At 47.4% G+C, this 230686-nt stretch carries 173 protein-coding genes and 9 tRNA genes (2 of these 182 only partly in view); 106 read left to right on the top strand and 76 right to left on the bottom strand.

Going from position 1 to position 230686, the window contains the following annotated elements:
- A protein-coding gene (locus BMZ54_RS03845; RefSeq protein WP_089906805.1) for a S9 family peptidase crosses the window boundary here: on the bottom strand, positions 1–84 show its start. The gene continues 1944 nt to the left of window position 1, outside the view; only the first 84 of its 2028 coding nucleotides appear in the window; the start codon lies at positions 82–84; the stop codon falls past the left edge of the window.
- 213 nt (positions 85–297) lie between these two features.
- Here BMZ54_RS03845 and hflX point away from each other — a divergent pair, with 213 nt between their 5' ends.
- The 3 genes from hflX (at position 298) to BMZ54_RS03830 (ending at position 3725) form a co-directional block, all read left to right on the top strand.
- Positions 298–1488, top strand: a complete 1191-nt coding sequence (gene hflX / locus BMZ54_RS03840; protein ID WP_089906804.1) for a GTPase HflX — start codon at positions 298–300, stop codon at positions 1486–1488.
- Between the two features lie 69 nt (positions 1489–1557).
- Positions 1558–1905, top strand: coding sequence for a Rieske (2Fe-2S) protein (locus BMZ54_RS03835; protein ID WP_089906803.1), 348 nt, complete (start codon positions 1558–1560; stop codon positions 1903–1905).
- 101 nt (positions 1906–2006) lie between these two features.
- Entirely contained in the window at positions 2007–3725 is a 1719-nt protein-coding gene (locus tag BMZ54_RS03830; protein WP_238386486.1) for an ArnT family glycosyltransferase, read from the top strand.
- A 143-nt stretch (positions 3726–3868) separates the two neighbouring features.
- Here the strand turns inward: BMZ54_RS03830 and BMZ54_RS03825 are convergent.
- Positions 3869–3942 (bottom strand) — tRNA-Asn (locus BMZ54_RS03825).
- Between the two features lie 487 nt (positions 3943–4429).
- Between BMZ54_RS03825 and BMZ54_RS03820 the strand changes: the two genes are divergently transcribed.
- From BMZ54_RS03820 to BMZ54_RS03810, 3 genes are read left to right on the top strand one after another with little or no spacing between them, the layout of a single operon-like run.
- Positions 4430–4759 carry a nucleotide pyrophosphohydrolase gene (locus tag BMZ54_RS03820; protein WP_089906802.1) on the top strand — a complete coding sequence of 110 codons (330 nt, stop codon included), beginning with the start codon at positions 4430–4432 and terminating at the stop codon, positions 4757–4759.
- The gene (locus BMZ54_RS03815) at positions 4756–6447 is read left to right on the top strand and encodes an McrB family protein (protein ID WP_089906801.1); all 1692 of its coding nucleotides are present in this window, start codon (positions 4756–4758) and stop codon (positions 6445–6447) included. The genes BMZ54_RS03820 and BMZ54_RS03815 overlap by 4 nt, the downstream gene beginning before the upstream one ends.
- Positions 6444–8870 carry a DUF2357 domain-containing protein gene (locus BMZ54_RS03810; RefSeq protein WP_089906800.1) on the top strand — a complete coding sequence of 809 codons (2427 nt, stop codon included), beginning with the start codon at positions 6444–6446 and terminating at the stop codon, positions 8868–8870. Before BMZ54_RS03815 ends, BMZ54_RS03810 begins: the two co-directional genes overlap by 4 nt.
- 504 nt (positions 8871–9374) lie before the next feature.
- Here the strand turns inward: BMZ54_RS03810 and BMZ54_RS03805 are convergent.
- The 5 genes from BMZ54_RS03805 to BMZ54_RS03785 form a co-directional block, all read right to left on the bottom strand.
- On the bottom strand, positions 9375–10241 hold the full coding sequence (locus BMZ54_RS03805) for an alpha/beta fold hydrolase (RefSeq protein ID WP_089906799.1): 867 nt from the start codon (positions 10239–10241) through the stop codon (positions 9375–9377).
- Positions 10242–10304: 63 nt separating this feature from the next.
- Positions 10305–10517 (bottom strand): suppressor of fused domain protein, encoded by a 213-nt coding sequence (locus BMZ54_RS33530; protein ID WP_089908311.1) that lies wholly within the window; start codon positions 10515–10517, stop codon positions 10305–10307.
- A gap of 58 nt (positions 10518–10575) precedes the next feature.
- Entirely contained in the window at positions 10576–11259 is a 684-nt protein-coding gene (locus BMZ54_RS03795) for an SMI1/KNR4 family protein (protein WP_089906798.1), read from the bottom strand.
- 131 nt (positions 11260–11390) lie between these two features.
- On the bottom strand, positions 11391–12056 hold the full coding sequence (locus BMZ54_RS03790; RefSeq protein WP_089906797.1) for a Type 1 glutamine amidotransferase-like domain-containing protein: 666 nt from the start codon (positions 12054–12056) through the stop codon (positions 11391–11393).
- Positions 12057–12474: 418 nt separating this feature from the next.
- Positions 12475–13506 (bottom strand): zinc-dependent alcohol dehydrogenase family protein, encoded by a 1032-nt coding sequence (locus BMZ54_RS03785; protein WP_202909128.1) that lies wholly within the window; start codon positions 13504–13506, stop codon positions 12475–12477.
- Positions 13507–13611: 105 nt separating this feature from the next.
- On the opposite strand from BMZ54_RS03785, the gene BMZ54_RS03780 reads away from it, so the two are divergent.
- The gene (locus tag BMZ54_RS03780) at positions 13612–13962 is read left to right on the top strand and encodes a winged helix-turn-helix transcriptional regulator (protein ID WP_089906796.1); all 351 of its coding nucleotides are present in this window, start codon (positions 13612–13614) and stop codon (positions 13960–13962) included.
- Positions 13963–14204: 242 nt separating this feature from the next.
- Here the strand turns inward: BMZ54_RS03780 and BMZ54_RS03775 are convergent, their stop codons facing one another.
- The 5 genes from BMZ54_RS03775 to BMZ54_RS03755 all read right to left on the bottom strand — a co-directional run bounded on the left by BMZ54_RS03775 (position 14205) and on the right by BMZ54_RS03755 (position 19381).
- Positions 14205–15158: a hypothetical protein gene (locus tag BMZ54_RS03775; RefSeq protein WP_089906795.1), complete on the bottom strand. Its 954-nt coding sequence runs from the start codon at positions 15156–15158 to the stop codon at positions 14205–14207.
- A 57-nt stretch (positions 15159–15215) separates the two neighbouring features.
- Complete coding sequence (locus BMZ54_RS03770; RefSeq protein ID WP_143080896.1) at positions 15216–15713, bottom strand: hypothetical protein; 498 nt, start codon at positions 15711–15713, stop codon at positions 15216–15218.
- A gap of 437 nt (positions 15714–16150) precedes the next feature.
- Positions 16151–17281, bottom strand: a complete 1131-nt coding sequence (locus tag BMZ54_RS03765; RefSeq protein WP_089906793.1) for an RtcB family protein — start codon at positions 17279–17281, stop codon at positions 16151–16153.
- Between the two features lie 359 nt (positions 17282–17640).
- Positions 17641–18231, bottom strand: coding sequence for a hypothetical protein (locus tag BMZ54_RS03760; RefSeq protein ID WP_089906792.1), 591 nt, complete (start codon positions 18229–18231; stop codon positions 17641–17643).
- Between the two features lie 97 nt (positions 18232–18328).
- On the bottom strand, positions 18329–19381 hold the full coding sequence (locus tag BMZ54_RS03755; protein WP_089906791.1) for a helix-turn-helix transcriptional regulator: 1053 nt from the start codon (positions 19379–19381) through the stop codon (positions 18329–18331).
- Between the two features lie 312 nt (positions 19382–19693).
- Here BMZ54_RS03755 and BMZ54_RS32885 point away from each other — a divergent pair.
- The 3 genes from BMZ54_RS32885 to BMZ54_RS03745 all read left to right on the top strand — a co-directional run bounded on the left by BMZ54_RS32885 (position 19694) and on the right by BMZ54_RS03745 (position 23596).
- Positions 19694–19811, top strand: a tRNA-OTHER gene (locus BMZ54_RS32885).
- A gap of 82 nt (positions 19812–19893) precedes the next feature.
- Positions 19894–22128 carry a hypothetical protein gene (locus BMZ54_RS03750; protein ID WP_089906790.1) on the top strand — a complete coding sequence of 745 codons (2235 nt, stop codon included), beginning with the start codon at positions 19894–19896 and terminating at the stop codon, positions 22126–22128.
- Positions 22129–22168: 40 nt separating this feature from the next.
- Positions 22169–23596 carry an RtcB family protein gene (locus BMZ54_RS03745; RefSeq protein WP_089906789.1) on the top strand — a complete coding sequence of 476 codons (1428 nt, stop codon included), beginning with the start codon at positions 22169–22171 and terminating at the stop codon, positions 23594–23596.
- Positions 23597–23670: 74 nt separating this feature from the next.
- On the opposite strand, the gene BMZ54_RS03740 is transcribed toward BMZ54_RS03745, so the two are convergent.
- Together BMZ54_RS03740 and yiaK are read right to left on the bottom strand one after the other, a co-directional pair.
- Positions 23671–24354, bottom strand: a complete 684-nt coding sequence (locus BMZ54_RS03740; protein ID WP_089906788.1) for a dihydrofolate reductase family protein — start codon at positions 24352–24354, stop codon at positions 23671–23673.
- A gap of 161 nt (positions 24355–24515) precedes the next feature.
- Positions 24516–25502 carry a 3-dehydro-L-gulonate 2-dehydrogenase gene (yiaK, locus tag BMZ54_RS03735; RefSeq protein ID WP_202909127.1) on the bottom strand — a complete coding sequence of 329 codons (987 nt, stop codon included), beginning with the start codon at positions 25500–25502 and terminating at the stop codon, positions 24516–24518.
- Between the two features lie 67 nt (positions 25503–25569).
- On the opposite strand from yiaK, the gene BMZ54_RS03730 reads away from it, so the two are divergent.
- Positions 25570–26763 carry an MFS transporter gene (locus BMZ54_RS03730; RefSeq protein ID WP_202909126.1) on the top strand — a complete coding sequence of 398 codons (1194 nt, stop codon included), beginning with the start codon at positions 25570–25572 and terminating at the stop codon, positions 26761–26763.
- Here BMZ54_RS03730 and BMZ54_RS03725 read toward each other — a convergent pair.
- Genes BMZ54_RS03725 through BMZ54_RS03690 form a run of 8 tightly spaced genes read right to left on the bottom strand, consistent with a single transcriptional unit; the run spans position 26708 to position 40500 of the window.
- Positions 26708–28309 (bottom strand): IPT/TIG domain-containing protein, encoded by a 1602-nt coding sequence (locus BMZ54_RS03725; RefSeq protein ID WP_089906786.1) that lies wholly within the window; start codon positions 28307–28309, stop codon positions 26708–26710. The genes BMZ54_RS03730 and BMZ54_RS03725 overlap by 56 nt on opposite strands.
- Before the next feature lie 12 nt (positions 28310–28321).
- Positions 28322–29017 (bottom strand): fasciclin domain-containing protein, encoded by a 696-nt coding sequence (locus tag BMZ54_RS03720; protein ID WP_162277464.1) that lies wholly within the window; start codon positions 29015–29017, stop codon positions 28322–28324.
- A 10-nt stretch (positions 29018–29027) separates the two neighbouring features.
- The gene (locus BMZ54_RS03715) at positions 29028–30518 is read right to left on the bottom strand and encodes a RagB/SusD family nutrient uptake outer membrane protein (RefSeq protein WP_162277463.1); all 1491 of its coding nucleotides are present in this window, start codon (positions 30516–30518) and stop codon (positions 29028–29030) included.
- Between the two features lie 20 nt (positions 30519–30538).
- Positions 30539–33772, bottom strand: coding sequence for a SusC/RagA family TonB-linked outer membrane protein (locus BMZ54_RS03710; protein ID WP_089906783.1), 3234 nt, complete (start codon positions 33770–33772; stop codon positions 30539–30541).
- Between the two features lie 11 nt (positions 33773–33783).
- Positions 33784–34821, bottom strand: coding sequence for a DUF5007 domain-containing protein (locus tag BMZ54_RS03705; protein WP_089906782.1), 1038 nt, complete (start codon positions 34819–34821; stop codon positions 33784–33786).
- A gap of 11 nt (positions 34822–34832) precedes the next feature.
- A complete protein-coding gene (locus tag BMZ54_RS03700; protein WP_162277462.1) occupies positions 34833–35996 on the bottom strand; it encodes a carbohydrate-binding protein in 1164 nt (387 codons plus the stop codon).
- An 11-nt stretch (positions 35997–36007) separates the two neighbouring features.
- Entirely contained in the window at positions 36008–37483 is a 1476-nt protein-coding gene (locus BMZ54_RS03695; protein ID WP_089906780.1) for a RagB/SusD family nutrient uptake outer membrane protein, read from the bottom strand.
- A gap of 11 nt (positions 37484–37494) precedes the next feature.
- Positions 37495–40500 carry a SusC/RagA family TonB-linked outer membrane protein gene (locus BMZ54_RS03690; RefSeq protein WP_089906779.1) on the bottom strand — a complete coding sequence of 1002 codons (3006 nt, stop codon included), beginning with the start codon at positions 40498–40500 and terminating at the stop codon, positions 37495–37497.
- A gap of 567 nt (positions 40501–41067) precedes the next feature.
- Between BMZ54_RS03690 and BMZ54_RS03685 the strand changes: the two genes are divergently transcribed.
- Positions 41068–42096, top strand: coding sequence for an endo alpha-1,4 polygalactosaminidase (locus BMZ54_RS03685; RefSeq protein ID WP_089906778.1), 1029 nt, complete (start codon positions 41068–41070; stop codon positions 42094–42096).
- A gap of 77 nt (positions 42097–42173) precedes the next feature.
- Positions 42174–44024, top strand: a complete 1851-nt coding sequence (locus tag BMZ54_RS03680) for a gamma-glutamyltransferase family protein (RefSeq protein ID WP_089906777.1) — start codon at positions 42174–42176, stop codon at positions 44022–44024.
- 358 nt (positions 44025–44382) lie between these two features.
- Here the strand turns inward: BMZ54_RS03680 and BMZ54_RS03675 are convergent, their stop codons facing one another.
- The gene (locus BMZ54_RS03675) at positions 44383–44739 is read right to left on the bottom strand and encodes a winged helix-turn-helix transcriptional regulator (protein WP_089906776.1); all 357 of its coding nucleotides are present in this window, start codon (positions 44737–44739) and stop codon (positions 44383–44385) included.
- 748 nt (positions 44740–45487) lie between these two features.
- Between BMZ54_RS03675 and BMZ54_RS03665 the strand changes: the two genes are divergently transcribed.
- Positions 45488–46324 (top strand): carbohydrate-binding family 9-like protein, encoded by an 837-nt coding sequence (locus BMZ54_RS03665; RefSeq protein ID WP_089906774.1) that lies wholly within the window; start codon positions 45488–45490, stop codon positions 46322–46324.
- 9 nt (positions 46325–46333) lie between these two features.
- Positions 46334–47413: a family 10 glycosylhydrolase gene (locus BMZ54_RS03660; RefSeq protein ID WP_089906773.1), complete on the top strand. Its 1080-nt coding sequence runs from the start codon at positions 46334–46336 to the stop codon at positions 47411–47413.
- A 301-nt stretch (positions 47414–47714) separates the two neighbouring features.
- On the opposite strand, the gene BMZ54_RS03655 is transcribed toward BMZ54_RS03660, so the two are convergent.
- Positions 47715–50012, bottom strand: a complete 2298-nt coding sequence (locus tag BMZ54_RS03655) for a GH92 family glycosyl hydrolase (protein ID WP_089908300.1) — start codon at positions 50010–50012, stop codon at positions 47715–47717.
- A 127-nt stretch (positions 50013–50139) separates the two neighbouring features.
- Between BMZ54_RS03655 and BMZ54_RS03650 the strand changes: the two genes are divergently transcribed.
- From BMZ54_RS03650 to BMZ54_RS03640, 3 genes are all read left to right on the top strand, one after another.
- On the top strand, positions 50140–51330 hold the full coding sequence (locus tag BMZ54_RS03650; RefSeq protein WP_162277461.1) for a DUF5009 domain-containing protein: 1191 nt from the start codon (positions 50140–50142) through the stop codon (positions 51328–51330).
- Between the two features lie 217 nt (positions 51331–51547).
- Positions 51548–52012: a BP74-related protein gene (locus tag BMZ54_RS03645; protein ID WP_089906771.1), complete on the top strand. Its 465-nt coding sequence runs from the start codon at positions 51548–51550 to the stop codon at positions 52010–52012.
- Positions 52009–53637, top strand: coding sequence for a L,D-transpeptidase family protein (locus BMZ54_RS03640; RefSeq protein ID WP_238386485.1), 1629 nt, complete (start codon positions 52009–52011; stop codon positions 53635–53637). Before BMZ54_RS03645 ends, BMZ54_RS03640 begins: the two co-directional genes overlap by 4 nt.
- Before the next feature lie 78 nt (positions 53638–53715).
- Here BMZ54_RS03640 and BMZ54_RS03635 read toward each other — a convergent pair whose 3' ends face one another.
- Complete coding sequence (locus tag BMZ54_RS03635) at positions 53716–54369, bottom strand: murein L,D-transpeptidase catalytic domain family protein (RefSeq protein WP_238386484.1); 654 nt, start codon at positions 54367–54369, stop codon at positions 53716–53718.
- A 353-nt stretch (positions 54370–54722) separates the two neighbouring features.
- On the opposite strand from BMZ54_RS03635, the gene BMZ54_RS03630 reads away from it, so the two are divergent.
- The 10 genes from BMZ54_RS03630 to BMZ54_RS03580 all read left to right on the top strand — a co-directional run bounded on the left by BMZ54_RS03630 (position 54723) and on the right by BMZ54_RS03580 (position 58925).
- Positions 54723–55451 (top strand): phytanoyl-CoA dioxygenase family protein, encoded by a 729-nt coding sequence (locus BMZ54_RS03630; protein WP_089906769.1) that lies wholly within the window; start codon positions 54723–54725, stop codon positions 55449–55451.
- A 489-nt stretch (positions 55452–55940) separates the two neighbouring features.
- A tRNA-Asp gene (locus BMZ54_RS03625) sits at positions 55941–56012 on the top strand.
- 24 nt (positions 56013–56036) lie between these two features.
- Positions 56037–56110, top strand: a tRNA-Ile gene (locus BMZ54_RS03620).
- An 8-nt stretch (positions 56111–56118) separates the two neighbouring features.
- Positions 56119–56190, top strand: a tRNA-Ile gene (locus tag BMZ54_RS03615).
- 5 nt (positions 56191–56195) lie between these two features.
- Positions 56196–56267: transfer RNA gene (locus BMZ54_RS03610), tRNA-Gln, on the top strand.
- Between the two features lie 92 nt (positions 56268–56359).
- Positions 56360–56434, top strand: a tRNA-Lys gene (locus tag BMZ54_RS03600).
- A gap of 65 nt (positions 56435–56499) precedes the next feature.
- A tRNA-Asn gene (locus BMZ54_RS03595) sits at positions 56500–56571 on the top strand.
- Positions 56572–56586: 15 nt separating this feature from the next.
- Positions 56587–56658, top strand: a tRNA-Phe gene (locus BMZ54_RS03590).
- Between the two features lie 23 nt (positions 56659–56681).
- Positions 56682–57167 (top strand): ribonuclease H-like YkuK family protein, encoded by a 486-nt coding sequence (locus BMZ54_RS03585; RefSeq protein ID WP_089906768.1) that lies wholly within the window; start codon positions 56682–56684, stop codon positions 57165–57167.
- A gap of 657 nt (positions 57168–57824) precedes the next feature.
- Positions 57825–58925, top strand: coding sequence for a slipin family protein (locus tag BMZ54_RS03580; protein ID WP_089906767.1), 1101 nt, complete (start codon positions 57825–57827; stop codon positions 58923–58925).
- A 74-nt stretch (positions 58926–58999) separates the two neighbouring features.
- On the opposite strand, the gene BMZ54_RS03575 is transcribed toward BMZ54_RS03580, so the two are convergent.
- The 3 genes from BMZ54_RS03575 to BMZ54_RS03565 form a co-directional block, all read right to left on the bottom strand.
- The gene (locus tag BMZ54_RS03575; RefSeq protein ID WP_089906766.1) at positions 59000–59482 is read right to left on the bottom strand and encodes a hypothetical protein; all 483 of its coding nucleotides are present in this window, start codon (positions 59480–59482) and stop codon (positions 59000–59002) included.
- A 163-nt stretch (positions 59483–59645) separates the two neighbouring features.
- A complete protein-coding gene (locus tag BMZ54_RS03570) occupies positions 59646–61274 on the bottom strand; it encodes a RagB/SusD family nutrient uptake outer membrane protein (protein WP_089906765.1) in 1629 nt (542 codons plus the stop codon).
- 68 nt (positions 61275–61342) lie between these two features.
- On the bottom strand, positions 61343–62602 hold the full coding sequence (locus BMZ54_RS03565) for an alkaline phosphatase family protein (RefSeq protein WP_089906764.1): 1260 nt from the start codon (positions 62600–62602) through the stop codon (positions 61343–61345).
- 83 nt (positions 62603–62685) lie between these two features.
- Between BMZ54_RS03565 and uxuA the strand changes: the two genes are divergently transcribed.
- Entirely contained in the window at positions 62686–63849 is a 1164-nt protein-coding gene (gene uxuA / locus BMZ54_RS03560) for a mannonate dehydratase (protein WP_089908291.1), read from the top strand.
- A gap of 4 nt (positions 63850–63853) precedes the next feature.
- On the opposite strand, the gene BMZ54_RS03555 is transcribed toward uxuA, so the two are convergent.
- Positions 63854–64402 carry a cupin domain-containing protein gene (locus tag BMZ54_RS03555; protein WP_089906763.1) on the bottom strand — a complete coding sequence of 183 codons (549 nt, stop codon included), beginning with the start codon at positions 64400–64402 and terminating at the stop codon, positions 63854–63856.
- Positions 64403–64486: 84 nt separating this feature from the next.
- On the opposite strand from BMZ54_RS03555, the gene BMZ54_RS03550 reads away from it, so the two are divergent.
- On the top strand, positions 64487–64750 hold the full coding sequence (locus BMZ54_RS03550; protein ID WP_089906762.1) for a hypothetical protein: 264 nt from the start codon (positions 64487–64489) through the stop codon (positions 64748–64750).
- 20 nt (positions 64751–64770) lie between these two features.
- Here the strand turns inward: BMZ54_RS03550 and BMZ54_RS03545 are convergent, their stop codons facing one another.
- From BMZ54_RS03545 to BMZ54_RS03525, 5 genes are all read right to left on the bottom strand, one after another.
- Complete coding sequence (locus BMZ54_RS03545) at positions 64771–66708, bottom strand: monovalent cation:proton antiporter-2 (CPA2) family protein (protein ID WP_089906761.1); 1938 nt, start codon at positions 66706–66708, stop codon at positions 64771–64773.
- 84 nt (positions 66709–66792) lie between these two features.
- A complete protein-coding gene (locus tag BMZ54_RS03540) occupies positions 66793–67398 on the bottom strand; it encodes an NAD(P)H-dependent oxidoreductase (protein ID WP_089906760.1) in 606 nt (201 codons plus the stop codon).
- Between the two features lie 89 nt (positions 67399–67487).
- The gene (locus BMZ54_RS03535; RefSeq protein WP_089906759.1) at positions 67488–69335 is read right to left on the bottom strand and encodes a chloride channel protein; all 1848 of its coding nucleotides are present in this window, start codon (positions 69333–69335) and stop codon (positions 67488–67490) included.
- A 290-nt stretch (positions 69336–69625) separates the two neighbouring features.
- On the bottom strand, positions 69626–70534 hold the full coding sequence (locus BMZ54_RS03530) for a transglutaminase domain-containing protein (RefSeq protein WP_089906758.1): 909 nt from the start codon (positions 70532–70534) through the stop codon (positions 69626–69628).
- Between the two features lie 47 nt (positions 70535–70581).
- Positions 70582–73146, bottom strand: coding sequence for an NACHT domain-containing protein (locus BMZ54_RS03525; protein ID WP_089906757.1), 2565 nt, complete (start codon positions 73144–73146; stop codon positions 70582–70584).
- 801 nt (positions 73147–73947) lie between these two features.
- Here BMZ54_RS03525 and BMZ54_RS03520 point away from each other — a divergent pair.
- The 4 genes from BMZ54_RS03520 (at position 73948) to BMZ54_RS03505 (ending at position 88899) form a co-directional block, all read left to right on the top strand.
- The gene (locus BMZ54_RS03520; RefSeq protein ID WP_143080894.1) at positions 73948–84219 is read left to right on the top strand and encodes an Ig-like domain-containing protein; all 10272 of its coding nucleotides are present in this window, start codon (positions 73948–73950) and stop codon (positions 84217–84219) included.
- Between the two features lie 70 nt (positions 84220–84289).
- Positions 84290–85297 (top strand): PorP/SprF family type IX secretion system membrane protein, encoded by a 1008-nt coding sequence (locus BMZ54_RS03515; RefSeq protein ID WP_089906755.1) that lies wholly within the window; start codon positions 84290–84292, stop codon positions 85295–85297.
- 18 nt (positions 85298–85315) lie between these two features.
- Positions 85316–87340, top strand: a complete 2025-nt coding sequence (locus BMZ54_RS03510; RefSeq protein WP_089906754.1) for an OmpA family protein — start codon at positions 85316–85318, stop codon at positions 87338–87340.
- A 635-nt stretch (positions 87341–87975) separates the two neighbouring features.
- Positions 87976–88899, top strand: a complete 924-nt coding sequence (locus tag BMZ54_RS03505; RefSeq protein ID WP_089906753.1) for a PfkB family carbohydrate kinase — start codon at positions 87976–87978, stop codon at positions 88897–88899.
- A gap of 231 nt (positions 88900–89130) precedes the next feature.
- Here BMZ54_RS03505 and BMZ54_RS03500 read toward each other — a convergent pair whose 3' ends face one another.
- On the bottom strand, positions 89131–89934 hold the full coding sequence (locus BMZ54_RS03500) for a S1/P1 nuclease (RefSeq protein ID WP_089906752.1): 804 nt from the start codon (positions 89932–89934) through the stop codon (positions 89131–89133).
- Between the two features lie 309 nt (positions 89935–90243).
- On the opposite strand from BMZ54_RS03500, the gene uvrB reads away from it, so the two are divergent.
- The 4 genes from uvrB to BMZ54_RS03475 all read left to right on the top strand — a co-directional run bounded on the left by uvrB (position 90244) and on the right by BMZ54_RS03475 (position 96539).
- Complete coding sequence (gene uvrB / locus BMZ54_RS03495; protein ID WP_089906751.1) at positions 90244–92295, top strand: excinuclease ABC subunit UvrB; 2052 nt, start codon at positions 90244–90246, stop codon at positions 92293–92295.
- Between the two features lie 431 nt (positions 92296–92726).
- Positions 92727–94112, top strand: a complete 1386-nt coding sequence (locus BMZ54_RS03490; protein ID WP_089906750.1) for an ammonium transporter — start codon at positions 92727–92729, stop codon at positions 94110–94112.
- A gap of 351 nt (positions 94113–94463) precedes the next feature.
- Positions 94464–95555: a porin gene (locus tag BMZ54_RS03485; RefSeq protein WP_089906749.1), complete on the top strand. Its 1092-nt coding sequence runs from the start codon at positions 94464–94466 to the stop codon at positions 95553–95555.
- A 321-nt stretch (positions 95556–95876) separates the two neighbouring features.
- Positions 95877–96539 (top strand): DUF2461 domain-containing protein, encoded by a 663-nt coding sequence (locus BMZ54_RS03475; RefSeq protein WP_089906747.1) that lies wholly within the window; start codon positions 95877–95879, stop codon positions 96537–96539.
- 109 nt (positions 96540–96648) lie between these two features.
- Here BMZ54_RS03475 and BMZ54_RS03470 read toward each other — a convergent pair whose 3' ends face one another.
- Both BMZ54_RS03470 and BMZ54_RS03465 read right to left on the bottom strand, forming a co-directional pair.
- The gene (locus BMZ54_RS03470) at positions 96649–96900 is read right to left on the bottom strand and encodes a hypothetical protein (RefSeq protein WP_089906746.1); all 252 of its coding nucleotides are present in this window, start codon (positions 96898–96900) and stop codon (positions 96649–96651) included.
- A gap of 312 nt (positions 96901–97212) precedes the next feature.
- Positions 97213–98202, bottom strand: coding sequence for an aspartate-semialdehyde dehydrogenase (locus BMZ54_RS03465; RefSeq protein WP_089906745.1), 990 nt, complete (start codon positions 98200–98202; stop codon positions 97213–97215).
- Between the two features lie 153 nt (positions 98203–98355).
- Between BMZ54_RS03465 and BMZ54_RS03460 the strand changes: the two genes are divergently transcribed.
- The 3 genes from BMZ54_RS03460 (at position 98356) to BMZ54_RS03450 (ending at position 103909) form a co-directional block, all read left to right on the top strand.
- Entirely contained in the window at positions 98356–100914 is a 2559-nt protein-coding gene (locus BMZ54_RS03460; RefSeq protein ID WP_089906744.1) for a lamin tail domain-containing protein, read from the top strand.
- 68 nt (positions 100915–100982) lie between these two features.
- A complete protein-coding gene (locus BMZ54_RS03455) occupies positions 100983–101636 on the top strand; it encodes a DUF5606 family protein (protein ID WP_089906743.1) in 654 nt (217 codons plus the stop codon).
- 545 nt (positions 101637–102181) lie between these two features.
- Positions 102182–103909 (top strand): M3 family oligoendopeptidase, encoded by a 1728-nt coding sequence (locus BMZ54_RS03450; RefSeq protein WP_089906742.1) that lies wholly within the window; start codon positions 102182–102184, stop codon positions 103907–103909.
- 48 nt (positions 103910–103957) lie between these two features.
- Here BMZ54_RS03450 and BMZ54_RS03445 read toward each other — a convergent pair whose 3' ends face one another.
- Together BMZ54_RS03445 and BMZ54_RS03440 are read right to left on the bottom strand one after the other, a co-directional pair.
- On the bottom strand, positions 103958–104386 hold the full coding sequence (locus BMZ54_RS03445; protein ID WP_089906741.1) for a Fur family transcriptional regulator: 429 nt from the start codon (positions 104384–104386) through the stop codon (positions 103958–103960).
- A 26-nt stretch (positions 104387–104412) separates the two neighbouring features.
- On the bottom strand, positions 104413–105039 hold the full coding sequence (locus BMZ54_RS03440; RefSeq protein ID WP_089906740.1) for an SCO family protein: 627 nt from the start codon (positions 105037–105039) through the stop codon (positions 104413–104415).
- Between the two features lie 237 nt (positions 105040–105276).
- Between BMZ54_RS03440 and BMZ54_RS03435 the strand changes: the two genes are divergently transcribed.
- The 4 genes from BMZ54_RS03435 (at position 105277) to BMZ54_RS03420 (ending at position 109899) form a co-directional block, all read left to right on the top strand.
- On the top strand, positions 105277–105654 hold the full coding sequence (locus tag BMZ54_RS03435; RefSeq protein ID WP_089906739.1) for a MerC domain-containing protein: 378 nt from the start codon (positions 105277–105279) through the stop codon (positions 105652–105654).
- Between the two features lie 21 nt (positions 105655–105675).
- Positions 105676–106860 carry a GTP-binding protein gene (locus BMZ54_RS03430; RefSeq protein ID WP_089906738.1) on the top strand — a complete coding sequence of 395 codons (1185 nt, stop codon included), beginning with the start codon at positions 105676–105678 and terminating at the stop codon, positions 106858–106860.
- Between the two features lie 207 nt (positions 106861–107067).
- Positions 107068–109371 carry a TonB-dependent receptor gene (locus BMZ54_RS03425; protein WP_089906737.1) on the top strand — a complete coding sequence of 768 codons (2304 nt, stop codon included), beginning with the start codon at positions 107068–107070 and terminating at the stop codon, positions 109369–109371.
- Positions 109372–109389: 18 nt separating this feature from the next.
- Positions 109390–109899, top strand: a complete 510-nt coding sequence (locus BMZ54_RS03420) for a thioredoxin family protein (protein ID WP_089906736.1) — start codon at positions 109390–109392, stop codon at positions 109897–109899.
- 50 nt (positions 109900–109949) lie between these two features.
- Here the strand turns inward: BMZ54_RS03420 and BMZ54_RS03415 are convergent, their stop codons facing one another.
- From BMZ54_RS03415 to BMZ54_RS03405, 3 genes are all read right to left on the bottom strand, one after another.
- Positions 109950–110621 carry a hypothetical protein gene (locus tag BMZ54_RS03415; protein WP_143080893.1) on the bottom strand — a complete coding sequence of 224 codons (672 nt, stop codon included), beginning with the start codon at positions 110619–110621 and terminating at the stop codon, positions 109950–109952.
- Positions 110622–110666: 45 nt separating this feature from the next.
- A complete protein-coding gene (purN, locus tag BMZ54_RS03410; protein ID WP_089906734.1) occupies positions 110667–111248 on the bottom strand; it encodes a phosphoribosylglycinamide formyltransferase in 582 nt (193 codons plus the stop codon).
- 281 nt (positions 111249–111529) lie between these two features.
- Positions 111530–112306, bottom strand: a complete 777-nt coding sequence (locus BMZ54_RS03405) for a copper resistance protein NlpE N-terminal domain-containing protein (RefSeq protein WP_089906733.1) — start codon at positions 112304–112306, stop codon at positions 111530–111532.
- A gap of 305 nt (positions 112307–112611) precedes the next feature.
- On the opposite strand from BMZ54_RS03405, the gene BMZ54_RS03400 reads away from it, so the two are divergent.
- The 15 genes from BMZ54_RS03400 to BMZ54_RS03330 all read left to right on the top strand — a co-directional run bounded on the left by BMZ54_RS03400 (position 112612) and on the right by BMZ54_RS03330 (position 128680).
- Entirely contained in the window at positions 112612–113862 is a 1251-nt protein-coding gene (locus tag BMZ54_RS03400; protein WP_089906732.1) for a c-type cytochrome, read from the top strand.
- Positions 113863–113962: 100 nt separating this feature from the next.
- Positions 113963–117025, top strand: coding sequence for a TAT-variant-translocated molybdopterin oxidoreductase (locus BMZ54_RS03395; RefSeq protein WP_089906731.1), 3063 nt, complete (start codon positions 113963–113965; stop codon positions 117023–117025).
- A gap of 166 nt (positions 117026–117191) precedes the next feature.
- Positions 117192–118628 (top strand): NrfD/PsrC family molybdoenzyme membrane anchor subunit, encoded by a 1437-nt coding sequence (nrfD, locus tag BMZ54_RS03390; RefSeq protein ID WP_089906730.1) that lies wholly within the window; start codon positions 117192–117194, stop codon positions 118626–118628.
- A gap of 105 nt (positions 118629–118733) precedes the next feature.
- Positions 118734–119327, top strand: coding sequence for a DUF3341 domain-containing protein (locus tag BMZ54_RS03385; RefSeq protein WP_089906729.1), 594 nt, complete (start codon positions 118734–118736; stop codon positions 119325–119327).
- Between the two features lie 38 nt (positions 119328–119365).
- Positions 119366–120004 (top strand): c-type cytochrome, encoded by a 639-nt coding sequence (locus tag BMZ54_RS03380; protein ID WP_089906728.1) that lies wholly within the window; start codon positions 119366–119368, stop codon positions 120002–120004.
- Positions 120005–120060: 56 nt separating this feature from the next.
- Positions 120061–121269: a quinol:cytochrome C oxidoreductase gene (locus BMZ54_RS03375; protein ID WP_089906727.1), complete on the top strand. Its 1209-nt coding sequence runs from the start codon at positions 120061–120063 to the stop codon at positions 121267–121269.
- A gap of 141 nt (positions 121270–121410) precedes the next feature.
- Positions 121411–122385: a cytochrome c oxidase subunit II gene (locus BMZ54_RS03370; protein ID WP_238386519.1), complete on the top strand. Its 975-nt coding sequence runs from the start codon at positions 121411–121413 to the stop codon at positions 122383–122385.
- A 66-nt stretch (positions 122386–122451) separates the two neighbouring features.
- Positions 122452–124275, top strand: coding sequence for a cytochrome c oxidase subunit I (locus BMZ54_RS03365; RefSeq protein ID WP_089906725.1), 1824 nt, complete (start codon positions 122452–122454; stop codon positions 124273–124275).
- A gap of 85 nt (positions 124276–124360) precedes the next feature.
- Entirely contained in the window at positions 124361–125236 is an 876-nt protein-coding gene (gene cyoE, locus BMZ54_RS03360) for a heme o synthase (protein WP_238386483.1), read from the top strand.
- Positions 125237–125259: 23 nt separating this feature from the next.
- Positions 125260–125814, top strand: coding sequence for a cytochrome c oxidase subunit 3 (locus BMZ54_RS03355; RefSeq protein WP_238386482.1), 555 nt, complete (start codon positions 125260–125262; stop codon positions 125812–125814).
- Between the two features lie 71 nt (positions 125815–125885).
- Positions 125886–126560, top strand: coding sequence for a cytochrome c oxidase subunit 3 (locus BMZ54_RS03350; protein WP_089906722.1), 675 nt, complete (start codon positions 125886–125888; stop codon positions 126558–126560).
- A 61-nt stretch (positions 126561–126621) separates the two neighbouring features.
- Complete coding sequence (locus BMZ54_RS03345) at positions 126622–127026, top strand: cytochrome C oxidase subunit IV family protein (RefSeq protein ID WP_089906721.1); 405 nt, start codon at positions 126622–126624, stop codon at positions 127024–127026.
- Between the two features lie 89 nt (positions 127027–127115).
- Positions 127116–127787 carry an SCO family protein gene (locus BMZ54_RS03340; protein WP_162277460.1) on the top strand — a complete coding sequence of 224 codons (672 nt, stop codon included), beginning with the start codon at positions 127116–127118 and terminating at the stop codon, positions 127785–127787.
- Between the two features lie 73 nt (positions 127788–127860).
- Entirely contained in the window at positions 127861–128433 is a 573-nt protein-coding gene (locus BMZ54_RS03335) for a DUF420 domain-containing protein (RefSeq protein WP_089906719.1), read from the top strand.
- Between the two features lie 37 nt (positions 128434–128470).
- On the top strand, positions 128471–128680 hold the full coding sequence (locus BMZ54_RS03330; protein ID WP_089906718.1) for a hypothetical protein: 210 nt from the start codon (positions 128471–128473) through the stop codon (positions 128678–128680).
- Positions 128681–129052: 372 nt separating this feature from the next.
- Here BMZ54_RS03330 and BMZ54_RS03325 read toward each other — a convergent pair whose 3' ends face one another.
- The 3 genes from BMZ54_RS03325 to BMZ54_RS03315 form a co-directional block, all read right to left on the bottom strand.
- On the bottom strand, positions 129053–129676 hold the full coding sequence (locus tag BMZ54_RS03325) for a MarR family winged helix-turn-helix transcriptional regulator (RefSeq protein ID WP_089906717.1): 624 nt from the start codon (positions 129674–129676) through the stop codon (positions 129053–129055).
- A gap of 73 nt (positions 129677–129749) precedes the next feature.
- Positions 129750–130010, bottom strand: a complete 261-nt coding sequence (locus BMZ54_RS03320) for a DUF2024 family protein (RefSeq protein WP_089906716.1) — start codon at positions 130008–130010, stop codon at positions 129750–129752.
- 73 nt (positions 130011–130083) lie between these two features.
- On the bottom strand, positions 130084–130665 hold the full coding sequence (locus BMZ54_RS03315; RefSeq protein ID WP_262487570.1) for a protoglobin domain-containing protein: 582 nt from the start codon (positions 130663–130665) through the stop codon (positions 130084–130086).
- Between the two features lie 405 nt (positions 130666–131070).
- On the opposite strand from BMZ54_RS03315, the gene BMZ54_RS03310 reads away from it, so the two are divergent.
- The gene (locus BMZ54_RS03310; protein WP_089906714.1) at positions 131071–132948 is read left to right on the top strand and encodes a chloride channel protein; all 1878 of its coding nucleotides are present in this window, start codon (positions 131071–131073) and stop codon (positions 132946–132948) included.
- 108 nt (positions 132949–133056) lie between these two features.
- Here the strand turns inward: BMZ54_RS03310 and meaB are convergent, their stop codons facing one another.
- Complete coding sequence (meaB, locus tag BMZ54_RS03305) at positions 133057–133956, bottom strand: methylmalonyl Co-A mutase-associated GTPase MeaB (RefSeq protein ID WP_089908289.1); 900 nt, start codon at positions 133954–133956, stop codon at positions 133057–133059.
- Between the two features lie 57 nt (positions 133957–134013).
- On the opposite strand from meaB, the gene BMZ54_RS03300 reads away from it, so the two are divergent.
- Complete coding sequence (locus BMZ54_RS03300; RefSeq protein ID WP_089906713.1) at positions 134014–134889, top strand: glycosyltransferase family protein; 876 nt, start codon at positions 134014–134016, stop codon at positions 134887–134889.
- A 1-nt stretch (position 134890) separates the two neighbouring features.
- Here the strand turns inward: BMZ54_RS03300 and BMZ54_RS03295 are convergent, their stop codons facing one another.
- Both BMZ54_RS03295 and BMZ54_RS03290 read right to left on the bottom strand, forming a co-directional pair.
- Complete coding sequence (locus BMZ54_RS03295) at positions 134891–135940, bottom strand: glycosyltransferase family 4 protein (protein WP_089906712.1); 1050 nt, start codon at positions 135938–135940, stop codon at positions 134891–134893.
- A gap of 44 nt (positions 135941–135984) precedes the next feature.
- Positions 135985–136941: a glycosyltransferase family 2 protein gene (locus BMZ54_RS03290; RefSeq protein ID WP_089906711.1), complete on the bottom strand. Its 957-nt coding sequence runs from the start codon at positions 136939–136941 to the stop codon at positions 135985–135987.
- A gap of 125 nt (positions 136942–137066) precedes the next feature.
- On the opposite strand from BMZ54_RS03290, the gene BMZ54_RS03285 reads away from it, so the two are divergent.
- From BMZ54_RS03285 to lptC, 3 genes are all read left to right on the top strand, one after another.
- Positions 137067–137702, top strand: a complete 636-nt coding sequence (locus BMZ54_RS03285) for an LON peptidase substrate-binding domain-containing protein (RefSeq protein ID WP_089906710.1) — start codon at positions 137067–137069, stop codon at positions 137700–137702.
- Positions 137703–137869: 167 nt separating this feature from the next.
- Positions 137870–139165, top strand: a complete 1296-nt coding sequence (locus BMZ54_RS03280; RefSeq protein ID WP_089906709.1) for a BamG family beta-barrel-assembly machinery protein — start codon at positions 137870–137872, stop codon at positions 139163–139165.
- 54 nt (positions 139166–139219) lie between these two features.
- Positions 139220–139744 carry an LPS export ABC transporter periplasmic protein LptC gene (gene lptC, locus BMZ54_RS03275; protein WP_162277458.1) on the top strand — a complete coding sequence of 175 codons (525 nt, stop codon included), beginning with the start codon at positions 139220–139222 and terminating at the stop codon, positions 139742–139744.
- A 1681-nt stretch (positions 139745–141425) separates the two neighbouring features.
- Here the strand turns inward: lptC and lysS are convergent.
- The gene (gene lysS, locus BMZ54_RS03270; RefSeq protein ID WP_089906707.1) at positions 141426–142934 is read right to left on the bottom strand and encodes a lysine--tRNA ligase; all 1509 of its coding nucleotides are present in this window, start codon (positions 142932–142934) and stop codon (positions 141426–141428) included.
- A gap of 196 nt (positions 142935–143130) precedes the next feature.
- Between lysS and BMZ54_RS03265 the strand changes: the two genes are divergently transcribed.
- Entirely contained in the window at positions 143131–143964 is an 834-nt protein-coding gene (locus tag BMZ54_RS03265) for a universal stress protein (protein WP_089906706.1), read from the top strand.
- A gap of 67 nt (positions 143965–144031) precedes the next feature.
- Positions 144032–144796, top strand: a complete 765-nt coding sequence (locus BMZ54_RS03260) for a DUF4197 domain-containing protein (RefSeq protein WP_238386481.1) — start codon at positions 144032–144034, stop codon at positions 144794–144796.
- 72 nt (positions 144797–144868) lie between these two features.
- On the opposite strand, the gene BMZ54_RS03255 is transcribed toward BMZ54_RS03260, so the two are convergent.
- Together BMZ54_RS03255 and BMZ54_RS03250 are read right to left on the bottom strand one after the other, a co-directional pair.
- Entirely contained in the window at positions 144869–145750 is an 882-nt protein-coding gene (locus BMZ54_RS03255) for a flavin reductase family protein (RefSeq protein WP_089906705.1), read from the bottom strand.
- Between the two features lie 187 nt (positions 145751–145937).
- Complete coding sequence (locus BMZ54_RS03250) at positions 145938–146954, bottom strand: fumarylacetoacetate hydrolase family protein (protein ID WP_089906704.1); 1017 nt, start codon at positions 146952–146954, stop codon at positions 145938–145940.
- Between the two features lie 138 nt (positions 146955–147092).
- Between BMZ54_RS03250 and BMZ54_RS03245 the strand changes: the two genes are divergently transcribed.
- From BMZ54_RS03245 to BMZ54_RS03235, 3 genes are all read left to right on the top strand, one after another.
- A complete protein-coding gene (locus BMZ54_RS03245) occupies positions 147093–148259 on the top strand; it encodes a serine hydrolase (protein ID WP_238386480.1) in 1167 nt (388 codons plus the stop codon).
- An 87-nt stretch (positions 148260–148346) separates the two neighbouring features.
- Positions 148347–150833 (top strand): bifunctional glycoside hydrolase family 9 protein/polysaccharide deacetylase, encoded by a 2487-nt coding sequence (locus BMZ54_RS03240; protein ID WP_089906702.1) that lies wholly within the window; start codon positions 148347–148349, stop codon positions 150831–150833.
- Positions 150834–150931: 98 nt separating this feature from the next.
- Entirely contained in the window at positions 150932–151594 is a 663-nt protein-coding gene (locus BMZ54_RS03235; protein WP_089906701.1) for a sterol desaturase family protein, read from the top strand.
- 103 nt (positions 151595–151697) lie between these two features.
- Here the strand turns inward: BMZ54_RS03235 and BMZ54_RS03230 are convergent, their stop codons facing one another.
- From BMZ54_RS03230 to BMZ54_RS03205, 6 genes are all read right to left on the bottom strand, one after another.
- The gene (locus tag BMZ54_RS03230) at positions 151698–152036 is read right to left on the bottom strand and encodes a hypothetical protein (protein WP_089906700.1); all 339 of its coding nucleotides are present in this window, start codon (positions 152034–152036) and stop codon (positions 151698–151700) included.
- A gap of 32 nt (positions 152037–152068) precedes the next feature.
- Positions 152069–153013, bottom strand: coding sequence for a DUF6263 family protein (locus tag BMZ54_RS03225; protein ID WP_143080891.1), 945 nt, complete (start codon positions 153011–153013; stop codon positions 152069–152071).
- 63 nt (positions 153014–153076) lie between these two features.
- Complete coding sequence (locus tag BMZ54_RS03220; RefSeq protein WP_089906698.1) at positions 153077–153850, bottom strand: TIGR02757 family protein; 774 nt, start codon at positions 153848–153850, stop codon at positions 153077–153079.
- Positions 153851–153875: 25 nt separating this feature from the next.
- The gene (locus tag BMZ54_RS03215; RefSeq protein ID WP_089906697.1) at positions 153876–155015 is read right to left on the bottom strand and encodes a cystathionine gamma-synthase; all 1140 of its coding nucleotides are present in this window, start codon (positions 155013–155015) and stop codon (positions 153876–153878) included.
- Between the two features lie 327 nt (positions 155016–155342).
- A complete protein-coding gene (locus tag BMZ54_RS03210) occupies positions 155343–155945 on the bottom strand; it encodes a DUF2911 domain-containing protein (RefSeq protein WP_238386479.1) in 603 nt (200 codons plus the stop codon).
- Between the two features lie 137 nt (positions 155946–156082).
- Positions 156083–156673, bottom strand: coding sequence for an acyl carrier protein phosphodiesterase (locus BMZ54_RS03205; protein WP_089906696.1), 591 nt, complete (start codon positions 156671–156673; stop codon positions 156083–156085).
- Positions 156674–157114: 441 nt separating this feature from the next.
- Between BMZ54_RS03205 and BMZ54_RS03200 the strand changes: the two genes are divergently transcribed.
- Entirely contained in the window at positions 157115–157573 is a 459-nt protein-coding gene (locus BMZ54_RS03200) for a hypothetical protein (protein ID WP_143080890.1), read from the top strand.
- 129 nt (positions 157574–157702) lie between these two features.
- Positions 157703–158677, top strand: a complete 975-nt coding sequence (locus BMZ54_RS03195; RefSeq protein WP_089906694.1) for a deoxyhypusine synthase family protein — start codon at positions 157703–157705, stop codon at positions 158675–158677.
- 123 nt (positions 158678–158800) lie between these two features.
- Here BMZ54_RS03195 and BMZ54_RS03190 read toward each other — a convergent pair whose 3' ends face one another.
- Positions 158801–159814, bottom strand: a complete 1014-nt coding sequence (locus BMZ54_RS03190) for a LacI family DNA-binding transcriptional regulator (protein WP_089906693.1) — start codon at positions 159812–159814, stop codon at positions 158801–158803.
- A 483-nt stretch (positions 159815–160297) separates the two neighbouring features.
- Here BMZ54_RS03190 and BMZ54_RS03185 point away from each other — a divergent pair, with 483 nt between their 5' ends.
- Complete coding sequence (locus tag BMZ54_RS03185; protein ID WP_089906692.1) at positions 160298–161482, top strand: aldose epimerase family protein; 1185 nt, start codon at positions 160298–160300, stop codon at positions 161480–161482.
- Between the two features lie 115 nt (positions 161483–161597).
- On the top strand, positions 161598–162746 hold the full coding sequence (locus BMZ54_RS03180; RefSeq protein ID WP_089906691.1) for a glycoside hydrolase family 172 protein: 1149 nt from the start codon (positions 161598–161600) through the stop codon (positions 162744–162746).
- A gap of 34 nt (positions 162747–162780) precedes the next feature.
- Here the strand turns inward: BMZ54_RS03180 and BMZ54_RS03175 are convergent, their stop codons facing one another.
- A complete protein-coding gene (locus tag BMZ54_RS03175) occupies positions 162781–163317 on the bottom strand; it encodes a DUF4136 domain-containing protein (RefSeq protein WP_089906690.1) in 537 nt (178 codons plus the stop codon).
- 13 nt (positions 163318–163330) lie between these two features.
- The gene (locus BMZ54_RS03170) at positions 163331–163570 is read right to left on the bottom strand and encodes a helix-turn-helix domain-containing protein (protein WP_202909125.1); all 240 of its coding nucleotides are present in this window, start codon (positions 163568–163570) and stop codon (positions 163331–163333) included.
- 125 nt (positions 163571–163695) lie between these two features.
- On the opposite strand from BMZ54_RS03170, the gene BMZ54_RS03165 reads away from it, so the two are divergent.
- Positions 163696–164577 (top strand): SDR family oxidoreductase, encoded by an 882-nt coding sequence (locus tag BMZ54_RS03165; protein ID WP_089906688.1) that lies wholly within the window; start codon positions 163696–163698, stop codon positions 164575–164577.
- Between the two features lie 38 nt (positions 164578–164615).
- Here the strand turns inward: BMZ54_RS03165 and BMZ54_RS32685 are convergent, their stop codons facing one another.
- Complete coding sequence (locus BMZ54_RS32685; protein ID WP_143080889.1) at positions 164616–164798, bottom strand: MerR family transcriptional regulator; 183 nt, start codon at positions 164796–164798, stop codon at positions 164616–164618.
- Between the two features lie 271 nt (positions 164799–165069).
- Entirely contained in the window at positions 165070–166194 is a 1125-nt protein-coding gene (gene hemW / locus BMZ54_RS03155; RefSeq protein WP_089906686.1) for a radical SAM family heme chaperone HemW, read from the bottom strand.
- Positions 166195–166313: 119 nt separating this feature from the next.
- On the opposite strand from hemW, the gene BMZ54_RS03150 reads away from it, so the two are divergent.
- The 8 genes from BMZ54_RS03150 (at position 166314) to BMZ54_RS03115 (ending at position 176490) form a co-directional block, all read left to right on the top strand.
- On the top strand, positions 166314–167372 hold the full coding sequence (locus tag BMZ54_RS03150) for a DUF4271 domain-containing protein (RefSeq protein ID WP_089906685.1): 1059 nt from the start codon (positions 166314–166316) through the stop codon (positions 167370–167372).
- 73 nt (positions 167373–167445) lie between these two features.
- Positions 167446–168213, top strand: coding sequence for a uroporphyrinogen-III synthase (locus BMZ54_RS03145; RefSeq protein WP_238386477.1), 768 nt, complete (start codon positions 167446–167448; stop codon positions 168211–168213).
- Between the two features lie 207 nt (positions 168214–168420).
- Entirely contained in the window at positions 168421–170469 is a 2049-nt protein-coding gene (locus tag BMZ54_RS03140) for a thioredoxin domain-containing protein (protein WP_089906683.1), read from the top strand.
- A 361-nt stretch (positions 170470–170830) separates the two neighbouring features.
- Entirely contained in the window at positions 170831–172132 is a 1302-nt protein-coding gene (porK, locus tag BMZ54_RS03135; RefSeq protein WP_238386476.1) for a T9SS ring complex lipoprotein PorK/GldK, read from the top strand.
- Positions 172133–172257: 125 nt separating this feature from the next.
- Positions 172258–172995, top strand: coding sequence for a type IX secretion system motor protein PorL/GldL (gene porL / locus BMZ54_RS03130; protein ID WP_238386475.1), 738 nt, complete (start codon positions 172258–172260; stop codon positions 172993–172995).
- Between the two features lie 60 nt (positions 172996–173055).
- On the top strand, positions 173056–174591 hold the full coding sequence (gene porM, locus BMZ54_RS03125) for a type IX secretion system motor protein PorM/GldM (RefSeq protein WP_089906681.1): 1536 nt from the start codon (positions 173056–173058) through the stop codon (positions 174589–174591).
- Positions 174592–174744: 153 nt separating this feature from the next.
- On the top strand, positions 174745–175794 hold the full coding sequence (gene porN / locus BMZ54_RS03120; RefSeq protein ID WP_089906680.1) for a type IX secretion system ring subunit PorN/GldN: 1050 nt from the start codon (positions 174745–174747) through the stop codon (positions 175792–175794).
- Between the two features lie 120 nt (positions 175795–175914).
- The gene (locus tag BMZ54_RS03115) at positions 175915–176490 is read left to right on the top strand and encodes a DinB family protein (RefSeq protein ID WP_089906679.1); all 576 of its coding nucleotides are present in this window, start codon (positions 175915–175917) and stop codon (positions 176488–176490) included.
- 155 nt (positions 176491–176645) lie between these two features.
- Here BMZ54_RS03115 and uvrC read toward each other — a convergent pair whose 3' ends face one another.
- From uvrC to gpmI, 4 genes are all read right to left on the bottom strand, one after another.
- Positions 176646–178457 (bottom strand): excinuclease ABC subunit UvrC, encoded by a 1812-nt coding sequence (uvrC, locus tag BMZ54_RS03110; RefSeq protein ID WP_089906678.1) that lies wholly within the window; start codon positions 178455–178457, stop codon positions 176646–176648.
- A gap of 8 nt (positions 178458–178465) precedes the next feature.
- Positions 178466–179044, bottom strand: a complete 579-nt coding sequence (locus BMZ54_RS03105) for a hypothetical protein (RefSeq protein WP_089906677.1) — start codon at positions 179042–179044, stop codon at positions 178466–178468.
- A 273-nt stretch (positions 179045–179317) separates the two neighbouring features.
- The gene (locus BMZ54_RS03100; protein WP_089906676.1) at positions 179318–180604 is read right to left on the bottom strand and encodes an LVIVD repeat-containing protein; all 1287 of its coding nucleotides are present in this window, start codon (positions 180602–180604) and stop codon (positions 179318–179320) included.
- A gap of 166 nt (positions 180605–180770) precedes the next feature.
- A complete protein-coding gene (gpmI, locus tag BMZ54_RS03095) occupies positions 180771–182294 on the bottom strand; it encodes a 2,3-bisphosphoglycerate-independent phosphoglycerate mutase (RefSeq protein WP_089906675.1) in 1524 nt (507 codons plus the stop codon).
- Between the two features lie 325 nt (positions 182295–182619).
- Here gpmI and BMZ54_RS03090 point away from each other — a divergent pair, with 325 nt between their 5' ends.
- The 4 genes from BMZ54_RS03090 to BMZ54_RS03075 all read left to right on the top strand — a co-directional run bounded on the left by BMZ54_RS03090 (position 182620) and on the right by BMZ54_RS03075 (position 185368).
- On the top strand, positions 182620–183150 hold the full coding sequence (locus tag BMZ54_RS03090) for a DUF4783 domain-containing protein (RefSeq protein WP_162277457.1): 531 nt from the start codon (positions 182620–182622) through the stop codon (positions 183148–183150).
- Positions 183151–183253: 103 nt separating this feature from the next.
- Positions 183254–184102 (top strand): carboxylating nicotinate-nucleotide diphosphorylase, encoded by an 849-nt coding sequence (gene nadC, locus BMZ54_RS03085; RefSeq protein ID WP_089906673.1) that lies wholly within the window; start codon positions 183254–183256, stop codon positions 184100–184102.
- A gap of 41 nt (positions 184103–184143) precedes the next feature.
- Complete coding sequence (locus BMZ54_RS03080; RefSeq protein WP_089906672.1) at positions 184144–185025, top strand: diacylglycerol/lipid kinase family protein; 882 nt, start codon at positions 184144–184146, stop codon at positions 185023–185025.
- Between the two features lie 10 nt (positions 185026–185035).
- Complete coding sequence (locus BMZ54_RS03075; protein WP_089906671.1) at positions 185036–185368, top strand: translation initiation factor; 333 nt, start codon at positions 185036–185038, stop codon at positions 185366–185368.
- A 93-nt stretch (positions 185369–185461) separates the two neighbouring features.
- Here BMZ54_RS03075 and BMZ54_RS03070 read toward each other — a convergent pair whose 3' ends face one another.
- The gene (locus BMZ54_RS03070) at positions 185462–186451 is read right to left on the bottom strand and encodes an aldo/keto reductase (protein ID WP_089906670.1); all 990 of its coding nucleotides are present in this window, start codon (positions 186449–186451) and stop codon (positions 185462–185464) included.
- Between the two features lie 99 nt (positions 186452–186550).
- On the bottom strand, positions 186551–187483 hold the full coding sequence (locus tag BMZ54_RS03065; protein ID WP_089906669.1) for a helix-turn-helix domain-containing protein: 933 nt from the start codon (positions 187481–187483) through the stop codon (positions 186551–186553).
- 382 nt (positions 187484–187865) lie between these two features.
- On the opposite strand from BMZ54_RS03065, the gene BMZ54_RS03060 reads away from it, so the two are divergent.
- Positions 187866–189413, top strand: coding sequence for a glycosyltransferase family 39 protein (locus tag BMZ54_RS03060; RefSeq protein WP_143080888.1), 1548 nt, complete (start codon positions 187866–187868; stop codon positions 189411–189413).
- A gap of 480 nt (positions 189414–189893) precedes the next feature.
- On the opposite strand, the gene BMZ54_RS03055 is transcribed toward BMZ54_RS03060, so the two are convergent.
- Entirely contained in the window at positions 189894–190697 is an 804-nt protein-coding gene (locus BMZ54_RS03055; protein ID WP_089906667.1) for a biotin--[acetyl-CoA-carboxylase] ligase, read from the bottom strand.
- A gap of 262 nt (positions 190698–190959) precedes the next feature.
- Between BMZ54_RS03055 and rsfS the strand changes: the two genes are divergently transcribed.
- The 5 genes from rsfS (at position 190960) to BMZ54_RS03030 (ending at position 195561) form a co-directional block, all read left to right on the top strand.
- Complete coding sequence (gene rsfS, locus BMZ54_RS03050) at positions 190960–191313, top strand: ribosome silencing factor (protein ID WP_238386474.1); 354 nt, start codon at positions 190960–190962, stop codon at positions 191311–191313.
- 141 nt (positions 191314–191454) lie between these two features.
- Positions 191455–193458 carry an ATP-dependent zinc metalloprotease FtsH gene (ftsH, locus tag BMZ54_RS03045; protein WP_238386473.1) on the top strand — a complete coding sequence of 668 codons (2004 nt, stop codon included), beginning with the start codon at positions 191455–191457 and terminating at the stop codon, positions 193456–193458.
- A gap of 6 nt (positions 193459–193464) precedes the next feature.
- Positions 193465–194100 (top strand): LutC/YkgG family protein, encoded by a 636-nt coding sequence (locus tag BMZ54_RS03040; protein ID WP_089906664.1) that lies wholly within the window; start codon positions 193465–193467, stop codon positions 194098–194100.
- 81 nt (positions 194101–194181) lie between these two features.
- Complete coding sequence (locus BMZ54_RS03035; RefSeq protein ID WP_089906663.1) at positions 194182–194622, top strand: hypothetical protein; 441 nt, start codon at positions 194182–194184, stop codon at positions 194620–194622.
- Between the two features lie 171 nt (positions 194623–194793).
- A complete protein-coding gene (locus BMZ54_RS03030) occupies positions 194794–195561 on the top strand; it encodes a UDP-2,3-diacylglucosamine diphosphatase (RefSeq protein WP_238386472.1) in 768 nt (255 codons plus the stop codon).
- A gap of 100 nt (positions 195562–195661) precedes the next feature.
- Here BMZ54_RS03030 and recO read toward each other — a convergent pair whose 3' ends face one another.
- Positions 195662–196399 carry a DNA repair protein RecO gene (gene recO, locus BMZ54_RS03025; RefSeq protein WP_089906662.1) on the bottom strand — a complete coding sequence of 246 codons (738 nt, stop codon included), beginning with the start codon at positions 196397–196399 and terminating at the stop codon, positions 195662–195664.
- Positions 196400–196497: 98 nt separating this feature from the next.
- Positions 196498–198777, bottom strand: a complete 2280-nt coding sequence (gene porZ / locus BMZ54_RS03020; RefSeq protein WP_162277456.1) for a type IX secretion system anionic LPS delivery protein PorZ — start codon at positions 198775–198777, stop codon at positions 196498–196500.
- Positions 198778–198922: 145 nt separating this feature from the next.
- On the opposite strand from porZ, the gene BMZ54_RS03015 reads away from it, so the two are divergent.
- The 9 genes from BMZ54_RS03015 (at position 198923) to BMZ54_RS02975 (ending at position 219073) form a co-directional block, all read left to right on the top strand.
- A complete protein-coding gene (locus tag BMZ54_RS03015) occupies positions 198923–201325 on the top strand; it encodes an efflux RND transporter permease subunit (protein WP_089906660.1) in 2403 nt (800 codons plus the stop codon).
- Between the two features lie 270 nt (positions 201326–201595).
- Positions 201596–202279, top strand: a complete 684-nt coding sequence (locus BMZ54_RS03010) for a hypothetical protein (RefSeq protein WP_089906659.1) — start codon at positions 201596–201598, stop codon at positions 202277–202279.
- A gap of 605 nt (positions 202280–202884) precedes the next feature.
- On the top strand, positions 202885–206115 hold the full coding sequence (locus BMZ54_RS03005; RefSeq protein WP_089906658.1) for a SusC/RagA family TonB-linked outer membrane protein: 3231 nt from the start codon (positions 202885–202887) through the stop codon (positions 206113–206115).
- Positions 206116–206141: 26 nt separating this feature from the next.
- Positions 206142–207593, top strand: coding sequence for a SusD/RagB family nutrient-binding outer membrane lipoprotein (locus BMZ54_RS03000; RefSeq protein WP_089906657.1), 1452 nt, complete (start codon positions 206142–206144; stop codon positions 207591–207593).
- A 347-nt stretch (positions 207594–207940) separates the two neighbouring features.
- The gene (locus tag BMZ54_RS02995; RefSeq protein WP_089906656.1) at positions 207941–211090 is read left to right on the top strand and encodes a SusC/RagA family TonB-linked outer membrane protein; all 3150 of its coding nucleotides are present in this window, start codon (positions 207941–207943) and stop codon (positions 211088–211090) included.
- 29 nt (positions 211091–211119) lie between these two features.
- A complete protein-coding gene (locus tag BMZ54_RS02990; RefSeq protein ID WP_162277455.1) occupies positions 211120–212844 on the top strand; it encodes a SusD/RagB family nutrient-binding outer membrane lipoprotein in 1725 nt (574 codons plus the stop codon).
- Positions 212845–212868: 24 nt separating this feature from the next.
- A complete protein-coding gene (locus BMZ54_RS02985) occupies positions 212869–213723 on the top strand; it encodes a hypothetical protein (RefSeq protein ID WP_089906654.1) in 855 nt (284 codons plus the stop codon).
- A 765-nt stretch (positions 213724–214488) separates the two neighbouring features.
- Positions 214489–217641 carry a SusC/RagA family TonB-linked outer membrane protein gene (locus BMZ54_RS02980; protein ID WP_089906653.1) on the top strand — a complete coding sequence of 1051 codons (3153 nt, stop codon included), beginning with the start codon at positions 214489–214491 and terminating at the stop codon, positions 217639–217641.
- 19 nt (positions 217642–217660) lie between these two features.
- Positions 217661–219073: a RagB/SusD family nutrient uptake outer membrane protein gene (locus BMZ54_RS02975; RefSeq protein ID WP_089906652.1), complete on the top strand. Its 1413-nt coding sequence runs from the start codon at positions 217661–217663 to the stop codon at positions 219071–219073.
- 88 nt (positions 219074–219161) lie between these two features.
- On the opposite strand, the gene BMZ54_RS02970 is transcribed toward BMZ54_RS02975, so the two are convergent.
- Both BMZ54_RS02970 and gatB read right to left on the bottom strand, forming a co-directional pair.
- Positions 219162–220319, bottom strand: coding sequence for a TlpA disulfide reductase family protein (locus BMZ54_RS02970; protein WP_202909124.1), 1158 nt, complete (start codon positions 220317–220319; stop codon positions 219162–219164).
- A gap of 247 nt (positions 220320–220566) precedes the next feature.
- Complete coding sequence (gatB, locus tag BMZ54_RS02965) at positions 220567–222021, bottom strand: Asp-tRNA(Asn)/Glu-tRNA(Gln) amidotransferase subunit GatB (protein WP_202909123.1); 1455 nt, start codon at positions 222019–222021, stop codon at positions 220567–220569.
- A 107-nt stretch (positions 222022–222128) separates the two neighbouring features.
- Between gatB and BMZ54_RS02960 the strand changes: the two genes are divergently transcribed.
- Positions 222129–223499: an aldehyde dehydrogenase gene (locus BMZ54_RS02960; protein WP_089906650.1), complete on the top strand. Its 1371-nt coding sequence runs from the start codon at positions 222129–222131 to the stop codon at positions 223497–223499.
- Between the two features lie 126 nt (positions 223500–223625).
- Here BMZ54_RS02960 and BMZ54_RS02955 read toward each other — a convergent pair whose 3' ends face one another.
- Both BMZ54_RS02955 and alaS read right to left on the bottom strand, forming a co-directional pair.
- The gene (locus tag BMZ54_RS02955) at positions 223626–224660 is read right to left on the bottom strand and encodes a PDZ domain-containing protein (protein ID WP_089906649.1); all 1035 of its coding nucleotides are present in this window, start codon (positions 224658–224660) and stop codon (positions 223626–223628) included.
- A 162-nt stretch (positions 224661–224822) separates the two neighbouring features.
- A complete protein-coding gene (alaS, locus tag BMZ54_RS02950) occupies positions 224823–227438 on the bottom strand; it encodes an alanine--tRNA ligase (RefSeq protein WP_089906648.1) in 2616 nt (871 codons plus the stop codon).
- Between the two features lie 392 nt (positions 227439–227830).
- Here alaS and BMZ54_RS02945 point away from each other — a divergent pair, with 392 nt between their 5' ends.
- The 3 genes from BMZ54_RS02945 to BMZ54_RS02935 all read left to right on the top strand — a co-directional run bounded on the left by BMZ54_RS02945 (position 227831) and on the right by BMZ54_RS02935 (position 229976).
- Complete coding sequence (locus BMZ54_RS02945; protein WP_089906647.1) at positions 227831–228802, top strand: M23 family metallopeptidase; 972 nt, start codon at positions 227831–227833, stop codon at positions 228800–228802.
- A 109-nt stretch (positions 228803–228911) separates the two neighbouring features.
- Positions 228912–229454 (top strand): MerR family transcriptional regulator, encoded by a 543-nt coding sequence (locus BMZ54_RS02940; protein WP_238386471.1) that lies wholly within the window; start codon positions 228912–228914, stop codon positions 229452–229454.
- A gap of 9 nt (positions 229455–229463) precedes the next feature.
- Positions 229464–229976, top strand: coding sequence for a thioredoxin domain-containing protein (locus BMZ54_RS02935; RefSeq protein WP_089906646.1), 513 nt, complete (start codon positions 229464–229466; stop codon positions 229974–229976).
- A 163-nt stretch (positions 229977–230139) separates the two neighbouring features.
- Here the strand turns inward: BMZ54_RS02935 and BMZ54_RS02930 are convergent, their stop codons facing one another.
- On the bottom strand, positions 230140–230686 hold the end of the coding sequence (locus BMZ54_RS02930) for a mechanosensitive ion channel family protein (protein WP_089906645.1). 548 nt of this gene lie beyond the right edge of the window; only the last 547 of its 1095 coding nucleotides appear in the window; its start codon lies beyond the right edge, outside the window; its stop codon occupies positions 230140–230142.

Here is a 230686-nt window from a genome sequence, read left to right as displayed (position 1 = left end):
CCAGAGCAGTTCGGGCGTCATTTTATCCTGCGCCATGGTCATAGTAGAGATCAATAATCCTGTCAGTAAAAAAGGTTTATACATGGTTGTAACCGGTTTTTTGGATGGCTAAATGTAGGAAAAATAGTCCATGGACGATGGGCCGTGGTCCATAGCCTGCTGCGTTTGCCGGATTTACGGGGAATAAAACCGTTACCCTTTTTTGTGGGCCACCGGAGGCGCCGGAACAGGCCGTGGACTATTGACTATGGACCATGGACCAAATATTCCCTAATTTTGCCTAAATTTTTATAAGCATTGTTAGATAAGCAGAAAGTAGTTCAACAAGAGGAAAAGGCAGTTATTGTGGGATTGATCCACCAGGAACAAACGGAACGCCAGGTGCAGGAGTACCTGGACGAGCTGGCCTTCCTGGCAGAAACCGCCGGCGCAATTACCGTTAAACGGTACACGCAAAAGCTGGCGCACCCCGACCGGGCTACCTTTATAGGTAAGGGTAAGCTGGAAGAGATCAGGCAGTTCATCTTCGGGAAAGATATTTCATTAGTAATATTTGATGATGAGCTAACCGGCTCGCAGATCTCCAATATTGAAAAGGTGCTGAAAGCGAAGGTAATAGACCGCAGTGACCTGATACTGGACATCTTTGCCCGCCGCGCCCGTACAGCACAGGCCAAAGTGCAGGTTGAGCTGGCGCAGTACCAGTACATACTGCCGCGCCTGCGTGGTATGTGGACGCACCTTGAACGTTTGGGCGGCGGTATTGGTACCAGGGGCCCTGGTGAAACGGAAATTGAAACGGACCGCCGTATTGTAAAGGATAAAATATCCCTGCTGCGTAAACGCCTGGGCGAAATAGACAAACAGGCCCTCACCCAGCGCAAGGAGCGGGGAGAATATATTCGTGTAGCCCTGGTAGGTTATACCAACGTAGGCAAAAGCACCATTATGAACCTCATCAGCAAAAGCGAGGTGTTTGCAGAGAACAAGCTATTTGCCACGCTGGACACTACTACCCGTAAGGTGGTGTTTGAGCAAACGCCTTTTTTGCTCAGTGATACGGTAGGGTTTATCCGCAAGCTGCCCCACCATTTAGTGGAAAGCTTTAAATCCACGCTGGATGAGGTGCGCGAAAGTGATATCCTGCTGCATGTAGTGGATATTTCACATCCGCAGTACGAAGACCAGGTGGAAGTAGTGAACCGTACTTTGCATGAGCTGAAGGCTATTGACAAGCCCACCATCATGATCTTTAACAAGATGGACCTGTACGAGGAGCAAACCTTTGACAAATGGCTGGCCCCTGAAGTAAAACAGGATATTTTACGGCAGCTGAAGGAAACCTGGGAACAGAAAACCAATGGTAACTGCGTGTTCATATCTGCCCTGGAACGCCGCAACATTGAGGAGCTGCGTAAAACCATTATGGATAAAGTGATGACCCTGTACCGGGAGCGCTATCCTTACAAATCGGAATATTTTTATTAGAATAGCTGAATGTTTACAGGATGATGGTGAACCCGCCACGCATTCTGTAAACATTTAACAATAAGACCCATGGCCAAGCAATACACCTGGTATAAGATAGATGCAGAAAATTTGATAGTAGCTGAACAGGAGATCATAACTGTGGACGTAAACGGGAAAACGATCTGTTGCACCCAGTATCAGTCACAGCTATACGCTTTTGCATATAAATGTCCGCATGCCAGTGGTATTATGGCCGATGGTTTTATTGATAATGATGGTAACGCGGTGTGCCCCATACACCGTTACCGGTTTAGCGTGAAAAACGGGTATAACAGCAGCGGGGAGGGATATTACCTGAAAACCTACCCTATTGAAAAGCGGGAGGACGGGGTATATATAGGTATGGAGAAGAGCGGCCTGTTTGGGTGGCTGTAATATCAGCAATTAGCTATTAGCAGTTAGCTATTGGCTATTAATTTTCTGTTAATAGTACCTTACATGGTGCTATCAATATTCCATAGCTGTATTTTTTCCGCATGATCTCCGATACAAACGAAACTGCCTATGGGCAGTTCCATGAGACCGCTAATAATAAATTATCAGCGAATGAAAGGCAGGTCAGCCTGCTTATAATAGGCTTACTTATTTTCATGAATTTCACCGGCCTCAATATCACCATTATGGAGCCGGATGGTGCGCTGTATGCTGGTATTGCGAAGTATATGGTGCAGCATCATGATTACTGGAATCTGTTTGCCGACGGGCACGACTGGCTGGATAAACCCCATTTTCCTTTCTGGATGATGTGCCTCAGCTACCAGGTATTTGGTTTTACCACCGCAGCTTATAAGCTCCCTGCCATCTTATTTTTATTGGCAGGAGCTGCTTATACCTACCTCTTTGCCAGGCGCTTGTATGATGAGCAGGTAGCCCGCTGGGCAGTGTGCATTTTGCTAACTGCAGAGCATATCGTGATCTCCAATAACGATGTACGGGCGGAGCCTTACCTAACAGGACTGATCATCGGAGGCGTGTATCATTTATACCGCAGCCAGCGCTCCATATTCAATTACGATGTATTACTGGGCGCGCTGCTCACCGCCTTCGCCATTATGACCAAAGGCATTTTTGCGCTGGTACCTATTGGCGGCGCTATTGCCGGGCATTTGGTGTTTACGAAGCAGTGGAAACAGCTGCTCCATTTCCGCTGGCTGATTGCCGCTATATTGATCGCAGTATTCATTACACCGGAGCTATATGCCCTTTACCAGCAATTTGACCTGCATCCGGAAAAAGTGGTGTTTGGCAAAACAGGGGTTTCCGGGATCCGTTTCTTTTTCTGGGACAGCCAGTTCGGGCGATTTGCTAATACGGGACCTATCAAGGGCTCCGGCGACCCTACTTTTTTCTTTCATACGGCGTTATGGGCCTTTTTACCCTGGTCTGTGATGTTATATGCCGCCGTGGTGGTGTTCTTCAAAAATCGCTGGCAGGCAGTGGAGTATTACTGCATTAGCGGGGCGCTGCTCACATTTGCACTGTTTTCTTTGTCGCGGTTCCAGTTGCCGCATTATCTGAATATCGTTTTCCCGTTCTTCGCCATTTTGACCGCGCAGTATGTGCTGGGGATGAAGGCGGTTAAATTCTTCCGCATTACGCAGTATACCATTATGATCATTATTGCAGTGGCTATATTGGGTTTAGGTGTGCTTTACCAGCCCATACTGAATTATTATGCCCTGTTTTGCATGCTGCTGGGGCTTTTGCTCTTTTTGCTACTGCCCCGCTGGCTGGGAAATGGCACGCTGGTGCTGGTATTTTTCCGTACCTGTGCAGCCAGCCTGGTGCTGAATATTTTCCTGAACCTGGTGCTGTACCCGGATATGATCCGCTACCAGAGCGGAAGTACCATCGCCCGGCATGTGAACCGGTATTTCCCCGGTGTGCCGGTAGATTTCTGGAAGGGACAGTCGTATTCCCTGGAATTTTACCTGCATACACCGTTGCAGCGGTACGATAGCGCCGGTTTGCGCCAGGCAGTAGCGGGCGGGCCGGTATTGCTGGTGATGAACCCTCCTGAAGCGGATACGCTTCAGCGGCAGGGGTATAATTGCCAGCTGGTAAGGGAGTTTGTACAGTTTTATGTGACTAAGCTGGATCTGGAGTTTGTGAATAATAAGACGCGGGGAAGAGCGGTGGGGAGGAGATGGTTGGTGCTGGTGATGGCGGGAGGCCAAAACGGCGGCTTACCATAATAACGTGGCCAAAATGACCTGCATACCTTCAAAAGCTCGTTATTGATCTTCCTATTAGGAATTTGACCGGATCAATACACTAAACGTTTGGTGGTGCAGAGTTCAAAATATAAAAAAAGGGCAACCTAAGTCACCCTTTTCTGCTCCCCCTGCTGGACTTGAACCAGCGACCCTCTGATTAACAGTCAGATGCTCTAACCAACTGAGCTAAGGAGGAGTATTTCCCTTTTCACTAATTGAACTTCAATCGCAAATTGGGATTGCAAAAATAGGTAATTTTTGAATTTCGCAAAATCTATTTGCATTTTTTTTCTGAAAACCTGCTTAATGCACCACCAAGGCTGATCTGTGCGCGTTGTAATACCACCAGCGGCGCTAAATAGCAGTTGTGCTGCTCAAAAAAGTAAATGGACTGCATAGAATATGCGGCCGGCCATTAATGACAGTAAATTAAACATCAACCATATTATTCGTTAGGTACCCTGTTCTCCTATAAGACTAAAACTTATACATGTCATTGCAAAAATGGCGGAAATCAATTGTCCTTGAATAAAATTGAAAATGATATCTCCGGTTATCGGGAATTCTAGTCTTATTATATAACGACTTTTAATTTGCGATTCTGTTCATTTCGTGTTGTTAATAGTTGTTTCATAAATCGTTATCTTTAGTTATAACCCAAAATCATATATAAAGTTTAACAGATGAACGATCTCCAGGAACTAATAACAGTACTGAAAAAGTTTAGAGATGAAAGAGATTGGGAACAATTTCATAATGCAAAGGATCTGGCACTGGCCATTAATATTGAAGCGGGAGAGCTATTGGAATTGTTCCTTTGGAAAAGTGCAGATGAAGCAGACAATAGCAAAGTAAAACAGGAGCTGGCAGATGTATTCATATTTGCCCTGCTGCTTGCCGATAAATATCATTTTGATGTGAGGCAAATTATTTTGGAGAAAATTAAAATGAACGAAAGTAATTATCCAGTTAACAAGGCAAAGGGCACATCAAGAAAACATACTGATCTATGAACTTTTTTGTTTTTACCGCGGCTAATGCTGAAGCTCAAAAACATTTTAAAGACACTGTAGAGAAAAGCGTTGATATCCAGGTCTTAAAAAAGCATTTAACCTCTGATCAATTTGATCAATTGCTTAAGCGGTCGACCATTGAAGGATTTTATTGTTGGGGATCTCGCCCAGGGCCTGACAATGAAAGCAATTGGAAGGAAATGAAAGAAGGAGATCCTATTATGTCATATTGGGCTTTTAAATATCATCATATCGCTCAAATAATATACAAAATACGGAATAAAGATTTGGCAAAGGAATTATGGGGAGAAGATGATGAGGGAAAAACCTGGGAGTATATATATTTCTTCTCAAAGCCAGAAAGTATTGATCCTCCATTATCTTCAGTAGAAACCAAAGAATATCTGCGAGGTAGTTATCGTGGGTTTACAAGAATTGCAAAAAATAAAACAGAACGGGTCCTTCAGGAATTTGGCTCACTTGAAAATTTCATTGCCAATTATACCGGAACTAAAAAAGCAATAACCATTCCTTCAAAAATAAATATGTTAAGCGAGGAAACCATAGAACACGTTTATAAATATATTAAAGGTGTAGGGCTTCAATACCAACGTGAAGACATAGTCAACTTTTACCTTTCCTTACGAACAAAGCCTTTTGTAATATTAGCAGGAGTTTCTGGAACCGGTAAAACGCAGTTGCCCAGAAAGTTTGCTGCTGCGCTGGGATTACAGGCGAATGTGATACAAATACCAGTTAGGCCAGACTGGACAGATGGAAGTGAATTATTAGGGTACACTTCATTAGACGGAAATTTTATAGCTAAAGAATTAGTGCTAACAATTAAGGAGGCAACAAAAGGGGATAACATAAAAAAACCATACTTTTTCATACTGGACGAGATGAACCTGGCGAGGGTAGAACATTATTTCAGCGACTTTTTAAGTATAATCGAAACAAGGGAATGGGCAGACGAACAAAAAAATAGTATAGTAACTGATCCTCTCATAAGAAAGGAAGTGTTAGTAAATGCAAAGAATAAGAATGAATTTGAATCACTGTTATGGCCTGATAATCTATACCTGATAGGTACGGTTAATATGGATGAAACAACCCATACTTTTTCCAGGAAAGTATTGGACAGGGCAAATACCATTGAAATGAACAGCATTGATCTAGACTGGAGTAAGCTTTCCGATGATGATGGACCTGAAGAGGTATCTGATATACAAAATGATGTTTTCAGGGCTCCCTACCTGCGTGCCATTGATCTGGCGAAGGATGACAGGGATAGTATTAATGATAAAATAAAATTGTTGATTGAAATAAATGAAAAACTTCAGCATGTAGGCTTGCATTTTGCCTATAGAGTGAGAGACGAAATTGCCTTTTACCTTATAAATAACAAAAAAAATAAACTGATTGAGGATAATGTTGCTTTTGACTTTCAAATAATGCAAAAAATACTACCACGTATACATGGCAGTTCTGAAGGGATCCAGACCTTATTAATTGAGCTGCTTAATATACTGGAAGGGCAAAAAATAAAAACAGAAAATTTTGAATTTACATTATTCCTGAAAGAATTTAATAAAAGAGAAAAACTGAACTATCCCAGATCATCAAAGAAAATTGTTTTTATGCTTAAACGATATGATGAGGACCGCTTTACATCGTTCTGGATATGAATAATGCAGGAGTATATAAATTAGATGCCGATTGGGGATCTCTTGAAATAGAGGTGTTTGAACCCAAATTCGACTTCTATAAGCCTGCCCGTGATCTTAAGATCCACTTTAGTGCAAAGGCTTTAGGGAAAACGGAAGTTGAATTTGAACCCTTTTACCTTTTTGAGTGGCAAAAAGTCCAATATTCTTATGTTATTGAAGAGGATAGCTCTTTTATGGCTCCCTTTGAATTAAGAATAAACAACAGGAGCATTAACAGGTCTAAAAAAAGGGGGGCTCAGCACTTACTCGCAGGGCAATTTTATTTTGAGAATGAAGTTGGTGAAACAAAAATTGAATTGGCAGATGCTGGTAATAATTTAATTTTTGAGTTAGAAACCGAAGTGTTCCCTCAAAAAATGGATTATAGGTCCGATTATAAGGCTATAATGACTGATATTTCAGACATTGTACACAATCTGGCATATGATTATTTGAAGGATACATTTAGAAAGAGCAGGGCCAGGGTAAAAGGACAGGCAACTGAGAATGAATGGTGGAATATCTTAGATGAATTATTTGAACAGCTGGTTATTAGTCTGGAAGTAATAAGGCGGCATCCAAAACATGGAATAGAAAAAAATGAAAGGATCCTTCCCGTGGAGAAAACAAGGATCGCATCTAAGAAAAATGTAGACTGGCTTATAAAAAACGGTAAGTATGCCAATGAAAGTAAACAGGGGATTAACATATTCCCTGATAGAAGTTACACCCATGTGCTGTCATCTACTAAGCATATCACTTACAATACATATGAAAACCGCTTTGTAGTTTGGGCCATTAGAGGCATCATTGAAAGATTAAGAAAACACATAAGATATACTGAAACGGTTCCGGCTTCCAGGAAATATAGCACCCTAATTAATAAAATGAAGAAAAACCTGGGACGCCTCCAGGGAATATTGCACATGTCACCTTTTAATGAGGTGGGAAAATTTGAGGAAAGGACTCATTTTTCAACGTTGCTTACAAGAGGAATTGGGTATAGGGATTTCATGCACATTTATCTTTTGTTAGCCAGAGGGCTAGATCTGGACGATAGTGATATCTTTAAAATTGAACCTAAAAATATTAATGTCTTATATGAATATTGGTGTTTTTTAAAGCTGGTACAGATCTTAAAAGAACAAACCGACACCGAAATAGATTACCAGGATTTAATAAGAATTAGGGCAAATAAATATAGTGTTAGCCTGGAAAAGGGATCTGAGTCCCGGGTTATTTTTAAGAAGAAAGATACCGGTGAAACAACATCCGTATACTTCAATAAGTACTTCACGGCTGATCAAAAAAGAATTTTTACTTTCGACCAGAATCCGGACTATTCTATAGAATTTACAAAAAGAAACTACGAGAAATCCTTTTGGTATTTGTTTGATGCAAAGTACCGGATTGAAAAACGCACAGATAAAGGAAAAGTTTCCTTTAATGCGCCGCAAGACTCCATAGGGCAATTGCACCGTTACCGCGATGCAATTTTGCATACAGAACCCAATAGTAATACCCCCTATAGAAACGCCATAAAGAACCTTGGTGGTATTATCCTATATCCTTTTCCGTTGGCAGAAAAGGAATTTGAGAGTAATGATTATTATAAAAGCATTGATACAGTTAACATCGGAGCCTTACCATTTTTACCTGGTAAGGCTACTTTGGTAAGCGATTTTTTGAATAGATTAATAAATAAGCGTTCTCCTGAAGATCATTTTGAACAGTTTATCGGAATGGACGATGCTGAATATGTTCATAGTAAGAGCATCTGGAAAGAATGGATAACCATAGGGGTTATTCAAAAAACAAACCAGCGGGAAAGGCTCCGGTTTTTGAAAGAGAAACTCATTTATCACATTCCTTTTAAATCAGGTTCAAATATTAAGCTGCTGTCATCTAAACAGATCCTTGTTTGCAAAGCAGGTACAAAAGAAGCATTTCTTTATAAGATTGAGAAGTGGAATGTACTGACAGAAAAAGAGCTTAAAAAATTAGGAACAACCTGGGATCATAGGGCCGGGAAATATTTTGTATTTTATCTCAATTGCGGGGAACAGCTGGAAATACATAATAAAATATCACCCATAAATTTCAGGTATACAACATCTGAGGGATTAAAACGGTATTTAAAAGATCCGGGATCGGATAGTGGTTGTTTTTACCTTACCAATGCTGATAGCGCAAGGCTTTATGAAGAGCTTAAAAAGCAGGAGATTAAGTTTAAGCTTAAATGGGTTCGTAATGAAAATGACCCTTCATTAGTTGAGTTCGGGGTGCGGAATTTAAAAATCCTTTCATCGGATACATTTCCTGACCTGCATTTTAAACTGGGTGACTCAATGCAATCATTAAATAATCTCCTTTTAATCCTTAATAAAGAAAATATTAATTAAGCTTCTGTTTAAAGAAATAGTACAACTGTCTTTATTGCTTATATAACAGGCGCGCTGCAGATAATGCTTTTGATGAGTTATGGAAAGCTAACCCAGATGTCAGCGGGTAGCAGGAAATAAATATAACGTTGCCAGCTGGTCTGGTGTTAAATATTTGATGATGGAGCAATGAAGATCACTCCGGACAATCAGCGGATAGTAGTTTTTGGAAGAAACAGTAGCACATCGCAGGATATATTTATTCCTGCAAGGTTGATGACACAGATGTGGAAAAATAATAGTTGGCTCTGTGAATGGCGGGCTTGAGCGGGATGCTCTTAATTAAGATATAGAAAACAAAGTATTGATCCTGGCAAGGTTGCTTAGTTGCATCTTGCCCGGATTTTACGTTGAAACACTTTTGAGTGATTGCATAAGAATCCGTCTGCCGCGTCTCCGCATCTTTGTTAATCGTTATCAGATGCCACCTGAGCTACTCATCCATGCTTCTTAATGAGCTACTCATCAACGCTCCTTAAAAAAATCACTAATAAGCTTCAACACCTCATCAAAATTCGTTTCAAGTACCCAGTGACTGCCATCTATAATATGAATCTGAGCATCCGGTAAGTCCCGCTTGTAACAGAAGGCCTCTTCCACATTAAAAAACGGATCGTATTTCCCCCATATGACGAGAGCACGGGGTTGATGAACACGGAAATACTCCTGGAAGGCCGGGTACATTTTCATATGATTCTTATAGTCACAATTCAGTTCATATTGCATATCGATATTACCAGGCCTTTTCATAGAATCCCAATCATGTACCCATAATTCAGGACTTATTGTTGACAGCAATTCATCCGGTACTCCTGCAGTATATTGCCACTTCACGCCTTCCTCGCTAAGGAATGCGTAAAGTTTTTTCTTTTTTTCAGGAGTAGGATTTTCCCAATATTCTCTCGTTTCATCCCATATCCGATAAACACCCTCTTCGTATGCATTACCGCTTTGGACGATTATCCCCTCGATCTTTTCAGGATGGTTTACGCATAACCGAAGACCGACAGGAGCTCCATAGTCGTGAAGATAGATGGTGAATGACCTTAGGTTTATCTCATCCGTAAATTTGTTTATATAAGCCGATATATTCCGGAATGAATATTCAAATTGATCTTTAGATGGAAAAGCGCTGAATCCAAATCCGGGGAAATCCGGAGCAACCAGATGAAGCCTGTCTGATAAAGCTGTCATCAGATTTTTGAACATTACGGACGAGGTTGGGAAACCAGGCAAGAGTAATATGGATGGATTTTTCCTATCTCCGGCCTCACGGTAGAAAATATCAATACCGTCAACTTTAATGGATCGGTTATAAATCTGCCTACTCATGCTTGTGTACCGATCAAAGATTGTGCCTTGGGACTATCAATATTGTCACCACGGGGCTGTGAATCATCTCCCCGTTACCAGGCACTTCCGGTTGGGATTAATATAATCAAGGCTTTTCTCTTCAAATAGTTGTTCCAGCGCCTCACAACCATTCTCAACCTTATAATCTCTTTCCTCTTTAGTTATCGGAATAAGCCAGTAACAATGAATTTCATTGCCTTCAAAATTAAACAGCTCCAGATCCTGTCCATCCAGATAAGGTATACACCGGGCTATTTTGTTAAACCCTTGAGCGGGCTTGCAATTTGATCTTGCATTTTAACAGGTAGATAATTTATTTTTTATTAAATATTCTTTCCCACCAGGGTTTAGGAGTTTTAACCGGTGTATTATAGGTATTTCCATATAAGGACAGCAATTGAGAAAGCGATTTGTCCAGCCATAATTCATACCAGGCCAAAAATGAGATCCTGCCTTCATTGCCGAAATATGGCTCGGGAAATATTCCTCCGTCGTTGCATCGATCATCTACCCAGATGTTTCCATACTCTTTTCCGTTTACAACAAGATTCAAAGATACTCCACAGCCAAAGTTGGAGATCCGCAATAGTCCATTCGTCCATTTGTTATCGAAATATTCAATTTCCTTTGCTTCAACGTAAGATCCTTCTTCTAAATCCATAAACTCCAAATTCCAGGCTTCAGTCAGTGGAAATTCCAGGGCAGGATTAGTAAGATTGTCGCTTTCCTTATGGTCAAGATCCTGATACAAACCATTCTCCAACGGTTCTAACCCATAGTAAGGGCCAGCCCCTCCATTTGAAATTTGTAATATAAACTCCCTGTAATCCGGAGGTAATTGAATACTATACCTCTTCTCAAATGACTTTACTTCATGCTCAGAAAGCCTGCTCCCTTTTCTATAACGATGAACAGGTGCTCCAAATATCTGGAATTTGGTGTCTCTCAGTGTCAATTCATCCAGTTTCTGCTTGATGATTTTAATTTGCTGATCCATATTTGAATGGCTAAATATTTTCTAATCTGCCTTTTTTATTGTTATATGATCTTATTTCTACCTGGAGGAAGCGTGGGTTTTCAAGAACCGATTAAAGAGTAAAACAGAAACTGAAGCAATTTTCCTATAGCCTACGGCCTTAACAACTTCCAATGTCCTTCAGAGACCACCTCAATAGAACCATCAATAACCTTAATAGCTGTTTGATCATCAATCGCATATGACTGCATAGGTAACGTTGCGGCCAGCTTTTCAATGTTGTCCAGTGAATTTTTCGGAAACCACTCATGATCCAGGTGTGGATGTAGTGCAAAATCAACCAACCCCAGTGATTTATCGCTTTCCGCTGGCAGCGTATGGTTATTATATGTTGTTCCAAAGCGGGTCATCACCATACTCCCGGCGCTCAAACCCACATAGACTGTCCTGCGCAGGAGCGACGGCAATAGGTCTGCCAGTCCTGACTGCTGCATCCAGTAGCACAAATACTGGCAGTCACCACCTCCAACCAGCAAGGCGTCAGTCTGCCGCAGCATGGGAACCCAAAGCTCTTGTTTGATACTGGGCAGCGCGGTGAGTTCAAGCAGTCCCAACGACTTCCAGCCTAATTCGCAGAAAGGGTCCCCTAGTGATCCCCGGATCACCCTTCGTACTATGTCACCACCATTGGGTATGGCGTATATAGCAGTAGGTACGAAAAGGGCGCTTGCCTCTGCAACAGGCTTGCCCAGGAGATCAACCAGCGCGTTGTGAATGCTTGTGTTGCTGATGCCGGCCGAAGTGAGAAGAAGCTTCATGATTTCTTTTTTTGATTATATCAATACCCTGCTTCATAAACATCTTGTAGTTGTCAACAGCTAAAGTTAATTCAAAGCTTGAAACAAAGCATAGATCTCAACATTTAAAACAATACTCAACACAAAGCACGGCAAAGAATAAAATATTGCCGCAAGCGAGCATCGGGCACTATAAATGTAATAATGATAGGTGATTCAGCAGGTTCAAGTCAGCCCTACACGCTGGGAAATGTTTTCAAAAGCTATCAAATCTGCAGGGGTTTGGTTAGATAATTGTCCTATTAGAGAGCGAAAAGAAAAGGCTTGCAAAGTGCAGGTCTTTTCTTGTTTTTAACAATTTGCTGTGTGTAAGGTTTGAGCGTTAAACTGGTCCTTATAATCACTTTTCAACCAGGAGGTTTTTTAAAAATAATCATCTTTACACCATTTCAATCACGATCTTGCCAAATGCACCGCGATCGAGATGGTCGAGCGCCACAGGTAGATTGGCAAGCGGATAACACGTGTCGATCACAGGCTTCAGACCTGTTTGGTCAACGGCGCGTACGAGATTTTCTAAAGCACGGCGATGGCCGGTGGCAATGCCTTGAATATTCACGTCCTTGAGCATTAGTGGCATGACTGGAGCCGACATTTCGAAACTTTCCAACGCGCCGATCTGGTAGATGTGTCCACCAATAGCTGCCGTCTGTACGGCCTTGCCGAGATGTGGTCCGCCTACCATTTCGAGAATGTGATCTGCACCATGATCTTCGGTGATCCGGAGCACCGCTTCAACCCAATTTTCTTCTCTACGATCAATGACATGGTCCGCCCCTAGCGCTTTTGCGCGAGCGAGCTTGTTGGCGCTGCCAGATACGATCACCTCTGCATCGTGCATTTTGGCGATTTGTATGCCGAACAATGCGACACCACCGGTACCCTCGACCAGTACAGTTTCACCGGCATGTAATCTACCACGTTCCACAAGTGCAAACCAGGCGGTAAGCCCTGCGCAAGGTAAAGTGCTGGCTTCCGCATAACTCAGGGTTGCCGGTGCCCGGACGAACCAGTCCTCCGGCAAAGCCACATATTCTGCCAGTACACCCGGATAGTATCCACCTAAAGTCCGGTAGTGCGGTGTGCGCGCATTGCCAGGCCGGGTACCATCTATCCAGTCGGGCGTAAATGTTGAAATTACCTTATCACCAATATTGAAGCGGGTAACGCCCTCGCCGAGCGCCACAACTGATCCGGCAAGGTCGGAACCAGGAGTAAAAGGAAAAACGAGCGGCAGGCCCCGGCCGTTCTCAATCACCATTTTGTCGCGATAATTGAGCGCGACCGCTGCTACATTCACCAAAACTTCGCCCTGCCGTGGTTTAGGAATTGGTACCTCCCGCAGCGTTAGCCAGTCCCGTCCAATACCGTCCATCTGCCAACGTCTCATCGTCTCTGCCATGTATTTCATAAGATTTTATTTAACCGCGAATTTCTTTGCCGGCAGTGGATTAAGCAAGTATCGATAAATTTATCTATACCTAGACGGGCATAAAATATTACCTATTTTTGACCAATGGCTAACACTTACGAACGAAAGATCCCACTGCTTGATTGCGGACATGAATATATTCGCAAAGTTCTTTATGGCCGCTGGAAGATCATCCTCCTGATTTACATAGCCGACGGGATCAGCCGGCCAGGTGAACTGGCGCGTAACATTCCCCAGGCCAGCAGAAGGGTACTTGATTCTCAACTGGGGCAACTTTTAAAGCACGAGCTTATAAGCAAAAAAGTATTTGAAGGAGCTGTACAGCATGTGGAATACCAACTTACAGATCTCGGAAGATCGCTAATGCTGGTGATCAGGATCATGGGGAAATGGGGTAACGATCATATTGAACAATTGAGAAAGACAGTCAAATAATAAATGAGGGGTATTTCCCTTCTGTTTGCCGAGCTGTTAACCTGTAACTGCTGGCGTTATACAATGTTTCCCCATCAAACCGATTTGAAAATTGTAAACTACGGAAAGTAAATACACCGTCTGACAATTTTTGTCAGGCTGTTTGTATTCAACTAATCAGATAAGGTAACCCTAAAGTAGCATCAGGCGATTTCTTCTGTGTTTTCGCATGTGCCTTATATGCAGGAACGCCTGATCCGTCATCATTCAAGAATTGCTCTTAGATCCTTATCCTTAATATTATAACTTATAGGCGTATATCTTCTGTACACCATTGTTCCGGAACTAACATCCAGTACACTTACATGCTTATCTGTACCGCTTTGAACATATTCGAAAAGATAAAGTGGATTTGAGTCACCCCTGCTTTTAATAAGGTCTATCAGCTCGTCGGTTGAAACGTATTTATATTTGCCGGGATAACTTTTAAAAAACTCTTCTTCTATCTCGCTTTCCTTGCCGTTAAATTTATTACGGCTGAACAAAGTATTTTTAAGAACGTACAGCGTATCATTCTTTAGCTTTTCCAGCAATATTTTATCTCTATAGAAATCAGTTACAGATACCTTCTTGCCCTGCAGCAGGTTTTGCTGAACAAATTTTACATAGGCCAGCATATATGGTAACTTGAAATTACGGAGGATAGTTCTTGTGTACAGCGCGTGGGTGATATCTTTTGTGGAAGGTCTGAGTACAGCCCTCATTTCCGGGTATAGCTCTATTCTGTATAGCTCATCAGGCTGGGTTTCCAGGCTGCCGGATCTGGCATATGGTACAGATAGCGTAAGGTAATAATGGATACTGGAATATGATCCACCAGCGTCCCTCACGGTCATGAATTTTGAAACACCAATAGTGAAATAACAATACTTGCCGTTCTCCCGGGGATAAGATGATAGATCACTGTATTTAATTACTTTGATAGGGCTAAGTGTCCATGCGTTTGACAGCAGCTGCTGATAGTCATCCACATACTCGTATTCGTCTTCAGGCAAAACAAATATGACGCCCCTTTTTTTTATCTGTTGAATATTTTCAGCAAAATCGTCGTCGGTATGCTGCGCATTCGCCGTACTTTCGAAAACAATAATATTAATTAAAGCCAGCAAAGATAAAAGGATGAAATGGCGGAAATACACTGCGAACCTGGTGTTCATAGGGATACACGTCTAATTGAATATAAAAATATATAATATGTTTATATTATCCAAAATCTACTTCTTCCCCCCGCTCATCAACTCCTTCAACCCCCTCTTCAACATACCATACAAACTTCCCGCACCCAACAGCAACATCGGCACACCCACAAAAGCATACCAGCCTGGATGCTTCTTTCCCTTTGAATACTCATACTGCTTACACGGATCATTGGTCATATAAGAATCGGGATGCGCCGGATCGTACCAAACATCCACCGTCGGGTTCTTAGGCATACCACTGGTAGTATAGCTGCCGGTCTGTGTTTCGCCATCCACCATAAATGTAAAGGTGAACTTGTTCATTTTAGTACCGCTGGAACCCTTAATAACTTTGATCATCGTTTCCGTATAAGTGGAATCTAGGAACCCGATCGTTTTCACGGAATGTTTGCAAAGCTGCTCGTACTTTGCCAGGCTTTCATCAGATGGAGATGAAAGCCCTTTGTCTGTTAATTGCCAGCCGAAATAGGTAAATACAGCAGCAGCTATCAGGGAAAAAATAATTCTTTTCATGAAAATAGGTTGACTAATTAGTGTAAAGGAGGCTATAAACAAATACTACGAAAAATATATTATCCCGGTTTTAACATGACAAATATAACTATAAACATTATAATTAAAATAAATGTTTTGTAGGCTAATAGAAAGGCAAATAGATAGGATTTTCATATTGCATAAGTATGGGAATATTTGTGCGCAGCTGCACGCGTAGGCGTGTTAGCCCATAGGCATCTAAATGAGTGCGTATATAAAAGAATAAACCAGTCACTTAAACGGTTACACGTACGGGGTTAATATCATACTTAATAATATCCTGTGCATAAGGAAGCCGTGGAAGCGCTGCGCGCAGATGTACCATTCTGTAAAACCTTTTAAAAGCACCCCCTAAACAAAAATGCCTTCAAAAGTCAAACACTTTTGAAGGCACTTAAAACATAAAAGCCAACCATTTAAATCTCCGTATACTTCACCGTTACCACCGGTTTCGTTTGCGTTACTTTCCTCAAATGAGGCTGATGCTTAAAAATATCCGCATCATCCTTATACGCAAAATCAAATTCCTGGATATACCCATGCGGAAACTCTCCGCTCCGGTTCAGCAGCTCTGCAAATTGCGCTTTGTAAGCTTTGCGTTCCTTTTCCTTTAATACTGTTTTCCAGTATTTCATGGCGTCAAACCTGGACAATCGCCGGCCGGCGCCATGGGAGCAGGAATAAAGCGCTGCTTCAGCCGCAGGCCGTGAAACGGTTTGCACTAACAGGCTGCCTCTGGACATAGACAATGGTATCACCACTGTTTTACCAGCTTCAAGCTCTGTGCTGCCTTTGCGGTGAAGCACTCCTTTTTCAGTAAACCGCAGGTGGTTATGAATGGAATCCTCCAATACGTAAGGTGTACCATTCAATATCCCCTGGTGCGCGGCATCCTTAAAATTCGCGCGCAGGTAATTTTTATCGATACCGCTTTTCTCACACACCAGGTAATTGGCCTGCTGTAAAAAGATCAGTGTTTTTATGCAGAAGTTCTTGCGCCGTTCATATCCAAACCCTAAGGTTTGATCATAGTAACGCAGGAAATCAGCCTGCAGAAAATCCCGGTGTACATAATCCACCTCCTGCCCGCAGGCGCGGGAATAATCCCGGGTTAGCTGCAGGCACTCCTGGTATAGTGCAATACCCCTGTCGCGGGTGCCGGTATGGCAAATGATGTACACTGCCTCGCTGTCTTCCTCAACAGACAAAAAATGATTACCACCACCCAGGCCATCGTCTGTCATTTGCTGATGCGCAAAATAGAGGGCCTGAAAATGCGCCTTTTTATCAAATGATTTTAACCAGTGCGTTTTGTTGATCTTCAGGTACATTACGCCGCAGCCAATGTCCTTGCCGGTGATCAGCGGGTACACGTGATCCATGGTTTGAAACACCACCCCTACGGGCAGCGCTTTTTCAGCACAGTAATGGATATCTGTAAAAGCGGAAATGGCATTTACAAACGGCCGCTGTGCATACTGCTGTAATTGCGTCATAGCATTTTGCTCAATGCTATTGGCATCGCAATAAAATGCAATAGAAGTCATGTTCTTTAATTTGTATAAAAAAGATTAGATTCTGGGGCTTGGTAGGAACATCTGCCCCTTGTAGAGATGTCAGCAGTCGAAATTTTTCGGAAGTGCGAAAGTAGGAAAAATTATACAAAGGCAAGCGAGTGGTTACAATCTGGTAATAATCAAATTCTAAGAATGGGTTATAGGCATTTAATAGGACTGATATTGCTGCGCAATTCGGGTGCAACCCGTGCGCAACTCGGGTCTGGGGTTTGAATTAGAGCTAATAGGAATAATGTTTGGCGGCCGGATCTCCCTAGCTGGTATTCCCCCAAAAACAAAGGTACGCCTGTCCAGAGGCGTACCCTTATTAATATCAAAACCGGGGTCAGTTATTTCTTCGTCTTCTTCGCTACAAACTTACCCAGCTCTTTTCCTGCTTTTGCATATGCTTCACCAATGCGGGTAGCATTGTCAAACATACCCTTGCCACCTTTTACCTGGTCCATCTTGATCTTACAAAGCGGCTTGTTCATATCAGCAGCATCATAAATAGTTATATCCAGGTCAAGTACAGCTGCACCGGAAGCAACACCTACATAGTAACCAGGCTCCAGGAACTTGGTATCTACCACAATGGTGTATTTTCCTTTCACATCCGGGCCGTTCTTCATATCTGTGTACTTGGAGAACAGCTGAATGAATTTAGGCTCATAATGGCGGGGTCTGTCTTCAATCCAGTTCTTTTCCCACTCGTCGCCTTTACCGGGTTCTTTGGCATCTTTTTCAGCCTTTTTCTTTTTAATGTAATTGGCTTCTTTACCTTCCTTGCCTACGTTCATGTCGTTGTAAAGAAAAGAGAAGTTTACTTCCGTAACGCCTTTCAGGAAATCAAGGTTACCTTTAACAATCTCCTGGGCCTGTAATTGGGTGGCAGCTGTCAGTCCGGCTGACAGTAACAAAAATGCGAATAATTTTTTCATGCTGTAAGGGATAAATTATCCGGCAAATATATATATAATTATAAATATAAATATCTGAAAAGTTCATATTGTTGTACGGCCTGATTCAAGCTGCAGGTTAATTTGTGCCCTCCGGGCCACCCTCATCCTTCCCGCCCGGCCTGTATTTCTCCCTCGCCATATCCAGCCGTTTCCGGATCTTCCCCGCCAGCATCTTCGGCGCCAATACTTTTATATACTCTCCAAACCCTAACAGCTCCCGTTCTAATTCAAAATTCAGCACCACATCGATCTTTATAATAATACTCCCATCCGCATTCTCTTTCAGCACCTCCTGGGAATGATGGATCGGTTTTGTCAGCACATAAGGCGCATGGTACTTATCTATATGCAGGATCACTTTATGAGGACGGTCTTTCTCCGTTTTGGTCACGCCTAACAGGTCGTCAAAATACCGGTCAAAGTCAATGCCGTCATAGGCTATAAACGGCTCTTTAGGCAGCTCCTGGAAGCCCACAATACGGTCCAGCGCCATGGTAAGCAGCAGCTTGCCTTTTTTAGACCGTGCAATCAGGAACCAGCGGTTACGGTATTCCTTCAGTAAATAAGGGAAGTAAATATTTTCCTGCGCAGTAGCTGCCTTAAAAGATTTATAGGTGATCAGCAAGGGCCGTTCATGCAAAATGGCCTGGTACAGCGGGTTAATATGTTCCAGGCCTTTCAGCAGCCGGTTATTCTCAAACTGTATGCAGTTACGTCCTTCATTTGTACGACGGTACAGGTTATTTTCCAGCCGCGTGATCATCTCGCTCATTTCTTCAAAATAGCTGAACCCATTAAACTGCTTCAGGATGCCTACGATCTCTTTCATCTTCTCCACATCCGCATTATTAATAGGCGCGCTGGTAATGCTGTAGGCGGCATCGCTGTAAGTGTAATATTTCTTCTCCTGCACAATAATAGGGGCATTATATCCCAGCTTGTCGCTGCGCATGATCTGGATATCCGCCTGTACGGTGCGCCGGCTTACACCGGAGGTAATGCCTTCCTGCTCATATAAGGTATTTGCTACTTTCTCAATAAGATCCTCCAGCGTCCATTTACGGTAACGGTTACGCAAACATTCATCAATGGTTTTATAGCGCATCAGCGCCAGCTTATTTATGGACATGTGGGTTGGGTTACTATTAACGGTACCTTAAATACCGGTTTATGGGTTCAGATCACCCCGTAAAAGTAATAGAACCCTTTTAATTACGCAATACACCTGCGCAGTTTAGCCGTAATCGTTGTTGCTGAAACCTAATCCAGGACTTAAAGAATTATAAGCCAGCTAAATAAAAAAATCTTTAAAAATATTTTCACCTGCGCAAGTGGACTGCGCACATAGGTGGCCATCTTTGTGTCATCAGGAATGGTCAAGAATGAGTTACTTCAAATTCCTTTAACGAAAAAACTCTTTCAATTATCATCCTGTAAAAAAGAAGCAGTAGCTCAGTTGGTAGAGCAACATCATGAAGTTTTAAAATTATCTTCAGGTCAATTAAAACTTACTCCCACGCTTAATATGTGGGTCGCCGGTTCGAATCCGGCCTGCTTCACGAAACTTAGGTCAATTGTTGCTTACTTCAATTTTTTGGTAAAAGCAGCAGCAAAATTATCTGGTTATAAAAATTAAAAACAATGATGAATCAATTATTAACCGTTAGTACCCGCCAGCAAGCCATCTTTATTCCTGATAACGCCCTGTTACAGGAAGGTAAACGGTTAAGAACAGACACTGGTGTGCTGCTGGCTAACCTTTGTAAACTAGGTTTCGGGGTTTCTGAAGAGCTGTTAAAAGCATTGATCGCAACCGTGCCTGCTTACCAGTCCATCATACTGGAATCCTTAAAAGAAGTGCTGGGTTTACATAAGAACTGGACTCCGCTGGTAAAGAACTGGGATATCCCTACGGGCGAATCTGAAGCAGATCATATCGCTACTTTCTTTGCCAATATGTTGCAGGCAAAAGGTGTGTACTTACCCTGTGAGCATATTATACCGGAAAAGGCGTTCCCCCTGCACCGTTATAACGGCTGTCCTTTCTGTGGTACTCCCTTTGAATTTGGCGCCATTGAAAATTATAAACAGAATCCTGAATTAAAGGTGCTGGAATTGTGGAACCTGCAGGATGCTGCTGCTTATTTGCAGGACCTGTTAACATCCAAGACAGCACTGGATGCCACACAGATGAACAGCCTGCAGCTATTACTGGAAGTACTGCCTTTGCCGCAGGTGAAGATCGGTATGAAGGAAACACTGATGGCCGTGGCAGATATCTTTATAAAACAGGAGCACCCGGAAAAGGCACAGGCACTGTGGACCTCTCCAACAGATATCCTGCGCTACCTGTGGTATAAACATACCGGTTACTTACAGCTGGTAGCACCTAAAACTATCATCAAACGTACCGCGCGCAACAGCCGGCACATTGCATGGCAGCAGGATAACAGTGCGCAGACGCGTATAAAAAGTAAAGAAGACCTGAAGCTGAAATACACCCGTAAAGAGGGTTTGATGGTGGCTAACTGGTTAAACAATATGAACCTGGAACCGGTACAGATGTGTGAAATAATGCACGCCAAACGTGGAATGTGGGTACGTTTTATCCGTGCGCTGCGCCTGGCCGAATATAGCAAACGCGCCTGCTTTGAAAAGCTGCGTATCCTGATGGATAAATTCTATAAACAGGACTACGATGTATGGCAGGCTTACGTGGAACATTACCGCCTGCGTTTTGATGCGGAAAGCACTTTTGAGCTGTTGAAGGAACGCCCGGGTTTGTTTGCACGCTCCCTGTTTGCCAACATGCTGTGGTTTGGAAGTGAGGTAACCGTTGCCGCTTTTGCAGATATTGTTGATAAAGTACCGGCCCGCCTGGTATTTACGCTGAGCATGTATGCAGAGATCTATTTTGATGCAGCTAATGAGCGTACCGTAAAACCGCTGGGAGGCGTAAGCAAAAGAGTGCCGGCCAACAAGCTGTTGCAGCTGTATACACCGGAGGAGCTGAATGCTATGAAAGAAGCGGTGGTGGACCTGTGTGTGCTGGCTGTGAAAAAACGTTTCGCCGCTATTGAAACAGCTGCTAAAACCATCTACATAGATGAAAAGCTGTTTAACATACCGTTGCCGATCGGTGACCGCGGCGCTACTGTGCAGGACTTACCCTCTGCTTTAATGGGAACCCGTTTTAATGTAGAAGGTAACACCGTACGCCTGTTCATGCAATGGGGTACCGGCCTGCCGGCGCAGCATATGGATATGGACCTAAGCTGTATAGTGGCTTATGCCGATAAAGCAGAACGCTGCTCCTATAGCTCACTGGTAGTAACCGGTTGTAAACATAGCGGTGATATCCGTAGCATACCGAATAAAATAGGAACAGCAGAGTATATAGAAATTGACCTGGATGCACTGCAAAAGGCAGGTGCGCAGTATGTTACTTTTACCTGCAATGCCTATAGCAACGGTAGCCTTACGCCCAACCTGGTAGTAGGCTGGATGAACAGCCGCCACCCGATGAAGATCTCCGAAAAAACAGGCGTGGCTTATGATCCGTCATGTGTGCAGCACCAGGTGCGTGTTACCGGCGGACTGGATAAAGGCCTGGTATTTGGAGTGCTGATAGTAGCTGCCAAAGAAATAGTGTGGATGGAATTACCGTTCGATGGCCAGGTGGTACAAAACCTGGATACTAAGAACGTAACCAATATGTTAAAACGCCTGAACAGCAAATTAACCATAGGCCAGCTGCTGCGTATAAAAGCCGAAGCACAACATTTGCAGGAGCTGGAAACAGCGGATGCCGATGAAAGCTATACCCTGGAATGGGCGCGTAACACCGCCGCAGTTACCAAGCTGCTGGTGGATTAGTAAGCCTCATCTTCATCAACAACTTTAAACACTAATAATCATGAAAACAACTATAAACGGTAAAGATCTTTTAGCCATTGGTTACCCGCAGGGCCGTGCGTTAGGCGCTGCACTGGAATTGCTGCAGCAGCCTGCCTTGGCCGCTATGGAAACTGCCGCTGCGCTGGAGCTGTTAAAATCAGTGAAAGAGCAGCCGGAAAACTACCTGGACCATGAAACGCTGGAAGCATTGGCCACTATTATTATTGAAGATGCCAATGCCGCTGCAGATGGTACCATAGCGCTGAATACCGATGCTAAGGAATATGCCATATACGGTGCTGCACATATAGAAGAAGGCGCCCGTAAGCAAATGGCTACTGCCATGAAGCTGCCGGTAACGGTTGCCGGTGCTTTAATGCCGGATGCGCACCAGGGTTACGGCCTGCCAATAGGCGGTGTGCTGGCTACCAAAAATGCCATCATCCCCTACGGCGTGGGTGTGGATATTGGCTGCCGTATGGCCTTAACCATTTTTGATATACCGGAAACGCATTTCCTGGAAAATACGGCTAAGTATAAACGTGAATTGATCGCCCATACCAAATTCGGTGCAGGCGCGGGTTTCCATGGCCAGCATAAGGCAGATCATGCGGTGCTGGAACGGGATGAGTTTAACTTAACGCCTTTCATTAAACAGCTGCATGATAAAGCGTGGACCCAGCTGGGAAGCTCCGGCGGCGGTAACCACTTTGTAGAATTTGGTAAAATTGAATTTGCAGAGCGGGATGAAGCCCTGAACATTGATAAAGGCACTTACCTGGCGTTGTTAACGCACTCCGGTTCCCGTGGCCTGGGTGCTACCATTGCGGGTTATTATACCCGGCTGGCAAAACAGCTGTGTAAGCTGCCGCAGGAAGCCGCTAACCTGGCCTACCTGGATATGGATACGGAAGCGGGCCAGGAATATTGGCTGGCTATGAACCTGGCCGGTGATTATGCTGCTGCCTGCCATGCGGTGATACACCAAAAATTAACGCAGGCCATTGGCGGACAGGTATTAGCTAAAATAGAGAACCACCACAACTTTGCCTGGAAAGAGATCTGGAATGGTGAAGAAGTGATCGTGCACCGGAAAGGCGCTACACCGGCAGGTAAAGGCGTAATGGGTATTATACCGGGCAGCATGACGGCACCTGGTTTCCTGGTACGTGGTAAGGGCGAGGAGCTGTCTGTAAACTCCGCCTCCCATGGCGCAGGCCGGCAAATGAGCCGTACCAAGGCAGTGCAGAACATTTCAAAAGATGACTTTAAAGCAGTATTAAAGGCAAATGAGGTAACGCTGATAGGCGCCGGCTTAGATGAAGCGCCCATGGCTTATAAAGATATCAATGTAGTAATGGCTGCGCAGCAAGAGCTGGTGGATGTAGTGGCAAAGTTCACACCTAAAATGGTGCGGATGGCCGATGATGGAAGCCGGGAAGATTAGCTCATCTTTAGCTGTTACCCAAAATACAAAGGCCTGGTAGGATCACTTACCAGGCCTTTTATTTGTGGCACACTTTATTTTACTACATCATACTTTGCCCAGACAATACCATCCTCCAATTGCTCCAGGTGCGTTAGTTTCAAAGCTACCGCCGGTAACCGGGCTGCATTCAGATCCGTATCCAGCAGCGTAGGGCTGTCTGTTCCATCCGCTATGGGGTAGTAAAGCACACTGTATGCATCAATCAACCCTTCAGCATGCAAGGCCCCGTTTATTTTTCCGCCACCTACCAGCTTTATTTTCTGAATATTAAACAGCTTGTTCAGCTTTTCTAATACGGTGCTGAAATTAATGTCCTGCTTACCGCCAAAAATGTAAGACACGCCTTGCTCCTGCAAATAAGCCAGGTAAGCATCCGGCACCTGTTCGGTAAGTACTGTAATTACATGGTCGCCATCAATTTCAGGGCTGTCCCATCCCAGCTTGCCATGCGCATCCACAGCCACGGCAAAGGAATCCGCAGCTGTAGTGGCTACATAATCTATTCTTTGTACTGTTTTGCCACCCGGTGCAAGAACAGGCGCAGCTACGGTAAAATGCTGCTGCATGGTAATGCGCCCGCAAAACCAGGCATCTGCTTTTTCTACCTCGCCGGTCCTTTCGTATTGTGGAAAGCCCTTTGCAGCCTGGGGCCAGTGTTCCGCTTGTATCCTGCCATCAATGGAGCAAAGCATGTGGCAAACGATGTATGGTTTCATCCGTTAATATTTTATTTTTTACGGGTCGGATAGCCTGACCGCTAAAGCGGGGGAACCTCGCATTAACATGTCCTTGTGTGAGAAAATGTATCATGCCCGGTTTCATGATAAAATTATTTTGTGTTGCGAGAACAGACCTTTAACGATCAAACATTATGCCCTTACATGGCCTGTACCTGCGCCCAGATCTCCTCATTCACCAGCACGCCTTCTTTTTCACTTTGCAGGCGTTTGCGCAAAGTATTTTCACCGGGATAGGCTATACGCCCGCCCCGTGTAGCCGGTGTACTGCCTTTTGTGTATCGTAAAATTTCTTCTATTAAAGCAGCATGCAGGTCGGGTTTATGCAGGGCAATAAAACACTGGGATACGCCAAACTCTTTTTTATCTGCCGTGATCTGACCGGTAGAGCGGCCGCCGCTAAGAGCCACCAGCAGCACATCCAGCACCATAGCCAGGCCTGAGCCTTTCCAGAAACCAATGGGCAAGGCGCGTTTGTTATTGCGGATCACTACCGGGTCGGTGGTTAGCTCCCCGTTATCATCATAACCGCCTACTACCGGCAGCTGCTCCTGTTTTAATTCATGCTCCTGCATTTTGCCGTATGAGAATTGCGACATAGCCATGTCCAGCACAATATGCCCTTCTGCCCGCGGTACCGCTATCACTAAAGGATTATTGCCCAGCACCGGGTCCACTCCGCCCCAGGCAGGCATACCGGCAATAGCATTGGTAAAGCAAATGCCTATACAACCTGCATTGGCTGCCTGCCAGCCATAGGTACCCCCCCGCATCCAGTGGTTGGTGTTTTGAATGGCTACGCAGCCAATACCATTGGCCTGCGCCAGCTCAATAGCGCGTTGCATACAGACCGTGGCGTTATACATACCCGCGCCCAGGCTGCCCGTCCAGGTTTCAAGAAGACCGTTCTTTTCCAGCAGCGCAGGTTCTGCATCCGGGTGTACCAGTCCTTCTTTCACATATTGTACAAATACGGGAAAACGGTTTAGTCCGTGGGAGTGTACGCCGTCGCGGCTGTTGCTGGCAAAGATGTGAGCGCATAAGGCTGCCCTTTTTTCAGGGAAATTAAGCTGCAGCAATACTTTTCTGAACGCCTGTTCCAGCTGTGCAAATGGTATCCGTATCATAGCTTTAAATTACAAAATTAGCTACTACTTTTTTCTAGCTTTGCAGGGTCAGAAAATCAGGGAGCCCATGCACAGCCAACCGTTACGGAGATCAGATACGTTATTTATGTCAGCCTGCTGCGGGCTGGTGGTAGCTAACATTTATTATTGCCAGCCGCTGATACCGTTGATCGCCAAAGACTTTCATATTCCGGAAAGCCGCGCCGGCCGCATTGCCTGGCTTACGCAAATAGGTTATGCCTGCGGCCTGTTGCTGCTGGTGCCTTTGGGCGATATTATGGAACGACGCAAGCAGATCCTCATTTGCATGGTGGCTGCCATGCTATCCTTGTCCCTGGCTGCTATGTCGCCTACTTTTTTTGTGTTGCAGATAGCCAGCTTCCTGGTGGGGCTAAGCTCTATTGCTGTACAGCTGATAATACCGCTGGGTGCACATCTTGCCTCAGATGAAAAGCGGGGCAGCGTTATAGGCGCTATTATGGGTGGGGTAATTGTGGGTATACTGGCATCCCGTTCTGTGAGCGGTAGTTTGGGCGCTATTTTCGGATGGCAGGAAATTTATTTTATGGCAGCCGGCATTTGCGCGGTGCTGTTTATATTAATGCGCCTGCGTTTTCCGCAAAGCCACCCTACTTTTAATGGCACTTACCGCCAGCTAATGGCATCGCTGGTATATTATATCCGTACACAGCCGGCATTACGCCTGGCGGCTTTCCGCAACTTTATGAGCTTTGCAGCGCTCAGCGGCTTTTGGGTAACCATGGTGCTGTTCCTGTCAGCACCGCCGTTTAATTATAAAAGCTCCGTCATTGGCCTGTTCGGGCTGGCCGGAGCTGCAAGTGCCCTTGCATCGCCACTGGTGGGTAAACGCAGTGATGGCAAGGGCACGCAGCTGAATATATGGATAGGACTGCTCATGGAGCTGCTTAGCTTCGTAGCATTCTATTTTACAGGCGGCAGCCTGTACCTGCTTATACTGGGCATTATACTGGTAGATGTGGGACACCAGACCATTCAGATCTCTAATCAAACCATCATCTACTCCATAATGCCGGAAGCGCGCAACCGTTTTAACACGGTATTTATGACCAGCACTTTCATTGGCGGCGCCTGCGGGTCGGCCATTGGTATTGGCCTCTGGAACATTGGCCACTGGCCGTTGTTCTGCATTGGCGGCGGATTAATGGTGCTGATAAATATTATTGTTACTGGTACGTTATCCGCACGATCCGGTTACATGGCCGGAAGTCAAACCTTGTAAAGCCGCCTACTGCCAGCATGGAATGGTCATTGGGTAGCTGCAGCACTTTAGTAAAAGCCGCGTTCACATCATTGGTGCCCATGTTAATACCGCCATTGGTATTATAGGCAGTATGCACGCTGCCGTCTGGGTTTAATACCACAAAATTATTCCGCACTACCTTATTAAATTCGGTGAAGGCGCCTGTTAAAATGATCTGCCCCTGTGGCATGATATTAATGTTATAAACCGTACCCTCTGCGCCTGTACCTACCTGTAATGACGGATCCAGGCTGCCATCCGGCATTAGGCGCACTATATACGGTACGGCCAGGCCGGCATAGGTATTGAATAAACCGGTTAGAATAAACTTACCATCCGGCTGCTGCGCTACGTCATATATCGGGAAGTTGGCGCCTTCAGCGCTTTTGAACGTGGGGTCCAGACTGCCGTCTGTATTAATGCGCGCAATGCGTTGTGCGGGCTGCCCGTTATACTTGGTAAACCCGCCTACGATCAGCACTTTGCCATCCGGTAAGAAAAGAGACTTATTAATGGCACCGTTCACACCTTCTTTACCACGATGGTTCACCAGGTCGTAGTTGTAAGATGTGTCCAGCGTACCATCCGGATGCAGGCGGGCCATAAAGTTCACCATGGTAGAATCCAGGTGCAGGGAGTCGGCCCCGGTTACAGATACCAGGTTGTAATTTGGCTTTACATAATAACGGAAGTAACCCACTACTATCATCTTCCCATCCTGCTGTAAATGCAAACCGGTTACCACGCCGGATACGCCGCCTTTCAGCGCAGATACCGGCTGTACTTTGCCGGAGGGCCGCGTTATATTTTCCGTTTCCAGACCGCCGTTATTATACAGGCGTGCAATGCTGCTTACATAGGGCAGCCCTTCATAGCTGGCAAAGCTGCCGGCTACCAGGTACCTGCCATCCGGCATGGCAGCGGCTCTAACCACTGTTGCCGGTGCGCCGGTATTTTTACCGTAACGGAAAGAGCGGTCAATGGTACCATCTCCGTTTATGCGTGCTACGCGGTTCACGCCACCGTCAATGTTGGCATTGTCAAAGTTGGTGAAATCGCCCACTATCAGGAATTTGCCGCCTTCAACGGGTATAATGTCCTGTATAAAATTATCTGCGCCACGGGAGCTGGGGTACACGGTATCTGTTTCCATGGCTCCCAGTACGCGGAAAAAGGGTCCAAAGAAATACTGTTGCCCTACCTGCGCAGTAATGTTGCCGGTACTGGCAAAAACAGGCACTTTTACTTTTACGCTGGAATCGGTTACATCTACCAGCGTGCCTGGTTGCCCGTTAAACAGGATGGAGAGCTCCTGCTGGTGCGCCTTAAACCCTTTGCCACGTATAATGATCTCGTCATTGATATGTCCCCTGTCCGGCAATACGCCGCCCTTGCTGATGAGGATTGCAGGCGATACCGTATCCTTATAAGGGTCTTTGCCGCTGCTGGCCACATCATCCTTACTGCAGGCCTGCAGGCAAATACCGGCTATTATGATCCCTGTAAAAAATCGAAGTATTTTCATCTGGTAATGTTTTTATCTCAACAGGTATTGTTCTGCCATCCGTACAAAAGTGCCGCCCCGGAAACCAAATACATGGTTATTGTTCAGCACATGCAGCACGCCGTTCCGGGGCTGTATGTCTGAGGTGGCGATCAGTATGGATGGATTGTTCTGGAAATTCTGCGGGTCGTAGGTGATGTCTGTTAGCCGTATAATGCGGGCCCCCACTGCTTCCACATTATTGTAGTTCTGGTAAATGAGGCCAATGTTCAGCACGTAGCCCCCATCCATTACATAGTTAATGCCGGGATAGGCGTACACGTTAACAGGGTCTACCCGTGCAAACTGCTTGGCCAGGTATTTCCCTTTCAGCACGTACATGGAAAGAAAGTGCCGCCATACTTCCGGGTCTATATCCTGCAGGTGCACGGAATCTTCCACGTTGAAGTAACGGTAATCGTTCAGGGCGTTCATTACTACCTTCACTGCATCGTCCGTGGGTGCAAAAAAAGTAACGGAATCGTTGTTCAGCATGTCTTTCATACCGGCACGGTCAATGATATACGTAATGGTATCAAACCAGTAAGGCGTATTTTTCAGGTAATCATAAATGCTGCCATCGTACTTGGGATTGGCTAAACCGCCATCCACGTAATAATCTTTTTTACAGGCATTGAACAACAGCACGGTAAGCAGCAGCAAGCCTGCAATGGACCATAATTTTTTCATAACACAGGTTTTATCTGGACCAAAATTCATTTTGTATGATCAGGGGATTATTCTTTACCGCACCCAGGTCTATAGGCCAGGTCCATGCGCGGCGCTGGAACTGCTCCGGTGTAAGGTAGTTCTCACACTGGTTGCGGTCCATTACGCGGCCGGTACGTACCAGGTCATAATAAAAATGCCCCTCACCCCACAGCTCTTTAGCGCGTTCCAGGAAAATGGCATCCTGCAGGGCAGTGCCGCCACCGCCGCTGTAATTGCGGGCGCCGGCGCGGGTACGTACCATGTTCAGCAGCGTAATAGCTTCCGCATCCTGGTTTCCCAGGTTGGCCAGCGCTTCTGCACGCAGCAGCAGCAGGTCCGCATAACGGAATATCAGGAAGTTCGCATCATAGTCGCGCGTGGAAGGATTGGATACGGAGGAGAACTTCAGGTACATGGCCGACTGTGGATTGGCATTACTGTACGGATCATCAAACCACAGGTCAAAACGTTTGTCCGGCTCACCGGCTGGATAGATCTTATCCAGGAATGCACGTTTAGGTGTGATCTCAGAACCAAAACCGCCATACAGGTCGCCGCTGCTGTGAATAATAGGCTCATGCAATACCCACTGCGCTATAAGGGAGTGGAACTGTACGCCATAATTTATATCGAGCGACAGCTCAAAAATACCTTCCAGGGAACGGCCTTTGAAAATAGTTTGAAAGGTTTCCTTGGTGTAAGGCAACAGCTCGTACACGCCCAGGTCCATTACCCGCTTGCCCAATGCGGCAGTTTGCTGCCAGCACTCCTGTTTGTGCGCTGCATCAAAACCGGCTTTCCACATATACATGTGCGCCATTAAAGTAAGCGCTCCGCCACGGGTGGCGCGTACCGCGCGGTTAGTAGGATCTTCGTAGGTGATGGGCAGGTCCTGCTCGCAGCTGCGCAGGTCTGCTATGCAGGTATCCAGCACGCTGATCATATCTGCACGGGGCTTAATGGCGGTTTCATATGGGTCCAGCTGCAGCGGCACATCTCCGTATAGCCGTACCATATAGAAGTAAGTAAAGGCACGTATAAAGCGGGCTTCAGCCACCAGCGCCTTGCGGTTCTGCGCGCTAAAGGCGGGATCTTTTATGCCGGGAATACGGTCTATACATAAATTGGCGGCAGCAATGGCCTTATAAAACTGTGTCCAGTTCTTAGGACCGGCGGAGTTATCGGAGCTGTTAAGGTCACCGCCCAGCATATCATTACGGCCCAAGGCGGCCAGGTTGCGCTTGTTAAACCAATTCCACCATCCGGCGCGGAAATCACCTGTATTGTACAGGGTAGATTCCAGGAATTTATCCAGCAGCAGGCGGTACGCGCCGTTAATACCTTTCACCGCATCATCCTCATTCTTCCAGAACTCACTGCCGGAGAGAGTATCCACCGGCTTTACCTCCAGGAATTTTTTGCAGGAAACAGTAAATGCCAACAAGCCAACGAGCAATCCTATTTTAAAGCGTGTTTGCATGATCTTCATCTTTTACATTGTTAGAATTGTACCGCAAAGCCCAGCGCAAAGCTGGTAGCAGAGGGGTACCCGTTAATATCATCACGGCCCAGGGAGGTCACCGTTTCCGGGTTAGGACCGGAGTAAGGTGAAAAGATGGCTACATTATAAGCCGTGAAATAGGTTCTGAGCATCCGTATTTTCAGCCGCCGCATAAAATCCTGGTTGCGGAAAGTATAGCTCAGTGTTACCTGGTTCAGCTTAAAGTAAGAACCATCTTCCTGGAACAGCGTTTGGTCCAGGCGGTTGGGTATTACGTCCTGTCCGTGGAAAATGTCGCCTACCGCGGGGTATTGCGCATTATCACCGGGGTTCTTCCAGTAATTGATTTTGCTAAGGTCATAGTAGTTCACCGGCCCTTCCGCCGTACCGGTAATGTAGGTGGCATCCGGGTACTGCGCACGGTATAAACGCGCTGCCATGGCATTATTCATAATGCTGCGCTTAATAAGGTAAGAGCAGAAAATGTTCAGCGCAAAGTTGCGGTAGCTGAAGGTGTTGGTGACACCGCCTGTTATCAGCGGGTCGGGGTTACCGGTGATCACGTTGTCATCGGCATCATCCAGCGCATAATCGCCGTTTACATCTCGCCAGCGCGGATCACCGCCCTGGAAATACTGTGTGCCATTACCGCGGAATGATTTGTAGCGTACGCCCCGCACAGGGTCAACCGGTACATCGCCGGTCTGGGAGTAAATGCCCTGCGTTTCGTACAGGTAATTGCTGATAGGGTTACGGCCTACTTTCAGCGCCAGCTCCTCATAATAAGGGGCGCCCTGTGCCTGCCGGTAAAACTGTACGCCGCCGGGCAGCTGTGTCAGCACACCGCGGTTATATGCGCCGTTCACACTTATCATCCATTGAAAATTCTGCTGAATGGGTGAAGAAATGGGTCGCGCAGTGATCGTAAGCTCATGCCCGTAGTTCACCACGCTGGCGCCATTTACCTGTACGCGGTTAAAACCGGTAACATCCGGCAGGTATAGATCACGGATCAGGTTAAACGATTTTTTGAAGTAGGTATCATAAATAAATTCCAGCCGTCCTTTGAACAGGCCCAGGTCTACACCAAAGTTGAACTGGTTCGATTTCTCCGGCTCCAGGGACTGGTTGGCCATTACATCAAAATTGGGCGCAATGGCCGGGCTGTTGTTATAGTTGTTATACACCTGGTAAATGCCCAGGAAGTTGGGCAGCGTGGCAGCTGCACGGCTGTTGGAGCCATAGGTTACACGTACGGAGCCATAGTCCAGCCAGTTAAAGCGCCGCATCAGGTTTTCCTTACCAAAGTTCCAGCGCAAACCAATGGCCGGGTTTTTCGTATAGGGGTTATTGATACCTGCAGAGGAGTTGCCATCCAGGCGGTAAGAAAGGTCTATACTATACTTGGTGCGGAAGTTATAGGAAACAAAACCTGCCCAGGATAAGGCATGGTACAGGTAAGATACGCTGGTACCATTATCGTTGGTATTGCCTCCATCATTCCAGGGGTTGCCGGGATAAAAACGGGGCGAATAGCCACGTGGTCCCCAGAAAAAATCACTGGGGCCGTTGCGTACATCGCGTATGTGCTGGTTATCTGTTTTAATATTCACCTCACTGAACACGCTGGCGTACAGGTTATGCCCTCTTTCCACATTGGCCGGGTCGCTGCTGAAATTGTAGTTAACGCCGTTACGCGTATTCAGCTCATCATGCCGGCCTACAAAGCCATACAACAGGGTTTGGTTGTTGTTGGCAAAGGCCTGGTTAAAACGGTCGCGGGTGTCTGTATAATAATCGTAAGAGGTAATAGAGTTCACGCGTATGTTACGGAAGATCTCATAATCCATATCCACAAACCCGCGCAGGTTAATGGTGTTGTTATCATCCATATTATTCTCATACCCGTCAAACTGGGGGTTGCCTACAAACTGGGAAGGACCGGGCAGCAGGGAAGAGGTGAAGGCATTACCGGCGCCATTACCGGTTAAGCCGCCGCCATTACCACGCTGCTTTTGGCCCAGCGCGCCAAACAGCTGGGTGCTGATGCGCAGCTTTGTGCTGGGCTGTATGTTCAGCTGCATGTTCAGGCTGTACTTGTCAAAACCGGTATTCTTAATTACACCCTCGTTACGCTGGTACGCCATGTTGGCCTTGTAGTTCAGTTTGGAGCTGCCCCCGCTGATCTGCACATTGTTCTGGGTATTGATGGTGGTTTGGTAAAACAGTCCCTGCCAGTTGGTTGAGTTATTGTAAAAGCTGTTCAGGCTATCTGTCAGGAACTGCGCGGCTTCCAGCCGGTCGCGCGCTTCCTGTATATTGCGGCTGTGATATAAAATGGAATTAATGCGGTATTGCCTTTCCAAAGCGCCACCCCAGGTAGGCCGCAGCTGCGGGGCCAGGTTAATGAACACACTGCTGTTCACATCAATCACCGGCGTGGGTGAGTTACCCCGTTTGGTAGTAATTACAATTACACCATTAGCGCCGCGGGAACCGTAGAGAGAGGTGGCCTGCGCATCTTTCATGATCTCAATGGATTGTATATCATCCGGCGGTATCAGCGCCAGTGGCCCGGTAGCAGCACCTGGTTGTAACATGGACTGGGAAAAGCCACCGTCATAATCCACCGGTACGTTATCTATTACCAGCAACGGGTTATTGGTGGCCAGGTAAGTCTGGTCGCCGGTTCCGGTGATATTCAGCTGGGAAATACCGCGTATGGATACCGTGCCCCGGAAACCCAGCGCGCCGGTATTGTTTTGGATATTTAAGCCGGCTACCTTACCCTGTAACAGCTCCTGCACGCTGGATACCGGTACATCCTGCAGGTCCCTGCCGGAGATCACGGCTACTGAGCCGGATACGGTTTCCTTGGTGCGCTTCTGGTAGCCCACTATCACGGCCTCTTTCAGGGAACGGTTCTCCGGTGAAAGGAGAAGGTTCAGCGTTGGTTTATTAATCTTCAACGTTTGGTCCTTATATCCCACAAAACGGAACTGCACCATTCTGCCTTCCTGTATGGTAAAGGAAAAATTACCCTGCACATCTGTTAAGCCCAGGCCTTTTTTGGCCTGCACATCTATGATGGTAACGCCGGGCAGCCCTTCACGGCTAATGGCATCCTGTATTCTGCCTTTTACAGTAATGTTTTGCTGGGCAAAGGCTTTGCTGCTGCAAAGCAGCAGGGGAATAAGCAGTAAGGCCAGCAGGTTGTAATAACATTTATACATACATAGTAATTTTAATCGTCCTGAAATTTTGGATTCACCTTGAACTTGAACACCACTTCCCAGTCGCCGGGTTCATAAATGGCTAAGCTGAGTCCTATGCCTGCATTGTACCGGTGCCCAAAGGATATGCGGTTATACTGGAATGCGATATAGGCTTTGTCTGAGTTGCCGGAAACATCGGCCAGTATGGGAAAGGGGCTGGTAACATCATACGTAAGAATGGTGCTGTCAGCGCTCATACGCCGGTTAAAGCCAAAGGGTACATCCAGGCCTATTGAACCGGTGCGGTACCGCAGGCTGTCCCATTGTGTGAGGTTGAAATTGGAAAAGGGAATAGCTACTGAATCCTTATCAAATATTTTGAACGTAAGCGTATTGCCTTTTATATCTGTTTTGCGGAAGTATACATTCACACTATCCCGGGGCAGGTTCAGGTTAAACTGGTCTACCACGCCGCTAATATCAGGGTGCGTAATGCCGCCCTGGTCCCATGCTTTACGGATACCGGTAATATCATCAAATTCATATGGCTCATAAGGGCGCGGGCGGCGCACATCCAGCACCATGTTCTTGAACACTTTTTCACCGCCATTATTTTTCACGCGCACATCAAAGTAATAGATGCCGGGTTTAATGCGGGCGGAATCCGTATTCCAGAAAAATATTTCACCGGAGTTCGGGCGTATATCCAGTACCGGCGCCTGTACGGTACTGCGTTTGTCTTCAATTTCCGCAATGGTCTTTTCTAAGCCGCTGTAGAAGGTTTTCCATTGCCGGGTGGCTACTTTTTCCAGCAGCTCCGGTGCAGCGCTGCTGTCGGCATGGCGTACATTCTCCAGCGTAAAGGTGAGCGGCTGCGTGGAATAGTCTGCATTAAAAATATAGGAGTACACGTTCGTACGGCCTAAGTTCACCGGGAAGTTGGTCCGGTTATAGTTCATATTGGTGCTGAAAAAATCCTTTTCATCCGGCACCATGTTTTTGTAGCATCCTGCCATGGCTGTGGCCAGCAGCAGAAGCATAATCAGATAAGGTTTATAACGTTGCATAGTGCGGGGAATTAAAGTTTGTAGAAGGTCATTTTGTTGATATTGTAACCGCCGGATTCTTCATAGAACCGCAGGATGTGTTTGCCTGCTGTAAGGTTTACCGTGGTATTTACCGTTACCCAGTTCTGCCAGCCGCCGGTATCGTTGCAATGCACGGTACCGCTGACATTTACGCCATCCATTTCCAGCCGGAAATTGCCGCCGCCACCGCCGGATGCCATGCGCAGAGCCACGGCATAAGCGCCGTCTGAGGCTACTTCTACCGTATATTCCAGCCATTCGGAACCACCCGTCCAGCCCACGTTATAGGTACCTTCACTGCAGTTTTCAATATCCACAGCTTCTGTGCGGTACTGGTTGCCGTTGTTGCCGCCGTCATTATCGTGGTAAGCAAGGCCCTCACCGCCATCATCATAATCTTCAAACTCAATAGTGCCGGGTATGGGGGATGGTAATCCCAGGTAGGGCGATTGTATAGGGTTCAGCGAATACGGGAAAGCCATCGGCACCAAAGACACAAAGCCGAATACATGTTTGCTTTCCAGCACATGCAGCCAGCCATTGGCTGTTTTCAGATCTATGCTCTGGGTAATGGAGGTAGACCAGTCCCTGATAAAACGGGAGCGGTTCATATCGCTATACTGTAATACCAGCGGGCCGCCGTTCTGGATGCCGGAAGCAGCGGTGGGCACCGATTTGCCGTTCATCTGGTAATTGTAGGCCAGTGTGTTCAGCATCACCCCATCTGCATACTGCAGGGAATCAGCGCCTACCTTGCCCCGCATCATGTAGCGGCGCAGCAGGGTATCCCATACGGCTGCGGGCACGCTGTCCAGTGTCCAGTCGCCTTTAAAGCCATATTTACCCCGGCTGAAGTTCAGGTTGTACAGCGCAGTTTTAATGCTGTAATCCTGCGGCGCAAAAAAAGTGATGTTCTCATTTTTCAGCGTATCTGTAAGGCCGGCTTTATCAACCAGGTATAATAAAGTATCATACAAACCCTGCTGACTTTTCAGGAAGTCATAGGTGTTTACCGGCACTTCTGCAGTGGGTTTGGCATTCCGGTAAGTATTATCTTTTTTACAACCTGCTATTACCAGCAGCAACAGCAGGGCGCCGGTGTACCATTGTGGATGGGTACTCCGGGCGGTGAATTGTTGTAAGCTCATTTTCATAACAGCAAACATTATTTCCAGAAATTATTTTGTACCAGCGCGCTGTTGGTGGAAAGTGCCTGTTTAGACACAGGCCAGTAAGCAGCGCCATTATCTACATCTGCCTGGGTGAATTGGGTGTACCGCGATACTTTGTTGAAATGTATCAGGTCAAACCAGTACCAGCCTTCGCCGATCAGCTCACGCCTGCGTTCCAGGAAAATGGCATCCAGCAGGGCTTCCTGCGTGGGGTTGCCCGGCAGGGATTTTAAACCGCGGCGGGTGCGTATGCTGTTGAGATCACCAATTGCATCGGACATGCCTAAACGCGCTTTACATTCTGCCTGCAGCAGGTACAGCTCCTCATACCGGAAAATGATGATGGCGGATGTATAAAAGCGCAATGTTGGATTTTTTACCGCGCTGTTCACCTGCTTCATTTTATAGAATACCGGGTAGGCATCATTCAGCTGGTCAAAGAACAGGGTAGCGCGCTGATCGCCGCTTTCACTGTAAATACTCAGTATGCTGTCTTTGGGTATGTAGATCTCCGATTCGCTTTTGGGAATATCCGGAGAGCGCAGCGTCCAGTCTTCCAGCTGCCCGGTAGTGGAAAATTCTGCGTGGTCAAAGTTGAGATCTACCTGGAAAATATTGCTGAAGCCACGGCCGCGGAAAGAGCCATCCAGGCGGGTAAGATCGGCGGTGCTTACAAAGTTGTAGCCGGTTTGCCCCTGGTTATCTATTACGGCACGCGTGTTTTGCAGGGCGTTGGCATAATCTCCTTTCCAGGCATACAGGTGCGCCAGTAAGGTATAGGCCATACCGCGGGTGGCGGAAATATCTGTATGGTGGCCTTCACCCTGTCCCTGGTAATCGCCCTGCTGCTCCGGCGACTGGCCGTTGTACTTCCATGGCAGGCCGTAAGCAGCGGCCAGCCCGTCCTGTATGGCAAAGTCCAGCACCTGCTGCTGGTTGGTTCTTGGGGTAGGCGTAAACGTGCCGTTGGGTGAGCTGGTAATTAAAGGCACATCGCCCCACACCCTTACAATATAATAGTAGAGGAAGGCGCGGAGGAAACGTACCTGCGAGCGGTCCAGCTCCATATCATTGTTTGAGTAGCGGTAATCACGCTTGGGCACTTCCGGCAATTTTTCAATGGCCAGGTTGCATTGGGCAATAGCGGCGTAAAACCGGCGCCAGTCGCGCCATTGATCGGTAGTGGCATAGCTGGCATTCAGGTTATTATCCACCAGCGCCTGCAGGTCGCCGCGTTTGGTAACGCGGAAGTCGCCGCCCCGCAGATCGCCATATACCCAATGGGCATTTTCATTCATTAACGCAGCGCGTATCAGGGCATAACAGCCATAAACAGCGGCACGGGCATCATTTTTATTCTGCCACATGTTCTCTTCTGTTAGCGCGCGCTTGGAGGGCTGATCCAGCATTTTGCTGCAGGAGCCAGCCAGCAGCAACAAGCCTGATAAGATCACTATTGTATATCGCATGGCAATAGTTTTTAGAATTGAAAGTTGAAACCTAACGTAAAGCTGCGCGGTGCTGCCCAGTTGTAATAGCCCTGGTCATAACCAAAGTAGTCCACCGCTTCCGGGTCGCCACCGGAGTAGCGTGTCCATCTCCATATGTTATTGGCAGTACCATAAATGCGCAGCTGCTCAATACCGGCGCGCTGCATCCAGGGGGCGTTCAGGTTATAGGTGAGCGTAACGGAACGCAGCTTTATGAAAGAACCGTCTTCCAGGAACAGTGTCTGGTCCGGCTGGTAAGCATTTACAGGGCTCCAGGGATTATACAGCGGGTACTTGTTATAATCGCCGTCTATCTTAGACCAGAAGTTCACTTCCTTAATGCCTTTTACATCATCCAGCCCGTCGCGCTGCGCAAAATCAAAATGGTCGGCCATGGCCTGGTTAATGATCTTGCGGCCAAAGGCGTAGTTGCACTGTACCTGCAGCTCCAGCTGTTTGTAACGGAAGGTGTTGCTGAAATAGCCCTGTATTGCCGGTACCTGCCGGCCTTTCATTACCCGGTCTGCATCATTGATCACGTAATCGCCGTTCAGGTCTTTCCATTTGGGATCGCCTGCGTGCAGGGTGGCGCCCTGGTACGTCATTTTATGGCCGTTGGATGGGTTGGTGGGAACTTCTGCATCGCTGTTGTAAATACCATCGTTGATCAGCAGCCAGTAACGGTCTGTTGGTTTGCCTACCAGCAGGCGGTGGTTACCTATCACCATATCTGTTACGCCATCCGGCATAGCCAGCAGCTTATTTTGATTGGTGTAGGCCGAGATGCCGGTGCTCCACTGGAATTTGCTGCCGCGGATCACATCTGCATCAATAGCCACTTCATAACCATAGTTGCGGATGTCCATACCGTTCTTAACAAGGCCGGTATAACCGGTTTCTTCCATCACGGGAATTTTCAGCAGCAGGTCGCGGTCTGTTTTGGAGTACACATCCAGCGTGGCGTGAATGCGGTCGTTCAGCAACCCTACATCCAGTCCTACATTTAGCTGCTCTACATAGGGCCACTTTAAGCTGCTGGTTACATAACCGGTACCAAAGGCCGCGTTAATGGCGGGAAAGGCATTGTAGGTACCTGGGTTGGGGTTGCCATCCCAGCCAATGTCCACATTGTAAATGGGGCCGCCTTTATAATACTCATCCATTAATACACGTCCCACACGGCCGTAGCTGGCTCGCAGGTTCAAAGTGCTTAGCCAGCGTGAGCCGTGCAGAAATTCTTCATTGCTGATCTTCCAGGCTGCGGATAAGGTGGGAGAGAACAGCCAGCGGCTTTCCGCCGGTACGTTGGAGCTGCCATCTTCCCGCAGGTAGAGGTTCACAAAATATTTTTCCAGGTAATTATACCCTACGTTGGTGTAAAAAGAGGCTACGTTACTTTGCGTATAGTCCTTATAGTTAGCCTGCAGCCGCAGGTTGCCGAATACGCCTTCCTTATTGGAGTCGTCGCCCGGTTTGTAGATCTTAATATAATCACTGCGGCCTTTATAGGCTTTGCCGTAATCGTAGCGCCACTTGTCCCACTGTGCGTATTGACCCAGCGTTACATCTATATGGTGTTTACTTACAAAAGTGTGATCGTACCGTATGGAATTATCCAGCACCATACGCCGGCTTAACCCGTCAAAGTTGGATACGAAGTTGTTGCCGTCATTGATGGTGGTGGGAATGAACAGGTCCCGGAAGTTTTGCCCATAGTCAATGCTGAAGCGGGTGTTCAGCGCCCAGTCAGGGCCCAGTGTGTAATGCAGGTTGGCAAGTATGCGCGCATTATTGTTCCGGTTCCGGTTCAGCCCATCTTTCATGTAGGTATAATACTGCTGTAGGTATTGTTTGTTGGGCGATGGCGGGTTTTCAAAATTCACCAGGTAGTCCTCATCACCGGAGCGGTCCCGGATAAATTCATTGCGGGTGCGGGTAAGCGTGGCGCCGTTAATGAAGGTGGTGAGCATCAGGTTCCTTACGGGCATCAGGTTAATGCCGAAATTGATGTCGTACCGGTTCATGCCTGTATGGTCTGCCACGCCCTGTTGTGCGGTGCGGCCCAGGCTAAAGCGGAAGTTGGCCAGGCGGTTGCCGCCGCTTACTGCGGCTTGTATACCATTGCTTAAAGCATTGCGGTAATAAAGGTCGTCCCAGTCTGCTGCCCCAAAGTAGCGTGCCTGTGTGGAATCTGCGAGGTACCGCGGAAAATTGCGCCATTGCGATTCAGTAGCGTATTGCTGGTAAAAAGGCAGGCGGAAGTTGCGCTCATATTCGCCGTTCACCGTGTTTACCGTAGGTTTAATAGAAAGGCCTATCCAGGAATTTACCGATACTTTCATGCGTCCGGAGCGCGGGCCTTTGGTGGTGATGTTGATAATGCCGTTAGCGGCCAGTGGGCCGTATTTGGCGCTGGCTGCAAAATCTTTCAGCACTTCTATGCTGGCAATATCATTTACATCCAGGAAAGAGAGCAGGTTGCTTTCTGTTCCCAGCCGGTTAAAATCAAAACGCTGTATGTCGTACGGGAAGGCGTGTTCCGGCATCAGCGGCACCCCATCTACAATATAGGTAGGCTGTGCATAGAACAGGTCACTGTTCTTGAGCAGTAAGGTAGAGGTACCCCTGATAAATACGCTGGTACGTTTGCCGGGTTCTGCGCTGGGAGTGCGTATATCCACCCCCGTTACCCTGCCGTTCAGCATCTGGTCAATGCTGTTGTAAGGCAGTTTCCTTACCTCATCCATATCCGCTTTAGATATGGCGCCTGCATTGTTGTTATAAAGGAACAGCTCATTATTTGGTAAATGTCCAATAGTGTCCCTGGCCTTCAGCGGTATTTTTTTTAGCCAGCTGATACTGTCTGTGGAAGACGAGATACTGCTGGTGTCTTTGCTCTTGTACACGCTTTGCGCATAACTGCCGGCAGACAGCAGTAAGCAGACAATGGCCCCTGCCACCCGCTTGCACGGGATGGCGTAACATTGTGTTGTCATAAGTGAAGATTTGGCAATACAAACCCTGTGCGTAAGCTTGCGCTTACACCGGGCTTAATAATGTTGCTTTACAGAAACAGATTTAGCTACCGACCTTGTAATAGATCAATAGCGGATGTTGTAAAAGCGCTGGTGGAGACGTGTACCGCTGAGGTACGGGCATACGGATAGCGTGGCCATTTGCTAGTAAAGTTTGAACCTGCATGTGCTAGAATTGTGGAATTTTAAAATGTGCTTTACGGTAATAAACATTCTTATGGAAATAGGCTCTGGACTTGTTTTCAAGGCATTGTTAGTTGGGCTGATAACGCGGAATCGGGATTACACTGCTGACGTGGGCCTTTAAACAAAATCCTACTACATACATTTAGTTCTTCAATCGGTTGTGCTCACAATTTAATTAGCTAAAACGATTTTTCATAATTTTTTTTAACAATTATTTTTCATTTTGGTTTTCGTAGTTGCTGAATAACTATTACTTATAACTCAAGACAGTTTTAATTTATTATGGCTGTATAACATTTTGAGCGATGGTACGTTTTAGGAGGATCATCAAACCCTATCTTTATGAAAACCATTTATCCGCTATCTGTAGCGCTAGTTATCATTTTAGGCTTAACAGCCTGTTCCCATTCCGATGTACCGGAACCCGCATTACCATCCACCCCTTCATCCAAAATAAAAGTTACGCCTGCTGTAATTGATTACCGGGAGGAGATGCGCAACTTTGTGATCGGCATCAGCCAGTATGCAAAAGCGCAAAACCCGCAGTTTGCCATTATTCCGCAAAACGGCATAGAGCTTATTACCACCAATGGTGAAAGTGATGGAACACTGGCCCAGTCTTACATTCAGGCTATTGATGGTGTAGGCCAGGAAGACCTTTTCTATGGTTACACCGATGATAATGTGCCCACCCCTTCTGATGACAACCTGTACCTGCGCGAGTTCCTGAACCGCATTAAGGCAAGCAAGAAGGTGCTGGTGACCGATTATTGCAGCAGCAAGACTAATATGGACAAGTCTTACAGTAACAATAACACTAACGGCTATACTTCTTTTGCTGCCAACCACCGGGAGCTGAATAATATTCCTGCCTACCCCGTACAACCATATGGTGTGAACAGTAATAACATTACCAGCCTGTCGCAGGCAAAAAATTTCCTTTACCTTATTAATCCGGAGAACTATTCCAACAAGACCCAGTTCATTAATGCCGTTGCAGCTACTAATTATGATGTGGTGTTGATGGACCTGTTCATTGCCACCAACAACCCTTTCACTGCTGCAGAAATAGACCGGCTGAAAACCAAGGCCAACGGTGGTAAGCGCCTGGTGATCTGTTACCTGTCTATTGGCGAAGCAGAAGATTACCGTTATTACTGGAAAACAGGCTGGGGCGTGGGTAACCCGCCCTTCATCAGCGCAGAAGATCCCAATTGGGAAGGCAACTACTATGTGGAGTACTGGAATGCTGACTGGAAAAGCGTAATATTCGGTAACGACAGCTCCTACCTGAAAAAGATACTGAACAGCCATTTTGATGGCGCCTACCTGGATATTATTGATGCTTTTGATTATTTCGAGAACCGGTAGGACCGTTCATCTATTTTGCAGGTTTAACAATTAACAAAGCAGTAATTTTATTGGTATTGCAACCAATATCTATTGCTATGAGGAAATATCCACTCACCCTGTTATTGTTATACCTGCCCCTGCTGGTATTTTGCCAGGCCACACAAAAACCTGTTTTACATGGTCAGCACTGGATGGCCATTACCGGCAAGCCGCTGGCAGCAACGGCCGGCTCCATGATATTTCAGCAGGGCGGTAATGCGGTAGATGCTGCCTGCGCCATGATAGCCGCTACCTCTACCATGTGGGATGTATTGAGCTGGGGTGGCGAAACACAGGCCCTCATCTACAACCCGAAAACAAAGAAAGTAATTGGCATTAATGCATTAGGAGTAGCACCCACCGGTGCTACTCCTGCTTTTTATAAGCAAAAGAACATGCAATACCCGCCGGAGTACGGACCGCTATCGGCCGTAACCCCCGGCACCCCTGGCGGCATTATTACCATGCTGGCGGAGTATGGCACCAAAAGTTTGAAAGAAGTGCTGGCCCCTGCCATGGAGCTGGCCAAGGGTTACCCCATAGAAGGCCAAACCGCCAACAGCATCCAGGAATACAAAAAGTGGATCACGCAATGGCCGTATTCCAAACAGGTGTTCTTCACACATCCGGACCGTGCGCGCGTGGCGCCGGATGCCGGTGAAATTTTTCGCCAGCAGGACCTGTTGGCTACCTTACAGAAACTGGTAGATGCAGAACAGGCCGCGCTGAAAAAGGGCAAGTCCCGCAAAGAGGCGCTGTATGCAGCCTACGACCGGTTTTATAAAGGCGATATTGCACAGGAATTTGTACGCGGCTGCCAGGAGCAGGGCGGCCTTATTACCCTGCCTGATCTGGCCAACTGGAAAGTGCATATAGAAGAGCCTATGATGGTCACCTACAAAGGCATTGAGGTGTACAAGCTTTCCCAATGGACACAAGGCCCGGCCTTATTGCAGGCGCTGAACATCCTGGAAAATTTTGACCTGAAAGGCATGGGCTACAACTCCACCCGCTATATACATACCGTGTACCAGGCTATGAGCATGGCCTTTGCCGACCGGGATTTTTATTACGGCGATCCGTACTTCCCGCCGGAAGAGCCTATGAAAGGCCTGCTCTCCAAAGCATATGCAAAGGAGCGTGCCCGCACCATTAACCAGGAGCAGAATGATACCATGATAGGCCCCGGCGATCCTTACCCCTTTGAAGGCGGCGGTAAACAGAACCCTTATTTTAACCTGTTAAAGACCTGGGGCCATACTGCGGTGTATAAACCGGATGAGCCTATTCATGGCCTGGATGATCCTTTCCTGCAAACATTCCTGAGCGGCACTACCTCCGTAGAAGCTGCCGATGCAGAAGGCTGGGTGGTATCCGTAACACCCAGCGGCGGCTGGTTACCGGCCACTATTGCTGGCCACACCGGGGTGGGTATGAGCCAGCGTATGCAAAGTTTTGTGCTGGATGAAAAGGAAAGCCCGTTTAATGTAATGGAGCCCGGTAAACATCCGAAAGTAACGCTTACGCCTACACTGGCATTAAAAGATGGTAAACCGTACCTGTCTTTTGCCGTGCAGGGAGGCGACAGCCAGGATCAGAACCTGCTGCAGTTCTTCCTGAACGTAGTGGAGTTTGGCATGAATGTGCAGGAAGCCGTGGAAGCCGCCAACTTTAACAGCTACCAGATGTACTCCTCTTTTGGCGCGCATGAGCGCAAACCCGGCGGCTTAACCCTGCAGCAGAACACACCCTTCTGGACACGGAAAGAGTTAAAACAATTAGGATACAAGATAGATTACCAGGAACGTACCTCCGGCCCCATTAATGCCATTTATTTTGACTGGCAGCACGGCAGCTTCTGGGGCGGCTCCAGCAACCACGGCGAAGATTATGGGATCGGGTGGTAGGCGCTGCGCTTTGCTTCGCAGTCGATGGTCCATGGTCCATAGTCCATGGCCTGCTTCGTATGGAGGGTGAGCGTGGAAAATGTGTAGCTAGCCACAGTCCGTGGATGATAGGGGCGGTTGTTTGTGAAGAATGATTTATAAGCGATGGGCCACAAGCTATAATCTATAGTTTGTGGCCCGTTATTCATGAGCACATATTTATATAACAATTATTGCAGGTTATCTAAAATCTGCAATATGGAATCTGTAGTGGACTATGGACTATAGTCCATGGATCCAATACATACACGCTAACCCGCTATACGAACTATGCTATGGACTATCGACCATCGACCATGGACTGCGCGCGAAGCGCGCACTAGCAAATATTCGGAATAGTCCCCGAAAAATCACACAGCTTTTCCAGCAATGCGCATAGTTCCTCTCCCTTCTTGGTAAGTGTGTACACCACTTTAGGCGGTACTTCCGGAAAGTGCTGCCGGTTGATGAGCGTGTTTTTTTCCAGCAGCTTTAAACGGTCTGCCAGTATATGATCCGTAATAGGCGACAGCTCTTCCTTAATACCGGAAAAACGGCTGTTGCCTTCCTCTATACAGAAAAGGATCTCTGTAAACCAGCGCCGGCTTAATAATACCAGCAGCTCATTTAACGTGCACTTACTTTCCAGGAAAGCTTGATTCTGGTAGTTAGTTGAATTGACCTTCCTTTCAGCCATAAAAATATTTATTTAAGTAGTTACTATTTAAATAATGAGTTATTGCATAGGTAAGCTGGATATGCTTGCTTTGTAACAGTGAATTGTAGAACGGAAACCCTGCTTTAAACATGCTCTCTCAGATCCGGTTTGCCTTCCGTATGAATGTTGGAGCAATGTAGGAGAATAGATCCAGATATCAAACGGGAATTACATAAACGGACGGCGCCCGGCTGCAGAGCACACTATAAGACATTTTAACTGGCATACGCGTTTTCAATGGTTGCCCGGCAATTATTGCAGCTGCGGTTTCCGCGCAATGTTTTGCAGGGAACCCGCAGCAGGCGCGGGATCAGCAGCACACCAAACAGCCTTAAAAGGGCAGCGACATCAGGACAGGACAGTTTTTAATATTGATTGTTTTAATACCGGAAGCCCGGCGCTGCCTCTGAACAGCGCCGGTTTCCTCCCGGTATCCATACATTATAGGCTGTTACCGGTTGATGGCGCCTGTAACACCTAACCCCCGTTTTATGAATAGATACAGATATGTTTCTTCCGGGGACAAATCGGTTGACTACGACATACTCCAATTCCTTTCACAGGAATTGCAGGAAGCTTAGAAATTGGGGGGGACTTGTTTTTTTATTCCCGCATACGCAGCACAGCTGGCGCAAACCGTGTAACGGCATAGTTGTCAGCCTTTCATCCCTTTCCTTTGCCGAACAAATAATAAAAAAAACTACTGCATATTCCCTATATTTACGACATGCATTATTTTACTTTTTCTCAGCGCAGCATCCGTAATATTTTAGCCGGGGGAATATTACTTTTTTCAGCTGCTTCCGCCCAAGCGCAGAACGTAGAGCCCTTGCATTATACCAGCTTTCATACCAGCGCCAAACCCACTATTGATGGTAAACTGAATGAAGCCGTATGGCAGCAGGCCGCCTGGAGCCAGGATTTTACCGATATTGAAGGCGATAAACGCCCGCAGCCGCCTTTACGCACCCGCCTTAAAATGCTGTGGGATGATCAGTACCTGTATGTAGCCGCCGAACTGGAAGAACCACATATCTGGGGTAAGCTGCTGCTGCATGACACCATCATCTTCCACGACAACGACTTTGAATTATTTATTGATCCGGATGGGGATGGAAAGGAATATTTTGAAATAGAGGTGAATGCCCGTAATACCATTTTTGACCTGTTTATGCCGCGCCCCTACAACGAAGGTGGCCACGCCCTGATTACCTGGGATACGAAAGGCATGAAGACTGCCATCGGCATAAATGGCACCTTAAACAATCCTGCGGATAAAGATAAATCCTGGACCGTGGAAATGGCTATTCCTTTCAAAGCCCTGCGCCTGCTGGGTGTACCGGATGTACCGAAAGACCGTACCGTTTGGCGTATTAACTTTTCCCGCGTGGAATGGGATACGGAAGTTAAAGCCGGACAGTACGTAAAGAAAACCAACCCCGCCACCGGTAAACCCTTACCGGAACATAACTGGGTATGGTCGCCGCAGGGTGTTATCAACATGCATGTACCGCAGAAATGGGGCTACTTACAATTCTCTACCCAAGCCGTTCAAAAGCCTTAAATTACAACAATGGATAAGCGTAATTTTATAAAATCACTGGGCGTAGGAAGCGTAGCATTGCTACCCGGTGTACCTGCCCTGGCTAAAGAGGCCACTGCAGCGGCAAAGGAGGCAGCGGCCCCAAAAATAGCGCACCGCGTATGGATCAACCCTAACAAGGAAGATGCGGAAGCGGACATACAAAAACGTTATGCCGATTATAAAAAAGCAGGCATCAGCGATATTTACTTTGAAGACGATAGCGAAAAACATTTCCGCATCGCTAAAAAGAACGGCATTAAAGCCCACCGCTGGATCTGGACAATGAACCGTGGAGAAAAAGAGCTGCTGGCCGCTCACCCGGAATGGTACTCTCAAAACCGTAAAGGCGAGTCCTGCGCAACTAACCCGCCCTACGTGGGTTACTACCGCTGGTTATGCCCCAGCAAACCCGAAACGCTAACCTACCTGAAACAGCAGGTGGAAAGCGCGCTTTCCAAAGATTATATAGATGGCATTCACCTGGATTATGTACGTTATTGTGATGTGATACTGCCCGTGAACCTGTGGAGCAAATACGGCATTGACCAATCCAAAGAATTACCGGAATACGATTTCTGTTATTGCGAAACCTGCCGTAATGCCTATAAAGCAGAAAAAGGAAAGGACCCGCTGGAAATGGAACACCCGGACCAGAGCCCTTCCTGGCGTAAGTTCCGTTATGACCGTATCACCAACATCGTAAACAACCTGGCCAAAGTAGCGCAGCAGCATAAGAAACCCATTACTGCCGCTGTATTTCCCACGCCGGAAATAGCCAAGCGCATTGTGCGCCAGGACTGGACCAACTGGCACCTGGATGCGGTGAACCCCATGATCTATCATGGCTTTTACCAGGAAGATGTAAGCTGGATCGGTGATGCCGTAGCTGAAGGCGTACGCGCCCTCAATGGCCGCTTCCCTTTATACGCCGGCCTTTTCCTCCCGGATTTTAAGGGCAATATGGACGACCTGAAACGCGGCGTAGCATTGGCCGTGAAGAACGGCGCCGCAGGCGTATCGCTGTTCGGCGAGCTAACACCGGAAGTGCTGGCCGCGATAGCGGTGTAATTACGAATTGTCAATTACGAATTGAGCACTGCGTAATTAAGCATTTCGCTCATTATTTGTGCACAAACCACGCTACATCATATCAACACATAAAAAAAGTCCTGCATCATGTGCAGGACTTTTTAGTTTCTTATATTTTATTCAACATCACGCTATCATTCGCTGCACTCTAATTCATATTGTCAATTCGTATTATCCTCTCCCTTCTCCGCTGCATTCCATTCGTAATTATTCGCATTCATACCTATTTTCAATAGTGCTCATGCACCGCTGGGCGGGGTCTTAATTGACTAATTCGTAATTAAAGCTTCGAGTCTGGCCTGTCAGCCGCTAACTTCCCAAACGCATAGTTAGGCTTATCGCCCATCTTAATTACCAGCGTGCCGCCCTTCACAATATCAGCATGTTTAATATAGCTTTTCGTATAAGGCTTACCGTTCAGGGTAATGCTTTGAATATACTTGTTAGCAGCGCTGTTGTTCAGCGTTTGCACGGTAAAGGTTTTGCCGCCCTGCAGCTGCAGGCTGGCCTTATCAAATACCGGGCTGCCGAAAACATAAATACCCTTGGCAGGGTTTACAGGATAAAACCCAACAGAAGATAATACATACCAGGATGACATAGCGCCTACATCCTCGTTACCAGCCAGGCCATCCGGCTTAGTGGTATAGAACTCCTGCATTACCTGCCGTACTTTTTCTGCCGTTTTCCACTGGTTACCGGCATAAGTGTACATATAGGTAACATGGTGGCTGGGCTCATTACCATGCGCATACATGCCTATGAGGCCGGAGATATCGTTGGAAGCTTCTTTACCCATATCGCCTTTAGCTTCAAACAGGCTGTCCAGCTTTTGGGTAAAAGGCGCATCGCCACCCATTAAGCTGATCAGGCCTTCCACATCCTGCGGCACTAGCCAGGTATACTGCCAGCCGTTACCTTCTGTAAAGTCGCCTTTTTCGTGTTTGGACTGGAAAGGATCGTACGGCGTTTTAAAGCTGCCATCGCTCATACGCGGACGTACAAATTTAATGGTGCTGTCAAAATAATTCTTATAGTAAGCAGCACGTTTGGCGTAGGTATTATAATCATCCGTTTTACCCATTTTCTTAGCCATCGCTGCAATACACCAATCGTCAATGGCATATTCCATGGCTTTGGATACGGATTCATATTCTTTGTCGGAAGGAATGTAACCGCGCTCTTTCACATAGTTTACGCCCAGGTCGTCGCGGGTAGAGGATACTTTCATAGCCGCCAGCGCAGCCTCCGCATCAAAACCTTTAAACCCTTTCAGGTAAGCATCGGCAATCAGGGGCACGGCATGGTAACCCACCATACAGTTGGTTTCACTGCCCATCAGCGGCCATATAGGCAGCTTGCCCTGTTGCTGGTAAATAGCCAGCAGGGAGTTAATAAAGCTGCTCATACGGTCCGGGTGCAGCAGGGTGCTAAGCGGCGCCGCAGAGCGGTAGGTATCCCACAGGGAAAAAGTAGTGTAATTATCAAAGCCAGGTTTGGTGTATACTTTTTTATCCGTACCGCGGTAGCTGCCGTCATGGTCGTTAAACAGGGCCGGGCCTATCATAGTATGGTACATAGCCGTGTAGAATACGCGTTTTTTGGCTTCATCTGCACTTTGTACATTGATCTTGGCCAGCTCCTTGTTCCACTTGTTGTTGGCGCTGTTCACGGCTGCAGCAAAATCCCATCCGGGGATTTCTGCGTTAATGTTAGCCAGCGCATTTTCACTGCTCACGGGTGAGATGCCTACTTTCAGCATTACCTGTGCAGGCGCATTGTCAAAGGATATAACGCCTTTCGTGTATTTGGCTTTCAGCTCCTTACCTTCTTTCTTTTCATCACCATCATATACAGCAAAATTTTTCACCGGTACATTACTCTTAATGGCAAACCACAGGCGCTGATCTTCTGACCAGCCTTTGGAAAAGCGGTAACCTTCCAGGGTGTATTCATCCTTTTGGCGGATGAATGTTTCCACGGGTGCATCCCAGCCAATACCTTCTTTCAGATCCACAATAATGTGAGCCGGTTTGCCTTTAGGAAAAGTGTACCTGTGAAAGCCAACGCGCTCAGATGCGGTCAGCTCTACCTGTATATCATGATCATCCAGGTGCACGGCATAATAGCCCGGCCTTGCCGTTTCACGGCTATGGGAGTAATGGGAGCCGTAACCGGTAGTGGGATTTTCCTGTGAGCCATGATTGGTCTTCACATCGCCGGTGTACGGCATAATCAGCACATCACCCAGGTCGCCAATGCCGGTGCCGCTCAGGTGTGTTTGTGAAAACCCGATCACTACACTGTCGGAATAATGGTAGCCGGAACACCAGTCCCACCCTTTTACAATATTATTCGGTCCTACCTGTACTGCGCCAAAAGGAACGCTGGCGCCTACAAAAACGTGCCCGTGTCCGCCGGAACCAATATAGGGATCTACATAAGAAAGTGGTTTGCTTTCCGGTAATTTTTGTCCCTGTATTTTCCGGGGTTGCTCTACCTGCGCTTTCACCTGCGCGCCTGCCATCACCAGCCCTGAGAAGGCCAGCAGATAAGCATTCTTAAACCTCAAAGTCATATTAGCTGCTTTAAACTGCCAAGATACGCGCTGTAACTTACTTTTCAAGTAGTTTTTATGTGAACGGATCTATAAAATTGCTTTTATCAGCGCTATGTATTACTTTTCAAAACAATCCAATACCTACATGATCAACCAACTATCTACGCAGCGCATTCTTTCTATTGATGCCCTCCGCGGCATTACCATCCTGGTGATGATCTTTGTAAATGAGCTGTCCGGCGTAAGCGGCATCTCCCCCTGGATGAAACATATGCCGGCTGATGCGGATGCAATGACCTTTGTAGATGTGGTGTTCCCGGCATTCCTGTTTATTGTAGGCATGTCTGTTCCCTTCGCCATTAATCGCCGCCTGGCTAAAGGCGATAGCTTTGTACAGCTGCAAAAGCACATTGGCTGGCGCACCCTGGGGCTGCTGGTGTTAGGAGTGTTTATGGTAAATGCGGAAGACGATTATAATGAAGCCGCAATGGGCATGTCTATTCATGTATGGTCATTGCTGTTTTATATCTGCGTGGTATTGGTGTGGAATGTATATAAGCTTTCAAAGCCCACACTTGTATATGTGTTAAAAGGCATTGGCATTGCAGGCTTGCTGGTGCTGGCATTTATTTACCGCGGTGGAAAGGATGGTACGGAATATTTACAGCCACACTGGTGGGGTATACTTGGGCTCATTGGCTGGGCTTATTTATACAGCTGTATTTTTTACCAGCTGTTTAAAGGAAATGTATATGGGCTGCTGGCCATGATGGGTATCTGCACGCTGTTTTATATTATAGGCCACCAACCGGCCATACAGCAATCCGGCTGGCACTGGATCACCTCTCAAAGCGGCAATGCAGCGCATACCTCTATTGTATTATGCGGTATTGTGCTCTCCCTCATTTTCTTTGACCAGGCCAGCAATAAAAGTGTGCAGCAGCGTTTTATACAGGCCGGCGGTTTTGCGTTGATACTATTGGTAACCGGTTATTTCCTGCGCCCGTATTTTAAAATATCCAAGATCTACGCCACTCCTACCTGGTGCTTATACAGCGCAGCTATCTGCTGCATTTTGTTCTCTTTTTTATACTGGCTTATTGACCGCAAGCAGATCAGCGGCTGGACAAATTTTTTCCGCCCTGCCGCTGCCAACCCTTTGCTTACCTACATCATCCCTTTTATAATCTACGCCCTTCTGCACCTGCTGGGCATCCGTTTACCGGACCTGCTGCAGCAGGGTTATCCCGGTATGCTATGGTGTTTCCTGTATGCGGTGATCGTGATGGGCATTGCCAAAGGATTGAATAAAGCGGGGATAAAATTGCAATTGTAATATAAACGTTATAGGCTCGTTCGCATGGCTGCCATAGGCAGCGCTAAAAGACTGTAAGCTGAATGCCTGGCATTCCGTTTACAGTCTTTGCATTTCCCATCCCTGTAACTTAATCTCTTCAACAAACGTTTTTTATAGCATACGAAATATCTGCTGTGCATCCATGCTGCCAGGCGGATATGTATTGTAACATCATATCACATAAAACCATTTAACCATGCTGAAGTCATTCTGCGTAGCATTTTTATTGCTGCTTGCTTTCTCCTGTAAAAAAGACAATGATCCAACACCTGTACATTACCGCTATTATGAAGTAGGGATGCACCGCAACAGCGAGGAACCCGGCTGGAAATGGCAGGATACCACTTTTGTAGTGGCCGTAGCTGATTCCAATACTACCCTCATTGCGGAAATCAATGCCCAACTGCAACTGCCTATAGCCCAAAGGAATAAGTTTGTGACAGGCACGTTAGTTGCAGGAGATGGAGGGTATAACAGGAATGTATCCCATCGTTTTAAATGGCATTTAAAGGAAGACGACTGGAACCTGGTACAGGCTACCATAGAACTATCAGACGGACTGCCATACACTGATGTGGATGTGAACAACAGCTACTGGATGGAGAAAGTGAAACGCTTCTCTCCCTGGTCCTCGTACATAAAGAAAGAAATTACACCATGAAAATGAAATGGCTGATCTTATTCATCCCCGCCGGCTTAATCCTGCTCCTTGCAGGATGCCGGCAGGGAACTAAAAGCAAACCGGAGATCACAGCCCGCAACACCGCGGTGAACAAAAGCAACGCCTACAACGACCTGTTCCTGGACAGTGCAGCCGTTGAGAAATTTATATTGCAGCAAAAAATAGGCGATACCACCGCTAATGCCATGCGCAGCTTTTACAACGTCCGCAATTTTGAATATGCCTGGTTCGACAGCCAGGGGCTAACAGAACAGGCACTGGGCTTCCGCAGCCTGTATCATTACAGCAAAGACACCAGCGGCAGCCGGCAAATGGAGATCCGCCTCGATGAATTAATGAACGACAATGATACCACTATCACAGGCAATGAAGCCGGTATTATAAAAACAGAGCTGCAGCTAACACAACGTTTTATACAGTTTGCGCAGGAAAATTATGCAGATCTGAACACCGCGCAGCTGCAGCAATTTATTCCCATTCAGAAACAACGCCTGCTACAGCTGGCAGATTCTATACTGGCAAACAACAGCCGGGAACATAGGGATTACGAAGCAGCTACCCCCGCATATGCCGCCATGAAAAAACAGCTGGCGCAGTATGTAGACATTGCCAAAAAAGGCGGCTGGCCGGCCATTGCAGCCGATAAGAAAAAGTATACAAAAGGGGATAGCGCAGCAGCTATACAGCTGGTAAAAAAACGGCTGCAGGCTACCGGCGAGCTGTCCGGTGCAGACAGCAGCACCTTATTTGACGATACCCTGGAAGCAGCCATTAAAACATTTCAGCAAACGCATGGTTATACCGCTACCGGTTTACTTACAGATACACTGCTGCACGATATGAACGTACCTGTACTGGTACGCGTGCAACAGCTGGTAATGAACATGGAGCGCATGCGCTGGGCGCCCGCTGCACCGGAAGGCCAGCTTATTATAGTGAACATACCCGAATACGTACTGCATGTATGGGAAGGCAAAAAAAAGGTATTTGATATGGCAGTAGTAGTAGGCAAGGAAGGCAGCAGCACCACTATGTTCTACGGCGATCTGAACCAGATTGTATTTAACCCTTACTGGCATGTGCCACGCAGCATAGTACGCAAGGAAATATTGCCGCACATTGCTAAGAACAAAAATTACCTGGCTGAAAATGAAATGGAGATCACCGGGGAGCGCAACGGCGTGCCCGTAATAAGGCAGCGCCCGGGTAAAAAGAATGCATTGGGGCATGTAAAATTCCTGTTCCCCAACAGCTTTAATATCTACTTTCATGATACGCCGGTAAAAAGCCTGTTTGAAAAAGATAAACGCGCGTACAGCCATGGCTGTATACGTTTAAGCGATCCTATTAAAATGGCTAATTACCTGTTGCAGGATATGCCTAACTGGACACCTGAAAAAGTAGACAGTGCTATTAACAAAGGCGATAAGGAAAAATATGTGAAGCTGAAGCATTCCGTACCCGTACTGGTAACCTATTACACCGCCTGGGTAGATGAGCAGGGCGCTTTACAGTTCCGCGATGATATTTATGGGCACGATGCGCGCCTGGCACAAAAGATGTTTACAGACGGGCAGGGCCAGGTGCTCACCTCCGCCAACTAAAAATAAAAGACCCGGCAGGTTATGCCAGGTCTTCATTAAATTTTTCAATAAATATAGGTAGTATAACAGGTAAACCGCTTACAGCACCGGGGTGCTCATCGCTAAAGTTTTATCCTGTTTCAGCATCTTGGAATGTGCAATATAATTTTTGTTAGCGCTGTAAATAAACAGGCAGGCGCCTCCTTTCAGCGCTTCGATCACTTCACGGTGTATCTCGTCCGGGATAGCCGGGCAGCCCAGGCTGCGGCCAATGTAGCCCTGATTACTAATAAAATCTTCATTCACATAGCTGGCGCCGTGCATCACAATACCCCGGTGCATGGCATTATCATTAATGCCTTTTTCCGTACCCTGCAAACGTAGCGATAAGCCATGTTCGCCCTGGTAGGTATTATCCGTAATATAAAATCCTAAGCTGCTCTTATTACTGTTAGTGGCATTGGAAAAGCTGGTAGCATTCAGCTTACCGGTATTTTTCCCATGGGATACCAGTGTGTTAAACAGCAGGCGGCCGTTCTTTATATCAATAACAAATAAACGTTTCTGGGTGGAGGGAAGGCTAAAGTCCACAATAGCAATTACGCTGTCATTATGCAGCTTGCCATTATTTAACAAGCGGTTAAAACCCATCATGCCATACATAAAAGCATCCTGGGAAAGTCCCATCGTACCCAGCTGTAAGCTGTCATATACCATACTTTTACTGTTGCTTGCGATAGTAGGTACCGGCATAGATTTTGCCCTCTTACGATTGGTAGAGGCATTAGCAGCAAATAAAAACGAAAAAAGTACAATTGGAATAATAAATAGTTTCGCTCTTCGCTGGATAGGTTTTTTCATTTTCACAGTTCTCCTCGTTAACACAGGCCATAAAGTTTTTCCACAGGTATATGGTCCTGTTGTGGTGATTAAAAATAGTTAGGAATAGTTCTAGTGTTTCGTTTTGTATAACAAATATCGGTAAAATTTGACTAAAATGTACGGCTGAAGCCCCTTGTTTGCTGTTTTTTTAACATTTTTCAGACATTTTAAAGAATTTGACGTTGACGGCCCGGGTATTATCTTAGCGGCCTTATCTGTTATTTATGCAGAAGCACATGCCTCTTTACCGGGATCAATTGACCCGGGCCGGGTACACAATTATTCCGGATGTTTTTTCAGCCCATGAAATAAATGCCATCAGTGCCGCGCTCGCCACAGCGGATACCACATCTCCCACCTTCCGTAAAACTGCCGATCTTTTTGCCATCCGCCAATGCTTGAAAGAAATACCTGCGCTGCAATCATTGATCTTCACAAATAACCTTCATGAAATTATTCAGCAGCTTTTGGGCGATGACTATTTTGTAGTGAAGTCTATTTACTTTGATAAACCGCCTCAATCCAACTGGTGGGTAGCATGGCATCAGGATCTTACCATTTCTGTTGATCAGAAAATACCACTACCCGGTTTTACATCGTGGACCATCAAGCAACAACAATTTGCAGTACAGCCGCCACTGGAAATACTGGAATACATTTACACCATCCGCATTCATTTGGATGATACGGATGCTACCAACGGTGCATTAAAAGTAATACCGGGTTCTCATCGCAAAGGCATCTATCGCCCGGAAACAATTGACTGGAAAACTGAAACAGAAGTAATGTGTAATGTACCTAAAGGGGGTGTTATGCTGATGCGCCCTTTATTACTGCATGCCTCTGACAGGGCCACCAGCAATAGTAACAGACGGGTACTGCATATGGAATTTTGCAACCGCACATTACCGGCTGGTTTACAATGGAATGAATACATCAGCCGTACACGTTAGTCGTAATAGGAAAAAATTTTATGCAATTTTTTTATCAAAAGTTGTTTTTATCAAAAAATTAGTTTCATCTTTGCACTGTTAAAGAAAACAAAAAATAAACATGTCACGCATACAGCTACATACAAACGCAAAAAATGGCTTCGGTCCCATGGAGGATTGCAGCATTTGCGGGGCAGGTTATGCTACAGAATAGTTGAAACAACGAATTCGATATAACACAGGCCCCGCAAGAGATTGCGGGGCTTTTTTATTGATTTAAAATATACGTATGCAAATGCATTTACTATACATAACGGATATACGATTTACAGGTATGAATGATCAATGGTTATCACTCATAAGCCCCTGTCATGTGTATAGTGATCAGCAGAAAAATGATAAACATATTGAACGGTACTCGTCATATAAACGACCTTGGTATGCCCGCACATAAGTAACCCTATGTGCAGTAAAAAGCCCGGTCGTACTAAGCGGCCGGGCTTTTTTTATGGTTCGTTGGTGTAATGGTTAACATCTCAGATTGTCGATCTGCAGCTACGGGTTCGATTCCCGTACGAACCGCTGTGCGTCTATACGAAAGTAAACTGGCCTGTAGCTCAGGTGGTAAGAGCAGCTGCCTTATACGCAGAAGGTCACTGGTTCAAACCCGGTCAGGCCAACACAAAAAGGTGACTTGGCGCAATGGTAGCGCACTACGCTGATACCGTAAAGGTTGATAGTTCGAATCTGTCAGTCACCACAAATTGCTGGATAGTGTAATGGTCAACACATCGCATTTTGGCTGCGATAGTTTCAGTTCGATTCTGAATCCGGCAACTGAATAAAATGGCGTCTGTAGTTTAATGGCAAAACATCCGGTTGTGGGCCGGAAGTTAAGGGTTCAAATCCCACTGACGCCCAACAAAAATTGGTTCGTAACTCAATTGGTTTAGAGTACCGGTCTTTTACACCGGGTGTTGTGAGTTTGAGTCTCACCGGGCCAACAATGGTGTGAGTGCTATTTATCCCTTACCACTTTCTGGACAGTGGTACAAGCTCACACCAGTACGGATAGGTAGCTTAATGGTAAAGCAGCGGCCTGTTAAGCCGCAGGATGAAAGTTCGAATCTTTCCCGCTCCGCAAAACATAATTAACGGTTGGGTAGCTCCAATGGTAGAGCAGCGGTTTGAAGCATCGCCTGTGCAGGTTCGAATCCTGCCCCATCCACGGACCAATAAAAACAGAATGTCATGGACCACAAAAGACAATGGAGACGGTTAAACGGCGCCATTGTAAAAACACCGATCGAAGATGAAATAAGGGATGTGCTGGTACAAGCCATCCACAATGGTTACACCATGAAAGTTTGTATAGGTACAGACAGCCAGGTGAAAGGCCGCACCACGGAATTTGCTACCGTGATCGTATTTATCCGCAAAGGAAAAGGCGGTTTCATGTACATACACAATGAAACCACGGTACGCAAAATGTCTGTAAGAGAAAGAATGCTGGCGGAAGTAACCAAAAGTATTGAAGTAGCCTACGAATTATGTGGCCTGTTCACTACTTACAATGTAGATATGGAAGTGCACGCGGATATAAACACGCAGCCCAACTTTAAAAGTAACGATGCTTTAAAGGAAGCAATGGGTTATATCACCGGAATGGGTTTTGCCTTTAAAGCCAAGCCGCATGCCTTTGCCAGCAGCAGCTGCGCAGATAAAGCCGTGCACTGACATAGCAGCAATAATTGCGCTACAACAAGCAGCTCTCCATGTTTAGATGAGCTGTTAAGACCGGAAAAAGTGCAGGTATAAAATATAGCTGCCGGACAGCAGGCATTTCCACCTATGTTGGATGAGCTGTCAAAACAGCATATAAAATATGGCTGATGGAAAGCATCAGTAAAAGATCTTCCCCTGAAAGGGGAAGCGGATATCCCTCTAACCGGCAACCCGGGCGCGGCCTCAAAAGCCCCGCAGTGCAGCGGCCGTAGCTTGCTGTATGCTGTTGTTCGTGTTATGGCAGTGTCCCGACCTGTGGGTCGAAGGTTCGATTCCTTCACGGTTTAAAGCACCGTTAGCTCAATTGGTTAGAGCAACAGTTAGCCGGATAGCCGGAAGGCTACCCGACACTCCGGAAGCGCACTCCTTCCCTAAAAAGTGCACCATTTAAACCAGCGTTACCCGGCCGGCTTATGCAAAAGGTATAGGCGACAGGCGGTTCGGTAAATACCAGCGGGTGAATGCTCCGTTACAGGCAGCCAATGATTTAAACAGGTAATGCATCACCGCACCTGTTCCATCAACGGTCCCCTGTAACGGAAATCCACCTCCGTATGTATTGAATGCAACGTATCGCTGGTCTTTTAAAACCGCTATAAAATTAACAAGATGAAAAGGGTAACAATTAACGCCTACCAGGTTGGATTGGTGTTTAAAAATGGCGTGTACAAACGCATGCTGGCAGAGGGCAGCTACTGGCTGATGCCCACTGACACTGTGCGGGTATACGACACAACTGCGCCGTTTGAAACAGCATTTGAGCTGAACATCCTGCTGCAGGATGAAGCGCTGGCAGCAAGGCTGCACGTAGTAGAAGTAAAGGAAGATGAAATAGTGCTGCAATATGAAAATGGTTTGTTGAAACAGGTGCTTACCACCGGCCGTCACGTTTTCTGGAAAGGCATTGTACAATATAAATTTGTACGCGCCGGTTTGAATAAGGTACAGATAACGGAGAACCTGGACCGTACCACGCTGCAGCACCGGCTGGTGGCACCTTATGTGCGCACCTTCAGTGTTGAAAGTTATGAGCGCGCCGTGTTGTTCATTGATGGTAAGTATGCACAAACACTGGCAGGTGGTGTATACTACTTTTGGAAGAACCACATTCCCATCCTTATAGGTAAGGTAGATACCCGGCAGCTGCAAACGGAGCTGAACGGCCAGGAAATACTAACCAAAGACAAAGCAGCCCTGCGTATTAATGCCTGGGCGCAGTACAAGGTTACTGACATTGAAAAAGCCATTTTGCAGCACAGGGAGTACGATAAGCAATTGTACATCCTGTTCCAGCTGGCGCTGCGTGAATACGTTGCCGGGTTGGGTTTGGATGAGCTGCTGGAAAAGAAAGATACCCTGGCGCCTTTCATTCTGCAAGCGGTAAGCGATAAAGCTGCCGGCCTGGGTGTGCAGGTAACCGGCTTCGGGATCCGCGATATTATACTGCCGGGTGAAATGAAGGACATCATGAACCAGGTGCTGGTAGCGGAAAAGAAAGCGCAGGCAAACACCATTATGCGCCGGGAGGAAACCGCCAGCACGCGCAGTTTGCTGAACACCGCAAAGCTGATGGAAGATAACCCGATGCTGTGGAAGCTGAAGGAAATGGAATACGTGGAAAAGATAGCAGAAAAGATCAGCAGCATTAGTGTAAGTGGTAGCGGGGTGCTCGTTGATCAGCTGCGGCAGATCTTTACACCCCAAAAATAAGCGGGTTGGTTGCAAAAGGCAGCCAACCCGTTTTGTTGTTGTGTGTATAGCAGGTAAAGAATAGTCTCTTTCTCTTATCGTCCATGGCCCCAGCCCCTGTTGTTGATCACCCGGCCTCTTTCCCTTCTGTTATCCCCATGATTGTCGTGCGCATAGTTATGATTATCGTGATGGTTGTCGCGGTTAATTACCTGGTTATAATGACCACGGTAGCCGGCGTAACGGCTTCTGTATACATCATGGTGCAGGTAAGGCCTGGGCTCATTGACCACAACCTTGTAACTGTGGTATAGGTCAAACCCGCGGTAGCGCGCCGGTAAGCTGGTAGCAGTGATCCAGCGCGGACCATCCGCATATATGAACTGCCGTGCAGGCACATTATAATATGCATCTATATCAGGTAAGTAGTAGTACTCCGCATAGTCATACCCCGCAGGGCCCCATTCGGGCTGGCTGCCAATGTTAAAATTTACGTTAACTCTTACCTGTGCGTTGGCGTTTTTGTGAAAGGCGATGCTGCCAGTGAACAGCAGGGCTACAAGTATTAAGCGTTTCATGTTCGCAAATTTTTGATCTGATAGTTAGATGTGCGCAGGTAACAGGAGTTTAAACCGTTAACGTTGTTTAACACTCCGGCTTAAAATAAAAAAGGCCGCCTGGAAAGGCAGCCTGTTGCATGTTTATCTAATTTGTAACCTTTAGCCCTTTTCAGGGAAAAGTTTAATATCCTACGTTTTGATATAAGTTGGGATAAGTCTGCAGTACACTAATGGGAATGGGCAGCAGCTGATTATACTTCTGGTAACCCAACGGCGCTAACACCGTCACATCAGTATCCCAGCGGCGTAAAGAAAGTAAGCGGTTACCTTCTGTACGCATATTACGTTTCCAGGCAGTCATCAGCTCAGCACGGAAATTGTCCGGGCTGATAGTGTTCGACAGGTCTGCTAACTTTTCGCGCTGACGTACTTTATTCAGGCTGGGCACCGCATCATTCATAACGCCTAAACGAAGATTAGCTTCTGCATTGATCAGGTACATTTCTGTTAAGCGCAGCTCCGGTAAAAAAGTGCCTCTCGTAAATACGCTCTTCACCCAGCTGCTTGTCAGGGTGTTGGAAGTATTCCACAACAGCTCTTTATTACCGGTTTGGGTAAATATCAAAGGGGTATCCACCAGCGCATAGGCTGTATTGGCAATCACTGCGCTGCTATAGGTTTTTGCATTCACAAAATCATCTGCATCCAGGGCCAGCTTAGCCTGTATGGCTTTACAGGCCGCAGCAGAAATAATATCCGTATTGCTGCCCAGCTTTGATGCAGCAGCTGTTAACAGCGTATCAATATAGGTGCGGATGTCATCGGTACCGGGCCGGTTTACGTTGGTAGGTAATGCAAGGTCGTTCTGCATAGGTACATTGCCAAAGTAAGATGTCAGCTGAAAATATACATATGCTTTTACACCTTTAGCCTGTGCAATGGCCAGCTCTTTCTCAGCGGCCTGCATATCGCTTACCGCATTGGTATAATTAATTACTTTATTCAGCTGTGATATTATCGAGTAACCTTTTTGCCAGAGCAGGAGCGCCGTACTATTGGCAGCGGTCATACCGGTGTAGGCATCTATGCTGCACCAGTCAGGGCCCATGCTGCCACAGGCCGCATCGTCCGTATACACGGCATCCAGGGTTACCTGCACCTCGTGAAAGCCGTTGAGGCTTGTAATGCTGTTTTGCAGGGCAGTCGCTACTTCTGTCTTACTATTGAAGCCTATGGGCCGGTTATCCAGCTTACCGATCAGGATCCGTTTGCTGTTGCTGCTTTTGGCTGCGATGTGAATGGATTGTGCCGGTAGTTCGGTAACATCGTTATCATTTACAATCCCGTCCATGTTCAGATCTTCTAACCGGAAGTTGCCGGGCGCCGCATATTTGTTAACGGGCGAATTGGCAATTTCTGCGGTGGTCTGGTACAGGGAGTCTGCTACATAACCTACATATACACCATTTACCTGTTTTGCGCCTAAAATATTACTTCCATCGGTGCTGGTAGCTACAATGAAATACTGGCCGGTATCAATGCTGGCAAAGCTGGCTTTACCATTGGCGTCAGTAGTTTGTGTGTAGGCAGCTGTGCTGCTGTTAAATGCTGCCTTTGTTTTAAACAGCTTCACGGTAGCGTTGGTGGCGGGTGCGCCAGCAGGTTTATCTACGCTCCAGGTTAAGGTGTTGTAAACTTGTACTTCCAGTGATTGTTTGTCCTGCTCAGGTGTGGGCTGAGGTTTGTCGTCGTTTTTCGAACAGGCTGAAAGGGCAGCCAGCGAAAACGCATACAGTGCAATTTTCTTCATAGGTAAACAGGGTTATTTTTTAGCCTATAAAGATAATCGCATTAATTGTTTTTTATATGTATTAAGCGTTATTTCTGCAATATATTTTTCAGCACTTCGGCTTTACCATCCACCGGTTCTGTAATCTTTAATCCTAAGATGCTGGTTATTAACGGGTACACATGTACGTTGGCAAAAGCGGGCTGCGTATAATGCTTTTTAAAGGCCGGCCCCCAGGCCATAAAAGTGGCATTCATACGGGTATCATTATTATCATACCCATGATGGCCGGGATAAGTACGCATATTTTTCCTGCCAAAAACATACCCTGCATCTGCAACTAATATGAGGTCGCCAATGCGGTTGTAACGGTCTTCCTGTCCGTAATGCCAGCGGGCAGGCGTTTCTTTTTTCAGGAATACCCGGTAGTGATTGGCTTTTGCCTTTAATGTATCATATAACTGTCGGATGCGTGCAGTATCATTGTTATAGATCATCACCTTTTCATTCCCCAGGGATAACTTGCAATCATCCAGGTTAAGGGTGCTGTCTAAGTAAATGGGATGTTGTATGTCCGCCTGCGCCATACCATGATCCGATACCACAATAAAATTTACAGGCAACTTTAGCCTGCCTACTGCCTGCACCATTTTGCCAATGCTTTCATCTACAAACTGAACGGCTTTGCGGGCGCTGTCTGAATCAGGCCCGGCATAGTGGGCAGCATGGTCCACTTCCGGGAAGTAAAAAGCAACCAGGTGCGGGCGCTTATCTGCCGGCAGGCTTAACCAGTCCACCACCTGTTGTATGCGCTGATCTATACCCTGCTTTTCATTATAGGTGAAGGAATAAGTAGGACGCGTATCCTGTATGGCAGCTTCTGAACCTACCCAGAAATAGCTGGCGCTTACCATTTGCTGTTTTTCCGCCAGCACCCATAAAGGCGTGCCGCCATACCAGCTGCCATCCTCCACCACATCACGGTCATGTACATAGTATCTTTTACGCCGTTGCGGATCATAAAAATCATTGTCAACAAGGCCGTGGTGGGAGGGATATAAACCCGTTACCAGCGTATAATGGTTGGGAAATGTTAAGGTAGGGAAGCTGGGTTGCATGCTCTTTGCACGCACGCCGCCGGCCGACAGGCGCAGTAAATTTTTTGCATGATATTTCTCCGCAAAATCATACCGCATGCCGTCAATGGAAATAAGGATCACATAAGGTTTTTGCTGCTGTACGGCGCTGTTGCTGCGGTTGGGTACTGTATGCAGGGAAGTATCCTGCGCAAAAGATAATAAGGTAAAAAAACAGCTAATGCAGGATAGTAAAAAAGATCGTTGAGCCATACGCCGGTATTAAAGCTATAAATTTAAATATCCTTTGTTACTTTAGAGATTACTTTTTAGTTATGAACATGGTTCCGCATTATATGAAATTATTAAAACCTACCTGGCGCTGGTTTGGCCCCGATGATCCTGTAACCCTGCAGGAAATAAGGCAAACAGATGCTACCGGCATTGTAACGGCCTTACATGATATTCCGCATGGTGAAGTATGGCCCATGGCTGCTATTGCCGCACGCAAACAGCTGATTGAACAGGCAGGCCTTACCTGGGATGTGGTGGAAAGTGTAACCGTGCATGAATCCATTAAAACACAAACCGGCGATTATACCGGCTACATAGAAAAATATAAGCTTACGCTGGAGAACCTGGCGGCCTGCGGCATCCGTATTGTAACGTACAACTTTATGCCGGTGCTGGATTGGGTACGTACCAATAACAGCTACCGCCTGCCCAATGGTGCGGAAGCATTGTATTTTGATAAAGCCGACCTGGCCTTATTTGATATTCATTTGCTGGAAAGAAAAAATGCCGCTAATGATTATGATGCGGCCACTGTAGCTGTGGCTGCCCAACGCTGGCAGCAGTACACAGATGCGCAAAAGCAGGCCATTGCAGATACCATTCTGCTGGGCATTCCCAGTGAAAAAAAGCTGGACATACCCGGTATACGGGAGCGCCTGCAGCACTATAAACATATTACCCGCCAGCAGCTGCGGCAGCACCTGCAATACTTTTTACAGCAGGTAGTGCCGGTAGCCGAAAAGCTGGACATTAAGCTGGCCATTCACCCGGATGATCCCCCGTTTGATGTACTGGGCCTGCCCCGTATTGTAAGCAGCCATGATGATATTGCTTTTATACTGCAGATGGTAGATAGCCCCGCCAACGGCATCTGCTACTGCACCGGCTCCCTGGGCGCCGGCACGCATAACGATCTGCCGGCTATTTTGCGCATGATAGGCAGCCGCGTGAACTTTGTGCATTTACGCAATGTACAGCAGGATACCAGCGGCAATTTTTATGAAGCAGATCATTTGCAGGGAGACGTAGACATGTACACCATTATGAAAACCCTGCTGCAATTGCAGCAACAGCAACCGCTGCCCATTCCATTCCGCCCGGACCACGGGCACCGTATGCTGGATGATCTGCAAAAGCACTGCAACCCCGGCTATACCGCTATTGGCAGAATGAAAGGGCTGGCAGCCCTGCTTGGGTTACAGCGGGGCATTGCAGGCGGCCGCTAAGGAACTAGGCCAGCCGCCACTCTAACCAGTACTGGCGCATCGGCCCATCGGCCCCGTACACCGGGTCTATAGCAGGTAACTGTAAATGCTCAATGCGTTCATCAGCCTCCGGCCTTTCACTGGCATCACCCCGGCAAACATCATATTGCTCCTGCCCCGGAGGGTAAGCGCCAATACAGCTGAAATCGGCGCTGCTATTCAGGCTGCAATGCGCCACACCGGCGGGTATGATCAGTACGTCGCCCATTCTTATTTCCAGGTTAATGCCATGCGGGCCGCCCAGCTGTATAGTGGCTTCCCCGCTGCAAACGCCCAGCACTTCGTGCGAGGTGCTGTGATAGTGATGAAAATTATAGATCCCGCTTTCCCAGATCCCTGTCCATCCATTGCTGGTGAACAGCGCTTCTATAGCAGCTGCTGCAGTAAAGTCATCAGGCACCTGCAAACAATCTTCATAAAACAAAGCTGGTAAGTGGGGGTTATTGGGAAAAATGCCATCGTCCCGGAAGGCATATGGTTGTATTTCGCTGGATAATAAAACAAGCTGGGCCATAAACACTTAGATTTTTCTAAATAGCCTCAACTCTTGTACCATAAAAACGGTTACTTTTGAAACAACAGAAAAAATCTAACGGTCGTGGACAACTTTACACTGAAATTTGAGTACAAAGGTCACCCGCATATCCTGGAGGTTAAGACCTGGGACCAGCAATATAAAACCGTTTATAAGGTGATCATACAGGAGCATGAAATTACCTTTGAACCGGATGAAGAAGGCTACCCGCGCGCCATTGCAGACAATCACGCGCAGGCGGGAAATATAGATGCCGGCTTACTGGAAGATGTAGCGCAGCGTATAGCCGCATACGTAAATGGCGAAGGAACTGCAACCGGTGAGTAACCGGAAGCGGAAAATAAATACTACGTATTTTCTTTTTTCACATTCAATATTTCTGCACTACTATTTGTGTCCGGGATTTCACCTACTTCCGGGTTGCCCTCTTCTTCCATCAGGGAGCGTTCATCCCAGCTCAGTATTTCATCATTCCAGGGTTTAACCTTATCTGTTTGAATGAGCGTGGACATTTCTTCAATACGTTCCTTAAAAGTATTTAGGTAGGTTTTGCGGTCATCGCGCAGGGCCGATAGCTCTTTCAGCGCTTTTTCATCATGCTGCCGGAACGTGCTGGCAGCCCGGCGCGCGTTATAGGCGCGGAAACCCAGCATATGCAGCGCATCGGCTCCCATGCGCAGGGAAGTATCCAGCGATTCCCGGTAAATATGCAGCACACCCAGCTCCATCAGGTCAAAGGTATCCGGTATGGTAGCTGCCTTTACCAGCATTTGCAGGTTAGGGAAATGCTGTCGCACCACTTTCACTATTTCCGTTGTTTGGTCAATAGTGTCCGTAGCAATAATAATTATTTTAGCCTCTGCTGCACCGGCAGCATGCAGCAGGTCCTGGCGGGATGCGTCCCCGTAATAAGCGCGTATACCCAGGTTATGCAGCATATCTATGCGGTCAGAGTCCAGGTCCAGAATAGTAGTGGGCACACCATTGGCCAGCAAAAAGCGGCCGATCACATTCCCTGTTTTTCCAAAGCCCGCCAGTATCACCGGGTTCTTTTCATCAATGGCATCTGCCTCGCGGGTACTGTTTTCCGTAATGGTAAAGCGGGGCTGCAATAACTTTTCATAAAGCAGGATTACCAGCGGCGTAAAGGCCATGCTGAGCGCCACTACAGCCGTCATCATACTGGCAGTGGCATCCGGCAGTATACCGGTTTGGCGGGTAAAGGACAGCAGCACAAAAGCAAATTCACCTACCTGCGATAAGCTATAGCCAAACAGCAGGTTCTGATCCGTGCTTAGCTTAAACACTTTTCCCAGTCCCATTAAGATCAGGCATTTCACCATCATCAGGGCCAGCACTAATCCCAGCATTACCAGGGGTTGGGAAAGTATCAGGTGAAAATCTATAGATGCGCCTACGGCAATAAAGAACAGTCCTAACAGCAAACCTTTGAACGGTTCTATATCACTTTCCAGCTCATGCCGGTATTCGCTGTTGGCTAATACTACCCCGCCTAAGAATGCGCCCAGCGCAGGGCTCAGGCCCACTAAGGTCATGAGTACGGATATGCCTACTACCAGCAGCAGCGCAAAGGTGGTGAACAGCTCCCGTACCCGTACCTGTGCCACCAGCCGCAGTAGCGGCCTTACCAGGTAACGCCCTGCCAGTATAATGGTGATCACTGCGCCAAACACCATCAGCGTTTGCATCCAGCCGGACAGGCCATCCCTGAACGTATGCCCGCCGGTGCTGGTAGCAGCGCCTACCGGCGCCAGTAAGGGAAAAATTGCCAGCATGGGAATTACTGCAATATCCTGGAACAGCAGTACGGAAAAAGCGCTTTGCCCCGCAGCAGAAGGCATCCAGCCTTTTTCTTTCAAGATCTGTAATACAATAGCGGTAGAGGAGAGGGAGAAAGTCATACCCAGCGCCAGCGCTGCATTCCAGGGCTGCCCCATCCACCAGGCAATAACAGAGATCACAGCGGTGCTGATCAGCACCTGCATACCGCCCAAACCAACAATAGGCGCGCGTAGCTTCCAGAGCAGCGAGGGCTCCAGCTCAATACCTATCAGGAACAGCATCATTACCACGCCAAACTCCGCAAAGTGCAGAATGTCCTGCCCTTCAGCTCCAATGAACCCCATTACATTCGGCCCTATGAAAATACCGGCCAGCAGGTAGCCCAGCACAGATCCCAGCCCCAGCTTTTTAGCCACCGGTACACATACTACCGCTGCGGCCAGGTATATCATGGCAGTAAAGAAAAAGGAATGCTCGTTCATCCGTAAAGGTTTAAGAAGGTTGGCAAATGGCTGCTGCCTCTATTATATTAAACATTAATCATCACCGCATAGGTGCATGTGTGATCAGTTACTATCGCTGGTTTGCGCTATCAGGTCATTCAGGTACACGGCTTCCTGCAGCATAGCCGGGGTATACTTATCATCCCGCAGTGCTTCCAGCGTTTCCCGGTACTGCATGCAGCAAAAAGGCAGGTCCTGCCGCTTCAGGCGGTGCGTGCCATGTATTACAAAAGGCGGTAAATACTCCATGTTGCAAAGGCGGGCTGTTTGCCGGAAGGGCAGCAAGAAATCATGAATGGTATAGCCATGATGGCCGCCAACAGTATAGGACTGCTGCGAGCCGCCGGTGCTGATCACATTGCCCATCCGCTTGCCGCTTAAAGCTTTGCCCGTATGCCCGTAGGCCCAGCCGTGTTCCAGCACAAGGTCCTGCCACTGCTTAATAATAGCCGGTGCGCTGTACCAGTAAAACGGGTGTTGGAAAAGAATAATATCGTGCTGCAGCAACAGCGCCTGCTCCCGGTCTGCATCCACATTCAGATCAGGATATACCTCATACAGGTCATGCAGCGTAACGCCCTGCGTACCTTTGATATTCTTTAGCAAGCCTGCATGTATGCGTGATTTCTCCAGCGCAGGATGCGCGAAGAGAATAAGTATTTTGGCCATACAATAAATTAACAATTAATAATGAATAATTAATAATACTGGATGAAACTCTTCGCTTGATTATTAATTCTGTAATTATTCATTATTAATTAATCCGAATATTCTTGTAACAGTTGTCTATAGCGATTCAGAATGCCAGATTTAGAGACGAAGCCCAGCAGTCGATTTTGCTCCACCACCGGCAGGTTCCAGCTATGCGTCTCATCCAGCTTTTGCATTACAAAAGAAGCGCTGTCCTCCGGGTGCACCAGGGCGGGCGGCGCTTTCATCAGCTCTCTTACAGTCATGGTATCGTACAGGGCTGGGTTAAACATAATGGGCCGTATATCTTCCAGTGTAATAATACCTTCCAGGAATTGCTGCTGATTCACCACAGCCACCATATTACGTTTGCCCTGTTTCACCAGCTCCACCAGCTGCCGCAGGGAAGCTTGTATGTCTATCTGCTGCACATCTTTTTCAATCAGCTCCTCAATTTTCAGGATGGATAATATATTGCGGTCATGCTCGCGGGTAAAGATCTTGCCCGCATCTGCCAGCTCTTTCAGGTCCGGTGAAATGGGAGAGAACCATTTGCCTATCAGGAAGGAAATAGTGGATACCAGCATCAGCGGAATAAACAGGTCGTACCCGGAGCTGGATTCTGCGATCAGGAAAATGGCCGTTAGCGGGGCATACAGCACACCGCTCATTACGCCAGCCATACCCACAATTACCAGGTTCACCATCGGCACATCCTTCATGCCTGCCTGCTCGCAAACCATGGCAAAAAAGTAACCCAGGAAACCGCCTGCAAACAAGGATGGTGCAAAGTTACCGCCATTACCCCCGCTATGAATGGTAAAGGAAGTGGCAAACACTTTCAGCAGGCATACGCTGCCTGCAAACAGCAGCACGATCCAGTTTTCCAGGTGTACGTACCGTAAAAAGCTGTGCTCTATAATATTACCGGCATCGCCATTCACCAGCAGCTTTACAGAGGTATAGCCCTCCCCGAACAATGGTGGCATGATCACACACAGCAGCGCTACCACCACGCCGCCCAGCATGGCTTTTTGCAGCTTGCTCCATTGCAGGCGGTGAAAAAAATGCTCCACCCGCTGGGAAAACACTACAAAGTAGCGGGCATACAAGCCGCATAAGATGGAGAGTATAATGTAATAGGGAAGGTTATGATAGTTAAACGGCTCCCGCGATTGAAAATGGAACAATACCTCCTCCTGCAAAATAACTTTGGATAAAAGGCTGCCGCATACGGCCGCCAGTATCAGTGGAATGAAGTCAGAGAACACTACGCCGGTGAGCAAGATCTCAAACGCGAACATCATGCCTGCAATGGGTGCATTAAAGGCAGCAGCAATACCGGCCGTAGCGCCGGCTGCCAGCAGCAGCGTTCTTTCCTTATAGCCTAAATGGTAAATGCGTGCATAGTTGGAGCCGATGGCTGCGCCCGTTACGGCTATCGGGCTTTCCAGTCCTGCGGAGCCGCCCAGGCCCACGGTTACCGCACTTTGTAAGATCTGTGAATACATTTTAACAGCCGGCACCAGGCTGCTGTTCTGCGCTATTTCATACAAGATAGCGGGTATACCTTTACGCGCCTGCCCTTTGAAGAACCAGATCACCATCAGCGTGGTAAGCACAATACCCAGGAAAGGGAACAAAGCATAAAATATGATCTGTGTGCTGAAGTGTACTTTATAGGTAATAACGTAATGGATGTAATGTACCAGCATTTTTAGTGCCACCCCGCCCAGCCCGGCAGCGGTACCCACCAGTATACCGGACAGCATCAGGAACTGGGTGCGGCTCATTTTGCTGTGCAGCCAATGAATAATGATCTCGTAGCTCCGGGCCTTTTTCAGGCTGTACCGTTCAAAATCCTGTTTAAATCTGAAAAAGCTATGGTATTTCCGTATCCGGCTATATTGGCTCATGATGCAAATGTAATAAAGTATGATTAGTGGTGGCCTGCGGACCACCACTAATCATACTTTGTCCACGGTCCACAGTCCATGGTCCACAGCCTGCTTTAATGTTGTAAATAGCACGCTAACAGGCATTAATAGCCGGCTATACGAACCAGGCAGTGGACCGCTTTAATAGAACAGCTGGCTATATGAACCATGCCATTATCCATGCCAGGTACAACGGGCTATACGCACCAGGCAATGGACTATAGACCGTGGACCATGGACCGCGCTGATAGAATTATGAGCCGCCGCGCTCATAATTCTATCAGCGCATACACCTTATCATTCATATATGGCCCACCGGGGTGGCGGGCGGTATAATCCAGGTTTATCCAGTACATGCCTTTCATTTCGTGATAGTAGATTTCCTTTACGGCCGGCCGGGGAAAAAGCGTGATAATAGCCTGCTTCATGGCCTCAAAATCTTCTTTGGTACCGCAATACAATTCCGGGTAGGCATGGCCCTGTATCAGTACAATACGGCATTGGGCGCCAATAGATTGCAGGCAGGCTGTCATGAGAATGGAGTGATCATCACAATCACCGCCCAGCCCGTTTAAGATGGTTTCCCGGGCCGTGGCAAAATATTCATCGCGCCGGGTATCCTGCACATATTTGAAATGGGTGTTAATGTAGCGGAACAGGGAAAGAAAGCGCACCACCCTCCCATACTTTGGAAAATATTCATCAAAATCTTCCAGGGAGTGCCGCACAGAAAAATTGCGAACCACAGAATCCTGGAAATCCACCCGCGACTTTATGCCCCGTACGGTTTTATCCCGGTAGGTTTCCACGCGGCGGGGGTACAGGCTTAAAATGTCCAGCTGTTTGCTGTCCTTAGCGCCCCAGTTGCCCTGTACCACGCCTTTATAATCATTTAAAACATTGACAAAGCTGTAGCTATCAGTGAAGTAGTTGAATACCAGTACGCTGCACACCAGCAAAAACGCCGGTATGATCAGCGGTTTAAAGATCCATAACAGCAGGCGGGTAAATAAAAAGGAAAGGATAATGGCCACCATCATATCCAGGTGCCAGCCACCAGCCACTATTTGTGGCAGGTACCGGTTCAGGTACGGCGCCAGGGGCAGCACGGTTAACAGGCTCAAAAGGTTGAGCAGGAATTGCTGCAGGCCGGAGTATCTGCTTTCATCAATCGCCATTCATATGAAGGTAAAATGTAAATTACAAATGTAATCATTCTACCTCTTTACCATAACCGGGCCGTTTGTTTAAAGGAGGTGCTTTTATGGAAAAGTTCTACCTGTTGCTGCGCCTGATCCAGCTGTTTTTCCAGCTGCAGCTGTTTGTAGATCTTCCGCAGCAGGGAAAAGTTAAGGAGCGCCAGTAGCTTCAGATCCTGCTTCAGCGCAATTTCCATAGCTCCTTCTGCCGCACGCAGGGCCTTGCTATACTCCTGCCGGTTATTATACACCTGCGCCATAATGATCTTTTGCAGCGTTTCCACATGCCGTATACAGTAACGGTCCGTAGCATTTTTGCTCTGTACCGTGTCTAAATGGCGGCATATTCTGGAAGCAGTGTCCGGGTGTCCCAGCTGCAGCTGTGCGTACGCCTGCCAGCAAAGCAGTACCTGGCGTAAGCTGTCGGTAGTGCGGTAGGGCAGGGTAGGGTGATAGGCAAATAGCTGCTTACTGAAGTTAAACAGGTGCTCATAATCTTCCAGCAGCAGGAATATAAATCCCATATTACGGTATACAATTTCCTGCGCCACAGTAATAGACTGCCGGCTGCTGCCATTCCAGTAGCGTGCATAATCGTAGATCTTTTCACGGATGCCTTCATTCACGATCCCGAATTTCAGGTACTCATAAATGAACAGGCATATTTCATAGGGGCTTAGCCACAGCCCTTCATCCTGCGGTTCTTTGCCGCAGATCTTTTTAATGTTGTTCAGCTCCTGCTCGCACTGTTCCGCATCCAGCTGCAGCAGCGCCAGGCGGAACAGGATGCTGCGTATCTTCAGCTTATCTTCCGGCCCCTCTGCCAGTGTAAGCAATGTAGTAAGCACCTTGCGTTTGCCGGGGTGTAAAAAGTCATCGCTGATGAAGCTGTTCAGCGGGTATTTTTTAAAATAACCGGGCGGAAAAACATGCTTCAGGTCCGGTTGCCGGTCGCCCTCCTGCTGGTAATGCAGCACCAGGTATTCCAGCAGCATAGACTTTTCCAGATTGGAAAGCGGCAGGCAAAGTATTTTATGCGTGCTGTCTGTTTGCCGCTGGTTCATAGCATAGCGCAGCAGCCATTTAAACAGGCTGCCCCGGTAAGCGGAAGCCGGGAAATGCGTAAGTATCTGTTGCAGTGTATCGTCCGTAAGCTGCTGCCCGCTTTCCCGCACAAAATGCATAGCAGTAAAATATTCCAGCAGAAAGTTATGCGCAAAGCGCACCTTCACATGGAACATGATCTCCTGGCTCAGGTTTTCCTCCACCAGTATATTATCTGCCAGCAGCTCTTTATACGCTTGTGCAAGGGCCAGGTCCTGCTGGTTAAGCAGCAGCAGCTTATCCGTGTACTGTCCGTTACGCCCATAGTCCAGCAGTGCAAGCAGCTGGTCAAGGATCCTGATCTTAAAGGAATTATTCTGTGAGTTAAACACCCGCTGCTGTACAAACCGCGATACGATCTCAAAAAGGCTCAGGCGTTCATCTACAAACGATTGATCCGGTCCTGCATTCAGCTGGCAAAATAGCTGCAGGTAGTAAGGGTAACGCAGCTTTTGCAGGAACGGCTCGCTGAAAGTGCGTACAGTAGCCGGGTTAAACTGATGACTGTATAAAACGGATTTTACTTCCTGTTCAGTAAGCAAGGGAAGGTTGGTATTGGTTTCTTCATCCATTTCAGCGCCCACGTACCAGTAGCGGCGAAAGGCTGGGTACTGCACAGAGTGCTGGAAGATCTCTGACCAGGTATTGCTACGGATAGAAAGGATCACTTTCACCCAGGGGAACAGGTCGTTGGAATACACAAAATCTTCCAGCTTGGTGTACATAAGGCGCAGCTTATCGCCGGCCACGGCTATTTCATCAAAGCCGTCTATGATCAGCACCAGGCGGCCGCCCTTCTTATCAAAATTACGTGCAAAGTATTCCCGGAAGTTTTCACCGCTGCCAAGATTCAGCTGGTTATCCAGCCAGGAGGAAAGGGAGAATCCTTTTAATAGCAGGCTGCCGGCTGCATGCGCATGTATGAACCAGCAGATATCCTGTTTGTAACGGGCCTCCCGGCCAAACCAGAAATGTTCAGCTAAATGAACCAGCGTGACGGATTTGCCCCAGCCGGAAGGTGCAATAAGCGCAGTAGCTGCATAGTCGCTTTCCAGGAAGCGTTCAATATGCGCCGTACAGTATTGCCGTGGTACCGTGTAGTTAAAAGGAATACCGGAACGGTTCTTTAAGGTTACAATAGTATAATAGGAAACAGCGTCTGCCTTATTCTTAAGATCAGACCATTTATCGTTATCAACAATGATATCTCCGCTTAGCTGTTTGTATTGATGGGTTTGAAAATCTTCCCAATCCTTATACCGGCAGTATTGCGATAAGGTGTTCAGCGTATAACGCGAAAAACTATGCTGGGCAACAGCAAAACCAAATACACGTTTAAGTGTGGTTTCACTTACCAGCTTAGTAGTGGCGTTCAGGATAGATTGGGAGAGGTGCTTACAATCTCCCGGTAACATTACTTCCACGCCAAATCTATACAGCACTTCTTTTTGCAGCGCTACGATAAAATCATAGGATAGATCTATCATAGGGAACAATAATGGATTTTAGGTGATTGACTTTAGATTTCAATGAATAGTTACGTATAGATTACACATTTAGATTTTTATTTAGCAAAATAGATCGGCTGCAGTAGTAGTAATAGCAAATGTTATATATGACCGGCTGCTAAATTGTTGCAAGGCTTTATAGGGAAATATTATATCTAACAGCATGAGCCCAACTACTGCAATCGATACCGGTAATTACATTTACGGATACGGCTATTCTTATTAGCTATAAAAATGAGTAGTGAAACTGCGCTAAGATTGCAGGCGTTTTTTTAGCAGTTTAATGGCAGTCCGATTCGGGTGTTATTGGTATGCTTCCCTCCTAAAAAGGCTCCGTAATTGCTGCGCAACCCTAGTGCAACTCCTCCCCCCTACATAAAACCCTACATCATTTTCCATGTTTACTCCTGTTCTCTTTCTATAAAAGTGAGCTCCCCGATGTATATCCTCTCATAACAATATTGAAATGAACAAAATGAACAAAACGTTAGTAGATGAATAGCTCTGAACGAAAGCGCTTACATGAATGAAATGAATTTTCGTTTCCTCCCTTTTGAGAGTACTTTCGTTTCGCGAATACAATAACACTTCTTTAACAGATTGTGAAAAATGCTATACCGCTAAGTTGTGATTTGTTTTCAATTTAATCTGCTAGTAAGAAACTTAAGATCCGTTTGAAACCTTACTCCCCGTTCATAACCTGGCCAGAGATTTAGATGCATAGTGATCACTATGTAAAACCAGAACGCATTACATCTACCAAACTAATATTTGCTGTCTATGCATTTAAAAGTTACTCCTAAAGGTTCTTTAAGAGCTTTAATTTTTGCTGTTATCACCTGTATCCCGCTGCTCCTGGCTATGGGAGCCTATGCCCGTATTGCTCCTGCAAAGGCTGCATTTTCCCGGCAAACCTATAACAGCTGGCAGCAGGCTTACCTGCAGGATCATCCCTTTGCTCCCTTTGCACTAAAGGAAACGGCTATACGCCTTTTTGGCGGCGCACCCGGCCCCTTATGGAGCTTTGCAGCTACACAAAGCAATTTTGTTACCGGCATATGTCTGGGCTGCGGGGTAACTAACCCTACCCGCGCTGTTGACAGCGATACCACTACCTACTCCGCCCTGGTAACACTGGTGGGTGTAGGCGGTACCGTAACACAACGGCTTACGTTTGCCGGCGATTACCAGGCCGGTGATCGGATAGCGCTCGACCTGGAAGTGCCCGGCCAGCTGCTGGCCGGTGGCTTGTTGTCCGGCATTACCGTACAAACACTCAATAACGGAATACTGAATAATGATGCAACCACTTTAAATGGATCCCTGGTTCAGGTGAATTTGTTAGGCAGCGCAGCTAATAAGTTCCGTGCAATACTACCGGTAACCAAGGCCTTTAATGCCGTGCAGGTAACTACCGGTGCTACGCTGGCAGCATTAGGCTCCTTAAGGATCTATGAGGCTGCCGCTATTGTACCGGTAACCGTGAGCCCCGATAGTACAGTGGTCGTATCCGGGCAAAGCGCTTCTTTCAGCGCGGCATCCCGCTTATCAGGCGCACAGTTCAAATGGTACAGCAGCCCCACCGGCGGCACTGCTTTGCACACCGGCGCTACCTTTAATACCCCCGCTCTTACAGCCGCAACTACCTATTATGTAGAGGCTACTACTCCCGATAATTTAAGCAGCTATATACGTACGCCCGTTGTAGTTAGAGTGTCCGGTGCACCCGGCCCTATCTGGACGTATGGCGATGAACAGGCAGGCCCCTTTGTTGGCGGCGCCGCCTGCGTATTGTGTTCGGTAAGCAATCCCGCACAGGCAGCCGATGGCGATACTACCACCGCATCTGCTTTCTCAATGCCGCTTGGGCTGGCCACCACATTAGGCCAGCGGGTGATATTCCCGGGTGTATACTACCCCGGCGATAGCCTGGTGCTGATCCTGGAAACACCGGAGAGCCTTCTCACCGGGCAGTTATTACCTAACCTCATTGTACAAACCTATCATGATGCCATCCTGGGCACTCCGGTAGCAAATGATGATGCAACGATGCTGGATGCGCAGCTGGCGCGGGTAGACTTGCTGGGACTTTCCGGCGGCAACCGTAAATTCAGGGTTACGCTGCCCATACAGGATACCTGTGATGCAGTGCAGGTAAACCTGAGATCTACCGTATCGCTTTCACTGGCGCAAAACCTGAAATTATATGAGGCCGTGGCTATGGTACCCGTAACGGTTACCCCTTCGCCTGATACAGTGGCTTATCATCAAACCGCTACTTTAACACCTTCATCCCGTATAGCAGGCGCTACCTACAACTGGTACGCATCTCCCACCGGTGGGGCACCTTTGGCCACCGGTACATTCACTACCCCGCCGCTTACGCGCAATGCTACCTATTATGCAGAAGCAGTAGACCCGCTGGGTAAAACCAGCTTTAAACGTACTGCCGTACCCGTAATAGTAGCCGGTGGCGCCGGCCCCTTGTGGACGTATGGTGTGGACCAGCAAAGCCCTATAACAGGCGGTCTTGCCTGTGTGTTGTGCGCGGTTAACAATCCCACCCTGGCTGTGGATGAAGATACCACTACCGCTTCCCGCCTGGTGCTGCCGGTAGGTGTAGCTACCTATGTAGGCCAGCAGATCCGCTTCCCGGCCGAGTATCAGGCCGGCGACAGCGTAGTATTTTTCCTGGGTACCCAGAATAATCCCCTGGCTACCGCCAATTTGCTGAACGGCATCCGGGTGCAAACTTTCAATGGCGCTACTCCCAATGGAGATGCCACCTTCCTGAACAGTAACCTTATTAAGCTGGACCTGTTGGGCATAGACGGCGGTATCCAGAAATTCCGTGTAGCCTTCGCCGCTACACAGCCGTTTGACGGTACCCGTATAGACCTTACATCTACTGTAGGTTTATTAGACGGTTTAAATGTATACGAAGCCGCTGCCATGATGCCGGTACAGGTAACCAGGGTAAACCCTGCATCCGATACTGTAGAAGTGGGCAAAACAGCCAGCTTTACAGCCGGTATTCCGCGTATTCCCAATGCCACCTTCAGCTGGTACGAAACACCTACGGGCGGTACGCCTGTATTTACCGGCGCTAACTTTACCACCCCTGACATACTGGATAACAAGGTGTATTATGTAGAAGCATTTTCACCCACCGATGGCTTACATAGCCTGATACGTACAGCTGTACCCATTTTCGCCAAGGCAGTGAATAACCTCCTGTGCGGGGCTGCCGCCACACAATCTAACGGCACCAGCGGTGTAGCTTGTGTGCTTTGCTCCGTAATAAATCCCTTACTGGCTATTGATGGCGATGTGAATAGCGCATCTGAGCTGCGTGTAAGCATTGGCCTGCTGGGCGGGGTATACCAGGGCTTAGGTTTTAGCGCATTAAGCGGCGCTAAGGATACATTGCGTATAGGTGTTGGCGTTAGCTCCGGCCTGATAGACCTGGGCGCACTTTCCGGTTTGACCTTTACATTGTATAACGGTAACACCCAGGTAGCGCAGGTTAATAATGCAGCCCTGCTGGATCTGCGCCTGCTGGATGATACTACCCGTGCAGAAGTTGTTTTTGCGCCCGGCGTAGCATTCGACAGTGTGAAAGTGGACTTCAACGCATTACTGGCAGCCATCAGCTCCTTCAAGCTCTATTACGCTAAATTTACCCCGCCCAATGCGGTGGTGGCAGATAGTGTGGTAAGAACCTGCCCCGGCAGCGGTGTAACATTAACGGCTACCCAGCCCGCAGGTGGAACATTCCGCTGGTACGATTCGTATTCCGGTGGTAACCTGTTATTCACCGGTGCAACATTCAACGCTGGCAACATTACTTCAGATACTACTTTTTATGTAGAAGCAGTATCCACCGGTGCAGATGCCTGCGGCAGCAATACCCGCACGCCGGTTCAGGTAAAATTGGGCCTGCCTGCTGTTGCAGTTAACCCGTCTACCATTACTATAGACAAGGGGCATACTGCTACCTTTAACGTCGTATCTCCCAATGCAAATTATACTTACCGTTGGTTTAAGGCAAATACCGGCGGCACAGCCATTCACACCGGCGCACAATTCATAACCGCTGCGCTGGATTCCAATGCCGTTTACTATGTGCAGGCAGATTCCAGTAGCTGCAGCAGTAAGCGTACGCCCGTATACGTTATTATCTCCACCTTGCCGCCGGTGCCGGATATTATTCCGGATACAGCCTATGTAAGTACCGGCCAAAAAGCCACCTTCCGCATTGCGAACCCTGATCCGGCGCTTACTTACCGCTGGTATAGCGTGGATAGCGGCGGCGTGGTGCTGGCTACAGATACTATCTATACTACTCCGGCTATATCTGCAAATGGTAAGGTATATGCCGAGGCGGTGAATGCCTCTAACCAGGCCAGCCGCACCCGTGCAGTAGGCGTTATACAGCTGGTAAATGCCCCCGGCGGTTTACCCTGTACCTATAGCAATGCGCAGCAAAGCCCCGTATACACCGCACCGCTCAGCATTTGCCTGTTGTGCAGTGTTACTAACCCGGGTAATGCTATAGATGGGGATACCACTACGGCCTCCCACATCCGCTCTAATGTAGGTATTGGTTATATAGGCCAGCACCTGCAGTTCCAGCATCCTGGCATGGCGGGCGATAGTATTCGCCTGATCCTGGGCCTGCCCACCGGCCTGGCAGATGCACAGCTGCTGGGTGGCGTACAGGTACAAACCTATAATGCCGGCAGCCCGGTAGGTAACCCGGTTTTCCTGAACGATTTCCTGCTGACCCTGAAACTTATAAACGCTAATAAATTTACAGCCACTATACCGGTACAAACTGCCTATGATGCAGTAAGGATTAGCCTGGGCGGTGTATTATCTGCCTTAACTACCCTGGATGTATATAATGCAGAACAGATCATGTTACCGGCCAAACCCAGCCCGGAAAGTGACTCGCTCACAGTATGCCTGGGCAGCCGCGCACGCATTGTGGCAATGGATACCACCGGCATAACAGTAGGCTGGTATGCAGCCCCCATAGGTGGTGCACCCCTGTTCACCGGCGGCATTTTCAATACCCCCGCGCTTAACCAGGCCAGCACTACTTATTACATAGGCAGCAGCCGGAATGGTTGTGCCAATACACAGCGTATACCCGTTACCGTAAAAGCGGTAGCACAGCCTGCAGCACCACAGCTAACAGCAGCAGCCATCAATATTTGTGTAGGTCAGGTAGCCGGCTTGTCTGTGTTAAACCCGCAGGCAGGCATTACCTACACCTGGTACGATGCGCCAACCGGCGGCAACCAGGTAGATACCGGCGCCACCCTGGATGTAGTACCTGCTACAACCGGTGTGGATACCCTGCATTATTATGTACAGGCAGGCAGAGCTACCTGCACCAGCAGCAGCCGCACCGGTGGAGCTGTATATGTATCAACCCGCTGCAATGGCGGTAATACCGGCGATACTGCTACTCTTACCATCTGCAAAGGTGCCAGCATAACGCTCACGGTAGACAGTATAGAAGCAGGCGCCACTTACCAGTGGTACAATGCTGCCAATAATACGCTGGCATTCACCGGCACCAGCTTTGTTACGCCGGCCCTGAATGCAAGTATTATATACCGCCTGGAAGCTGCCTTTGCGGGCGGCATCCGCGACACAGTGCGTGTGTACGATATTACCGTGCAGGACAACCTGGCCACACCAGCTTTGCTGGCAGCAGAAGCCTTTACCACGCCGGGTGGTACAGCCACCTTTACGGTAGCCAACTCCCTGGGTGGTGTAATGTATAAATGGTACAGCACCCCCACCGGCGGTACCCCGCTGGGTACAGGTACCAGCTTTACCACACCGCCATTAACCGGCGATAGCGCTAAATATTATGTAGAAGCCAGTGCAGGCGCCTGCGTAAGCGCAGCCCGTGGTATAGCCACCGTAAGAACCGGCAATGGTACCGGTGTGCCCTGTAGCATTGCCAACAGCACCCAAAGTCCTGTTTACACCGCACCAATCAGCATTTGCCTGCTGTGTGGCGTAACAGATGCTGATATGGCGGTGGATGGTGATTCCACAACAGCCGCACAGGTACGTGCAAATATTGGAATAGGATATATAGGACAGGTATTAAACTTCCAGCAGCCCGGCCTGGCCGGCGACAGCATCCGCCTGATACTGGGCTTGCCCACTGGCCTGGCCGATGCGCAGCTGCTGGGTGGCATAAGGGTGCAGATGTATAATAACGGAAGCGCAGTGGGGAATGCCCTCTTCCTGAATGGTGGCTTAGGTGTGTTGAAGCTGCAGGCTTTAACCGGCAATAAGTTTGCCGCTACCTTTGCCGCACCGGTTAATTACAATGCAGTATATGTAAGCATTGGCGGCGTATTAACCGCTTTAACCACACTGGAAATATATAATGCACAGCAACAGCTGCTGCCTGCCAAACCAACCGTTGCCAGTAGTTCGCTCACGGTATGTTTGGGTAGCAGCGCACGGCTGGAAGCCACGGATACTGCCGGTGTAATTGTGAAATGGTATGCTACGGCTACCGGCGGATCACCGGTGTTCACCGGCGCAGTGTTCAATACCCCGGCGCTTAACCAGCCAAGTACTACTTATTATATTGAAACCAGCCGTAATGGCTGCCCCAATCCAATACGTGTACCCGTTACCGTTAAAGCGGTGCCGCAACCGGCAGCACCGCAGCTGGCAGTTACCGGTGTAAATGTGTGTGTAGGGCAAACCGCTACCTTCTCCGTACTCAATCCGCAGGCAGGCATCGCCTATAAATGGTATGATGCGCCAACGGGCGGTAATCTGGTAGATACCGGCGCCGTGCTGAATGTAGTACCGGCAGCCACTGGTGTAGATACTGCACGTTATTATGTGGAAGCCGGCGCAGGCAGCTGCACCAGCAGCAGCCGTACCGTAGGCACCGCATATATATTCACTAAATGTAATGGTGGTAATACCGGCGACACCGCTACGCTTACTATCTGTGACGGCGGCACGGTAACCCTGCGGGTAGACAGTGTGCAGGCAGGCGCTACTTACCAGTGGTATAACGCGGCCAACAACAACCTGGCCGCAACCGGCACCTCATTTACCACACCGGCCCTGAATGCAGATGCCATGTACCGCCTGGAAGCTACATTCACCGGCGGTGCAAAAGATACCATCCGCATATATGAAATAACAGTGCAGGATAGCCTGGCCACACCGGCCCTGGTAACCAGCAACATCACTACCACGCCAGGTGGTACGGCCACCTTCACAGTAGCCAACTCCCTGGGCGGGGTAACCTATACCTGGTACGCCACAGCATCCGGCGGCACGCCGCTGGCCACCGGCACCAGCTTTACCACGCCGGCCCTTATAGGCGATAGCGCTAAATATTATGTGGCCGCCAGCGCCGGCACCTGCGTAAGCAGCGCACGGGGCGTAGCTACCGTACGCGCCAGCAATGGCGGTAACGGACCTTGCTATGTAGCCAATACAGCACAAAGCCCGGTATATACTGCGCCGGTAAGCATTTGTTTGCTGTGCGGTGTAACAAATCCGGATAACGCAGTAGATGCTGACAGCACTACTTTCGCCAGGGTAACCGCCGGCGTAGGCATTGGTTATGTAGGACAGGTATTACACTTCCGCCAGCCAGGTTTGGCAGGGGATAGCATTCGCTTAACACTGGCGCTACCCGGCGGCCTGGCAGATGTGCAGGTGCTGGGAGGCGTACGCGCACAAATGTATAAGAACGGCAGTCCGGCAGGCAGCCCCATCTTCCTGAACGGAGGTTTGGGCGTGGTGAAGCTGCAGCTGCTGAACAGTACTAAGTTCAACGCCACCTTTGCAGCACCGGTTGATTATGATGCGGTGTACATAAGCATTGGCGGAGTGTTAACTACTATTACCTCCATGGATGTATTTATTGCAGAACAAAGATTAGTGCCGGCCAAACCTTCTGCCGCTTCCTCTTCCCTGCAGGTATGCCGTGGCAGTAGCGCGCAGCTGACAGCAACAGATACAGCCGGTGTAACTATCCGCTGGTTTGCCACTGCCACCGGCGGCACGCCGCTGGCTACCGGCCCTGTGTTTAATACACCCGCATTAAACCAGGCCAGCACTACCTACTATATTGAAACCAGCCGTAACGGTTGTCCCAACCCGGTACGTACATCCGTAACCGTATTGGCCATCAATTGTGGCAACGGTTCAGCAGATACAACGGCCATTACCATTTGCAGGGGCAGCAGTACTACGCTTACAGTAGACAGTGTGCAGGCGGGCGTCACCTACCAGTGGTTTAATGCCGCCACCGGCGCCCAGGTTGGTACCGGCACCAGCTTTACCACACCGGCGCTGAATGCAAATACCACTTACCGCCTGGAAACAGTATTTAGCGGCGGTTTCCGCGATACCACCGGCATCTTCCCCATTACGGTAACAGATCCGCCGGTAGTGCCGGTATTGGTGAACAGCACGGTAGTTACCTGCGGCAGCGGTCCTGTACAATTAGCCATCCTTAATCCGCAACCCGGCGTTACCTACAACTGGTATAATGCACCTACCGGCGGTACGCTGTTAGGCACCGGTACCACCTTCAGCGTAACACCGCCTACCGGTGTGGATAGTGTGAAATATTATGCAGGCGCTGTAATAGGTACCTGCGCCAGCACCAGCCGTGCTACCGTAAGGATTGTGAACAACCTGCAGCCGCCTGTATTAATAACCAGCTCACAAAGCACTAACCTGGGTAGCACTGCTACCTTTACGATAGCCAACCCGCAGGGCGGCGTTACCTATAAATGGTATAGTGTAGCCACCGGCGGTACCCCGCTGGCCATAGGCCCCAGCTTTACTACCCCGCCGTTAACGGCCGACAGTGTGAAGTATTATGTGGAAGCCAGCATAGGCAACTGCGTAAGCAACACCCGCGCTGTAGTAACGGTGAAGAACAGCAATAATGGCGGTGGCAATAACGGTGATACTACCAACATCACCATCTGCGCAGCTACCAGCCTTACACTGAACGCGGTGAACCCGCAGGCGGGGGCTATTTACCGCTGGTATAATACCGCTAACAACAGCCTGGTATTTACTGGTACCAGCTTTACCACACCGGTGCTTAATGCAGCCATCACTTACCTGGTAGAGGCTACCCTGCCTGGCGGTACAAAAGATACCAACCAGGTATACATTATCACGGTGAGCAATAACACCACACCACCGGTAGTAGCCGCAGCAACGGTGAAAATATGTTCCGGGCAGGATGCGGTGCTGGTGGTACAGAACCCGCTCCCCGGCTTCACCTACCAGTGGTTTGATGCACCCACCGGCGGCGCCCAGGTATTTACAGGGGCGGTATTCACCGTAGCAGCTGTAACCGGCAACCGCGATTATTATGTACAATCCGTATTAAACAACAAATGTATAAGCGCCACCCGCACCAAGGTAAGCATACAGGCAGGCAGCGCGCCGGCAGCACCAATGGTGGCCTCCAATAACGTAATTACCTGCATAGGAGGTACTGCTACTTTCAGCATCCTGAACCCGGACCCGGCAATTACCTACCGCTGGTATAACCAACCGGCTAACGGTTCGCTGCTGGCCATAGGCACAGCCTACACCACCGCAGCATTGAACAGCACCACTACCTATTATGTGGAAGCTGCCTATAACGCAGGTTGCGTAAGCACCGCACGTACAGGCGTAACCGCTACCGTGGTAAGCACCATTGATGCTCCGCTGGCAGATGCCGTTACTTCCTGTGCCGGCCAAACTGCGGTGCTCACCGTAAACAACCCACAGGCAGGCATTTTCTACAGGTGGTATAGCACCGCTACCGGTGGCACCGCCCTCTTTACCGGCAGCAGCTTTACCACGCCGGCATTAACCGGCAACACCACCTATTATGTGGAATCAGCCAGTGGCGGCGGTTGTGTAAGCGTAAGCCGCACACCGGTAAGCGTAACGGTAAATAGTGCACCTGCTGAACCAACAGTAGCCAGCGCCGCTATAACAGTATGCCCCGGCCAGACAGCAACCCTGCAGGTACAGAACCCGGTAGCCAATGTTACCTATCGCTGGTACACTACATCCACTGGTGGTACCGCAGTAACTACCGGTCCTAGTTATACTACCGGCCCGCTGAGCGCAAACCAGCAGTATTATGTAGAAGCAGTAAATCCGGGTGGCTGCGCCAGCGCTCAACGTACAGCCGTAAGCGTTACAGTGGGCGCGCCGGATGCAAATGACATCATTGTAAATGCACCGGATCCGCAATGCCCGGGATCAGCGGTAACGCTTACCGCATCAGCAGCCTCCGTACCCGGTGCCGATTTCCGCTGGTACAGCACCGCCACTGGCGGCACCCAGCTGGCCACGGGCGCCACCTTTACCACACCGCCGCTGGATAGCACTACTACTTATTATGTAGAAGTGTTTGCAGGCACCGGTTGTGTAAGCGCCACCCGCAAAGAGGTAACCGTAGCAGTATTACATGAGCTGGCCACACCGGTAGTAACCGTAAGTGATTCCACCGCCACCTCCGTAACCTTTAGCTGGAGCCCTGTTGCAGGCGCTATACGGTATGAGGTAAGCACAGACGGCAGCAGCTTTACTACTCCCAGCTCAGGCGCCAATGGCACCACACATATCATAACAGGCTTAACACCTAACCAGACAGTAATGCTGCAGGTAAGGGCGGTAGCGGAAAACAGCTGCCAAACCAGCATGCTGTCAGCAGCCGTAACCGGCAGGGCATCCAATCCGGCAGGCGACCAGGTATTTGTTCCCAACCTGTTCAGTCCTAACGGGGATGGTGTGAATGATGTGCTGATGGTGTATGGTAATACCATTGCCACCCTGGAGCTGCACATCTTCAACTACTGGGGCCAGGAAGTATTCCAGTCTAAAGACCTGCGTCAGGGATGGGATGGCCGTATGAACGGCAAGCCGCAGCCCTCGGGTGTATATGTGTATACTCTAAGCGCGACGCTACAGAATGGCGCAACGGTGAAAAAGAAAGGAAACATTACGCTGATACGTTAAAACCCATTATTCATGCCCCGTTCCGGGAGTACCGGAACGGGGATTCAATAACATGCTAAAAAGATTTCCAATGAGGAAAAGTATAATTGTTCTGTGGCTTTTAATAAGCGCTGTACTGCCCAGGTCTGCATGGGCGCAGGTAGACCCGCATTTTTCCCAATATTACGCATACCCCTTGTGGTTAAACCCCGCATTAACCGGCGTGCTGGATGGCGATTACCGCGTGAGCGCTAACTACCGCAACCAGTGGACCAACTATGGGAAGGCTTTTGCCACCACCGGCGTTTCAGTAGATGCCGCTACGGATAAGAATATGGGAGTAGGCCTAAATGTGCTGAACATGTCAGCCGGTGATGCAGGTTATAATTACTTCAATGCCATGGCCAGCTTCTCCTATAGCGGTGTAAAGCTGGGCGCCACACAAACTACGCGCATTGTTTTTGGCATCCAGGCAGGTATTATCAGCCGCAAGGTAGACCCCTCCAAGTTCCAGACCGGCAGCCAGTGGAACCCGGTAATGGGCTTTGATCCCAGCATGTATAATGGCGAAAACCTGAATAAAACATCCTCCACCGCCTTTGATGCAGCAGCTGGTGCTTTATTCTTTGATGGTAATCCCAACCATCGCTTTAATCCATTTGCAGGCATCTCTGCCGGCCATTTAACACAGCCGGAAGATCCGTTCGTAGCCAATGATAACCGCAAATACCCGCTGCGCTACCTGGCGCATGGTGGTACCAAAATAAAATTAACGGAAGAGGTAAGCATTACTCCGCATGGTTTGTACATGCGCCAGGGTAATGCAGAAGAAAAAGTATTGGGTGTATATGGCCAGTATACGGTAAACCCGGAGTTTGATCTGCTGGCCGGCGCCACCTACCGCTTTAATGATGCCGTAATACCCTTTACCGGCTTCCATTACAAGAACTTTGTACTGGGCCTGAGCTATGATGCCAATACATCCAGCCTGCACCGGCTGACCACTGGCAGCAACAATAGTTTTGAGCTCTCCCTGTCATTCATAAGCCGTAAGAGAAGAGTGATGACAGAAGAATATTTTATTTGTCCAAGGCTGTAAAAGATAAAAACCCGTCAGATGAAAAAATTTATACGCTGTTGGCTTATCATCCTGTTATGGAGCATCAACGCCGTACATGCACAGCTGGTGTATGATTACCGGCGCACTGCCGATGTGTATTACAATGCAAAGGATTATTACTCTGCAGCGCAATATTATAGCAAGGCATTGGGTACGTATAAAAGTCCTCCCCTGCATGTATTGCCCTATGCAGTGAATGGCGGCGTGAATGCAGCCCCTAAGGAAAGAAGCAATAAGATCAAGGATTATGAAACGGTCGTATACCGGCTGGCGGAATCGTACCGCCAGTACAATGACTTTGGCAATGCAGAAATTTATTATGCACAAACCGTTAGCTATAATAACAACGCAGCATTTCCACTGGCCCGCTTCTGGTATGGCGTGTGCTTGCGCGCCAATGGCAAGTACCAGGAAGCGCTGGACCAGTTCAATCAGTTCAAGCAAAGCTATACCAATGCAGATGCTATCAGCACCCGTTTGGCGCTGGAAATAGAGGTCTGTGAATTTGGGTTGTCAGAAAAAATGAATCCCCGTTACAGCATCAGCAAAGTAGGGGGGAATGTAAATACCGGCGGCGCTAACTATGCACCGGTAGCAGTGGGTAACAACCTGTTGTTGTTCACCTCATCACGCCCTGAAAACCCGGTGAACAATGAGGATGACAAAAAGAAGAAAGATAATCCCTATGTAAATGACCTGTTTACCGCAGCTGGCCGGGGTACTGATTTTGATAGCAGCGTGAAAGTGACCATACCCACCGTTAAAGGAGTAGATCAGGGCGTGGCAGCGCTTACCTCCGATGGGAGTATGCTATTCGTTACCCGATGGACCCGCGTGAACGGGGAAAAGCAGGCATCCATTTACGTAAGTACCCGGCAGGGCGCAGGCTGGTCTGAGCCAAAACCATTAGGGCAGGAAGTGAATGTACCTGGTTTTAGCTCCATGCAGCCATTTGTAACCCCGGATGATAAATACCTGTTCTTTGCCTCTAATCGCCCCGGTGGCATGGGAAAGAATGATATCTGGTACAGCCCCTTGCAAAGCGGCACACCCGGCGCCGCCAAAAACGTGGGTACCGGCATTAACTCCCGCGATGAAGAGCAGGCACCCTATTATGATACCCGGAGCGGTACATTCATTTTCAGCTCAGATGGCCGGGTAGGTTTTGGCGGACTGGATTTCTTCATGAGCCAGGGCGCCATAGGTAACTGGTCGGCCCCTAAGAACATGGGCCTGCCGCTGAACTCATCCAAAGATGATATTTACTATACACCTTTAGATAAGAACCACCCGCTGAACGGCGGTTACATCAGCTCCGACCGGGAATCCGTATGCTGCCTGGAGCTGTTCAGCCTTAAAAGGAAAGCCAAGAGCGCCGGGGGTATGATCCTGGATTGCGATGGGCAGCTGCCGTTGACCGGCGCCACTGTTACCCTTTTAGATACGGTGCAGCAGAAAGTATTGCAGCAGGTAACAGTAGATGAAAGCGGGCATTACAGCTTTGATGTAGATATACAGAAAGATTACAAGGTAATGGCGGAGAAAGAGAACTACTTCTCCAAAGCCATTTATTTCAATACCGATGAGCTGGTGAGTGTGGATTCCCTCATGAATCCCTCCCTGTGTTTAAAACGTTATGAGATAGGCAAGCCCATTATCCTGAAAGATATTTACTATGACTATAACAAGGCCGTGCTGCGGCCGCAGTCGCTGATCGTACTGGATACTGTAGTATCTATTATGCAGGATAATCCGAACATTATTATAGAAATGGGATCGCATACTGATAGTAAAGGCACCGATGTGTATAACATGAAGTTATCACAGGCCAGGGCACAGTCCTGCGTGGATTACCTGGCAGGTAAAGGCATTCCCACCTCCCGGATGGTGGCCAAGGGCTATGGTGAGTCAAGGCCCATTGCCCCCAATACAATGCCTAATGGTAAAGATAACCCCGATGGACGCCAGCTGAACAGGCGTACGGAATTTAAGGTTTTGCGTATCCAGCCCCAGTTACAGTAATGGATAATCCCAAAAGAAGCTGGAACCATATCCTATAACCAGCACACCTACCACGAAAAGGAATAGCCGGCATCATTTGCCGGCTATTCGCTTTTTTCATCACTCCTTAACTACTTACTAATAATGGTTTCCGGTTGTTCAATAAACGAGTACAAAATATAGGTAGAATGGTTACTTACTAAATAAATAGCTGAAACATAAGCACGGTTCCTGTTTATATAAAAGGTCTTTTCTGTATTTTCTGATCAACGGTTTAGCTCAGTTTGCCCTGGCAGAATGTGTATGTTAAACGGGCACTTACGTAAAAGGTTACAAGAGTACATAAAAAAACACAAACATTTTTTTTGAAATATTCCGGATCCGCTTTGCCCGCATAGGCGCTGCTGCAGCGGATTTGTAGTTGCAACAAATGTTGTGGGCTATAGGGGAAAGCACTGATGGTTATAACGCGCATGTATATACGTAAAGAACTACCGGGTATCCGGTGAATGTATGCGATGTTTACGAATGCAAACACTGCGTTTATATGCAGAGGGTATTCTTTTCATGCAGGCATCTGACAGTTGTTATAACAGCATATTATTTTATTACCTTTGCCCCTGTTTTACCTATAAACCAGTAAACTAAAAGCAAATATGTCGCTCATTGTCGTAGGTTCTATGGCGTTTGATGAAATAGAAACGCCCTTCGGAAAATCAGGACGGATCATTGGTGGTTCTGCAACTTTTATTGCGTGGACCGCATCCAATTTCGTACAGCCCATTAACCAGGTGTCTGTTGTCGGTGGCGATTTTCCGCAGGCTGACCTGAATGCCCTGGCTGCCAAAGGCGTGGCGTTGGAAGGGGTACAGATCAAAAAAGACCGCCCTTCCTTTTACTGGTCCGGTAAGTACCATATGGATATGAACACCCGCGATACCTTGGTAACAGAACTGAACGTACTGGGTGATTTTGACCCGGTGATCCCGGAAAGCTACCAGGGCAGTGAGTTCCTGGTGCTGGGTAACCTGTCGCCCCAGGTACAGATAAGCGTTATTAACCAGCTGAGAGAGCGTCCCAAGCTGATTGTGCTGGATACCATGAACTTCTGGATGGAAGTAGCCCTGGACGATCTGAAGAAAGTGCTGACCATGGTAGATGTGCTGATGATCAACGATGGCGAAGCCCGGCAGCTGAGTGGCGAATACTCCCTGGTTAAAGCCGCCAGGAAGATCCTGACCATGGGCCCCCGTTATTTAATTATTAAGAAAGGGGAGCACGGTGCGCTGCTGTTCCATGAGAACCATGTATTTTTTGCACCTGCCCTACCGCTGGAAGATGTATTTGACCCCACCGGTGCAGGCGATACCTTTGCCGGCGGTTTTATAGGCCACCTGGCAAAAACCAAGGATATTTCTTTTGAGAACATGAAAACGGCCATCATTGTAGGTTCCGCAATGGCCTCTTTCTGTGTGGAGAAGTTTGGCACCAGCCGCCTGAAAGAAATTACCCACGAAGATATCAGCGCCCGTTTAGAGCAATTTGTAGAGCTGGTGAATTTTGATATTGATTTAGTTTAGCAGAAAGCATAAAGCCAAAAGCATAAAGGATAAAGCAAAAAGCTGAAAGCATCGGAGAAACCGCTCCGTGCTTTCAGCTTTTGTTTATTTAATAAAGCGGTTCTATACTCTGCCAGCCTTCAGCTTCAAGCTCATTTACCTGGAGTAGTTCTCCGGAGCTTTTAGCTTTATGCTTTCAGCTTAGTGGATAGTTCTCCACCAGCTTTATGCTTTCTGCTTTTTGCTTTCAGCTCACTTAAAAGTTGCATTCAACACTGCTGCCAGCCTTAATCCGCCTTTCAGCAGCTGCTGATTCAGATCGTCCAGAAACCAGTAATTATAGCGGTAGCTCAGCTTATCACCCTCTTTGGTTCTGGCATAGATCTTATCAGACAGTACATGTGATTCATACATCCAGTCGGCAATACTACCTCCCTGCAGCTTCTTTACGGTTGCATCGGGTGCTATGTCCAGGGCTTTGGCGTATTCTGTATAGCTTAGCTGCTGGAACTCTATCAGGTGCTCATCCCATATACGGTGCAGGTTAGTAGGCCGGTCAAACCAGAACACGCTCACTTTATTACCACCCTGGTCTTCATCGCGGCCTACATGCAGGGGTTGGTGCATATCGCCTATCAGGTGCACTAAAAAGCTAAGCGCAAATACTTTCTCCTCTTTGGTAGCGGTGGTGGATTTCAGCTGCTGTACCATGGCATTGGTTTCCACATACAGGTTTTCACCTTTGCCTGCAGGCAGCAGCGCATTAAACCGCTCCCGGGAAATATTTCCCGGAAAATCCATGTAGTGCCAGGGCGAAGTATGATCGTACTTATGCGTAGTATCAGACTTAATAAAGTCCGGCCAGTTGGCAATCATGGCCAAAGGCTGCCGGCCCAGCAGGGCTATAACGGCTTTGCGGGCCTGTGGGGTCAGGTGCTGCCAGGCAATTTCCGCCACCACACGGTGGCCGGTAGGGCCCCAGCCAAAGCTTGCCAGGGGTAACAACGGTAATAATAAACAGCTTAAAAGCAGGCGGTAAAGAATTGTTGAGCGCATAAACAAATTGTAAGCCTCAAATATGTAAAAATAACTCCGGATAACCAGCGCCGTTCATGTAACTGCATGCAGGGCACCGCCCCGGCAGCATCCCGCGCCTCTCCATCTGCACATTACCCTTTCTGCTTTTTATTGGCAAACATTAGCATATCAGCACATCAACATATTGGCTATACCTCTGCACCCTGTCCGGTTTTGTGGTTCACTATCTCCCACGGTCAGATACACCCACCTCCTCCGTAAGGTGGAACGCTACAAGTTTTGTAAATTTGATACATCCAATAACAATAAGCGCCATTACTAGATAACATGCCATTTAAGATACATGCACCATACGAGCCGGCTGGCGATCAGCCCGCCGCTATTAAACAGTTAACAGAAGGAATTAAAGAAGGGGCTCTTTTTCAAACCCTGCTGGGGGTTACCGGCTCCGGTAAAACATTTACCATGGCCAACGTGATCCAGAACGTGCAAAGGCCCACCCTGGTGCTCACCCATAACAAAACATTGGTGGCCCAGCTGTATGGCGAGTTCCGCCAGTTCTTCCCGGAAAATGCCGTAGAGTACTTTGTATCGTACTACGATTATTACCAGCCGGAAGCCTACATGCCTGTAAGCGATACCTATATAGAAAAAGACCTGTCCATTAACGAGGAGCTGGATAAGCTGCGCCTGCGCGCTACCTCCAACCTGCTCTCCGGCCGCCGGGATATAATTGTGGTAGCCAGCGTATCCTGTATATATGGTATGGGTAACCCTACGGAGCTGGAAAACGGTATCCTGCGTATTAACCAGGGCCAGACCATTAGCCGCAACGCCCTGCTGCATAACCTGGTAAACTCCCTGTACACCCGTACCACCGGCGATTTTACCCGGGGCTCCTTCCGGGTGCAGGGCGATACCGTGGATGTGAACCTGCCTTACGTGGATTACGGCTACCGGATCACCTTTTTTGGAGATGAGATTGAGCAGATAGAAAGTATTGATACCGCCAACGGCAAACGCATTATGCTCATGGACAATGCGGCCATTTTCCCGGCCAACCTGTACCTGGCGCCGAAGGATATGATGCAGCAGATCATTTTCGAGATCCAGGACGAGCTGCTGGCACAGGTAGAGTATTTCCGCTCCCAGGGTAAGCACCTGGAGGCGCAGCGCCTTTCCGAACGGGTGAACTACGACCTGGAAATGATCCGGGAGCTGGGTTACTGCAGCGGCATAGAAAACTATTCCCGCTTCCTGGACCGGCGTATGCCGGGTACCCGTCCCTTCTGCCTGCTGGATTACTTCCCGGACGATTTTCTGCTGGTGGTGGATGAGAGCCATCAGACCATTCCCCAGATCAGTGGTATGTATGGTGGCGACCGTTCCCGTAAGCTCACGCTGGTAGACTTTGGTTTCCGCCTGCCCTCGGCCATGGATAACCGCCCGCTGAACTTTTATGAGTTTGAGAGCCTGATACACCAGGTAGTATTTGTAAGCGCTACGCCGGGCGAGTATGAGCTGCAGCAAACAGAAGGTGTAGTGGTAGAGCAGGTAGTGCGCCCCACCGGCCTGCTGGATCCTCCTATAGAAATAAGGCCCAGCGTGAACCAGGTGGATGATCTGCTGGATGAAATAGACCGCCGGGTAACAAAAGGAGATCGTGTGCTGGTGACCACCCTCACCAAACGCATGGCTGAGGAAATGGATAAATACCTGGGACGTATTAATATTAAGTCCCGCTACATACACTCCGAAGTAGATACCCTGGAGCGCGTGGAAATTCTCCGCGACCTGCGCCTGGGTAAAATAGATGTGCTGGTAGGCGTAAACCTGCTGCGTGAGGGCCTGGATCTGCCGGAAGTATCCCTGGTAGCTATCCTGGATGCCGATAAGGAGGGCTTCTTACGTGATGAGCGCTCCCTGACCCAAACTGCCGGCCGTGCTGCCCGTAACGTGGATGGCCTGGTGATCTTTTATGCAGATAAGATCACGGATAGCATGCAGCGCACGATAGATGAAACCAACCGCCGCCGGGAAAAACAGGTGGCCTATAATATAAAACACGGCATTACACCTAAAACGGTACGTAAGTCTATTGAGCAGATCATGGGACAAACCTCTGTGCTGGAGATCAAGAATTATGATGAACACTCGCCTTATGCTGTGCACCAGGAGATGTCATTAGTGGCAGAGGATGCCATTACGTACGCAAAAGGCGAGGCTGCTAATGCTAAAACCATTCCGCAGCTTGAAAAAGCCATTACCCGGGTGAAGAAAGAGATGGAGAAAGCCGCCAAGGACCTGGATTTCATGGAAGCTGCCCGTCTTCGCGACCAGATGTTTGCCTTACAGCGGGAGCTGGAAGAAATGAAATAAAACAACCCTTAAAAGGGCCGGCTACCGGCCCTTTTAATATTACAAATAAGTACATGTGTTTTTCTAATGGCTATTTTGATTAGCATGTAACATATTTTCTATTATGCATACTTGCTTGATATGTATATTGTTATAGCGTTTCCTCTCATTTTACAGTAACAACCTGACTCCCAAGGTTAGAAAATTGTTAAATTCTACACCTGTTATTGCTTAATTAACTGTTTATCAGTGCCTTAACCTATTTTGATTACTTACGTATGCTACGTAAGTAATTGGTAAATCCACTATAATATTATGATAAAATGTAATGTGGTTGATTTCGGATCAATAATGCCGTTTTTTATTCAATCATTTCTATTTTTCTCGCTTTTGTTTGAGCGTTTAGAATAAATAAATACTTTTATTGGAGAAAATACCTAAAAACGAACGCTATGAAGAAAACTGCCTTTCAGGATTACATTCCCTTTATCGTCCTTGCCGCAATAGCAGTAATTGGCATCTTTGTGCCTACAGTGGCCACTTATGCTGATGCCAGCAAGTATAACTTTGGTGATATTGCCTGGATCTTAGTGGCTACCTCATTGGTGTTTTTAATGACACCAGGTTTATCCTTCTTCTACGGAGGCATGGTAAACCGCAAGAATGTGATCAATACCATGATGCAGAGCTTCATAGCCACCGGCTTAATAAGCGTATTATGGGTAGTGGTAGGGTTTAGCCTGTCTTTTGGCAAATCCTGGCACGGTTTGATCGGGGATCCTTCTACCTTCTTCTTCTTTAAAGGGGTAGGCTCCGGGGAGCCCTGGGCTGGTGCACCCACCATTCCGCTGCTGCTGTTTGCGCTGTTCCAGATGAAGTTTGCCATCATCACTCCCGCGCTGGTAGTAGGTGCCACAGCAGAAAGGATCCGTTTTACTTCTTACGTATTATTTATGGTGTTATTCAGCCTGCTGGTATACGCACCTATCGCCCACTGGACCTGGCATCCTGATGGCATCCTGTTTAAGCTGGGTGTACTGGATTTTGCCGGTGGTACCGTGGTACATATTTCTGCCGGTTGTGCGGCCCTTGCAGGCGCCATTGTGCTGAAACGCAGAAAAGATCATATAGAAAAGAAAGAGCTGCAGCCCGCCAATATTCCCTTTGTTTTAATGGGTACCGGTTTACTGTGGTTCGGCTGGTTTGGTTTTAACGCCGGTTCTGCGGTAGCCGCTAACGGCCTGGCAGTATCTGCTTTTGCTTCTACCAACACTGCTGCCGCTGCCGCTGGTTTGTCATGGTTGTTCTTTGATGTGATCCGCGGCCGCAAGCCCTCTGCTTTAGGTTTCTGCATAGGCGCTGTAGTTGGCCTGGTAGCCATTACGCCTGCCGCCGGTTATGTAGCCGTACCGCAAAGCGTGTTCATTGGTTTCATTGCCGCCATCGTTTCTAACCTGATGGTACACTATAAATCCAAAACCAGCATTGACGATACACTGGATGTATTCCCCTGCCACGGTATTGGTGGTATGACGGGTATGCTGCTCACCGGTATCTTTGCTACCAAAGCCATTAACGGCGCCGGTAACGACGGCTGGTTCTATGGTAACTTTGACCTGTTCAAGAACCAGGTATTAGGTTTACTGCTGGTAGTTGCTTACAGCTTCACAGTATCTTATGGCATCTTTAAGCTGATCAACTTCATCCACCCGCTGCGTGTAACTGACGAAGAAGAAACACTGGGCCTGGATGCCTCTCAGCACAACGAGCACTATCACCCTGCGCTGATGAGCGTGAACGGCATAGGCACACTCAAAGAAGAAGATATTTTACACTAATCAGAATATAACACTACTATTGAATTAATAATGAATAATTAATAATTAATCAGTACATCACAGTGAAGTATCCCAGTTAATTATTAATTATTCATTATTAATGATCCCCTCCTACACCCAAAGCAAGCAGCAAGCAAAGCAAGCAACACAATACTAGAAGAAAGGTAGCACGCTAGACGCATTTTCAACATTCATTTATTTAATTCTCTTCCACTAAATTTTTATCAACCAGTTTCATTTGCCATGAAGCCGGTATGATTGAAACAGCTCAGTCATGCCCGTTAAATTCCAATTGCCTGCAAAAAACAGGTACGGGGCTTTGTGTGCCTTTGAAAACGCAAAAACAAAAGGATGAAAAAAACTATCATGACCACCTTTGCTGCCTGCACTTTTTTTGCTGCGTTTGCCCAAACGGCAGATACTACAAAGCCGCAGGAATCCTTTAAGCTCTCCGGCTCTGCAGATGTGTACTACAAGTATAATTTCAACAGGAATGCAACGGATAACAAGACCAGCTTTACCAACTCGCAGAATTCTTTTGAGCTGGGAATGATCTCCCTGAAGGTGGAACATGGGTTTAAGAAAGGCAGCATAGTAGCCGATCTTGGTTTTGGCCGCCGTGCTGCAGAATTTTCCTATAACGATACGCTGAATAGTAAGAATGGAATGGCCATGGCCATTAAGCAATTATACGTGGGCTACCAGGTAACAGATAAAATAAAAGTAAGCCTGGGAAGCTTTGCCACGCATGTAGGTTATGAGCTGGTAGATGCTTACCTGAACCGCAACTACAGCATGAGCTATATGTTCAGTAACGGGCCATTCTTTAACACCGGCGTAAAAGCAGATTTTGCTATTACCCCTTACTTAAGCGCCATGGTTGGGGTGTTTAACCCAACAGATCTGAAGTCAGTAGATTTCAGCGATCATAAATATATAGGCGCACAGGTTGGCTTTACGCCGGTTAATACGCCCGCGAAAGTATACCTGAACTACCTGGAAGGTAAAGACACTGCCGGTGTACAAAACCACCAGCTGGATCTTGTAGCTACCTACCAGGTGAACTCCGTACTGGGCCTGGGTTATAACGGTACCTTCAGCACTTATAAGAATTCCCGGATGAAGAACGGGGAGGAAGGATCTCAAAGCGTGAAATGGTGGGGTTCTGCACTGTACGTAAATCTTGATTTTACCGAAACTTTTGGCTTAACATTACGGGGTGAATATTTTGAAGATAATGATGGCCTGAAAACCTTTGCCAGCGCGCTGAACGGAGGTCATATAATGGCAGGCACGCTTACATTCAACTACAAGGTAGGCAACCTTACCATTATGCCGGAGTTCCGGCTGGATAACGCCTCCGTTGATATTTTCAACAAACATTCCGGCGCCCCTACCGGCAGCACGGCTAATGTACTGGTAGCAGCCGCATACCACTTTTAATTACGAATTATCAATTACGAATTGGGTAGAGCGTTGTGCAACTGCAGCATGAAATATGTAATTTAAATTATTAAATATAATTTCCTGTTTTCCAGAAGCAGGCAATAAACACTTCACATTTCAGAATTGTTAATTCACAATAAATTATATCCGCGGCTCCATCCGCTGCATTCTAATTCGTAATTGATAATTCGTAATTTATATATTATGTCCGCGGCTCCATCCGCACTAATCCATTCGTAATTTGTAATTGAATAATTCGTATATAAAAAAAGGTCCATCGGACCTTTTTTTATATATTGTACGCCAAATTCACCGAGCATGTTGCAAGCCACCACGTTGAAATTTTTAAAGAACCTCGCTAAGAATAATAACAAGGAATGGTTTGATGAGCACAAACCGGAATACCAGGAAGCAAAATCAGATTACGATACCCTGGTACAGCAGCTGATTGACGGCCTTAGCCGCCAGGATGCGGAGGTGAGCGGCCTGCAGGTAAAGGATTGTACTTTTCGTATATACAAAGACGTTAGGTTCTCTAAAGACAAGACACCCTACAAAACAAATATGGGCGCTGCCTTTTCACCAGGTGGCCGCAAATCGCCCCGGCCAGGTTATTATTTTCACCTGGAGCCGGGCGGCAATAGTTTTGCCGGCGGCGGCATTTGGATGCCGGAAGCCCCGGTGCTGAAAAAGGTACGGCAGGAAATAGATTATAACTTCCCTGAATTTCAGCAGATCATCGGCAATAAGGAATTTATTAAGTACTTCGGTAAAATAGACGGAGAGGCCCTTAAAACAGCGCCACAGGGCTACCAGCCGGATAACCCTGCCATTGCCTATCTTAAGCTGAAAAGCTTTACCGTATGGCATAGCATGTCAGATGATGCCTGTACGCAACCAGCCCTGGTGCGTGAAATACTAAAAGTATTTGCAGTGATGCAGCCTTTTGTAAAATTTTTGGACCGGGCCGTGCATGAATAATGCCCGGATCTGTGCGCCATCTTGCAAAACGCGGCGCATCGGGAGGAAAAAGGAGAAAAGGCTCAACAGTCCTTTTCTCCTTATCAATTTCTTCTGTAATTCCCTTAAATTAATTCTTGTGTATCAAAAACTCAAACGGGCGGGCTTTACGGTTCTTTAATAAGTTTTCTTTGTCAGTGCGTGTGTGTGCAAATTTCTGGTTGTACACATTAGCCACTTCAATAATTGGAATGATGCCATCCAGCGTATCCTGCTGATCAACGATGTTCATAATACGGGATACCTGGGAAGAGAAGTTGCTGCTCCACTCTTCTGTGAATTTGTGCATCAATAAAAGCTCGCGATTGGTGTTGGTCTTCATAGGATTAAGGGTGTTTACAGATTAGACAAAATATACGATTGCTGCGTAGCACTCTCTCTTGTATTGGCATAAGTTGATAATTTTTCATAAGAAGCAAGTCGGCATAGGATTATGATACCAAAATCCAATTTTATACAGCAGTAATCAATACTACTTCCGTGTAATTTTTACGCTTGTACCGTTTTACCTTTACTAAAATTTAATCAAAAAGCTTCGTTATAATCCGGCGGCTTTCAATCACTTATACTCAAAAATCGTATATGCATTAGTGAAAGATACATATATGAGCAGTTGAGATGTATAATTGCCAGTTTAAATCATTTTTTGTGCGTGCAGGTATTCTGCGATCTGCACTGCATTTGTTGCAGCGCCTTTTCGCAGGTTATCCGCTACTATCCACATATTCAGCGTATTAGCCTGTGTTTCATCACGGCGTATACGGCCCACAAAAACTTCGTCTTTGTCATGCGCATCTTTAGGCATCGGGTACTGTTGTTTAGATGGCTCATCTACCACAATAACACCCGGTGTTGCTGCTAAAGTTTTACGTACTTCATTGAGTTCGAAGTCTTTCTCAAATTCAATATTCACTGATTCACTGTGTCCACCGATCACGGGTATACGAACCGTAGTAGCGGTAACGCGTATACGATCATCGCCCATGATCTTCTTGGTTTCATTCACCATCTTCATTTCTTCCTTGGTATACCCGTTATCCAGGAATACATCTATCTGCGGAATTACATTCAGATCAATGGGATATGCATAAGCCATTTCACCACTTATTCCTTTTCTTTCATTCATTAACTGGTTCACCGCTTTTACACCGGTACCGGTTACAGATTGATAGGTAGAAACTACTACCCGGTTAATTTTATATAGCTCATGCAAAGGGCTCAGCACCAACACCATTTGTATGGTAGAGCAATTGGGATTTGCGATGATCTTATCTTCAGTTGTTAAGGTTTTACCGTTTATTTCCGGCACTACCAGCTTTTTGCTGGGGTCCATTCTCCAGGCGCTGGAATTGTCGATCACCGTAATACCGGCGGCGGCAAATTTAGGCGCCCACTCCAGGGAGGTGCTGCCTCCGGCAGAGAACAGTGCTACATTGGGTTTCATGGAAATGGCCGTATCGGCAGTTACTACCTTATACTGCTTACCCTTGAATGTTACTTCCTTACCAACAGACTTCTCAGAAGCTACAGGAATGAGCTCTGTAACCGGGAAATTTCTTTCCGCTAACACTTGTAACATTTTAGAGCCTACCAGTCCGGTAGCGCCCACTACGGCAACTTTCATTGTGGGAATAATTTGGTTTTGCGATCATATGGACGAAGCCTGATAATATAACTGTATGGGCCTCAATATGATCAGAAAAAGAACAATTTTTGGAGGTGCAAAAATACTATCTTATTCTCTATATTCGCAGCTTAACCAACCAATTATTTTATTATGCGCACACTCAAATTTTGTGTGGCGCTGCTGTTGCTCTCCTCTCTCTCTCATAGTCAGATCATTGAACATTTTGATGCTTTACCATCTGTTCCCTGGAAGGGAATAGATACTGCCTGGCAGGTAAAAAATAGCCGGCTGCAAAGCAATTATCTGCAACCTAACAGCCGCTTTGGCCTGTGGGCCCCGGCCGGTATCGGGCTGCCCGCCAGCTGGGAATGGTGGATGCAGCTGGATTTCAACACCTCTTCCAATAATTATGTGGAGGTATACCTGCAGGCGGATAGCAGTAACTTACTCAGCACCACTTTAACGGGCTATTTTGTGCGGATAGGCGACAAAGATGACAAAGTATGCCTGTACCGTAAAACTGCCGGAAATGAGCCGGAAATGGTCATAAATGGCCGGAATGGAATTACCAACCATTCCACTACTACCCTGAAGCTAAAAGTGACCTGTGATGACAAGGGCACCTGGCATTTGTGGACAGATACTACGGGCACCGGCCAGTATTATATACTGGAAGGCGCCGCTGCCCCGGCCCCGTTAAATGCCAGCACTTGTTTCGGCATCGTGGTGCGGCAATCCACCTCCAGCTTTTTCCAGAAACATTTCTTTGATGAGGTGCAGGTAATGCGGTTCGTGAAAGATACCCTGCCACCGGTGGTCAGTTCGGTAACTGTGCTCAATGACCGGGAGCTGCTGCTACGGTTCTCAGAACCGGTAGACAGCACCGCAGCCCTGCTGGCCAGCCATTACCAGGCAGGGAGCATGGGTAACCCCACATCTGTACAACAAACACCAGATGGAATGCACTTGTTTTTTAATACGCCATTTCCAAACGGCGATACGGTACTATTACAGGTAACCGGTATTGCCGACCTGGCCGGAAACCTAATGCAGACGGCTTCTATCCCATGTTTGTATTATCAGCCCTCCCGCTATGAGGTAATAATTCATGAAATATTTCCCGATCCGGAGCCTCCAATGGGTTCTGAATTGCCGGAATTCGTAGAGATCCGGAATACAGGGCCCCATCCGGTACAATTAAAGGACTGGCGTTTTGCCTCCAACAGCGGGCAGGTGCTGCTGCCTTTTTATGAGCTGCAGCCGGATAACCTGCTGGTATTATCCAAAAAAGTACTGCCGGGAAGTAATAGTTTAGTGCTAAATGATTTTCCGGCCCTGGGCAATGAGGATGATACGTTGATCCTGTGTAATGCTGCAGGCAGCGTAATGCATGCAGTGGCCTATAACAAAAGCTGGTATGCCGATGCAAAAAAAGAGAACGGCGGCTGGAGCCTGGAAATGATCTCGCCTGCTGCGCCCTGCAATGGCAGCATTAACTGGAAAGCAGCTACTGCTGCTACCGGCAGCACACCGGGGTATCCAAATTCCGTAGCAGCGTCCGTGACTGATACCGCTTTCACGGACCTGTTACGCGCTTACGTAATTGATAGCCTGCACCTGGCGCTGTATTTCAGCAAAACACTGGATAGTATGCTGGCAGCTACCCCGGCCCATTACCAGCTAACGCCAGCAGTAGCAGCAGCTAATGTGTTGGCGCCCTTATTTAATACAGTGCAGCTGCAGCTTTCCGCGCCCCTGCAGCCGGAAGGTATTTATACACTTAGGGTAAAGGATCTTACCGGTTGCACCGGGCAGCCCATGGGCCGTGACAGTGCTATACTGGCCCTGCCCACGGTAGCGGATAGTGGTACCATCGTGATCAATGAGCTGCTCTTTGATCCTAAACCCACCGCCCCGGAGTTTGTGGAGCTCTATAACCGCAGCAGCCGCGCTATTGATGTGCAGCAGCTCTACATTGCCATGATAGACCGGGATGGACAGCCTGGCGCGCCGGTGGCTGTAAGCGCTACATCCCGCCTGCTGTTACCAGGGCAATACCTGGCCCTTACCCGCAATGCCGATGCGCTGTGCCGGAACTATACCTGCAAGGCCTGGGAAAATTTGCTGGAGGTTAATAACCTGCCGGCTTTTCCCAATGAAGGCGGTACTATTGGATTATATAATACAGCCAATGGGTTGGTAGATGTTTTCTCTTACACACCGGATATGCAGCTCTCCCTGGCCACTAATACCAAAGGCGTGTCATTGGAGCGCCTGAGCGCTGCGCAGCCAACCGGCGATATAAGCAACTGGCACCCTGCCGCTACTACGGCCGGCGATGCTACGCCGGGTTACCTGAATTCCCAGCAGCTTAACCTGAAACAGGCAGCAGGGGAGGTAAGCCTGCAGCCACAGGTATTTTCGCCGGATAATGATGGGATGGATGACCTGACAGTGATCACCTGCCAGCTGCCGGAAGTTGGTTATATAGGCAACATCACTATATTTGATGCGCAGGGCCGGCCGGTACGGCAGCTGTTGCAAAACGGGGTGTTGGGTAACCAGAACAATATTATCTGGGACGGGCTGGGAGAGAATAAACAGCAATTACCGGTTGGCATTTATATTGCATTTACTGAGGTTTTTGACCTGCAGGGACGCGTAAAACGCTGGAAACTCCCTGTGGTAGTGGCCCGGCGGTTAAACTAAAAATCTGTAAATCACCGGGTAACCATCTTAAATTAATTATTTATATTTGCGCTCCTAAAAATTTGAACATGCAGTACAGAGAAATTGTTGCAGTAACCGGTCTCGGCGGATTGTTTCAATTATTAGCCAGTAAACAGGACGGCGCGATCGTTCGTTCACTGGAAGACAAAAGCACCCGCTTTGTTTCATCCCGTGTACACAACTTTACCCCGCTGGAAAGTATTGAAGTATTTACCACTGGTGATAATGTAAACCTGGCAGAGGTATTTAAAGCCATGCAGGAGCAGGAAGCGGACCACAAAGTAGTTGCCGCTAATGCCGATAATACTGCGATTAAGACCTATTTCCGGAAAGTATATCCTTCTTTTGATGAAGATAAGGTATATGTAAGCGATATGAAGAAGATGGTAAAATGGTATGCCATCCTGAAGACGAATGACCTCCTGAAATTTGACGAGATCCTGAACCCGGCTGAAGAAGGCGACGAAGATGCCGAAGCATTGGTAGGTGAACCCGCTGCTGCACCGGAAGTGGTAGCAGAGGAAAAACCAGCCAAGAAAGCGAAAGCACCGAAGGCTGCCGCCAAGGAAGATGCCAGCGCCGAAGCGCCTGCTGAAAAGCCGGCTAAAAAAGCTGCTGCCAAACCTAAGAAAGAAGAAGCAGCCGGCGACGAAGAAGCTGCGCCGAAGAAAACTACAAAGAAGAAAAAGACTGAAGAATAGTTGAATTACGGATTATTCAATTACGATTCCGCCGAAGCGGGACACGATGCCGTTGAAAATAAATTATGATATGAGTAATTAAAATGCAACGGTGCTGAAAGGCAGGCTGCATGTAATGAGCATATATTATTCCATTACATGCAGTCATACCTTACCATACAAGGTAACATTGCATATTTCCATTCGTAATTTGTAATTGATAATTCATAATTAATAACGTCTCTCCTAACTTGCTCTTTCAATTAGCCTTTAAGCCTCTCTGCTTTGGCAATGCGGTGTTTCGCTATCTGCAATTAAACGTCTGTAATAGCCCATCCGCCTGTATTTCAGGCTCTCCTTCACAATCTACCCGGTCATAATCATTCATATCATAAATTACTTTCAACAGTATTCCCCATTTTTGCAGGGCAGGCTATGAATGCTTCGCGCTTCATAATTTAACAATTCATATTTACCCGCTCCTGCCTATAATTTTATGCTCGTCGTCCCCCATGATCTCCCCAATTCGTAATCCGTAATTGCCAATTCATAATTATCTTAGTGGGATGGAAACTTTAAATGCAAATATTGAAAAACTGCCCCGCCGGTTTTTACCCGATAACTTTACTGTTACCACCTGGGAGGCGCTGCAGCCTTACTTTGAGGAATTGAAACAACGCCCGCTGAATACCTTGCCGGAACTGGAGCAATGGTTAAAGGATGTGAGCGAGCTGGAAGCCGTGGTGAGTGAAGATGCCTGCTGGCGGCAGATCCGCATGACCTGCGATACAACAGATAAACAGCTGGAAGAAGCGTTTACCTATTTCTGCATGGAAATACAGCCCAAGCTGCAGCCCTATGCAGATGCGCTGAACCGTAAGCTGCTGGATACCGATCTTTCCAAACAGCTGGGCGATAATTATAAAACCTACCTGCGCAGCGTACGTAAGCAGGTAAAGCTGTTCCGCGAACAGAATGTGCCCTTGCTGGCAGAGCTGAGCGTAATGGCCCAGCAATACGGCGTAATATCCGGTAAAATGACCATTGAAGTGAATGGCCAGGAATATACCTTACAGCAGGCAGCCAAATTTTTAGAGAACAGCGACCGCGCCCTGCGGGAAGAGGTGTTCCGTAAAACCAATGAGCGCCGCTTACAGGATAAGGAAACCATGGACAAGCTGTATACCACCCTGGTGGAAAAGCGCGACCAGGTAGCTAAGAATGCCGGTTTTGCCAATTACCGTGATTATAAGTTTGAGGACCTGGGCCGCTTTGACTATACCAAAGAGGATTGCTTCCAGTTTCATACTGCGGTAAAAGAACACATTTTACCCTTAGTAGAAAGCATTCAAAAACGGCAGGCTAAAAAGCTGAACCTGGAGGTTTTAAAACCCTGGGATGCGGATGCAGAAGCGGCCGGTACCAAACCGCTGGAACCTTTCCAAACCGGTACTGAGCTGATTAATAAAGCCATTGCCTGTTTTGATGAGCTGGGACCTTTCTTTGGCAACTGCCTGCGCGTAATGCAGCAAATGGGCCGGCTGGACCTGGAAAGCCGCAAAGGCAAAGCTCCCGGTGGTTATAACTGCCCGCTGGCAGAAACCGGTGTACCTTTTATCTTCATGAATGCTGCCGGGCAAATGAAAGACCTGACCACCATGGTGCACGAAGGCGGCCATGCAGTACATTCTTTCCTGAGCCATCATTTACCGTTAAGCGCGTTTAAGGAATACCCAATGGAAATTGCCGAAGTGGCCAGCATGAGTATGGAGCTGTTCACCATGGATCATTGGGATATTTTCTTTAATGATAAAGAAGAGCTGCGCCGTGCTAAAGTGCAGCAGCTGGAACGCGCCATCATCATTTTCCCATGGATAGCAACCATTGATAAATTCCAGCACTGGGTATATGAACATCCGCAGCATACCGTAGCAGAACGTACGGCAGCCTGGGTAAATATCCTGAATGAGTTTGCCACCAGCATGGTGGATTGGAGCGGTTTGGAAGACTATCGCGCTATTACCTGGCAAAAGCAGCTGCACCTGTTTGAAGTGCCTTTCTATTACATTGAATACGGTATTGCGCAGTTGGGAGCTATTGCTATGTGGAAACAGTATAAGGAAAATAAGCAGCAGGCCCTGGACAATTACGTGAAAGCGTTAAGCCTGGGTGGCACCCGCACCTTACCGGAGCTGTATAAAGCGGCCGGTATCCGTTTTGATTTTTCACCCGCCTATGTGAAAGAGCTGGCGGATTTTGTGCAGAAAGAGCTGGATGCGATTACAATTAGTTAATGTGCAAATATGCTAATGTGCAAATGGATGGTATCATTCATTTGCACATTACTTACAATGCTTACACACCCCGCTTACCACTACTTCTATATTATGCGCTGCATACCCTTTGGGCAATTGAATAGCAGGAATGTCTGTGTCATCCAAGCAAAGCGTATTACCACATTCTTCACATTTGAAATGCACATGATGATCGTGATGGTCCTCTGCGGAACATTCTGATCTGCACAGGGCATACTGCACACTGGTATCCGTAGTAGGGATCTTATGAATAATGCCTTTATCAATAAACGCCTGCAGGGTACGGTAAATAGTAACCCGGTCAAAAGCCTGTCCCGCCAGCTTTTTCTCAAAATCACTGTGTTCCAGCGCACCGCTGCTTTTCATGAACAGCTCCAGTATTTTTACCCGGGTATCTGTTACACTCAAATGGCTGCTCCGTAATATATCGCTGATCTGGTCTTTCGTATTTTTCATGATGATGAAAAATTAAATTACAACAACTACTCTTTCATTAACCGGTCAATGTCATTGATCAGTTTATCCACATCGGTCACTTTTGTTCCCTCATACAAACCCCGTACCCGGCCTTCGCCATCCACCAGGGCAAACCACTGGGTATGCACAAAATCTTCTTCACCGGCATAGGTACCATCATCCAGCATATAACCCTGGCGGGCCAGCTTATACAGCTCTTTTTTGGTGCCGGTCATGAACCACCAATTGCGGGCATCCGCGCCATGTTTGACAGCATAGGCTTTCAGCACAGGCACGCTATCATGCTCCGGATCTACCGTATGGGAAAGAATGAGGAAGTTTGGCTTATCCTTGTATGTGGCATACACCTTTTCCATGTTCTTGTTCATCTTGGGGCAAATGCCGGTACAGGTAGTAAAAAAATACTCTGATACATATATTTTACCCATTACATCTTTACTGGTAATGGTTTTACCCTCCTGGTTGGTAAAAGAAAAACCGCCTACCACATGGCCGGGGCTACCCAGCACCGGTAATTTTTCTTTCCCGAAAAAACTGCCTGTTTCATCCATGATCACATAGCCGGCATAGGTTAGGAAGGCTGCACTAAGCAGCACAAAGAAAGTTATTAAGAATACGGCCTTTTTTGACATAAATATCCCCGCTTTAATGTATGCAAAGGTACAACAAAAACATCCATTCCGGGTGGGTGCAAACCGGCCGTTCAGCCGGTAAAAAATAATACCGGAAAATTTATTTGCAACATTGTTGCAAATAAATATGTAGCTTTGCTGAAGTAGTGAAAGAGAAGTGCGGTTAACTTAAAATTGATTGCGGCCCGCTGTGTGCCGCTGCAGGAAAGCTTTTGCCCGTGGTAAAATTTAAATGATATGCCTGAGAAGTTATTGCGAAAATTGAACCTGGATGTGCTGGGCATTGGCGCCTCTTTGCTTTGCGCCATACACTGTGCGCTGCTGCCGGTGCTGATTACCCTGCTGCCATTGCTGGGTGCTCATTTGCTGGAAAATGAAAAGCTGGAATACGGGTTAATGGCCTGCACGTTTGTGATCGGATGCCTGGCATTGTTCAGGGGATACCGCCACCAGCACCGGCAGCTGTTGCCGCTGTTATTGTTCCTGGCTGGTTTTGCAGGCCTGCTGCTGGGGCACTATGCAATGCCGCCGTTATGGAGGCCCATTGTTATTACAGCGGGCGCATTACTCATCATTATTGCGCATATATGGAACCTGCATAAGTGCAGGCATTAATATACCCACACACATATTGCTATGAAAAAATTACCCGTGACGGTACTGAGCGGCTTTTTAGGCGCCGGTAAAACCACGCTGCTTAACCATGTGCTGCATAACCGAGAAAATTTACGTGTAGCCGTTATAGTGAATGATATGAGCGAAGTGAATATAGACGCGCAGCTGGTAAAAAATGAACAGGTATTGCACCATACGGAGGAGCAGCTGGTGGAAATGAGCAACGGCTGCATTTGCTGCACCCTACGGGAAGACCTGCTGCGCGAAGTAGCTGCCCTGGCGGAACAACAGCGATTTGACTATTTGCTCATAGAATCCAGCGGTATCTCTGAACCGCTGCCGGTAGCGCAAACTTTCTGTTACCAGGATGAGCATAATAACATAGACCTGAGCCGTGTAAGCCGCCTGGATACCCTGGTAACGGTAGTAGATGCCTATAACTTCAGCAAGGATTATGACAGCACAGCTTTGCTGCAGGATCGTGATTTAACAGATGATGCGCAGGACCAGCGCACGATTGTAAACCTGTTAATAGAACAAATAGAATTTGCCAATGTAATAGTGCTGAACAAGTGCGACCTGGTAACCCCGCGGATGCTCAATACCCTGAAAGCCTTGCTGCGCAAGCTGAATGCCGAAGCGCGTATTATAGAAAGCATTAATGGCGCCATACCCCTGCATGAAATACTCAACACCGGTTTATTTGATTTTGAACGTACCTCCCAAAGCGCCGGCTGGATAGCGGAGCTGGAAGCTGCACACACACCGGAAACGGCGGAATATGGTATCAGCTCTTTTGTATACCGCAGCCGGGAGCCTTTTCATCCTGAGCGCTTGTGGCGCTATATCAATGAAGCATGGGAGGGCAATATTTTACGCAGCAAGGGTTTATTATGGCTGGCCTCCCGCCCGGATACAGCGGTGAACTGGAGCCAGGCCGGCGCCTCCCTGCGGGCCGATAAGGCGGGGTTCTGGTGGTGCGCTATTCCCAAAGCGCAGTGGCAAATGGATGCCGCAGCTTACGAATTACTTCGCAGCCGCTGGCATCCGCAATTTGCAGACCGGTATAATGAAATAGTGATCATAGGCCAGGAGCTGGACCCCGCCCGCATTACCCGGGAGCTGGATGCCTGCCGCTGTACGCCTGAAGAGGTAAAGCTGTGGGAGAATGGTTATGTGTTTAAAGACCCTTTCCCGGAATTATAGATCCATCATCCAGCGGCCTGGAAAGCTCAGCGCCGGCCGGGAAGTAGGAGGTAATATGGCAGCCGGCGCCGGCCTTATTGTATGGTAAACTGCACAGCCATAATGAGGCCCTACTTTATAAATGCTCATTTAAATTTAGGTTAATCTAAAAAATAATTTAGAATAGTTGTATTCATAAAACTATTTTTGCTGTATAAAATGTTTCAAATGGTCAAAACTGTACGCTGCATAGTTTGTTTATGCTTATTGGTTGCTGGTATAGCCAGGGCGCAAACAGCACCTCCCGGCCGGCTAAAAGGCGTTGTGCTGGCGGATGGTAAGCCCGTACCCTTTGCCAGTATTGGCTTTGCGGATATTAAAGCTGGTACGGTAACGGACACCGCCGGTGTATATGAACTGGCCAATGTGCCGGCAGGCCGGCACCAGCTACAGGTGAGCGCAGTTGGTTTTGTAAAACATATGCAGGCCGTGCAGGTAAGAACAGGCAACACTACCCGCCTGAATATTCACCTGCAATCCACCGCATCCAGCCTGAATGAGGTGGTGGTAACAGGTACGCTAAAACCGGTATCCAAAGCGGAAAGCCCTGTACCGGTAGATGTATTTACGCCTGCGTTCTTCCGCAAAAATCCCACTCCCAGCTTGTTTGATGCCCTGCAGAATATTAACGGGGTGCGGCCGCAGCTGAACTGTAATGTGTGCAATACCGGCGATATTCATATTAACGGGCTGGAAGGCCCATATACCATGGTAATGATAGACGGGATGCCGATCGTAAGTTCGCTTTCTACAGTGTATGGTTTGTCCGGCATTCCCAATAGCCTGGTGGAAAGAGTAGAGATTGTGAAAGGCCCGGCATCTACCTTATATGGTTCTGAAGCAGTAGCAGGGTTGATCAATATTATTACCAAAGACCCGGCCCATGCGCCTTTGCTTACGGCCGATGTATTCAGCACCAGCTGGCAGGAGCATAATGTGGACCTGGGTTTGCGTATTAACGCCGGCAAAAGTAAATCGCTGCTAGGCATTAATTATTATAACTACCAGCATCCGATTGATAATAACGGGGATGGGTTTACGGATGTAACCCTGCAGCACCGCATTTCTATATTCAACAAATGGACCTTTGCCCGGAAGCAGCAGCGCGTGGCATCCCTGGCAGCCCGGTACTATTATGAAGACCGCTGGGGCGGGCAAATGCAATGGACCCCGCACTGGCGCGGTACCGATAGCGTGTATGGGGAAAGCATCCGCACCAACCGCCTGGAAGTAATAGGCGCTTACCAGCTGCCTGTAAAGGAAAAGATCATGTTACAGTATTCCTTTAATGTGCATGATCAGAACTCCGCTTATGGTAAAACCTGGTTCCTGGCCAATCAGAAAATAGCCTTTGCACAGCTTACCTGGGATAAACAATTAGGCAGGCATAACCTGTTAACGGGTATCCCTTTCCGTTATACCTATTATGATGATAATACCGTGACTACGGAAAAACCAACGGAGCATGGTCCGGCTAATAATCCGAACCATACTTACCTGCCGGGTGTTTTTGTGCAGGATGAAATAAAGCTGCATCCCAAACATACCCTGCTGATGGGTATGCGTTATGATTACAATTCTATTCATGGCAACATCGTCACACCGCGGATGGCTTATAAATGGGCGCCTAATGAGCAGAATGTGCTGCGCTTTAATGTAGGTACAGGTTACCGCGTAGTATCCGTCTTCACAGAAGATCATGCGGCGCTTACAGGTGCGCGGCAGGTAAAGATCACCGAAGACCTGAAACCGGAAAAAAGCTGGAATGTGAACCTGAACTATGTAAAAAAGGTGAACCTGAACAATGTATACCTGGGGCTGGATATGGCGGCTTTTTACACCCGGTTCAGTAATAAGATCATACCGGATTATACCACCAGCCAGGACGCTATTATTTACAGCAACCTGGATGGCTACGCCATATCCCGCGGTTTAAGCCTGAACACAGATATTGCCTTTTCTTTCCCTTTAAAGATACTGGCCGGCGCCACCTTTATGGATGTATATACGGTACAGCAGCAGAACGGGCAAACCGTTAAAGAACGGCCCATGCTTACGGAAAAGCTAACCGGCACCTGGACAGTTTCCTACAGCCTTGCACGTTTGGGTATGAGTATTGATTATACGGGTAACCTGTATGGGCCTATGCACCTGCCTTTGCAGAACAGCCTGGACCCTCGGCCTGCCAACTCACCGGTTTGGAGCCTGCAGAACATTCAATTGACCAAAAAATGTGGTACCGACTGGGAAATATATGGCGGCGTGAAAAACCTGCTGAACTTCAGGCCAGATAAAGATGCCATTGCCCGGCCATTTGACCCTTTTAATAAAAAAGTGGTATATGACCCGCAGGGGAATGTGGTACCTACGGCGGAGAACCCATATGCGCTTACATTTGACACCAGCTATGTGTATGCCTCCAACCAGGGGATCCGGGGATTTTTAGGTGTGCGGTGGACGGTGGGAAAGTGATAATTCGTAATTTTATTCATGCGCTGTTTATTATTATTGGCGTTCTCCCTTTTACTCGCACATGCTGCCCCCGCCCAGGTGCACTATACTACTTTTGAAAAGCTGGATAGTGCTGTGCAGGCAGCCCCGCGTAAAACTTTTGTATTTATTCATACCAGCTGGTGCGCATACTGCAATATGATGGAGCATACTACCCTGCAGGACAAGCCGGTGGTACAGCTGCTCAATAGCTGCTTTTACAGCATATCGCTGGATGCGGAGCAAAAACAATCCATCTTATTTAAAGGAAAAACCTATGCTTTTGAACCGCAGGGTGTAAGCAGCGGGCAACATGAGCTGGCTGCATTGTTAATGAAGGGAGAGAAGGCTGCCTTATACCCTTCTTTTGTACTATTGGATGAGCAGTACCGCATTATTTACCGTTACGGAGGGTATGTGAGCAGTAAGCAATTACTGCGTTTATTGCAAAGAGCCTGTGCAGGACAAAAAGATATTACGGTGCATCCAGGGGCTGATCCGGCAAAATGAGCATCATATGTTACGCCTCCATACTGCCAACTGACCCACATGACGGCCAACTATAACTTCAGCCCCAGCTTAAGTCCCAGCTGTAAGCTGGGCAATACGCTTACCAGCTTATCATCAGAGGCCTGTACAGTGCCGTTATTGTTCTCAAAATTGTGGTAATAATAGATCTTATTACGAACGCCCAGGCCAATGTAGGGGTCAAAGATTATTTTGCCCTTGGTGAACTGGCGCCCAAGCAGGAACTGCAGGCCATATACATCCTTACTGGCGGATTCTTTATACTTGTTGCCCAGGAGCTCTACCTCCTCATTGGGGTAAAACACTTTTTTAACGAACAGCACCGGTTGAAAGTAGGTACCGCCTGCGCGGGAATTTCCTTCATAAATAGAAAATATGTACCAGCGCAGCGCCGCGCGGAAACCCAGCCCCCGGCCTTCCACAAATTGTTCGGTACTGATGTTGGGTTTCTTTTGGCCGAAATCTATCTTCTTGGCCAGGTAATAATCCGGGTAATCTGTATAAATGCCGGTAATACCCAGCTCCAGGCTTAACTTTTCAGTAAGCTCCTGTTCAATATACACATCCAGCTCATTAATGAGGGTAGTAGGGTTTACCTTAATGTAGGTGCCGTTGCGGAAGGTACCGGCCGGCTTGCGATCCTGTGCCCATGCGGTAACTGCATAACAGCAGATGAGCAGTAAAGCAAATAGTGTACGTTTCATAAACAGCAGCTGGGGAAATTTGCGCATAATAGCTATAGCTACAGGCTAATGGCTAACTGCTTCGTTGGTCAATAATCGTTCCACAATAACCGGGTACCAGGTATGTTCCAGCACCTGTACTTTTTTGGCCAGTGTCTCCGGCGTATCGCCCGGTACAATGGTGCAGCGCTCCTGTAAAATGGTGGCGCCGTCATCGTACTTTTCATTTACATAATGAATGGTGATGCCGCTTTCTGCATCGCCGGCGTTGATCACGGCCTCATGCACAAAATGTCCGTACATACCTTTACCGCCATACTTTGGCAGCAGGGCCGGGTGAATATTAATAATACGGTTGGCAAATGCCTGCACCAGGTTGGCGGGTACTTTCCATAAAAAGCCTGCCAGCACCACCAGGTCTATCTGCTCCCGCTGTAACAGTTGTACATAATCATCTCCACGGAAAAAAGGATCTTTTTCAATCAGTATGGCCGGTATGTTCTCCTTCTCTGCTATCCGGAAAATTCCGGCGTCCGGTTTGTTACACAGGATCAGGGTAACCCTGGCAATTGTTGAATCTGAAAAATGGTCTATGATCTTTTGGGCATTGCTGCCGGCACCTGAAGCAAAAATGGCAATATTTTTCAAAACGGTTGTAGTTTTTAACCAGCGCAAAGATAGAATTACGAATTGTCAATTACGAATGCGAAGCAAATGAATGCCATTGAAAACAATTATGGATATGAATAATTACGAATTTGTTGACGCTGCTCAACCTATGTGGTAAAACCGTTATATATGCATGTAGGGTTTTATGTAGGGGGGAGGAGTTGCACTAGGGTTGCGCAGCAATTACGGGGCCTTTTTAGGAGGGAAGCATACCAGTTGCACCCGAATAAAAGGGCCATTAAACAGGGCGGCCTGTTTAATTACCGCAAATACTCCCCGCAACCTTTATAAGTACTATCCTTCAGCTGCACCTCTACGGCATAGGGGCGCATAAAACCATTTACATCATCTATACAGGCGCTGTTGCGGATGGTAAGAATGAACTCCGCCTTTTCCGTTTTGGCGGTATATACCTGCAGGGTATCTGTGTCCGGGTGGGGGCGGGACGTGGGTACGCGTACGGAATCGCCCTGCACCGTCCGGAAGAAAATGGTTTTCTGCCGGTCCATTTCCAGGCTCCAGGCAGGGTGGATCCCTGCGGCCATAAAATCTATGCCTTCGGCAGCTTTCTGCTGCAGGCGGGCGGGATCTCCACCACTTACCGGACGTAATATATAATTATCTGCCAGGGCGCCGGTAATGCGCTGGCCATGTTCATTTAGCTGGTAAAGCCGGCCGTCCTCAAACAGGAAGGTTTGTTTGGATTGTCCGCTAAGGGTAATGCGCACCATGGAATCCTGCTCTATTTTCCAGGTACCGGTATCTACCACCGGGCGGTTCTGGTTGCGGTCCCGGTATACCATCAGGATTTTGTAGCGGTTATTGTCATACAGGCTGATCTGGTAATCAATGCCCGGGCAGTCGGCGCAGGGCAGGGTACCCTGGTAGCTGCCGTTAGGCGTATGGGCGCCGGCGTCCGGTTGGGCAGGTGTTAGCAGGGCGCTGCTATCAGTGGCATCCGGCGCCGGCTTATTGCCCCCGCAGGCGGTTAATATTATTCCCAGTATGGAGGTAAAAATGAAAGTACGGTATAACATGGGGAACTTTTTTAAGCAGGTTGGTTAAAATTACATCAATTAAAAACAAAAACTAACAAGCAAACTATGCCATTATATATAGGGGTGAGACCGCTCTTATAACAAATAAATTCATTACATGATATTTATCATAAAATTTGCCCTATAAAGTGCTTATGTATAGAAAAAACAGTTATAGCTGCAACCAAATAATTTTTTATTTGTTGATAAATTGTCAACATTGTGTCTTATTTTTGCTGGCACTTTTAAGAAACTAAGGTCAAATCTAAACTTAATAGGCTGTGTATCGTCGTGTTTCCATTCGTATGCGTAAGCATTTTGTGAGTGTTCTTATCCTATGCGCGGGTCTTGTACTCTCGGTTTCAACAACAGTTAAAGCGGCAGATCCGGGTAAGGGTAAGGCATTATTTCAGCAGAATTGCGCATCTTGTCATAATGTACATAAGAGGGTAACCGGTCCCGCGTTGAAAGACGTTGAGGGAAGATGGTCTGATAAGAAATTATTGCACCAGTGGATCCACAACTCTGCTTCTGTGTTAGCATCGGGCGACCAGTATGCCAATACGCTGTATAACGAATATAATAAGCAGGCGATGCCCGCTTTTCCTTCGTTTACAGATGAGGATATTGATAACATCCTCGCTTACATTTCACAGGAAGGCGCTAAAGAACCCGGAGGCGGTGCTAAAACAGCGGTAGCTGCAGGCGGCGCAGAGGAATCCGGTGAAGATAACAGCCTGCTGTTTGGTATCATCACCCTGATACTGGCAGTAGTAGCCCTGATCCTGATGCAGATCAACAGCAACCTGAATAAGCTGGCTGCTGATAAAGAAGGCGTGGCTACGCCGGACCCCGTTCCCTTCTATAAGAATAAAGCTTACATCGCACTTGCTATAGTAGTATTGTTCATGGTTGGCGGTTACTTCACCATACAGGGGGCCATTGGCCTGGGCCGCCAGAAAGACTACATGCCTGAACAGCCTATCCACTACTCGCATAAAGTACACGCCGGCATTAACCAGATCAACTGTTTGTATTGCCACGCCGGTGCGGAAAAGAGCAAACACGCTATGATCCCTTCTGAAAATATCTGTATGAACTGTCACAAAGCCATCAACGAATATCATGGCCCCGACCTGTTCACTGCAGAAGGTAAGAAGATCAACGGCAGTGCTGAAATTGCGAAACTATATGATTACGTAGGCTGGGATCCGCAGGCACAGAAATATACCAAACCCGGTAAACCCATCGAATGGACCAAGATCCACAACCTGCCTGATCACGTGTACTTCAATCACTCCCAACACGTAGTAGCCGGTAAACAACAATGTCAAACCTGTCACGGAGCTATCCAGGAAATGGATGAGGTGCACCAGTTTGCTGACCTTTCCATGGGCTGGTGTATTAACTGCCACCGCACCACTAAAGTGCAGTTTGCAGATAATAAATACTACAGCATTTTTGAGAAGTTCCACCAGGATGTGAAAGATGGTAAAATTGACAGCGTAACCGTTGAAATGGTGGGTGGTACTGAATGTCAGAAATGCCACTACTAATATTTTAGATTTCAGATTTCACAAATCATAGATCACATCAAATCTGAAATCGTAAATCTAAAATCAAAAATATACAATCACGTAACTCGTAATAAATAACATGGAGCAGAAAAAGTATTGGAAAGGCCTGGAGGAGTTGCATAATACCAAAGCGCATCAGGAAATAGTGAAGAATGAGTTTGGAGAAGAGCTGCCGTTTGATGAGAGTGATAGCCTGTTAGGCGCAACAACCCCCCGCCGGGACTTCCTGAAGTACCTGGGGTTCACAACTGCTGCCGCTACCATAGCTGCCAGCTGTGAAATTCCGGTGAAGAAAGCCATCCCTTACGTAAATAAGCCGGAAGAAATTACCCCCGGCGTACCTAACTACTACGCATCTACTTATGCTGTAGATGGCGAGTATGTGCCGCTGGTGGTGAAAACCCGTGAAGGCCGTCCGATCAAAATAGATGGTAACACTTTAAGCTCCGTAACCGGTGGCGCTACCACTGCTAAAGTGCAGGGCGCAGTACTGGGCCTTTATGATACCGCCCGCCTGCGTTATCCTACTATCAATGGTACGGAAACCACCTGGGCTGAGCTGGACAAACAAGTAACCGCTGCCTTAGGCGCATTAGGCGGTCAGCCGGTAGTATTACTGAGCTCCACCATTTTAAGTCCCTCTACCAAAAAAGTAATTGGCGAGTTCCTGGCTAAATACCCCGGCTCCCGTCATGTAACATACGATGCAGTATCCTACTCCGGTATGCTGCTGGCTAACGAAGCTGCTTACGGTAAAAAAACACTGCCTTCCTACCATTTTGAAAATGCAAAGGTGATCGTAAGCCTGGGCGCCGACTTTTTAGGCACCTGGTTAAACCCGGCTGAATTCTCCAAAGGTTACGGTGCTACCCGTAAAATAGACCAGGAGAAGCCGGAAATGAGCAAACATTTCCATTTCGAAAGCACCATGAGCCTTACCGGCGCTAATGCTGACGAAAGATATACTCATAAACCTTCTGAAACCGGTGCAATAGCACTGGCCCTGTTTAGCGCATTAGGCGGTTCTGTAACAGCACCTGCCATTGCAGACAAACGTTTGGCAGATGGTATCAAAAAAGCTGCAGCAGCATTACAGGCCAGCCAGGGCAAAGCACTGGTAGTATCCGGCTCTAATGATGTGAATGTGCAGCTGATCGTAAACGCCATCAATAACCAGATAGGCGCTAACGGTACTACCATTGACTGGGCTACCACTTCCAACTACCGCCAGGGTATTGATAGTGACATGGTGCAGCTGGTAACAGACCTGAATGCCGGCAGCGTTGGCGCTTTGCTGGTATTTGGCGTAAACCCTGTGTATGATTATTTCGACGGTAAGAAGTTTGCCGACGGTTTAAAGAAAGCTAAGCTCACCGTTACTTTCAACGACCGTAAGGACGAAACTTCTGAACTGTGCAAATACGCCGCCCCTGATCATCACTTCCTGGAAAGCTGGGGTGATGCAGAAGGTAAAACCGGCTACTTCAGCTTTACACAGCCTACAATAGCTCCCCTGTTCAAAACCCGTGCATTTGAAGATACGCTGCTCTCCTGGAGCGGTAACACTGCTACCAACTGGGTAAGCTACCTGAAAAATGAGTGGATGAGTAAGCTGGGCGGACAGGAAGCCTGGGATAAAACCCTGCAGGATGGTGTAATAGAACCCACTACTGCCCCTGCCTTAGCAGGTGCTAATTTTGCAGGTGATATTGCCTATGCAGCCTCCAAGATCAACAGCGCTAAAAAAGGCGGTGAAGTAGAGCTGGTGCTGTATGAAAAAGTAGCTATCGGTAACGGTAAGCTGGCAAACAACCCCTGGTTACAGGAAATGCCGGATCCTATTACCCGCGCTACCTGGGACAACTACGCCTGTATCTCTAACTCCCGCGCTAAAAAATACAAAGAGGAGCTGGGCGATGATTACGAAATTCATGCCGGTAAACAGGTATTGAAAATAACCGCTAACGGTAAAACTGTTGAGCTGCCCTTGCTGATAGTTCCCGGTATTCACCCTGACGTAATTGCGATTGCCGTAGGTTATGGCCGTAACATGAACGCAGGTAAAGCAGCCGGTGAAGTTGGTAAGAACGCTTATCCGTTTGTAAGCTATAACGGTCAAACCTTTGATTACTTTTCACCTGCCGTTACGATCGAAGACGCCGGCAAAAAGTATGACATTGGCTTAACCCAGACACACAACAGCTACGAAGGCCGTCCTATCATTAAAGAAACCACGCTGCAGGAGTTCATCAAGAACCCGAAAGCGGTGAATGAGGATCGCGAAGAGCTGAACAAATACGGTAAAGATTTCCGCGCAGACGCTACTTTATATCCCAACCACCCTTACCCGGGTATCAAGTGGGGCATGTCTATTGACCTGAACACTTGCTTTGGTTGCGGCGCCTGTACAATAGCCTGTCAGGCAGAGAATAACGTTTCCGTAGTAGGTAAGGAGCAGGTGATCAAGGCGCATGAAATGCACTGGATCCGCATTGACCGTTACTTCAGCGGTGATGAAAATAACCCGGAAGTAGTGTTCCAGCCTATGCTGTGCCAGCACTGCGATAACGCTCCGTGTGAGAACGTTTGCCCGGTAGCTGCTACCAACCACAGTTCCGAAGGTATTAACCAGATGGCGTATAACCGTTGTATCGGTACCCGTTACTGCGCTAACAACTGCCCGTATAAAGTACGCCGCTTTAACTGGAGAGACTGGAATGGTGCAGATAGCTTTGAAAACAACCTGTACGATGTTTCTGATATGAACGATAACCTGACCCGTATGGTGCTGAACCCCGATGTGGTAGTACGCAGCCGCGGTGTGATGGAAAAATGTTCCTTCTGCGTACAACGCCTGCAGGATGCTAAGCTGGCTGCCAAGAAAGCCGGTCGCCCTGTTAAGGATGGTGAGGCTAAAACTGCCTGCCAGCAGGCTTGTGCTGCCGATGCAATTGTTTTCGGTAACGTAAATGATAAAGAAAGCCGCGTATTCAAGATCCGTAACGAAGAGCAAACCGAAAGGCTGTTCTACGTACTGGAAGAAACCCATACGCTGCCTTCCGTTAACTACCTTGCTAAGATCAGGAATAAAGATGCCGCTCCGAAAGCTGAAGGTCAGCACGAAGAGGCCGCGCATCACTAAACCGGGATTATAGCGAAGTCCGGTAAGGAAGTAAGCAGAAATCGATGAAGGAGATTCATCGGGGCCGTTGAAAAAGACGGAAAACTGTGAGATAAAGAGAATCAGAAGATCATAACAAAGACAAGGGCTGCTAGCCAGCAACTAACAGCTAAAAGCTTTACGAACTATGCATTTAAAGTACGAATCCACACTGAGAGAACCTTTAGTTGATGGGGTAAAGGATTATCATAAGGTAACGGAAGATATCATTGGCCCCATTGAAGCCAAGCCTGGTAAGCTGTGGTATGTTGGTTTCTTTATATCGCTCTCATTGTTAGCGTTTGGGGTGTTTTCTGTAACCTGGGAAGTGTACTTCGGTACCGGGGTGTGGAATCTGAACAAAACCGTGGGTTGGGGTTGGGATATTACCAACTTCGTATGGTGGGTAGGTATCGGTCACGCCGGTACGCTGATCTCCGCCATCCTCTTGCTGTTCCGCCAGGGATGGCGTACAGGGGTGAACCGTGCGGCAGAAGCCATGACCATCTTTGCGGTAATGTGCGCCGGCCAGTTCCCGATCTTCCACATGGGCCGTGTTTGGATGGCCTTCTTTGTACTGCCTTATCCTAACACACGCGGTCCGCTGTGGGTGAACTTTAACTCCCCCTTGCTATGGGACGTGTTCGCGATCTCTACGTACTTTACAGTATCCCTGCTGTTCTGGTACTCTGGTCTGCTGCCCGACTTTGCTACAGTACGTGACCGGGCTAAAACCAAGCTGCGTAAGCTGCTGTATGGTGTTGCCTCTTTCGGCTGGACCGGTTCCACCAAACACTGGCAGCGTCATGAATCCTTATCACTGGTGCTGGCCGGTTTATCTACCCCACTGGTACTTTCCGTACACACCATCGTATCTTTTGACTTTGCTACCTCAGTAATACCCGGTTGGCATACCACCATTTTCCCGCCTTACTTTGTGGCAGGTGCTATCTTCTCCGGATTTGCGATGGTAAATACACTGCTGATCATTACCCGTAAAATATTACACCTGGAAGATTACATTACCATCGGGCACCTGGATGCCATGAACAGGGTAATTGTATTAACCGGCTCTATCGTAGGTTGCGCCTACCTGACAGAACTGTTTATGGCATGGTATTCCGGATCTCAGTACGAATTTGCAGAATTCTATAAATACCGCGCTGCAGGTCCGCTGGGCTGGTCATACTGGATCATGATGACCTGTAACGTAATTACACCGCAGGTGTTCTGGTTCCGTAAAATGAGAAGAAATGTAATGGTATCTTTCATTATGTCCATCATTGTGAACATTGGTATGTGGTTCGAACGTTTTGTGATCATCTGTACCTCGCTGTACCGCGACTATCTGCCCTCCAGCTGGACTTACTACCGTCCGGCCTGGCCTGAAGTTGGTTTTTACATGGGTACCTTTGGCCTGTTCTTTACCTGTTACTTCCTGTTCGCCAAATACTTCCCGGTAATTGCTGTTGCGGAGATCAAGCACGTGCTGAAGACATCCGGCGAAAGCTTCAAGAATGATATGACGAAGTATGATCAGGAAAGTGCGGAAAAATTTGCGCACGATCTGGAGCACGCACACTAAAATAGCTGGCAGTTCCCAGCAGGCAGTTTGCAGTAACTGTATGCTAAAGAAGTTGCCGGCAGGTAAGTAAAACGTTAGATATTTAAGACTCTGAATTTTTTAAATATGGCTGCAAAAAAATTTGTTGTAGGTTGTTTTGGAGATGAGGCGGTGTTGTTTCCGGCAGTAAAGAAAGTACGTGCCGCAGGGTACAAGATCCATGATGTTTACACACCGTTCCCGGTGCATGGTCTGGACCATGCCATGGGCCTGCGTGAAACCAGCCTGCACACGGCCGGTTTTGTATACGGTATTACCGGTACCACTACAGCATTATCTTTTATGAGCTGGGTGTTCACCTCCGATTGGCCGTTGAACATAGGCGGTAAGCCGCACTTCCCATTACCGGCTTTTATACCCATTACCTTTGAGTTAACGGTGTTATTCTCTGCGGTAGGTATGGTGATGACTTTTTGCTACCTGTGTCAGCTGATGCCTTTTGTAAAGAAACATATCTTCCATCCAAGACAAACCGATGATAAGTTTGTAATGGTTATTGAAGTAACCAACAAAAGCAATGCAGGAGAAATTAAAGATTTCCTGGCCAGCGTAGGCGCAGCTGAGATCAATGAGCAAATTGCTGAACCAGGCTGGTGGTATGGCCGTTTTGACCGTGAAGACCGTTTGTACGCTGAGCAGCCGGCACCTTTGAATGTATAATTAACGACATAACAGAAAAGACGAAGAATTTTATATAAATGAAAAGGACTTCCAACATATTAGTAGTAGCTGCTTTGGCAGGCGGAGCTTTGCTGGCGGCCTGTAATACAGGAGAACATCACAGAAAGCCCGGCAGGATCTATATGCCAGATATGTATGAATCCCGTGCGTATGAGTTCTATAGCGAGCGTGTAGCCAGCATGAAACCGGTAGATGGTACTGTGAAAAGAGGCGAGCTGCTGCCCTATCACCTGAAAGCAGAAGATACGGCCCAGGCTAACCTGGTAAAGAACCCGCTGGTAATTGGCAAAGCGGATGTGGAGGAAGGAAAACGTTTATTTAATATCTATTGCGGTATTTGCCACGGTACTGCCCTGGATGGCAATGGCCCCCTGTATAAAGGTGGCGATGGTCCTTACCCGGCAGCACCTGCTAACCTGGTAAGCGGTCCTAAAAGCACTTACTCAGAAGGCCGCCTGTTTCACGTAATGACCTATGGTTATAATGCCATGGGTAGCTATGCCAGCCAGCTGGATCGTGAGCAGCGCTGGAAAATAGCCGCATATATTAAGACCATGCAACCCGGTGGTTCCAAACCGGCTGCAGATACTGCTACTGCTGCCCCGGCCGCAGGCGCTGCTGCACCTGCCGCTGATAGTGCTGCTGCAAAAAAATAGGATAAGAACTACCCTAAGGAAGTAAAAGATATAGTGACTCGAATAAAAAATTTCAAATGAAGGACCAATTTGTAGTACCGGCAAAATTAAAAACGACCAGCTTCGTGTTAATGGGCATTGGCGTACTCACTTTATTGATCGGATTAGTGGCCCTTGGAGGCGAGCATGGCGCTACCCGTTTTTGGGCAGGCATTTTACAGAATAGCACCTTCTTTCTGCTGGTGGCACTGGCAAGTGCTTTCTTTATTGGCGCTACTACCCTGGCGCATGGCGGCTGGCAAATAGGTTTTCGCCGTGTACCGGAAGCTATTTCAATGGCAGTGCCGGTACTGGGCGGTATCTTGTTCATTGTATTAATGATATTGGTTTTCGGAGAAAAGGATCATATATATCACTGGGTAAATGCGGAACATGTAAAGCATGACCGTATATTAAGCGGCAAGTCAGCCTTCCTTAGCAAAGGATTTTTTACCACCGCTACTGTTATTACGATCGGCTTGTGGATCTTTTTTACCATGAAGCTGCGTAACATGTCACTGGAAGAAGATACCTGGGATCTGAGCCCTGAAACCGGCCGCCGTATCCTGTGGAGGAATTCCGTTTGGTGTGGTGGTTTTATTGTGGTTTATGCGCTGAGCGTAGGTTCTACTACCCCCTGGCTGTGGTTAATGAGCATTGATGCACACTGGTTCTCTACCATGTATAGCTGGTATACATTTGCCAGCACCTGGGTATCCGGTCTGTCACTGATTGCACTGTTCGTAATATACCTGAAAAGGAATGGTTACCTTTCTTATGTAAATGAAGAGCATCTGCATGACCTGGGTAAATTCATGTTTGCATTCAGCATTTTCTGGACCTACCTGTGGTTCTCACAATATATGCTGATCTGGTATGCCAACATGCCGGAAGAAACCGAATACTTTAAACCGCGTGTTTGGGGTGCATGGCGTCCGGTGTTTTTCCTGAACCTGATCATCAACTTTATTTTACCGCTGCTGCTGTTAATGAAACGCGATACCAAGCGTAACTACACTGCAGTAACTTATATCGCCATCCTGATCATCTTTGGTCACTGGCTGGATTTCTTCCAGATGGTTATGCCGGGTTCTGTTCAGGAGCTTAACTTCCCCTGGTATGAGTTTGGGCTGGGCCTGGGTTTTGTGGGCCTGCTTATATTTATAGTTGCTAACCAGCTGGCAAAAGCCCCGCTGGCGCCCAGGAATCATCCTTATCTGAAGGAAAGTATTGTACACCACACCTGATCAAAGGACGTGAACGATAGTAACAACGAAAAGCATTAGATAACTTAATTATTTCAAATAGCAATGTCAGGTTTTTTAGCAGTCTTAGTTGTTGTGCTCATATTCATAGTCATCTTCCAGATTGCGAAGGCGAGCGAATATGTGTCCATTTTGAAGGGAGAAAAGAAGGCCCGCCAGCAGAATAACCGCATTAACGGCTTTTTGCTGATCGCTTTCCTGGTGCTGGGACTCATTGGCGTATATTACTGCAATGAGCTGTTGAAAGGTAAGATATTGGGCGAAGCGGCATCCGAACAGGGCGATTCCATTGATAACATGATCATGTGGACCCTGGTAATTACCGGGGTGGTATTTGTGATCACGCAGATACTGCTGTTCTGGTTCGCATTCAAATACCAGGAAAAAGAAGGCCAGGCTGCCTTTTATTTCCCGCACAATAACAAGCTGGAAGTGATCTGGACCGTGATCCCTGCCATTGCGCTCACCATTCTGGTGGCCATTGGTTTGCGCCACTGGTTTGCCATTACCTCCGAAGCGCCTAAAGATGCTATGGTGGTAGAAATTACCGGCAAGCAGTTTAACTGGCTGATCCGCTACCCCGGTAAAGACGGGCAGCTGGGCAGCAAATTCTTCAAGAACATTAATGATGCTACCAACCCGGTTGGCCAGGATTGGGATGATAACCTGAATAAAGATGATTTCATGGCCACTGAAATGCACCTGGTAGTAGGTAAACCTGTAAAACTGATCATTGGTTCACGCGATGTGGTGCATGACGTAGGTTTATCTCACTTCCGCCTGAAAATGGATGCGGTGCCCGGTATTCCTACCACCCTGTGGTTTACACCTAAGTTCACTACCACGCAGATGAAAGACAAAACCGGTAACCCGGATTTTGTATACGAAATTTCCTGCGACCAGATGTGCGGCGCAGGCCACTACTCTATGAAAGCCAACATAGTAGTAGAAACACAACAGGAGTTCGATGCCTGGGTAGCTAAACAGAAATCGCAGTATGCGCTGGCACATGAAGCAGAAGGTTCCGGTGCTCCCGCACAGCCTGTTGCTCCTAAAGAGGCTAAAGACAGCACCCAGAAAGCAGTAGCGGCATTATAATTCACTAAATTTGTGAACAGCATTATTTAAGACATAACAGTAAGATACTTCCAAATAGATCCGATTATGAGTAACGAAGCAACCCTGCACAGTCATCATGAGGTAACGCACGGCGCAGCGGCGCATGACCATGGCAACGGGCATGATGAACATCATCATGAAGACAGCTTCATATCGAAGTATGTTTTCAGCATGGATCATAAAATGATTGCCAAGCAATTCCTGATCACCGGTATCATCTGGGCGATCGTAGGCGCTGGTTTTTCAGTATTGTTCCGCTTACAGCTGGCTTTCCCTGACTCCACTTTCCCTTTCCTGGAATCTATCCTGGGCCATTGGGCTAAAGGCGGCCGTATTACACCGGAGGCGTACTACGCCCTGGTAACCATGCACGGTACCATCCTGGTATTCTTTGTATTGACGGCAGGTTTGTCCGGTACTTTCTCCAACCTGCTGATACCCCTGCAGGTAGGTGCGCGCGATATGGCTTCACCCTTCATGAACATGCTGAGCTATTGGTTCTTCTTTATGGCCAGCGTAGTAATGACCTGTTCCCTGTTCGTACAAACAGGACCTGCTTCCGGCGGCTGGACATCTTACCCTCCGCTGAGCGCCCTGGGCGATGCTTCTATCGGTTCTAAAATAGGTATGGATCTTTGGCTAACCAGCATGGCGCTGTTCGTAGTGTCGCAGCTGCTGGGTGGTTTGAACTATATTTCTACTATTCTGAATATGCGTACCAAAGGTATGAGCATGACGAAGCTGCCGCTGACCATCTGGGCATTCTTCTTCACCGCTGTACTGGGTGTATTATCCTTCCCGGTATTACTGTCAGGTTTCATCCTGCTGTTGTTTGACCGTCATGCAGGCACCAGCTTTTACCTGAGCGAGCTGTTTGTAGCCGGTAAAGCACTGTCTAACGAAGGCGGTAGTGCCATCCTGTACCAGCACTTGTTCTGGTTCCTGGGTCACCCGGAAGTGTACATCATCATCCTGCCTGCAATGGGTATGGTGTCTGAAGTACTGGCCATCAATTCCCGTAAACCTATCTTTGGTTACCTGGCAATGATCGGCTCCCTGTTTGCAATTGCGATTCTGGCCTTCCTGGTATGGGCGCACCACATGTTCGTAACAGGTTTGAATCCCTTCCTGGGCGCATTCTTCGTACTCTTAACCTTACTTATCGCGGTACCATCGGCCATCAAGGTATTTAACTGGCTCACCACCATCTGGAAAGGCAGCATACGGTTCACCCCGGGAGCGCTGTTCTCCATCGGTTTTGTAAGCACCTTTATCTCCGGCGGTTTAACCGGTATCTGGCTGGGTAACTCTTCTATTGATATTCACCTGCACGATACTTACTTCGTGATCGCGCACTTCCATATAGTAATGGGTGTATCTGCCTTCTTTGGTATGTTTGCCGGTATTTACCACTGGTTCCCGAAGCTGTATGGCCGCTACCTGAATGGCACGCTGGGTTATATTCACTTCTGGATCACGCTGGTAGGCGCTTACTGCATCTTCTGGCCTATGCACTATGAAGGTATGGCCGGTATGCCCAGAAGGTATTATGATTACTCCAACTGGGAATCTTTCAAACAGTTTGCAGAGCTGAATAAGTTTATCAGTATCGTGGTATTCATTGTATTTGCTACGCAGCTGCTGTTTGTGTTCAACTTCTTCTACAGCATTTTCAAGGGCCGTAAGCTAACCACTACCAACCCCTGGGATGCAACTACACTGGAATGGACCACCCCCATACATCCGGGGCATGGCAACTGGCCTGGTGAAATTCCGGAAGTACACCGTTGGGCGTATGACTACAGCAAGGACGGAAAAGACTTTATTCCGCAAACCGTGCCGTTGGGCCCTGACGAAACAGCGCATTAATAAACAGCTGTTGGCTGTTAGCTGCTAACAGCTAATAGCTAATTGCTAAAAGCCAGAATAAGTGTTGCAAGAAAACTCCATAAAATTGTCGTTATCGTATGCAGTAGCCAGCAAGGCGAAGGATTACTTCCAGCTCATGAAGTTCAACCTCACGTTCATGGTGGTATTTTCCTGTGTGGTAGGTTACCTGCTGGTGCCGGGAGTGGAGTTTAACCTGGTAAAAGTTCTTTTATTATTTGCAGGTGGCCTTTTAGTATCCGGTTCTGCCAACACCATTAACCAGGTGTGGGAAAAGAATACGGATAAGCTGATGGCGCGTACCGCTAACCGCCCTTTACCAGCCGGCCGGCTTTCTGAAACAGAAGCCTCCGTGGTGGCAGTGGTTACAGGTTTGGCGGGCATTGGCATTATGGCCTATAGCTTTAACTGGCTGAGTGCTATACTAAGCTTAATCTCCCTGGTATTATACGGTTTTGTATATACGCCCTGGAAAAAATGGAATTCACTGGCAGTGCTGGTAGGCGCTATTCCCGGTGCTTTGCCCCCGTTGATCGGGTGGGCAGCCGGTGCTAACCAGCTGAGCGAAGGTGGCTGGTCTTTATTCGCCATCCAGTTCCTGTGGCAGTTCCCGCACTTCTGGGCAATTGCCTGGATAGCGCACCAGGACTATACCAAAGCTGGTTTTAAGCTGCTGCCGGCTGCAGGCGGGCCCAATAAAATGACGGCATTGCAATCTGCTACCTATGCGCTGTTACTGATACCGGCCGGCTTAGCGCCTTACCTGTTAAAGATCAGCGGTAGCATATCTGCCATCATTTGCATACTGGCTGGCATTTTTTACCTGTACCGCGCAGTTACGCTGTACCGGAAATGCGATGTGCCTGCTGCCCGTAAGCTGATGTTTGGTTCTTATATTTACCTGGTAATAGTACAGCTGGCATTGCTGGCTGATAAAGTATAAATGAAAAGAGCGTGATGCAGGCAATGAGTGTACAAAGAAAGAAAATACATCCGCATAAATATTCCCTGTGGATTGCTATGGGCAGCATAACTATGATGTTCATAGGTTTTACCAGTGCCTATGTTGTAAAACGGGCACAGGCGAACTGGCAGGTCTTTGATTTACCCCACATCTTCTGGATCTCTACCGCGGTGATACTCATCAGCAGTGGAACCATCCAGCTAGCCGTAAAGCAGTTCAAGCAAAGGAATATGCAGCGCTACAAGCAGCTCATAACCCTTACAGCCGCTTTGGGTGTGGTATTTGCGGCATGTCAGTGCCTGGGTTTTTCCCAGTTAAGCCAGCGCGGCTTACCGCTGAGCGGGCCGGTATCGGCCTCCTTTATTTACGTGATCGTAGGCATGCATATGCTGCACGTACTGGGAGGTGTGGTAGCCCTGCTGATCATGTTTGCCCGGGCTTACAGAACAAGGGTGCGCGTTTACAGCGCCGTACCTATTGAGGTCGCATCGCTCTACTGGCATTTTGTAGATGTGTTGTGGATCTACCTCCTGGTATTTTTAAGCATAGCCAGGTAAACGAGGGTTCATTCAAACAATTGAATAAAGACATAAAACGCCGAAATAAATAACAACGAATTAAATTAAAAATGGATACAGCAGTTACAGCGAAGAAAAAATGGTGGGGCGGAGGATATTCTCCCTTTAATGTGAGCTATGGAAAGTTGATGATGTGGTACTTCCTGATGTCAGATGCTTTTACTTTTGGCGCATTACTGATCTCATACGGTACTATCCGCTTCATGAGCACCTCCTGGCCTGATCCTAACGAGGTTTTCCGCTCATTCCCGCTGATGGGGCATGCGCACATGCCATTGGTATTTGTGAGCTTAATGACCTTTATCCTCATTATGAGTTCTGTGACCATGGTATTAGCTGTACATGCCGGTCACCACAGGAACCAGAAAGATGTGGCCAAATGGCTCATCTGGACCATCATTGGTGGTATTGCCTTCCTGTCTTGCCAGGCCTGGGAATGGACACACCTTTTCCATGAAGGCGCCTGGTGGGGCCGCAATCCTTTCTCTAATGTGAATGGTACGGTAGCTTCTACCAACTTTACTAACTTCTTCTTTACCATTACCGGCTTCCACGGCCTGCACGTAACTTCCGGTGTGGTGCTGAACATTGTGATCCTGGCCAACGTACTGAAAGGTACCTACGAGCAGCGCGGGCACTATGAAATGATTGAAAAAGTAGGTTTGTACTGGCACTTTGTAGACCTGGTTTGGGTATTTGTGTTCACCTGTTTTTACCTGCTGTAATAGCAGCAAAGGGAATTGAAGTCGTTATTTTAAATGTAGAATCTTAAAAAAATTATTGATAATGGAACATACACATACGGTAGAAGGGCATGAACACCAGGAGCATGAAGGCTCCACCAAAACCATCTGGAAAACGTTCTGGATCTTATTGTGTGTGACAGTAGTGGAAGTAGCGCTGGCTTTCTTACACCTGGAAACCGGCTTCCCAAGCCGCCTGGTGCTGAATGCTATCTTTGTGGGCTTGACCATTGTAAAGGCCTTTTTCATTGTAGCTGAATTTATGCACTTGCGTCATGAGATCAAGAACCTGATCCTGACCATCCTGATACCTTTAATGCTGTTCGTATGGTTCATTATTGCCTTCCTGGCAGATGGTGATTCCTGGAAGAACATGCGTAAGGACCTTTCTCCCGGTGCACCTCGTCAGGAATTACCTGCTGTGCATACTGAGGAAGGACATCACTAAAAGACACAACGCGTTTTTAATTTATAAAACGACATGCTATTTCACGCAGGGCAGTTATAGGATTAATGTTGGCGGTTTTATTACCGCTTGTGGGGTACCTGATAGTAGATCATTACGGTAGAAACGTGGTACCTGTACCACGTTTTTACATTCCGGAAAGGGTGGATACCGTAGTGAAGGATGGTAAAACCAGCTACGATACAGTGTTTCATACTATCCGCAATTTTACCCTTACCAATCAGTTAGGGCAGCAGGTAGGCCTGAAGAACCTGCCCGGTAAAGTGGTGCTGGTAGATTTCTTTTTTACTTCCTGTACCAGCATTTGCCCCACCCTTACCAAAAACCTGAAGAAAATACAGGATGCGTATGTGAAGAATGATACGCTGCTGCAGCTCCTCTCTTTTTCTGTAGACCCGGAACGCGATTCATCTGAGCGCCTGCGCTGGTATGCGAATAAGAACGGCATTAACCCGGATAACTGGTGGCTGCTGACAGGGCCCAAAAAAGAGATCTACGACCTGGCCCGCCATGATTTTTTTGTATCGGTAACAGAAGGCAGTGGTGGCCCGGATGATTTTATTCATACGGAAAAGCTGGTGCTGATAGATAAGAACGGCCATATTCGCGGTTATTACAATGGGCTGGATAGTAACGCCATCCGCCAATGCGCCAATGATATTGCCGTACTACATTTAGAGAAAGACCGGAACCGGCCGCCCTTCTGGAAGCGGTTGTTTGCAGGTACTGAATCGGTGAAGTGATATTTCAGGTATACGGGTTACGGTTTTAGGTCTTAAAAGATCTAAGATCGTAAATCTAAAATCGTAAATCGAGATGAGTAGTCTTAAGAACAAGAACCTTAACCTTCCTATAACCATCATATCCATCGTAATACCGGTGTTGGTGGCCATTCTTTTTTATCTGCCTCGCCCGCATATGGAAGCAGGGTTTAATGTGCAGCTGCTGCCCTTATTCCATGCCATTTTAAATTCCATTACTGCGGTGCTGCTGTTAGCCAGCCTGTATTTCATCAAGAATGGGCATATTAAGGCGCATAAAGCCGCTAATTTAACCGCGGTGGTACTCAGCACCATCTTCCTAGTATCATACGTTACATACCACTTTTTTACAGAAAGCACTAAGTTTGGTGATACTGACCATAATGGTGTGGTGGATGCCGTGGAAAAGGCTGCAGTAGGTGGCAGCCGTTATTTTTATTACTTTATTCTGCTTACCCATATTGTGCTGGCGGTGGTAATTGTTCCGCTGGTGCTGTTCACCTTATTGCGGGGCCTGCAATCTGATTTTGTAAAACATAAGAAAATAGCCCGTGTAACCTGGCCTATTTGGTTTTATGTATCCGTAACCGGTGTAGTGGTGTATATAATGATCTCCCCGTATTATTAATGGGTGTAACTTTGTAACCGCACTTTAAAGGACACACATGAAGCAGCTTGGATTATTTTTAATGATATTACTGTGCAGCGTGCAGGCAATGGCGCAGTGTTCCCTTTGTACCAAAACCGCGCAGCAGCTGGGAGAAGGCCCTGCCAAAGGGTTGAACAATGGTATTCTTTACCTGGCCTTAACGCCTTTACTCATTATCGGTATCCTGGGTTACCGCTGGTGGCGCAGCAATCGTACGAATGAATAGTAACCGTTTTAATTAATAATGAATAATTAAGCATTAATAATCGTTATTCAGTACTGCGGGAAATACCGTGCTTTTGTTTAGCTAAAGTGGCATCATATCCTCCCCCGTTTACTAATAGTTGCTCTTGTAGTTCACCTACAGCTAGTTTCCCGCACCCTCATTAATTATTAACTACAGCTGCATATATCCCCCACCGTTACTATTATTAATTAACTATTTACTTGCTTAGCACAGCTTTCACAACATATACCGGTTATATGATTATGGATGAAACAAACAACTTTTTCCGGCAAGGAAAGTAATCAGTGCGCTGCACCTGTTATACTTGCACTCCCTCCACACGATTATTAATTCTTCATTCTTAATTATTAATTATTCCAATTCCTCCGCAGGAGGAAATTGGAATTCGGGACAATCCACCCGCAGATCGCCGGCTTTTAGTGGAGATTTTACCAGGTTGCAATAATGGCCACCGTTCTTTTGGGAATAGAACCGGCAGTTCTGGCACATGGTCTGAGGGGTGATCACGTCAGCCTGGTTCAGCTGGTAAATGAGCTGCAGCAGGTTTTCCAGCAGGGTTGCCTGCTTATCTTCCGGTAACTGGCTTACAACATCCAGCATGGGAATGGCAAACCGCTCCACCTTCCTGGCCATGGCCTTGCCTTCTTTGGTCAGGTGCAGGCTATGGCTGCGGGAGTCGCCTTCCGTAATTTTGCGGGTAAGCAGTTGCTTGCTTTCCAGCGATTTTACAGCATCGCTGATGGTAGCCTTGGTCATGTTGAAATAATGCGCCAGGTGTGTTACCGTCCTTTTTTCTTCAGGATAGTAAAGTAAAAATATGAGGAGCTGTACCTGTATAGGGCTTAGTCCGTGCTGCTTGGCCTCATTCCATAGCAATACACGAAAGGTGGCTGAGAGTCGTTCTAAAGCGGCTACCACCTTACTGGATAAATTTCCGGCTTGTTGTTCGGGGCTGAAAATTGAAGTTTTCCCCATCCTGCTTCCTGCTTACTTTTTGTAACCGGCTAATATACAGAAATTTTGGATCGTGGAAAATACAATCAATATATTACTGGCAGCCTTCAATTTCATGAATGTAATAACCTTGCCGGGCAATTGTTTTTTCCCATACCGGTATTACCTCTTCCAGGTGGCAGAAACGGCAGTCCCGGGTAGAGATGTGTGGCGAGGCGCGTTGTTTGGTTTGCAGGTAAGCTTTGCCAAAAGTAAGCACGTGATCATATTGTGTATTGGCAGCAACAATAATATCAAAGTGCATGTATCCTCCGTTCTTCTTCTTTACGTAGGTGTCAAAAACAGCAACTTCCATAGTGTATGGTTATGGTTCAAATAGTTTTCAGAGGATTCCAATAAGTTGATACGGGTAAATAAGGAGAGCAGTGTTAGCAGGGCTGTTGTGCAACAGGATCAGGATACGTCCACAGGATTACGCTCAGGCTTACAGCTTTAAACCAGGCCTGGTGCATTTTTTCAATTTCCTCGGGCTGGTGGCCGTTTTTACTCAGGAAAGGGCGGATAGCATTGGTTACCGGGTAAATGAAGGTGACCAGGTAGCGCAGGAAAACAGCCGGAAGGTCGGGCATTTGCGGGGTAGGCACCGCCTGATCCTGGTAGCGTTGAGCAATGGCCTGTTCAAGCTGGGACCAGGGATTATCAGCAGGCCGCTGGCATAATTGCCGTATCCAGCTGCCAAAACGGGGACGCAGGGTACGCAGGTATTCGGCATCCGGCTTACCATCCCGGGTAAAATAATGGGCCAGGTAATCGTTGGCAACCATGTGATCGTACCAAATGTCTAATATTGTTTCTGATTGATCGGAAAGTATTTCACCGGCCATTTGTAAATACCGTTCATCTTCACGGGTAAACAGTAACATGCGTTTTATTAAAACTAGCTCCCGTAAACTCAAAGTGGATGAGGTAATACCGGCCGACGTACTTTCATAACGCTTGCCATTTATCATAGATGTATTTTTAGGTGGGGTCGCAACCCATTTTTGTACCTTACAAATATAATAAGGGCTCCTAACTAACAAAATCTTTAACATTTCGTTCACCCGGTTAATTTCATTGTATTTAGCTTTTATTGTATGTAAAATCAATTTATATACAGTTTATAATAATGAATACTGCAGTAGTTGTCCAATTTAGCTAAGCATTTCGCTTAACAATTCATTAACTCATTACGTCGCACATAACACGACAAATGCCGGATGATAATGAGGTCTGTCTGCACTATAATATTATATATAATACTACCGGTGAGCCCATTTTATTTGCGGTTATGGTCATCAGTATATAGTTTTGAGCTCACTTACAGATATACCCGCGCTTTTTCTGATACAAATTATATTACGAGATCATTGACCATGAAGAACATTTTTTTTACCCTTAACCGGAGTGGTATTCCGGTATCTCCTTCTATGGACCCTGCGCTGGCAGATGCCCATGTGGCACAACCTCCTGCGGGGATCAACACTACAAGGGTTTTGTATTTATCTGTCTTAACCGTGCTGAATGCAGCTATTATCAGCTTAATTGCCAAGGTGCTGTTACTGCTCATTAACTTTATCACCAACCTGGCGTTCTATGGCCGCCTTTCTGTAGGGGAAGGCACGCCCCTGCATAACCAGCTGGGCTATTGGGTAATAGCTGTACCGGTGATCGGCTCCGTGATCGTAGGCTTAATGGCGCGTTATGGTTCTGCCGCCATCCGCGGGCATGGCATACCGGAAGCGATGGAGCAGGTGCTGGTGAATAAAAGCCGTATTAAACCCATTATCACTTTCCTGAAACCTCTTTCCGCAGCCATTTCCATTGGTACCGGTGGTCCCTTTGGTTCAGAAGGGCCTATTATTGCTACCGGGGGCGCCTGGGGCTCTTTTATTGGCCAGGTATTAAAGATCACGGCCAACGAGCGCAAAATATTGCTGGCCGCAGGCGCTGCAGCCGGTATGAGCTGTATATTCGGGAGCCCGCTGGCAGCCATGATCCTGGCTATTGAGCTATTGCTGTTCGAATTCTCGCCCCGCAGTATTATCCCGGTTGTATTGGGTTGTATTACCGGTGCAGCCTTTCATCATTTATACTGGGGCGGTGCGCCGGTATTTACCATGCCGGATGTTACAGCACCCACCAATACTGCGCTGCTGGCCTATTCCGCCATTGGAGTGGTTATTGGCTTACTGGCTGCATTGGTTACCAAAGCAGTGTATGCTATAGAAGATGGTTTTGAAAAGCTGCCCATTCACTGGATGTGGTGGCCTACCATTGGCGGCCTGGTGGTAGGGGTAGTAGGTTATTTTGCGCCGGCCACTTTAGGGGTGGGATATGTGAATATTGATAATTTGCTGACTGGCCAGGTAACCCTGCACATGTTGTTTGTGCTGGGCGTGCTGAAGTTTATATCCTGGTCTTTTTCTTTAGGCAGCGGTACCTCCGGCGGTACCCTGGCGCCCTTGCTTACCATTGGCGGCGCCTGCGGCGTATTCATTGCATTGATGCTGCAAATGGTATTTCCCAGCGTAGCTATCAACATATCTGTAGCAGCCTTAATAGGTATGGCGGCTATGTTTGCCGGTTCTACCCGCGCCTTGCTTACCTCTATTATTTTTGCGCTGGAAACTACCCGCGACGGGGATACCCTGCTGCCATTGATCGGCGCCTGCGTAGCTTCTTATTTCGTTTCCTTCTTCCTGATGCGCAATACAATTATGACAGAGAAAATTGCCCGCCGCGGCATTCTGACACCGCATACCTACAAACCGGACCCATTGGAAGGTATTCCCGTAAAAGAAGCCATGGTGAACAAGCTGGTAATGATAAGCCAGGAGAATACCATTGGCGAGCTACGGAACTGGTTATACGAAAATAAGCTGGGTGGTTATGAGCTGGCATACCCTGTGGTAGATGCGCATCAGCAGCTGATAGGGATCATTAAAATGGAAGATGTGCTGCTGCCCGATACGCCGGAAGATGCCTCTGTTACTTATGTTACGCATACCAATATGGTAACGGTGCAGGAAGATAGTTCCCTGCGTTTTGCTGTAGACCTGATGGCCCGCCACCAGCAGGATATTTTACCGGTGGTCAGTGGGCCTGATAAATTACTGACAGGGTTGATCAGCTACCGTACTGTGTTTAATGCTTACCACCTTGCGAAAGATGCCGATGAAACCAGCAGCCGTAATATCTCCATTAAACGGCAGGTAATGAAAGTGCTGATCAAAAATGGCGTGTTAAGATAACAGGAAATGTAAAAGGGAAATGCGGCGACTGATGGGCTGCATTTCCCTTTTACATTTATCTCGTTCATAAAGTCTTTTAAATGGTCTCTATGAACCTCCTTCGCCGGTTTAATATTTTACATTTTTCATCACCAGCTTATACAGGTTAAACGTACCCCCTTCCAGCTCCTGTAATATTTGTTGCTGCAGCGCCTTTTTATTTACATCCTGCATACGCCGGTGTTGTATCAGCTGCCAGGCCTTTTCCGCCAGCAGCAAGGCATGCCGCTCTTTATGATCCATTTGTTGCTGGTGCCGGTCAATGGCTTGTATCAATTCATGAATCCCTTCATCGCGGGTGGCAATGGTTTTAAGCACAGGTATTTGCCAGCCGCTATTATGATGTCTTTCTGCAGATAACAGGCGCAGGTTTTTTACAAACGCATCTGCATTATCACGGTCTGCCTTGTTCACTACAAATATGTCGGCAATTTCCATCAGCCCCGCTTTCATCGTTTGTATCTCATCACCGGCTTCCGGTACTACCACTACTACCGTGGTGGTGGCAATGCCCGCAATATCCACTTCACTCTGGCCTACGCCAACGGTTTCTATAAACAGGTAATCGAATCCTGCGGCTTTTATTACATCACTTACTTCAATGATCTTGGGGCTCAGGCCGCCTAATGCACCCCGGTTGGCCATAGAGCGTATGAACACCTGTTCATTGTTAAAGTGCTGGCTCATACGGATGCGGTCGCCCAGCAGGGCGCCAAAGTTAAAGGGGGAAGATGGGTCCACCGCAATAATAGCCACCCGCTTTTGCTGATCCACCAGCGTTTGGATGAGCGTATTCACCAGCGTGCTTTTGCCGGCGCCGGGCGGGCCGGTAATACCTATTACCCGCGTGGGGCTGTCTGTGGGCAATTGTTCCAGCAGCTGTATATAGCCCGGCGCTTCATTTTCTACCAATGAAATGCGGCGGGCCAGTGTTTTCAGGTCAGGTATCTCTGCTGGATGGTGCAACATAGGTGCAAAATAAAGATTTCCTTTATACCTTCGCTCCGGCACATTAATCATCATTACATGAAAGTAACGGGATTTACCTTTGTACGTAACGCCATAAAATATGATTACCCGGTGGTGGCTTCCATACAGTCTATTTTGCCCTTATGTGATGAGGTAGTGGTAAGTGTAGGTAATTCTGATGATAATACGCTGGAGCTTATTCAATCCATCGGCTCTCCGAAGATCCGCATTATACAAACCATTTGGGACGATTCCCTGAAAGAAGGCGGGCGTGTGCTGGCCGTAGAAACCAACAAAGCTTTTGATGCCGTGGGCGCTGATGCCGACTGGGCCTTTTACATACAGGCTGATGAAGTAGTGCATGAAAAAGGTTATGACAACATACGCGCTGCCATGCAGCAATACCGGGATGATAAACGGGTAGAAGGATTGTTGTTCAACTACGTGCATTTTTATGGCAGCTATGATTATGTAGGCGATTCCCGCACCTGGTACAAAAACGAGATCCGCGTGATCCGTAATAATAAACAGATCCGCTCCTATAATGATGCACAGGGCTTTCGCAGGGAGGGACAGAAGCTGCTGGTAAAACCGGTGCAGGCAGAGATCTATCACTACGGTTGGGTAAAAGACCCCGCATTACAGGCGCAAAAACAAAATAACTCTCACCACTTATATTACGGTAATAATGAGCAGGCCTTGCAGGAACGTTTGTTAACCGGTGAATTTGACTACGGCATGGTGGATTCGCTGGCCCTGTTCAAAGGCGCGCACCCGCAGGTAATGCAAAGCCGTATAGCTGCGCGCAACTGGCAGTTTGAGCGCGACATCAGCCGTAAAAGTTTTTCTTTTAAAGATTCCCTGTTGTATTGGATTGAGCAGAAAACCGGCAAACGCCTGTTTGATTACCGGAACTATAAAATACTGAAATAGCTTAGTACAGGCTGCGGTATACATGCAGGTATTCCCGGGTCATACGGTCCCAGTTAAACTGGTGCGCATGGGCTATGATGGCCTGTTGCGGGTGTTGGGTGGCATATTGGTGCATGCCTTCTTCAAACACCTGCTGCATATGGTGTGGATCAAAATCACGGAAGTAATAAGCATGGTTACCCCCCACTTCCGGCAGGCTGGTTTTGTCTGACAAAAAGACAGGCTTACCAAACTGCATGGCCTCAATAGGCGGTATTCCAAAACCTTCTGTAATGGAAGGGAACACGTATGCATAACAGTTTTTCAGGTACCAGTATTTATCCTGGTTGCTAATGGGGCCTAAGAGCTTTACGCGGTTGCTTACGCCAAATAAAGCGGCTTCTTCCTGTATCTTTTTAATATAATCGCCATGCGGCGCGCCGGCAATCAGCAGCTCGTACTGGTTATGCTGCAGCAGCGCAGGCAGCACATGAAAATTCTTCTTGGGCATCAGCATACCTACCGAGAACAGGAAGGGCGCTGCCGGCCGGTAGCAGGGCTGGTCAAAGGAGGGGTATTCCTTGATATCGGCCCCGTTGTATATAATGCAGCATTTTTCTTTTGCTACGCGTAAATGTTCCTGTACGGTATTAAACGTGAACCGGGAAATAGTAACAATACGGTCCGCCTCATCTACCTGTTCCTGCAAACGGCGCAGCAGCAGGGTTTTAGTGCGGTCGTCTTTTCTTTCGTCCAGTAAAAAATTAAGATCGTGGATCGTGAGCACCAGCTTGCCCGTACGTTTGCGGGGATAAACATTGGTATCCTGGTGCAGCGCATGCCATACGGCGGTTTTGGGCGGGTGAAAAAAATAGCGGTGGTACCACTTGTAGTATAATGCCTTATAGCATGCGTTATTCGTAAACCCTTTAAAGCCGGCCGGCAGATAGTACAATAGCTCTTCATCCTGCTCCAAAAGGGCGGGCAGGCGTTGGCCTAACTGCCAGCAAACTGTAAACAGCCCATTATGCGGATATTTTAATTTTTCCAGGTCCAGCCCTATTAGAGGCATAATTGTATTGTGCTATTGAATAATGAAGATATAATTTTCAACGTTTAAGTTCCACCAAGGCGTATTTTTTGTTTAAATCTTAACGAATAATAAGGGGGCGCATTTAACGCTATCATCCATGCAATACGTGCATAAAAACCGCCTTTGTAGCACTTTCTCAATAGTTTAAAGAAATACCACCACTTCAATACATGATAAGCGGGGGCGGAAAAATGTTTGGAAAAAAAATACATGAGGGAGTAATAATACTCCTGTAAAAACACCGCCTTTACCTGGGTGCTCATACTCACAAAATGCACAAAACGGGCCTCCGGTACCAGGTAGCAGTGCCAGCCCTTTTTCCGGAAAGTGTAAGCCAGGTCTTCTTCTTCACAATAAAAAAAGTAGTTGGTATCCATGCCGCCAATGGCTGCAAACATTTCATAACGGATGAACATAGATGCTCCGCTAACAAATGGCACCTGTAACGGTTGCATATATACGCCGTTGCGCCGCGGAAAGTGCTGAGGCTGTAACAGGCGCAGCAGGCCTGAACCCAGGAGCTTTAATGAAAGCGTGGGAAAATAGCCAAAGGTGCGTATGGGCTGCCGTTCCGCATTCAGCATTTGCCCGCTGCACATGGCGGCATCCGGCTGCGCCTGCATAAAATTATACAGGATGGATAAACAATCATTTTCAAAAACAGTATCATTATTCAGGAAGTACAGGTACCGGGCACGGGCATGCTGAACGCCTAACATATTGCCACCGGAAAAGCCCAGGTTAAGCATACTTTTTACCAGGGTGATATTGGGGATACCGGCTACAAAACCAGCCAGCTGCCGGTACTGCGCCGCTTCAGAATCATTGTCCACAATAACCATTTGCCAGCGTAAACCCGGTGCAGCATGCTGCTGTACAGATTGTATACAGCCAATCGTATAATCCGTAGAATTATAATTAAGTAAAATAATAGCTACCTCAAAAACAGTGTCCTGTTCAGTTGTAGGGTCCTGCGTCATAACGTTTACTTTAAATCCGGATCTTGGTTGAAGTGATCAATATAACTAAAAATCCTTAAAACCAACTATACGCTGCTTACCGTATAGCAAGGGTAGGCTATTATTTTTTAACTTAGCAGTTACTTATGACGAATTTCATTCCCATATTTCCTTTAGGTATAGTGGTTTACCCACAGGAGCAGCTGAACCTGCATGTATTTGAACCGCGGTATAAGCAGCTGGTACAGGAGTGTGTAAAGGATCAAAAACCTTTTGGCATACCTACCGTGCTGAATAAAAAGATCGTAGAATACGGTACGCTGGTACAGGTGCTGCGCGTAGAAAAAGAATATGAAAACGGTGAAATGGATATTGTAACCCAGGGCCTGAGCGTATTCCGTGTACTGGAAATCATTAAAACCATTCCCGATAAATTATACGACGGCGCTATTGTAAACTACCCTGAAAACAATAATAAAACCCACGCACGCCTGCGCCAGCAGGTGTTGCACGCCATCCGGGAGCTGCACCATATTTTGCAGGTAAGCAAAACCTTCAGCAAGGCAGATGAGGAGCTGACTGCCTATGACCTGGCGCACCATGCCGGCCTTTCCCTGGAGGAGGAATATGAGCTGCTGCACCTGTTCCTGGAAATGCAGCGCCTGGAATATTTAAAGCGCCACCTGCTGAAAGTAATACCCCTGATGGCTGAAATGGAAAAGCTGAAAGAACGGGTAAAGCTGAACGGCCATTTCAGGAATTTATCGGCAGAAGGGCTATAAAAATAGCTGAATAGTCACTTTTTAACGACGTTTTAACAGTCGGCGATTTTGTTTTTTTTGCATCCCTCCCTAAAAAGTAGATATTTGCAGACTATTTTCTGTGGGTATTGCTATGTTAACTATTAGTGCGCTCGCTAAAACCAGTAAACCAATAATCGATCAACTCAATGCATAGAACTAAAGCTGGCATTCTTTGCTTACTGGCTTTTCTGTTTCTGTTAGCTAATAAGGCTGCTGCACAGGATAATTCCCCTTATTCCCGCTACGGTTTAGGTGATCAGAATATAAATCAGAATATTATTAACCGCGGTATGGGTGGCGTAGCACAAGCTTACAGCGATCCCCAATCCGTTAACTTTGCCAACCCGGCCAGCTATTCCAGCCTGGTATTAACCACATTGGATATAGCGGTGGAAGGTGGCGCCCGCACAATTTCCGATGCAGACCGGAAGTTCCGTTCCGGTATTGGCAACCTCTCTTACCTGCAGCTGGGTATTCCCATTCGCCGCAAGTGGGGCCTGGTGATGGGATTGCGGCCTGTAACCAAAGTATCCTATAACATACTGCAGAATAGTGAAATCACTTTTTTTGATACGCTGAAGCTGCCGGTAGCTTACCAATATGAAGGTAATGGCGGTTTGTACCAGCTTTATGCCGGTACCGGCGTTGGCATTGGTAACTTTAGCATAGGTGCCAATGTGGGCTACCTGTTTGGGAATATTGAGAACAGCACCAAAGCCATTTACCCGGCCAACCAGTATATATTCCCATCTAAACATACCCAGCGTGTAAGTTATGGCCACCTGTTCTATAATGTGGGGCTGCAATACAAGTTTAAACTGGGTAACGACCTGGACCTGACCGTGGGTGCCTCAGGCAGCCTTAAACAAACACTTTCCGGCCGGCGGGAGCAGATGCGGGAAACCCTCATCTTTGATCCCAGCTCCAATGAATATACCACCCAGGATACCGCCTTTTACGAAAAGGGCGAACGGGGTAAGATCATATATCCGCAACAGCTGGCCGGTGGTATTATGCTGCATAAAGAAGATAGCTGGAGCGTAGGTGCGGATTTTAGTACGGAGAAGTGGGACCAGTTCCGCAATTATGGTGTAAAAGACTCTGTACGCAACTCCTGGAAAATGAGCCTGGGTGGGCAGTTTATTCCCAATGCCCGGGCCATAAACGGTTACTGGAATAAAGTAACCTACCGGGTGGGCGGTTACTACGGTACCGACTATCTTAAGCTGAACGGGCAGGATATGACGGTGTATGGTTTTTCCGTTGGCGCCGGTTTGCCGGTGCGCAGGCAGGCCTACTCCAACCAGTTCTCTGTAATTAATATTGCTTTTGAAATAGGCCACCGTGGCAGTAAAGAAACCGTGCTGAAAGAAACCTGGTACCGTATGGTATTAGGCTTTACTTTAAACGACCGCTGGTTTATTAAGCGGAAATATGATTAATTTGCGGCGTTGAAAAGCGGTTCCAATATGATCAATGTCCGGAAAATGGCGCTCATGGCCATATTCCTTCTTTCCTTAGTAGCCTGTGAAAATGACATGCAGTCCATTATGCGGCTGGATCAGAGTGCGGCCGCAGTGGAGGAAGGGATTAAAATTGAATCCCTTTACAGCCAGGGAGGCCGGGTACGGGCCAAGCTCACCGCTCCCACTATGAAAAGATACATGGAGCGTCCTGCTTATGTGGAGTTTAATAATGGTTTAAAAGTATTGTCCTATAATGATAGCCTGCAGGTGGAAAGTACTGTAACGGCTAAATATGGCAAGTACTATGAAAATGACGATAATGTTTTCCTGAGGGATAGTGTAGTGGTGATCAATAAAGAAGGCAAACGCCTGGACTGTCATGAACTGAACTGGGATTCCAAAAAAGGAAAGTTCCTCTCTAAAAAAGCCGTACGTATCAGCACCCCAACAGATACTATTTACGGCACCGGCCTGGAATCTAACCAGGATTTTTCCGACTATAATATTATAAACCCCCGCGGGCAGGTAACGGTACAGGATAGCACGCTGAATTAGTGTGGCATTCCCTTAAACGAAAAAAGCCCTCCCGATACCGGAAAGGCCCCTTTCGCTTTAACCTATTTTTTAACCTAAAATTTGTTCCTGTAAGTCAAGAACTGTGCCAAGCTGGACTGTAATTGACCTGCCGGAATAGGCCCTTTTACCAAACACACCGTTCTCCTGGAAGGCTGCTTATATAACACGCTCATAAATCTTTTATTATAAAGCGCTTCCCACCACTGCATTTCACATATGCAATTAATTCTGCAATCATAAAAAAAATTGCATGTAGCAATATGCAGGTATACCCACAAAAACGGGCCGGGTATTCATACGGGTATTGCTTTTGGCAGTTGGGTAATATTTCATGAACAAATTGAGGCGAGGCTGGTAAACCAGCTTATGATTGGGAAAGGCCAGTCCCGTTAAATAGTCCGGTCTGCCCAGGGCAAAATCAGCATCAGCTGCTATGATTAATAAAGGAAACCTGCCAGGTAAGGTGGCTGGCTACAGCGCCTGAAACAAGATCAATAGCACAGATAAAAATATTGCTGAATGATAAGATCCCCTGCTGGCAATAGTATTCATTGGTGAGGCTGGCTACAACGGGTATGTTATGATAGCTGTCTTAGGAGCTGTGAACAAAGCAAGTTTACGGCAACCGGATGTTTATACTACGTTTAACTCCAAAATTGCAACGTTCATTTAGGACACGATAAATGCCCTTCTAAATAAACTATATACTAATATGAGAGGCATAATTTGCAGCTATTTCATTAACAGCGCTATCTGCATTAAGAAAATATAAAATTAATTTTTTCAATTAATATAAGATTTTTCTTAATGCAACAGCTTAATTCCCAATCTTTCATCTTCACGAACTAAATTGCATCGTTCACGGAAATGAAAGAAAAACCTATATACGCTAATATATCTTTGATCTAGGTTTTTCATAGGATATGGTTAAAATTATTACAAGGGCGGTATTCTTACCACCCTTTTTCTTTTTAGAAAGCGCTGTAAAAAGCGCTTTTTGCTTTTAACTCCTTTTACCGGTATTTCCCGGAAAAACCTTTGCGTTGTGTCCGGAATGAGACATGTATCCGGTTTTTATAATTTATTGAATATCAGCATCTACATTCTTTTCATTCTTACAACTTATCAAGCCCCTGCTGAAATGGGCCTGCGTTTATCTGCATAAACGACACGTTCCCCAAGAAAAATATAGCATTCACTAGGTTGGGGGTGGTGATAATTAAATAAATATGATCTTTGTTTCAGGTTTTTCAATAAAGATATGGTTAAAATTTTTCGGGGCTGTAGTCTTGCAGCCCCGTTTCTTTTTTTAGAACCTTACCGAACTAATCACGATTTTTCCATCTCATAATAATGCAAAAGTCCCGCCTGCCATTGGTACGCGGGACTTTCCCTTTTCCGCAGGTTTGCATGCGGAATACACGCAGCCAATTACCAGCTATTGGCTAAATACTACCATCTGTTAAAAGATTGCCAGCGATTAATAACTATAATACGAATGTATGTGCCGGAACATTAATTTTGAATTGGTTTTCATAGGATATGGTCAAAAAAAGTAAAAGGGGATGTAGTCTTACATCCCCTTTTTAGTTGGTAGTCAGCAGCCGGCAGTGGGCAGTTGATTGCGTTAACTGCAAACTGCCAACTAACGACTGTCAACTTATTTTTCCGGTTTCATTTGCGGAAAGAACAGCACATCCTGGATAGAAGGCTGGTTGGTCATCAGCATGGTCAAACGGTCAATACCAATACCAATACCCGAAGTAGGCGGCATACCGTATTCCAGGGCCCGCAGGAAGTCTGCATCAATATACATGGCCTCATCATCTCCACGCTCCATCAGCTGCACCTGCTCTTCAAAACGCTGGCGCTGGTCCAGCGGATCATTCAGCTCTGTATAGGCATTGGCAATTTCCTTACCATTTACCATCAGCTCAAAACGCTCTACCAGTCCTTCTTTACTGCGGTGCTTTTTGGTAAGCGGGCTCATTTCCACGGGGTAATCAATAATAAAGGTAGGTTGTACGTAATGCTCCTCGCATTTTTCGCCAAAGATCTCATCTACCAGCTTGCCCTTACCAATATTAGGGGCAACGGGAATACCAAGCTGTTTGCATACCTCGCGCAGCTGGGTTTCATCCATACCGGTAATGTCTATGCCTGTATGCTCTTTAATAGCATCGTACATAGTTACGCGGCGGAAAGGCGCTTTAAAATTGATCACCTGGTTGCCTACCGGTACCTCTGTAGTGCCATGCAGGGCCAGGGCTATTTTTTCCAGCAGGGCCTCCGTGGTTTCCATCATCCAGTTATAATCCTTGTAGGCAGCGTACATTTCCATTACCGTGAATTCCGGGTTATGGGTACGGTCCATACCTTCATTGCGGAAGTCCTTTGCAAACTCATATACGCCCTCAAAACCGCCTACGATCAGGCGCTTCAGGTACAGCTCATTGGCTATGCGCATATATAAAGGCATATCCAGCGCATTATGGTGCGTAACAAAGGGCCGTGCAGTAGCGCCACCGGGAATGGGCTGCAGAATGGGGGTTTCTACCTCCAGGTAACCCAGGGCATTATAAAATTCCCGGATGGTTTGCAGGATCTTGGTCCGCTTGGTGAACACATCCTTTATCTGCGGATTGATAATCATATCAGCATACCGCTGCCGGTATTTAAACTCCGGGTCAGTTACTTCATCAAATACTTCACCCTCTTTTGACTTTACCACCGGCAGAGGGCGCAGGGCTTTGGATAATATGGTAATTTCCTTTGCGTGTACAGAGGTTTCGCCGGTTTTGGTAATAAAGGCATAGCCTTTAATGCCAATAATATCGCCGATATCCACCAGCTTTTTCCAAACCGTATCATACAGGGTTTTGTCCTCGCCGGGGCAAATATCGTCGCGGCGTATATAGGCCTGAATACGGCCTACATTGTCCTGTATTACAGCAAAGCAGGCCTTACCCATGTCGCGGATGCTCATGATGCGGCCGGCCAGGCATACTTCCTGGAACTGCTCTTTGGTAGCTTCCGAATAATGGGCTTTAATATTAACGGAAGTGTCGTTTACGGGGTATTGCGGGGCCGGGTAGGCATCAATGCCTAATTTCTGCAGCTCCTGCAATTTTTCCCGGCGTATGATCTCTTGCTCAGATAATTGTGTCATGTATTACTCAAAATGGAGTGCAAAAATAAGGGTAATAGTTCAGAGTGCATAGCTGAATGGTCCGTGGGGCGGCCACCTGCCGTTTACAAGCCGCTGGTTCCGCTGCTGCGGAAGGGTTGTAAACCGTGGTCAGCATCATTTGGCACCAAATTTTCTCTATATAAATGTTCCTTCCTCACATCAAAAATCTTGCAGAATGAAAACGATCTTAGTTCCCACTGATTTTTCCGAAGCGGCCTATAACGCCGCCCGTTATGCGCTGGGACTGGCCCGGCAGCTGCAAACCGCACGCATTGTGCTGTACCATGCCTATGAGCTGATAGTACCCATCCCGGATATACCTACCACTGTACCCATGGTAAATTCCGACGAGCTGCGGGCCGCCAGCCTGGAAGGCCTGGAAAAAATGATCCGGGAGCTTAGCCCCCTGCTGCCGGAAAATGTGCAGCTGGAGCCCCGGGCAGAGAACCACCTGCTGCCTGCCAATATAGACCAGATGTGCAAACAGGAGCAGGCCGACCTGGTAGTGATGGGCATTACCGGCGGCAGTCAGCTGGAGGAAATGCTGATTGGCTCCAACGCCGTAGATGTGCTGAAACATACCAGCTGCCCCGTAATTGTAGTACCATCAGACGCCCGGTTCACCGCCATCCGAAAAGTGGTATTTGCGGCCGATTTCCGCAAGATAGTAGCGCACACACCCATCGCGCCGCTGAAAAAGCTGCTGGATACCTTTAAGCCGGAGCTGCATGTGCTGAATATTGACCACGATAATAAACACTTTAATCCCGATACGCCTTATGAAACCCTGCTGCTGGATACCCTGCTGGAAGGATATAACCCGCAGTTCCATTTTGTGGACAGCACCGATGTAGTGCAGGGTATCATGGACTTTGCGGAAAAGGAACAGGCAGACCTGATCCTCGTAATTCCCCGCAAACATGGCTTTTTTGAGAACATTTTTAAACGCAGCCGTACCACGCAGCTGGCTTTTCACAGCCACATACCCCTGCTGGCCATTCATGAATAAAGTGTTAAAGAAAGTTAAGATTTACCCTGAGGACTTGCACTTTAATTAATTTGATTAATTTTAATATATGAACCGCAACATTATGAAGAAAGGGATTGTTTTCCTGCTGCCTGCATTCTTTGCTTTACAGGTAAGCCAGGCACAGCTACTGAAAAAATTAAATAAAGCGCTGAACAGTGGTACCTCCACCTCCACCAGCCAGAGTAGTGGTAACACCGCCACCAATGTAACGGAGTCGGAAGCCGGCGCTGGTATTAAGGAAGCACTGGCCAAAGGTGTAAGCTCCGGTATTGCCATGCTGAGTAAAAAAGACGGATTTTTTGGTAACGAAGCCTATAAGATGTTCCTGCCGGAAGATGCGGTAAAGATCGAAAAAACATTACGCAGTATAGGCCTGGGCAGCCAGGTAGATAAAGCCATTCTGCAAATTAACCGTGCAGCAGAAGGCGCGGTAAGCCACGCAGCGCCCATCTTCACAGATGCTATTAAACAAATGACGGTAACCGATGCCCTGAAGCTGGTAACCGGTGGTAATAATTCTGTAACAGATTATTTCAAAAGCAAAACAACGGATCAGTTAACAGCCGCTTTTGCTCCTTCTGTAAAAGGTGCATTGGATAGCACCAGCGCCACCAAGTATTATACAGATATTGTAAATACCTATAACAAGCTGCCTACTACCATCAACAAGGTAAACCCGGACCTGCAGCAGTATGTAACCGCCCGCGCGGTAACGGCCCTGTTTGACCGCATCAGCAAAGAAGAAGAGAACATCCGCCAGAACCCTGCAGCCCGTACTACGGACCTGTTGAAGAAGGTTTTCTCTAAATAAATTAATAAGTAATAATTAAGAATTAATAATTAAGCAGTACGCCTTAATTATTAATTCTTAATTACTGATTTCTTACTCCGTTAACAACACCTGCCACGCTTCCCGCACCTTTCCCTCATCCAGCAGCTGCTGCGCATACCGGTGTAACTCTTGCCCCATTTCCTCCGGCGTAATACTGTAATACTGTATAATATTTTTTAACCGGGTATCCTCAAAAGAAGGGTCTATTACCGGCATTTCATGCACATTGGCCAGCAGGCCCAAATGATTACCGGTTAAAATACGGCTGTTGCGGATGGCAAACGGTAACGCATCTACGCCAATGCCCAGCTGCGTGTTGGGTTTGGCCACTTCAAACACCGCGGGGCCGGAGGCGCGGCAATAATAATCAGCGCCCATGCGGGCCACCAGGTCTATTTTGTGAGGGTCTATCTGCCCATGGGCATTCAAAATATTTTCATTTATGTGAATGAGCACCGGCTCGCAGATCACCAGGTTACCGGCGCCGCCCTTTTCACCGGTGGCAATCACTTCCCGTACCACGCACTCCAGCTGTACCGGGCTTTCCTGCACACGCAGGGGTTTTACCTTTTCAGAAGGCAGGCCGGTAAAGCCGGATTTTTCAAACTCATTTACCCCATGCGGGTACTCACAGCTGGAAAGCGACATTTGCTGCACCATGGCGTAGTTCACCACGTTAATAACCACTTCTTTGGTAGCATAGATATTTTCCAGGGTATGCTTAATGGTATTATCGCGCACGCGGCGGCTGGGAGAAAAGATCAGCGTAGGCGGGTTGCTGCCGAATACATTGAAAAAGCTAAAGGGCGACAGGTTAGGCAGCCCTGCTTCATTTACGGTGCTGGCAAAACAAATAGGGCGGGGCGCCACAGCCCCTAACAGGTAAGCATGCAGCTCTCCTGTTTTTATTTGCCCGGGAGTAATGGAAAGCATGTGTTAGAATTGGGAATTACGAATTACGAATTGGGCGTGTATTCATTAAGGCAGCAGCTCATGGTATGTAAATGTCCATTTATGAAATGTTAACTATGTCATTTACCTACATGTACATTCCATGATCAATAAATGATAATGAACTAATACCCAATTCGTAATTCGTAATTGAATAATTCGTAATTAATTATTTGATGTTCTTCTTCAGTTGCAGTATTGAAAACTCCGAATCCTCCTCCACCATGGTGTTCTTTAGCACGCCCAGGCCTTCTACCTCCATTTCCACCACATCGCCGGGTTGCAGCCATTGTTCGGGATAGTTAGGATTCTGCAGCTTGCCGGTACCGTTAAGCTCCAGGAAACAGCCGGTGCCTACAGTGCCGCTGCCAATAATATCACCGGGCAACAGGTTCACACCATAGGCGCAGCGTTCAATGATCTCTGCAAAGGTCCAGTCCATATCGCCCATGCTGCCCTCACTTACCTGTACGCCATTTACCTTGCAGGTCATTTTAAGCGCGTAGTTATTGCCCGTATGGCCTTCTTTGGTGGGCGCCTTAAAAGGTTCCAGCTCATCGGCCGTTACCAGCATAGGACCTATAGCAGTGCTGAAATCCTTGCCCTTGGCGGGGCCCAGGTTAAGCTTCATTTCCTCCGCCTGCAGGGTGCGGGCGCTCATATCGTTCATGATCATGTAACCGCCAATGTAATCATCTGCTTCGGCAGCCGTAATATTACGGCCTGGTTTACAGATCACTATAGCTACTTCCAGCTCAAAATCCAGCTTATTAAAATGGTCCGGCATGCAGTGTACATTGCCCGGGCCCTGGATAGCATTGTGGTTGGTAAAGTAAAAAATGGGATATTGGTCAAATTCCGGGATCATCTCCACCTTGCGGTTGCGGCGTGCAGCGGCTACGTGCTGGCGAAAGGCATAACCATCGCGGCAGGAGGTAGGGAAAGGCACCGGCGCCAACACCTGTACGCTTTCATAGGGTATGCCTATGGCGCTGCTTTTATTTTGCCCGCTTTTCAGCTGTGCATCTGCATGCAGGGCAAGGTCTATCACCTCTTCCCACATCAGCAGGAACATTTGCATGTTGTTAGGCAGGTCAGGGTGCAGGTCCTGGGTGTTGTACAATAATCCGTTAACCAATATAGCCAGTTGGTCGGTTTCATCCCTTAAGTAAGTAACAAGCTTCATCAAGATAAATTTTTTGTTTTGGCAGTATGTCAGCCAAATATATTATTTTTTATTTTTGAACATATGACGCGTATTTCGCTCACCCTTATTGCCACGTTTTTATTTCTGTCAGCATGGGCACAACCAAAATCAGATAGTTTGCTGGAAGCACTTATACGCCGGCATGCTTCGCCAATGCTGCAGCACATCCTGCAATACCCGGATTCTTTCCGTTACCAGCTGATATATACCCAGATAGACCGCGACCGGCATAACCGTCCGCATTTTAAGCATTATTACTTCAATGTAAGCGCAGATAATTATTTTAACCCGGCATCTACCGTAAAATTACCCATTGCCCTGCTGTCGCTGGAAAAATTGCATGCGTTGCATAAACGGGGGCTGAACATGTATACCACCATGCTTACGGACAGCAGCTACCCCGGCCAGGTAAAAGTGTATACAGATGCTACGGCGCAGAACGGGCTGCCCTCCATTGCCCATTATATAAAAAAGATCTTCCTGGTAAGTGATAATAATGCCTATAACCGTTTGTATGAGTTTGTGGGCCAGCAAACCATTCATGAAAACCTGTGGGCCAAAGGTTACCCGGAGGTACGCATTGTGCGCCGTTTTATGCCGCTGGATGAGGAAGGTAACCGCCATACCAACGCCATTCGTTTTGTAAAGGATAATAAGCTTGTATATGCACAGCCGGCCGCGTATTGCGCCCTGCCCTTTGATTTCAGCAAAACCATCTTACTGGGCAATGCGCATATGGACCGCAAGGATAGCCTTATTCACGCACCTTTTAATTTTACCAAGCAAAATAACTTTCCGCTGGAAGATATACAGCATATGATGCAATCGGTGCTATTCCCGGGATCTGTACCCAAAGCGCAGCGGTTTAAGCTCACCAAAAAAGATTATCATTTCCTGTATCATTACATGTCTGCCCTGCCCCGGGAGTCTGACTTTCCGAAATATGATACCCTGGAGTACTTTGACAGCTTTACCAAATTCTTCATGTTCAAAGCCCACCAGGGAAAAATACCGCCTAACATCCGTGTGTTCAATAAAACCGGCTGGGCATTCGGCTTTTTAACAGATGCAGCCTATATTGTGGACTTTAAGAACCAGGTAGAATTCATGCTCACCGGCACGGTGTATGTGAACCGGGATGGCATATTGAATGACGACCGGTATGAGTATGAAACAGAAGGATATCCTTTCTTTAAAGAGATCGGGAATATAATTTATCAATATGAGCTGGAACGGAAACGCGCTTACATCCCCGATCTGAAAAAATTTGCAAACGTCCGGTAACATTACCCGGGAACTATATTACGGATACTGATAGCAAATGCGGCACAGCGCCGCCGTGTGCATCTATTGTACATCATTGATTATAACATGCGTTTAGTTTACTTATTGTTTTTGCTGCTGCCTTTTACTGTAACGGGGAAAGACAGCACTACCGCCTGGATCAGGATTAACCAGCTGGGCTATACGCCGCAGGGCAGTAAAGTAGCCGTGTGGTGCGCCAAAGCGCCTGCGCAGGCGAATGCATTTACTTTGCATGATGCCGCCACCAACCAGCCAGTCTGGAAAGGCAGCAGCAGCGCAGATTTTGGTGCGTACGGCCCATTCACACATACGCGGCGGCTGAACTTCACTGCGTTTAAGCAACCCGGTACTTATTACCTGGCCTGCGGGGAGGCCCGCTCTCCTGCTTTCCGTATAGGCCCGGACGTGTATAACGGCACTGCCGATTTTTGCTTGCAATATATGCGGCAGCAGCGCAGCGGCTACAACCCTTACCTTAAAGATTCCTGCCACACGCACGATGGGTTTACCGTGTACGGCCCCATGCCGGATGGTACGCACATCAATGCCGCCGGTGGCTGGCATGATGCCAGTGATTACCTGCAATACGTAACCACATCGGCCAATGCTACCTATCACCTGCTGGCTGCCTGGCGTGATTTTAAACCTGTGTTTGGCGATACCTGCGCGGCCAATGGCATCGGGGGCAGCAATGGCGTAGCTGATGTGCTGGACGAGGCCCGCTGGGGCCTGGACTGGCTGTTAAAAATGCACCCGGCAGATGACCAGCTGTTTAACCAGATAGCCGACGACCGTGACCACCGTGGTATGCGCCTGCCCACGCAGGATACTGCCGGCTACGGGCAGGGGCTGGAACGCCCGGTATATTTTTGTACCGGCCAGCCGCAGGGGCTTAAACAATATAAGAACCGCAGCACCGGCCTGGCCTCTACGGCCGGTAAATTTGCCAGCGCCTTTGCATTGGGCGCAATGGTATACCAGGGGACAGATAGCGTGTATACCGCCCTGTTACAGCACAAGGCTGCAACTGCCTATGCGCTGGGCGCGACCCACCCCGGCGTATGCCAAACGGCGCCCTGCGGCGCGCCTTATTTTTATGAGGAGGATAACTGGATGGATGATATGGAGCTGGGCGCTGCTATGCTGGGTAAATTATCGCACCGGCAGGCGCTTACCAGGCAGGCGCTGGCATGGGCCCAACAACAGCCCCTTACCCCCTGGATGGGTGCTGATACCGCCCGGCATTACCAATGGTACCCGTTTCACAACTTTGGGCATTATGAGCTGGCCACACAAACCCCTGCTTTGCAAAAAACGGCCATGAATTATTACCGCCAGGGCATACAGGCCGTATGGGCCAAAGCACAGCACAATGCTTTTTACCGGGGTATTCCTTTTATCTGGTGTTCCAACAACCTCACCGTTAGCTTTGCTATACAATGTAACCGCTACCGGCAGCTCACAAAAGATACCCGTTACCAGCAGCTGGAGCAGGCGTGTATTGACTGGCTGTTTGGCTGCAACCCCTGGGGTACTGCCATGGTAGCAGGCTTACCTGTAAATGGTGATTACCCTGAAGACCCGCATAGTTCTTTCAGCCACCTGTATCACTACCCGGTAAGCGGCGGTTTGGTGGATGGGCCGGTGTACGGCAGTATTTACAAAAACCTGATAGGTATACAGCTGCATAACGGTGATGAATATGCGCCTTTTCAGTCTGACCTAGCCGTATATCATGATGACTTTGGCGATTACTCCACTAACGAGCCTACCATGGATGGTACCGCCAGCCTGGTATACCTGCTGGCGGCACAGCAATTTGAGGCATCACAACAAAAGCCCCGTTCTGTTACGTATAGCCATGGCGCCATTATTCGTGGAGATAGTACCCAGCGGAAAATTGCCCTGGTATTTAGTGCCGATGAGTTTGCGGATGGCGGCCCCGTGATCACAAAAATTTTACAGGAACATAACATACCCGCATCGTTCTTTTTTACCGGCCGCTTTTACCGCAACCCTGCACATGCTGCGCTTATACAGCAGCTGAAGCGCAAGGGCTATTATTTAGGCCCGCACTCCGATCAGCACCTGTTATACTGCGACTGGAACAAAAGGGATAGCTTGCTTGTTAATCAACAACAGTTTAATGCAGACCTGCTGCAATGTTATCAAGCCATGGCCAAACAGGGCATTCCGCAAAAAAATGCAGCCTGGTTTTTACCACCATATGAATGGTATAATGACACAATAGCGTCCTGGGCACAACTTTTGCAGGTGCAATTAGTAAATTATACACCGGGTACCTTAAGCCATGCAGATTATACCTGGCCCCAACTGGGTAAGCAATACCGGAGCTGCGCCACCATCCTGCAGTCTATTAAAGATTACGAACAGCAACACCCGGCAGGATTGAATGGTTTTCTGTTATTGATGCATGCAGGCACAGATCCCCGGCGTACAGAAAAGTGTTGGGATGAGCTGGATCATTTGCTGACCTATTTGCAGCAAAAAAATTATAAAATGGTTACAGTACCCACCTTGTTACAACCGTAGTATGTACATGATAAGGTGTTATATGTGAACATTCTACGTAAGCCAACGGACATTGTTTATTTACATTTTGACGTAATTTTGCACAAAACCCAGGGTCTATGAAGTTCGAAAAGATAAAGAATAAAGGACAGGCCAGATTGTTTGAAAGTAAGTACCTGGAGATGCTCACCAAAACGCATCCGTTGATTATCTGGGGCATGTATATTCCCATTATTGGTTACATGCTTTATTACAGCAACCAGGCATTAGATTTTAGCATAGGCAGGATAATATTGGTGTTTTTAGGTGCTATGTTCCTCTGGTCTTTTTTTGAATACATTATGCACCGGTTTATTTTCCACTTTGCCAGTGACAATCCCAAAGTACGGCGGGTGGTATATGTAATGCATGGTAACCATCATGAATACCCGCGTGACAAACAACGTTTGTTCATGCCGCCGGTCCCCAGCTTAATATTAGCTTCTGTCATCTTTGCCATACAGTATTTTTTCCTGCGGGAGTATACGTTTATGTTCTTCCCGGGTTTTATACTGGGCTACCTGATCTACGGCAGCATGCACTACGCTATTCATGCATGGAACCCGCCGTTTAAGTTCATGAAGCCCGTATGGCGTAACCATCACCTGCATCATTACAAAAGCGATGATAAAGGTTTTGGTGTAAGTACCTCTATATGGGACAAGATCTTCAGCACCAGCTTTGATCTTAAAACAGAAAAGGAAGATAAGGTAAAGGTGAGAGAGCTGATATTTGATAAATAGGAATTACGAATTTCGAATTTGCTTATTAAAAATTAAACAACATACGGCCTCCAATCGCCTCAATCCATTCATAATTCGTAATTGAATAATTCGTAATTGACTATTACCATCGTTCCTCCTCATTCTCCGGAGGATTGGTCTTATATATTTCCCGGCTTTTAATTTTTTGCAGCTGCCGCTCTATTAACAGGGCGGCAATTTTGCGATAGGCCCCTGCGCCGGCATCATTATCCAGTATAATACGGATCTGGTTTTCCGGTACGTCAATACGGTACAGTAAAAAAACAAATTGCTCAAAGTGATGGCTAATGAGCACTTCCACCCTTTGGGCCAGCAGTTCTTCCAGCTGTTCGTAACTAACGGTGTCCGGCAAACGAAGTTCCATAGTGTCGCCCAGCTCCCGGGCCGTGGCCTGCAGGTATGGTTCAGGAACAAGCGTCATGGCAGTATGTATGATGGTTTATAAAAACAGGCTTATTTCATCTGTTTGATCTTATAAGATGCGTTGGTGATCACCTTTACCGGTACTTTCAGATCGTTCTTCAGGCGCTTTGCTTTGTTGGCTTTATAAGTGTAGTTACCGTTCATTTCCGTATTCTGTACGCAAATGCTGGGCATACCCGTGCTTTGGTCTATCAGGTAATTACTTTGCATGGTACCTTCAATTTCAGCGGTGGCCTGTATCCCGTCTTCAATGGTGAATTGTTCCAGCTTATTGGTTTTTACCTTACCCGTAGCATTGATCTTGGCGGTTTGGCTGTCCCAGGTTTGCAGGTTCCAGTACAGGTCCATACGGCCTATGAGCCCCGTGCGCAAAGGCACGCTTTCTTCCCACTGGGTACCGGTTTTAATGCCATGTACAGGGTATATCACCAGCAGCTGCTCCAGCCAAGAGCGGAAGGCGTTGGTGCCAAACTGGTCTTTCATCAGCTTTTTATAGGCGTCCTGCTCATCTTTCTTCAGGCTGGAAAAGGCAGTGGAAGCGCTATCCAGCAGGTTATCCAGCCCGTTCACACTGTTAATGCTACCGGTGGTTTGGATCTCTACCGTAAAGGGATGGTCCAGTATATTACTTAGCGCGCCCTGGAAAGGTTCTTTATCATTGGGCGTTTTGGCATCTACAAAAATATTCTGGTTCCTGCTGTTGAAGTTAAATTTCAGCTCTTTGTAGCGGAAGGTTAATAATGTACGGCCGGGGTTTAGTTCCGTTACTTCTATGGCAATGGTATTGTTAAAATCACGGGTTACACGTTGTACCACATCATTTACCGTGGTATAGGTTTCACTGCGGCTTTCCTGTTTCAGCTCAAACTGCTGGCCTTTCTGGAATTTATAATTCAGCTCTGTGTAGCTCTCCTGTGCGGCGGCTGGTAACACATATACTGCTGCCATCGTGATCAAACCTAAAATCCTTTTCATCTGCAAATATTATTTAGAATAGCCACAAAAGCAATGCAGCTCTTTTATTTAACGTTGCGCCGCTTAAACATATTTTTCTATTACCCCCAGGCCAAATAATGCAAAATCATATTTTGCGGGATCTTCCGGGTCCATGGCCCGCAGCCGGGCGGTAAGCTCCAGCGCGGTTTTCCAGGTAGCCTTGGCTTCACTGATCAGCCCCAGGCGGGTAGCCACCCGGGCCACATGCACATCCACCGGGCATACCAGCTGGCTGGGTTTTATGTGTTTCCATAAACCAAAATCCACGCCATTTTTATCCTGCCGCACCATCCACCGCAGGTACATGTTCAGCCGCTTGCAGGCTGAATTTTTTTCAGGGGTCGAGATGTGTTTGCCGGTACGCTCGGGATGCTCCAGCGCAAAAAAGATGCGCCGGAAGCCTATCAGCGCTTTTTCCACCGTTTCATCCTCCGGGGTAATATGCCCGCTAAAGGCAAATTCCAGGGAGGTAACATTAGTATAGTAATGCTGCAGGAACTCGACAAAATACAGCAGGTCCAGGCCATTAAAGGTCCGGTGGCAAAATTGCATCAGCTGCAGCCGCTCCTGGGGTTTATGGTGTAACAGGTAATCGTACGGCGCATTATCCATTAATGCCAGTAGCTCCGTGCATTTGCTGATAATGGTGGTACGGTTGCCCCAGGCCAGTACCGCAGCAAACAACCCGGCAATCTCAATATCCTGCAGCTTGCTGAAACGGTGTGGTATGCACACCGGATCATTCGCAATAAAGTCAGGATGATCATAGTATGCCGCTTTGGCATCGAGGTAACTCTTCAATTCACGGACATTCATAGCATAGCATCGGTTATAGGAAAAATCAGGCGATGGCTTTATCCAGATCTGCCAGCAGATCATCAGCATCTTCAATACCCACACTTAACCGTATCAGTGAATCCACCAGTCCATTCTTCATACGCTCTTCCCGGGGGATGGAGGCATGCGTCATGGTTGCCGGGTGCCCGATCAGCGATTCCACCCCGCCCAGCGATTCTGCCAGGGAAAACAGGTGGGTGCTGCTCAGCACCTTCAGCGCAGCATCCATACTGTCGTTCTTTAAGGTGAACGACATCATGCCGCCAAAACCACGCATTTGCTTTTTGGCAATGTCATGGTTCGGGTGGTCTTCAAAACCACACCAGAACACTTTTCCTACTTTGGGATGTTCCCGCAGGAAACGGGCTACGGTTGCGCCATTCTCGCAGTGGCGCTGCATGCGTACATGCAGGGTTTTAAGACCGCGCAGCACCAGGAAACAGTCTTGCGGGCCGGGTACAGCGCCGCAGCTGTTCTGAAAAAAATACAGCTGTTGCGCCAGCGCTTCGTCTTTCACGATTACGGCTCCATGCACTACATCGCTATGGCCGCCCAGGTATTTGGTAGCGGAATGCACTACTATATGAGCGCCCAGGTCCAACGGGTTCTGGAGGTAAGGAGATGCAAAGGTATTATCCACGCTCAGCAACAATTGATGCTCCTGTGCTATCTGTGCACAGGCAGCTATATCAATAATGTTCATGAGCGGGTTCGTAGGTGTTTCTATCCATATCATTTTCGTTTGCGCGTTCACGTAATTGCGGATGTTTTGCGCATCCTGCATACCAATGAAATGGAACTTTACGCCATAACGTGCAAACACTTTGGTAAAAATGCGGTAGGTGCCGCCGTAAAGGTCACTGGAAACGATCACTTCATCACCGGGGTTCAGCAGCTTGATCACGGCATCCGTAGCGGCCAGCCCACTGCCAAAGCTAATGCCATGTGTACCATTTTCAATAGCTGCCAGGGCATCCTGCAGCGCGTCGCGGGTGGGGTTTTGGGTACGGGCATACTCATAGCCTTTATGATGGCCGGGCGCGCTTTGTACGTAGGTAGAGGTTTGGTAAATAGGGGTCATTATTGCCCCGGTAGAGGGGTCTGGTGCTACACCGGCATGTATGAGCTTTGTTCCCAGCTTCATGTCTTCAATTATTTTATAATAAGTTATTTATTTACATAAGTTATGCCCAAAGGTACTAAAATAGCGTAGATTATAAGGTTAACAAGGGTTTTTACGCGGTAATGGCTATACGTAGAAATACGTTTTATGCAATAGGATGTTTGTCGGAATTTGGGGGTTACGATACTAATACGGGAGAATTTATTACACTCACGACCTTTTTTACTACGTTCGCCAAAACCGGGAAATCCCGTGTAGCCATTCCGTGTACTTTTGATCTAGGTTTTTCATAGGATATGGTTAAAATTATTACAAGGGCGGTATTCTTACCGCCCTTTATTTTTTTACCTATTTCTTCTTTACACCGCTCTTTTCACTAAACTTCACCGGCAGGGTGATCATAACATCATCCCAGGCCATCAGCAGGTTAGCCCCTGCATCTGCCTTCTCAAAGGCCATGGTAAAAAATTCTACCGGGGTGGTAAGTGTTGTTACCGGTAAGGTGGTTCTCACAACATCTTTGGCCGCATCATACTTATACGCTCCCCAGATATCGGTTTCGCGGTTCAGGATAATGGTCCATTTATCTTCCTGCGGAATAGCATACATGGTATAACGTCCTTTGGGAATGCTTTTACCGCCAATAACAACGGGAATAAAGAATTCTACTTCCGTAGCTTCATTAGCGCCCAGGCGCCATACTTTCCCGTATTCTTCCAGCTCTCCGAAGATCTTTCTGCCTTTTTTCTGCGGGCGGCTGTAAATAACGCGGGCTACCAGTGAGCCGGACTCGCCTTTTACCTTTACCAGGTACGGATATACGGGCGGATAGTAGGCCATGTCCATAGGACTGGCATCGGGTGGGGGTAATTTCTTATCCTGGGCTGTGGCAGTTTGCAGGCCGGCTGCGGATAATAACATCATCATGGCAAAAAAGAACGCTTGCTTCATTGTTGGCTGTAAATTTTTGATGGTAAATTATGGTTCCAGGGGCCAAACTTAGTAAAAAAGGTGAAAATGCAGCGTTTCAGCCGCTTAAGGGGGCAGGTAAAAGGTAAAGCGGTAAAAGAAAGGGGTAAGCGGCCTGTTTAAGGTAAAAGCGCCAGTTTTTCCTTTACAAATACTTCCAGCTCCGGAAAAAAGCCCTGGTAACAGTTTTCCAGCACATTGTAATGTTCTTCAAATACGGCAAAGGGTACACTTGCCGGCACCTCCAGGTAACGCGCCCGGCGTGTAATACCGCTGAAGGTGCGGTAAATACCGTCTGTAAGCCGGTAATTGTATAACCAGTTTTGTGTGCGCATATAATGGAATACCTGTAAAAATACGGGGGGCAGGCTATCAGCATTGTTTTCCAGCAGGGTATATATGGATTGGGCAAACTGTTCCAGCTGCACGTCTGTAAAGCGTTGCAGGTCCCTGGCCAGGAAATGATCGTACACAATATCCATAAATACAGCGCCATACAGGCCGCAGGAGGGTTTAAAAAGCTCCCGGCCTTCTTTGGTAAGCGCATGCTGGTCTGTGAAAGTATCTATAGCGCGGTGTATGCGGATGCCTTCCTGTACGGCCGGCGTATGTTGCAGGATCTGTTTGCCTTTTACAAAGTCGGCAATCATGTTGCCGATTATAATTGACGGATTGTTGAAGGATAGGTATGCATGCGCAAGAAAATTCATCGTTGTAATTTACGAAATGATGTGCGGATATGCAGGCATCTAAGCCATGCGCAGGTCTGTTTCCGTTCATCTGCCAGAAGGGCCATTCATCCTAACCCTTACCAGTGCCGGGCTGTAAGCTAATCACCGTCTGCAATGCATTGCATTTTTACTGCGCAGTTTTTTAAATTACCGTACATCATCACTCTTCCACTTTAACAAAAGCTTAACTTCGGCAGGTGCAACATTCGTTCTTTGCCTGCAAACGCTTTGCAGCGGCCGCCTCATACGAAAAAAAAATGTATTTATAGCCTAAGTGTTGCAACAGGTGTTTTTACAAACTATTCAAGCTATACCATTAGCAACTATTGGGTTGTTGCACGTATAAAGCCACTGTACCTTTGATTCATAAATAAACAAACACAAAAAAATTCAACCCTAAAAAACTAAAAAACTTCCGCCATGAAGAAAATGTTTTTAACACTATGTGTAGCTGCCGCCTTAATGTGCGGGCACACAGCCTGGGCTGCCCATGTCACCGAGACAGAAGCTACCGCCCGCCTGAAAACAGCATTAAGCCAATCTTTTGCCACTGCCACCCATGTACGTTGGTACACAGATGACCAGAAGGTTTTTACCGCCAAGTTCCTGGTAGGTGAAACCCAGGTTTCCGCATACTTTGATGCAGATGGCAATTTACTTTCTACCCGCCGTTATATTACGGAAGAACAGCTGCCCCTGGCAGTGGTAACCAAAGTAAAGAAACGTTACCCTTCACATGAGATCCGCTCTACCGTAGAGCTGGATGCCGGTAACACCACCACTTACTACATTACGCTGGAAGCTGAAACCACCTGGATGGTAGTGAAGTCTGACAGTAACGGTCAGTTAAGCGTGTACCAGCGTTTGAAAAAAGCGTAGTCGTCAGCCATTCTATAAGCTGTTGTGTTGTTTTGCAGGTCCATAGTCGCACTATGGACCTTTTTTTATGCCCTTCTCCTAACTATATCTTAACTTTGCCCCCTTGCAACAAAACAGTAACTTAATAAAATGAACAAAGGGCCCATTTCACAGTTTATTCAGCATCATTACCGGCACTTCAATGCTGCTGCATTGGTAGATGCTGCAAAAGGATATGAAACACATTTGCTGGAAGGTGGAAAAATGATGGTAACGCTGGCAGGCGCCATGAGCACCGCCGAACTAGGTATTTCCTTTGCGGAAATGATACGCCAGGGAAAAGTGGATATTATTTCCTGCACCGGCGCCAACCTGGAGGAAGATATCATGAACCTGGTGGCGCATACCCATTATAAACGGGTGCCTAACTACCGCGACCTGAGCCCGCAGGATGAATGGGCGCTGCTGGAAAAGGGCTTTAACCGCGTTACAGATACCTGCATACCGGAAGAAGAAGCTTTCCGCCGTATACAAACACATATTTTCAAAATATGGAAAGATGCGGAAACCAAAGGTGAACGTTACTTCCCGCATGAATACATGTACAAGCTGCTGCTGAGCGGTGTAATGAAAGAGCATTACGAGATTGATCCCAAACATAGCTGGATGCTGGCAGCCGCAGAAAAGAATATTCCCATTGTGGTACCGGGCTGGGAAGATAGTACCATGGGTAACATCTTTGCCTCTTACTGCATTAAGGGCGAGCTGAAAGCAGCTACCATGAAAAGCGGTATAGAGTACATGGTGTGGCTGTCTGACTGGTACCGTAATAACTCTGCTGGTAAAGGCGTAGGTTTTTTCCAGATCGGTGGCGGTATTGCCGGCGACTTCCCCATTTGCGTGGTACCCATGATGTACCAGGACCTGGAATGGCATGATGTTCCCTTCTGGAGCTACTTCTGCCAGATCTCTGATTCCACTACCTCTTACGGTTCTTACTCCGGCGCCGTGCCAAATGAAAAGATCACCTGGGGTAAGCTGGATATCAATACGCCTAAATTTATTGTTGAATCAGATGCTACCATTGTAGCGCCGTTAATATTTGCCTACCTGCTGGGCTGGTAAGTTTAAGGTGCCGATGTGCCAATATGTAAATGTGCTGGTGAGGAAAGCGGAATTGCTTTTTCACCAGCACATTTTTTATTGAACATATTTTGATCATCACCTTCACTAAAACATACCGGCACATTAGCATTTTATCTTCGATGATCCCCGGATCTCCAGCGTTCCTTCCAGCACCAGCTCCTCTGTTTCCGTGAACTTTTCTTCAATGTGGCGGATCAGCATTTTCAGCGCTTCCTTCCCTACCTCATAGCCCGGTTGTACAATAGTGCTCAGGGCCGGTTCTATTACCTCAGCCACCGGGTCGCCGTTAAAGCCTACTACGGCAATATCCTGCGGTACGCGGTATCCCAGGCTTTGCAGGTATTTAATGGCAATTACGCCGGAGGGATCGTTAACGGTAAAAATACCATCAGGCTGTAAGTGCATTACTTCCTTTACCGCTTCCAGCGCATTCAGCTGGAATTTTTCGCAATGCACAATATGCCGGGCGCTGTACTGCAGGCCATGCTGTTGCATGGCATCTTCATAACCCCGCAACCGCTCGTCTGATACAGATAATCCTTTGGGGCCGGCCAGGTGCGCAATGTTGCGGCATCCCTGCTGTATCATATGCTCTACGGCCTTAAATGCGGTTTTATACTGCTCCACCTTTACGCGGGAAGCGCATACATGCGGCAGGTCGCGGTCAAAGAATATAAAGGGAATGCCTTTCTCGCGCAGCTTCAGGAAGGGCTCCGCATCCTGCGTTTGTTTGGATACTGATATCAGCAACCCGTCTATACGGCAGCTGGCCAGCTGCTGTATGGCATCTGCCTCCTGGTGTGCGGATTCATTGCTCTGGCAAAACATCAGGTGATAGCCATATTGATTGGCTACCTCGTTCATACCGCTAAGGGCATGGGAAAAGAAGTGTGTAGCAATAAGCGGCACAATCACCCCTATGATACGGGTTTGTTTATTAATAAGGCTCTGAGCAATGTAGTTCGGCTCATAATTCAGTCCCTCCGCCAGTTCCAGCACTTTGCGCCTGGTTTCTTCATTAATGTCGGGCAGGTTACGTAATGCCCTGGATACGGTAGACACGGAGAGGCGCAGCTTCCTCGCCAGGTCCTTGATGGTTACCTGCTTATTCTTCATGCTCCTAGTTGGATAGTTATATTCAGTGATCGGTGCCGGTTATACACGGGTTTTTCTATATGGATACATGGCAGGTGTTTCAAACAGCCTGTCAATTATTTCCGTTCGTCCTAAAAATCGGAGCTCCCCCAGTTTACTCCACAAATAAAACAAAAACCGGTTAAGTACGTGCATCGTATTTCACAAACGGTACAGCAATAGGGATGAGCTGCTAAAACAGGGCATTTTTACGGTAAACACATATTTTTTTTATTAATGCAAACGTTACCGGTAACGTTATTTTCCGCTACCCCATGTTTATCTGACCTGCAGCTTATATTTTGCAACCAATACTACACGTGCATTACCACTCCAAAAGCGTAATGCAATTTTAATGGATAAAGGCCAAAATTACGGCCGGGAAAATCATTTCCCGGCTTTTTTATATCCGGAATATTTTTCGGACATTAAACGTATATTGGACCCTTATAAATTACTGCGATTATGAAACGTATACTTCCACTGCTAACGGTAGCCACGGCCCTCGGTATGGGCGCCTGCCAGCAATCCGGTACTAACACAAATAATAATTCTGTTGATAGTATGAGTACAAATCATGACAGCATCACTAGCGTTGAAACCCTGATTCCCGCCGCGAATTTCGACACCACTATCGATGGGAGCCAGGTGAAATTATTTTATCTGAAAAGCAAAGGCGGCGTACAAATGGCCGTTACCAACTACGGTGCAAAAGTAGTAGCCCTGCTGGCGCCGGACAAAGAAGGTAAGCTGGAAGATGTGGAGCTGGGATACGATAAGATTAGCCAGTATGTAAGCACCAAGGACCGTTACTACGGCGGCATTGTAGGCCGGTACGGCAACCGTATTGCCAAAGGCAAGTTTAAGCTGGATGGTAAGGAATACAAGCTGGCGGTGAATAATAACGCCAACCACCTGCATGGCGGTTTAAAAGGGTTCAATGATGTGGTTTGGGAAGCCAAACAACCGGATGAGCATACGCTGGAATTCCACTACCTCTCTAAAGACGGAGAAGAAGGATACCCCGGCAACCTGGATGTTACGCTTACCTACGAGCTTACAGACAGCAATGAATTTAAGATCAGCTATAAAGCCACTACCGATAAACCAACGATCGTGAACTTAACGCACCACTCCTTCTGGAACCTGCATGGCGCCGGCAATGGAGATATTAATGATCATGTGTTAATGCTGAATGCCGATAAATTTACGCCGGTAGATAGCAGCCTGATACCCTTTGGCAAGCTGGAACCTGTAAAAGGCACTCCCATGGACTTTACTACTCCTACGCCTATAGGTGAAAGAGTAGGCGCTGATTTTGAGCAGCTCAAATTTGGTAAAGGCTATGATCATAACTGGGTGCTGAATAAAAAAGGTAATGAGCTGTCATTAGCTGCTACCGTGCTGGAACCTAAGAGCGGCCGCTATATGGAGGTATGGACCACAGAGCCAGGCGTACAATTCTACGGCGGTAACTTTATGGGCGCCGATACCGGTAAAGGTGGTAAAGCTTATGTACACCGTGGTGCACTTGCCCTGGAAACACAGCATTATCCGGATTCTCCGAACCAGCCTGCTTTCCCTTCCGTGGTGTTAAAACCCGGGCAAACTTACCAACAAACCTGCGTGTATAAGTTTGGCGTGAAATAAACTTTTCCAGCTCTAAATATTACGAAACGAATTATGCGATTGCACTATGCTTCGTGTAATTCGTTTTGTAATTTGTAGGCCTAACATTATTGATCCACGTTATAAACTATCACTCATGGTGCGGAACCTACTTACACTTTGCTGTGCAGTACTTGTAGCTAACATGCTGTATGCACAACAGCAGCCTTTTAACGGGCTTAATATGAACATGGGTAACCTGTTCCAGCTCTCCAACGCAAAAACAAGAAGTATCAGCCCGGAAAATTTTACCGGTGAAAAAGGTAAGGCCGGTATGGCTACACTGGAGCAGGGCCAGGCCCGTGAGGCTGCGCGCGACCTGGGGCAGGGTTGGAAAGTGAGCCCCTTCATTCATATTGAGGCCGGCAAAACCATTACCCTAGCGGAAATTGAAGGCCCCGGCGCTATTCAGCATATCTGGATGACGCCCACCGGTAACTGGCGTTTTTCCATTATCCGTTTTTATTGGGATGATGAAACCACACCATCAGTAGAAGTGCCGGTAGGTGATTTCTTTGGCATGGGCTGGGGGCAATATGCGCAGCTTACCTCTTTGCCCATTTGCGTGAACCCCGGCAGCGCCTTTAACTGTTACTGGGCCATGCCTTTCCGCAAAAAGTGTAAGATCACTATGGAGAATATTAATACAGAACGTATGACGCTGTACTACCAGGTAGACTATACGTTAACAGAGGTACCTTCCGATGCCGGTTACTTTCATGCCCAGTTCCGCCGCAATAATCCTACTAAAGGTGGTAGCTACACGCTGGTGGATGGTATTAAGGGTAAAGGCCAGTACGTAGGCACTTACCTGGCCTGGGGCGTGAATAATAATGGCTGGTGGGGCGAAGGAGAGATCAAATTTTTTATGGATGGCGATACTAAGTTCCCCACCATCTGCGGCACCGGTACAGAAGATTATTTTTGCGGATCCTACAATTTTGAGAACCGCAACACCCGCCAATACCAGGAGTTTTGTACGCCTTACACCGGCCTGCCGCAGGTAATACGGCCTAATGGTGTATATGATTCACAGCAGCGTTTTGGCCTGTACCGCTGGCATATTATGGATCCGGTACGTTTTGATAAAGATCTGAAAGTTACCATCCAGGATCTGGGCTGGCGCAGCGGCGGCCGTTATTTGCAGCAGCAGTCGGATATCAGCTCCGTGGTGTACTGGTACCAGGCAGAGCCTCATACAGCTTTCCCGGCACTCCCATCTAAAAACGACTTAGAGGTAAACTAAGAGATCATAAATTATAAATCTAAGATCGTAAATCTTATAGTCCTTTAAACAGGGCCTCCATTGCATCTGCCACATTGCGTTGCAGGCGGGCGGGTTTATCCGGCACTACGCCTTCCACCACACCCCGCCATACCAGCTTATTCTGGGCACGGTCTACCAGGTGAACGGTAACCGTGCCCTCGTTATAATGCTGCCCTTTTTCCAGCCGCTCACTTTCCCAGGTATAATGCCGCTGCCCCATATAACGTGGGTCTTCTGCCTCCGCTTTGCGGGTATGCACTTTCCCTCTGATCACAATACCAATATTCACCAGCAGGTCCGGATCATGCTCCCCTGGCTGCAGGCCGCGTTTTTGCAGCTGTTGCGTGATTTCTGTTTTCAGCGCATCAAGGCCGGTATAGTACGTACGGCTGTTTACGGAATTACCGCTGGCATCTATCTCATAAAAGTTAAACGTGCGGTAGTTATTGAGCGCAAAGTTTTCTGCGTTTTCCTGGTCCAGCACCTGTATGGGGCTGCAGGCATAAGGAAGCAACAATAGGGCGGATAAAAGAAGTAGATATGACTTCATTGGCTAACATAATTTACGTTAATTGAAGATACCTGTTTTCAAGCTTTACTTTAACATGAATATCTGCATTCAGGGCCTTAAATATCTTAACAATCGTATCAATAGTAGCGCTGTTAACACTGCTTTCCAGTTTAGAGATCTGGGTTTTTTGCACGCCTATCAGTTTGCCTAGTTGTTCCTGCGTCATATTCCGCTCTTTACGGGCCTTTCTTATCATATGCCCCAGCACCGCCATATTTAGAAACAATCCCACCACAATAAGTTAATCCCCGGTTAAACCAGCTCAATAATTTATGAGCTTCCCAACAAACCAACTTTGATCTCCACAACAAACCTGTGCGCCTATGGAATGCGGACCTTTGTAAAAAATAAAACACTATGGCAAATGTTTGGTTTATAACAGGAAGCAGCAGGGGCTTAGGCCGCAGCTTAACCGCCGCCCTGCTGGAAAAAGGAGAATTAGTAGCTGCAACAGCCCGCAGGCCTGAACAGCTGGATGACCTGGTAGCACAATACCCGGATCAGATCTATCCCATAAAGCTGGATGTATCGGATGAAGCAGCGGTGAACAACGCGGTAAAAGATGCCGTGGCCCGCTTTGGGAAAATTGATGTAGCGGTGAACAATGCCGGTTTTGGTATTACCGGCGCAGCAGAAGCTTATACGCATGAGCAGATCAGCAGCCAGATCAACACAAACCTGTACGGTCCCATTTATGTAACCCGTGCGGTGCTGCCTTATATGCGTAAACAACGTTCGGGGCACATTTTGCAGATCAGCTCTTTAGGCGGCCGTATTGGTACACCCGGGCTTTCCATTTACCAGGCCACCAAATTTGCGCTGGTCGGTTTTTCAGAAGCAGTATCCAAAGAAATAGCGCCGCTGGGCATTAAGCTCACTATTATTGAGCCCGGAGGTTTCCGTACCAATTGGGCCGGCGATTCTATGAGCTTTGCAAAGGACATTCCTGATTACGAGCAAACAGTAGGCGTGCGCGTTAAACGGTTTCAAGACCCTACCCAGCAAATGACAGGCGATCCGGATAAGGCCGCGCAGGTGATGATAGATGTAGTAGCCCATCCGGAACCACCACTGCACCTGATCCTGGGTAGTGATGCTGCAGGTATTATAAAACAGGTAGAAGCCGGCCGGCAGGCCGAGTTTGAGAAATGGCTGCCGGTGAGTTTGTCCACTGATCATGAGGATGCGGAGAATTTCCTGGAATCAGATCTCGGCAGGCTCATTGTAGGTAACAAATAAATGATTTAAATATAAGCGTTACCGTTAGTGCCGCTGCATTATGCACAAATGATAGGGCAGTTGGTATTGGCCTGGTTACCGGCATTTGTACAGCATTGTATGCTGTACAACAACTGATCGCGCATAGCGATCAGTTGTTGTATTTTATTATTTACGAGGGCTATCTTTTGCGCAAGCACATTGCCCACCTGCCCGCAGATAGCTTCCTGCGCCGCCATCATATCCAGGAACAGCGCTATTTCCTTTATTAAATCAGAACGGTTATGCTGTGATGTTTTTGATTTTAACCTGGCTGTGGGAGGGGATGCAGCTACCGCCTGGTTAACTATTACAGATGAGCAGGGCGCAAAGGAATTTATTACAGCTGAAATTGGGTTATAAACACTTACACAGATTATTTGGAGGCCTACACTGCCTTCATTGAAGGCAGCTGCAATTTAACATTGAAAACCCGGGAAGCAGCCCTCTTTTATCTACTACACCGGTTACTCTTTACACAAACAATTCTGCCGCAATCCCATCTGCAAACAGCTTGCCCTCCGGTGTAAGCACCAGCGTATCCTGCTGCAGCACCATTTTACCGGCCAGTATAAATTCCCGGCTGGCGGTTTCCAGCTGCCGGCGTTTCCCGGTCCCGAACCGCTCTTCCACCAGGTATAGGTGGCAGCCTTCTGAAGTGCGGAGGGAGGTCATAATATATTCATTCAGCATCATCTCCGGCGTCAGGTTTTCTAATTCAAAAGGTACTTTTCCTTCCTTAATAGCGTTTATATAGCTGCTGTTATTAGCCACATTCCATTGGCGGGAGTGCCCGTTAAAAGAATGGGCGGATGGGCCCAGCCCCAGGTAGGTCTGGCCCTGCCAGTAGCTGCTGTTATGGCGGGAGCGGCAGCCGGGCAGCGCAAAGTTGCTGATCTCGTAGTGCTCATACCCGGCAGCAGCCAGCCATTGTACCAGCATTTCAAAATGCCGGGCAGCTTTGTCCGGGTCCACGGCAGCTACTTTATGCTGTTTAATGAAGTGGTCCAGCGCAGTGCCTGGTTCCACCGTAAGCGCATAACACGAAAGGTGTGGTATTTGTAATGCAATGGCTTGCTGTACGTTCTGCGCCCAGCCCTCATCACTCAGGGTAGGGCCCCCGTAAATAAGGTCAATACTTAGGTTATGAAAGCCCGCCGCCTGCGCATCCTGTATGCATTGTAAGGCCTGGGTGCTGTTATGGGCACGGTTCATCCAGCGCAGATCCGCCTCGTGAAAAGATTGTACGCCTATGCTTAGCCGGTTTACGCCAACCGCTTTCAGGGCCTGTAGCTTTTCCGGCTGCAGGTCGTCAGGGTTGGCCTCCAGGGTAATTTCCGCCCGGCCAGAGATAGGAAACAGCTGGCGCAGCTTTTCCATGATCCGCTGCAGGTCTGCATCGTCCAGCAGGCTGGGGGTGCCGCCGCCAAAGTAAACGGTATCTACCTGCTGTCCCTGCAGGTAAGGCTGTTGCAGCATCATTTCCTGTAAAAGACTATCCACCAGCGCATCTTTTTGCCCCAGGGAGGTAGAAAAATGAAAGTTGCAGTAGTAACAGGCACGTCTGCAAAAAGGAATATGTAAATAGATACCGGCCATAATTTTTTCAGGTCAACAGTCCGTGAACTATCGTCAAAAGATCATATGAACATCAGGCAGCCCTTGTTCTGTGAGCAGTAGACTGTGGACAATTATATTATATTTGCAAATATAAAAATATGCTGGTGCGAAACGGGTTATTCTTACTTTGGTTATTCATATTCAGTAGTTTAGGGTTATATGCGCAGGACAGTACAAATAACAGCGCGCCCAAAGTTAGCAGTGTACAACAGGACACCGCAAAACGCCGCCCGGCAACCCCTAAGAAAAAGCCGGTAGCGGATACCGGCAGGGTAGCTGTAAAACCACCGGTGGATAATCGTACGCTAACCAACACTGCCGCCGTTCCCAAACCTGCAGACACGGCTAAAACCGCCGCAACTGACACCCTGCTGCAGCAACCCAAAGTACCTTTGCACCAGGAAACAGCCTACGATATCTTTATGCGTAACCTGGCAGCTAAAAATATGTACCTGCACCCGGGTAAGCCGCGTTATTTTGACCTGAACGTAGTGCGGCCCTATAAGGACCTGGACTGGCTGGTGTACCTTATAGGCGGGGTGGTATTGTTGCTGGGGGTAATACGCCTGGCCTACCTCAAATATTTTTCAGACCTGTTCCGCGCATTCCTGAATCCTACCCTTAGCCAGCGCCAGTTAAAAGACCAGCTATCCCAGTCGCCCTTTCCCAACTTTTTACTGAATGCCTTTTTTGCCGTAAGCCTGGGCGTGTACCTGTACCTGCTTATGTACCGGCAGCAATATATTTTTAATGCAGATGCCTGGTTGCTGATACCCGGCCTTATACTGCTGGTAGCCCTGATCTATGGCATTAAGCATGTGGTATTACGTTTTTGCGGATGGCTGTTCGGCAATAACGACCTTGCAGATGCCTATATTTTTATCCTGAACCTGATCAACAAAGTGCTGGGTATACTGCTGGTGCCTTTTCTGGTGATTTTGGCCTTTTGCCAGCCGCAAATAGCCCGTGCTTTCCTATATATATCATTATTTTTTATCGTTTTATTGATTGGGTACAGATATGTTAGGTCTTATTCCGTGATAAAGCAATATCTATCTTTCAGTAGATTGCATTTTTTTCTTTACCTTTGCGCATTCGAAGTAGCGCCTGTGTTGCTTTTAACAAAGGTGCTGCTGATTTGGTTAACGGGTAATTAACTAAAATTACTTTACTGCAATTGTTAACACAAGAGCAAATTTAAGTATGATAAAAGGCGGGCAAAAAACAGATTTGCAAGTAAAACATCACGTACAGTCGATCCTCATTTCCCAGCCAAAGCCTGAAACTGAGAAGTCCCCTTATTTTGACCTGGCTAAAAAATTCAATGTAAAATTGGATTTTTATCCGTTTATAAGGGTTGAAGGTTTATCTGCAAAGGACTTTAGGAAACAGAAGATCGATATCCTGAACTTTACAGCCGTGATCTTTACCAGCCGTAACTCGGTGGATCACTTTTTCAGGATCTGTGAGGAGATGAAGATCAAGGTGTCGCAGGATTGCAAATACTTTTGCATCACAGAAGCCGTAGCGCTCTATTTGCAGAAATTTATCCTGTACCGGAAAAGAAAGGTGTTCTATGGGGCGGATGGGTCTACCAAAAGCCTGCTGGAAGTAATGAACAAGCACCGGGACAATGAAAAGTTCCTGTTCCCCAGCTCCGACAGTCAAAAGAAAGACATTGAAGAATGGTTGAAAATCAATAAGTGCGAGTATGCCACCGCTACCTTGTATAAAACGGTGTCAAACGATGTGAAGGAGATCCTGTCTGGTAAAGAGTATGACATGATCGTTTTCTTCAGCCCCTCCGGTGTAAGATCATTATTTGAGAACTTACCAGAGTTCCAGCAGAATGGTACCCGCATCGGCGCATTTGGCCCTACTACCTCCGCTGCAGTGGAAGAAGCAGGCTTACGGCTGGATGTAAAGGCCCCGGCGCCCCAGGCCCCCTCTATGGTGGCAGCGCTGGAACAATACCTCTCTGAGCTGAACAAAAAATAATCTCCAAAGAGTAAAAAAATAACTTACTTGCAAGGACGGCGAAAGCCGTCCTTTTTTTGCCTGGAAATTAACCGTTTGTGTGATAGGAGATGTAAAATTATTCGCTATTTTAGCTATATTAGAAGAAGCCAACAGCATCATTTAATAAACCATAACCTGTGTGAACATGAATGAACCATGCTTCATGCGCACCGCCGAAATTAAGTTGTGAATAAATTAGCCGGGGAGACAAGTCCTTATCTGTTACAACATGCACATAATCCCGTGGATTGGTATCCCTGGGGAGAGGAGGCTTTGCAACGCGCGTTGCAGGAAAATAAGCCTATGCTGGTAAGCATTGGTTATGCTGCCTGCCACTGGTGCCATGTAATGGAACGGGAAAGCTTTGAGGACGCCGACACTGCCGGCATTATGAACAAACACTTCATTAATATTAAGATAGACCGGGAAGAACGCCCGGACTTGGATCATATTTATATGGATGCCGTGCAGGCTATGACCGGCGCGGGTGGCTGGCCTCTGAATGTTTTTTTAACGCCTGATAAAAGGCCTTTTTACGGCGGCACTTATTTTCCCCCGGTAAAAGCCTTTAACCGGCCCTCCTGGAAAGACGTGCTGCTGTCGCTGGCACAGGCATTTAAAGAGCGCCGGGAAGATATTGAGCAGCAGGCCAATACGCTTACAACGCACCTGGCCCAGGCCAACCAGTTTGGTACCCAAACAGCACTACTACCAGGCATTCCTAAAGAAGAGCTGTTTACCCGGGAGCAATGCGATACCATTTTCAATAACATACTTACCCAGGCCGATAAAACCTGGGGTGGTTTTGGCCGGGCGCCCAAGTTCCCCGGTACCTTTACCATTCAATACCTGCTGCGCTACCACTTTAGTTTTCAGGCGCCGGCAGCGCTGGAGCAGGCCCTCCTTTCGCTGGATAAAATGCTGCAGGGCGGCATTTATGACCAGCTGGGTGGCGGTTTTGCCCGCTACAGTACCGATGAAAAGTGGCTGGCTCCGCATTTTGAGAAAATGCTGTATGACAATGCTTTACTGATAGATACCCTTTGTGAAGCCTACCAGCTTACCCGCAATAACACCTATGCAAACACCATTACCCATACCCTGGAATTTATAGAAAGGGAGATGACAGACACGCAGGGCGGCTTTTATGCAGCCCTGGATGCAGATTCAGAAGGGGTGGAAGGTAAGTTTTATGTATGGAGTAAGGCAGAGATAGAAGGCGTCCTGGGAGAAAAAGCCGCGCTGTTCTGCGAATTTTATGATGTTACGGAAGAAGGTAACTGGGAAGAAGAGAATATTTTATGGATCCGCCAGCCCCTGGCCGCTTTTGCCGCAGAAAAGGGTATGGAGGAAGCCGCCTTACAGGCCTCGCTGGCAGAAAGCCGCCGCCAATTAATGGAGGTTCGTGACCGCAGGATCCGCCCCGGGCTGGATGATAAAATACTGCTGGGATGGAATGCGCTCATGATCAACGCTTATTGTAAAGCTTATGCCGCCTTAGGTAATGCACATTACCTGGAAGTGGCTACCCGGGCGGTGGATTTTTTGTGGGAAAATATGCGCCAACCGGATCATGATACGGCGTTTTACCACACGTATAAAGCCGGTACGGCTAAATATCCTGCTTTCCTGGACGACTATGCCTGCCTGATAAGGGCGCTCATTGCCCTGCAGGAAGTTAGCGGTAACCCGGAATGGCTGAACCGCGCGCGGCAGCTAACAGAATTTGTGATCGCACATTTTTCAGATGAAACCGGCACTTATTTTTACTATACCATTCAGGATCAGCAGGATGTGATTGTGCGTAAGAAGGAGATCTACGACGGCGCGGTGCCCAGCGGAAATGCCCTGATGGCTGCCAACCTGCGCTACCTTGCCCTGGTGTTTGACCACCGGGACTGGACCAACCGGGCAGTGGACATGCTGGGCCGCCTGGCACAAACCGTGGTACGCTACCCCACTTCTTTTGGAATTTGGGCGGCGGAGTTATTACAGTGGGTAAAAGGCACCAAAGAATTAGCCATTGTAGGCCCGGAATTCAGGGCCAGAATGCAGGAGGTTCATGAACATTATATTCCGTTCAAAGTGTTGCTGGGCGCGGAAAGTAGCCAGCCTGGCATGCCCCTGTTACAGGACCGGGAACAGCCGGGTAAAACGCTGGTGTATTTGTGTGAAGATTATCATTGCATTAAACCCGTGTTTTATATAAAAGAAATCATTAATTTAATAAAATAATTAATTAACTTGCAGTACAATTAAAACATAAGGGTGAACAATTGAAGAAATGGTGGCGAGTTCATATAATAAAATGTTAAAAATTGCGTTTAATGTAAGTACCGTAGGGTTGTATGTAGAATTGAAAAAGTTGTGCGAAAAGTAACTACGGATTAAAAATAATTATTACATTTGCTATCTTGCACCAATTCGGATGTGGAAAACTATATGTCAATAAGTTTTTTAGAGATATATAGACGACCGTCTGACCCTGGAAAAAATTGAATTAATTACCAGATGAAACGAGCATATTTTGTTGAATTTACAAGAGGAGAACGCCGCGAGTTCCATCTTACCTTTGAAAAAGACCTAAATGTTTCAGATGAAAGCTACCCTTATGAAGCTTAATTATTCAAGTGGTCTGTTCGCTGTATTGCTGGTGAGCCTGCTGGCGGCCAGCTGTGGAGGTAGTAAAACCCCCAAGAATGCACAAGGGCAACTGATAGGAGTGAGCCCCAGACCGAGGTATTTTCCTCCTGTACCTTACGGAATGGTGTATGTGCCTTCCGGAACCTTTCACATGGGACCCAGTGACGAGGATGTGAACTACGCGTTCACCGCCCGTAACAAGTCTATATCCGTTTCAGGGTTCTATATGGATGCTACGGAAATCACGAATAACGAATATCGCCAGTTTGTGAACTGGGTGCGTGACTCTATAGCCCATATACTCATGGGACATGTGAAAAAAGATGGCGACCAGGATATTATCGACTGGAAACAGAAGATCAACTGGAAGGACAAGGCAACCTATGAAAAGATAGATGCCATGATCTACTCTCCGGAAGACCGCCTGTATAATAAAAAGGAGATTGACGTGTACAAGCTCCTTTACCACCAGGAATCCTTTAACTGGGATGCCGCCAAGCTGCGCGAGAACAAGGGTAAGCCCCGTTCTACGTTCATTGTAAAGAAAGATGTTCAGATCTATCCCGACACTTTGTGCTGGATCAGGGACTTCTCTTACGCTTACAATGAGCCCATGACGCGTATGTACTTCTGGCATCCTGCCTTTGACAACTACCCGGTAGTAGGCGTAACCTGGCACCAGGCCAGCGCTTTCTGCGAATGGCGTAGTAAGTTCTGGGACGACTACCGTAGCTCTAAGAACCTGTTCACGGAAGATAAGTTCCAGCTGCCTTCAGAAGCCCAATGGGAATATGCAGCGCGCGGCGGCAGGGAACAAACACCATACCCCTGGGGTGGTTATTATATCCGCAACAAAAAAGGCTGCTTGCTGGCTAACTTTAAGCCGGGCCGCGGTAACTATCCGGAAGACGGTGGTTTCTACACAGTACGTGCAGATGCTTACTGGCCTAACGACTACGGTCTGTACAACATGGCTGGTAACGTAGCAGAATGGACACAGGACATTTTTTACGAGAACTCATATTCTTTCACCTCTGATATGAACCCTTACCTCAGAATGGATATACCGGATGATGCCGCACCCAAAATGAAGCGTAAGTCAGTAAGAGGTGGTTCCTGGAAAGATATCGGTTATTTCCTGCAAACAGGTACCCGCTCTTTCGAATACCAGGATAGTGCTAAGTCTTATATTGGTTTCAGGTGTACCATAGCATTCCTGAGCCGTTCTAAGAATGACTTCAATAAGAAGAAGTAAAATTATTAGCCATGTATAGATTGAGAGACCTGACGATGATGTACACAGTATGCAAATCTTTGAGCAATAACTATTCCTTAACAACAACTTTAACCTTTAACCAGATTAAATTTTAACCTATGGCTATGAATCCTAACAAGGCGAAATGGTTGAACTTTTTTGTATGTATTGCAGCCTCCGTGGTGATCATTGGAGCATTATTTAAGCTGCAACACTGGAAGGGCGCCGATATAGCCCTGATCATGGGATTGAGTGTAGAAGCACTGATCTTCTTTGTGTATGCTTTTGTACCGGACAGCTCTGCGTCTCACGCACCTGCTGAAGGAGTGGCTTATGCCGGTCATCCCGCAGTATCCGGATTAGACAAGATGTTACAGGAGGCCGACATTACGCCTGCTAACCTGCAACGCCTGAGTGAGAATTTCCAGAAACTGGGAACCACTGTGGACAAGATGAGAGATATCAGCGACGTGGTAGCAGCCACCGGTGATTACACTCAGAAAACAAGAGAAGCTGCCAACGCAATTGGTAGTGTAGCAGTTGCTTACACCACCGCTGCATCTGCAGTATCTTCCTTCAACAGCGCATCTGAATCCACCAGGCATTTCCATGAGCAAATGCAGGGCATGACCAAAAACCTGGCTTCCCTGAATGCTATCTACGAACTGGAGCTGCAGGATACCAATAACCACCTGAAAGCCATGAACAATTTCTACAGAAATCTGTTAACGACTTCTCAGGCTATGAGCGCCAGCGTTGATGATGCTAAGAAAACACAGGAACAGATCACTCTGTTGGCTAAAAATCTGAGCAACCTCAATACCATCTATGGTAACATGTTGAGCGCAATGCATGGAAGATAAGGTAGACCATAATTAGTTTTCACACACAATCTAAGACAATCATTAAATCGAAAACGAGCTATGTCACTACCAAAAGATCCAAGGCAGAAGATGATCAACTTCATGTACCTGGTCTTAACAGCCATGCTAGCATTGAACGTCTCTGCCGAAATATTAAACGCATTCAATATCGTAAATAACTCTATCAACACCTCCAATAAATCAATCACTGATAAGAACAATATTACTTACGACCAGTTTGAAAAGCAAATGGCGGAGAATGCTGCAAAAGTAGGCCCGCTGCGCGCTAAAGCACAAGAAGTAAAGAAGCTTTCCAGTGATATGTTTACGTATATCGAAACTTTGAAAGAAACGATTATACGGGAAAGTGGTGGACGTGATGAGGAAGGGAATATCAAATCAAAAGATAACCTGGACGCTCCCACCCGTGTGATGGATAACCAGAAGAAAGGTCCTGAAATGGAAAAAGCGCTGAAAGAGCTGCGCGAGAAGTTCCTGACCTTCGTGGATCCTAAGCTTAAAGCTCAGTTTGAAAAAACTTTGCCTTTAAGAATAGAAGTAGGTAAATCATCCGGCCATGACGATGGTGTGCCTAAAACCTGGACCACTTACCACTTTAACATGGTGCCTACCATTGCGGCAGTAACTATCCTGGGTAAGTTCCAGAACGATGTGAAGAACTCTGAGTCTCTGATCATCGACGACCTGTTCCGCCAGATAGACGCACAGAACTTTAAATTTGATAAAGTACGTCCGTTCATCTCTCTGAACTCTAAGAACCTGATGGAAGGTCAGACACTGACTGCACAAATCGCCGTAGGCGCTTACAGCAGCACTGTAAATCCTACCATCGTGGTAAATGGTCAAACCATAACCGCTTCTGAAGGCCTGGGTACTTTTACTATGCCGGTATCCGGCATCGGTGAAAAAACAATCGCCGGTACTATTACCCTGCCTAAACCTAACGGTGAACTGGAATCTTATAACTTTAATGAGACCTATAATGTAGGAGCTTCTACTACTTCAATTTCTGCTGATAAAATGAACGTGCTGTATATAGGGTTACCGAATCCTATATCCATCTCTGCCGCCGGCGTACCTGCTGAAAGCGTAAATGCTTCCATCAACGTAGGTAACATCCGCAAACAGGGTGCAGGTAATTATATCGTAACAGTAACCAACCCGGGCCGCGCCATCATCAATGTGGTAGCTAACGTGGATGGTAAATCCAAAAGCCTTGGCAGCAAAGAATTCCGTGTAAAAATGATCCCTGATCCGGTACTGAAGGTAGGGGTGAATAAAAGCGGTATCATGAAAGCAGCCGACTTTAAAGTACAGGGTGGTTTAAGAGCTGACCTGGAGAACTTTGAATTTGAAGGTGTGAAGTATGATGTAGTGAGCTACCGTGTAGGTATTGAGGCCCGTGGCCGCGACTACGTAGAAGGTGAAGCTAACTCAGCTTACTTTCCCAGCAACGTAGTAAATGCAGTACGTGGCTTACGCGCCGGTGACCAGGTTTACTTTGATAACGTAAAAGTAAAAGGTCCGGATGGTATTGTACGAAACATGGGTAACACTTCGTTTAAATTAAACTAGACATAATTTTAGATTTACGATTTACGATCCTAGATTTAATGGAAGAGCGGTGCACCACCGGCTTTATTGAAATCTAAGATCGTAAATTCAGGATCACAAGTCCCTCCTGGAAATCTAAAATCGTAAATCTGAGATCGTAAATTTTAATTGCTTATGCGAGCAGTAATATTTAAAAGAATAACCTGGTGTGCCTTATTGATGGTTATAATAGGTACAGAAGCGCAAGCGCAGCGCAGAGGTGGCAGCACCCGTCGCCGCACAGCTACTGATGCCTCTCAGCCAGCAACCAACACCCCTGACCCTAATGCAGTAGTGAATCCCGCTACCGGCAATTCAGTTGCACCGCCTGCAGCTCCGGCTACAACCGATGCAACACCTTTACGCCCGGATGGTGTGGGGAGCCCGGTGGTAGATACCCCGCGCAAATCACTGCGTGTTGATGGTGTAACCGCCAAAAACTCTGTAAGGGACCGTACGCCTATTGCTTACGACAACATCCGTGAGGATGATAAGTTCTGGGAAAAACGTATCTGGCAGGTGATCGACATCCGTGAAAAGATGAACCTTCCCTTCCAGTATAATGTGGAAGATGAGCAGGGGGTAAACCAGTTGTTCATTAACATATTGCTGAACTCAATTAAGAATAACGAAGTACAGGCCTTTGACCCGATCGATGACCGCTTTAGCACACCGATCTCTTACGCTCAGATCCAGACAAAAACGAGCGGTGAGGAAAGAACGGTACGCAGCATAGATCCGGTTACCGGCGAAGAAAAAATGGTAACTACCCGCGATGAATTTGATCCGCGTACTATTGTACAGTACAAGATCAAAGAAGTATGGGTGTTCGATAAGGAAGCCTCTGCTTTAAAGGTACGTATCCTGGGTATCGCACCGATGGTATCCCGTATCAATGAAGATGGCTCCCTGCGCGCTTCTATACCGCTGTTCTGGGTGTACTACCCCGACCTGCGTCCGGTGCTGGCAAAGTATGATGTGTATAACCAGAATAACGATGCCGCATCCATGAGCTGGGAAGACCTGTTTGAAATGCGCTTTTTCACCAGCTTTGTTATAAAAGAGAACAACGCGTACAACCGCGAGATCAAAGATTATATCAAAGACGGTACCATGCGCCTGCTGGAAGGACAAGCTGTTAAAGACAAGATCTTTAACAAGGAACAGGACCTTTGGCAATATTAATAGCATAGCCTACATCATTATAAAAGACTGTAAAGGTCACAAGGTTTGATAACACAAGCCTTGTGACCTTTGCAATTTTAAACCTGTATATTTGCCGCATAAACCCCAAATTTCCTCAACATGCCAGCCATATTTAACAGTACTGAGCTGCTGGACCAATTGCAGTATAAGGTAAGCCGGCTATTAACACAGGTAGCAGAAGATCTGGCGCATTTACCGGCACCCGTTTTACAATTACCGCCCGACCAGCATAAATGGAGCGCCATTCAATGCCTGGAACACCTTAACATTTATAGCCGTTATTACCTGCCACAGCTGGCCAAAGCTATACAAACCGCACAAGCACACCAGCAGGCAGCTACCCCGCAGTTTAAAAGCGGATGGCTGGGAAACTGGTTCACCGGTATTATGGAGCCCAAGCCTAATGGCAGCCTGCCTATGCGCATGCAATCCCCTAAAAGTGCACGGCCGGCAGCTACCCCGGACGTAACCAGCGTAATGAATGAATTTATAAGCGGGCAGCAGCAATTGCTCTTGCTGTTACAGCAGGCGCACTCCGTGAACCTGGCGCAACCCAAAATACCCACTACTTTAAGTAAGCTGGTAAAATTTTCCTTAGGCGATACTTTCCGCTTTTTTATAGCGCATGAGGAGCGGCACGTATTACAGGCACTGCGCGCGGTGGGACCCTGTTAAATTAATAATGAATAATTAAGAATTAATAACCGCAGTGAAGTACAACAAGTGATGGCACAGCTTTTCAGAGGCATGCAGTGTGATAACTATGTATTCTATAGTAATGGTTTCTCCGTGATTATTAATTATTCATTCTTAATTATTAATTGTATCAATTAAGCCTCGCCAGGATGGAAATGCTGCCAAACCAGCTGGGCTTTGGCAGCGCCGATCTCTTTAACCAGCTCGTCTTTGGGCAGCTGTTTAATGCGGTTAACGGAGCGGAAGGTTTGCAGCAGCTGTGTGGCGGTATTTTCACCAATCCCTTTAATGCTTTCCAGCTCATTCTTAAAGGTGCCTTTGCTGCGCTTTTGCCGGTGAAAGGTAATGCCAAAGCGGTGCACCTCATCACGCACGCGGCGTATCAGCTTCAGGCTTTCACTGTTAAAGGGCAGCTTAATACTTTCTTTATCGCCGGGGAAAAATATTTCTTCTTCATTCTTGGCCAGGCCTACGACCGTCATGGAACCAATAAGGTCCAGCTCGCGGATGCTTTCCATAGCAGAGCCCAGCTGCCCTTTACCACCATCTATGATCACCAGCTGGGGCAAAGGCTGCTGCTCGGTTAACAGGCGCTTATAACGCCGGAAAACCACCTCTTTCATGGAGGCAAAATCATCAATGCCCTCTACGGTCTTTACATTAAAATGCCGGTAATCTTTTTTAGAGGCTATCCCATCTTTAAACACCACGCAGGCGCTTACAGGGTAGCTGCCCTGGAAGTTGGAGTTATCAAAACACTCAATATGCGTAGGCAACACCGGCAGCTCCAGGTCGGCCTGCAGCTGGTACAGCACCTTTTTCTTTTCCTCATCTGTTTTGCCTTCCAGGTGCAGGATCTTTTTCTTATACAGCTCTTCCTTAAAGTAGTTCACATTCTTTTCAGAAAGATCTAGCAGCTTCTTTTTATCACCGCCTTTGGGTACGGTAAGGGTTACATTTTCTTCCGGGAAATCAACGGCAAAAGGTACAATGATCTCTGCCGTCTGGCTTTTAAAGGCATCGCGTAGGTAAGCCATAGCGTATACCAGTACTTCCTCATCGGTTTCTTCCAGCTTCTTTTCCAGCGTAACGGTTTTGGTATCTGCAATGCTGCCGTTCAGCACCCGCAGGTAGTTTACGTAAGCATGGTTACCATCGCTCAGGATAGAAAATACATCCGCATGGCCCATGCGGTCGTTTACGATGGTGGAGCGGGCCTGGTAGGCCTGCAGGCTGGCTATTTTTTTCCGCAGTATTTCTGCCTGCTCAAACTGCATATTACCGGCGCATTGCTGCATTTGCGCACGGAACATGTTCAGCACCGGGGTAAGGTTACCTTTCAGAATGTCTTTTACCTGCTGCAGGCCGGCGCGGTAATCCTCTTCCGTTTGCAGGCCTTCACAGGGGCCTTTGCAGTTGCCCAGGTGGTATTCCAGGCATACTTTGTATTTGCCCTTCCGTACGTTCTGTTCCGACAGGTTCAGATTGCAGGTGCGCAGGGGAATGTTATAACGTATTACTTCCAGCAGCTCCCGTACCCGCCCTACGGATGTAAAGGGGCCCAGGTATTCGGAGCCATCGCGGATAATGTTGCGGGTAAGGAACACCCGGGGAAAAGCTTCGTGCTTTATAATAATGTAAGGATAGGTTTTATCATCCTTCAGGTTAATGTTGTACTTGGGCTGGAACTGTTTAATGAGCGAGTTTTCCAGCAAAAAAGCATCCTGCTCTGAATTTACAATGGTAAACTCAATATGGTGAATGCTTTGTACCAGCTTGCGGGTCTTAAAGCTGTCGTGGTTCTTTACAAAATAAGAGCTTACGCGCTTGCGCAGGCTTTTGGCCTTACCCACATAAAGCAATTCCCCGCCTTCATCGTAATACTTGTAAATGCCGGCCTGTATGGGTATGGTATGTGATATTTGCGAAAACTCCGCTGCTGTCATTTTCCGGTTCAGTTTTTTGGTGCCATCAGCACTTTAACATCCAGCTCACGGGGCTGCAGAAAAGCTATTTTTTGCAGGGTGGTGATGCGGATGCTTTTAAGGTGCTGGTAAAACAGGTTTTGCTGGTATTCATACACCAGGTTGCGGGTACTTTTATGGATGTTTACAGTGGCAATACGGCCTTCCCTGTCCAGGTTCAGGATAATCTGCTGCGGGCTGGTGCCGGGCTCACGGGCCGTGAACATCACAGAGCTGCTGCCGTTTATCAGGTCCGGGATGGTATCTGTACGGTAGGCATCCTGTAAGGAGGGTTTGTTAATATCCACATCCATAAATGGTTTTAACAGGTGATGCACCTGTGTGCTGTCCGGCGCCAGGGTGGTACTGTCCTGCTGCCCGTTCAGAACTACACTTTTATGCAGCTGTAACCCGCTTTGCTGCAGCAGGCGGGCCTCCTTTTCAAAATATGCTTTCAGATCACTGTGCGTGCCGTTATGGATAGCCGGCTGTTGGCGGCCGGGGTTACAGGCCAGCAGGGTTATAGCCGATAGGGCTATATACAGGCGCCTGTATGGGTTTATTTTCATGCCGCAAAATTACTAAGAAACCAAGTATCATACGTTTTTTAAACAGGCGCCTTTGCCTGTGGAGGCTTACAAAACAAATACTTATCGATGGCAGGGGCTTAAAAAAGTAATGCGCCGTGAAAACGGCGCATCTGATGCATGAGCAAATCTGTCGAGAGCACTAAAAAACATAAAACGGATCACCCGATAAAAGAGTTACTCTTTTTCATAAATAATTATTAATTATATGCGTTGCCACACCGCTATGGTGCTTATTCTTATCAAGTATTCGGATTAATGTTGGGTGGTCATGTTAATCCGGCTCAGGAACTTAGGCGCTACCATGCTGCTGTAATCATACTGGTATAACCCGTCTTTTGCCGTTACCAGCAATACCTTTCCGGTAGGTATTACATCATACGCCTCAATATTTTTCAGCTGCTTAAAGGTTTTAATATTCTGCGGATCGCTGGCATCCATGAAGCGCAGGCCGTTAGCGCCTTCGCATACGAACAACCTTTTACCGTCTATACCCAGGCCATAAGGGCTGCTCATGGGATAGGTTTTAATAAGGGTAGGATTGGTCATATCCTTTATGTCCAGCACATCCAGCTGGTTGCTAAAACCGCCGCAGGCAGTGCCGCCGCGCAGGGTTACATAAGCGGTGGTATTTTCTGCCACCACGGGGTCGCAGCTGTTTACATGGCCAAAAGCGCCTTTCCTTTTGAGGTTCGTAGGTTCGCTTGCGTCATAAATGAACATGCCGCCGGTGGAGCCTATCAGCAGGGAGCCGTTAAAGGGAAAAATAGTTTCCAGGCCGCCGGCTACCGGTACTTCCACTTGTTTTACAGGGGCAGCAGCGTTCTGGATACCAAACACCTGCAGGCTCCAGGTACCTACCGTGTACAGGTAATTGTTCATAAGCGCAAACCGTGCGGTAGAGCCGCCTTTGCCCAGGGCCACTACGGAAGATTTACCGGCAGAGCTGGCGTTTAGCGCAAACGACATAGCATCGTTCAGGAAAATAGGCCCGTTACCCACTGTGCAGGGGGCTTTTACTACCGTATCCCTGGTTTTGAAATCCACTATCAAGCTATCCAGGTGTGTAGTGTCTGCCTGGATGGTGTAATAGTTATATACCCGTTGCGGAAATACATCCTGCACACGGTTGCTTTCCTTTGCTGCCAGCGGATTGCTGATGTCTACTGCCAGCAGGTCCATATAACTGTCGGCATACAGTATGTTGCCGTTCACAGCCATATCCACATTGCCCGGAATGTTGATGAAGGCTACATTATTGGGGGCCGATGGGTTGCTGTTATCAATAATGTGGATGCCCTTGTTCAGCTCATTGAGGAAAATGTATTTACCATACAGGTATATTTTGCCGGCAGTTTCAATGGGCTGTGGTCCTTCACTTTTGAAGGAGGCCCGCATGTTCTTCAGGGATTCATATACCGGGGTATAGATGGTATAGCGGTAAGTGGTATTGCAGTAGTCGTCCTTTTGACAACCGGCTATAGTGAGCATGGCTGCAACCAGGCAAGCTGCCATCAGCAGTTTGTAGAGTACAGATCGCATAGGGGTAAATGTTTTTGTAAAAGTAAAACGGAGGGAAGGGGGGAAAGTTACAGGGGGATGTGTAAATATGCAGATGAGGGGACGGCCGGTGTGTTCGGATGTAAAAAAAATGTGCAGATAAATACAGCGTATTGAACCGCTTTAATTCATCTGCACATTTACATATTTATACCAGCAGGTTGCCGGTCATTTCCTTCGGTACGGGCAGGCCCATGAAATGCAGGATGGTAGGAGCTATATCGCCCAGCTTACCATCTTTCATAGCGCCTTTAAAATCATTACTGATAATGAATAAAGGCACCAGGTTCAGGGAGTGCGCGGTATTGGGCGAGCCATCGGGGTTCACCATAAAATCAGCGTTGCCATGGTCTGCGGTCAGGAACACGGTATAACCATTGTTCAGCGCAGCGGTTACCACCCGTTCTACGCAGGTATCTACCGTTTCTACCGCTTTAATAACGGCCTGCCATACACCTGTATGGCCCACCATATCGGCATTGGCAAAGTTCAGGCAAATAAAGTCGGCCGATTTTTGATCAATCTCTTTCACAATGGTATCCGCTACCTGGAAAGCGCTCATCTCCGGCTGCAGATCGTAGGTGGCTACTTTGGGAGAGGGGATAATGAGGCGGCGTTCGCCATTAAATTCTTTTTCCCGTCCGCCGGAGAAGAAGAAGGTCACGTGCGGATATTTCTCCGTTTCTGCTATACGGATCTGGCTGCGGTTGTTTTGTTCCAGCACCTCGCCCAGCGTCATATTCAGGTTATCGTTCTCAAATATTACATACACCCCTCTGTAGGTTTTATCGTACTCCGTCATGGTGGTGTAGTGCAGGTGCAGCGGGTGCATATCCTGCTCGGGAATGGCCTGCTGACTAAGCACCTGGGTTATTTCGCGGCAACGGTCTGTACGGAAGTTAAAGCACAGCACTGCATCCCCTTCCTGTATAGTGGCCAGGGGCGCTAATTGCGCATTGGTAACAATAATGGGTTTAATAAACTCATCGGTCACCCCTTCTGCATAAGATGCTTTTACAGCTGTCAGCGGGTCCTGCGTAGGCGTGCCGGTGCCATGCACCATGGCATCGTAGGCCAGCTTTACGCGTTCCCAGCGCTTATCGCGGTCCATAGCGTAATAGCGGCCGGTAATGGAGGCCAGCTGCCCGGTAGTATTGGTCAGGTGCACCATCAGGTCTTCCAGGAAACCTAAGCCACTCTTGGGATCCGTATCCCGCCCGTCTGTAAAGGCATGGATGAATACATTGGTAAGGCCCTGCTGTTTGGCTATTTGTGTTAATGCTTTTATATGGTTAATGTGGGAGTGCACGCCGCCATCGCTCACCAGGCCTATCAGGTGTAATGCCTTGTTGTTGGATTTGGCATAGTTAATCGTATCCAGCAGCACTTTATTCTGTGCCAGTTCTCCATTGCGGGCGGCTACATTAATGCGCTGCAGCTCCTGGTAAACAATACGGCCTGCGCCTAAGTTCAGGTGGCCTACTTCCGAGTTGCCCATTTGCCCTTCCGGCAGGCCTACGTCTTCCCCGCAGGTTATAAGCCTGCTATGCGGGTATTTATTATATAAGCTGCTTACAAAAGGCGTTTTTGCGTGAGATATGGCATCTGCCGCGGGTACCTGCCCCAGGCCCCATCCATCCATAATAACCAGAATGGCTCTTTTAGTTTCCATGATTCTTTGAATTAGGTTTGATCCAACAAGGGGGTGAAAGTACTCATAATGACTTGAATCCCCGCATATTTTCTGCAAAATTAACGTTCACTAAAATGCGGCCGGCCTTTCCTTAAAAGAGAACATATTAAAAACGTAGTTAAATCTTACTAAAACGTTATATATTAATATATTTGCAATGGTTAGTTGTTGTATGCTACAACGATAATTGTATTTTAACAACCTGTTAGCAATCTGGCATAGTTTTGGCACAGCTGGGGTTGTCGATAATTCTTATTGAAATAACCATGAATCCGGCATGGCAAATAAACAGAAACATTTTCTTATGAAACCGAGCATGATAAAGACAGAGGGAGGGGTACAGCGAGGTTCCATTTTACTGTCACCAGATACATATACGATTGGGCAGGCGCCCGCTGAAAAGGCCGGGCAGCACTGGACCAGGTTCATGTACGTATTGGCTATACTGTTACTGGGAGGCATTGTTACAATGTTCTCCTTATCCGCACGTCCGTTAAAAGGCCAGGTAGCTGGTCCTTTTGAAGATGTGGTAAGCGCTATTAAGCAGGGTGATGCGGGAAACCTTTCCCGTTACCTGGATAATACTGTAGAGATCAATATTGCCGGCCGTTCTACTTCTTACAGTAAAGCGCAGGCAGAGATCATTTTAAAGGACTTTTTTTCCAAGAATCAGGTTAAATCTTTTGAACTGCTGCACCAGGGCGAGGCCGGTGGCGGCTCCCGCTATGGTATTGGCAATATGGTTACCGGAGGCGGTAGCTTCCGGACTTCCTTTTTTCTACAGAAAAAGGGCAGTTCGTTAGTGTTGAATGAGCTGCGGTTCGAGAGTAAATAATCCCATTCATCTTAATATAATTTGAAAAACCTTGGTGCCTCCGTACAAATTACGGAGGCACTCTTTATTTTTGGGGCCGCAAACACCAGGAAATACTGACGGTATGATACAAGAGACAGCGTTGAATAACCTGATAAGAAGTGCTTTAGCTGAAGATATTGGCAACGGGGACCATAGCACTATGGCCTGTATACCCCCTACCGCTAAGGGTAAGGCAAGGCTCAAAATAAAGGAGCAGGGCATACTGGCCGGTATGGAGGTAGCGGAAGCTATTTTCCGCCAGCTGGATATGTTCACTGTTTTTACTCCCTATAAAAAGGATGGCGATCCTATGCAACCCGGCGAAACTGCTTTTGAGGTGGAAGCGGCTGTGCATACCCTGCTGATGGGCGAACGCCTGGTATTGAACTGCATGCAGCGTATGAGCGGCATTGCCACCCTTACCAAACAGTATGTTGATAAGCTGAAGGGCTACCATACCCGCCTGCTGGATACACGTAAAACCACCCCTAACTTCCGCCTGCTGGAAAAAGAAGCTGTGCGCATTGGCGGTGGCGTAAACCACCGCATGGGCCTGTATGATATGGTAATGCTGAAAGATAATCACATTGACTTTGCAGGCGGTATTACCGCTGCTGTAAATAAAACCATTGCCTACCTGCAGGAGAAAAAGCTGAACCTGCAGATAGAAGTGGAAACCCGTAGCCTGGATGATGTGAAGGAAGTGCTGGCCGTAGGCGGCATACACCGTATTATGCTGGACAATTTCAGCCCGGAGCAGATACCGGCCGCGCTGGACCTGATACAGGGGCGTTACGAAACAGAAGCTTCCGGCGGCATTAGCCTTGCTAACGTGGACGCCTATGCGAAAACAGGGGTTGATTTTGTTTCTGTAGGGGCTGTGATACACCATGCAGTTAGCCTGGATCTGAGCCTGAAGGCAGTAGAGTAAGTGTGCATTTGCACACGTTTTTGACTGGTAAAAAATAACATTTGAGAAAGATCCTTTTCATTATTAACCGCAAAGCAGGCACTGACCGGGAAAAACTTCTGGAAGATGTGATACGCCAACACCTGCCGGCGCCGGAATTTTCAGTGAATATTACCCACCTGGCTTACCTGGGGCATGGTACGCACCTGGCGCAGGAAGCTGTACAGCAGGGAGTGGATACGGTGGTGGCTGTAGGAGGTGATGGTTCCATTAACGAGATTGCGCAGGGCCTTATTGGCAGCCAGACCGCGCTGGCGGTAATACCGCTGGGCAGCGGCAACGGGCTGGCCCGGGCTTTAAAAATACCGCTGAATGTACATAAGGCGCTGCAGGTAATAGTACAGAACAAGCGCGGCCCTATTGATGCCGGCTATGCCAATGAACACCTGTTCCTGAGCAATGCCGGTGTAGGTTTTGATGCTGTGGTGGCCGATAAGTTCCGCCATACCAAGAAACGCGGCTTGCAGGGCTATGCCAAGCTGGTGATACAAACTTTCAGAGAATATAAAGGAGATAATTATACCATTAACATAGACGGTAAAACGCTGGACCGGCCTGCATTTTTGCTGAGCGTGGCCAATGGCAACCAGTTTGGCTATGAGTTTAAGCTGGCCCCTGACGCCAGCGTATTTGACGGCCTGCTGGATGTGTGTATTGTGCCACCAGTAAGCTTTTTAGGACTGTTGCCTTTAAGCATTTACTCCCTGCTGGGCACTGTGCACAAAACAAAATACATGCAGCACTATACCGGGGAATATATTACCGTAAACAGCCCGCGGCTGGCTTACCTGCAGGTAGATGGAGATGCCGTACCTTTGACAAGTAAGGGAGAAGTGCAGTTTAAGGTAGTAAAAGCTGCGCTGCAGGTTATACTGAATAATTAATTTTAACGCTATGTCAAAGAAGAAGCATAACCCCGGCGGGATCGTGTATTCCACCAATCCGGATTTTTCTTTTGAGCCGGACCAGCCTTCCGAAGAAGCTACCCTGCCGCCTGCGCAGCAAAAGCTGAAAGTGAAGCTGGATACGAAACAGCGCGCCGGTAAAGTAGTAACCCTGGTAGATGGTTTTATTGGTACGCCAGCCGACCTGGAGCAGCTGGGCAAAGACCTGAAAACCAAATGCGGTACCGGCGGCAGCGCCAAAGACGGGCAGATATTAATACAAGGCGATTATAAAGATAAAGTGCTGAAGTGGCTGAAAGATTGGGGATATAAGGCTGTGTAACGCTAAATGCCTAATGCTAAACGCTGAAAGCATAACGTCTGCAACAAAACATAATCAGCGTTCAGCATTTAGCATTCAGCGTTTAGCCTGGTTCTAATGATTTACCATCTTCATCATATACTCCGGATACCTTGCGCCGGCAATGGCTGTGGATTGCAGAATGTTGCGCAGCTCTTCCAGCTCAGAAGCGCTGAGTGTAATGTCGGCCGCAGCCGCATTTTCCTGTAAATATTTTCTGCGTTTAGTGCCGGGAATGGGAATAATATCCTGCCCCTGCGCCAGCAGCCAGGCCAGTGATAGCTGTGCGGTGGTGCTGTTCTTTTCCTTAGCCAGTGTTTCCAGCTTTTGCACCAGTTGCATATTCTGCTGCAGCTCCTTTTCCTGGAAGCGGGGCAGTGAGCGGCGGAAATCACCTTCCGGCAGCTGGGAAAGATCTGTAGTGCCGGCGCTTAATCCCCTGCCCAGGGGGCTAAAAGCAATAAGGGATATGCCCAGCTCACGCGTGGTAGCTAAAATATCCTGCTCTACTTCACGTGTCCAGATGGAGTATTCATTTTGCAATGCTGAAATAGGGTGCACACTGTGCGCTTTGCGGATAGAGGCTACAGATGCTTCTGACAGGCCCAGGTACCGCACCTTGCCTTCCTTTACCAGGTTGGCCATGGCGCCTACGGTTTCCTCGACCGGTACATTCGGGTCTATACGATGTGCATAATACAGGTCTATTACATCTGTTTTCAGGCGCTGCAGGCTGGCTTCACAGGCCTGCTTTACATAAGCGGGCGAACCGTCAAAAATAGTATTGCCATCCTTATCCAGCTTAAAGCCGAATTTAGTGGCCAGGAACACCTGTTTACGTTTGGTGGCTAATACTTTTGATAACAATGCTTCATTCTCTCCCTGCCCGTAAAAATCGGCCGTATCCCAAAAGTTCACCCCCAGCTCCAGGGCATATTCCAGGGTAGCTATAGACTCGCTTTCATTCCGCTCTTCGGCATTGCCATAGGCATGTGACATACCCATACAACCCAGGCCAATGGCAGATACCTGCTCTCCTGTTTTTCCTAATATTCTGTATTGCATAACATTGAAATTTTTGAGACCATAAAATTAGAACAGCGCCCCTTTCCAAAATTGTAGAACGCAAAGGAATTATTGCAGGCAGCAAAGAAAGGGCCATGATCAGCTGATCCGGAACAGGTGGGGCGACTGTCCGGCCTGGCTCTTGAAGAAATGGGTAAAGTTGCCCGGCTCTTCAAAGCCCAGGCTCCAGGCAATGGCTGCAATATGCCAGTCGGTATGCAGCAGCAACAGCTTTGCTTCCAGCAATACGCGGTGGCGTATATGCTCACTTACGGTACGGCCCGTAACCTGCTTTACAGTAGCGTTGAGGTGGTTGGGGTGTACGTTCAGCAATTGCGCATATTCACGGGCAGTACGTATGGTAAGCTGCTGTGCCGGTGTTTCTATGGGAAACTGTTTTTCCAGCATATCTGTAAAGCGCTGCGCCAGCATTTGGCCGGCGTTTAAGGGAATATGTGTCTCACTCGCCTGCATGCCTATACGTTTTGCTTCCAGCAATAATAGCTGCAGGTATATCAGGATGGCTTCTTCCCGGTAGGCAGCAGTATCATTATACTCCCGTATCAGCTGCTGGAAAATGGTTTGCAGGGTATTTACCTGCGCAACTGTTAAAGGCAGCACGGCATCTGCACCTACCTGGAACAGCGGGTGGCGGGTCACCTCTTCCCGGTAATGACGGTGTTTTTCAAACAGCTGCTGTGTAAATAAACAGTTGTAGCCCTCCTGCGGTGTATCTGTTTCCCAGATCTTGGTTTCTACAGGATTGGTGAAGATGAGCACCGGGCCATTAATAACATACTGTTTTGCACCCAGCATTAAACGGCCGCTGCCTGCGGTTACCAGTGTTATCTTGTAATAATCGCGCCGGCTGGAGGTACAATGTGTTTTGCAGGGCATATCATGGCGGGAGTGTACTACTACATTGCCCCGCTCAGGTATAAGGGGTGTATTGGGATACTGCACCAGCATATCGCCCCTGAAATTTTCCAGCTTTTCTGTTTTATATATCGTTGTATTTTTTTGTGCAGGCATATACCAAAGTTAAGCATATGAAAAATGGCAGAAATGTTTTTCGGGCCAGGTGGCTACTATGTTTTTAGATAGGATGTTTATGTTTCATATCAGGTTTTATAAAGAACTGTGTGAAGCAAGATTTGAAATAGCGTTGCAATTTTATTTTTGATTATTTAACAAAGAATTCACAAATTGATTTACCGTTATCAACCAAAATCTTGTTTTAAACAAGGTTAATCTTACCTGGAAAAAGCGTCCCGGGCATACTCCGCCGGGACGTTTTTTTTATTTAGCAGCTTTCCCTGGTACAGGTTATTTTTTACGTTTGCCCGTAAGGGGTTGCCGGAAAAAACGGGTTATTGTGATTATATTGAGGCACTACCTGTTTATTCATTCTTTTATGAACACAACCCTTGCAAACCGCCGTGTGCCGCTTTATTTATTAGCCGGATTTATTGTGCTGAAAATGGTATTGCATTACTGCATTATCAACCCCGTGTATGAGCTGCACCGGGATGAGTACCTGCACCTGGATATGGCCAATCATTTAACAGCGGGTTATTTATCGGTACCGCCTTTTACGGCCTTTACATCACTGCTTATTAAATGGCTGGGTAATTCCGTGTTTTGGATAAAATTCTTTCCGGCCCTGTATGGCGCGCTAACACTGGTGCTTATATGGCGGGTGGTGGCATTGCTGGAGGGGGGCTGGTATGCGCAGGTATTAGCGGCTACGGTGTTCATTTTCTCCGCTTTTTTACGGTTGAATATGCTGTACCAGCCTAACTCTTTAGATGTGCTTTGCTGGACCTGGATCTTCTACCTGCTGATCTGTTACCGGCAAACGGAAAAACACAGCTACCTGTTATGGCTGGGGGTGGCCATCGGCCTGGGCTTCCTGAATAAGTACAACATTCTTTTTTTGGTAGTAGGATTAGTGCCGGCATTATTATTATCGCCACAGCGTAAAATATTTTTGAACAAATACCTGTACATAAGCGCCGGTATTGCGCTGCTCATAGCCCTGCCTAACATTATCTGGCAAATACGCAGCGGCATGCCGGTGCTGCACCATATGGCGGAGCTTTCGCAAACGCAGCTGGTGCATGTGCACCGCATGGATTTTATAAAAACGCAGTTCATTTTCTTTTTTACAGGTGCTTTCCTGTTTGTGGCAGGCTTACTGGGATTGCTGTTTTACCGGGCCTTCAGCCCTTACCGTTTTGTGGCGCTTACTTACCTGTTTGTGATGCTGCTGTTCACCTACCTGCGGGCTAAGGATTACTATGCACTGGGCTTATACCCGGTGTTGCTGGCTTTTGGGGCCGTGTACTGGGAGCAGCTGTTCAGGGCCAAATGGTTAAAATACATGCGGGCTGTTTGGATATTGCTGGTAGTAGTGCCTTTCCTCTACATTTTTAACATTGCGTTCCCGGTGCTGAAACCGGCTGCCATTCAGCAAAAGGCAGCCAAATTCCAGGCAGCAGGTTTATTGCGCTGGGAAGATGGTAAGAACCATGCCCTGCCCCAGGATTTTGCAGATATGCTGGGCTGGCAGGAGATGGCAGCCCTTTCCCGCAAAGCCTATGCACAGGTGCCGGATTCTGATAAACCTTATACGCTGATCATGTGCGGTAATTACGGGCAGGCCGGCGCGTTGAATTACTACAACCGGGGCCGCATACCGCTGGCATGTTCTTTCAGCGCAGATTATGTTTTCTGGTTCCCGCATTTGGACACCATCCGCTGTATTGTGCTGCTGGATGACGAGCCGGATGAGCGTGCGCACCAAGTATCCAAACAGATCATTGAGGTGGGTAAAGTACAAAACCCTTTCGCCCGGGAATATGGCACAGGTGTGTTTTTGCTGAAAGGCGTTTCGCCGGAGCTGTCAGCGAAGTTTTGGGAATGGCGGCAGGCGGCGGTGAAGAAGTTCAGGAGTTATTAGGCCGGCAGATATTATAAACTTCAAACAGGGTTATTTAACAAAGGTGTAAGCCTATATCAGGACGAGAATAGCGCCTTTTTACAGGCGCCTGAAAATAATAGCGGCAGTTGTACCGGCAAAACGCCCTGCCATCAATCAGCATCACCATACTCAATGAAAAGAAATAGCCCGGCTTTTCATCACTCAGCTCCATTACATTATGCTATAAAACAGCTCCGCAATGCGGCTGATATTCGGGCGCAATTCGGGTGCAACCCGTGCGCAATTCGGGTCAGGGTTTTGCGCTAAACCTTACAGGAATAAACCGGGTAATAAAACGGGTAGGGTTTTATGTAGGGGGGAGGGATGTCACTAGGGTTGCATAGCAATAAAAGGCCTGTTTTAGGAGGGAAGCATACCAATAGCACCCGAATAGAACTGCCATTAACCAGCATACATAACTACACAAAACGCCATGGACTATGGACCATCGGCCATGGACTACTTCGCAATCACAAATTCTACTTCGCCAAAATCAAACTGCAGCAGGGCGCCGTCTTTTTCCAGGCATAGCTTACCATCAGGCAGCACATCGCGGATAATGCCCTGGAAATACTCATCTTTTACAGGATCTAAAACCTGCGTACCATAACGTGGAATTTTAGCATTAAAATACTCCTCCCTTATACGGTATAAACCAGGTTCATTGAGGCGGAACAGGCGGCTTTTATAAGTTGCAAGCAGCTCATTATAATGGGCCGGGTGCAGCTGTTTTAACCAGGGCTCCAGGCAGGCGCACAGCTCCTTTGCCAGCTCTACGGCATCCCAGCTTTTACCGGTTATTTGCCGCAGGGATACCGGGTTGGGTAAATGCTCCGGAAACCTGGTTTGGTTAATGTTAATACCCATGCCTGTTATGGCATATTGCCATGTATTGCCACGCAGCACATTTTCGATGAGTATGCCTCCTGCCTTTCTGTCACGCCAGTAAATGTCATTGCTCCATTTGATACAAGTTTCATCGCCGGCATATTTAGCAAAGAAATCCGCCGCGCCCAGGGCTACTGCCACGCTGAGCATAAACTGCCTGGAAAGCGGCAGCCCGTTGGGTTGCAGGGCCAGGGTAAGCATTATATTCTCTCCCGGAGGTGATAACCATTGTTTACCACGCTGCCCTTTTCCGGCAGTTTGCTCCATGGCAAACCAGGCTGTACCAGGCGTTATTTGCCCTGTATTTACCTGCTCCATGGCATAGTTATTGGTGCTGTCTATTCTGTCTAAAACGTAAAATGGCTGTCCAATCACGGAAAATTCTTATTTGAATATTTTCAGCAAACAAGGCACAAAGCAAGGTTGCAGCTGATTTCTTAAAAATGAAACAATAACGGCCGAAAAGTAGTGCATTTTATTGTTTTCTTAACATTTGGACAGGGCCAGCGGGTTACTTATAAGCGTGAATTTCCCGCTTCTTTAGTAATTTTGATAATTAAAGTTTATTTTTAACAAAAACAAGAATTTATTGGCACCCTTAACCGTTCTGAGTACGAGAAAAAAAGCGCCAACGCGCTTGAGCAGAGACAGTGAGATTTTTACCACCATCATTAAGGCCATACAGGATAAAAAGGGGGAGAATGTAGTATCTCTGGACCTTCGCCAGATCCCGGAAGCTGTGGCCGATTTCTTTATCATATGCGAAGCAAATTCCAACACACAGGTAAGGGCGATTGCAGACTTTGTGGAAGAGCAGGTGCAGCTGGCAACCGCTGAGCAACCTTATAAACATGAAGGGTTTACCGCCCAGCAATGGATCCTGGTAGACTATGTGAATGTGGTGGTGCACGTTTTTCAGCCGGAAACCCGCAAGTTCTATAACCTGGAAGAAATGTGGAGTGATGCGGAGAGGCTGGAACACCTCGATTAAATTAGAAATGTATTGGGCTAAGTCCTGTCGAAAAGTTAACTATTAAGAAATAATAGTTGACGATAAAAAAAATACGAAATACATTGCAATAAACATCCGTCAAGGAGCGACTAGATTATTATGGAAAGAGGCAACAATTTTATGAAAGGTTCGGACAAATCGCCTAAGAAAGGACCCAAGTTCAATATATACTGGGTATATGCCTTTATTGGCATAGCCCTGCTGGCTATGAACTTCCTCGATTTTCGTTCACAGCCGCAAGAGATCAGCTTTCAGCAGTTCCAGCTGGATTATTTACAGCCGGGAGATGTAGACAAGCTGGTTGTAGTGAACAAGAAATATGTAGAGGTATATATCAAGAAAGAAAAGCTGAACGAACCCAAATACGAAAAAGTATCAAAAGGCCGTTTTGGAGCATCCAATCCCGGTCCGCATTTTCAGTTTAGCATCGGTAGCGAGGAAAGCTTTAAAGCCGACCTGGATAAAGCGCAAACAGCCGTGAAGACAGAGGACCGGGTAAACGTATATTACGTAGACCGGCAAAGCTGGTTTGAACCGGTGTTCCAGCTGCTGTTACCCATTATCCTCATCATTGGCCTGTGGATACTGCTGATGCGTAAAATGGGCGGCCCTGCAGGCAGCAGCGGCGGCCCCGGCGGCATCTTCAACATCGGTAAATCCAAAGCTACCCTGTTTGATAAAGGGACCCGCGTAAATATCACCTTCAATGATGTAGCAGGACTGGATGAGGCAAAGGTAGAGGTGATGGAGATCGTGGATTTCCTGAAACAGCCCAAAAAATATACTGCCCTGGGTGGTAAAATACCTAAGGGCGCTTTGCTGGTTGGTCCTCCGGGCACCGGTAAAACCCTGCTGGCCAAAGCCATGGCAGGTGAGGCGCAGGTGCCTTTCTTCTCTATGTCCGGCTCTGACTTTGTGGAGCTGTTTGTAGGGGTAGGCGCCAGCCGTGTACGCGACCTGTTTAAACAGGCCCGTGAAAAAGCACCCTGTATCATTTTCATAGATGAAATTGATGCCATTGGCCGTGCAAGGGGTAAGAATGTGATGATGAGCAATGACGAGCGCGAGAACACCCTGAACCAGCTGCTGGTGGAAATGGATGGTTTTGGTACAGACAGTGGTATCATTATCCTGGCAGCTACCAACCGCCCGGATGTGCTGGACAGCGCCCTGCTGCGCCCCGGCCGCTTTGACCGCCAGATATCCATTGACAAGCCGGACCTGGTAGGCCGCGAAGCCATTTTTGAGGTGCACCTGAAACCCATCAAAAAATCTCCCAACTTAGATATCAGAAGGTTAGCCGCCCAAACCCCCGGGTTTGCCGGCGCCGATATTGCCAACGTATGTAACGAGGCTGCTTTGATAGCTGCCCGTAAAGGCAAGAACGAAGTGGAAATGGAAGACTTTAACGACGCAGTAGACCGTGTGATTGGTGGTTTGGAGAAAAAGAACAAGATCATTTCCCCGGAAGAAAAAGAAGTAATTGCCTACCACGAAGCCGGCCACGCTATTTGCGGCTGGTACCTGGAGCATGCCAACCCGCTGGTAAAAGTTACGATTGTACCACGTGGGGTAGCAGCACTGGGTTATGCGCAATACCTGCCTAAAGAGCAATACCTGTATAATACCGAACAGCTGATGGACGATATTTGCATGACCCTGGGCGGCCGTGCAGTGGAAGACCTGGTATTCGGCAAAGTATCTACCGGTGCGCAGAATGACCTGCAGGTAATTACCCGCATGGCCTACGCAATGGTAACTGTGTATGGTATGAACGATAAGGTGGGTAACGTTTCCTTCTACGATCCTAACAGTGACCAGGCTTTTACCAAGCCTTACTCTGAGGAAACGGCTAAAATGATCGATGAAGAAGTACGCCTGCTGATAGATAAAGCATATCAGAGAACCAAAGCCCTGCTTACTGAGCGCATTGAAAATGTGAAGGTGCTGGCGCAGGAGCTGTTGAAGAAAGAGGTGTTATACCAGGCAGACCTGGAAAGGCTGATCGGCAAACGCCCTTATGATACGCATAAAGAGCACATCATCAACAAGGAAGGTATGACTACAGATGGGGTACATCCTGCAGATATCATCAACCCTTCTCCCACACCTGTTAATGCGTAATGGGATATGAAGATCTCCCCTGCTAAAGAGAATATTCTTAAACGGGTACGGAATGCATTAAGTCAGTCGGTACAGTTGCCTTTCCCTAATTCGGAAGGCAACAATTCCGTTTTTAAAACGGAGAACGAAGGGCTGGAGCTGAAGTTTGCGGAGGAATTTGCCCGTTTGCAGGGTAAGTTTATTTACTGCACCAGCAAACAGGAGCTGATGGAGAACCTGCAGGCGCTGGCCGAACATAAGGAGTGGAGCCAGGTATATTGCCAAACGCCGGCTTTACTAAAAGCGTTTAAGCTGGGGCAGCTGCCCTTTATTAATAAGGGCGATATGCATAGCGCCGAAGCAGCCATTACCGACTGTGAATATTTAATAGCCCGCACCGGTACTATGGTACTGAGCGCGGCACAGCCATCAGGCCGGGCATTGCCGGTATATACGCCGGTACACCTGGTAATAGCTTATACGCACCAGCTGGTGTTTGACCTGAAAGATGCCATCAACCGCTTAAAGGATCGTTATAACGGGGAGCTGCCTTCGGCCATTTCCTTTGCAACAGGTCCCAGCCGTACGGCAGATATTGAAAAAACACTGGTAGTGGGCGTGCATGGCCCCAAGGAAGTATACGTGTTCCTGGTGGATGAATAGGATAGAACATATTTAAGTAATCATACAACAGCGTCCTGGTAGCTTATCGGGACGCTGTTCTGTTAAGCATATTATCGATCTATGACGAAGGTCCTCATTGCGGCAGCCATCCTTTTTTCCCTGTTTTCCTGTAATGCAGGCGGTGGCGCTGACAGCAGCGAAACGGGCATGCTGGAAATTAAAGAACGCTGTGCAGTATTTTATACGCCTGGTCCGGGCAAGCTGCGCCAGCTGAAAGCTGATTTTGGCGCTAAGGATTTTGATGGTATTGTAGCCACCAACCAGCAGTACATGAACGAGGCCAGGGAATTCATTACTAAGCAGAAAGTAAAGATCATACCCACCAGTCAGTATAAGCTGCACTTTGTAAAACGCAATGGCGAAATATTTTCCATTGACCTGAACAAATCCAAGTATGCGTGGGAAGTATTTTTATTCAATGGTTTTGATGACCCGGTGAAGATTGACGTTACCAACGTTCAGGAAGAGTATCAAAACGCCAATATGGCCCCAGGTAATTAATAATGAAGAATTAATAATTCCGGCGGCATGTACTGCATAAAATATAACTTGCAAGCTTCAGCTACTGATTATTAATCATTCATTTATAATTCGGCGATAATGTATCACCTGATCATAACCTGAACAATTTCATCCATTGATTATTAATTATTAACTATTAATTGTTCATTCTTGCATCACATACTACTGCCTGTTAATAAAAGGATCTACTTCGCGTCTGACTTTCACCTGGGAGCACCCAATATGGCTGCCAGCCGGGAGAGAGAGAAGATCATTATAAAATGGCTGGATGAAATAGCGGAAGATGCACAGCATATTTTTTTAGTAGGCGACCTGTTTGATTTCTGGTTTGAATATAAGCAGGTGATCCCTAAAGGCTATACACGGCTGTTAGGCAAGCTGGCGGAATTATCGGATAAAGGCATTGGTATTTCCGTATTCATTGGCAACCATGATATGTGGATGAATGGTTACTTTGAAGATGAGCTGAGCATTCCCGTATACTTTGAGCCGCAAACCTATACTTTAGGCAGTAAACGTTTTTATATTGGCCATGGCGATGGATTAGGCCCTGGCGATCATGGTTATAAATTCCTGAAAAAAGTATTCCGTAACCCCGTATGCCGCTGGCTGTTTTCCGTGCTGCACCCTTCCTGGGGTATTGGGCTGGCCAATTACTTTAGCCGCAAAAGCCGTGCTGCTACCGGCGGAGAGCTGGAAAAGTTCTTAGGCGAGGAAAATGAATGGCTGGCCATTTACAGCAAAGAGATCTTACAAAAAGAGCATTTTGATTACTTCATTTATGGGCACCGCCATCTGCCGCTGGATCTGAAGGTAGGCCCTGACAGCCGCTATATTAACCTGGGCGACTGGATCAACTACTTCACCTACGCCGTGTTTGACGGGGAAACAACAGAGCTGAAGAAATATAGCTATTAGCCTTTGGCTATTAGCTTTTAGTACCTGATTTTTGTTGTTAAGTGGTTTACTTTATATAACGTACCGCGGCTAACAGCAAAAAGCTAATAGCTGGCTTTTCTCATGCATCCAGGATCTCGTGCAGTATAGAGGGGGAATGCAGCTCTGTAAAATCAGGCATGTGCAGCTTTAGAAAATCCAGGTAGGAATACAATAACTTTCTTCTCCGCTCCTTAGTCATGGCTATAGCGCCCAGCGCCTGCAGCTCCTGGCAGTGGAACAGCATGTCTGTAAGTTCACTGCTGGTATGGTCTAAGTGGTTAACATGATGCGGGGGCAGATCTACAAACGTACCTTCCTGCAGATCTAAGTAAGGCGTATATTCCGTACAGCGGCCATTGAGCCGGAACCCCAGCATTTCCGCCAGCTTCAGCGTAAAAAATAAAGGCAGGTTAGCAGCAACAGGCGGCTCGCTGCTGTCTAACAGCTGTAAGGCATGTTCTGCCAAATAATAAAGCTCCAGCTGTTGTTCCGGTTGTTTAAGGCAGCGCTGCAGCAGCTCTATTATGTACAATGCTACTGTGTTCTTTACCACGTTAAAATGCAGGGCGGTATAAATGTAACCGGATTTAAATTCTGAAATGCGCTGCAGGTTCTTTTGCTCCTGGTGGTATACCACCAGCTCCAGTATATTACCGGGCTGCAGCAGGTTGCCTTTGGCTGCCTGGGGTTTGGAGCTGCGCACGCCATTCACTATATAGGATTGAATGCCGAAAAGCTCTGTGAAAATATTTGCGATCACGCTGGTATCACCATACTTCACTACTCTTAATACTATGCCGCGTGTTTTGTGTAACATTTTTTAAGCTATTAGCCGTTAGCCGTTAGCTTTTAGCAGCGGCTACATAGCGCTAAATTTAACATAAATATACATAGCTAACCGCTAAAGGCTAAAAGCTAGTTTATAAACGCAATCTTTGTTACCAGGTGTTCAGCACCGGCATCGTCTGTTGCAAATACCAGGTAAATGCCGCTTTGCGGGCGGTGGCCTGTGTAGTCCTGCCCATTCCATACTGCCTGCCCGCCCTGGGCGCGGGTTTCAAATACCAGCCTGCCACTGATGTCGGTGATCTTTACCCGGGCATTTTGTACCAGTCCACGAATGGCAATGGTGCCGCTGTACTGGCTGGGCACGGGGTTGGGGAACACCAGCACACTATCTTTTTGCATACCGGGCGCACCTTCTGTAGCATTGGCCCGGTAAGATACCAGGCCTAAGCGGGTGGCAAAAAATACTTCGCCGGTGGTAGGGTTAATGGCAATTTTATTCACCGCGTTATCCGGCAGGGGACTGTTATCCGTACTAAAATGCAGCAGTATTTTTTCGCCGGCAGGGTTAATCAGCCATACGCCGTTCTGCGTGGCCACCCATTTCTGGTTAGCGCCATCAACAGCAATGGCGTTCACCTGCTCATCACGGAACAGGTAGCCGGCAAAATTATCCTGCTGTACAATAGGCAGGTAAGCGCTGCAGCCGGTGCTGAATACATTTTGTGCGCAGGGAAAAATGGCAATGCCCTGTGAGGTGCCCACCCATATCCAGCCATCTTTATCTTTTGCCAGGCAGCGTACGTCATTCGTAGGCAGGTTGCCCTGGGCCGCACCGCTGCGGTAAAACATCCAGTGGTCATCAGCCGTATTTGCCAGGTCGCTGCCGTGGTTAAATACAAACAGCCCGTTCTCCCGCGGGGAAATGATCCACTTCTGGTCGTAATCATCTATCAGTATATCACTTACCGCATTGGCGGTATGCGCATAGGGAATGCGGAAGCTGCTCCAGGTATTATCCGGTTTTTTTACCAGTACATCATTATACGCACCGTAAATGCTTACCCAAAGATTGCCGTTCAGATCCGTTGCCAGCCCGCTTACACGGCAGGCCAGCGGATCATCCAGCGCGCCGGGTAAGGTGGGCTGTTGAATAATGGAATGGCTGCCGGCCGCATCCAGCGCCAGCAGGCCTTTGCCAAAGGAGCCTATGTAACGGTTGCCGGCAGCATCGGCCGCAATGGGCAGCAGATCAGTAAGGGCATCCAGGTAAGGCTGTGTGCTGTAATTATAGTTATGCCACTCCTCGTTTTCAAATACAAAGTAACCATTACGGTTACCCGTAGCGGTCCAGCTGCTGCCTACTGCGCCGGCAGTGGCCCACAGGCTGTTGTTAATGAATAACAGGTTTCCGCCGGCAATAGCTGCGGGGGCATTGGGCGTAAGGCGGGTAAAAGCATTACCATCATATAGTAGCAGCCCGTTTTGCGCATCTGCTATCCAGATATCTGTACCCAGTGCAGTAGCCTGTGCCGGCGTTTTGATCAGCTCATTTTGTAAGGTGGCGGTAATGGCGGCATTGCCATCCAGGCTAAGTACGCGGGCAGCCTGTGTGGCAGGCTGTAATTCGCAGAGCAGCAGCTGGTTGCCGTTCAGGCTCAGGTTATTCAGCTGCCATCCGTCTGTATACCAGGGCGCCCAGCTGTTTTGCTGCCATTGGAAAAGACTATCGCCCTGCCGGCAAATAAGGCGGTTTGGGAGATACACAACCTCTTGCACAGCTGTGCCGCGCAGGCCCTGCGTGAAAGGTTCCCAGTTTTGGTAATTGGCTAAATTGCTGCCGCTAACCGGTGCGCGTTTAATGCCGCTGGCAGTGGCCGCGTAAAAATAAGCACCGTCTGTGGTAACGGCATAGGTAGCGGTGTAGGCGCCGTTGTCGCCAATAATGTAGGTATCTGCAATTTCCTGCTTAGCGGTATTTACCAGCACTATTCCAAAGCCGGTGCATAACCAGGCCAGGCCTTTATTAAAGAAAACACGGTGAATGGTTTTATCGCCCTGTATGTTCTTGCGCAAAATGTCGGGGATGTTAAAGATCTGCTCATTTTGAAGCAGGTCTACATTACCATTTTCATAAGCAATGATTACCAGGCCCTCATTGGCGCCGATGGCGCTGATCCCTGCATCGTGCAGGCCATTCAGCTTGGTATAGCGGGTAATGTCATGATCTTCAGCACTTACGGAAAACAGGTTGTAGGCGGTGGCGCAAAATACCTTATCAGTACCGCTTACCACCATTTGTGCCTGCGTATAGGGCAAATGTTCCCGCCAATGCCCTATAGGCACGGGTTGTGCCTGGCAAGGGTGCAGGCATAGCAATAAGAGAATGAGTAAAAGAACAGGGCGCATTATACGGTGCGGATTTGCAAATGTGCGAATGTGCAAATGTAAGCCTGATGACGTTATCATTAGCCAATTTGCAACACGGTCACACCAACAAATTAGTAAATTATTTATTTACCTTTACGCCATTTACAAAAATGAAAAATTCCTTATGTGGCAACGCTTAGCAGGTTGGGTGTTAAAGTTCCGCTTACCTTTATTGTTATTACTATTTGCCGGCACCGCAGTTATGGCGTATTATGCCAGCAAAGTACAGCTATCCTATGAATACGGCAGCGCCATACCAAGGGATAATCCTGAATTTATTACTTACCAGCATTTTCATGAGCAGTTTGGCGAAGATGGTAACATGATGGTATTGGGCGTGCAGAACAAAGATTTTTTTACACCGCAGTTCTTTAATGATTATGTGCAGCTGAATAAGGATATTAAAAAGGTTAGTGCAGTAGAGAACATACTGAGTGTACCCGCTGCCGTGAACCTGGTGAAGAATGACAGTACGCACAAGCTAATGGTGGTACAGGCATTCCCTGATCATGTAGCTGCCGCTGATATGGATAGCCTGGCAAATGTGTTCCGGTCCTTGCCTTTTTACCAGGGGCTGTTATATAATCCCGATACACATGCCTACCTGATGGCCATCCGCATTAATAAGGATGTGATGAACTCCGCCAAACGTATAGGCGTGGTAAGTGAGATCATGAGAATAGCCGATGCATTTGGCAAAAAGCATAACACGCAGGTGCGCCTGAGCGGCTTACCGCTTATCCGCACCATTATGGCCACCAAGGTAGCCGATGAAATGCGGCTGTTCCTGAAGCTTTCCTTTATACTTACAGCGCTGATATTACTGGCGTTCTTCCGCTCTTTCAGCGCAGTGTTGATGTCCATGATAGTAGTGGCTATTGGCGTAATATGGTCTGTAGCTACTATTGAATTATGCGGTTACAAGATCACGCTGCTAACCGCCTTAATTCCGCCCCTGATCGTGGTAATTGGCATTCCTAACTGTGTGTACTTTTTGAATAAGTACCATACGGAGTACGCGAAGAATAATAATAAAACAGAGGCCCTGGTGCGCATGATACAGCGCATGGGCATTGTAACCTTATTCACCAACATTACGGCGGCTATTGGCTTTGGTGTGTTTTACTTTACCAAAAGCCCGCTGCTGAAAGAGTTTGGCGTGGTAGCAGGATCGAACATTATGTTCATTTTCCTGATCTCCTTTATTTTCCTGCCGGCAGTACTCAGCTATTTACCGCCGCCTAAAACCAAGCATACCAGCTACCTGGAGAACCGTTCCTTTAAAGCGGTGCTGAACCTGTTAAATATCCTGGTGTTCAAATACCGTCCCTGGGTGTACCTGGTAACCCTGGTAATGGTGGTAATGGCAGTATTGGGCATGCTGCGCCTGCGGCCGGAAGCCTATATGCTGGATGATATTCCCAAGAGCGACCGTTTATATACTGACCTGAAATTTTTTGAGCAGAATTTCCGCGGGGTAATGCCGCTGGAGATCACTGTAGATACGAAAAAGAAGAACGGCGTAATAGGGCTGCAAACGTTGAACAAGCTGGATGAATTAACGCAGCTGATTGCCGCCCAGCCGGATTTTGCCCGCCCCCTGAGCGTGGCGGAAGGTATTAAATTTGCCAAGCAGGCCTACTACAATGGGGATAGCACCAATTACCGGATCCCCAACCAGTTTGACATTGGTTTCCTGGCTCCTTACCTGCGCATGAAAGGCGGTAACGGCAGCAACAGCAACTTTACCAAGCTGGTAGCCTCTTTTATGGACAGCACCCGGCAGGTAGCCCGCCTTAGTGTAAGCATGGCCGATGTAGGCTCCCGCAGGCTGCCTATACTGCTGGATTCCCTGAAACCGAAAGTGAACCAGATCTTTGATACCGCACAGTACAAAGTATCCTTTACCGGCACCAGTGTAATATTCCTGGAAGGCAGCCGCTTTATCATTAACGGGTTAATGGAAAGCGTGGTGCTGGCGTTTATACTTATTATCGGGTGTATGCTGTACCTGTTCCGCAGCTGGCGTATGCTGCTGATTTCCCTGATCCCCAATATTATTCCGCTGGCGGTAACGGCCGGTGTAATGGGCTGGGCGGGCATTGCACTGAAACCATCTACCGTACTGGTATTCAGTATAGCGCTGGGTATAGCCATTGATGTTACCATCCGTTTCCTGGTGAACTTTAAGCAGGAGCTGCCGCACCATGGTACAGATATATCTGCCACAGTAAGGCAAACCATTAATGAAACAGGGTTGAGCATTATTTACACTTCGCTGATCCTGTTTGCAGGGTTCATGATCTTTAGCTTCAGTGAGTTTGGCGGCACCAAATCACTGGGCTGGCTTACTTCCCTGACGCTGATAATGGCTATGATCACCAATCTTACCATTTTACCCGCCCTGTTATTGTGGATGGAAAAAGCGCTGGTAAAACAGGCGCGGCGAAAAGGAACCGCTGATCCGCTGGAAGAAGAAAAAGATATTGAAATTTCCAAGCTGGGATTAAATGATGCTAAAAAATAATTTAGCAGGTAGCTAAACAAGGACGGCTTGCTAAATCAAACACGTCCCGGGCTTGAGGGTCCGGGACGTGCTCATTTTAGCACTTGTTGCAACAAATAATACCCTTTCAGGATAACCTATTTGCCTAAAATAATCTAGTATACCACATTCATCCCACCCATTTAACCACTTGTATAAAAGGAGGCAACATACTTATTAAAAAGTAGGAGGTTTAGAGTGCCATTCTAACCTTCTTGTTCAATGAAAAACAGGTACTTAAAGGGCGCTCACTTGTCCGAGCGAAAATTTAAGGAGATCCTAAAGCTTTTCTCTGAAGATCTCACCGCTACCCAAATTGCCAACATCAGTGGGGTAAGCCGGGTAACTGTAAACAGTTACCTAAAAAAAATCCGTCAGCAAATAGCCAGGTACTGCGAGCAGCAACAGCCCGCAGAGCATGTGGTGAAACCGGTTATTAGTCCGCCGGAGCGTCGGGACCATTATGACTATCGTAATGGAAGCGATACTGCCGTAGCTGCCAAACCGGAAGTAAGCCGTGCTATCAAGCCTATTGTGTTCGGTATTTACCGGCATGCAGACCGTCTGCATACGGAGATATTACCGGATGTAAGCCGTGCTATGATCCATGCTATTGTAAGGGGCCGTTCTGTGCTGGAAACCTTCGGGACCGCAGAACGGTTGCGCCATTTCAATAATGTGGTGGATTTGGGCCATTACCGGCTGTACCGCTTGGAGCATACAACCATTGGGGACAGCAGCAACGGAATTGCTGCAGAGGATATTGATGCTTTCTGGGGTTTAACCAAGCATCGCTTAGCTAAATTCAAAGGTTTAAACCGTAATACGGTGTACCTGCATTTGAAAGAATGCGAGTTCCGGTATAACCACCGGAACGAGGAGCTGTATGAGGTTTTATTGAACCTGTTGAAAACGCATACGCTGAATCTATCCTGATAAGGTAAGCTTTTTAAGACGGAATGTTATGGAATAACCGTTGGTCGTTTGTGCCTGCACAATAATAGTGTGCCCGCGTTTTAGCAATTGACCCGGAGGACCGGTATGCCCCGTTGAAACATATGAAAAATTTTTTAAATCTGGATTATCTAGATTTAGATTTTGGTTGATGAGCGCAGGCGGTATTCCTATCGCTTGCTTATTTTTTTCTTAGCTTGATAAGAATGCAGCCATATATTTATCTTGTAGAATTTTCGATACATTGGCCTTTATATCAATTGATTACTAGATAGGATTTGGAATAATACGTTTGTTTTTTTACCATTTACCCGTTATAACATCTAAACCATTTTTTCAATCAACTTACCTTTGGGTTGTTAAAGAAATATTAAAACGGAAACAAGGAAACTTTGCTTATTGGAACGGGTAGTCAACCGTCGTTTTGCCATGCAAAACTGATACTGTTATTATTGTATATACCCTCGTCAAAGCAACCAAAAGAGAATTGTTATTAAGGAAGCCATTTTACACTAACGGGCACCGTAAGGGCCCGGGGGACTAACATTTTTTTACTTGACAAATCACCAACAAACTAAACAATGCTTATGAGGAAAAGTCTATTTCTTCTGCTGGCAGTGTTGTTCCTTGCCGGTCAGGCTTTTGCACAAAGCCGTACCGTAACAGGCAAGGTCACCTCAGCAGATGATGGTCAGCCGGTAATTGGCGCCGCCGTAATTGTAAAAGGCACCAGCACAGGTGCTGTAACTAACCCCGATGGTATCTACACCATTCAGGCGCCCGAAGGCGCTACACTTGTATTCCGGTCTGTAGGTATGAAAGACCAGGAGGTAGCGCTAAAAACATCCAACACAATAAACGTGGTATTGCAGGCGGATGTAACCCACCTTACAGAAACCGTGGTTACCGCTAATGCCATCCGGCGTGATAAAAGCTCACTAGGTTATGCCGCACCCACCCTTAAGAACGAAGACCTTACCAAAGCGCAGGTAAGCAGCCCACTGAATGCACTGGCCGGCAAGGTAGCCGGTGTAAATATTTCCAGCAGCGCGGCAGCGCCCGGCAGTTCCTCCAGGATAGTGATCCGCGGCGGTTCTTCCATTGCAGGTAATAACCAGGCGCTGATGGTGGTAGATGGCGTACCCATTGACAATACCGGTATTATTGGTAACAGCAATGGCCGCACTGGTGGTACCGATGCGCGCAGCTCAATAGATTTCGGCAACCGTGGTAATGACATTAACCCGGATGATATTGAATCTATAACGGTGTTGAAAGGCCCTGCTGCCGCTTCATTGTACGGATCACGCGCATCCAATGGCGCCCTGGTCATTACTACCAAAACCGGTAAAAAGCTGAATGGTAAAAAGAATGAGGTTACGTTTAACAGCTCCGTTACTTTCTCCAACGTATTAAAGCTGCCGGAGCTTCAGAATGAATATGGACAAGGTGGTGAAGGTGAACCTGACCCCCGTGAGAACTTTAGCTGGGGACCCAAGTTTGACGGCCAGGAAAAAGAATGGGGACAATCCATTAACGGTGTACGTCTGAAAAAACCTTATGTAGCACAACCTGATAACGTAAAGAATTTCTTTGAGCTGGGTAAGGCTTTCAATAATAACATAGCGCTTTCCGGCGCCGGTGAAAAAACTACTTATTACCTGTCATTAAACAGCCTGAATGCCAATGGTGTAATGCCCGGCAACTCTGATAAGTACAATAAGTACGGCGTGCGTTTTAACGGTAGTGCACAATTGAATAATAAATTCACTACCAGCGTATCCGTTAACTACACCAAAATTAACAGCAACATGATACAGGGCGGGCAGGGCCCCGGCTCTGTATACGACAACGTAATACAAACCCCACGGGATATTCCGCTGGATAAAATGAGCGACCTGAATAACCCGTACTATGGTATGGGTGGCATTTTTGATGCAGATGGCAATGAGCAGTACGGCTACTATGGCGCTTATACCACCAGCCCTTATTTTTTGCTGAAGAATTACCGCAACATTAATGATGTGGACCGTGTAACCGGCAACTTTACCATTGCCTATAAACCATTGGAATGGCTGGATATTACGGAAAGATTGGGGGGGGATATTTATTCTGACCGCCGCCAGTTCAAATATCCCAAGTACAGCGTAATACCGGCAGATGATGCAGGCAACTATTCTGCAGATGCTAACATTAACAGCAGCACCGGCAAGTACGAGCTGGACCAGTATAACCTGAGTGAAATTACGCATGACCTGATGGTAACTGCCAGGAAGCAGTTTAACCCGGACTTTAACGCTTCCTTAATGGTAGGCCATAACGTACGTATGCGCAATTTCACCACCCTGGAAACGCAAACCAACCAGGCTAATGGGTTGGTAATACCCGGCTGGTACAGCCTGGATAACAGTAACGGTCCTGTATATACGTTTGATGAACGCCAGACACGGCGCCTGGTGGGTTTATATGGTGAGCTGAACCTGGATTACCGGCATATGTTGTATGTAGGATTTACGGCCCGTAACGACTGGTCATCTACCCTGCCTCCCGGACGTAATTCATTTTTCTATCCCAGTGTGAACGGTTCATTTGTGTTTACAGAGCTAATGCAGGGCAGTGCGTTTACGCATATACTGAACTATGGTAAGCTGCGCGCCAGCTGGGCACAGGTAGGTAATGATGCCAATCCTTACCTGCTGCGCTCCTACTACCGTAAAACAGATATTGCCGGCGGGTTTGGTAACACCACCTTCCCATTTAATGGCGTACCCGGTTTTACTGTAGACAACCAGATCGGCAACCCGGATCTGAAGCCTGAAATTACAACTGCCTTTGAAATAGGTACGGAGCTGAATTTCCTGGATAACCGTTTGTCCGTTGACTTCTCTTACTACCGCAACCGCTCTAAAGACCAGATACTGCCGGTGCCTATTGCGCCTACTACCGGTTATGCCTTTAAGGTACTGAACACCGGCCTGGTAGAAAATAAAGGAATAGAGGTGAGCCTGCGTGGCACGCCTATCCGCACCGCATCCGGATTTACGCTGGAACTGTATGGCACTTACACCAAGAATGACAATATGGTGCTGGATATTGCCGGTGGTGTAGACCAGGTAATACTGGGCGGCGTAAGCGGTATGAGCATAGTAGCTGCCAAAGGCAGACCTTATGGTACTTTTTATGCGCAGGATATTAAGCGCGACCCACAGGGCCATGTGATCATTAGCCCGGAAGACGGGATGCCCCTGTTAACAGATCAGGCAGTATACCTGGGTTCTTTTAATCCCAAGTATATGGCTTCTGCCGGGGCTAACCTTTCTTACAAAGGGTTTAGCTTTGGTATATTGTTCGATACAAAGCAGGGCAACAAATTTTACTCCCGCACCAAAGACATCATGGATTTTGTAGGCACTGCGCCTGAAACCGTAGTGGGTGGCCGTGATCCGCAGATATGGGCTAACTCCGTATACGAAAGTGAACCGGGTAAGTATAGTGCTAATACGCAATACACCTATTCCCCGCAGGATTGGTTTACCAATAAAATTCCTGCAGGTCAGCATATAGTGGATGGTTCTTATGTGCGGCTGCGTGAAGTAAGTCTCAGCTACCGCCTGCCTGCCAGCCTGCTGAACAGAACTCCGTTCGGCGGCGCATCCATTGGCATATTCGGCAACAACCTGGCTTTATGGACTGCTAAGGAAAATGTGTATGCAGATCCTGAAGTAAACTCCGGCGGCGCCACCAACCAGCAAGGTTTTGACTACACTGCACAACCTTCCCTGAGAAATTTTGGCGCTAACCTGAAGATCACTTTCTAAGTTTTAAAAGCTAAAGACAATCAAACATGAAATGGATAAATAACAGTTATATAAAAAAATCAGTAGCTGGTATGCTGGCAGTACTGGCATTATCTACATCCGGCTGTAAAAAGTTCCTGGATGTAAATGATAACCCTAACCTGCCGGAGCAGGCGGATGTGCCGCTGATATTACCTTCCGCACAAGCAGCTATTGCCCATGTACTGGGGAATCACTTCCAGATCTACGGTAGTATCTGGGGCCAGTACTGGACACAGTCGCCGTATTCTTCCCAGTATAAAGCCATTGATCAATACCAGCCCAACTCCGCTAACTTTGACCGGCCCTGGGGTATTTTGTATAATGATGCCATGCAGGATCTGCAGGTGATCAGCAAGCAAGGGAATATAGAAAAGTACAAGCAATATGCAGCTATAGCCTATATCCTGAAAGGGTTCGATTACCAGGTGATCACCGATGCTTTTGGAGATGTGCCGCTGACGGATGCGCTGATGGGAGATGCAAACCTGAACCCTCACTATAACACGCAGCAGGAAGTGTATGACAGCATCTTTAAGTACATTGGCCAGGGGCAGGCGCTGATCAATAACAACTCCGATTTTTTACCGGGCAATGAAGACCTGATCTTTGGCGGTGATATGGACCAATGGGAAGCATTTGCCAACACGCTGAAGCTGCGTGCCTACCTGCGCTTGTCAGAAAGGGATTCTGTAAAAGCAAAAGCCGGTATTGCCGCATTAGCCGGTAAATCATTCCTGGCAGCAGATGCGAAGATTAATTATGTGGCTACGGGCGGCAACCAAAACCCGCTCTATGCTGAAGTGCTGGGTTTAGGGTTAACGCAAAACCTGGTGGCCAGCGCCACCTGCGTAAATGCCATGCTGGCGCTGCACGACCCGCGCGTAAGTAAGTTCTACAGGCCGGTACCGGCTACAGGGATTGTAAACCCTATACCGCAGGGCAGTTATAATACTACGCCTACTGCTACTATTTCCACCCCTTCATACGTGGTAGCAGCAAGGGCTAATGATCCCAACTCTGCGTTGGCGCCTGTAAAGCTGATCTCTGCAGCGGAAAGTTATTTCCTGCAGGCGGAAGCTGCCGCCCGTGGCTGGTTGGGAGGCAATGCACTGGCTTTATACCAGCAGGGTATTACCGCCAGCTTTACGTCCTATGCAATTACACCAGGTACTTACATTACGGATGTAGCAGCGCAGTGGCCCGCTGACAGAACAGCGCAGATCAAGGCCATTATTACGCAAAAGTATTTTGCCATGTGCGGTAACCAGGGCTTTGAGGCATGGACGGAATGGCGCCGTACCGGCTATCCTGACTTCTTTGTACAGTCAGAAGCTTCTAACCTGGGCAATGGCCTGTACCCTGAAAGAATGTTATACCCGAATACAGAGATCACGCGGAATAGTAACTTCCCGGGATTAAAAATGTTAACAGAACGGGTGTGGTGGGATGTGAAATAGCATAATATTCATAGAAACAGAAAGGCTGCTCGGATACGGCAGCCTTTCTCATTTTCTAAAATAAGTTCTCACATGATAAGAAAACCTGGTTTTTATGGGTAAATTTTTTAATTCAACTTTGGCACGACCCGGTCTCTTATATTTATCCAGGTCGTTAAAGCTATGTTAATGATTTACATAGTTGCTACAGCAAATAATGCCCTATGTGATAATTTATAAATATTTATAATATTAAAATTTGAACAAACTTTTTGTCGGCAAACTTTGACTTTTTAAAGGCTGAATTACATTTTTTTACGTAAATTATTCTTGTTAATCGCTTTAATCAACCAAAATCTAACTCATCTATGAAAAAAGAGCTACTCGTATGGCTTCTCACAGTCATTAGCGCTCTCCACGTTTCTGCCCAATCACGAACAGTCACAGGAAAAGTTACGGATGTAAAGGATGGTTCCCCTTTACCCGGTGTGACGGTGCAAGTCAAAGGAACAAACAAGGGGGTTTATACCAGTGGGGAAGGGACTTACAAAATTTCTGTAGACCAGGGAGCTACCCTGGTGTTTTCATTTATCGGTTATTCAAGTAAGGAAGTGGCAGTTGGTAATGAAGCTACCATCAGCACTGCATTGTCAGCTGATAACAAACAGCTGGGTGAAATTGTGGTAACGGCCGTAGGCATCCGCCGTACCGAAAAATCGATCGGTTATTCTGCCACCACCGTAAAGCCGGACATACTGGTGCAGAAATCAGAGCCGGATATGTTAAAGGGCCTGCAGGGTAAGGTTGCCGGGGTGGATATCAGAACCTCCCAGGGTACGCCCGGCGCAGCCACCAGGATCAGCATCCGCGGTAATACTTCTTTTTACGGCAATAATGAGCCGCTGATAGTAGTAGATGGTATTCCATATAATAACGACCAGGTAACTACTTCCAGCCAAACATCCGGCGGTGGCGCCTATTCCAGTGGTTTATCTTCCCTGGATCCGAACGACATTGCCAGCATGACGGTGCTGAAAGGCGCGGCAGCAGCAGCATTGTACGGTTCCCGTGCATCTAACGGCGCATTGGTGATCACTACCAAATCCGGTAGCGCCAGCCGTTCCAAGAAGGGCTTAGAGCTCACCTACTCTACCGGTCTTGCATTTGAAACGGTATCCAACCTGCCGGTGTACCAGAATAAATACGGCGCCGGTACACTGTTCAACTACGCCAATGCCAATGGTTCCTGGGGCCCTGCCTTTGGAACGCTGGATTCCATTGATGTTTGGACGGATTATAAAAATGCTTTCCCGGACCTGTTCCCTTCCGGTAAAGTAGCTTACCGCGCTCATCCCAACAACGTAAAAGACCTGTTTAAAACAGGTACCGTATATGAAAACTCTGTAAGCGTAAATGCCGGTGATGAAAAAACCGCCATGAGCGCCACCGCCTCTTACCTGAAGCAGGATGGCTATGTACCTAATTCCAGCTTTGACCGGGGCAACTTAAGCATAGGCGGCAGCACCCGGCTGGATATGGGGCTTACCGTAAGCGGCAACTTTGCCTACTCCCGCAGCACCCAGGTAGGCGGTGTGTTTGGTGAAAACCAGGTAGACGGAGCAGCATCGTCCTTTGCACGTAACCTGTTCCTGGCACGTAACTGGGACCTGAACCTGCCATATGAAGATGCCAATGGCCTGCCGGTATCTACCAGTAAAGCGCAGTATGATAACCCGCGCTGGTCATGGGCACATAATACCATTACCACTACCACAGACCGTTATGTGGCTGGTTTAAAACTGGGGTATGATATACTGCCCTGGTGGAATGTGAGCTACCAGATAGGTACCAATACCAATAACTTCTTCCGCCGGGAAATTACCGATATAGGCTCCCGTGCAGCAGAAGGCAAGGGCCGTATTATTGAGGAAAGCTACCAGTTCCAGGAAATAGAATCCAACTTTTTATCAACGTTTACGCCTAAACTAAAAAATGAGGATTTTGATCTGAAGGTTATTTTAGGTCATAACGTGAACCAGCGTACCATGCGGAGCGAAACTTCTACCGGTAACGAGATTGTTGCTCCGGGCATTTACACGATGGCCAATACCAAGAGTGTGCTGCCTTCCACAGACTACTTCCGCCGCCGCTTATGGGGTGTTTTCGGAGATGTGGAATTTGGTTATAAGCAATTTGCGTTCTTAACCTTAACCGGCCGTAATGACTGGTCATCTACCCTGCCCAGTAATAACAGGAGCTACTTTTATCCCAGTGTGGCCGGTTCATTTGTGTTTACCCAGGCATTTGGTATTGAAAGCCATGTGCTGAACTTTGGTAAGATCAGGAGCAGCTGGGCAAAAGTAGGCCGCGATGCAGACCCTTACCTTTTAAAGAACCTGTTTAGCATTAACGCACCATTCCAGGGCCAGTCCGGTTTAATACAAAACCCATCCGCCGCCAATCCTAACCTGAAACCGGAGTTTACGAAAGACTTTGAAATAGGTGCTACGTTAGACTTCCTGGATAGCAGGATCACCCTGGATGCTGCATGGTATAGCCGTGTTTCCACTAACATGATCGCTAATGTTACATTACCCGCATCTTCCGGTTTTACACAAGTAATAGACAACTTTGGTAAGCTGACCAATAAAGGGATTGAATTAGACCTGAACATTATACCGGTTAAAACAAAAGATCTCACCTGGGCATTACACGGTGTATTTACCAAGAACAGGAGCATAGTAAGAGAATTGGTACCTGGCCTGGAACGTGTACCGCTGTCCAACATCTTAACAGATATATCTCCATACCTGGAGCCTGGCAAACCTTATGGTTACCTGCGTGGTTCCAAGGATTACCGGGATGACCAGGGCAACCTGCTGATAGATCCGTCTACCGGTTTGCTGATCCGTTCTACAGAACAAGGTATGATCGGTGACCCGAACCCTGATTTTAAAGCAGGGTTCAGCACCTCACTTAACTATAAGGGCTTTTTCCTGAATGCTCTGTTTGACTGGACACAGCATGGCGATATGTACTCTGTAACCGTTAGCTCCCTGCTGGGCCGTGGTGTAACCAGGGATACAGAAGACCGTGAAACAGCCCGCATTATTCCGGGCTATTATGGTGATGCCAATACCGGCAAGCCCCTGTTAAATGATAAAGGAGAGAAGATCAGGAATACAACTGCAGTAAGTATGAATGAGATGTACTTCGGTGAATCATTCGCTATTAACTCCGCTACAGAATGGAATGTGTATGATGCTACTTTGTACACACTGCGTGAAGTAACGCTGGGTTATGATTTTCCGAAAAGCTTCTTTAAGAAAACACCTATTGGCGGTGTTACCTTAACGCTCTCCGGCCGTAACCTCTGGTACCTGGCGCCTAATTTCCCCAAGTACACCCGGTTTAACCCCGAAGCTAACAGCTTTGGTAATACCAACGTACAGGGCATTGAATTATCCGCTGCGCCTACTACCCGCCGCTTTGGTGTAAATCTGAAGGTTACGTTCTAAAATTTATGAAACTGAAAAAACGGAAAAAAATGAAAAGAATAATCTATGGTTCTTTGGTAACGCTGGTGATGATGACCGGTTGTACTAAAAACTTCCTGGATATAAATAAAGATCCTTACCACCCGGAGCAAACTTCCTTAAACCGCCTGTTACCCACTGCAGAACAGGGGTTGGGATATGCGCTGGGCTTTACTAATGATAACCGCGGCGCCCGTGGTTTAACAGAAGTACTGGCCGTATATATGCACCAGGTAACTGTACGTGAATCCCCTGACCAATATGGTGCAGATGGGAATGAATTTAACATTAACGGCGCCTGGAAAGGTATGTACAGCAGCTCCCCTGCACAGGTAGGGTCTGACATATTAGGTTCTTTGCAGAATGTGGAGGTGATCATAAACCAGGCCACGGAAGAAGGTAATACCATTTATGCTGGTATTGGTAAAGTATTGAAAGCATATGCTATTAGCCAGATGGTGGATGTGTTTGCAGATGTGCCTTTTTCTGAAGCCAACAAATTGATATCAGATGGTATCCGTTTTCCCAAGTATGACAAAGGCGCTGACATCTATCCGCAATTATTCACTTTGCTAGATGGAGCTATCGCTGATCTGAATAATGCGGATGCCCCCAATACGGCTGTACCTTCTGCAGATGATATTATTTATGGAGGAGATGCAGAAAAATGGACCAAAGCAGCTAACAGTATTAAGCTGAAATTGTATAACCAGGTAAGGCTGGTACAGAATGTATCAACCCAGGTAAATGCGCTCATTGCCTCCGGTAACCTGATCAGCGAAACATCCGAAAGCTTTTTACTGCCTTACGGAAAAGGAACTACTCCCGATGACCGTAACCCTGGCTTTAATGATTATTATGCCGGCCAGAAAACACACTATCAAAGCCCCTGGTTTTATGAAACATTAAAAGGGTATCACCAGAACGTACTAACTAATAATCCGGATCCCCGCCTGCCTTATTACATGTATCGCCAGCTGAAGGCAAGTGCAGCTCCGCAAAACCCTTCTGAGTACAGGGATGGTGGTTTCCTTTCTATTGTGTTCGGCTCTGTAGGCCCTAACCGCGACTGGTCACAGGACCAGAGCATGACGGTTTTTGGCATTTACCCCGTAGGCGGCCGTTATGATGATGGTGCAGCCATAAAAGTAGATGGTACCAGCGGTACTGGTGCTGCGCCCTACAAGTTCCTGACGTATGCAGATGTGCTGTATATAGAAGCAGAGCTGATGCATGCCGGCGTGGCCACAGGTGATGCAAAGGCCACTTTCCAGGCTGCCCTGGAAGAATCTTTTAAACAGGTGGATTATGTAGTAGGCCTGGTTGGTCCCAGCCAGAGTGTACCTGCAATAGCCGGTACAGCGGCTGCCACTACTTACCAGGATAAGGTAATGGCGGAATATGATGCTAAACCGGCTGCAGGCAAACTAGAGTTGATCATGACAGAAAAATGGATTGCCAGCTTCGGCAGCAGCATAGATCAGTATACAGATTACAGGCGCACAGGATATCCTGTTCTATTCAATCCTAAGGATCCTGTAATGGCTCCTGGTGGACGCTTTCAGCCGCCTATTAACGGTGATGTTACACACCCGGGCGCACAGCCTTCAATACAGGTACAATTGCAGCGCGCGTACCCGCTGTCGCTGCCCTGGAGTAATGATGACCTGAATGTAAATGCAAATGCGCCCGCCCAGAAACAACCGGCCTCTTACCCGGTATTTTGGGATAAGTAACTGTTAATGCTAAAAACAAAAAGTATGAAGAAGATATTGAGCTTAATAATATTATTTGCGGGGGTTATTGCTATAAACGCCTGCCGCAAGGATAGTGTGAAGTTACCGGATGGAATCATCCGCACGGTGCTGCCACAGATCATCAAAGATACCAGCGCGGATGTATTGATCCAGGACCCTGCTACTTTTAAAGGCCGGTTTAGTGTAGGCGTGTTCTTTAAAGATGATATAAAGCCTAAGAAAATGGATGTGGTAGTGATCATGAACGGGGATAAGACTAAGGTTAAAACCCTGAAGGCCGATATAACATCTTTCCCAACTGCTGTGGATATTACGGCAACAAGCCTGGCCACACTTTTTGGCAAAACTGCCGCTGATATACAAACAGGTGATGTGTTTGAAATAGGTGCAGATGTTACGCTGAACGACGGTACTTTAATAACTGTTTTCAGAACAGATGGCACAGAACCTTATGGCGGTGATGCACAGAACTACAATGATGCCAGCCTTACTGTACAGTATAAGAAAGTATGCGCGCTTGACATTAATGACCTGGTAGGCACTTTCACTATGGACGATCCTGATTTCTGGGGAGGCACTTACAAGGTAACCACTACGCTGGCAGGTAATGTGCTTACCGTACATAACTGGATAGAATTTCCCAGCAGCACGCTGAAGCTAACTGTGAATGAAAAAACGCAGTCCGTTACAGTGCCCAAACAGATCACTGTTCCGGGAGCTGCTTACGGGTATCATAACTGGACATCCGTAGGTAACGGCGACATTAACGCCTGCGCTACCGCCATTACCCTGAAGCTTACCAATACGGTAGATGAAGGTTCCTTTGGCGCAGCTACGATGACGATGACCAAGGATTAATTTGCCGGTTAATACTTAAAAAAGAGGAGGCCTTCTTAAAGAAAGCCTCCTCTTTTTTTGCTAAATAGTTAAAATGCTGCTACAAAATTTTACTAGAAAAGTTTAGCAGCAGGTGTTATTGAAGTAGAATAAGTATATGATATCCAATATATAAGGTTTGCATATTTGTTCTTCGTATAACCATTAGCATAATAATTACATTTTAGTTGTACATGTTAAATTCCTACTAATTTTATATATTGCATCGGAATTATTCACAGAGTTACCAGAATCTAATTTAAACCGGAATCTAAACTTGAAATCATTATCGTGAGAAAAAGGCTTATCTAAAGCATTCCATTTGAGTTACTGAGAGAACTATTGCCAACAACCCGCTGATAGTGTAACATCAATTGCTTTAAGAGCTGCTATCTATGAAAATTTGTAACTGTACTTATAATAACCGTTAAGTTCCCAGGTAAACATCCCAGCTGATATTGATGATACCTTTGAAAACTTTAATAGTTACAACACTACTGTAGTTGGATTCTTCACGTTTTTAATTAGGCGAACCAGCTTCGAAGCATAGCGTGCTTTCGGATCATTAATCTATTGGCATTATCGCAGAATATAGGTGAGAATTTTTTTAATCTAAACAGCTTATAACGCTTATGAAATGTACTTAGTTACCCAACTAATACTTGCAGATCGCTTACTGCAAGCATGACGCCCATTGGCTATTCACTTTCCTAAAAATCTATCAACTAAAGTCAAGTCAGTTTTTTTATGAAAAAAACATTACAGCTTTTGTTACCCTTGTTGCTCATTATCTTCAGTGTAATGGCACAAGACCGCACCGTTAGCGGTACTGTAACATCAAAAGAAGGTAACACGCCTTTGCCGGGTGTTACTGTTCGTATTAAGGGATCTTCAACCGGTACCAGTACGGATGTTAACGGTAAATATTCACTCAGCGCCGGCAATGGCCAGGTGTTGGTGTTTAGTTTTATTGGTTATGTAGAGCAGCAGGTTTCTGCCGGCCGTTCCGAGATCAATGTATCATTACAGCCTGACAGGCGTGCGCTGGATGAAGTAGTAGTAGTAGGTTATGGTACCAAACAGATCAAGGAAATTACCGGTTCTGTAGGCAGCGTAAAAGGCACCAAAGTAGCTGCCGAACCTATTCCCAGTTTTGACCAGGCATTATCCGGTAAAATGGCCGGTGTGCAGATCACTTCTGCAGGTGGTGTGCTGGGTGATGGTGTTTCCATCCGTGTACGTGGTGTGAACTCTATTTCCGGAAGCTCATTGCCATTGATCGTAGTGGATGGTATTCCCATGAACAACACAGAAAACGTAAACCTTTTTAACAGTGGTAACGGCACGCGTTTTAACCCGTTAGCATTGATAAACCCGAATGATATTGAATCTATTGAAGTACTCAAAGATGCAGGTGCATCTGTAATGTACGGCTCAAGGGCTGGCAATGGTGTAATACTGATCACAACCAAAAAAGGGAAAGCAGGTACTGCCCGTATTTCCTTTGATTCAAAAGTAAGCTGGAGCCAGGCTTCCAGGCTGCCCGATCTGTTAAATGCTGACCAGTTCACCACCATCAATAATGAAAAGATCGCGAATGCTTCCAACAGGTTTGGTACTGGTGTAGTGATTGCAAAAGACAGTGATATTGATGGCGATGGTAAACCAGACCGTACAAACTGGCTGGATGAATTATACCGTACTGGTTTTACGCATGATAATTCAGTGGCTATTTCCGGTGGTGCTGAGAAAGTATCCTACTATGGCTCTGTACGTTATATAGATCAGCAAGGCATCAGCTTTGGTAACGAACTGAAAACCGGTCAGGCGCGTTTGAATCTGGATGTAACACCAAAAAAATGGTTGAAAGCAGGCATCAACATTGCTTATACCAAATCATTGAACAAAGGTATTTTAACAGACCGTTACCTGGCAGGAGCTACTGTTTCCGGTCTCAACGCATTCCCGAACGTAGCGATACATAATCCCAATAACATCACTGGTTTTAACTTAAGCGCAAACGGCTTAATGGGATTTGGTAATAACATTAACTCTGTAAACGGTACCAACCTGATACAGAATAACATTTATAATGCCATTGCAGCAGCTACCCTACAGAAAAATGATAATACTCCGCAGGACCTTTACGGTAATGCATATGTAGAGGTACAGCCTATTCCAGGTTTGAAGGTGACTTCAAAATTTGGTGTTGATTACTTAAGCAATTTTGAAGATCAGTATAGCAGTCCTTACATCGGTGGTTTAGGTTTATCCTTTAATGGTCTGGTACAGGATTATTACAGAACCCGTAACCAATGGGTTTGGCAGAACTTCCTAACCTACGATCATACCTTTGCTGAGAAACACCGTGTATCCTTTACCGGTGGTACGGAATACCAGTACACCAAAGAACAACAGATCTATACCGGTGCCTCCGACTTCGCAGATCCTTTCTTTAAGAACATTATTGATAATACCTACTCTGGTAATGATGCCGGTGGTACCCTGCAGCTGTTGTCTGGTGGCAATCTGTTCTCTAATGGCCTGGAATCATATTTCGGCCGCGTAGGATATACTTATAACGATCGGTATTCCCTGGAAGTAGCATTCCGTACGGATGCATTTTCTGCATTTGGTGAAAGCTCCCGCTGGGGTAAGTTCCCCTCCGTATCTGCAGGCTGGATTATCAGCCAGGAATCTTTCATGAAGAATGTACCTGTTATCAGCTATTTGAAACTGCGTGGCAGCTATGGCCAGGTGGGTAACTCCCGCGGTATTGATTCTTATGCTGCCCGTACCCTGTATGGTGGTGGTTTATATGCTGCACAAAATGGTTTCTCCACTTCCCAGGCTGGTAATGCTAACCTGAAATGGGAAACTTCCAAGAAAACAGATATTGGTGTTGATGTGAACTTGTTCAATAACAGGATCAGCATTGTTGCAGACTACTTCAAGAACAACATTACCGGTTTATTGCTGAAAGCGCCTGTATTGTATACTGTAGGTATTCCGAATGCATCTGTTACTACCAACATTGGTTCCATGTATAACACCGGTTTTGAGTTTACAGCAAATGCTACCGTATTAACATTAAAAGACTTTACCTGGACCAGCTCAGTAAACTTTACCTGGGTTAAGAATAAAGTTACCGGACTGGTAACTTCCTCTGATATCGTAGATGCTAACTTTTCTGCCGGTGTTGCCAGTGTTGGCAGACCGTTAGGCGAGTATAAACTGATCCGTTGGGCAGGTGTAGATGCGAACAATGGTAACTCAATGTTCTATACTGCCGAAGGTAGTATTAAATCTTATGATCCCGTAACTAAAAGATGGACACTGGACGGCAAGGATACCACTGCGATCAGCAGCCGTGACGCCGTTTATACCGGCAAATCCGGTATGCCTAAGTTCTATGGTGGTTGGGATAACACCTTTACCTACAAGAATTTTGATCTGAACATATCCCTGGTATACACTGGTGGTTTCTACGTGTACAACTCTACCAAATCTGCTATGCTCACCAACTATTTCCAGAATAACTATGCAGATATTATGGACCGTTGGACTACCCCTGGTCAGAAAACAGATATTCCTAAACTGTACCAGAATGATAACGTAGGCAACCAAACCTCTACCCGGTTCCTGGAGAAAGGTGATTTCCTGCGTGCACGTACCATTGGCCTGGGCTACACCTTCAGACAGCCGGTATTTTCAAGGATCGGTATTTCCAACCTGCGGTTATATGGCCAGGTGTATAATGCATTTGTGATCACTGGTTACAGCGGCCCTGACCCGGAAGTGAACTACAACCGGAATAACACAAACATTGCTACAGCAGTGGATAACCGCGCTGTTCCGCAACCAAGAACATATACACTGGGTTTAAATGTTGGTTTCTAATTCGTTTTAAACAGCACACATGAAAAAGATGAGATTTTTGATAAATATGGGCATGATCGGATGCATGCTCACCTTAGGTTCCTGTGAGAAACAAGTCTTCGAGGAACCTTTTGCGAACCTTTCTCCGGCCGATGCTTTCAGCTCTCCTGAAAGAATAGCAAAAGCTGCTACCGGCATGTATGATCAGCTGCAGAACCGGGAATATTTCGGCGGCCGCATTCTGATCTATGCAGATATCAGAGGTGTGGATGCAGGGGTACCATCCTATTTTGGCCCGATGTCCCAGTTCACAGGCTTACTGTCAGATAATAATACTGTAAGTATTTCATGGAGAGACGCTTACCGTACCATTTACGAAGTCAACAACTTCATGAAAGGGCTAGAGGCTAATCCCGGCAAGGTTTCTGCAGAACAAACAGCACAGTATATTGGCGAAGCTAAGTTCATTCGCTCTCTGTGTTATTTTTACCTGGTGAACATGTGGGCACAGCCTTACAAATTCACGGCCAGCGCCAACCATCCTGGTGTGCCTTTGATCCTGACCGTTGCTGATGATCCTTTTGCTTCCAGCAACCAGGTGCCCCGCAATACGGTAGCAGAAGTATATAATCAAATGGAAGCCGACCTGCTGGATGCAGAAGCTAAGCTGGCCTATCCTGCAGGACAGGTAAGGGAGTTTGCCGACGTTGCACGCGCCACCAAAGGTGCCGCACAAGGTTTGCTGATGCGTTTGTACCTGTACAAAGGCGATTATCAGAAAGCGCTGGATTATTCCAATAAGCTGATCACGTCCGGAAAATATGCGCTGAATACAGATGGCCCGGTAACAGCTTTCCGTACGTATACTACGAATGAAAGCATTTTCTCCGTTGCGCATAATGGTGCAGATAATCCGAATACGAATAATGCTTTAGGCCAGCACTATGCTCCGGATAAGAGAGGGGATATTCCTATCAGCCCTGACTATGTTGCCTTAATGGGTGTTACTGATAAACGCAGAACAGAGCTGGTAAGAACTTATGCGCCTACTCCCGGTACTGTATGGACCACTAAGTATACCAGTATTTCTGACTGGGTACCTGTACTGCGTTACAGCGAAGTACTGCTGACCAAAGCAGAAGCGCTGGCTAACCTGAGCACTGCTGTAGATGCAAATGCTGTAGCCCTGATCAATGAAGTACGCACAAGGTCTGCTGCAACGCCTGTAGCGCCGCTGACCAAACAGGCTTTAATTGATGCCGTATTACTGGAAAGAAGGATTGAGCTGGCATTTGAAGGTCAGGGAGAGCTGGATTTCTTACGTACTGGCAGAGGCATACCCGCACACTCTACTGTGAATGCACAACCTTACGGCTCTGACTTAGTGGTATTGCCTATACCTAAATATGATACGGATCAGAATCCGAATCTTCAACAGAACCACGGTTATTAATAGCGATTAACCAAGGTAAACGTGAAAGGCTACCAATTATTGGTAGCCTTTCACGTTTTATAATGCCGCTGTAACACTACTAACTTAATTACTTCACCACTTCCTGCAGCTTCTGCTCCAGCGCATCGCCCCTTAAATTAGCAGCGATCACCTTGCCCTGCGGATCTAATAAAAAGTTGGTAGGAATAGCATTAATACCAAACAAAGGCACTACTGCAGAATCCCAGAACTTCAGGTCACTTACATGGTTCCAGGCCAGGCCATCAGATTGAATGGCTTTGAGCCAGGCATCTTTTTTCTGATCCAGGGAAACGCCTAATACCGTAAAGTTCTTATTCTTGTATTGCTGGTAAGCTTTTACAACGTTGGGGTTTTCCATGCGGCAGGGTTTGCACCAGCTGGCCCAGAAATCAACCAGCACATATTTGCCACGGAAAGATTTCAGGCTTACCACTTTACCGGAAGGGTCGGGTAAGGAAAAATCCGGGGCAGTATCGCCTACTTTTACCGCAGTCATGTTTTCTTCTTCTTCGCCACCGCCGCTGGCATTAGTGCCCTGCTGCTCCATTTCCGTCATACGGGCGGCCAGGCTTTGTACCAGGGTATTTTCCGGGAAACGTTTTTCTATGCTGCCTACTATCTGTTTTTCCTGGATCAGGATGTTCGGGTTATTGATCATGCTCAGGGCAAAAACAGCATTGGCGGGGTAGGGTGTTTTTTCTGCATAGCTCAGGAACGACTGTTGCAGGTCCTGCTCTTTTTGCTGTAAAGCTTTTACTTTTTCCTGCAGAATGCTGTCGGGGATCTTAGCTGTTTGCAGACTGTCAATCACGCGCATTTCGCCGGTCAGCGCCTGGCCTTTTTCATTGGCATCTGCCAGTAATTGCTGCAGTGCTTCAGAGGCTTCGGAACCTTCTATTTTAATTTTATCCAGGTTATCGTAATCGCCTTCTATTTTCATGTCGCCGGCATCCAGCGCCAGGATGATATATTTACTGTTACCAAAACGGATACGGTACAGGCCCTGCTCCGGTACGGTGCCTTTCAGGGTAAATTTACCGCTGGCATCCTTCAGGGAAGTAGTATCCGCTACCTTTACTTCCTTCAGGGTCAGCTCCTCCAAAAATACGGGACCCAGGGGAGCATTGGTTAAATGAACGGCTATGTTAAAAGTTCCTTTCTCCGCCTGCTGACCGCAACTTGCCAGCAACACGCCCAGGGCCAGCCAATATGTTATTTTTTTCATGAAAAATATTTTACGCTCTATATGCAATGTGCATTCCATCATTATCCCATCCGGAAAAAAAAGGAGTACTGATGAACAATTGATCACCCAAAAGTAAGAAACAATGCTGGAAATTAGTCCATGGTGCACGGCCCATGGTCCATAGCCCGGTTTATAATGTCGGGTACTGCATAAAAAGCAGGAGGAAAAATGGAGCTGTCACATCTATAAAAGGCTGTGAACCATACACTATTAATCCTGGCCCAAACTACTTTAATTTTTCTGCCAGCAGCTGGTTGGTCAGCTTGGGATCTGCCTTACCCTGCGACAGTTTCATTACCTCACCTACGAACAGCCCTATCAGGCCTTTTTTACCGGCCTTATATTCGGCTACTTTGCCGGGGTATTTTGCCAGCACTTCATCAATAATTGGGGAGATATTGTCCACATTGGTATCCTGCAGCAGGTTAAGCGCCGTGGCTATTTCCAGCGGTGTTTTGCCTGGCTGCTGTATCATTTCCGGGAATATCCGGGAGGAGGCTATAGAAAAGCTCACCTTACCGGCTTCCACCAGCTGTATTAATGCCGCCAGTGCGGCGGCCGTTAAAGGAAATTGCTCCAAACCGCAGGAGTGCTCATTAAGGTACTGTTTTACAGGCCCTAACAGCCAGTTGGCAGCGGCTTTATGTTGCGGCGCCACGGTTATTACCTGTTCAAAGTAATCGGCGGTAGCTTTATCGTCGCACAGCACGCGGGCATCGTATTCCGGTAGCCCGTATTGCTGCGTGTATTTCTGTACTAATTCATCCGGTAGGGCAGGTAAAGCACGCTGAATGCTTTCCAGGTAATCTGCCGTAATGCGGAATGGGGCCAGGTCCGGCTCCGGGAAATAACGGTAATCATTGGCTTCTTCCTTGGAGCGCAGTGAAAAAGAGCTGCCGTTGGATGCATCAAAACTGCGGGTCTCCTGTATAATGGTGCCGCCGGTTTCAATGATCTCTATCTGCCGTTTGATCTCGTTCTCAATGGCCCTTTTTACGTTGCGGATGGAGTTCATATTCTTTACCTCCACCTTGGTGCCCAGGGTAGTTACGCCTTTTAAGCGTACGGAAATATTGGCATCGCAGCGCATGCTGCCTTCTTCCATATTTCCGTCGCATACATCCAGGTAGCGCACCAGCCTTCTCAGGTTGGTGAGGTAAGCATAAGCTTCGTCTGCGTTGAACAGGTCAGGCTCTGTTACTATCTCTACCAGCGGCACGCCGGCACGGTTGTAATCTACCAGGGTGTTGGCTGGGTCCTGGTCGTGCAGGGATTTACCGGCATCTTCCTCCAGGTGTATGCGGTTCAGCTGTATATTACGCTCGCCGGTGGCAGTGGTAATGGCTACATAGCCACCATTACAAATGGGAGCGGTATGTTGAGATACCTGGTAACCTTTGGGAAGGTCCGGGTAAAAGTAGTTCTTGCGGGCAAAGTAGTTTTCCTGCGCTATTTCGCAATGGCAGGCCAGCCCAAGCCTTACGGCATATTCCACTGCTTTGTGGTTCATGCGGGGCAGGGTGCCGGGGTGCCCCAGTGTAATGGGGCTGATATGGGTATTGGGAGCGCCGCCAAACGCTGCACTGTCATTACAGAATAGCTTACTTTCTGTTAATAACTGGGCATGCACTTCCAGCCCTATCACGGCCTCATACTTGTTATAATCAATCGTTGCGCTCATAATTATCAATATGCAAAATCCTGCAAATGGATAGGGGCGAAGATATATTTTTATTCGCACATCTTCCATACGGCGCGCGCTGCACTCATTTTTAGTAAATTGTAAACATGACTATAGGTGAAATACATGCAGCCCAGCAGGCCTTTTTTGAATCGGGGCAAACCTTACCGCTATCCTTCCGTAAAACCCAGTTAAAAAAGCTAAAGCAGGGCATCAAAAAATATGAAAGCGCCCTCCTGGATGCGCTATATGCCGATATGCGTAAACACCCTATGGAAGCTTATGGCAGCGAAGTAGGATTTGCCTATACAGAGATAGATCATATCCTTTCCTCCCTGCGTGAGTGGATGCGCCCGCAGGAGGTTTCCAGCCCGCTGGAGCATTATCCCAGCCATAGTAAAGTGATCCGTTCGCCCCTGGGGTTAACGCTGATCATTGCGCCCTGGAACTACCCGTTTAACTTACTTATGGGGCCACTGGCAGGCGCTATTGCGGGAGGCAACTGCGCCATACTAAAGCCCTCCGAGCTGGCGCCGCACACGGCTGCCGTAATGGAGCAGCTGATCAAAGATACTTTTGACCCAACCTATATTACGCTGCTGCAGGGCGATGGCAGCCAGGTGATCCCGGAGCTGATGACACACCGTTTTGATCATGTGTTTTTTACCGGCAGCATACCGGTGGGTAAAAAGATCCTGGAAATGGCGGCGCCGCATTTAACGCCTGTTACACTGGAGCTGGGCGGAAAATCGCCCTGCCTGGTAGATGATAAAGTGAATATAAAAGTGGCGGCACGCCGCATTATATGGGGTAAATACTGGAATGCCGGGCAAACCTGCGTAGCGCCGGATTATGTGCTGGTGCACAGCCGTGTAAAGGAGACCTTTATTGCTGCCATGCAGCAGGCCATTGTGGATTTTTATGGAGAGGATCCCGCTGCCAGCCCGGATTATAGCCGTATCATTAACGCCAAACGGTTTGATGTATTACAGGCCTATTTAAAGCAGGGCCGTATTATTCATGGTGGTAACACCAACCGCGATGATCTGTACATAGCCCCTACTTTACTGGCAGATGTACCCTGGGATGTTCCACTGATGCAGGAAGAGATCTTTGGGCCTATACTGCCCGTTATTACGTTTGATGAGCTGCCGCAGGCCGTGCAAATGATCCGGCGGCATCCGTATCCTTTATCGTTATACGTGTTTACAAAACGTGCATCTACCCGTAAGCTGTTTGAGGAACAGATACGTTTTGGTGGTGGATGTATCAATAACACGCTGGTGCATCTTACCAATCCCGAGCTGCCCTTTGGCGGCATAGGACCCAGTGGCAGCGGGCGTTACCACGGCCGTTACAGCTTTGAAACCTTTACACATCCCAAAGGTATTATGCGCTCCGCCACCTGGCTGGATGTACCGCTGAAATACCCGCCCTTTAAAAAGAAGCTGAAGTATGTAAAGATGCTGATAAAGTAAAGTGCCCGTTCACCATTGGCGAACGGGCATCTTTACACACTTAAAACCATATCAAAAACTAAATCTTATAGATAGATGGATGAATGCTGAAATCAATAACGATCGCTCCCGCATTTTCATCTTCACTTACAGGTCTGCTTTATTTAATTTTTTAGGAATGCTGATGGAAAGCGTTTCCGTTTTATTGTTACGTTTAACCTTTGCCGTTATAGTGCCCTTCTCTTTATTTTCCTGGTAGGTATTTACTACATCTTTGGCGGAGGTAATGGCCTCGCCGGCTATTTCCGTAATAATATCATCCTGTTTAAAACCTGCTTTGTCAGCGGCGGAGCCTTCGCTTACATTCAGTACACGGGCGCCATCGCCATTCTCCGTATCCTGTACAGACAAACCCAGGCGGGTGCTGTTGCTGTTATCATCATTGAACCAGCTAAAGTCATTGCCAAATGGCTGGCGGCCGCGTGGCCGGAAACGGAAATAATTATCATTACCGCCACCGGAGTTAGGTGGTGCAAAGTTGAAGATGTTGGCGCCTTTGCGCTCATCCAGCGTAACGCTAACTTTGTTTTCTTTTTTATTACGCAGGTAAGTAACCGTTACTTTATCGCCGGGATCATGTGCGCCTATTTTTTCAAACAGGTCCTGCGGTTCCCGGATCTTATCAGCGTCTACTGCAGTAATAACATCTCCCTGTTGTATGCCTGCTTTTGCGGCCGGGCTGCCTTTAGATACTTCCCGTACCGTTACACCGGCGGCTTCTTTCTTTTCCGTGATCACACCCAGCAGTGCTTTACCACCGCGGATCTCCATGCCATTGTCGTTATCATTATCCTCATCGTTATTAAAGAACTGCAGGCCGCGGTGCTGGTTCCCGAAAGGGAAAGCATTCCCGTCTACCGGCGTAATTTTACGCTTGTACACGGAAATATCACCGTCGTAGTCTTCCAGCTTTTTACCATCTACCCATACTTCTCCATCTTTGATCTCAACCGTTACTTTTCCGTCCTGGTTGTTTTTACGTTTGATGATGATCTCATCATATTCGCCCAGCTTATCGTTCTTTTTGCCGGGAGTGGTATCCTGCGCCTGTACGGTGAGCGCTGTTGTAAGTGTGTAGCAGGCAAATCCTGCGAGGGTCAGTGTTTGGAGTAACTTGCCCATTTTCAATTCAGATTTTATATGACAAATTTAAAGGGTGCAGGTAACAAGGAAAAGTTAAAAGATTGGAAGGGGAAGTGAAGGGAATGTTAAAAATAAGGTAAAACAAAACCCGCATAAAACTTTCGTCTTACGCGGGCCTGCTTATTCTTAATCCATTAATTCCTATCCCAACACCCCCCTCACTTTATCCACCACTTCCTGCAGTTTCCCAACTTCCTGGCCGCCGGCTGTAGCAAAAGATTTTTGCCCGCCGCCACCGCCTTTGATCAGTGGCGCTACCTGCTCCTTAATGATCCTGGTGGCATCCCATCCTTTGGCAGCTACCAGGTTATCAGCTATCAGCAGGGCCACACTGGCTTTTCCGCCAATATTAGCTGCCAGCACTATTACGTGGTTATCAATACTTTTAAGCGCGGTGCCCAATTGTTTCAGGCCTTCGGCATTGGTCAGGCTTACTACCTGGCCAATGAAGTTAACCCCATTAACAGAGGCTATCTGCTGTTTCAGCTCCGCTGCCAGGGCATTCACTTTTTCCAGTTCCAGCTGGGCCAGCTGTTTTTCCAGCCCGGCTTTGTCCTGCACCAGGGTTTCAACCGCTTTAAGGGTATCTTTAGGCCCTTTCAGCGCACCTTTAATATCTTTCAGCTGTTGCAGCTGCTCATTTACAAAAGCCAGGGCTTTAGCGCCCGTTACGGCTTCTATACGGCGTACGCCGGCAGCCACCGCACTTTCCGCTAAGAATTTAAAGAGGCCCAGCTCACCGGTAGCGCCTACGTGGGTGCCGCCGCAAAGCTCAACAGAATAAGCGGGGTCCATGATCACTACACGTACCACATCTCCGTACTTTTCGCCAAACAGGGCCATAGCGCCGGATTGCATGGCTTCTTCCTTACCCATTTCCTTAATGATAACGGGAATATTCTGGCGGATCTTTTCATTTACAATATCCTCTATGCGGGCCAGCTCTTCGTCTGTTACCTTGGCAAAGTGAGAGAAGTCGAAACGCAGGTAATCCGCATTCACCAGCGATCCCTTTTGGGCCACGTGCGTACCAAGCACCTGGCGTAATGCCGCGTGTAGCAGGTGTGTAGCGGAGTGGTGGCGGGCAGTATCCTTCCGTTTATCCTTAGCTATTACCGCTTTAACGGCAACGGCTATATTAGCCGGCAGGTTATCTGTAAAATGAACAATGAGGTCATTTTCCTTTTTGGTATCAGTAACCGCAATAGCTTCGCCATCAAAGTACAGCAGGCCGGTATCGCCTACCTGGCCGCCGCTTTCAGCATAGAAAGGCGTTTGTTCCAGTACCAGCTGGTACTGCTCTTTGCCTTTGGCCTTTATTTTACGGTACTTGGTAACCCGGGTGGTATTTTCCAGCAGCTCATAGCCTACAAAGGTGGTAGCCGGTACTTCGTCCAGCACTACCCAGTCGCCCATATCCAGCTCAGTGGCGGCACGGGAGCGGTTCTTCTGCTCCAGCATAGCAGCCTCAAAACCTTTTTCATCCACGGTAAGCCCGTTCTCAGTAGCAATCAGGCTGGTAAGGTCAAAGGGAAAGCCGTAGGTATCATATAGCTCAAAAGCGGCTCTACCGTCAACTACTTTATTGCTGGCGGCTTTTGCCACATCTTCCATGCGCTTAATGCCGCTGTCCAGCGTTCTTAAAAAGTTATTCTCCTCCTCAAATACTACCTTCTTCACAAAATCCAGCTGTTGCTGCAGCTCGGGGAACACGTGCGCAAATTGCTGCGCCAGCACAGGCACCAGCTCATGCAACAAAGGTTTTTTAGCATCCAGAAAAGAATAATAATAACGTACGGCCCTGCGCAAAATGCGGCGTATTACATAACCGGCGCCGGTATTGGAAGGCAGCTGCCCATCAGCAATGGTAAAACAAATGGCGCGCAGGTGATCGGCTATTACGCGGAAAGCCACATCGCGCTTTTCATCTGTGCCCTTATAGGTATGCCCGGTAAGTTTTTCCGTAGCATGGATGGTACCCATGAACAGGTCCGTATCGTAGTTGGAGGTTTTACCCTGCAGCACGCGTACCAGGCGTTCCAGGCCCATACCGGTATCCACATGTTTGGCAGGCAGCGGTTCCAGGCTGCCGTTCTTCAGGCGGTTGAACTGCATGAACACGTTGTTCCAGATCTCTATCACCTGCGGGTGGTCGGCATTTACGAGGGTACGCCCATCCACCTGCTGCCTTTCGGCATCCGGGCGGCAGTCCACATGAATTTCGGAGCAGGGGCCACAGGGGCCGGTATCGCCCATTTCCCAGAAGTTATCTTTTTTATTGCCCAGCAGTATGCGGTCTTCGGCAATATGCCGTTTCCAGAAGTTATAAGCATCTTCGTCTTTGGGCAGGTTTTCTTTGGGATCTCCCTCAAAAACAGTCACATACAGGCGGTCTTTTGGTATCTTATAGATATCGGCCAGCAGCTCCCAGCTCCAGGCAATGGCTTCTTCTTTAAAGTAGTCGCCAAAGCTCCAGTTGCCCAGCATTTCAAACATGGTATGGTGGTAGGTATCAATGCCCACCTCTTCCAGGTCGTTATGTTTGCCGCTTACCCGCAGGCATTTCTGGGTATCTGCCACCCGCGCGTAGGCGGAGGTTTTGTTACCCAAAAAATAGTCCTTGAACTGGTTCATGCCCGCATTGGTAAATAACAGGGTAGGGTCATTTTTTACCACAATAGGGGCAGAAGGCACGATATGGTGCCCTTTGGATGCAAAAAAGTCCAGGAATTGCTGTCGGATCTCGGATGCTGTCATAAGTATTATAGCCTGATGATATGTAATTAAAATTGTATAAATAAAATTGTGTTAGACCTAAATTTGACTTTAATTTGTATTTTAAGCCAAGCAGTGGGACTTAGAAAATTGACATTCAAAAGATTGCCATTGTAGTCTAATTCCATTAGGTTTGCACGCCCCTTGCCCGCTAAACCGTGGATTTGCTGAAGGGAGTGCAAAAATATTGAAACCTATAACATTATTCAAAAAAGCTGTGAGCAGTACGCATTAAGGTAGCCATCCCGGGAGGGGTGGATCAGCCCTGCAGTACCCGCCGGCAGCATTTTATCCATGAGTTTGAGATGCCCTTTACACTAAAAAAGAAGGAATGACGTTAGGACATAGTCCTGGCTAAAAGCGAACCTGGTCCAATGAAGAAGGTCAAATACTTTTACAATACACAAACCCTTAAGTATGAAAAGCTCGTAGTATCCGTACGGGTAAAGATCCTCCGCATCCTGGGGTTTGTGTCTGCCGCCATTGTTACCGGCGTCCTCTTCCTGTCCGTTTCTTACCGGTTCCTGGATTCCCCCAAGGAAAAATCCCTGCGCCGCGACATTGACAATATGAAAGAGCAGTACGATGCCTTACAGCACCGTATGAATGAAGCCAAGATCCAGCTAACGGAATTACAGCAGCGCGATAATGAAATATACCGGGTGATCTTTGAAGCCTCTCCCATACCGGACAGCACCCGCGCCGGTAAAATTGAAAAGGACGAGGAACTGGCCCAGCTGCAATCTTTTTCCAGCAACGATATTATTGCCAGTACCGCAGTATTGCTGAAAGAGCTGCTGAACCGCATTAAATCCCAGGAAAAATCTTACACTGAAATAGACGAGCTGGTAAAGAACAAACAAAAAATGCTGGCCTCCATACCGGCTATACAACCCGTTGCCAATAAAGACCTGAAGCGCATAGCCTCCGGCTTTGGATACCGAATAGATCCCATTTACAAAACAGTGAAGTACCACGCCGGCCTGGATTTCTCCGCTCCCAGCGGCACACCCATTTATGTAACCGGCGACGGGGTGGTTGAAGAAGCAGCCCTGAGTGATGTTGGTTACGGCAACCACGTGGTTGTACGCCATGGTTACGGCTACAAAACCCTGTACGGGCATATGCTGCGTACCAAGGTAAAAGCCGGGCAAACCGTAAAACGCGGCGATGTACTGGGCTGGGTAGGCAGCACCGGGAAATCTACCGGTCCCCACTGCCACTATGAAGTAATGAAAAACGGCGAAAAAGTAGACCCTGTATATTTCTTCTTTAACGACCTTTCACCAGAAGAATTTGACCGCATGTTAAAAATTGCCCGCTCGGGTAACCAGTCTTTTGATTAATTTGGCCTAGCTTTAAACCGGACGGCAGTACCTGATAATCATCGGAATTTGAGAATATAGCATGGTAATTGCAAAGCTTGACGGATATTTGTCACATTGATTTTCTGCCATGATGCACCAATTGGACCTTTTTGGCTCCCTGGAACCCGCTCCACCACCGGTGGAGAAGGCAGTAACAACACCGCCCGAAGCAGGGGTAGCCGCAGCTGTAAAACATAATACCGCTGCACCCGTAACAACCGCTACGCTTGCGCCGGTGAAAAAAAAGCGCGGGCGTAAATCTTTGAAGGAAGTAAGTGAGGATACAGACGTGATCAAAGAGCTGGACAAAATAACGCTGGATAAACAATACTACTCCATTAGTGAAGTAGCGGGCATGTTCCGTGTAAACACTTCCCTGATCCGCTACTGGGAAAATGAATTTGATATTCTGCAGCCTAAAAAGAACCGTAAAGGCGACCGCCTTTTCCGGCAAGAGGACATTCACCACCTGAAACTGATCTATCACCTGCTGCGGGAAAGAAAATATACGATCGAAGGCGCCAAGCAAAAACTAAAGGAAGATAAAAAGTTAGCCGCCCGGAATTTTGAAATGGTACAGGCTTTGCTAAAAGTAAGAGGTTTCTTAACAGAACTCAAAGATCAATTATAAAAAAAGGTTATGCGATTAAAAACATTATTACTGGGAGGTTTATTCTTATTTGCTGCAGCTTTTGCCCAGGCGCAAAATGGCGGTAAGGTGCTGAAAGGCAAGCTGGATCTGAAAGCGTTAACCAGCGACAGTGCTTATGCCTGGTTCTATACCGGCGTAAATAAATACCAGCCCAATGAAAGTATGCTGAACTATATTAAAGCCAACCGCGATAAATTTAATGTAGTGGCCCTGATAGGTACCTGGGATGCGCAAAGCCGCGACCTGTTCCCGAAGCTGTATAAAGTAATGGTGCTGGCCGGCAGCCCGGAAACACAAATGCTGATCTTTGGTGCAGATGAAAAGCTGGATACCGGCGCTCCGCAGGAATATAAGCTGAAAAGAGTACCTACCTTTATTATACAGAAAGAAGGAAAGGAAATAGGCCGCATCTCCGGCGATGTAAATGAATCGGTAGAAGCTGAGATCTCCCGCATTCTGCTGAAGAACGATACCAGCGATAAAAATAAAGGCAATGATTAAATAATGTGCAGGCGTGCAAATGTGCACCTCACAAAACTTACATAAAAAAAGTCCGGATCACTTCACATTGACCCGGACTTTTTTATTAAATAGCGTACTGCCATCACTAACAATCTTCCGAACGCCCTACATCACGCACTCGCCAATTATTCATTCTTAATTATTAATTCCCCAGCTGCACATCGATCCTCGTACTCGGCAGCTTTATGCCCCGCTGTTCCAGCGCGCGGATAATGCCCAGGTTCACAGCTTCGCGCAGGGCCGCATATTGCAGCCCCTCTATAATATAGGTATTATAGATCACCTGCACCAGGTAAGTATCTTTATTAAAATCATGCAGGTTCACGGTAAAGCCGGGCAGCACGCTGCTGTTATTCCGTAATATATCCTGGATATCCTGCAGTATTTTCAGCAGGGTATCGGAAGGTGTTTCTGTAGGCAGCTCCAGCTTCATAGCCACGCGCTGTTGTGTGCGCAGGGTCAGGTTATCCAGGATACTGTCTACCATCTTTTTATTAGGCACGGTTACAAATGTTTTTTCAAGGGTGCGGATGCGGGTACTGCGTAAGCCGATCTTTTCCACGGTACCCTGGTAGCTGTCTACTTTAACGCTATCGCCTACACGGAAAGGTTTATCAAAGAAAATGATGAAGGAGCCAATGAGGTTCTCTATGCTTTCCTTGGCGGCCAAGGCCAGGGCTGCCGCACCT

Origin of the sequence: Chitinophaga rupis, from assembly GCF_900109685.1 — a bacterium.
GTDB lineage: Bacteria > Bacteroidota > Bacteroidia > Chitinophagales > Chitinophagaceae > Chitinophaga > Chitinophaga rupis.
Note: the sequence above shows the minus strand (reverse complement) of the source record. Positions and strands in the feature narration are given on the sequence as shown.

Excerpts from the sequence above, each read along its gene's own strand:
- BMZ54_RS03835 (WP_089906803.1), top strand. The coding sequence starts at position 1,558 with ATGGCCAAGCAATACACCTGGTATAAGATAGATGCAGAAAATTTGATA.
- BMZ54_RS03830 (WP_238386486.1), top strand. The coding sequence starts at position 2,007 with ATGATCTCCGATACAAACGAAACTGCCTATGGGCAGTTCCATGAGACC.
- BMZ54_RS03820 (WP_089906802.1), top strand. The coding sequence starts at position 4,430 with ATGAACGATCTCCAGGAACTAATAACAGTACTGAAAAAGTTTAGAGAT.
- BMZ54_RS03815 (WP_089906801.1), top strand. The coding sequence starts at position 4,756 with ATGAACTTTTTTGTTTTTACCGCGGCTAATGCTGAAGCTCAAAAACAT.
- BMZ54_RS03810 (WP_089906800.1), top strand. The coding sequence starts at position 6,444 with ATGAATAATGCAGGAGTATATAAATTAGATGCCGATTGGGGATCTCTT.
- BMZ54_RS03805 (WP_089906799.1), bottom strand. The coding sequence starts at position 10,241 with ATGAGTAGGCAGATTTATAACCGATCCATTAAAGTTGACGGTATTGAT.
- BMZ54_RS03795 (WP_089906798.1), bottom strand. The coding sequence starts at position 11,259 with ATGGATCAGCAAATTAAAATCATCAAGCAGAAACTGGATGAATTGACA.
- BMZ54_RS03790 (WP_089906797.1), bottom strand. The coding sequence starts at position 12,056 with ATGAAGCTTCTTCTCACTTCGGCCGGCATCAGCAACACAAGCATTCAC.
- BMZ54_RS03785 (WP_202909128.1), bottom strand. The coding sequence starts at position 13,506 with ATGAAATACATGGCAGAGACGATGAGACGTTGGCAGATGGACGGTATT.
- BMZ54_RS03780 (WP_089906796.1), top strand. The coding sequence starts at position 13,612 with ATGGCTAACACTTACGAACGAAAGATCCCACTGCTTGATTGCGGACAT.
- BMZ54_RS03775 (WP_089906795.1), bottom strand. The coding sequence starts at position 15,158 with ATGAACACCAGGTTCGCAGTGTATTTCCGCCATTTCATCCTTTTATCT.
- BMZ54_RS03770 (WP_143080896.1), bottom strand. The coding sequence starts at position 15,713 with ATGAAAAGAATTATTTTTTCCCTGATAGCTGCTGCTGTATTTACCTAT.
- BMZ54_RS03765 (WP_089906793.1), bottom strand. The coding sequence starts at position 17,281 with ATGACTTCTATTGCATTTTATTGCGATGCCAATAGCATTGAGCAAAAT.
- BMZ54_RS03760 (WP_089906792.1), bottom strand. The coding sequence starts at position 18,231 with ATGAAAAAATTATTCGCATTTTTGTTACTGTCAGCCGGACTGACAGCT.
- BMZ54_RS03755 (WP_089906791.1), bottom strand. The coding sequence starts at position 19,381 with ATGTCCATAAATAAGCTGGCGCTGATGCGCTATAAAACCATTGATGAA.
- BMZ54_RS03750 (WP_089906790.1), top strand. The coding sequence starts at position 19,894 with ATGATGAATCAATTATTAACCGTTAGTACCCGCCAGCAAGCCATCTTT.
- BMZ54_RS03745 (WP_089906789.1), top strand. The coding sequence starts at position 22,169 with ATGAAAACAACTATAAACGGTAAAGATCTTTTAGCCATTGGTTACCCG.
- BMZ54_RS03740 (WP_089906788.1), bottom strand. The coding sequence starts at position 24,354 with ATGAAACCATACATCGTTTGCCACATGCTTTGCTCCATTGATGGCAGG.
- yiaK (WP_202909127.1), bottom strand. The coding sequence starts at position 25,502 with ATGATACGGATACCATTTGCACAGCTGGAACAGGCGTTCAGAAAAGTA.
- BMZ54_RS03730 (WP_202909126.1), top strand. The coding sequence starts at position 25,570 with ATGCACAGCCAACCGTTACGGAGATCAGATACGTTATTTATGTCAGCC.
- BMZ54_RS03725 (WP_089906786.1), bottom strand. The coding sequence starts at position 28,309 with ATGAAAATACTTCGATTTTTTACAGGGATCATAATAGCCGGTATTTGC.
- BMZ54_RS03720 (WP_162277464.1), bottom strand. The coding sequence starts at position 29,017 with ATGAAAAAATTATGGTCCATTGCAGGCTTGCTGCTGCTTACCGTGCTG.
- BMZ54_RS03715 (WP_162277463.1), bottom strand. The coding sequence starts at position 30,518 with ATGCAAACACGCTTTAAAATAGGATTGCTCGTTGGCTTGTTGGCATTT.
- BMZ54_RS03710 (WP_089906783.1), bottom strand. The coding sequence starts at position 33,772 with ATGTATAAATGTTATTACAACCTGCTGGCCTTACTGCTTATTCCCCTG.
- BMZ54_RS03705 (WP_089906782.1), bottom strand. The coding sequence starts at position 34,821 with ATGCAACGTTATAAACCTTATCTGATTATGCTTCTGCTGCTGGCCACA.
- BMZ54_RS03700 (WP_162277462.1), bottom strand. The coding sequence starts at position 35,996 with ATGAAAATGAGCTTACAACAATTCACCGCCCGGAGTACCCATCCACAA.
- BMZ54_RS03695 (WP_089906780.1), bottom strand. The coding sequence starts at position 37,483 with ATGCGATATACAATAGTGATCTTATCAGGCTTGTTGCTGCTGGCTGGC.
- BMZ54_RS03690 (WP_089906779.1), bottom strand. The coding sequence starts at position 40,500 with ATGACAACACAATGTTACGCCATCCCGTGCAAGCGGGTGGCAGGGGCC.
- BMZ54_RS03685 (WP_089906778.1), top strand. The coding sequence starts at position 41,068 with ATGAAAACCATTTATCCGCTATCTGTAGCGCTAGTTATCATTTTAGGC.
- BMZ54_RS03680 (WP_089906777.1), top strand. The coding sequence starts at position 42,174 with ATGAGGAAATATCCACTCACCCTGTTATTGTTATACCTGCCCCTGCTG.
- BMZ54_RS03675 (WP_089906776.1), bottom strand. The coding sequence starts at position 44,739 with ATGGCTGAAAGGAAGGTCAATTCAACTAACTACCAGAATCAAGCTTTC.
- BMZ54_RS03665 (WP_089906774.1), top strand. The coding sequence starts at position 45,488 with ATGCATTATTTTACTTTTTCTCAGCGCAGCATCCGTAATATTTTAGCC.
- BMZ54_RS03660 (WP_089906773.1), top strand. The coding sequence starts at position 46,334 with ATGGATAAGCGTAATTTTATAAAATCACTGGGCGTAGGAAGCGTAGCA.
- BMZ54_RS03655 (WP_089908300.1), bottom strand. The coding sequence starts at position 50,012 with ATGACTTTGAGGTTTAAGAATGCTTATCTGCTGGCCTTCTCAGGGCTG.
- BMZ54_RS03650 (WP_162277461.1), top strand. The coding sequence starts at position 50,140 with ATGATCAACCAACTATCTACGCAGCGCATTCTTTCTATTGATGCCCTC.
- BMZ54_RS03645 (WP_089906771.1), top strand. The coding sequence starts at position 51,548 with ATGCTGAAGTCATTCTGCGTAGCATTTTTATTGCTGCTTGCTTTCTCC.
- BMZ54_RS03640 (WP_238386485.1), top strand. The coding sequence starts at position 52,009 with ATGAAAATGAAATGGCTGATCTTATTCATCCCCGCCGGCTTAATCCTG.
- BMZ54_RS03635 (WP_238386484.1), bottom strand. The coding sequence starts at position 54,369 with ATGCCGGTACCTACTATCGCAAGCAACAGTAAAAGTATGGTATATGAC.
- BMZ54_RS03630 (WP_089906769.1), top strand. The coding sequence starts at position 54,723 with ATGCAGAAGCACATGCCTCTTTACCGGGATCAATTGACCCGGGCCGGG.
- BMZ54_RS03585 (WP_089906768.1), top strand. The coding sequence starts at position 56,682 with ATGGACCACAAAAGACAATGGAGACGGTTAAACGGCGCCATTGTAAAA.
- BMZ54_RS03580 (WP_089906767.1), top strand. The coding sequence starts at position 57,825 with ATGAAAAGGGTAACAATTAACGCCTACCAGGTTGGATTGGTGTTTAAA.
- BMZ54_RS03575 (WP_089906766.1), bottom strand. The coding sequence starts at position 59,482 with ATGAAACGCTTAATACTTGTAGCCCTGCTGTTCACTGGCAGCATCGCC.
- BMZ54_RS03570 (WP_089906765.1), bottom strand. The coding sequence starts at position 61,274 with ATGAAGAAAATTGCACTGTATGCGTTTTCGCTGGCTGCCCTTTCAGCC.
- BMZ54_RS03565 (WP_089906764.1), bottom strand. The coding sequence starts at position 62,602 with ATGGCTCAACGATCTTTTTTACTATCCTGCATTAGCTGTTTTTTTACC.
- uxuA (WP_089908291.1), top strand. The coding sequence starts at position 62,686 with ATGAAATTATTAAAACCTACCTGGCGCTGGTTTGGCCCCGATGATCCT.
- BMZ54_RS03555 (WP_089906763.1), bottom strand. The coding sequence starts at position 64,402 with ATGGCCCAGCTTGTTTTATTATCCAGCGAAATACAACCATATGCCTTC.
- BMZ54_RS03545 (WP_089906761.1), bottom strand. The coding sequence starts at position 66,708 with ATGAACGAGCATTCCTTTTTCTTTACTGCCATGATATACCTGGCCGCA.
- BMZ54_RS03540 (WP_089906760.1), bottom strand. The coding sequence starts at position 67,398 with ATGGCCAAAATACTTATTCTCTTCGCGCATCCTGCGCTGGAGAAATCA.
- BMZ54_RS03535 (WP_089906759.1), bottom strand. The coding sequence starts at position 69,335 with ATGAGCCAATATAGCCGGATACGGAAATACCATAGCTTTTTCAGATTT.
- BMZ54_RS03530 (WP_089906758.1), bottom strand. The coding sequence starts at position 70,534 with ATGGCGATTGATGAAAGCAGATACTCCGGCCTGCAGCAATTCCTGCTC.
- BMZ54_RS03525 (WP_089906757.1), bottom strand. The coding sequence starts at position 73,146 with ATGATAGATCTATCCTATGATTTTATCGTAGCGCTGCAAAAAGAAGTG.
- BMZ54_RS03520 (WP_143080894.1), top strand. The coding sequence starts at position 73,948 with ATGCATTTAAAAGTTACTCCTAAAGGTTCTTTAAGAGCTTTAATTTTT.
- BMZ54_RS03515 (WP_089906755.1), top strand. The coding sequence starts at position 84,290 with ATGAGGAAAAGTATAATTGTTCTGTGGCTTTTAATAAGCGCTGTACTG.
- BMZ54_RS03510 (WP_089906754.1), top strand. The coding sequence starts at position 85,316 with ATGAAAAAATTTATACGCTGTTGGCTTATCATCCTGTTATGGAGCATC.
- BMZ54_RS03505 (WP_089906753.1), top strand. The coding sequence starts at position 87,976 with ATGTCGCTCATTGTCGTAGGTTCTATGGCGTTTGATGAAATAGAAACG.
- BMZ54_RS03500 (WP_089906752.1), bottom strand. The coding sequence starts at position 89,934 with ATGCGCTCAACAATTCTTTACCGCCTGCTTTTAAGCTGTTTATTATTA.
- uvrB (WP_089906751.1), top strand. The coding sequence starts at position 90,244 with ATGCCATTTAAGATACATGCACCATACGAGCCGGCTGGCGATCAGCCC.
- BMZ54_RS03490 (WP_089906750.1), top strand. The coding sequence starts at position 92,727 with ATGAAGAAAACTGCCTTTCAGGATTACATTCCCTTTATCGTCCTTGCC.
- BMZ54_RS03485 (WP_089906749.1), top strand. The coding sequence starts at position 94,464 with ATGAAAAAAACTATCATGACCACCTTTGCTGCCTGCACTTTTTTTGCT.
- BMZ54_RS03475 (WP_089906747.1), top strand. The coding sequence starts at position 95,877 with ATGTTGCAAGCCACCACGTTGAAATTTTTAAAGAACCTCGCTAAGAAT.
- BMZ54_RS03470 (WP_089906746.1), bottom strand. The coding sequence starts at position 96,900 with ATGAAGACCAACACCAATCGCGAGCTTTTATTGATGCACAAATTCACA.
- BMZ54_RS03465 (WP_089906745.1), bottom strand. The coding sequence starts at position 98,202 with ATGAAAGTTGCCGTAGTGGGCGCTACCGGACTGGTAGGCTCTAAAATG.
- BMZ54_RS03460 (WP_089906744.1), top strand. The coding sequence starts at position 98,356 with ATGCGCACACTCAAATTTTGTGTGGCGCTGCTGTTGCTCTCCTCTCTC.
- BMZ54_RS03455 (WP_089906743.1), top strand. The coding sequence starts at position 100,983 with ATGCAGTACAGAGAAATTGTTGCAGTAACCGGTCTCGGCGGATTGTTT.
- BMZ54_RS03450 (WP_089906742.1), top strand. The coding sequence starts at position 102,182 with ATGGAAACTTTAAATGCAAATATTGAAAAACTGCCCCGCCGGTTTTTA.
- BMZ54_RS03445 (WP_089906741.1), bottom strand. The coding sequence starts at position 104,386 with ATGAAAAATACGAAAGACCAGATCAGCGATATATTACGGAGCAGCCAT.
- BMZ54_RS03440 (WP_089906740.1), bottom strand. The coding sequence starts at position 105,039 with ATGTCAAAAAAGGCCGTATTCTTAATAACTTTCTTTGTGCTGCTTAGT.
- BMZ54_RS03435 (WP_089906739.1), top strand. The coding sequence starts at position 105,277 with ATGCCTGAGAAGTTATTGCGAAAATTGAACCTGGATGTGCTGGGCATT.
- BMZ54_RS03430 (WP_089906738.1), top strand. The coding sequence starts at position 105,676 with ATGAAAAAATTACCCGTGACGGTACTGAGCGGCTTTTTAGGCGCCGGT.
- BMZ54_RS03425 (WP_089906737.1), top strand. The coding sequence starts at position 107,068 with ATGGTCAAAACTGTACGCTGCATAGTTTGTTTATGCTTATTGGTTGCT.
- BMZ54_RS03420 (WP_089906736.1), top strand. The coding sequence starts at position 109,390 with ATGCGCTGTTTATTATTATTGGCGTTCTCCCTTTTACTCGCACATGCT.
- BMZ54_RS03415 (WP_143080893.1), bottom strand. The coding sequence starts at position 110,621 with ATGAAACGTACACTATTTGCTTTACTGCTCATCTGCTGTTATGCAGTT.
- BMZ54_RS03405 (WP_089906733.1), bottom strand. The coding sequence starts at position 112,306 with ATGTTATACCGTACTTTCATTTTTACCTCCATACTGGGAATAATATTA.
- BMZ54_RS03400 (WP_089906732.1), top strand. The coding sequence starts at position 112,612 with ATGCGTAAGCATTTTGTGAGTGTTCTTATCCTATGCGCGGGTCTTGTA.
- BMZ54_RS03395 (WP_089906731.1), top strand. The coding sequence starts at position 113,963 with ATGGAGCAGAAAAAGTATTGGAAAGGCCTGGAGGAGTTGCATAATACC.
- nrfD (WP_089906730.1), top strand. The coding sequence starts at position 117,192 with ATGCATTTAAAGTACGAATCCACACTGAGAGAACCTTTAGTTGATGGG.
- BMZ54_RS03385 (WP_089906729.1), top strand. The coding sequence starts at position 118,734 with ATGGCTGCAAAAAAATTTGTTGTAGGTTGTTTTGGAGATGAGGCGGTG.
- BMZ54_RS03380 (WP_089906728.1), top strand. The coding sequence starts at position 119,366 with ATGAAAAGGACTTCCAACATATTAGTAGTAGCTGCTTTGGCAGGCGGA.
- BMZ54_RS03375 (WP_089906727.1), top strand. The coding sequence starts at position 120,061 with ATGAAGGACCAATTTGTAGTACCGGCAAAATTAAAAACGACCAGCTTC.
- BMZ54_RS03365 (WP_089906725.1), top strand. The coding sequence starts at position 122,452 with ATGAGTAACGAAGCAACCCTGCACAGTCATCATGAGGTAACGCACGGC.
- BMZ54_RS03355 (WP_238386482.1), top strand. The coding sequence starts at position 125,260 with ATGAGTGTACAAAGAAAGAAAATACATCCGCATAAATATTCCCTGTGG.
- BMZ54_RS03350 (WP_089906722.1), top strand. The coding sequence starts at position 125,886 with ATGGATACAGCAGTTACAGCGAAGAAAAAATGGTGGGGCGGAGGATAT.
- BMZ54_RS03345 (WP_089906721.1), top strand. The coding sequence starts at position 126,622 with ATGGAACATACACATACGGTAGAAGGGCATGAACACCAGGAGCATGAA.
- BMZ54_RS03335 (WP_089906719.1), top strand. The coding sequence starts at position 127,861 with ATGAGTAGTCTTAAGAACAAGAACCTTAACCTTCCTATAACCATCATA.
- BMZ54_RS03330 (WP_089906718.1), top strand. The coding sequence starts at position 128,471 with ATGAAGCAGCTTGGATTATTTTTAATGATATTACTGTGCAGCGTGCAG.
- BMZ54_RS03325 (WP_089906717.1), bottom strand. The coding sequence starts at position 129,676 with ATGGGGAAAACTTCAATTTTCAGCCCCGAACAACAAGCCGGAAATTTA.
- BMZ54_RS03320 (WP_089906716.1), bottom strand. The coding sequence starts at position 130,010 with ATGGAAGTTGCTGTTTTTGACACCTACGTAAAGAAGAAGAACGGAGGA.
- BMZ54_RS03315 (WP_262487570.1), bottom strand. The coding sequence starts at position 130,665 with ATGATAAATGGCAAGCGTTATGAAAGTACGTCGGCCGGTATTACCTCA.
- BMZ54_RS03310 (WP_089906714.1), top strand. The coding sequence starts at position 131,071 with ATGAAGAACATTTTTTTTACCCTTAACCGGAGTGGTATTCCGGTATCT.
- meaB (WP_089908289.1), bottom strand. The coding sequence starts at position 133,956 with ATGTTGCACCATCCAGCAGAGATACCTGACCTGAAAACACTGGCCCGC.
- BMZ54_RS03300 (WP_089906713.1), top strand. The coding sequence starts at position 134,014 with ATGAAAGTAACGGGATTTACCTTTGTACGTAACGCCATAAAATATGAT.
- BMZ54_RS03295 (WP_089906712.1), bottom strand. The coding sequence starts at position 135,940 with ATGCCTCTAATAGGGCTGGACCTGGAAAAATTAAAATATCCGCATAAT.
- BMZ54_RS03290 (WP_089906711.1), bottom strand. The coding sequence starts at position 136,941 with ATGACGCAGGACCCTACAACTGAACAGGACACTGTTTTTGAGGTAGCT.
- BMZ54_RS03285 (WP_089906710.1), top strand. The coding sequence starts at position 137,067 with ATGACGAATTTCATTCCCATATTTCCTTTAGGTATAGTGGTTTACCCA.
- BMZ54_RS03280 (WP_089906709.1), top strand. The coding sequence starts at position 137,870 with ATGCATAGAACTAAAGCTGGCATTCTTTGCTTACTGGCTTTTCTGTTT.
- lptC (WP_162277458.1), top strand. The coding sequence starts at position 139,220 with ATGGCCATATTCCTTCTTTCCTTAGTAGCCTGTGAAAATGACATGCAG.
- lysS (WP_089906707.1), bottom strand. The coding sequence starts at position 142,934 with ATGACACAATTATCTGAGCAAGAGATCATACGCCGGGAAAAATTGCAG.
- BMZ54_RS03265 (WP_089906706.1), top strand. The coding sequence starts at position 143,131 with ATGAAAACGATCTTAGTTCCCACTGATTTTTCCGAAGCGGCCTATAAC.
- BMZ54_RS03260 (WP_238386481.1), top strand. The coding sequence starts at position 144,032 with ATGAACCGCAACATTATGAAGAAAGGGATTGTTTTCCTGCTGCCTGCA.
- BMZ54_RS03255 (WP_089906705.1), bottom strand. The coding sequence starts at position 145,750 with ATGCTTTCCATTACTCCCGGGCAAATAAAAACAGGAGAGCTGCATGCT.
- BMZ54_RS03250 (WP_089906704.1), bottom strand. The coding sequence starts at position 146,954 with ATGAAGCTTGTTACTTACTTAAGGGATGAAACCGACCAACTGGCTATA.
- BMZ54_RS03240 (WP_089906702.1), top strand. The coding sequence starts at position 148,347 with ATGCGTTTAGTTTACTTATTGTTTTTGCTGCTGCCTTTTACTGTAACG.
- BMZ54_RS03235 (WP_089906701.1), top strand. The coding sequence starts at position 150,932 with ATGAAGTTCGAAAAGATAAAGAATAAAGGACAGGCCAGATTGTTTGAA.
- BMZ54_RS03230 (WP_089906700.1), bottom strand. The coding sequence starts at position 152,036 with ATGACGCTTGTTCCTGAACCATACCTGCAGGCCACGGCCCGGGAGCTG.
- BMZ54_RS03225 (WP_143080891.1), bottom strand. The coding sequence starts at position 153,013 with ATGAAAAGGATTTTAGGTTTGATCACGATGGCAGCAGTATATGTGTTA.
- BMZ54_RS03220 (WP_089906698.1), bottom strand. The coding sequence starts at position 153,850 with ATGAATGTCCGTGAATTGAAGAGTTACCTCGATGCCAAAGCGGCATAC.
- BMZ54_RS03215 (WP_089906697.1), bottom strand. The coding sequence starts at position 155,015 with ATGAAGCTGGGAACAAAGCTCATACATGCCGGTGTAGCACCAGACCCC.
- BMZ54_RS03210 (WP_238386479.1), bottom strand. The coding sequence starts at position 155,945 with ATGAAGCAAGCGTTCTTTTTTGCCATGATGATGTTATTATCCGCAGCC.
- BMZ54_RS03205 (WP_089906696.1), bottom strand. The coding sequence starts at position 156,673 with ATGAATTTTCTTGCGCATGCATACCTATCCTTCAACAATCCGTCAATT.
- BMZ54_RS03200 (WP_143080890.1), top strand. The coding sequence starts at position 157,115 with ATGAAGAAAATGTTTTTAACACTATGTGTAGCTGCCGCCTTAATGTGC.
- BMZ54_RS03195 (WP_089906694.1), top strand. The coding sequence starts at position 157,703 with ATGAACAAAGGGCCCATTTCACAGTTTATTCAGCATCATTACCGGCAC.
- BMZ54_RS03190 (WP_089906693.1), bottom strand. The coding sequence starts at position 159,814 with ATGAAGAATAAGCAGGTAACCATCAAGGACCTGGCGAGGAAGCTGCGC.
- BMZ54_RS03185 (WP_089906692.1), top strand. The coding sequence starts at position 160,298 with ATGAAACGTATACTTCCACTGCTAACGGTAGCCACGGCCCTCGGTATG.
- BMZ54_RS03180 (WP_089906691.1), top strand. The coding sequence starts at position 161,598 with ATGGTGCGGAACCTACTTACACTTTGCTGTGCAGTACTTGTAGCTAAC.
- BMZ54_RS03175 (WP_089906690.1), bottom strand. The coding sequence starts at position 163,317 with ATGAAGTCATATCTACTTCTTTTATCCGCCCTATTGTTGCTTCCTTAT.
- BMZ54_RS03165 (WP_089906688.1), top strand. The coding sequence starts at position 163,696 with ATGGCAAATGTTTGGTTTATAACAGGAAGCAGCAGGGGCTTAGGCCGC.
- BMZ54_RS32685 (WP_143080889.1), bottom strand. The coding sequence starts at position 164,798 with ATGATGGCGGCGCAGGAAGCTATCTGCGGGCAGGTGGGCAATGTGCTT.
- hemW (WP_089906686.1), bottom strand. The coding sequence starts at position 166,194 with ATGGCCGGTATCTATTTACATATTCCTTTTTGCAGACGTGCCTGTTAC.
- BMZ54_RS03150 (WP_089906685.1), top strand. The coding sequence starts at position 166,314 with ATGCTGGTGCGAAACGGGTTATTCTTACTTTGGTTATTCATATTCAGT.
- porK (WP_238386476.1), top strand. The coding sequence starts at position 170,831 with ATGAAAGCTACCCTTATGAAGCTTAATTATTCAAGTGGTCTGTTCGCT.
- porL (WP_238386475.1), top strand. The coding sequence starts at position 172,258 with ATGAATCCTAACAAGGCGAAATGGTTGAACTTTTTTGTATGTATTGCA.
- porM (WP_089906681.1), top strand. The coding sequence starts at position 173,056 with ATGTCACTACCAAAAGATCCAAGGCAGAAGATGATCAACTTCATGTAC.
- porN (WP_089906680.1), top strand. The coding sequence starts at position 174,745 with ATGCGAGCAGTAATATTTAAAAGAATAACCTGGTGTGCCTTATTGATG.
- BMZ54_RS03115 (WP_089906679.1), top strand. The coding sequence starts at position 175,915 with ATGCCAGCCATATTTAACAGTACTGAGCTGCTGGACCAATTGCAGTAT.
- uvrC (WP_089906678.1), bottom strand. The coding sequence starts at position 178,457 with ATGACAGCAGCGGAGTTTTCGCAAATATCACATACCATACCCATACAG.
- BMZ54_RS03105 (WP_089906677.1), bottom strand. The coding sequence starts at position 179,044 with ATGAAAATAAACCCATACAGGCGCCTGTATATAGCCCTATCGGCTATA.
- BMZ54_RS03100 (WP_089906676.1), bottom strand. The coding sequence starts at position 180,604 with ATGCGATCTGTACTCTACAAACTGCTGATGGCAGCTTGCCTGGTTGCA.
- gpmI (WP_089906675.1), bottom strand. The coding sequence starts at position 182,294 with ATGGAAACTAAAAGAGCCATTCTGGTTATTATGGATGGATGGGGCCTG.
- BMZ54_RS03090 (WP_162277457.1), top strand. The coding sequence starts at position 182,620 with ATGAAACCGAGCATGATAAAGACAGAGGGAGGGGTACAGCGAGGTTCC.
- nadC (WP_089906673.1), top strand. The coding sequence starts at position 183,254 with ATGATACAAGAGACAGCGTTGAATAACCTGATAAGAAGTGCTTTAGCT.
- BMZ54_RS03075 (WP_089906671.1), top strand. The coding sequence starts at position 185,036 with ATGTCAAAGAAGAAGCATAACCCCGGCGGGATCGTGTATTCCACCAAT.
- BMZ54_RS03070 (WP_089906670.1), bottom strand. The coding sequence starts at position 186,451 with ATGCAATACAGAATATTAGGAAAAACAGGAGAGCAGGTATCTGCCATT.
- BMZ54_RS03065 (WP_089906669.1), bottom strand. The coding sequence starts at position 187,483 with ATGCCTGCACAAAAAAATACAACGATATATAAAACAGAAAAGCTGGAA.
- BMZ54_RS03060 (WP_143080888.1), top strand. The coding sequence starts at position 187,866 with ATGAACACAACCCTTGCAAACCGCCGTGTGCCGCTTTATTTATTAGCC.
- ftsH (WP_238386473.1), top strand. The coding sequence starts at position 191,455 with ATGAAAGGTTCGGACAAATCGCCTAAGAAAGGACCCAAGTTCAATATA.
- BMZ54_RS03040 (WP_089906664.1), top strand. The coding sequence starts at position 193,465 with ATGAAGATCTCCCCTGCTAAAGAGAATATTCTTAAACGGGTACGGAAT.
- BMZ54_RS03035 (WP_089906663.1), top strand. The coding sequence starts at position 194,182 with ATGACGAAGGTCCTCATTGCGGCAGCCATCCTTTTTTCCCTGTTTTCC.
- recO (WP_089906662.1), bottom strand. The coding sequence starts at position 196,399 with ATGTTACACAAAACACGCGGCATAGTATTAAGAGTAGTGAAGTATGGT.
- porZ (WP_162277456.1), bottom strand. The coding sequence starts at position 198,777 with ATGCGCCCTGTTCTTTTACTCATTCTCTTATTGCTATGCCTGCACCCT.
- BMZ54_RS03015 (WP_089906660.1), top strand. The coding sequence starts at position 198,923 with ATGTGGCAACGCTTAGCAGGTTGGGTGTTAAAGTTCCGCTTACCTTTA.
- BMZ54_RS03005 (WP_089906658.1), top strand. The coding sequence starts at position 202,885 with ATGAGGAAAAGTCTATTTCTTCTGCTGGCAGTGTTGTTCCTTGCCGGT.
- BMZ54_RS03000 (WP_089906657.1), top strand. The coding sequence starts at position 206,142 with ATGAAATGGATAAATAACAGTTATATAAAAAAATCAGTAGCTGGTATG.
- BMZ54_RS02995 (WP_089906656.1), top strand. The coding sequence starts at position 207,941 with ATGAAAAAAGAGCTACTCGTATGGCTTCTCACAGTCATTAGCGCTCTC.
- BMZ54_RS02990 (WP_162277455.1), top strand. The coding sequence starts at position 211,120 with ATGAAAAGAATAATCTATGGTTCTTTGGTAACGCTGGTGATGATGACC.
- BMZ54_RS02985 (WP_089906654.1), top strand. The coding sequence starts at position 212,869 with ATGAAGAAGATATTGAGCTTAATAATATTATTTGCGGGGGTTATTGCT.
- BMZ54_RS02980 (WP_089906653.1), top strand. The coding sequence starts at position 214,489 with ATGAAAAAAACATTACAGCTTTTGTTACCCTTGTTGCTCATTATCTTC.
- BMZ54_RS02975 (WP_089906652.1), top strand. The coding sequence starts at position 217,661 with ATGAAAAAGATGAGATTTTTGATAAATATGGGCATGATCGGATGCATG.
- BMZ54_RS02970 (WP_202909124.1), bottom strand. The coding sequence starts at position 220,319 with ATGAAAAAAATAACATATTGGCTGGCCCTGGGCGTGTTGCTGGCAAGT.
- gatB (WP_202909123.1), bottom strand. The coding sequence starts at position 222,021 with ATGAGCGCAACGATTGATTATAACAAGTATGAGGCCGTGATAGGGCTG.
- BMZ54_RS02960 (WP_089906650.1), top strand. The coding sequence starts at position 222,129 with ATGACTATAGGTGAAATACATGCAGCCCAGCAGGCCTTTTTTGAATCG.
- BMZ54_RS02955 (WP_089906649.1), bottom strand. The coding sequence starts at position 224,660 with ATGGGCAAGTTACTCCAAACACTGACCCTCGCAGGATTTGCCTGCTAC.
- alaS (WP_089906648.1), bottom strand. The coding sequence starts at position 227,438 with ATGACAGCATCCGAGATCCGACAGCAATTCCTGGACTTTTTTGCATCC.
- BMZ54_RS02945 (WP_089906647.1), top strand. The coding sequence starts at position 227,831 with ATGAAGAAGGTCAAATACTTTTACAATACACAAACCCTTAAGTATGAA.
- BMZ54_RS02940 (WP_238386471.1), top strand. The coding sequence starts at position 228,912 with ATGATGCACCAATTGGACCTTTTTGGCTCCCTGGAACCCGCTCCACCA.
- BMZ54_RS02935 (WP_089906646.1), top strand. The coding sequence starts at position 229,464 with ATGCGATTAAAAACATTATTACTGGGAGGTTTATTCTTATTTGCTGCA.